The sequence below is a fragment of the Corynebacterium sp. HMSC08A12 genome (genome assembly GCF_001807485.1).
GTDB classification, from domain to species: domain Bacteria; phylum Actinomycetota; class Actinomycetes; order Mycobacteriales; family Mycobacteriaceae; genus Corynebacterium; species Corynebacterium evansiae.
Genome location: NZ_KV789168.1, coordinates 238,745 through 402,103 on the forward strand (window position 1 = coordinate 238,745; position 163,359 = coordinate 402,103).

139 protein-coding genes, 1 tRNA gene and 1 pseudogene are annotated in these 163,359 nt (G+C 63.3%); 42 read left to right on the forward strand and 99 right to left on the reverse strand.

Translation table 11 applies throughout. From position 1 onward, the window contains the following. The coding region (locus HMPREF3166_RS10175) for an RNA polymerase sigma factor (protein ID WP_246816910.1) at positions 1-1,341 on the forward strand (1,341 nt) is incomplete at its 5' end. A gap of 18 nt (positions 1,342-1,359) precedes the next feature. On the opposite strand, the gene HMPREF3166_RS03040 is transcribed toward HMPREF3166_RS10175, so the two are convergent. The 3 genes from HMPREF3166_RS03040 to HMPREF3166_RS03050 all read right to left on the reverse strand — a co-directional run bounded on the left by HMPREF3166_RS03040 (position 1,360) and on the right by HMPREF3166_RS03050 (position 3,805). Continuing rightward, positions 1,360-1,734 (reverse strand): DUF308 domain-containing protein, encoded by a 375-nt coding sequence (locus HMPREF3166_RS03040; protein ID WP_049050497.1) that lies wholly within the window; start codon positions 1,732-1,734, stop codon positions 1,360-1,362. A 113-nt stretch (positions 1,735-1,847) separates the two neighbouring features. Next, positions 1,848-3,566 carry a DEAD/DEAH box helicase gene (locus HMPREF3166_RS03045; protein ID WP_035003754.1) on the reverse strand — a complete coding sequence of 573 codons (1,719 nt, stop codon included), beginning with the start codon at positions 3,564-3,566 and terminating at the stop codon, positions 1,848-1,850. Continuing rightward, positions 3,563-3,805 (reverse strand): DUF3039 domain-containing protein, encoded by a 243-nt coding sequence (locus HMPREF3166_RS03050; protein ID WP_005295046.1) that lies wholly within the window; start codon positions 3,803-3,805, stop codon positions 3,563-3,565. The genes HMPREF3166_RS03045 and HMPREF3166_RS03050 overlap by 4 nt, the downstream gene beginning before the upstream one ends. Positions 3,806-3,864: 59 nt before the next feature. Between HMPREF3166_RS03050 and HMPREF3166_RS10295 the strand changes: the two genes are divergently transcribed. The 6 genes from HMPREF3166_RS10295 (at position 3,865) to galE (ending at position 9,684) form a co-directional block, all read left to right on the forward strand. Continuing rightward, on the forward strand, positions 3,865-4,302 hold the full coding sequence (locus tag HMPREF3166_RS10295; protein WP_237746254.1) for a DUF3099 domain-containing protein: 438 nt from the start codon (positions 3,865-3,867) through the stop codon (positions 4,300-4,302). Between the two features lie 45 nt (positions 4,303-4,347). Next, entirely contained in the window at positions 4,348-6,012 is a 1,665-nt protein-coding gene (locus HMPREF3166_RS03060; RefSeq protein WP_246816912.1) for a N5-glutamine methyltransferase family protein, read from the forward strand. A 67-nt stretch (positions 6,013-6,079) separates the two neighbouring features. Then, a complete protein-coding gene (gene dtd / locus HMPREF3166_RS03065) occupies positions 6,080-6,550 on the forward strand; it encodes a D-aminoacyl-tRNA deacylase (protein ID WP_035003752.1) in 471 nt (156 codons plus the stop codon). 232 nt (positions 6,551-6,782) lie between these two features. After that, complete coding sequence (locus HMPREF3166_RS03070) at positions 6,783-7,814, forward strand: sigma-70 family RNA polymerase sigma factor (RefSeq protein ID WP_035003751.1); 1,032 nt, start codon at positions 6,783-6,785, stop codon at positions 7,812-7,814. Positions 7,815-7,913: 99 nt separating this feature from the next. Then, positions 7,914-8,636 (forward strand): metal-dependent transcriptional regulator, encoded by a 723-nt coding sequence (locus tag HMPREF3166_RS03075; protein WP_035003749.1) that lies wholly within the window; start codon positions 7,914-7,916, stop codon positions 8,634-8,636. Between the two features lie 13 nt (positions 8,637-8,649). After that, positions 8,650-9,684, forward strand: a complete 1,035-nt coding sequence (galE, locus tag HMPREF3166_RS03080; RefSeq protein WP_192816638.1) for a UDP-glucose 4-epimerase GalE — start codon at positions 8,650-8,652, stop codon at positions 9,682-9,684. Here galE and HMPREF3166_RS03085 read toward each other — a convergent pair. Beyond that, on the reverse strand, positions 9,641-11,140 hold the full coding sequence (locus HMPREF3166_RS03085; RefSeq protein WP_246816913.1) for a DUF4192 domain-containing protein: 1,500 nt from the start codon (positions 11,138-11,140) through the stop codon (positions 9,641-9,643). The two genes, galE and HMPREF3166_RS03085, sit on opposite strands and share 44 nt — an antisense overlap. Before the next feature lie 217 nt (positions 11,141-11,357). Between HMPREF3166_RS03085 and HMPREF3166_RS03090 the strand changes: the two genes are divergently transcribed. Together HMPREF3166_RS03090 and HMPREF3166_RS03095 are read left to right on the forward strand one after the other, a co-directional pair. Continuing rightward, the gene (locus tag HMPREF3166_RS03090; protein ID WP_070487600.1) at positions 11,358-12,377 is read left to right on the forward strand and encodes a PAC2 family protein; all 1,020 of its coding nucleotides are present in this window, start codon (positions 11,358-11,360) and stop codon (positions 12,375-12,377) included. Positions 12,378-12,383: 6 nt separating this feature from the next. After that, a complete protein-coding gene (locus HMPREF3166_RS03095; RefSeq protein WP_035003742.1) occupies positions 12,384-14,942 on the forward strand; it encodes a DEAD/DEAH box helicase in 2,559 nt (852 codons plus the stop codon). Positions 14,943-14,974: 32 nt separating this feature from the next. On the opposite strand, the gene HMPREF3166_RS03100 is transcribed toward HMPREF3166_RS03095, so the two are convergent. Together HMPREF3166_RS03100 and HMPREF3166_RS03105 are read right to left on the reverse strand one after the other, a co-directional pair. Continuing rightward, entirely contained in the window at positions 14,975-15,937 is a 963-nt protein-coding gene (locus HMPREF3166_RS03100) for a hydrogen peroxide-inducible genes activator (protein ID WP_035003739.1), read from the reverse strand. A gap of 71 nt (positions 15,938-16,008) precedes the next feature. Beyond that, positions 16,009-18,087: a neutral/alkaline non-lysosomal ceramidase N-terminal domain-containing protein gene (locus HMPREF3166_RS03105; protein WP_070487602.1), complete on the reverse strand. Its 2,079-nt coding sequence runs from the start codon at positions 18,085-18,087 to the stop codon at positions 16,009-16,011. 249 nt (positions 18,088-18,336) lie between these two features. Here HMPREF3166_RS03105 and hrpA point away from each other — a divergent pair, with 249 nt between their 5' ends. Continuing rightward, complete coding sequence (gene hrpA, locus HMPREF3166_RS03110) at positions 18,337-22,356, forward strand: ATP-dependent RNA helicase HrpA (protein ID WP_070487604.1); 4,020 nt, start codon at positions 18,337-18,339, stop codon at positions 22,354-22,356. 13 nt (positions 22,357-22,369) lie between these two features. On the opposite strand, the gene nrdR is transcribed toward hrpA, so the two are convergent. Beyond that, a complete protein-coding gene (gene nrdR / locus HMPREF3166_RS03115) occupies positions 22,370-22,861 on the reverse strand; it encodes a transcriptional regulator NrdR (protein WP_035003731.1) in 492 nt (163 codons plus the stop codon). A 90-nt stretch (positions 22,862-22,951) separates the two neighbouring features. Continuing rightward, positions 22,952-23,335: a hypothetical protein gene (locus tag HMPREF3166_RS03120; protein ID WP_035003728.1), complete on the reverse strand. Its 384-nt coding sequence runs from the start codon at positions 23,333-23,335 to the stop codon at positions 22,952-22,954. A 333-nt stretch (positions 23,336-23,668) separates the two neighbouring features. On the opposite strand from HMPREF3166_RS03120, the gene lexA reads away from it, so the two are divergent. Next, positions 23,669-24,469 carry a transcriptional repressor LexA gene (gene lexA / locus HMPREF3166_RS03125; RefSeq protein ID WP_035003725.1) on the forward strand — a complete coding sequence of 267 codons (801 nt, stop codon included), beginning with the start codon at positions 23,669-23,671 and terminating at the stop codon, positions 24,467-24,469. Positions 24,470-24,529: 60 nt separating this feature from the next. After that, on the forward strand, positions 24,530-25,327 hold the full coding sequence (locus HMPREF3166_RS03130; protein WP_035003720.1) for a DeoR/GlpR family DNA-binding transcription regulator: 798 nt from the start codon (positions 24,530-24,532) through the stop codon (positions 25,325-25,327). A 27-nt stretch (positions 25,328-25,354) separates the two neighbouring features. Here the strand turns inward: HMPREF3166_RS03130 and hflX are convergent, their stop codons facing one another. Beyond that, positions 25,355-26,809, reverse strand: coding sequence for a GTPase HflX (gene hflX, locus HMPREF3166_RS03135; RefSeq protein WP_035003718.1), 1,455 nt, complete (start codon positions 26,807-26,809; stop codon positions 25,355-25,357). Positions 26,810-26,877: 68 nt separating this feature from the next. On the opposite strand from hflX, the gene HMPREF3166_RS03140 reads away from it, so the two are divergent. Beyond that, positions 26,878-27,657, forward strand: coding sequence for a hypothetical protein (locus tag HMPREF3166_RS03140; RefSeq protein WP_049050514.1), 780 nt, complete (start codon positions 26,878-26,880; stop codon positions 27,655-27,657). A 7-nt stretch (positions 27,658-27,664) separates the two neighbouring features. Here HMPREF3166_RS03140 and dapF read toward each other — a convergent pair whose 3' ends face one another. Together dapF and miaA are read right to left on the reverse strand one after the other, a co-directional pair. Then, on the reverse strand, positions 27,665-28,531 hold the full coding sequence (dapF, locus tag HMPREF3166_RS03145) for a diaminopimelate epimerase (RefSeq protein ID WP_070487605.1): 867 nt from the start codon (positions 28,529-28,531) through the stop codon (positions 27,665-27,667). A gap of 18 nt (positions 28,532-28,549) precedes the next feature. Next, the gene (gene miaA, locus HMPREF3166_RS03150) at positions 28,550-29,482 is read right to left on the reverse strand and encodes a tRNA (adenosine(37)-N6)-dimethylallyltransferase MiaA (RefSeq protein ID WP_070487607.1); all 933 of its coding nucleotides are present in this window, start codon (positions 29,480-29,482) and stop codon (positions 28,550-28,552) included. 129 nt (positions 29,483-29,611) lie between these two features. Between miaA and HMPREF3166_RS03155 the strand changes: the two genes are divergently transcribed. Next, the gene (locus HMPREF3166_RS03155) at positions 29,612-30,955 is read left to right on the forward strand and encodes a DUF349 domain-containing protein (protein ID WP_070487610.1); all 1,344 of its coding nucleotides are present in this window, start codon (positions 29,612-29,614) and stop codon (positions 30,953-30,955) included. On the opposite strand, the gene HMPREF3166_RS03160 is transcribed toward HMPREF3166_RS03155, so the two are convergent. The 5 genes from HMPREF3166_RS03160 to HMPREF3166_RS03180 all read right to left on the reverse strand — a co-directional run bounded on the left by HMPREF3166_RS03160 (position 30,952) and on the right by HMPREF3166_RS03180 (position 35,468). Further along, positions 30,952-31,695: an Rv2732c family membrane protein gene (locus HMPREF3166_RS03160; protein ID WP_070487612.1), complete on the reverse strand. Its 744-nt coding sequence runs from the start codon at positions 31,693-31,695 to the stop codon at positions 30,952-30,954. The genes HMPREF3166_RS03155 and HMPREF3166_RS03160 overlap by 4 nt on opposite strands. Continuing rightward, the gene (miaB, locus tag HMPREF3166_RS03165; protein WP_070487614.1) at positions 31,688-33,226 is read right to left on the reverse strand and encodes a tRNA (N6-isopentenyl adenosine(37)-C2)-methylthiotransferase MiaB; all 1,539 of its coding nucleotides are present in this window, start codon (positions 33,224-33,226) and stop codon (positions 31,688-31,690) included. The genes HMPREF3166_RS03160 and miaB overlap by 8 nt, the downstream gene beginning before the upstream one ends. A 64-nt stretch (positions 33,227-33,290) precedes the next feature. Then, positions 33,291-33,887 carry a recombination regulator RecX gene (gene recX / locus HMPREF3166_RS03170; protein ID WP_070487616.1) on the reverse strand — a complete coding sequence of 199 codons (597 nt, stop codon included), beginning with the start codon at positions 33,885-33,887 and terminating at the stop codon, positions 33,291-33,293. 2 nt (positions 33,888-33,889) lie between these two features. Further along, entirely contained in the window at positions 33,890-35,017 is a 1,128-nt protein-coding gene (gene recA, locus HMPREF3166_RS03175) for a recombinase RecA (protein WP_070487618.1), read from the reverse strand. A gap of 244 nt (positions 35,018-35,261) precedes the next feature. After that, positions 35,262-35,468 carry a DUF3046 domain-containing protein gene (locus HMPREF3166_RS03180; RefSeq protein ID WP_035003702.1) on the reverse strand — a complete coding sequence of 69 codons (207 nt, stop codon included), beginning with the start codon at positions 35,466-35,468 and terminating at the stop codon, positions 35,262-35,264. 83 nt (positions 35,469-35,551) lie between these two features. Between HMPREF3166_RS03180 and HMPREF3166_RS03185 the strand changes: the two genes are divergently transcribed. The 3 genes from HMPREF3166_RS03185 to HMPREF3166_RS03195 are packed head-to-tail and all read left to right on the forward strand — an operon-like array spanning position 35,552 to position 37,466. Then, the gene (locus HMPREF3166_RS03185) at positions 35,552-36,133 is read left to right on the forward strand and encodes a biotin transporter BioY (RefSeq protein ID WP_206540416.1); all 582 of its coding nucleotides are present in this window, start codon (positions 35,552-35,554) and stop codon (positions 36,131-36,133) included. 3 nt (positions 36,134-36,136) lie between these two features. Beyond that, complete coding sequence (locus HMPREF3166_RS03190) at positions 36,137-36,832, forward strand: energy-coupling factor ABC transporter ATP-binding protein (RefSeq protein ID WP_070487620.1); 696 nt, start codon at positions 36,137-36,139, stop codon at positions 36,830-36,832. A gap of 7 nt (positions 36,833-36,839) precedes the next feature. Next, positions 36,840-37,466, forward strand: coding sequence for a CbiQ family ECF transporter T component (locus tag HMPREF3166_RS03195; protein WP_070487623.1), 627 nt, complete (start codon positions 36,840-36,842; stop codon positions 37,464-37,466). Between the two features lie 9 nt (positions 37,467-37,475). Here HMPREF3166_RS03195 and HMPREF3166_RS03200 read toward each other — a convergent pair whose 3' ends face one another. The 14 genes from HMPREF3166_RS03200 to HMPREF3166_RS03265 form a co-directional block, all read right to left on the reverse strand. Beyond that, positions 37,476-38,318, reverse strand: a complete 843-nt coding sequence (locus HMPREF3166_RS03200) for a PspA/IM30 family protein (protein ID WP_034987728.1) — start codon at positions 38,316-38,318, stop codon at positions 37,476-37,478. Positions 38,319-38,412: 94 nt separating this feature from the next. Continuing rightward, the gene (locus HMPREF3166_RS03205) at positions 38,413-38,754 is read right to left on the reverse strand and encodes a helix-turn-helix domain-containing protein (RefSeq protein WP_034987723.1); all 342 of its coding nucleotides are present in this window, start codon (positions 38,752-38,754) and stop codon (positions 38,413-38,415) included. Positions 38,755-38,812: 58 nt separating this feature from the next. Continuing rightward, entirely contained in the window at positions 38,813-39,328 is a 516-nt protein-coding gene (locus HMPREF3166_RS03210) for a CinA family protein (protein ID WP_049050480.1), read from the reverse strand. Next, on the reverse strand, positions 39,329-39,931 hold the full coding sequence (pgsA, locus tag HMPREF3166_RS03215) for a CDP-diacylglycerol--glycerol-3-phosphate 3-phosphatidyltransferase (protein ID WP_049050479.1): 603 nt from the start codon (positions 39,929-39,931) through the stop codon (positions 39,329-39,331). Between the two features lie 6 nt (positions 39,932-39,937). Then, positions 39,938-40,957: a TerC family protein gene (locus tag HMPREF3166_RS03220; protein WP_049050478.1), complete on the reverse strand. Its 1,020-nt coding sequence runs from the start codon at positions 40,955-40,957 to the stop codon at positions 39,938-39,940. Between the two features lie 224 nt (positions 40,958-41,181). Next, a complete protein-coding gene (locus tag HMPREF3166_RS03225; protein ID WP_083293799.1) occupies positions 41,182-44,286 on the reverse strand; it encodes a DNA translocase FtsK in 3,105 nt (1,034 codons plus the stop codon). Positions 44,287-44,376: 90 nt separating this feature from the next. Next, positions 44,377-45,021, reverse strand: a complete 645-nt coding sequence (locus HMPREF3166_RS03230) for a TIGR03085 family metal-binding protein (protein WP_035003695.1) — start codon at positions 45,019-45,021, stop codon at positions 44,377-44,379. A 27-nt stretch (positions 45,022-45,048) separates the two neighbouring features. Further along, positions 45,049-47,184, reverse strand: coding sequence for a ribonuclease J (locus HMPREF3166_RS03235; protein ID WP_070487625.1), 2,136 nt, complete (start codon positions 47,182-47,184; stop codon positions 45,049-45,051). A gap of 7 nt (positions 47,185-47,191) precedes the next feature. Continuing rightward, the gene (dapA, locus tag HMPREF3166_RS03240; RefSeq protein ID WP_070487627.1) at positions 47,192-48,094 is read right to left on the reverse strand and encodes a 4-hydroxy-tetrahydrodipicolinate synthase; all 903 of its coding nucleotides are present in this window, start codon (positions 48,092-48,094) and stop codon (positions 47,192-47,194) included. A 92-nt stretch (positions 48,095-48,186) separates the two neighbouring features. Beyond that, positions 48,187-48,939 (reverse strand): FAD-dependent thymidylate synthase, encoded by a 753-nt coding sequence (thyX, locus tag HMPREF3166_RS03245; protein ID WP_070487629.1) that lies wholly within the window; start codon positions 48,937-48,939, stop codon positions 48,187-48,189. 3 nt (positions 48,940-48,942) lie between these two features. Beyond that, positions 48,943-49,716, reverse strand: a complete 774-nt coding sequence (gene dapB, locus HMPREF3166_RS03250) for a 4-hydroxy-tetrahydrodipicolinate reductase (RefSeq protein WP_070487631.1) — start codon at positions 49,714-49,716, stop codon at positions 48,943-48,945. A 46-nt stretch (positions 49,717-49,762) separates the two neighbouring features. Then, positions 49,763-52,057, reverse strand: a complete 2,295-nt coding sequence (locus HMPREF3166_RS03255) for a polyribonucleotide nucleotidyltransferase (protein WP_070487633.1) — start codon at positions 52,055-52,057, stop codon at positions 49,763-49,765. A 216-nt stretch (positions 52,058-52,273) separates the two neighbouring features. After that, positions 52,274-52,543 (reverse strand): 30S ribosomal protein S15, encoded by a 270-nt coding sequence (rpsO, locus tag HMPREF3166_RS03260; protein ID WP_005295163.1) that lies wholly within the window; start codon positions 52,541-52,543, stop codon positions 52,274-52,276. 119 nt (positions 52,544-52,662) lie between these two features. Continuing rightward, positions 52,663-53,643 (reverse strand): bifunctional riboflavin kinase/FAD synthetase, encoded by a 981-nt coding sequence (locus HMPREF3166_RS03265; protein ID WP_210383907.1) that lies wholly within the window; start codon positions 53,641-53,643, stop codon positions 52,663-52,665. Between the two features lie 30 nt (positions 53,644-53,673). Between HMPREF3166_RS03265 and truB the strand changes: the two genes are divergently transcribed. Continuing rightward, on the forward strand, positions 53,674-54,600 hold the full coding sequence (gene truB, locus HMPREF3166_RS03270; protein ID WP_070487637.1) for a tRNA pseudouridine(55) synthase TruB: 927 nt from the start codon (positions 53,674-53,676) through the stop codon (positions 54,598-54,600). Here truB and HMPREF3166_RS03275 read toward each other — a convergent pair. From HMPREF3166_RS03275 to rimP, 8 genes are all read right to left on the reverse strand, one after another. Further along, entirely contained in the window at positions 54,597-55,328 is a 732-nt protein-coding gene (locus tag HMPREF3166_RS03275) for a 4'-phosphopantetheinyl transferase family protein (RefSeq protein WP_035005997.1), read from the reverse strand. The genes truB and HMPREF3166_RS03275 overlap by 4 nt on opposite strands. Further along, positions 55,325-56,146, reverse strand: coding sequence for a metallophosphoesterase family protein (locus HMPREF3166_RS03280; RefSeq protein WP_070487639.1), 822 nt, complete (start codon positions 56,144-56,146; stop codon positions 55,325-55,327). Before HMPREF3166_RS03280 ends, HMPREF3166_RS03275 begins: the two co-directional genes overlap by 4 nt. Before the next feature lie 52 nt (positions 56,147-56,198). After that, positions 56,199-57,512, reverse strand: coding sequence for an MATE family efflux transporter (locus tag HMPREF3166_RS03285; RefSeq protein WP_049050471.1), 1,314 nt, complete (start codon positions 57,510-57,512; stop codon positions 56,199-56,201). Beyond that, positions 57,512-57,937, reverse strand: a complete 426-nt coding sequence (gene rbfA, locus HMPREF3166_RS03290) for a 30S ribosome-binding factor RbfA (protein ID WP_034986324.1) — start codon at positions 57,935-57,937, stop codon at positions 57,512-57,514. Before rbfA ends, HMPREF3166_RS03285 begins: the two co-directional genes overlap by 1 nt. A 52-nt stretch (positions 57,938-57,989) precedes the next feature. After that, on the reverse strand, positions 57,990-60,749 hold the full coding sequence (gene infB / locus HMPREF3166_RS03295; RefSeq protein WP_070487641.1) for a translation initiation factor IF-2: 2,760 nt from the start codon (positions 60,747-60,749) through the stop codon (positions 57,990-57,992). Positions 60,750-60,889: 140 nt separating this feature from the next. Next, positions 60,890-61,234, reverse strand: a complete 345-nt coding sequence (locus HMPREF3166_RS09925) for a YlxR family protein (protein WP_080722722.1) — start codon at positions 61,232-61,234, stop codon at positions 60,890-60,892. A 33-nt stretch (positions 61,235-61,267) separates the two neighbouring features. Beyond that, on the reverse strand, positions 61,268-62,281 hold the full coding sequence (nusA, locus tag HMPREF3166_RS03300; protein WP_035006009.1) for a transcription termination factor NusA: 1,014 nt from the start codon (positions 62,279-62,281) through the stop codon (positions 61,268-61,270). Between the two features lie 9 nt (positions 62,282-62,290). Further along, entirely contained in the window at positions 62,291-62,866 is a 576-nt protein-coding gene (gene rimP / locus HMPREF3166_RS03305; RefSeq protein ID WP_035006012.1) for a ribosome maturation factor RimP, read from the reverse strand. A gap of 48 nt (positions 62,867-62,914) precedes the next feature. Between rimP and HMPREF3166_RS03310 the strand changes: the two genes are divergently transcribed. Further along, entirely contained in the window at positions 62,915-63,838 is a 924-nt protein-coding gene (locus tag HMPREF3166_RS03310; RefSeq protein ID WP_246816914.1) for a twin-arginine translocation signal domain-containing protein, read from the forward strand. On the opposite strand, the gene HMPREF3166_RS03315 is transcribed toward HMPREF3166_RS03310, so the two are convergent. Then, positions 63,804-65,594: a proline--tRNA ligase gene (locus tag HMPREF3166_RS03315; RefSeq protein ID WP_049050468.1), complete on the reverse strand. Its 1,791-nt coding sequence runs from the start codon at positions 65,592-65,594 to the stop codon at positions 63,804-63,806. The two genes, HMPREF3166_RS03310 and HMPREF3166_RS03315, sit on opposite strands and share 35 nt — an antisense overlap. A 69-nt stretch (positions 65,595-65,663) precedes the next feature. Here HMPREF3166_RS03315 and yaaA point away from each other — a divergent pair, with 69 nt between their 5' ends. Continuing rightward, positions 65,664-66,389, forward strand: coding sequence for a peroxide stress protein YaaA (yaaA, locus tag HMPREF3166_RS03320; protein WP_049050467.1), 726 nt, complete (start codon positions 65,664-65,666; stop codon positions 66,387-66,389). Here yaaA and cobA read toward each other — a convergent pair. Continuing rightward, complete coding sequence (gene cobA, locus HMPREF3166_RS03325; protein WP_083293800.1) at positions 66,386-67,117, reverse strand: uroporphyrinogen-III C-methyltransferase; 732 nt, start codon at positions 67,115-67,117, stop codon at positions 66,386-66,388. The two genes, yaaA and cobA, sit on opposite strands and share 4 nt — an antisense overlap. On the opposite strand from cobA, the gene HMPREF3166_RS03330 reads away from it, so the two are divergent. Further along, positions 67,116-68,486, forward strand: coding sequence for a protein adenylyltransferase SelO family protein (locus tag HMPREF3166_RS03330; protein WP_070487647.1), 1,371 nt, complete (start codon positions 67,116-67,118; stop codon positions 68,484-68,486). The genes cobA and HMPREF3166_RS03330 overlap by 2 nt on opposite strands. Here HMPREF3166_RS03330 and mqo read toward each other — a convergent pair. Continuing rightward, complete coding sequence (gene mqo, locus HMPREF3166_RS03335; protein WP_080971965.1) at positions 68,483-69,955, reverse strand: malate dehydrogenase (quinone); 1,473 nt, start codon at positions 69,953-69,955, stop codon at positions 68,483-68,485. The two genes, HMPREF3166_RS03330 and mqo, sit on opposite strands and share 4 nt — an antisense overlap. Before the next feature lie 117 nt (positions 69,956-70,072). On the opposite strand from mqo, the gene HMPREF3166_RS03340 reads away from it, so the two are divergent. The 3 genes from HMPREF3166_RS03340 to HMPREF3166_RS03350 are packed head-to-tail and all read left to right on the forward strand — an operon-like array spanning position 70,073 to position 73,337. Then, entirely contained in the window at positions 70,073-71,116 is a 1,044-nt protein-coding gene (locus HMPREF3166_RS03340) for an alpha/beta hydrolase (protein WP_070487648.1), read from the forward strand. Next, the gene (gene mtr, locus HMPREF3166_RS03345) at positions 71,091-72,479 is read left to right on the forward strand and encodes a mycothione reductase (protein WP_070487650.1); all 1,389 of its coding nucleotides are present in this window, start codon (positions 71,091-71,093) and stop codon (positions 72,477-72,479) included. The genes HMPREF3166_RS03340 and mtr overlap by 26 nt, the downstream gene beginning before the upstream one ends. Before the next feature lie 18 nt (positions 72,480-72,497). Further along, the gene (locus HMPREF3166_RS03350) at positions 72,498-73,337 is read left to right on the forward strand and encodes an SDR family oxidoreductase (RefSeq protein WP_070487652.1); all 840 of its coding nucleotides are present in this window, start codon (positions 72,498-72,500) and stop codon (positions 73,335-73,337) included. On the opposite strand, the gene HMPREF3166_RS03355 is transcribed toward HMPREF3166_RS03350, so the two are convergent. Next, positions 73,329-73,964, reverse strand: a complete 636-nt coding sequence (locus HMPREF3166_RS03355; protein ID WP_070487654.1) for a DUF5808 domain-containing protein — start codon at positions 73,962-73,964, stop codon at positions 73,329-73,331. The genes HMPREF3166_RS03350 and HMPREF3166_RS03355 overlap by 9 nt on opposite strands. Before the next feature lie 160 nt (positions 73,965-74,124). On the opposite strand from HMPREF3166_RS03355, the gene HMPREF3166_RS03360 reads away from it, so the two are divergent. Beyond that, positions 74,125-75,276 carry an HNH endonuclease signature motif containing protein gene (locus tag HMPREF3166_RS03360; RefSeq protein ID WP_070487656.1) on the forward strand — a complete coding sequence of 384 codons (1,152 nt, stop codon included), beginning with the start codon at positions 74,125-74,127 and terminating at the stop codon, positions 75,274-75,276. On the opposite strand, the gene HMPREF3166_RS03365 is transcribed toward HMPREF3166_RS03360, so the two are convergent. The 5 genes from HMPREF3166_RS03365 to HMPREF3166_RS03385 are packed head-to-tail and all read right to left on the reverse strand — an operon-like array spanning position 75,273 to position 80,374. Further along, positions 75,273-75,824, reverse strand: coding sequence for a carboxymuconolactone decarboxylase family protein (locus HMPREF3166_RS03365; protein WP_035006035.1), 552 nt, complete (start codon positions 75,822-75,824; stop codon positions 75,273-75,275). The genes HMPREF3166_RS03360 and HMPREF3166_RS03365 overlap by 4 nt on opposite strands. Positions 75,825-75,849: 25 nt before the next feature. Then, the gene (gene map / locus HMPREF3166_RS03370; protein WP_035006037.1) at positions 75,850-76,719 is read right to left on the reverse strand and encodes a type I methionyl aminopeptidase; all 870 of its coding nucleotides are present in this window, start codon (positions 76,717-76,719) and stop codon (positions 75,850-75,852) included. Between the two features lie 11 nt (positions 76,720-76,730). Then, complete coding sequence (locus tag HMPREF3166_RS03375; protein ID WP_035006040.1) at positions 76,731-78,611, reverse strand: penicillin-binding transpeptidase domain-containing protein; 1,881 nt, start codon at positions 78,609-78,611, stop codon at positions 76,731-76,733. Between the two features lie 20 nt (positions 78,612-78,631). Further along, a complete protein-coding gene (locus HMPREF3166_RS03380; protein ID WP_070487658.1) occupies positions 78,632-79,282 on the reverse strand; it encodes a response regulator in 651 nt (216 codons plus the stop codon). Between the two features lie 9 nt (positions 79,283-79,291). Then, positions 79,292-80,374 carry a sensor histidine kinase gene (locus HMPREF3166_RS03385; protein WP_083293807.1) on the reverse strand — a complete coding sequence of 361 codons (1,083 nt, stop codon included), beginning with the start codon at positions 80,372-80,374 and terminating at the stop codon, positions 79,292-79,294. A 154-nt stretch (positions 80,375-80,528) separates the two neighbouring features. On the opposite strand from HMPREF3166_RS03385, the gene HMPREF3166_RS03390 reads away from it, so the two are divergent. Both HMPREF3166_RS03390 and HMPREF3166_RS03395 read left to right on the forward strand, forming a co-directional pair. After that, on the forward strand, positions 80,529-81,410 hold the full coding sequence (locus HMPREF3166_RS03390) for an FtsX-like permease family protein (protein ID WP_049050456.1): 882 nt from the start codon (positions 80,529-80,531) through the stop codon (positions 81,408-81,410). Further along, positions 81,407-82,129, forward strand: coding sequence for an ABC transporter ATP-binding protein (locus tag HMPREF3166_RS03395; RefSeq protein WP_049050455.1), 723 nt, complete (start codon positions 81,407-81,409; stop codon positions 82,127-82,129). The genes HMPREF3166_RS03390 and HMPREF3166_RS03395 overlap by 4 nt, the downstream gene beginning before the upstream one ends. Here HMPREF3166_RS03395 and ispG read toward each other — a convergent pair. The 3 genes from ispG to dxr all read right to left on the reverse strand — a co-directional run bounded on the left by ispG (position 82,122) and on the right by dxr (position 85,793). Further along, positions 82,122-83,282 (reverse strand): flavodoxin-dependent (E)-4-hydroxy-3-methylbut-2-enyl-diphosphate synthase, encoded by a 1,161-nt coding sequence (ispG, locus tag HMPREF3166_RS03400; RefSeq protein WP_011273699.1) that lies wholly within the window; start codon positions 83,280-83,282, stop codon positions 82,122-82,124. The two genes, HMPREF3166_RS03395 and ispG, sit on opposite strands and share 8 nt — an antisense overlap. 91 nt (positions 83,283-83,373) lie before the next feature. Further along, entirely contained in the window at positions 83,374-84,618 is a 1,245-nt protein-coding gene (locus tag HMPREF3166_RS03405) for a M50 family metallopeptidase (protein WP_070487660.1), read from the reverse strand. Continuing rightward, positions 84,603-85,793, reverse strand: a complete 1,191-nt coding sequence (dxr, locus tag HMPREF3166_RS03410; RefSeq protein WP_035006095.1) for a 1-deoxy-D-xylulose-5-phosphate reductoisomerase — start codon at positions 85,791-85,793, stop codon at positions 84,603-84,605. Before dxr ends, HMPREF3166_RS03405 begins: the two co-directional genes overlap by 16 nt. Before the next feature lie 144 nt (positions 85,794-85,937). On the opposite strand from dxr, the gene HMPREF3166_RS03415 reads away from it, so the two are divergent. Next, complete coding sequence (locus HMPREF3166_RS03415) at positions 85,938-86,339, forward strand: DUF2631 domain-containing protein (protein ID WP_070487663.1); 402 nt, start codon at positions 85,938-85,940, stop codon at positions 86,337-86,339. A gap of 71 nt (positions 86,340-86,410) precedes the next feature. On the opposite strand, the gene rlmN is transcribed toward HMPREF3166_RS03415, so the two are convergent. After that, positions 86,411-87,508: a dual-specificity RNA methyltransferase RlmN gene (gene rlmN / locus HMPREF3166_RS03420; RefSeq protein WP_035006049.1), complete on the reverse strand. Its 1,098-nt coding sequence runs from the start codon at positions 87,506-87,508 to the stop codon at positions 86,411-86,413. 77 nt (positions 87,509-87,585) lie between these two features. On the opposite strand from rlmN, the gene HMPREF3166_RS03425 reads away from it, so the two are divergent. Further along, a complete protein-coding gene (locus HMPREF3166_RS03425) occupies positions 87,586-87,987 on the forward strand; it encodes a LapA family protein (RefSeq protein WP_035006052.1) in 402 nt (133 codons plus the stop codon). Here HMPREF3166_RS03425 and HMPREF3166_RS03430 read toward each other — a convergent pair whose 3' ends face one another. From HMPREF3166_RS03430 to rpsB, 5 genes are all read right to left on the reverse strand, one after another. Beyond that, a complete protein-coding gene (locus HMPREF3166_RS03430) occupies positions 87,988-88,842 on the reverse strand; it encodes a phosphatidate cytidylyltransferase (RefSeq protein ID WP_034986404.1) in 855 nt (284 codons plus the stop codon). A gap of 43 nt (positions 88,843-88,885) precedes the next feature. After that, positions 88,886-89,443 (reverse strand): ribosome recycling factor, encoded by a 558-nt coding sequence (gene frr, locus HMPREF3166_RS03435; RefSeq protein WP_034986349.1) that lies wholly within the window; start codon positions 89,441-89,443, stop codon positions 88,886-88,888. A 62-nt stretch (positions 89,444-89,505) separates the two neighbouring features. Beyond that, the gene (gene pyrH, locus HMPREF3166_RS03440; protein WP_049050452.1) at positions 89,506-90,288 is read right to left on the reverse strand and encodes a UMP kinase; all 783 of its coding nucleotides are present in this window, start codon (positions 90,286-90,288) and stop codon (positions 89,506-89,508) included. An 88-nt stretch (positions 90,289-90,376) separates the two neighbouring features. Then, positions 90,377-91,195, reverse strand: a complete 819-nt coding sequence (tsf, locus tag HMPREF3166_RS03445) for a translation elongation factor Ts (RefSeq protein ID WP_034986351.1) — start codon at positions 91,193-91,195, stop codon at positions 90,377-90,379. 171 nt (positions 91,196-91,366) lie between these two features. Further along, positions 91,367-92,188 carry a 30S ribosomal protein S2 gene (rpsB, locus tag HMPREF3166_RS03450; protein WP_070487667.1) on the reverse strand — a complete coding sequence of 274 codons (822 nt, stop codon included), beginning with the start codon at positions 92,186-92,188 and terminating at the stop codon, positions 91,367-91,369. 622 nt (positions 92,189-92,810) lie between these two features. Here rpsB and HMPREF3166_RS03455 point away from each other — a divergent pair. Continuing rightward, complete coding sequence (locus HMPREF3166_RS03455) at positions 92,811-93,230, forward strand: M23 family metallopeptidase (RefSeq protein WP_237746336.1); 420 nt, start codon at positions 92,811-92,813, stop codon at positions 93,228-93,230. Here the strand turns inward: HMPREF3166_RS03455 and HMPREF3166_RS03460 are convergent. The 12 genes from HMPREF3166_RS03460 to betT (HMPREF3166_RS03515) form a co-directional block, all read right to left on the reverse strand. After that, the gene (locus tag HMPREF3166_RS03460) at positions 93,205-94,113 is read right to left on the reverse strand and encodes a tyrosine recombinase XerC (protein ID WP_049050450.1); all 909 of its coding nucleotides are present in this window, start codon (positions 94,111-94,113) and stop codon (positions 93,205-93,207) included. The two genes, HMPREF3166_RS03455 and HMPREF3166_RS03460, sit on opposite strands and share 26 nt — an antisense overlap. Positions 94,114-94,130: 17 nt before the next feature. After that, the gene (gene dprA / locus HMPREF3166_RS03465) at positions 94,131-95,321 is read right to left on the reverse strand and encodes a DNA-processing protein DprA (RefSeq protein ID WP_070487672.1); all 1,191 of its coding nucleotides are present in this window, start codon (positions 95,319-95,321) and stop codon (positions 94,131-94,133) included. Next, a complete protein-coding gene (locus tag HMPREF3166_RS03470) occupies positions 95,318-96,859 on the reverse strand; it encodes a YifB family Mg chelatase-like AAA ATPase (protein ID WP_070487674.1) in 1,542 nt (513 codons plus the stop codon). Before HMPREF3166_RS03470 ends, dprA begins: the two co-directional genes overlap by 4 nt. Positions 96,860-96,862: 3 nt before the next feature. Continuing rightward, positions 96,863-97,225 (reverse strand): YraN family protein, encoded by a 363-nt coding sequence (locus HMPREF3166_RS03475; RefSeq protein ID WP_237746337.1) that lies wholly within the window; start codon positions 97,223-97,225, stop codon positions 96,863-96,865. 171 nt (positions 97,226-97,396) lie between these two features. After that, positions 97,397-97,702: a DUF2469 domain-containing protein gene (locus tag HMPREF3166_RS03480; protein ID WP_005295294.1), complete on the reverse strand. Its 306-nt coding sequence runs from the start codon at positions 97,700-97,702 to the stop codon at positions 97,397-97,399. A 4-nt stretch (positions 97,703-97,706) separates the two neighbouring features. After that, positions 97,707-98,333, reverse strand: a complete 627-nt coding sequence (locus HMPREF3166_RS03485) for a ribonuclease HII (protein WP_070487676.1) — start codon at positions 98,331-98,333, stop codon at positions 97,707-97,709. Then, positions 98,334-99,131 (reverse strand): signal peptidase I, encoded by a 798-nt coding sequence (gene lepB / locus HMPREF3166_RS03490; protein ID WP_070487745.1) that lies wholly within the window; start codon positions 99,129-99,131, stop codon positions 98,334-98,336. Between the two features lie 85 nt (positions 99,132-99,216). Continuing rightward, entirely contained in the window at positions 99,217-99,558 is a 342-nt protein-coding gene (rplS, locus tag HMPREF3166_RS03495; protein ID WP_005295302.1) for a 50S ribosomal protein L19, read from the reverse strand. A gap of 113 nt (positions 99,559-99,671) precedes the next feature. Continuing rightward, positions 99,672-101,942, reverse strand: a complete 2,271-nt coding sequence (locus HMPREF3166_RS03500) for a Tex family protein (RefSeq protein WP_070487678.1) — start codon at positions 101,940-101,942, stop codon at positions 99,672-99,674. A 19-nt stretch (positions 101,943-101,961) separates the two neighbouring features. Next, positions 101,962-104,139, reverse strand: a complete 2,178-nt coding sequence (gene betT / locus HMPREF3166_RS03505) for a choline BCCT transporter BetT (RefSeq protein ID WP_034986360.1) — start codon at positions 104,137-104,139, stop codon at positions 101,962-101,964. A gap of 6 nt (positions 104,140-104,145) precedes the next feature. Further along, positions 104,146-105,717: an aldehyde dehydrogenase family protein gene (locus HMPREF3166_RS03510; protein WP_070487680.1), complete on the reverse strand. Its 1,572-nt coding sequence runs from the start codon at positions 105,715-105,717 to the stop codon at positions 104,146-104,148. Between the two features lie 66 nt (positions 105,718-105,783). Then, entirely contained in the window at positions 105,784-107,985 is a 2,202-nt protein-coding gene (gene betT / locus HMPREF3166_RS03515; protein WP_083293801.1) for a choline BCCT transporter BetT, read from the reverse strand. A 244-nt stretch (positions 107,986-108,229) separates the two neighbouring features. Between betT (HMPREF3166_RS03515) and betA the strand changes: the two genes are divergently transcribed. After that, positions 108,230-110,014: a choline dehydrogenase gene (betA, locus tag HMPREF3166_RS03520; protein ID WP_035006074.1), complete on the forward strand. Its 1,785-nt coding sequence runs from the start codon at positions 108,230-108,232 to the stop codon at positions 110,012-110,014. Between the two features lie 3 nt (positions 110,015-110,017). Here betA and trmD read toward each other — a convergent pair whose 3' ends face one another. Genes trmD through gdhA form a run of 3 tightly spaced genes read right to left on the reverse strand, consistent with a single transcriptional unit; the run spans position 110,018 to position 112,779 of the window. Then, complete coding sequence (gene trmD, locus HMPREF3166_RS03525) at positions 110,018-110,866, reverse strand: tRNA (guanosine(37)-N1)-methyltransferase TrmD (RefSeq protein ID WP_035006077.1); 849 nt, start codon at positions 110,864-110,866, stop codon at positions 110,018-110,020. A gap of 2 nt (positions 110,867-110,868) precedes the next feature. Continuing rightward, entirely contained in the window at positions 110,869-111,432 is a 564-nt protein-coding gene (rimM, locus tag HMPREF3166_RS03530) for a ribosome maturation factor RimM (RefSeq protein ID WP_035006079.1), read from the reverse strand. A 3-nt stretch (positions 111,433-111,435) separates the two neighbouring features. Beyond that, the gene (gene gdhA, locus HMPREF3166_RS03535; RefSeq protein ID WP_035006082.1) at positions 111,436-112,779 is read right to left on the reverse strand and encodes an NADP-specific glutamate dehydrogenase; all 1,344 of its coding nucleotides are present in this window, start codon (positions 112,777-112,779) and stop codon (positions 111,436-111,438) included. Positions 112,780-112,863: 84 nt separating this feature from the next. Between gdhA and HMPREF3166_RS10380 the strand changes: the two genes are divergently transcribed. Continuing rightward, the gene (locus tag HMPREF3166_RS10380; RefSeq protein WP_256365734.1) at positions 112,864-112,995 is read left to right on the forward strand and encodes a hypothetical protein; all 132 of its coding nucleotides are present in this window, start codon (positions 112,864-112,866) and stop codon (positions 112,993-112,995) included. A 31-nt stretch (positions 112,996-113,026) separates the two neighbouring features. Here HMPREF3166_RS10380 and rpsP read toward each other — a convergent pair whose 3' ends face one another. The 18 genes and pseudogenes from rpsP to HMPREF3166_RS03625 form a co-directional block, all read right to left on the reverse strand. Continuing rightward, entirely contained in the window at positions 113,027-113,551 is a 525-nt protein-coding gene (gene rpsP, locus HMPREF3166_RS03540; protein WP_070487682.1) for a 30S ribosomal protein S16, read from the reverse strand. Positions 113,552-113,783: 232 nt separating this feature from the next. Further along, positions 113,784-115,382: a signal recognition particle protein gene (gene ffh, locus HMPREF3166_RS03545; RefSeq protein WP_070487684.1), complete on the reverse strand. Its 1,599-nt coding sequence runs from the start codon at positions 115,380-115,382 to the stop codon at positions 113,784-113,786. A gap of 193 nt (positions 115,383-115,575) precedes the next feature. Beyond that, positions 115,576-116,196: pseudogene (locus HMPREF3166_RS03550) on the reverse strand (ammonium transporter); the annotation flags it as partial. Between the two features lie 257 nt (positions 116,197-116,453). After that, the gene (gene ftsY / locus HMPREF3166_RS03555; protein ID WP_083293802.1) at positions 116,454-117,923 is read right to left on the reverse strand and encodes a signal recognition particle-docking protein FtsY; all 1,470 of its coding nucleotides are present in this window, start codon (positions 117,921-117,923) and stop codon (positions 116,454-116,456) included. A 44-nt stretch (positions 117,924-117,967) separates the two neighbouring features. After that, positions 117,968-121,603 carry a hypothetical protein gene (locus HMPREF3166_RS03560; protein WP_246816916.1) on the reverse strand — a complete coding sequence of 1,212 codons (3,636 nt, stop codon included), beginning with the start codon at positions 121,601-121,603 and terminating at the stop codon, positions 117,968-117,970. Positions 121,604-121,624: 21 nt separating this feature from the next. Beyond that, entirely contained in the window at positions 121,625-125,113 is a 3,489-nt protein-coding gene (gene smc, locus HMPREF3166_RS03565) for a chromosome segregation protein SMC (RefSeq protein WP_070487688.1), read from the reverse strand. Positions 125,114-125,133: 20 nt separating this feature from the next. Continuing rightward, complete coding sequence (locus HMPREF3166_RS03570; protein ID WP_070487690.1) at positions 125,134-126,609, reverse strand: alanine/glycine:cation symporter family protein; 1,476 nt, start codon at positions 126,607-126,609, stop codon at positions 125,134-125,136. 115 nt (positions 126,610-126,724) lie between these two features. Beyond that, positions 126,725-127,591, reverse strand: coding sequence for a bifunctional DNA-formamidopyrimidine glycosylase/DNA-(apurinic or apyrimidinic site) lyase (mutM, locus tag HMPREF3166_RS03575; protein ID WP_070487692.1), 867 nt, complete (start codon positions 127,589-127,591; stop codon positions 126,725-126,727). Further along, entirely contained in the window at positions 127,584-128,318 is a 735-nt protein-coding gene (gene rnc, locus HMPREF3166_RS03580; RefSeq protein ID WP_034986375.1) for a ribonuclease III, read from the reverse strand. The genes mutM and rnc overlap by 8 nt, the downstream gene beginning before the upstream one ends. A gap of 39 nt (positions 128,319-128,357) precedes the next feature. Next, positions 128,358-128,900, reverse strand: coding sequence for a YceD family protein (locus HMPREF3166_RS03585; protein ID WP_070487694.1), 543 nt, complete (start codon positions 128,898-128,900; stop codon positions 128,358-128,360). A gap of 18 nt (positions 128,901-128,918) precedes the next feature. Further along, complete coding sequence (locus HMPREF3166_RS03590; RefSeq protein WP_070487696.1) at positions 128,919-129,674, reverse strand: DivIVA domain-containing protein; 756 nt, start codon at positions 129,672-129,674, stop codon at positions 128,919-128,921. A 59-nt stretch (positions 129,675-129,733) separates the two neighbouring features. Next, positions 129,734-130,219, reverse strand: a complete 486-nt coding sequence (gene coaD, locus HMPREF3166_RS03595; RefSeq protein ID WP_049050432.1) for a pantetheine-phosphate adenylyltransferase — start codon at positions 130,217-130,219, stop codon at positions 129,734-129,736. Between the two features lie 10 nt (positions 130,220-130,229). Beyond that, positions 130,230-130,799 (reverse strand): RsmD family RNA methyltransferase, encoded by a 570-nt coding sequence (locus HMPREF3166_RS03600; RefSeq protein ID WP_049050431.1) that lies wholly within the window; start codon positions 130,797-130,799, stop codon positions 130,230-130,232. 53 nt (positions 130,800-130,852) lie between these two features. Then, a complete protein-coding gene (locus HMPREF3166_RS03605) occupies positions 130,853-131,065 on the reverse strand; it encodes an acyl-CoA carboxylase biotin carboxyl carrier protein subunit (RefSeq protein ID WP_070487698.1) in 213 nt (70 codons plus the stop codon). Between the two features lie 51 nt (positions 131,066-131,116). Then, a complete protein-coding gene (locus HMPREF3166_RS03610) occupies positions 131,117-133,282 on the reverse strand; it encodes an ATP-dependent DNA helicase RecG (protein ID WP_070487700.1) in 2,166 nt (721 codons plus the stop codon). A gap of 3 nt (positions 133,283-133,285) precedes the next feature. After that, complete coding sequence (locus tag HMPREF3166_RS03615) at positions 133,286-134,791, reverse strand: DAK2 domain-containing protein (RefSeq protein ID WP_246816917.1); 1,506 nt, start codon at positions 134,789-134,791, stop codon at positions 133,286-133,288. 107 nt (positions 134,792-134,898) lie between these two features. Beyond that, entirely contained in the window at positions 134,899-135,624 is a 726-nt protein-coding gene (locus tag HMPREF3166_RS03620) for a uracil-DNA glycosylase (protein ID WP_070487704.1), read from the reverse strand. Positions 135,625-135,633: 9 nt separating this feature from the next. Then, the gene (locus HMPREF3166_RS03625; RefSeq protein ID WP_034970398.1) at positions 135,634-136,632 is read right to left on the reverse strand and encodes a thiamine-phosphate kinase; all 999 of its coding nucleotides are present in this window, start codon (positions 136,630-136,632) and stop codon (positions 135,634-135,636) included. 61 nt (positions 136,633-136,693) lie between these two features. Between HMPREF3166_RS03625 and HMPREF3166_RS03630 the strand changes: the two genes are divergently transcribed. Beyond that, complete coding sequence (locus tag HMPREF3166_RS03630) at positions 136,694-137,812, forward strand: DUF3515 domain-containing protein (protein WP_070487706.1); 1,119 nt, start codon at positions 136,694-136,696, stop codon at positions 137,810-137,812. Positions 137,813-138,428: 616 nt separating this feature from the next. On the opposite strand, the gene HMPREF3166_RS03635 is transcribed toward HMPREF3166_RS03630, so the two are convergent. Continuing rightward, positions 138,429-139,550: a D-alanine--D-alanine ligase family protein gene (locus HMPREF3166_RS03635; protein ID WP_070487708.1), complete on the reverse strand. Its 1,122-nt coding sequence runs from the start codon at positions 139,548-139,550 to the stop codon at positions 138,429-138,431. A gap of 80 nt (positions 139,551-139,630) precedes the next feature. Beyond that, a complete protein-coding gene (locus HMPREF3166_RS03640; protein ID WP_070487710.1) occupies positions 139,631-140,629 on the reverse strand; it encodes an NAD(P)H-dependent glycerol-3-phosphate dehydrogenase in 999 nt (332 codons plus the stop codon). A 175-nt stretch (positions 140,630-140,804) separates the two neighbouring features. On the opposite strand from HMPREF3166_RS03640, the gene HMPREF3166_RS03645 reads away from it, so the two are divergent. Continuing rightward, positions 140,805-141,788 carry an NUDIX hydrolase gene (locus HMPREF3166_RS03645; RefSeq protein WP_070487712.1) on the forward strand — a complete coding sequence of 328 codons (984 nt, stop codon included), beginning with the start codon at positions 140,805-140,807 and terminating at the stop codon, positions 141,786-141,788. A gap of 39 nt (positions 141,789-141,827) precedes the next feature. On the opposite strand, the gene leuD is transcribed toward HMPREF3166_RS03645, so the two are convergent. After that, positions 141,828-142,424: a 3-isopropylmalate dehydratase small subunit gene (leuD, locus tag HMPREF3166_RS03650; RefSeq protein ID WP_070487715.1), complete on the reverse strand. Its 597-nt coding sequence runs from the start codon at positions 142,422-142,424 to the stop codon at positions 141,828-141,830. A gap of 105 nt (positions 142,425-142,529) precedes the next feature. Continuing rightward, complete coding sequence (leuC, locus tag HMPREF3166_RS03655; RefSeq protein WP_070487717.1) at positions 142,530-143,951, reverse strand: 3-isopropylmalate dehydratase large subunit; 1,422 nt, start codon at positions 143,949-143,951, stop codon at positions 142,530-142,532. 58 nt (positions 143,952-144,009) lie between these two features. Between leuC and HMPREF3166_RS03660 the strand changes: the two genes are divergently transcribed. Continuing rightward, positions 144,010-144,744 (forward strand): IclR family transcriptional regulator, encoded by a 735-nt coding sequence (locus HMPREF3166_RS03660; protein WP_070487719.1) that lies wholly within the window; start codon positions 144,010-144,012, stop codon positions 144,742-144,744. 84 nt (positions 144,745-144,828) lie between these two features. Next, positions 144,829-145,257: a carboxymuconolactone decarboxylase family protein gene (locus HMPREF3166_RS03665; protein WP_070487721.1), complete on the forward strand. Its 429-nt coding sequence runs from the start codon at positions 144,829-144,831 to the stop codon at positions 145,255-145,257. Here HMPREF3166_RS03665 and HMPREF3166_RS10390 read toward each other — a convergent pair. After that, entirely contained in the window at positions 145,254-145,382 is a 129-nt protein-coding gene (locus HMPREF3166_RS10390) for a hypothetical protein (protein ID WP_256365735.1), read from the reverse strand. The two genes, HMPREF3166_RS03665 and HMPREF3166_RS10390, sit on opposite strands and share 4 nt — an antisense overlap. Before the next feature lie 249 nt (positions 145,383-145,631). Between HMPREF3166_RS10390 and HMPREF3166_RS03675 the strand changes: the two genes are divergently transcribed. Beyond that, on the forward strand, positions 145,632-146,324 hold the full coding sequence (locus HMPREF3166_RS03675) for a DUF1707 SHOCT-like domain-containing protein (protein ID WP_070487723.1): 693 nt from the start codon (positions 145,632-145,634) through the stop codon (positions 146,322-146,324). A gap of 643 nt (positions 146,325-146,967) precedes the next feature. On the opposite strand, the gene HMPREF3166_RS03680 is transcribed toward HMPREF3166_RS03675, so the two are convergent. Together HMPREF3166_RS03680 and HMPREF3166_RS03685 are read right to left on the reverse strand one after the other, a co-directional pair. Then, positions 146,968-149,901, reverse strand: a complete 2,934-nt coding sequence (locus HMPREF3166_RS03680; protein WP_070487725.1) for a restriction endonuclease — start codon at positions 149,899-149,901, stop codon at positions 146,968-146,970. Between the two features lie 9 nt (positions 149,902-149,910). Further along, positions 149,911-151,782 (reverse strand): site-specific DNA-methyltransferase, encoded by a 1,872-nt coding sequence (locus tag HMPREF3166_RS03685; protein WP_070487727.1) that lies wholly within the window; start codon positions 151,780-151,782, stop codon positions 149,911-149,913. 538 nt (positions 151,783-152,320) lie between these two features. Between HMPREF3166_RS03685 and HMPREF3166_RS03695 the strand changes: the two genes are divergently transcribed. Continuing rightward, complete coding sequence (locus tag HMPREF3166_RS03695) at positions 152,321-153,412, forward strand: M24 family metallopeptidase (RefSeq protein ID WP_070487730.1); 1,092 nt, start codon at positions 152,321-152,323, stop codon at positions 153,410-153,412. Between the two features lie 30 nt (positions 153,413-153,442). On the opposite strand, the gene HMPREF3166_RS03700 is transcribed toward HMPREF3166_RS03695, so the two are convergent. From HMPREF3166_RS03700 to HMPREF3166_RS03710, 3 genes are all read right to left on the reverse strand, one after another. Continuing rightward, on the reverse strand, positions 153,443-154,972 hold the full coding sequence (locus HMPREF3166_RS03700) for a peptide MFS transporter (protein WP_070487731.1): 1,530 nt from the start codon (positions 154,970-154,972) through the stop codon (positions 153,443-153,445). Between the two features lie 168 nt (positions 154,973-155,140). Next, positions 155,141-155,213: transfer RNA gene (locus tag HMPREF3166_RS03705), tRNA-Glu, on the reverse strand. A 111-nt stretch (positions 155,214-155,324) separates the two neighbouring features. Beyond that, complete coding sequence (locus tag HMPREF3166_RS03710) at positions 155,325-155,930, reverse strand: HD domain-containing protein (RefSeq protein WP_083293804.1); 606 nt, start codon at positions 155,928-155,930, stop codon at positions 155,325-155,327. Between the two features lie 167 nt (positions 155,931-156,097). Here HMPREF3166_RS03710 and HMPREF3166_RS03715 point away from each other — a divergent pair, with 167 nt between their 5' ends. From HMPREF3166_RS03715 to HMPREF3166_RS09930, 4 genes are all read left to right on the forward strand, one after another. Further along, on the forward strand, positions 156,098-157,243 hold the full coding sequence (locus tag HMPREF3166_RS03715) for a YihY/virulence factor BrkB family protein (protein ID WP_070487732.1): 1,146 nt from the start codon (positions 156,098-156,100) through the stop codon (positions 157,241-157,243). 56 nt (positions 157,244-157,299) lie between these two features. Continuing rightward, entirely contained in the window at positions 157,300-159,678 is a 2,379-nt protein-coding gene (gene malP / locus HMPREF3166_RS03720; protein ID WP_070487733.1) for a maltodextrin phosphorylase MalP, read from the forward strand. Positions 159,679-159,864: 186 nt separating this feature from the next. Next, positions 159,865-162,390, forward strand: a complete 2,526-nt coding sequence (locus HMPREF3166_RS03725; RefSeq protein WP_070487734.1) for an esterase-like activity of phytase family protein — start codon at positions 159,865-159,867, stop codon at positions 162,388-162,390. A gap of 210 nt (positions 162,391-162,600) precedes the next feature. Next, positions 162,601-163,281: an Abi family protein gene (locus HMPREF3166_RS09930; RefSeq protein ID WP_080722665.1), complete on the forward strand. Its 681-nt coding sequence runs from the start codon at positions 162,601-162,603 to the stop codon at positions 163,279-163,281. Positions 163,282-163,359: the final 78 nt, after the last annotated feature.

Here is a 163,359-nt window from a genome sequence, read left to right on the forward strand (position 1 = left end):
AAGAAGGCAACCAAGAAAACCGCGAAGAAGACTACCGCGAAGCGCGGCACCAAGGCGGCAAAGGCGGCTGAGGAGGTCCTCGAGGAGGACGTAGCTGCAGCCGGCACCGCCGCTACTTCGGCCAAGCAGCAGGATGCGCCGGATAGCGTAGAAGAACGGGACGACTTCGACGATGACGAGGACGCAGACGCTCCGGATGAACTCGATGCGCTCGAGGACATGGATGAGGACGAAGACCTCGACGACCTGGAGGATCTCGACGATCTCGAGGACGATGACGACGACCTCGACGATGATGACGAGGACGACGAAGACTCCGAGGATTCCGACGAGGAAGACGACAAGAAGGACGGCAGCTTCGTCTGGGATGAGGACGAATCCGCAGCGCTGCGCCAGGCTCGAAAGGATGCCGAGCTCACGGCTTCCGCGGACTCGGTGCGTGCGTACCTGAAGCAGATCGGCAAGGTCGCGCTGCTGAACGCGGAGCAAGAGGTCTCCCTGGCCAAGCGCATCGAGGCCGGCCTGTACGCCGCTTATCGTCTGCAGGAGATCAAGGAGTCGGGCGAGAAGCTCTCCCCGATGCACCGTCGCGACCTGCGCGAAATCGACCGCGACGGGCGCCGCGCTAAGAACCACTTGCTGGAGGCCAACCTGCGCCTCGTGGTGTCCCTGGCCAAGCGTTACACCGGCCGCGGTATGGCGTTCCTGGATCTGATCCAGGAGGGCAACTTGGGTCTTATCCGCGCAGTCGAGAAGTTCGACTACGTGAAGGGCTACAAGTTCTCCACGTACGCCACCTGGTGGATTCGCCAGGCGATCACCCGCGCCATGGCCGACCAGGCCCGCACCATCCGTATCCCGGTGCACATGGTCGAGGTCATCAACAAGCTGGGCCGCATTCAGCGCGAGCTGCTGCAGGACCTGGGTCGCGAGCCCACTCCGGAGGAGCTGGCGCGCGAGATGGACATCACCGTGGACAAGGTGCTGGAGATCCAGCAGTACGCCCGCGAGCCGATTTCCCTGGACCAGACCATCGGCGACGAGGGCGATTCCCAGCTGGGCGACTTCATCGAGGACTCGGAGGCCGTCGTGGCCGTCGACGCGGTCTCGTTCACCCTGCTGCAGGATCAGCTGCAGGATGTGCTGCACACACTGTCCGAGCGCGAGGCCGGCGTGGTGAAGCTGCGCTTCGGCCTGACCGACGGCATGCCGCGCACTTTAGACGAAATCGGCCAGGTTTACGGGGTTACCCGCGAGCGCATCCGCCAGATCGAGTCGAAGACGATGTCCAAGCTGCGCCACCCGTCGCGGTCCCAGGTGCTGCGCGACTACCTGGACTAGTTCTGGACTAGTTCTGCACTAGTTCTGGTTGTTCTTCACGCAGTCGGAGAACTCCGTGCCACGCAGATCCTCGCAACCCTCCATGCTCTTCATGGCCACCTGGGTGAAGAAGATCGCGATAGCCATGGCCAATACCCCCAGCACCAGTCCGATAATCGCGTAACTGCGCTGCGTGCCCCGGCGGTTCGCGATGACCACCGATGCGATTCCCACCAGGATCGCCACCGCTGCCACCACGATGCCGATCAGGGGGAACATCGCCGCCGGGATAGACAGGATACCCACGATCAGGGCGGCCAGGCTCAGCCCGCTGACCTTGCGCGGCGCGATCTTCTGGAGTTCGACCTCCTGCGCGTTGGACTTATCCAGATCGATGTAGTCTTCTCGAGCCATCGTGCCGTTTCCTTCCCTCCGGGATCGCTTGCCTCTAGGCATCCGGCGATACACCGCCGTTGCTTGCCGCGGTGTATCTTACCCCACTTTCCCGGTGTCCCCCTTATCCATCCTCACCAGTCTCTTAGGTAAGCGATGCGGTCGCGTAGCTGCTGTGCCGTGCACAGCGCCGTGGACGGCCCGCCGCAGTTTCTCCGCGCATCGTTGTGAATCTGCCCATGCGGTTTGCCGGTGCGGGCGGACTTCATAGACACCAGGGCGTTCAACTCCTTGCGCAGGGCCGGGAGTTCCTCGCTGGCCACGCGCTTATTGCGCAAGTCCGCGCCACTGCCCTCTTCGGCCGGCCTCTGCTTCTCCTGCTTGCGGCGCTCTTCCTCTTCCTTCGCCCGCGCGTCCAACTGCTCGGCTTGGCGCTGACGCAGCAACGTACGCATCTGTTCGGCGTCCAGAAGACCGGGTAGGCCAAGGTATGCCTGCTCCTCCTCCGACCCGCTCAAGGTGGCCGTGCCGTAGGTCGAACCGTCGTAGATGAGACTGTCGAGCTCGGCCTCGGCGCCGACGGACTCGTAGCCTTTGTCCTCTTCCGGCTCGTTTTGCTCCTGGTTGGCTTGTTGTAGGAGTTGGTCGTCCCAGCCTTCGTTCTGTCGGTGGGGCTTGCCGAGCACGTGGTTGCGCTGCTGCTCCATCTTGGAGGCTAACTCGAGGAGTACGGACACACTGGGGAGGAAGATTGACGCCGACTCCCCCGGCCGCCTGGAGCGCACGAAACGGCCGATGGCCTGAGCGAAGAACAGTGGTGTGGAAGAGGATGTGGCGTACACGCCCACGGCCAAGCGCGGCACGTCCACGCCCTCGGAGACCATTCGCACGGCCACCATCCACTCGTCGGTGCTGGCGGAGAACTCCTTGATGCGTTCGGAAGCCCCCGCCTCGTCGGAGAGCACCACCGTCACCGGGGTGTTGCTGATCCGCTCCAGAATCCGCGCGTAGGCGCGCGCCGTGGTCTTGTCGGTGGCGATCACCAGGCCACCCGCGTCGGGAATGGTCTCGCGCAGCTGCTGCAGGCGCGTCTGCGCGGCATTGAGTACGGCGGGGATCCAGTCGCCCTTGGGGTCCAGCGCGGTGCGCCACGCCCGCGCGGTCTGCTCTGCGTTCAGCGGCTCGCCCAGGCGTGCCTCAAACTCCTCGCCGGCGGAGTTGCGCCAGCGTGCCTGGCCGGAATAGGCCAGGAACACCACCGGGCGGACGACTCCGTCCTTCAGCGCATCCGCGTAGCCGTAGGTGTAGTCGGCGGAGGACACGAGTGCGCCGTCGGCGCCCTCCACGGCTTCGTAGCGCACAAAGGGGATCTGGGAATCGTCGGAGCGGAAGGGCGTACCCGTCAGCGCGAGGCGGCGTTCCACGTGCTCGTAGGCCATGCGCACGCCGTCTCCCCAGCTCTTTGCGTCGCCGGCGTGGTGGATCTCGTCCAGGATCACCAGCGCCTTCTTGGCGGTGGCTACCTGGTAGTGCTTCGTAGGCTTCATGCCCACCTGGGCATAGGTCACGCACACGCCGTCGTAGGCGTTGTTGAACGGCGAGGAGTTGGTGAACTCGGAGTCAAGCGCGATTCCCCGCTCCGCGGCGGACTGCGCCCACTGCACCTTCAGGTGTTCGGTGGGCACCACGATAACCAGCCGGTCCACTGCACGGGTATCCAGTAGCAACCGTGCAATCGTCAGGGCGAAGGTCGTCTTACCCGCACCCGGGGTCGCCACGGCCAGGAAGTCCTTCGGGCTGGCCTCGACGTACTTGTTCAGTGCCTCCTGCTGCCATAGGCGGAGGTGCTTCACTTCTTGCGCAGCCCCTTGTAGATCTGCTCGCAATCCGGGCAGACAGGCGATCCCGGCTTGGCCTGCTTGCGCACAGGGAAGGTCTCGCCGCACAGAGCCACGACCAGCTTGCCCATCACGGCGGATTCGACGATCTGGTCCTTCTTCACGTAGTGGAAGAACTTCGGTACATCGTCATCCGTCGTCGTATCCGTGTTGACTTCGGGGCGCTCAATCGTTGTCGTACTTGGGTTACTCACAGTTCACCATCATGCCCCTGAATCTGCTTGTTTTCCAGCTGCGTACTAGCGTTAGGTCTATGGCTGATGCACGAAAAAGGAAAACGGGAGGTGAATCCCGGACCAAGCGAGCTTCACAGGTGGAAATTATCACCGATGCCAAGAGTTCGCGTTTGCAGGGATGGCACCACCGTCGCAGGCTTTACGCCGTGCTGCAGCTTCTGCGCATTCCCATCCTCGCCCTCGCCGCGTTGGTGATGTTGCTCACCCATAACGCCGCCCTCGCGGTGTGCGTGGCGGCGGTAAGCCTGCCTCTGCCCTGGATCGCCGTGCTGCTAGCCAACGAATCCGGCCAGGTGGACGAGACCACGAACAAGGTCTACAAGCCTGCCCTCGTCCGTGAGCAGCGTCGTGCCCAGCGCGCTGCTCTTGCCGGGGAGACTTCCCGCCCCATGCTGGAATCCAACTCCTCGCACCCGGAGATCATCGAGTACAACCCCGATCAGTCCTCTTCCTAACGCCGATCTAGCGCCCAACTAGCACTGACTCATCAAGGAACTTCAATGCCCGACTTTCCCCTGTGCACGCCCGGTAAAGCCACTGAACAGCTGGTTCGCACCCTAGTCGAGCGAGGATACGGCTCTGTGTTGATCTTGGAGGCGCTCGGCGTGGAGGGAGTGGCCGCCGCCCAATCGGGTTCGCCCGCGGCCGCCACATGGCACCTGTCGCGGCGCGGGTCCGCGGCCGCCCAGCTCGTCGCTGCTGTCTATTTACGACGCCCCCAGCCTGCCGCCTTCTTCCGGGATCTCATCGGGGCCGAGGTGACCTCCGGCTTGGTGGCGGAGAATGCGCTGATCCCCGTGGAGCAGCAATCCGCGCAAGACGCAGATGACAGTGCAGAATTGCTACGCCTGAACCTGGACATCCGGCCTGTCCACCACCCGGCTCACGGTGACACGGAGGTGCAGGTGCTGTCGGATCCGGACGCTTCCTTGGAAGAGCGCGTTCCCGGCCCGGGCCACGTTCCCGGAGTCGGCAACGCTCCCCTGTCACTGCTCAACTCCATCCCCCAGCTGCCTGCAGATGCAAGGGTGCTGGATCTCGGCACGGGCTCCGGCGTACTCGCATTGGTGCTGGCCGCCAACGCCGGAGCCGAGCCGCCAAAAATTTTTGGCAGCGACATCCACGCCCGCGCCCTGGATTACGCCCGCGTGGCCGCCGCTGCACAAGGCCTGGAATCACCGCTGGTCAACTGGGTGCAGGGCTCCTGGTTCGAGCCCTTTAGTGCTCAGTCCACCAACGCTGGCGCCTTCGACGTCATCGTCGCCAACCCTCCCTTCGTCATCGGCCCTTCCGTGGATCTGGATGCGGAAGAAGGGCACGTGTACCGCGACTCCGGCCTGCCACTCGACGCAGCCAGCAAGCTAGTGGTCGAACAATCAGTTCAGCACCTGGCGCCGGGAGGCCACGCGCACCTGCTGATCGGCTGGGCGCTCGGCGAGGAAGGCAGCAATGCTGCCAGCTCCGCCGCCGAACGGATCCTCGGCTGGCTGCCCGACGAGGGCGCCCGCGCCTGGGTTTTGCAGCGCGACGAGGTGGACGTTGCCACTTACGTGACCACCTGGCTGCGCGATGAAAGCATCGATCCCCGGAGCACCGCGGGCCAACTACGCACCACGGAATGGCTGGACTTCTTCGCCCGCCACCAGATCACCCGCATCGGCCTGGGCTGGATCCACATTGAAAAGTTCGAGGGCGCCACCGAGCTGACCGTCGAGTCGCTCGACCATGCGCTACCGGCCGGGGCGTACCTCGGCCTGGAGGCCGCCCAGTGGTTCGCTCGCTGCCGGTGGATCGACCAGCTGGAGGTTCCCGGCCGCTCCGCTGCCACAGCGGTGGCGGAGAGCCGCTACCGGCTGGGACGGGGCGTCATACTAGAAAAAACAGCGAGCGCCACCGACCAGGGGTTCGGCGACGAGAGCGCGCGACTAACCCGCATCGACGGCCCGGGCTGGTCGCACGAGGTCGACGGTGTGCTGGCAACGATTCTGGCAGGGCTCAGCTGGGAGGGGCTAAACCTGCGCGACGTGGCCGAGTTCTATCACGCGGTGCACGGCGACGAGCTGGGGATCAGCGCCGAGGAGCTGGTGGATCAACTGGTGCCGATCGCGGTGGACCTAGTGCGGCACGGAATGATCGTGCCGGAAGATTTGCGTGATCTGTACTAGAGGCAACCTCTAGAACCTGGATGCTCTAGAACCCGGAAAAATTTTTTGGAAGGAAGGCAGAACAACGGTGAAAGCAGTAGTGAGCACAGTCAGCAGTGCAGAGGTGACCGTGGACGGCGAGGTCGTCGGATCGGTACAAGGCCCTGCATTGCTGGCCCTCGTCGGCATCGGCGTGGCCGACATTGCAGACGAGAGCGTGGCAGAGGCGGCTGTGGAAAAGATGGCGCGGAAGATCGCCGAACTGCGCTTACTGCCCGCTGCTGGCGAGCCGTGGGATAGCCCGCGCAATCACTCGGTTGAGGAAGTGGGCGGGCAGATTCTACTGGTCAGTCAGTTCACGCTCATGGGCGAGACAAAGAAGGGGCGGCGACCTTCCTGGGCGAACGCGGCACCGGGCGAGGCCGCGCAACCGGTGTTCGACCGCATCGCCGAACTACTGCGCCAGCGGGGAATAGTTGTAGAAACAGGCCGATTCGGAGCCATGATGAAGGTCTCTAGCGTAAACGAGGGGCCGTTCACCGTGCTGGTAGAAACGTAGACCGGCCCGCACCGACCCGCATTTCGCCAGTTAGAAGGGCATATTGGCGACCGCATCTGCGGCGAAACGCGACGCTAAACCCTATTGCGGGGGTAAGCACGGTTCCCTCCTAGGGGGTGGGTGGGGAACAATTCATCGAAGATGTCCGTTAACCCCTTAGAGCTTCGGCACAAAACGAGAAAAATCTTGAAGAGCTTGAGCGCTATCGAGCCACGGGAGGCACACCAGCACTATGAAAAACTCCATGATTGATGACGAGTACAACGGCATCAACAGCGGTAAGGGCAACGGCGGTTCGGCCGACGATAGCGATAAAAAGGAAGACAAGGGTCGGCGGCGCGGAAACAACGAGAACCCGTCGGCGGACTTGGTTCGCGTTTACCTCAACGGCATCGGCAAGACCGCGCTGCTGACCGCCGAGGACGAAGTCGAACTGTCGAAGCGGATCGAAGTAGGCCTGTACTCCGAGTACCTGCTGGCCAACGCCGAGAAGCTAACCCGCGCAAAGAAGCGCGACCTGAAGGTTCTCGCCCGCGAGGGCAAGGCAGCCCGCAGCCACCTGCTGGAGGCAAACCTGCGCCTGGTCGTCTCCCTAGCGAAGCGCTACACCGGCCGCGGAATGCCGCTGCTGGATCTCATCCAGGAGGGCAACCTGGGCCTGATCCGCGCGATGGAAAAGTTCGACTACACCAAGGGCTTTAAGTTCTCCACCTACGCGACCTGGTGGATTCGCCAGGCCATCACCCGTGGCATGGCCGACCAGTCCCGCACCATCCGCCTTCCCGTCCACCTCGTCGAGCAGGTCAACAAGCTGTCCCGCATCAAGCGGGAGATGTACCAGCAGCTGGGCCGCGAAGCCACGAACGAAGAGCTGTCGGAGGAGTCCGGCATCGAGGAGTCCAAGATCGAGATGCTGCTGAAGCAGTCCCGAGATCCGGTGAGCCTGGACATGCCAGTCGGCAGCGACGAGGAAGCCCCGCTGGGCGACTTCATCGAAGATTCCGAGGCGACTGACGCGGAAACCGCCGTGGTTGCTTCCCTGCGCCACTCCGATGTGCGCGCAGTCCTGGGCACCTTGGAGGAGCGCGAGCAGGACGTGATCAAGCTACGCTACGGCCTGGATGACGGGATGCCCCGCACGCTGGACCAGATCGGCCGTCGCTTCGGGCTGTCCCGCGAGCGCGTCCGCCAGATCGAACGCGAGGTCATGGCGAAGCTGCGCGAAGGCGACCGGGCGGACAAGCTGCGCGAGTACGCGGTTTAACCCCGCTGTAGAACCAGTACCTACACTTCTGCCCCGCTCCCAATGTGGACGGGGCTATAATCGTGAGAAGTCAACAAGCACAGAAAGGGCGTAGCGCACGTGAGGGATCTCGTCGATACCACTGAGATGTATCTCCGAACGATTTACGAGTTGGAAGAAGAGGGCATCCCACCGCTACGCGCCCGTATCGCCGAGAGGCTCGACCAGTCCGGTCCGACCGTGAGCCAGACCGTCGCCCGCATGGAGCGCGACGAACTTCTGACCGTCGAGAAGGATCGCTCCCTAAAGCTCAGCGCGCAGGGGCGCGCACTGGCCACCGCCGTGATGCGAAAGCACCGCTTGGCAGAGCGCCTGCTTACTGATGTGATCGGCCTGCCGTGGGAAAAGGTGCACGACGAGGCTTGCCGTTGGGAACACGTCATGGGCGACGAGGTCGAGGTCCAACTGGTAAAGGTGCTCAGCGAATACGCCACCTCTCCTTTCGGCAACCCGATCCCGGGGCTGGACGAGCTGGTGGAGGGCATCCCGGAGGCCGAGCGCGCGGAGATGCTGGAGAAGGTTAACGCCCTGCAGGAGGGAACCTCGCAGCGCGCCTCCGACATTGAGCCGTCGGAGCCGATCCAGGTGAAGATCCTCAGCATCAACGAAATCATCCAGGTCGAGTACAAGCTGATGGCTAAGTTCCATGCGCTTGACATGCGCCCGGGCAGCGTTGTGAGCCTGGTTGCCACCGAGGACGGCCTGGAGTTCAGCAACGACAACGGCGCCATGGTAATTCCGGAAGAACTCGGCCACGCCGTGCGAGTGGAGAAGGTTAGCTAATCAGTGCGGTAGCGTGGGGCATGTGAGTAGCATCGATCTTTCCTCTTCTGCCCTATCCCCTTCCTCCCACATTGTCGTCACCGGCGGTGCCGGATATGTCGGCAGCGTGTGTGCCAGCGTGCTGCTGGAACACGGCTTCCGCGTGACGGTCGTCGACGACCTGTCCACCGGCAACGACTACGCCGTGCCAGAGGGCGCTACCTTTGTTCAGGGTGACATCCGCGACGTCATTTCCGACGTCTTCGCAGCCGGTGACGTTGCCGCCGTGATGCACTTCGCCGCCCGCTCTTTGGTCGGCGAGTCGGTGGAAAAGCCGGACATCTACTGGCACCACAACGTGGGAACCAGCTTGTACCTGCTGGATCAGATGCGCGAGCACGGAGTGCAGAACCTCGTGTTCTCCTCCACCGCCGCTACCTACGGGGAACCCGAGCAGGTTCCGATTACAGAGGATATGCCCACCGCCCCCACCAACCCCTATGGCGCATCCAAGCTGGCGATCGACCACATGATCACCTCCTATGCCAACGCTTACGGGCTGGCCGCGACTTCCCTGCGCTACTTCAACGTCGCCGGCGCGTACGGCGACATTGGGGAAAACCACAAGGTAGAGACGCACCTGATTCCGCTGGTGCTGCAGGTAGCCCTCGGCCACCGGGAGCACATCTCCATCTTCGGCACCGACTACCCCACCGCTGACGGGACTGCGGTGCGCGATTACATTCACATTCGGGATTTGGCGGACGCACACCTGCTAGCCGCGGCCTCTAACGCTGCCGGCCAGCACCGCATCTTCAATCTCGGCTCCGGTGATGGTTTTAGCGTACGCCAGGTGATCGACACCTGCCGCGAGGTAACTGGCCACCCGATTCCGGCCGTGGAATCCCCGCGCCGTGCAGGCGACCCCGCCACCCTCATCGCCTCCTCCGCCAAGGCGAAGGCCGAGCTCGGTTGGAACCCGACCCGCTCCGACCTGCATACGATCATTTCGGATGCCTGGGCGTTTAGCGGACAACTGGGTGATAGGTTGCATTCCGCACAGCGTTAACCGCGTCCCAGTCCACGGTCTGCAGTAGGCGCTCGTATTCCCAGGCGAGATCAAGCCCGGCGTACTCCCGGACTGTGATGTAGCTGCGCTCCGGAACCCACCCGGCTCCTTCCGACTCGCCAGAATCGTCCGTATCGCCTTGGCTGCGCGGATCATCTAGATCCTCCGCCGCGTCCAGATCCATCTGCACATTCGCCATGACCGTACATGCCGCGCGCACGGCCTTGGACAGCAGCAGCTTGATCTTGCCCCTCTGGTGCGCGTCCAGCGCCGCGATCGCGATGTCCGCGGTGAACTCATCCAAGGCACTGAGCTGTGGCTGCATATCGGACTCATCGGCATCCTCCACGCCACGCAAAATGTCTTCCAGCGCTGCTTCGGGGTCGGCAGCCAGCGCAGCCGGATCGTCGGCGTGCTCCAACAGATCCAGCTTCGCGCACGCATCCTCGGTGTAGAGGTCCGCCTCGAGCTCCTCCAGCAGGCGCGTAAGCGTGTGGTAGGCCAGCACTCCTTCGTCGTTAGCCGACGCCACCAGTGCCAGAATCAACATCACCCGTCGTCGCACCGATCCCGTCGTCCGCCGCGCGGTACTTGCCAACATCTCCCGCAGGATGGCGCTGTTTACACCGAGCGACCATGCGATAACTACCGTGTGCAGAAATTCGTCGCAGCAGATCGCGGCGAGACTATCGATCAGGTACTCGTCTTCGCACTCCTCCTCCAGCACTCGCTGGCCTTCCGCCACGGCAGCCACCCCGACTAGTACCTGGATCAGGTCGACCGTCGTGGCTTCCCCGCGATCCTGCAACATCCAATCCGGTGCTGCGATGTTCGCGGGATCTAGCCAGCGTTCCATTTCCTCTCTGTCGCCCATGCGGCGCGCACCACTGAGTGCGCTGATGTCCGCCAGCTCGTTGGTTTCCACGCTGGCGACAGTGCCCGTCTCCCCGTCTAGGACATCTGTCCACGGTTTCCCCGTGGCAATCTGCGAGACCTCCAGCGCCGACTGAACTTCCACACATCCGTCCTGGAGCTGCTTGATGGCGGAGGCTACACAGGCACGCAGGCGGTCATCCATGTCGCCGATGGTGAGGATGATGGCCTCTGCCGCTGGGGCGTCACAAAGAATATTGATGAGACCGCGAGCCGCTTCGGTCACGGCTGCGGGGATAAGGTCGCAGCGTAGGACGGGGCCGATGCGGAAACGGCGGTGGTTCTCTGGCAGCGGGGCGGGGCCGGTAGTGCCGGTGTTGATCGGTTCGGTGGGTTCGGTGGAGGCGACGAGGCCGATGATGACCATCGAATCGACGGGCGGGAAGCCCAACAGCGACGGAATGGCCGCAATGAGCTTTCCTTTGTCGGCCCCGAGGTGGACCGAGGGAGCTGGCATCGCGGAGGCGGCGGGCGCGGGAATAGATTGTGCGTTCTGATCGTTGTGTTCTGGTGAGTTGCTCATACCGCAGATACTCGCCGAGAAAAATTTTTGACGCGGCCGCGGAGGCCGCTGGACTAGGCGTTGCCCCAGGGACCTGTGGATAACTCAAAACTGTGAATACAGCTTTCTAGCTGTTCGAAATACGCGCCGTCTCGGGCTAGGTTGTCCGAACTGCCTGATAGGCTTGGCAGACAGTGCTTGGTTGGACAAGGGTTCCGCCGGAAGGGAGAGCGAAACTATGAATGGTCGCCACGAGCGCAAGGCCGCGGGTCGGATGTACGAGATGGAATACCCGGCTCCGATCCAGTTCGACCGCCCCTCCATTGCGGACGCTACCGCGGGGCTTGGCGGCGCTGAGGACGGCGCCGAAGAGCTACCGATGCTGGTCGCGCTGCAGGGCTATGCCGACGCGGGACAGGCCGTTTCCAGCGCCAGCTCCCACCTGCTAGCCGCCCTGGAACACAGCCCAGTGGCCTCGTTCAAGGTAGACGAGCTGATCGATTACCGCTCCCGCCGGCCCGGTGTGACCATCGATAACTCCAAGGTTGTGGATAGCGACGATGTGCGCCTGGACCTGCACCTTGTGAAGGACACGCAGGGTCGCCCATTCCTGCTGCTCAGTGGACTCGAGCCGGATCTGAAGTGGGGCGCGTTTAGCGATGCCGTGGTGGACCTGGCCCGGCGTGGCCAAGTAGGCATGGTTGCCTCCCTATACTCAGCGCCGATGACGGTGCCGCACACCAGGCCGCTGGTGATCTCCGCGCACGCTTCGGATTCCTCGCTGATCCAGGACTTCCACACCTGGGACTCCCGGATGATCGTCCCGGGCGCGGCCGCGCTGGAGACGGAGAAGAAGCTGAACCGCCACGGATTCGAGACGATCGGGCTGACCGCCCACGTACCGCACTACATTGCGGCCTCGGACTACCCGGAGGCGACGCTGCGCCTACTGCAGGCCTTCGGGGAAGTCGCGGACCGCGACCTGCCGCTGAAGGCGCTGGAGAAGGAACTGGAGCGGGTGCAGCACCAGCTGCAGGACCAGGTGGAGGACTCCCAGGAGATCGCCACGGTCGTCAGCGCCCTCGAGCACCAATACGACGCAGAGATGGAACGCATGCGTCGCAAGCGAGAGAACAACCTGCTGAAGCCGGGCCAGGACATCCCAACCGGCGAAGAGCTGGGCGCGGAGTTCGAGGCGTTCCTGCAGAACATGTCCGACGAGAACCGCGCTGACTCCGACGAGCAAGAGGATAACTAGAAAACAGTGGGTATTGCCGCCGAACTAGCAGAACTACTTCCGGACCTGGACGAGGTTCCAGAGTCGCTAATCGACGACGCAATTCTGGAATCCTTCCTCGGCTGGACGCGCGACCGCGGCATTAGCCTCTACCCCGCCCAAGAGGAGGCGGCCACCGCGCTGGTCGCCCAAGACAACGTCATTCTGGCCACCCCCACCGGCTCGGGCAAGTCCATGGTCGCCATCGCCGCGCACTTTATCGCCATGGCACGCAAGCAGCGCAGCTTCTACACCGCGCCGATCAAGGCCCTGGTGAGCGAGAAGTTCTTCGACCTTTGCCAAACCTTCGGCCCGGAAAACGTCGGGATGATGACTGGTGACGCCACAGTGAATGGTGGGGCACCGATCATCTGCGCCACCGCCGAAATCGTTGCCAACATTGCCCTGCGCGATGGTGCGAAGGCGAAGATCGACCAGGTAGTGATGGACGAGTTTCACTACTACTCCGAGCCGGATCGCGGCTGGGCCTGGCAGGTTCCGCTGCTGGAACTCCCCAATGCGCAGTTTCTTTTGATGAGCGCCACCCTGGGCGATACGAAGTGGCTGGAGGATGACCTCACTGAGCGCACGGGCCGGCAGACCACCCTGGTGACGGGCACCACCCGGCCCGTGCCACTGGACTTTCACTACGTCTACACCCCCGTCCACGAGACGGTGGAAGAGCTGATCAGCGACGGCAAGTCGCCGATCTACATAGTCCACTTCACCCAACGCGAGGCCATCGAGCGTGCCCAGGCCCTGACCAGCATGAAGCTGGTGAACGACGAGGCAAAGGCCGCCATCGCCGAGGAGATCGGCGACTTCCGCTTCACCTCCGCCTTCGGCAAGACCCTTTCCCGCCTGCTGCGCAAGGGCATCGGCGTGCACCACGCGGGTCTGCTGCCGAAGTATCGTCGCTTGGTCGAGCGGCTATCCCAGAAGGGCTTGCTGAAGATCATCTGCGGCACCGACACCCTGGGCGTGGGCATCAACGTGCCGATCCGCACCGTACTGATGACGGGGCTTACGAAGTACGACGGGGTGAAGCACCGCGTGCTGAAGTCCCGGGAGTTCCACCAGATCGCTGGACGTGCGGGCCGAGCGGGCTACGACACGGAAGGCACCGTCGTGGTCCAAGCCCCGGAACACGAGATCGAAAACTTCCGCCTCCGTCAGCGCGCGGGAAGCGACCCGAAGAAAATCAAGAAGCTGCGCAAGCGTTCGGCGCCGGAAGGCCAGGCGACCTGGAGCGAGTCGACCTACGAGCGGCTCACCCACGCGGAGCCGGAGGAGCTGACCAGCCAATTCCGCATGAGCAACTCGATGCTGCTGAACGTGGTCGCCCGCGACCAGTGGACCTTTGAGTCGCTCAAGCACCTGTTGCGCACCAACCATGACACGCGATCGAAGCAGAACAAGGCCATCCTGCGAACGATCGAGCTGTATCGCGGGCTTATCAACGCCGACGTTGTCGAGGAGTATGCGGCCGATACGCCCAGCGGCAAGGATGCACGCCTGACCGCGGACTTAAGCCGCGACTTCGCGCTGAACCAGCCGCTCTCCCCCTTCGCTTTGGCCGCCCTGGAGCTGCTGGATCCGGAGTCCGAAACCTTCGCCCTGGACGTCATCTCGACGTTTGAGGCCGTGCTAGAGGATCCCCGACAAGTGCTTATAGCCCAGCAGAAAGCGGAGCGGGGTGAGGAGATCGCGGCGCTAAAGGCAGAGGGCGTCGATTACACCGAACGCATGGCCATCGTCGAAGACATCACCTGGCCCATGCCGCTGGCCGACGAGCTAGACCAGGCATACGACACCTTCTGCGAGGGAAACCCGTGGGCCCGGGACTTCCAGATCAGCCCGAAATCCATCGTGCGTGACATGGTGGAAAAGGCCATGACCTTCTCCGACTTCGTGTCCACCTACGGGCTCGGCCGCTCCGAGGGCGTGGTGCTGCGCTACCTGACGGACGCTTACCGCACGCTGGAGCACTCGGTGCCGGAGAGCTACCGCTCCGAGGAGTTTGACGACATCCTCGTGTGGCTGGGCGAACTGATCCGCCAGGTCGATTCCTCCCTCATCGACGAGTGGGTGCAGATGGCCGACCCGGATGCCCCGCTGACCGAGGATCAGGTCGCCGAGCACGCCTATGGGGTGGAGGATACGAACCTGCTGTCCGCCAACCCGCAGGCTCTGACCCGCATGGTGCGCAACTACTTCTTCCGCCACGTGGAGCTCTTCGCCTTCGAAAAAGAGCGCGAGCTTGCGGAGATGGACGAATACCTGGACTCGCCGCCGGACTGGCCCGCCGCGATGGACGACTACTTCGACGAGTATGCGGATGTTGGTGTGGACGCCGCCGCGCGGTCAAATAAGAACATCCTCATCAAGCGAGGCACCGGCTCCGAGGCCGGAAGCTGGTTCGTCCGTCAGATCATCGACGATCCGGAAGGCGACCACGGCTGGGCGCTGGAAGGTGTGGTGGACCTCGCCGCGACGGACGAGGCCGGTGAGATCCGCCTGTCGGAGCTCACGATCGTGCAGGGATAGCCCGCAGGTTTAACCCCGGGCTAACCACTGGCTTAGAGGTAGGTCTCCAGCACGCGGCGGCTATCCTTCGCCACGTGGTTGAAGGACTGCGCCACGATCTCCCCCAGCGCCGCATAGTCGTCGATGCGCGTGGAGCTGGAGCGGTAGGCCATGCCGATCGTACGGCCGGCGCGCACGGCACCGCCGGCGAACGTCGCCAGGGAAATTCCCGGGCGCTGGCACTCCACGGCCACCGCGGACAGCGGCACCAGGGTCGCACCCAAACCGGCAGCTACCAGCTGGATTACCGTGGACAGGCTTGCGGCGCGGGTCACGGAATGGCGCGGGTCGTTGGCCATGTCCACGGTGCGACACAGCTCCAGGATCTGGTCGCGCAGGCAGTGCCCGTCGTCCAGCAGCAACAGCTCGATGTTCTTCAACTCGTCGACCGCCAGGTCCTTACGACCGGCCAGAGGGTGGCCCTCAGGCAGAACCAGCACGAACTCTTCGGTGTACAGGTCAACGGTGTTCAGTCCGCCGCCTTCGCCCGGCATGCCGAGAATGGCAACGTCGATCTTGCCCTGGCGTAGTGCGTCGACCAGCAGCGGGGACTTTTCCTCCACGATGCGCGGCTCCAGCTTCGGGGCAACGTCGTTAACCGTGTGCAGCACGTCGGGCAGGATGTACGGCGCGACGGTGGGGATCATGCCGATGGCCAGCGAGCCGACCAGGCCGCCGTGGGCGCCGCGGGCGTGGGTGACGAAGGTCTCCAAGCTCTCCAGCGTCGCCTGCGCGAATGGCAGCAGTCCCCGCCCCACCGGGGTGACGATGACCTTGCGAGTGGATCGTTCGATCAGCTGCACGCCAAGCCCCGCCTCCAGCGCTGCCAGCGCTTGAGACAGCGACGGCTGGGAGATCCCCAGGTGCGAGGCGGCGGTGCCGAAGTGACCGTGTTCGGCGATGGTCACGAAGGTACGTAGTTGGGCAACTGTTGGTCGATACTCTCTTTGAACCACGTCCTCAACTCTACAGCAATTATTAGAAAAGTATAATTACAACCGGAAAAATAAGTACCTTTGCCCTATATCTAGCTCACCTGTAGTTCAGCGGTCCCCTCGAAGGGCGAAAGCTTGCCCAGGAAGGCCTTCCAATCGCCCTTGAGACGCACGGTGTACTTGCCGGGCTGCACATCGCGTGTGCCCCACTCGACGGTGGTGCGTGTCTGCCCGAAAGAATTCTCGAAGGTGATTAGAGTGTTCTCGCTAGAGTCGTCCGCGACCACCTTCCCGCTGGCGTCCTCGATCGTCACGTAGCCCTCGCCGTGGCGCATGTCGTTGTTCGGGTTCGCGCCTACAAATACCACCCGCGCCCGCGAGCCGGCCTTCACCTCCCTGGGCGCTTCCAGCACCTCGCCGAACTTCTTGCCCGGCGGCGGCGCATCCATCCAGTTGTCGCTGCCCGGCACATTCGGGATCAGCCCCGTCAGGTCACCTGCGGGCTGCCCGACCTCCACGGGCTTGCCCTCCTTGAGGGCGCGGGCCATCTCGTCGAGCACGTCCTGGAACGCGGGCAGCTGATACTGGCCGAAAATCGTCGCACCGCCCTCGTAGTTCTGCGCCTCGTACTCTTCGGGCGTGGTGATGTAGTGGCCGTAGGCGTTGGTGTACCCCTGTACCACGATGGTGTTCTCAGGCACGCCCAGCGCCGCTGCCACGGTGCGCTTCATGCGCAAGCCGCTGGTGACCGTTGGCTCGAAGCCGAGGCTCACCAGCACAAACGAGCCCAGGCGGTGGATCGTGAACGGGTGAACCTGCTGGATCATGCCGTCGATGTAGCCCATCGGCAGCAGGCCCTCCTTCGGGCCGTGGATATCCTTGATCTCCTGGGGCGAAAGGAAGTTGTTGAGGTCGCGCACCCACGGATTACCACCGCGCTCGCCCTCATTGAAGCCCAGGATGGGCACACCGCCGCCGTCTTCCTGCGAGGACGCAGCAAAAGCCGCCCCCAGAATCGCCGGCCCCAGCTTGTGCTCCTTCTTGTCCGGGGTAAAGCGCGGGCTGGCTACCAGCTGCGGGCAGTTCACCCATCGCATGCGCCCGTCGATACCACCTGCTGACCAGTCCTTGCCTAGGTCATTGGTCGCCGCCATCATCCGCTCACCGAGGATCTGCGCAGATTCGCGCTCGTCTGCTCCCGGCCCGGAGTTGGGCGTCAATCCCATATTCGGCGTGATGTCACCGGGCGTCATGTTGGCGAAAGCAGCGACAAACGGCGCATCTTCGGGGTGGCGGTGCACCACTCCGTGAGCTTCCTCGGTCGCCCAGGCGGCGTACCCCTTGTTGTCGCCTGCGATGTGCTTGTACTCCGCGCCGAAGCTCGTCGGGTGCAGCGAGTACCAGTTGATCAAGCCGACCTGCTTGCCACCGCGCGAAACATGGAGGGTCACACTGCGGGTGTCCACCCCGTTGGGTAGCGCCTTCTTGTCCTCTTCGGGGTTGCGGTCCCACGAGGTCTCTGACCTATTGACGCCCGCATCAGCGACCGTCGTCTCAGCAACCGTGACGTCTGAAGGCTGGATGTCCGCGTGCGCGCGTTCAATGGCGGTAACAATTCCCGCCACCGTAGCCTCGAAGGTCTTCGGGCGGAAGCCACCGTGGGTGATGTCGACCATCAAATGCTGGGACGTGCCGCCTGGAGCCACGTGAGTGTGGGTGGCCGTAAGCACGACGTTGGTCTGGTCGTACAGGTCCCCGAACTTCTCCTTGAGGCGGCGGAGCACCTCCAGGTGGATGGACTGGAACATCAGCCCAACGTCGCAGGTGACGTGGACGAAACGGGAGTTGTCGCGGTTGGCGTCAACAAAAATAAACGCGCGGGCGTACTGGCGGCGCTGAATACCGACGGTCTTCTGCTCGTCCACGGCGTAGCCGAACATGCCGGCGCCCCAGGGCTCGCCGGTCATGTCCGCCAGACCGCGGCCGACGTGGAAGCCTCCTCCACTGCCGCCACTAGCTTCCTGCGCGCTTGCTCCGGGCGCACCGGCGGAGGCCCAGAGTACGGTGCCGGATACCGCAGCCATTCCACGGAAGAAGTTGCGACGGCTGAGCTGGGACTTCAGCGGGTTCTGCAGATTGTTCGGGGTGGCGTTCTGGCCGTGTTCACACATGAGGTCTCTCGCTTCTCAAAACTACTTAAAAAGTTAGATTGTTTTGACTAGCGAAAGACTAGACCGAATCCATGGGACTGCGGGACAGTTTGTGTATATTAAGCAAACATTTATGGTCCTCTAATCTTGTTTGGGGGTAAAAACTGTTCAGGGGTGCAGGTTCCTCCTCTGGAGGCTCATTGCTAGAATCGGCCTGTTCAGCCCCGTAAACACGGGGAAATTCTGGCAAGCGAGACGGGTGATTCACACATGACGGACGCGCACGGGTCGGCCTCCCCCACCAATGAAGGCCGCGCCCAGGGCAAGCCGCAGGGGCGCAGGCGCTCCCGGCGACGCTCAAACAAGCGCCGCCGCCCGCAATTCATCCGCACCATTCCGCCGATTACCTACCCCGACCTGCCGGTCTCCGAGCGGCGGGAGGACATCAAGAAGGCCATCGAGGACAACCAGGTGGTCATCATCGCCGGTGAAACCGGCTCGGGTAAGACCACCCAGATTCCCAAGATGTGCCTGGAACTCGGCCGCGGACGCACCAAGGTGATCGGTCACACCCAGCCGCGCCGCATCGCAGCTCGCAGTGTCGCCGAGCGCATCGCGGAAGAACTCGACCAGCAGATCGGCGACGACACTTCCCTGGTCGGCTACAAGATCCGCTTCGACGATACGATCTCCAAGCACACCGCCGTAAAGCTCATGACCGACGGTGTGCTACTCAACGAGATCCAGCGCGACCGCCTCTTGCGGGACTACGACACGATCATCGTCGACGAGGCCCACGAGCGCAGCCTCAACATCGACTTCCTCCTGGGCTACCTGAAGCAGCTGCTGCCGAAGCGGCCGGACTTGAAGGTCATCATCACCTCCGCGACGATCGACCCCGAGAGCTTCGCGGAGCACTTTGCGGACGCTTCCGGTTCCCCCGCCCCCATCATCGAGGTCTCGGGGCGTACCTACCCGGTGGAGATTCGCTATCGCCCGCTCGTGACGGAACGGGAGAACCCGAAAACCGGCGAGGTCATCGAGGTGGAGACAGATCCCCTGGACGGACTCGTCGCTGCGTGTAAGGAACTGATGCGCGCCGGCGAGGGCGACATCCTGTGCTTCTTCTCCGGCGAACGCGAGATCCGCGATGCCGCCGAGGCACTGGAAGGTGAGTTCGCCGGCGCCGGCGGGGCACGCAAGGTAGACGTGTTACCGCTGTTCGGTCGCCTTTCGAACGCCGAGCAGCACCGTGTGTTCCGCACCGGGCCACGCCGCCGCATCGTGCTGGCCACCAACATCGCGGAAACCTCGCTGACGGTTCCTGGCATCCACTACGTCGTGGACACTGGCTATGCCCGCATCTCTCGCTACTCCAACCGCACCAAGGTTCAGCGCCTGCCGGTGGAGCCCATCAGCCAGGCCAGCGCCAAGCAGCGTTCCGGCCGCTCGGGCCGCATCGCCGACGGCATCGCCATCCGCCTGTACTCCGAAGAGGACTTCGAGGCGCGCCCCGAGTTCACCGACCCGGAGATCCTGCGCACCCACCTGTCCAGCGTGATCCTGTCCATGGCCGCCCTTGGCCTAGGCGATATTGAACGCTTCCCGTTCCTGCAGGCACCCGACAACAAGTCCATCCGTGACGGTGTGGCTCTGCTGCAGGAGCTCGGAGCGTTGGCGTCAACAAAGGACGCAGCGCTTACCCCCATCGGCCGCGACATGGCGCGCATCCCCACCGATCCGCGGCTCGCGCGCATGCTGGCGGCCGGGCATGCGAACAACATCATCGAGCCCATTGCGGTCATCGTGTCCGCCCTGTCCATCCAGGACGTGCGCGAACGCCCCTTGGAAAAGCAGCAACAGGCTGACGAAATGCACGCGCGTTTTAAGGCGAACTCCGACTTTGTGAGCCTGCTGAAGCTCTGGAACTACCTGCAGGAACAGCGCCAGGAGCTGTCCGCGAACAAGTTCCGCAAGCTGTGCCAGCGGGAGTTTATCCACTACGTGCGCGTCCGCGAGTGGATGGATTTGGTGCGCCAGATGCTGTCTGTCGTGCAGGACCTTAGCTGGAAGATTCCGAATATTCGCCACGTGAGGGAGCTGGTTTTCGAGCCGGAGGCGATCGACGAGGATCTGGTTCACAAGTCCATCCTTACCGGCCTTTTGACACACGTGGGAATGCGCGAAGGCAACTCCAAGCAGTTCACCGGCACCCGCGGCTCGCACTTTGTGGTGCACCCTTCCTCGCACGTGTCCAAGAAGCCCCCGCAGTGGCTTATGGCCGCTGAGCTGGTGGAAACCTCGCAGGTGTTCGCCCGCACCGTAGGGCCCATCGACCCGAGCTGGATCGAGGCAATCGCCCCGCACATGGTGAAGTACAACTATTCCGAGCCGGTGTGGTCGTCCTCCCGCGGGGCGGCAATGGTGCACGAAAAGGTGCTGCTTCTGGGATTGCCGATCGTCGCCGACCGGATGGTCAATGCGTCGAAGGTGGACCGGGCATTGGCGCGCGAACTGTTCATTCGGCACGCGCTTGTGGAGGGCGATTGGAGAACCCGCCACCATTTCTTCGCCCACAACCAGAACCTTCTCTCCGAGGCGACCGAATTGGAGGACAAGGCTCGCCGCCGCGACATCGTCGTCGACGATCAAGCGCTCTTTGATTTCTATGACGCCCGCTTGCCAGAGAAGATCGTTTCCTCCCGGCACTTTGATTCCTGGTGGAAGAAGGCTCGCCATAAAGACCCGCACCAGCTGGATTTCACGCTCGACGCGCTGATCGACTCGGAGGAGGCGGCGAAGGCTGCCGATGAGTTCCCCGACGTGTGGCGGCAGGGCAGCCTGGAGTTCGAGCTCAGCTATGTCTTTATGCCTGGCGACCCGGACGACGGCATGACAATGCGCGTGCCGATACCCCTGCTGGCGAACGTCTCCGAACCGGAAACTCGCTGGTTGGTGGCCGGTATGCGGGAGGAGCTGGCGATCGCCCTTATCCGTTCCCTGCCCAAGCCTTTGCGCACGAGTGTGGTGCCCGCCAGCAACTTCGCCGCTGCTGCTCTGCGTCGGATGGTTCCCTTTGACGGGGAGTTTGGGTTTGCGCTGGCCGAGGCGCTGCGCGAGCTCGGCGGCCAGGGGATCTCCGCACAGGACTTCGACTGGTCTCGGGTTCCCGGGCACTTACGCATGCAGTTTGCCGCCATCGACCGCCGAGGAAACGTGATCGAGAAGTCGCGCGACCTGCAGTACCTGCAGAACAAGCTGGCCGGGCAGGTCACGTCCGCGATTGCGCAGGCCGCCGCGCGTTCCAAGACCGCTGCCCCGAGCGATGTGGCGCAGCATACGCCGCCGCGCCGGAAGGGATCGAAGAAACAGGCCGGAACGTCCACCGGCGTGCTGGCCACTGCAGATGCGTGGACCGCGGATGGCATCGGCGTGCTGCCGGAAACGGTGGAAACGGTGGTGGATGGTCAGACCCTCAACACCTACCCGGCGATCGTCATCTCTAAGCGCGGCTCAGAGGGTGCAGAGGGTACAGAGGGCTCAGCAAAGGGCCGAGTGACCTTGAAGGCCTTCCCCACCAAGCAGGCGGCGGACGGCCAGCAGTTTACGACGGTGCTGAACATGATGGTTGCGGCCTGCACTGTGTCGCCGAAGCAGATGATCAAGGGGCTGCCGCTGCGCCAGCGGGTGGCCATGGAGAATACTCCCGGGGGCGTGGACGGCCTGGTGAACGACGTTGTGGCGCTGGCATGCCGCGACATGCTGATGAAGCTGGGGCCGGTGATCCGCGATCCGGAGAAGTGCGAGGAGGTAGTTGGGACCGCACGATCCCAGGGGCCGGGCCGGGTGCGGCAGTATGTCGTTGCCCTGGCTCCTGCGGTGCTGGCGGTAGCCGATATGTCAGCGGAGCTTAAGGGCTGGTCGGGCGAGGCTATCGACGATATGCGCGCACAACTCGACTTCTTCTTGGGCAAGCACGCTATCGCTCGTAATGGCATTGAGCACATGCGCCATGTTCCGCGTTATGTGGAGGCGATGCGTGCACGCCTGGAGCTGATGAAGACGGATCCGGACAAGGAGGAGGATCTGGACGATGAGGTCCAGGAGGCCTTCGAGTTATTAGAAAAGACCAAGAAGCGCCTACCTACTGCGCGGGCTGCCTCGCCGCAGATTAAGGAGGTGCGCTGGATGATCGAGGAGCTCCGGGTCAGCCTCTTCGCCCAGAACCTCGGCACGGCTCATTCGGTTTCCCTGCAGCGAATCCGGAAGAAGCTGGAGAAGATTCGCTAGGTTATCCTCGCCGCTAGTTTTCTTCGTCGGTGGGTTCCAGTTGAGGCTCAGCTAGGGCGTGGCGGTGCGCCCGCAGGGATTCGATCTCCTGCTCGAAGTCTTCGGCGCAGTTGAAGGACTTATACACCGAGGCAAAGCGCAGATATGCAACCTCGTCTAGGGTGCGCAACGGGTCGAGGATCGCCAAGCCGATCTGGTTAGCGGGGACTTGTGACCCATGTGCCACGCGCACTGCCTGCTCCACCTCGTGTGCAAGGCGCTTCAAAGCGTCATCAGAGACGTCTCGCCCTTGGCATGCCCGCCGAACGCCCTTGATGACCTTTTCCCTGCTGAACTCCTCGGTCACCCCGTTTCGCTTGACCACCAACAGGACGGATCTTTCGATGGTCGTGAAACGCGTCTGACACTCGCTGCACTCACGGCGGCGGCGAATGGATACGCCCATTTCGATAGAGCGCGAGTCGACTACGCGGGAGGATTCAGAACTGCAAGAGGGGCACAACACGCCACCCAGCTTAGTCCTTCACCTCAACGGGACAGAAGATACAGAAGCTACAGACGCGACAGACTTGTTCGCCACCTAGATGGATCCTCCTTAAGGGATCAGCATGGGCGCGAGGCCAACTAGTGCGGACATTGCCCCCAAGGACACCATGGTCGCACCCGGAGAGTGAACCACGCGATCCACACGCGCCCGAATCGCCTCGATACGGTTCGGCTGTACTTCGAACACCCTTTCGTTAGCGCCCGAAATCCGCGCAGCCCTCTCCCTGGATATCGAACGGGCTACCGGCGCCGTAGAGTAGCCGTAGGTGTTCGATTTGCGCCCCTCACTCACCTGATCCCAATCCGGCTTAAGCACCCGCGGCTGGCGCAGCGGGGCTACCCGATCGTGGCGCGTCACCCGGGCGCGCGTGGCAGAAGAACGGAAGGTCGCAGACTGGCGAGACGTTGCAGGGCGTACGATCGAGGTGGTCATCTACTTACTCCTTGGTGTATTGGCGGCATATCAGCAGCGCATCGGCGCCACCTTCGAGGCGGTGCACAAGACTTGCTTCGCTGCGATTCACAGTGAACCATCTGCGCCAGACATGTTGTGGATAATTAATAGAACACTAGATCACGTGTTCTAATTCCGGTTACATTCAGAAATTTAGCACGCCCGTTCGAACGTGTCTAGCGGAATCTAAACTTTTTCGAACACACACACTAGAAATTCTCCTTTTATCGGGTAAAGTCGATTGAGACAGCTGAAGCGAACAGCTACTGCCGAGTACCGAATCCACACCGAATACCGAGCGAGGTAGATCCCGTGAGCACCGACGATTCCACCGATAGCCCCACACCGCGCCCGCGGCTTGGCCGCCCGCCGAAGTCGGAAGCCGACAAGCGCGCGGAGAAGCAGGCCCAGAAGGATGGCCAGAAGCCTGCCTTGAGCACCCGCCAGCGCCGCATTCTGGAGGTCATTAAGGATTCGACGGTCATCCGTGGCTATCCACCGAGCATCCGCGAGATTGCGGACGCAGTGGGGCTGCACTCCACATCTTCGGTCTCCTACCACCTCACCCAACTCGAGAAGCGCGGCTACCTTCGCCGTGATGGCAAGCGCCCCCGCGCCGTCGACGTGCGGGCATTCGACGGTGGCCAGCTGGGCAACGAGGGCACGAAGAACAACACCAGCAAGCCCAAGGCCAACGCTTCAGCTCCGGAGCCGGCCGCCGACGGCGAGATCATGCCGGAGGCAACTTACGTTCCGGTCGTCGGCCAGATCGCTGCCGGCGCCCCGATTCTCGCGGAGCAGAACGTCGAAGCCCACTTCCCCCTCCCTCAGGAGCTCGTGGGCAACGGCGAACTCTTCCTGCTTCAGGTCGTGGGCGAATCGATGCACGACGCGGGCATTTTCAACGGTGACTGGGTTGTCGTCCGCTCGCAGTCCGTCGCCGAGTTCGGCGACTTCGTGGCGGCAATGATCGACGGGGAGGCAACGGTCAAGGAGTTCCAAAAGGATTCCGACGGCCTGTGGCTGATCCCCCACAATCCGCTGTTCGAACCCATTCCCGCCGAGGAAGCGACGATCCTGGGCAAGGTCGCCGCGGTCCTGCGCAAGATCTAGGTTCCCCCCATTGGTTCTGACGCCGCCGTTTCCCACCCGCAAGCAACTAAAATGACGCTTATGGAATCAGCAGAACGGCGCCGTCAGATACTCTCCCTCACCGCCATTCACGGCAGGGTAACTGTGAATGAGTTGGCGGAGAAGTTCGGCGTCACCGCAGAAACAATTCGCCGCGACCTAGCGGTCCTCGACGACGGCGGCGAGCTCTTCCGCGTCCACGGCGGCGCCGTACCCGTACAGAACTTCCGTACGGACTTCACCACGCTCGCCACCAGGTCGAAGGCCGCCCTCGGGGCCAAGCGCGCAATCGCCCGGGCAGCGGTGCAGCTGCTGCCACCCTCTGGAACCGTGTTCATCGACGCAGGCACCACCACGGGCGTATTCGCCGAAGCAATCGCGGAAGCCAACGCAACGAACGACCCGAAGCTCATGGCGCCGAAGCTGAACATCGTCACGAACTCGTTGTTCATCGCCACTACCCTGGCGGAATCCTCGCGCTGCGATGTGCAGCTGATCGGCGGGCACGTCCGGGCGGCCTCCCAGGCCGTCGTCGGCGACCTAGCCACCCGCGCCCTCGGTGTACTACATGCGGACGTGTCCTTTATCGGCACCAACGCGCTCACCATCGACCACGGCCTATCCACCCCAGATGCTCAAGAGGGGGCAATCAAGCGCGCCATGGTCGCCAACTCCGATTCGGTAGTCGCCCTGTGCGATTCCACCAAGTTCGGCCTCGATTACCTCGTCAGTTTCGCCAGCATCGATGACATCGCCGCCATCGTCACCGACCGCGGCGCCCCCGAGCCGTACGTCAACGAACTAAGAAACTTAGGCATCGACGTCACCTTTGCCGACTAGCTCCGCCCGACTAGCTCCGCCGACTAGCTACTCAGTGACGACAAATTCCTCCAGCTCGGCGGCGACCACCTTCGGCAGCCGGACGTCCAGCTTGGTTCCGGCCGCGTCGTAATCCTCCGCAATCACCGTTCCCAGCTCGTGGACCTTGGCCACCACATCGCCACGGTCAAATGGAACGTGCAGGGTCACGTGAGAATCCAGCGAGTTGAGGAACAACTCCAGCTGGGCCTCCAATTCCGGAATGCCCTCCCCTGTCTTCGCGGACACATACACGGCATCCGGAATGCGGTGCCGCAGCTCCGCCAGCACCAGCGGGTCGGCTGCGTCGATCTTGTTGATGACCAAGATCTCCGGCGGCGCCTCCTGCCCGGATTCCTCCACGATCCCACCGATCACGGTGTTCACTGCCTTGATCTGCTCCAGCGGGAACGGGTCGGAGCCATCCACAACGTGCAGCACCACGTCGGCGGCCAGGACTTCCTCCAGAGTGGAACGGAACGCCTCCACCAGCTGCGTGGGCAGGTGGCGGACGAAGCCCACCGTGTCGCTGAACACCACTGTGCGACCGTCCGCCAGGCTCGCGCGGCGCGTCGTCGGATCCAGGGTGGCGAACAGGGCATCCTCAACCAACACACCCGCACCCGTCAGTGCGTTAATCAGGGAGGATTTGCCCGCGTTCGTGTAACCCGCAATCGCGATCTGAGGAATCGCCGACGCATCGCGCCGCTCTCGCTTGACCTCGCGCGAGGTCTTCATCGCCGCAATCTCCTTGCGTAGCTTCGCCATGTCGGAACGCAGGCGGCGGCGATCCGCCTCGATCTTCGTCTCACCCGGACCGCGCAGGCCCACGCCGCCGTTGGATCCCGCACGACCGCCGGCCTGCCGGGACAGCGCGCCACCCCAGCCGCGCACGCGTGTGATGAGGTACTCCATCTGCGCCAGCGAGACTTGCGCCTTGCCTTCCTTGGACTTCGCATGCTGGGCGAAGATATCCAGAATTAGCATGGTCCGGTCGATCACCTTGACGTCCAGTGCCTTCTCAAGCGCGATCATCTGGCCCGGGCTCAGCTCACCGTCGCAGACCACGGTATCTGCACCGGTTTCTTGCACCACGGACTTCAGCTCCTCGACCTTGCCGCGGCCGATATAGGTGCCGGAATCCGGCTTGTCGCGCCGCTGGTAGAGCATCTCGGCCACCTCGGAGCCTGCGGTTTCGGCCAGGGCTCGCAGTTCCTCCAGGCTCGCCTCCACCTGCGCGATCGTCCCGGTGGTCCACACGCCGACCAGCACGACCTTCTCCAGCCTCAGCTTGCGGTACTCAACGTCGTAGCCGTCGGACTGTTCGTCTGTGTAGGTATTTACTCCGCGGGATAGCCGTCGGAGGCTCGAGCGCTCCTCCAGATCGAGCTCGCCGACCGTGGGCGCCGCGTGCGAATCATAAAGGTGTGTAGTGTGTTCGGTTTTATCCGTCTTTTCCGTCATTACGCTCTATTTTTACCTGTCAGGGGCGGTAAATAGGAAATTTGGTGCGGCGGACTAGAGTGGTGGGCATGATTCCTGAACTCCGCAGCATTGGTATGGATTTCCCCAAGTGGCAGCAGGCCCTCGAGGCCGCATATGGCTCCGGCAGCTTGGGAGTGTCGGGTGAGGTTCGCGGCGGCCAGGTTCTGCAGTTCGACGACCCCTCGGGCGCCCGCATGGTCGTGCTCGCCGTCGAGCCCTTCGGCTCCTTCGCCAGCTACACCGGCGGAGTGCCCGCCACGGCGCATCTGTCGATGCTGAACGACATCATCGGCGTGCTGGACGTCGTGGACGACAGCCCCATGCTGCAGATCTCCGGCCAGCAGGCACCGACGATCGCTTCCCTCACCGCCACCATCGCTCAAGGCCCCTTGCTTGTGGACGCCCCCTCGTTGGAGTACCACCAGTTCCACATTGGGGCTCTGGCCAACTCCGTACGCGTGTATGGGGGCTCCACTGAGTTCGCCAAGGACGGCGGCTTGAAGATCGGCGAGGTCAATTCGAGCGGTTTGCAAGATATCAACTCCCCGGCCACTGCCCCGCATGCCACGGCGGAGATCGCGGTGGAGGCCTCCGGTTGGTCCCTCAAGATCAACTCTCTGACGGGACAGAAGTTCTGGACCGCGACAGTGACCTCCCCCTTCGAGTTCACGGTGGTTCTTCCCGAGGACGCGGTCGACGAGGAGCTCGCACAGTCAGATGCCCCGCTGATCGTGGCCGGTACCGTGCAATTCACAGCCAGCACCGTGGACTCCGCTGGCTGCGGCGGCGCCTGCGGCTCCGGCAGCTGCGGCTGCGGTGGCCACTAGAAAGCCGTTAAAGCACAGTCTTTCCCCAGACCACGATCGCCGAGGGCCCGCGGAGGATCGAACCGTCCTCGGAGATCTCCACCTGCACGGCTCCCCCTGGAACGTGCACGGTGACGGTGCCTGTGGCCAATTCGGCGTCAGCAAGGGCAGAAACAGCGGCGGCGACAGTGCCGGTGCCGCAAGAGCGAGTCTCCCCCACGCCGCGCTCGTGGACGCGCATGTGCACCGCACCCGCATCGTCCAGGGGTGTGAGTACCTCCAGGTTGACCCCTGCCGGGAAGAACTCCGGGTCGAACTGCACCTGCTGATCGATCGGCAGCTTCTGCAGCTCCAGCGCCGTGAGGTTGGGTACCACCGCGGCTAGGTGCGGGTTGCCCATATCCACGCCTAGCCCCGCGACCTTCATGTCGCCCACCTGTGCGGTAGATACACCCAGCACTTCCGGGGTGCCCATCTCCACGCTCACGATCGCGTGTTCCTGGTTTTCTCCACTCAGTTCGTGCACTTTCACCAGCTTGCGGCCCGCCCGGGTGCCAATGCCGAACTGTTCGCCGACGGTAACTTTCCCTTGTCGGCACAGCACGTGGGCGAAGGCGCGCACGCCGTTGCCGCACATCTCAGCCAGGGAGCCGTCGGCGTTGCGGTAGTCCATGAACCATTCGTCACCGTGCACGCTCGCAGGAAGTTCGGTCAGCACGCCCGCGCTCACCAGGGCGTCACCGGTGGCGATGCGAATCACCCCGTCGCCGCCGATCCCGGCCCGCCGGTCTGCGAGGTGTCGCACGCGATCCTCAGTGAGGTTCACCTGGGTCGCCTCGTCCATCAGGATAACGAAGTCGTTCTCCGTGCCGTGAGCCTTAATGAAATCGATCATGCTGAGCACTCCCTCTATTTACTGCTGGCTGCCAATCCCTAGCGCTTCCGTTGCCGCGCGGGCCGGGTCGGGTGAGTTGGCGTCAATCCAAATAATGCGCTTATCCCTGCGGAACCAGGAACGCTGCCGTCGAGCATAGCGACGGGTGCCGGTTATCGTGCGGTCCACGGCTTCCTCAAAAGTGAGCTCGCCCGCGAAATAGTCCAGCACCTGCGCGTATCCGATGGCCTGACCGGCGGTGGACCCGCGGACCAACCCATCGGCAACCAGGGCACGTACTTCCTCCACCAGGCCTTGGTCGAACATCTGGCGCACGCGCAACTCGATACGGGGGTTCAGCCACTCGGCGGGCGCGTTCAGCCCCAACAGGCGCATGTTCCAGCGGGGCGTGGAATTCTTCGGCGGCTGTGAGGCCGCGAAAGGCTTGCCGGTCAACTCGATGACTTCGAGGGCGCGGACGGTGCGGCGCGGGTCGTTGTCCTCGATAATGCGCGCGGCCTCGGGGTCGATCGTCGCCAGGTGCTGGTGCATGGCGGCCACCCCACGGACGTCGAGCTCACGCTGCCACTTCTCGCGCACCATCGGATCCGTGGGCGGAAAGTCCCACTCGTCCACCAGCGCCTGGATGTACATCATGGAGCCGCCGACGATTATGGGCGTCTTGCCCCTGGAAAAAATTTTTTCCACCGTCTCGATCGCCCCCGCGCGATACTCCGCGACGCTTGCGGGCTTGGTCACCGGCCAAATATCCAGCTGGTGGTGCGGGATCCCCTGTCGCTCTGACGGCGGAACCTTGGCCGTTCCGATATCCATGCCGCGGTACAGCTGCATGGAATCGATGTTCACCACCTCCCCGTCCAGCCGCTTGGCCAGTTCCAGGGAGATCGCCGTCTTGCCAGAGGCGGTAGGGCCAACGACTGCGATCGGGCGGATCTCAGTGGAAGAACTCATAGAAACCCAGTCTAGCGGTGCGGCTGGTGTAATAATTACTTCATTGCCCTATACGAGGCTGAGAAGCTGAGAGGCTACAAGGCGTATAAGGCGATTGGCATGTTTTGGTTTTAGGTAGGAGTACCCGCAATGACTGATCCCACGAATCCTCGTCCGGTCCCGAAGCCCGGCCCAAAGCCGGGGCCCAAGCCAGGCGCCAAGCCTGGGCTGAAGGGAGTGCAGACCGGGGGTGTCAGCATCCCCAAGAACGACCCCGCGAAGTTCGGCCGCGTGGATGCGGACGGCGTGGCATGGCTGAAGACCGCCGACGGCGAGCGCCAGATCGGCGAGTTCAAGGCCGGTACTCCCGAAGAAGGGCTGAAGCACTTCGGCGCCCGCTACGACGACCTCAGCACCGAGGTGCAGATGCTCGAGGCGCGTCTGCAAAGCCACCCGGAACAAGCCCAGACTATTCGCCACGACGCGAAAATTCTGCAGGATTCCCTTCCCACCGCAGCCGTCATCGGCGACATTGCCGCGCTGGATGCCCGCCTAGAAAAAATTTCCCAGCGCACCCAGACCGCCGAGAAGCAGGTCGCGGAGGCGAAGCAGGAGCGCCGCGATTCCGCACTGGCGCAGAAGGAAGAGCTGCTGGGAGAGGTCGAGGGCATCGCCGTGGCCGATCCGTCCACCCTGAACTGGAAGCGCTCCGGCGAGCGCATCCGCGCGATCGTAGAGCAGTGGCGCAGCATCAAGGGCGTGGAGCGCTCCACCGACGACGAGCTGTGGAAGCGTTTCTCTAAGGCTCGCTCCGAGTTCAACCGCAAGCGTCAGGCGCACTTCGACGAGCTGGACCGCAACCGCGAGCGGGCGCGGCTAAAGAAGGAAGATCTGATCGAACAGGCCGAGGCGCTGCAGGATTCCACCGACTGGGGGCCAACCAGCGCCAAGTACCGCGACCTGATGAGCCAGTGGAAGGCCGCAGGCCGCGCCCCGCGCAACGTGGACGACCAGCTATGGGAGCGATTCCGCAAGGCACAGGACGTGTTCTTCGCCGCCCGCAAGGCGGATTCCGCCGAGCGCGACAAGGAGTTCGAATCCAACGCGGAGGCCAAGCAGGCCCTCATCGACGAGTACTCCCCGAAGGTAGATCCGCAGGCGCACGGAGTGGACAAGGCCCGCAAGGTTCTGCACGAGCTGCAGGAAAAGTGGGAACAGATCGGCTTCGTACCGCGCGGCCGCGTGCGTGAATTCGAGGACAAGATCAAGGCCATTGAGGCCCGCGTGGAGGAGGCTGCGGATGCCGAGTGGCGCCGCACCGACCCGGAGGCCCAGGCGCGCGTGGCCCAGTTCCAGGCAAAGGTGGACCAGTTCAACCGCGAGGCCGAGGCCGCGGAGAAGGCGGGTAAGTCCGCGAAGGCGGAGAAGCTACGCGGCCAGGCCGCCCAGTGGCAGGAGTGGGCAAACGCCGCCGCTGCCGCCGTGGAGGGCTAGTCCTCCTCGCTCTCCTGCTGGGGCTCGCTCTCCTTCTTTTCGATCTCGGCCTTGCGCTCGCGGCGGGCCTTCGCGCGGGCGCGGCGGTCATCGACGATCTCCGCATCCTCGCGGTCCTCGATGCCCGTGCGCAGCCGCTGCTGTGCCAGGCGGGATTCCTCGTCGCGGTGGGCCTCCTCGCGGCGCGCTGCCGCCAGCGCCCGCTGCAGGGGATTCTTTTGAAATACAACCGCGGACAGTGCGTAGAAAAGCACCGTTAGACCCACCAGGCTGAACAGCAGCGGGATGGCCGGGCCGTCGCCCGACTCCGTCGGCGGCTGGGTCTGGCGCACCCAAATCGCGAACACGTTGTACCACCAGGCCACACCTGCAAAGGCCCAGTTCACCCACGCCACGATCCATGATTTCGAAACCAGGGTTCCAATGGTCAAAAGGATCGCGATAAGACGCAGCCAGGAGAAAATCATTTCCGGCTTAGCCGTCGCGCCGTCCTGCGCCACCTGGGTGCTAAACAGCACGTCGTAGCCGCGCACGTCGCCCGCGTGCGGCAGGAAGATCATAACGAGGGGAACCAGGAAGCCGAAGACGATCAGCGGCACGTAGCGGCCCAGCACCACGCGCCCGGCTATCTTGCGCTCGGCACCGCTGAGGTCGCCTCGGTACTGCGCCAGCGCGTCGTCTCCGACTTCCTGTTCGGAGCTCTTGGCGCTGCTCTTGGCGCTCTTGCTCTCACTACTCACAGCCGCATCCTCCCGTGCTGCATCCGCCCGCCGCGGTCGGCTCGGGCTTCTTTATGCTCGGCATTCCTAGTCCGACGCCCACAGGCGCCGTAGTCGGAGTCTCTCCCAACTCTGTCATGTCCCCCGCCCGGGTGCGCGTGTGGCTCGCGACTCCGCCGTCGGCGATGAGGAAGTGCGGCGCGGCGTCAGTAATAACAACCTCCACAACGTCACCTGCCCGGATGTCGCCTTCGGGCGTGAAGTGCACGAGGCGGCCGTCGCGGGAACGCCCGGAGCGGCGGTGGGTGCGGTCGTTCTTACGCCCGTCGGCCTGCACCAGCAGTTCCTGCGTGGTGCCGATGAGCTTGCGGTTTTCCTCTTCGCTGATGCGCTCCTGCAGTGCGAGGAGGCGCTCGTAGCGGTCCTGCACGACGGCCTTCGGCACCTGGTTTTCCATCTCCGCGGCCGGAGTGCCGGGTCGCAGAGAATATTGGAACGTGAAGGCGCTGGCGAAGCGGGCCTTCTCCACTACGTCCATGGTCGCCTGGAAGTCCTCCTCAGTTTCACCGGGGAAACCGACGATGATGTCGGTGGTGATCGCCGCGTGCGGGATGCGCTCGCGCACCTTGTCGAGGATCGCCAGGAACTTCTTGGAGCGGTAGGAGCGCTTCATGTCCTTCAGCACCTTGTCCGACCCGGACTGCAGCGGCATGTGCAGCTGCGGGCACACGGCGGGGGTCTCCGCCATCGCGTCGATCACGTCATCGGTGAACTCGGCCGGGTGTGGGCTGGTGAAGCGGAGGCGTTCTAGGCCTTCGATTTCCCCGCAGGCGCGAAGCAGCTTGGAGAATGCGGTGCGGTCGCGCTCGAGGGTTTCGTCGGCGAAGTTCACGCCGTAGGCGTTCACATTCTGCCCGAGCAGCGTCACTTCGCTCACGCCCTGCTCCACCAGCGCTTTGACCTCGGCCAGGATCTCGCCAGGGCGGCGGTCCTGCTCCTTGCCGCGTAGCGAGGGCACGATGCAGAAGGTGCAGGTGTTGTTGCAGCCGACGGATACGGAAACCCAGCCGGCGTAGGCGGATTCACGCTTGGCGGGGAGCACGGAGGGGAACTCCTCGAGCGCGTCGAAGATCTCCACCTCTGCCTTGTGGTTGTGCGCCGAGCGCTCCAGCAGGGTGGGCAGCGAGCCTAGGTTGTGGGTGCCGAAGACCACGTCGACCCAGGGGGCTTTGTCCACCACGGTCTGCTTGTCCTTCTGCGCCATGCATCCGCCCACGGCGATCTGCATGCCGGGGTGCTCGTCCTTGATGGCCTTCATCTGGCCCAGGGTTCCGTAGAGGCGCTTGTCCGCGTTCTCGCGGACGGCGCAGGTGTTAAACACCACGACGTCCGGCGTGGCGCCCTCGTTTGCGGGCACGTACCCGGAGTCTTCCAGCAGGCCGGACAGTCGCTCGGAATCGTGGACGTTCATCTGGCAGCCGAAGGTGCGCACTTCGTAGGTGCGACCGGCGCCAGAGTTCTCGCTCGTTTGCGTCTGAATCGTCTGTGTCACGTGGATTACCCTACCCCTTTGCCCACCGCGTTTAGAAAAGTGAGGTCTTAGCTAGTGACGCCCGCTACAACTCCTCTATTCGCGCGTCCAGCGCGCGGCGAGCATATGCCAGGGCTACGCCTTGCGGAAATCCGCGGCGGGCGGCCACGCCCACTACTCGGCGCAGTGCTTTGTCGTATTCCTTGCGGTCGGCGGGGCGGGTTTTTACGCTGGCTGCCTTCTTGGCTACGAGCTCCTCCAGGATCTGCTCCTGGGATTCCTCGTTCACTTGTGCCAGCGCGTCCTCGATCAGTACTGCGGCGATGCCCTTGCGCTGTAGTTCCCGGCGCAGCACGGCGACGGACTTCTTTTGATTCTTCTCCCGCTGCCGCACCCACTCTTTGGCGAACTCGGCGTCGTCCAGCATCCCGTTTGCCGTGCAGCGGTCGATGACCTCCTCCACGCCCTCGGGCTCGAACTCCGCCTCGAGCAGCCTTTGGCGCAGCTCCTCCGTGGAGCGTGCTCGGTGATTGATCAAGCGCACCGCCTTGGCCTTGATCGGCGCGAGTCTTTCCTCCTCCGCCGCATCCAGGAACAGCTCGCCCTCGCCGGGCGAGTAGTTGGCGATCGCCTGCCGCAGCGCTTCTACCTTCTGGTCGCGCTCGCTTTGCCTAATCGGCATCGTCAGTTGGCATCGTCATCGTCGAAGTTCGGGCTCAGCTCTATGGGCTTGTCCTCGTCCGCCTGATCCTCAGCGGCTTCCCCAGCTGGCTCGTCCTTCATCTTGGCGTAGGGGCCGATCTTCAGTTCGCGGGCGATACGGTCCTCCAGCTCCGCGGACAGGTCCGGGTTGTTCTTGAGGAACTCGCGGGCCTTCTCCTTACCCTGGCCCAGCTGGTCGCCGTCGTAGGTGAACCAGGAACCGGATTTCTTAATCAGGCCGGTCTCCACACCCAGGTCAATGATGGAGCCCTCCCGCGAAATGCCCTCGCCGTAGAGGATGTCGAACTCCGCGATCTTGAACGGCGGCGAGACCTTGTTCTTCACGATCTTCAGGCGGGTTCGGTTGCCCACCACGTCCTGGCCATCCTTCAGCGCCTGGATACGGCGAATATCGCAGCGTACGGAAGCGTAGAACTTCAGCGCCTTACCACCGGTGGTGGTTTCCGGAGAACCGAACATCACGCCGATCTTCTCACGCAGCTGGTTAATGAAGATCGCGGTCGTACCCGTCTGGTACAGCGCGCCGGTCATCTTGCGCAACGCCTGGCTCATCAGACGGGCCTGCAGGCCAACGTGCGAGTCGCCCATTTCGCCGTCGATCTCCGCCTTGGGCGTCAGCGCCGCCACGGAGTCCACCACGATGATGTCGATGGCGCCCGAGCGGATCAGCATGTCCGCGATCTCCAGCGCCTGCTCGCCCGTGTCCGGCTGGGAGACCAGCAGCGCGTCGGTATCCACACCCAGCGCGCGGGCGTACTCCGGGTCCAGCGCGTGCTCCGCATCCACGAAAGCCGCGATGCCGCCGGCACGCTGCGCCTCCGCGATTGCGTGCAGGGCCACGGTGGTCTTACCGGAGGACTCCGGCCCGTAGATCTCCACCACACGACCGCGCGGGAAACCGCCGATGCCCAGCGCCGCGTTAATTGCGATGTTGCCAGAAGAAATCGCCTGGATCGGCGGGCGAGTGTCGTCGCCCAGGCGCATGATCGCACCCTTGCCGAAATCCTTCTCGATCTGCGCCATCGCAAGCTCCAGCGCCTTCGACCGATCCTTCCCCGCCGCGGCGGTCTGCTTCTTCTTCGGTGGCATAGAGTTGCTGCTCCTTACATCTGCTGTGACGTCCGGTGTGTTCAATTCCGGTGTATTCAATATCGTCATCTTCTTCGCACCCCCGATCTCCTTAGACCGGGAGTACTCCGAAAAGGTTCATTGATAGTTGTACTCGACCGCGCGGACAACCATCGTTTCCGACACACACCCTACACGAACCTTTGTTCGATTGTTTAACTGACCATCCCACCAGTCCAGACTGTGGGCGTCAATAAAGAAAAGGCTAGATATCCTCACCCAGGCGACGCTCTTCGGGCACGTCGAAATCATCACACAGCGCCAACCACACATCGCGCGGATCATACCCCTGTTCGATTAGCGCGGCGGGCGTATCCCCTAGCGAACTCAGCACGTGAGTATCCGCAATAAAAGCCCGAAAGCTATCGCCGAACTCGCCCAAAGTCAGCCGATCAAACTCTGTTCTGCGCATGGTCTACAAATGTACACCCCCACCCAAGAGCCTCGCCTTGAACGGTGTTCAAGTTCTGGCTCATCTGGGTTATCATCATACTTATGTCATCCTCAGAAACTACAAAATTTAAGGCGGTAGATCTCGCGTACATCGCTGTCTTCGCAGCACTCATTATCGTCCTCGGCGGCGTGCAGTTGCCTGTCGGCGTGGCCGGCGTGCCTATCGTCCTGCAAAACATGGGCATCGTCCTGGCCTCCCTCATCCTCGGCTTCTGGCGCGGCGGCCTGGCCACTACCCTCTTCATCGCCGTGGGCTTCGTCGGCGTCCCCAACATGGCCGGCTGGAAACCCGCAGCCGCAGCCGTCGCGGGTCCCACCGTCGGTTACATCGTCGGCTACATCATCGCCGCCTTTGTCATCGGCCTGATCGCCCAGTACGCTCCACGCAACGCGAGGGCACGTACCGCCGTGTTCTTCCTCGCGGGCATCGTTGGCGTGATCATCCAATACCTCTGTGGTTCGATCGGCCTGATGGTGCGCCTCGGCTACGACTTCAGCACCGCCCTGGCGGCCAACACCCCATTCATCCCCGGAGACCTCATCAAGGTCACAATCGCCGTCGCCATCGCGCTGACCGTCACCAAGGCAGTGCCAGACCTGCTGCCAACGAAGCGCAAGGCCTAGAACATGCCCCAAATCGAGTTCGAAAACGTGGGCGTCACCTTCGATACCTCAACAGGCCAGCGGACCGTCCTCCGAGACATCAACCTTTCCCTCAACGAACGCCGAATCGGCATCATCGGCGCTAACGGCTCCGGCAAGTCCACCCTGGTGCGTCTCATCAACGGACTCGCCGAACCCACCAGTGGGCAGGTGCGCGTCGCTGGGCTCAATGTAGCCAAACGCGGACGCGAGGTGCGGCGCAAGGTGGGGTTCGTCTTTAGTGACGCCGACAACCAGATCATCATGCCCACGGTCGCCGAGGACGTCGCGTTCTCCCTGCGCACAACCACCAAAAACGGCCGCGAAAGAGAAGAAAGGGCAACCGCCATGCTGCGCGCCATGGGGCTGGAGCACCTCGCGGACGCCTCCCCCCATTTTCTTTCCGGTGGCGAAAAACAACTGCTGGCTCTGGCCTCGGTGCTGGTCGTGGAGCCAGAGCTGGTGATCGCAGATGAGCCCACCACCCTGCTGGACCTCGGCAACCGAAAAATGATCGCCCGCAGGCTGGCGGAGCTACCGCAGCAGCTGATCGTGGTGACTCATGACCTGGAGCTTGTAGAAGGCATGGACCGCGTTCTGTGGATCTCCGATGGCGAGGTACGCGGCGACGGCCCGCCCGACCGCGTGATTGCCGACTACGTGGCGAGCTTCGGCGGGTAGGTAAGTTATGGCAAAGTCCCTGCACATCAACGTTCCGCTGTCGGTGTACCACCCGGGGCAGTCGATTCTGCACCGCGCCCGCCCGGGTCTAAAAATTTTTTTGCTCTTCTTTTTCCTGGTCGGCAGCGCAATCTGGGCGACCGCGCCGTGGCAGTCAGGGGTTGTCGCCGGATTCACCGTCGCGTGCTACGTGGTGGCGCGAATCCCGGTGAGCTTAGCGTTGCGCCAGCTGTTGGCGCCCGCCGTGCTGCTGCTGGCCTTCGCCGCGCTGCTGTGGTGGCAACGGGACTTCCCTACAGCGCTGACCTACTTCGTGGTGATCCTCTCCGCGGTGGCCATGGCAACTCTGCTGACCTTAACGACCACCATCGGACAGCTCATGGACGCTGTCGAGGCCGGCCTGCGGCCCCTGGGCAAAATCGGCCTGCCGGTGGAAACTATCAGCCTGCTGGTGGCACTGACCATCCGCCTGATTCCGCTGACGGCACTGACGGTCAACGAGGTACTGGACGCAAGAAAAGCACGGGGCGCGTCGCGCTCCGTGCTTGCTTTCGGCGTGCCCGTGATTGTTCGCAGCCTTTTGCGAGCCCGTCGCCTCGGAGAGGCGCTGAAGTCCCGCGGAGTCGGTAACTAGCCGGAAAAACTAGCTTTCGCCACGCAGCTGGCGCATGCGCTCGGCCACTGCATCCTGGCTGACGTTGCCCGCCTGCGGCTGGGCCTGCTCGATGGCTTCCTGCTGCTGTGCGCCACCCAACTGGTTGTTCGCACCACCTTGCATCTCCGCACGGATCTGCTCCAGGCGGGAGTGTCCGGCCATCTGGATGCCGGCCTGCTCAACCTCCGCCATGCGACCCTGCACAGAGTTCTGCGCCAGCTCGGCCTGGCCCAGGGCGTTGGCGTAGCGGCGTTCGATCTTCTCGCGCACCTGATCCAGGTTCGGGGAACCATTCGAGGTAACGGCGTTCATGGACTGCAGGGAATCGGCGACCTTCTCCTGCATCTTCGCCTGCTCGAGCTGGCTCAGCAGCTTGGTCCGCTCTGCGGCCTTCTGCTGCAGCTGCATGGAGTTGCGTTCCACGGCCTGCTTGGCTTGCGCGGCCTGCTGCAGGGCCTGGTCGTGCAGGCTCTTCATGTCCTCCACCGACTGTTCCGCCGTCACCAGCTGTGCGGCGAAGGCCTCGGCGGCGTTCTCGTACTCCATGGCCTTCTGCTGGTCACCCTGAGCGCGGGCCTTGTCGGCAAGGTTCAGCGCCTGCTTGGTGTTGGCCTGCAGCTTCTCTACCTCTTCGAGCTGGCGGTTCAGCTTCATCTCCAGCTGACGCTGGTTGCCGATAACAGCCGCTGCCTGCTGGGATAGTGCCTGGTGCTGCTTTTGCGCCTCTGCGATGGCCTGTTCGATCTGAATCTTCGGATCGGCGTTTTCTTCGATCTTGTTGTCGAAGAGCGCCATCAGGTACTTCCATGCCTTCACGAACGGATTGGCCATGAGCTATTGCTCCTTCATTGAGAGGTAAAAACGGGCTAAAAATATTTCTTTTGCGCGGATAATACTACCAAGAATCCTCCGCGCACCCCTGCACTTAGGCTCGTTCGACGGCGCCTGCCGCCATGTTCGCAGCCAGCTCGGCAGCTGCCGCATCCAGAGCCATCATCGACGCAGCTTCCAGGATCACCGAAGCCACCGAGACTGCCATCGCGTGGCACACGCTGGCCAGCAGCTCAGAAGAAACTTCCTTGCGGCCGCGCTCCAGCTCGGACAGATAGCCCGGACTGACATTCGCCAGCGAGGCCAGCTGGCGCAACGTGAACCCGTTATTGGTGCGGTATTCCTTCAGGGTCGCCCCCAGCGCCTCCCGCAGCAGCGGTTCGTCCGCGGGCATCCGCTCGGCCGGACGCTCCACCGCAACCGTATCCATGACCATAGTATTTTGACTCATCAATCATCCCAACGTCTCGGGCGACGAATTTGTTCCCGCCAGTTTACGCGCAAGCCATTTCCAGCGCGCGGTTTACGCTGAACCGGCGGATCTCTGCCCGCAGCTGCGCCGCATCCAGCCCTGCGAACTCGCCTTCGTTAACCAGCCGCGCATACTCTGCGTATAGGTTTTCCACCCGCGCTCCCCGCGCACTGTCGTAGACGGCAATAAAGACCTCTCCCGCCGGGTGCCCATCTTGTGGGTCGGGACCGGCCACGCCCGTCAGCGCCACACCAACGTCTGCCCCGCAGCGCCGCGCCGCTCCCTTTGCCAATTCCGCCGCGGTCTCCGCCGCCACCGGCCCATGCGCGCGCAGGGTTTCCTCGCCCACTCCCGCCAGGTCGTGCTTGAGTTCTGTTGCATAGACAATGACGCCACCGCGTAGGACCGCCGAAGCCCCAGGGACCTCTGCAATCGTGGCCGCGCACAGCCCTGCGGTTAGGGATTCTGCCGTCGCGATCGTCCGCCCCCGCCGGGTGAACTCCCGGACTAGGTGTTCGGCGGCAGGGTTCACCCTCATCTAAGCGTTTTCCTTGCGTGAATCCAGGATGTACTGCACCCCGGTCACTACTGTCTGCACCACGGCCACACCCATCACAATCACCGCGATGGTCTGCACCACCCCGCCGAACGGAAGGATGTAGAGGAACACCGCCAGGGTCTGCAGCACCGTCTTCAGCTTGCCGCCCTTGGAGGCCGGAACGACGTTGCCCTTGCGCGCCAGCACCATACGCCAGACGGTGATGCCCAGTTCGCGGATCACGACTATCGCGGTAACCCACCACGGCAGCTCGCCCAAAAAATTCAGACTGACGAACGCGGAAATCATCAGCGCCTTATCCGCGATTGGATCGGCCAGCTTGCCGAAGTCGGTGATGACCTCGTAGCGCCGGGCCAGATAGCCGTCCAGCTGATCGGTGAACATCAACAGGCTAAAGGCAAGCAGCGCCCACCAGCGGTGAGCCAAATCTGGTTCGGCCCCCGGCACTTCCCAGTCACCGGAGGTCAGAATCAGCCAGAGGAACACCGGGATCAGAGCAATGCGAATGCACGTGAGTACATTCGGCAAGCTCACGCTGTGGACGAAGGTGCCGAACGAAGATCGCGGTGCTGAAGTGTTCACAAGTACCTATCCTACCGTGGAGCTCTTTTCGTTTTCGGCCTGCTTCTTCTTGCCCACCGTCATGCTCAACACAGTGGTTACGACCAGCACGCTGACGATAACGATAAGCGACAGTTCCACGGAAACCTCGGGAACAGCAACCCCCTCGCCTCCGTTGATAAACGGAAGATTGTTCTCGTGCAGAGCGTGGAGAATCAGCTTCGTGCCGATGAAAGCCAGGATAATAAAGAGTCCATAACCCAGGTACACCAAACGTTCCAGCAGGCCGTTCAAGAGGAAGTACAGCTGTCGCAGCCCCATCAGAGCCAGGGCGTTGGTAGTGAACACGATGTACGGCTCGCTGGTAATGCCGTAGATGGCAGGGATGGAATCGAGGGCGAACAGCACGTCCACGAAGCCGATGGCCACCAGGGCGATGAAAAGTGGCGTCAAAACCCTTTTGCCGTTTTCCTTAAACCACAAACGGTCCGACTCGTAGTGATCCGAGACATGGATAAACTTCCGGGTCATCTTGATGACCATCATGTCCTGCGGGTCCTTTTCCTCCTCGCCAGAGACCTCGTCCCACAGCAGCTTCGCCGCGGTCCACAGCAGGAACAGGCCAAACAGGTAGAACACGTCGGACCATGCCTCGATGATCGCCGCACCCAGGGCGATGAAGATACCGCGCAGGATCAGCGCCAGCGCAATACCAATGAGCAGCACCTTCTGCTGGTACTTGCGGGGGATCTTAAAGGAGCTCAAGATCAGCGCGAAGATAAAGAGGTTATCCACACTCAAGGCCTTCTCGGTGATATAACCGGCGAAGAACTCCAGGCCGTGCTGGTGCGGGTTGCCGGGCTCCCCCCAAGTCAGCCAGAGGAAACCACCGAAAAGGCAGGCGAGTGCCACGTAGAACAAGCTCCACAGTGCCGACTCCTTGATACTCGGCTCGTGGGGTGTTTTGACGTGGCTATAGAAATCAAAAACAAAGAACCCGACGACCACCACAATGGTGATGATCCACGTCAAGGCATTTACTTCCATGGAAAACCTCCGGTCGATAAAAACTCATCACTAAATAGACCGGAGGTCTCCCCTGCCCGTTCCATGAAAGTTGCGGGCCGACATGACCGGGAGGTTCGCGGGTACTCCGCAACCTGCCGTGCTGACGATCAATGTCGAGGGCACCAAGCAAGCTTGGCGTTAGGGTACTCCCCTCCAACTGCCGACCACTCTACACCCAGCAGAGGCCGGCTGCGCCATAGGGGCTACACGGCTCCGCTCGGCGGGTTGGCCGCGACCACGCGCGTCCCGTCATCGCCGGAATCATCGCCGTCGTGAACGCCTTCGGCCCCCTCGGCATCTGCCTCTATGACTTCCTTGGGTGCGTCCTCGGGGTTCGCGCCCTTGATCATCCAAAGCATCGTGTCGAGCTCCTCGGGCTTCACCAGCACCTCACGTGCCTTCGACCCCTCGGACGGCCCGACCACTCCGCGGGTCTCCATCAGATCCATCAGGCGCCCGGCCTTGGCGAAGCCGATGCGCAGCTTGCGCTGCAGCATGGAGGTAGAGCCGAACTGGCTGGTGACCACCAACTCCACTGCCTGCAGTAGATCCTCCAGGTCGTTGCCGATGTCCGGGTCGATGTCCTTCTTCGCCTCGGCGGCCTTGTCCTCGGTGACACCCTCGGTGTAGTCGGGCTCGGCCTGGTCCTTGGCGGCTTCCACGACGGCGTTGATCTCCTCGTCCGTCACGAAGGCGCCCTGAATGCGCTGCGGCTTGCCCGCACCCTGCGGGATGAACAGACCATCGCCCATGCCGATCAGCTTCTCCGCGCCGCCCTGGTCCAGGATCACGCGGGAGTCGGTCGAGGAGCTGGTGGCGAAGGCAAGACGGGAAGGAACGTTCGTCTTGATCAGGCCGGTGACCACGTCCACCGACGGGCGCTGCGTTGCCAGCACCAGGTGGATACCGGCGGCGCGCGCCTTCTGGGTGATGCGCACAATCGAGTCCTCGATCTCGCGCGGGGCGGTCATCATCAGGTCGGCCAGCTCGTCGACCACGCACACGATGTACGGGTACGGGCGGTACTCGCGCTCCGAGCCCAGTGGGGTTGTGATCTCGCCGGACTTAACCTTGCGGTTGAAGTCCTTGATGTGGCGTACGCGGCTGGCCTTCATGTCCATGTAGCGCTGCTCCATCTCCTCCACTAGCCAGGTCAGGGCGGCGGCCGCCTTCTTCGGCTGGGTGATGATGGGCGTAATCAGGTGCGGGATGCCCTCGTAGGGGGTCAGCTCCACCATCTTCGGATCCACCAGGATCAGGCGTACCTCGTCCGGCGTGGCGCGGGTCAGCAGCGATACCAGCATGGAGTTCACGAAGGCAGACTTACCGGAGCCAGTGGAACCCGCCACCAGCAGGTGCGGCATCTTCTGAATCGAGTGGGCCACGAAGTCGCCCTCGATGTCCTTGCCCAGGCCGATGACCATCGGGTCGGCATCACCGCGCACCTTCGGCGCCTCCAACACGTCGCCGAGGCGCACCATTTCGCGGTCGGTGTTGGGCACCTCAATGCCCACTGCGGACTTGCCCGGGATCGGGGTCAGCAGGCGCACGTTGTCGGTGGCCACCGCGTAAGCCAGGTTGGACTGCAGGTTCGTGATCTTGGAGACCTTCACGCCTGGTCCGAGCTCGACCTCGTAGCGGGTCACTGTCGGTCCGCGGCTAAAGCCCGTCACCTGCGCGTCGACGTTGAACTCCTCGAACACCTCGGTGATCGCCTCGATCATCCGGTCGTTCGTTTCGCTGCGGGTCTTCGGCGCATCGCCGTTGAGCAGCAGGTCCGTCGACGGCAGCGCGTAGTCGCTTTCTGCCTTCTTTTCTATGACGCCCTCAGCCACGTCCTCTTCCAGCTCCGACTTCGGCGTGGAGGCTGGAACCGCGGCAGCGTCAATCCCCGAGCGGGCGATGATGGCCTGTCGCACCGAGTCACGGGAGTCGGCTACGGGATCCCGCTTGGGCTCAGGCTTGGATTCTGCCTTGGGCTCCGGCTCGTCATCGTCCAGCAACTCTGCGACGTCCTCTACCTGTGGTGCAGGCTTCGGCTGGGTGCGCTTAGACTCCGGGCGCTTTGGCTGGGTGTGCTTCGGCTGAGTGCGCTTGCGACGCTGCGATGTGCGGGAGGGCGCAGTGTCGAGCACCAGGGTCTCGTTGGAGTCAGCCGCGTCGTCTACGTCGCTCCCCTGTTCCTCCACCGGGTAGTTGTCCATCGGCGTCCGGCGGGCGGCGCGGGTGATCTGACGATCGACGTGGCCGTACTGATCGTCCTCGTCAACGTCGTTGGGTTGGTCTTCGTAGTCGGCGTAATCATCGTTACCGCGACCATCGCGCCAACTGCCCACCCCCAGGAAGTCCGCTGCGAGGGTGTAAATCTGCTTCACCGTCAGCCCTGTGAGCTGCAGTGCGCCGTACACAATGGCCAGCAGTAGCAGAGGAACGGCCAGGTAGACACTAAAGCCAACGGCCATCGGCGTACCGATAGCCTGGCCGACCAGGCCACCCGCGCTCGCCTTTCCGGCACTGTCAGTGGGCTGGCCAGCGAAGATATGAATGAGCCCCAGCATCGGCAGGACCACCAGCGCGGAACCGATCCACAGGCGGACGGTGGAACGCTGAGTGCGCTCGATGCCGACCATCAACACCCAGGCGGCGAAGGCCATGGCGATCGGGACTACGTATCCGCCCGCGCCGATGATCCAGGTGAGAATTCCCGCAATGCCGTTGCCCACGGCACCGCCCACCCCAAACCACAGGGTTCCAGCCAGGATTAGGGCTACGGCGAACACGCCGATGGCGGCGCCGTCGTAGGAGCCGCCGATGCGCATCGGTCCTGCACTTTCGCTGGGGTCTTGAGCGCTGAAGTCGGCGTCAAAACCATCGTCCTCAGTGTCCGGCGTCCAACCGTCACCAGCGCGCGAACCACGACCCGAATCAAGCTTCTTTGCTTGACTATTGCGCGAATTCCGCTGCTTACCCCGCTTGGAGATCACCTGGGTTTCCGCCTCCTCAAGAAAATCTGCATCGTCATAAGAGTCAAAGTCACCCGCATCGCCGCGGGTCGCCAGGCGGCGAGTCAAGCCACCGATGCCCCGCGCCGCTCCGCTAAACGCAGACCTCAGCGAGTGGCCGACCACGCCGAAGGCGCTACCGGTCCTCTCGAAGTCCTCGCCCCCGGCATAGCCAGAATAACCGGCACCGACCGGGGCGGCGGACCGAGTATCTTCGAACACACCACGACGGCCGGAGCTCGGTCGGTTGGAGTGTGCGCCCCTACCTCGGGGTGCAGAGCTGCGAGAGCGACTAGTGACAGACATGGCCAACACTTTAGTCGCACTGATCACAGTAGTCACATGAGCAACACGCGCTTTGTTCTAAAAAGATGCTCAGATTCGGCGGGAGAAATTCTAGAACACGTGCCGCTTGATGCGCGCGGTCGTGCCCTCATCGGCCGGTGTCAAAACAACGTCCACCGCGCCGTCACGGCCATACAGCCACAGCAACAGTTCTCCGGCCTCACCACTTACCCGCACCTCGTCGGTGCTATCGGCGCCCGCACGAACCACCGTCGGCGTGGCGGCGTCGGTACGCTCCAGCACCACGTGAATGCTCGAGGAACGCAGGAAGAACTTCGCCATCTTCCCCACCGCCTTCCACAGGTCATCCCGGGCGGACTGCGGAAGGTCGCGGGGAGCGTACTCCCCTCCCCCACGGCGCAGATCCTCGTGGTGAACGAAGTTCTCAGCGAGGTTGGCGTACTTGTCCGCCAGTCGCAATGGGTTCCACGTCGGCGGGCCGTTGCGGTACATCTCCACCAGCTCTGCGTACGGCTTGGACTCGTAGTCGTGGCTGACGGAATCCAGACGATTGGCCAAGCCCTTGAAGAACATGCCCGCGGCGGCATCCGGACGGTACTCGCGGATGACGAGGTGGACCGCCAAATCGCGAGCAGTCCAGCCCGCGCACAACGTAGGTGCGTCTGGACTGGACTGCTGTAGAAGGTTCGCCAGGGCTTCGCGTTCCGCTTGGGAGGTGTTCATGTTGTGTTCCATGCCACCCCAGCGTAGCGAAACCTTAGGCTATACGGATTCGCGCGCCTCTTCTTCCTCGAGTTCCTCGACGATCTCGGAGCTCATCGGCACAACGGTAGGCACGATCATCGGCTTGCGGTTCCACTTGTCGGAGATCAGCTTGCCCACCTTGCGGCGGATGGCCTGTGCCATGCGGTAGGGATCGTTCTCGCCCTCGCCGGCCAGGTCGATCATGACGTTGTCGACCTTCTCCTGGATCTCCTTGAGCATGTCGCGGGCGTCGTCGGAGAAGCCCTTGGCCTGCACGCTCGGGGCCTCCAGCGGACGGCCGGTGCGGTTGTCGATGACGGTGGTGATCGAAATCAGGCCGCCCTCGGACATCGCGGTGCGGTCCTCCAGGACTCCGCTGTCGATGTCGCCCATACGGGTGCCGTCGACGTACAGGTTACCGACGGTGATCTGGCCGACCACCTTCGCGTGACCATTGTGCAGGTCGACAACCACGCCGTTCTGCGCCAGCGGAATGTTGTTCGGGTTCACACCGGTGCTGATCGCCAGCTCCTTGTTGGCGCGCAGGTGGCGCCACTCGCCGTGCACCGGCATCGCGTTGCGCGGGCGGGCGGCGTTGTATAGGAACAGCAGTTCGCCGGCGTAGCCGTGGCCGGAGGTGTGTACCTTCGCGTCACGGCCCGTGATCACGGTCGCGCCTATCTGGGACAGCATGTTGATCACGCCGAACACTGCTTCCTCGTTACCCGGAACCAGGGAGGAGGACAGGATGATCAGGTCGCCGTCGCGGACGGTGATCTGACGGTGCTCGCGGCGGGCCATGCGCGACAGTGCCGCCATCGGCTCGCCCTGTGTACCGGTGGTAATCAGCACGACCTTGTGCGGAGCCATCTTGGAGGCCTCGTCCATAGAGACGATGGTGCCGCGCGGGACGTTCAGGTAGCCCATGCGCTCGGCGATCTCCATATTGCGGATCATGGAACGGCCGTTGAAGGCAACCTTGCGGTTGGCCGCCACGGCGGCGTCCACAGCCGACTGCACGCGGGAGACGTTCGATGCGAAGGAGGCGATGATGACGCGCTGCTTAGCGTCGCGCACCAGGCGCTTCAGCGTCGGCGCGATATCAGCCTCAGAGCCGGAGACGCCCGGGGTGGTGGCATTGGTGGAGTCACACAGGAACAGGTCCACGCCCTCGTCGCCGAAACGAGACAGCGCCGGCAGATCCGTCGGGCGGCCGTCCAGCGGGGTCTGATCCAGCTTAATATCGCCGGTTTGCACCAGCAGGCCAGCCCCGGTCTTCAGGGCGATGCCCAGGCAGTCCGGGATGGAGTGGTTCACGGCGAAAAAGCGCAGATCGAAAGGTCCGCGGCTTTCGTGCGAGTTCTCGTCCACCTCGATCAGCTTCGGGCGCTGACGGTGCTCCTGAGTCTTCGCAGAGATCAGAGCACAGGTAAAGCGGGAGGCGATGATCGGAATATCCGCGCGCTGCTTCAGCAGCCACGGAATGGCACCGATGTGGTCCTCGTGGCCGTGGGTGATGACCAGCGCTTCCACGCGGTCCCACTTATCGTCCAGGTAGCTGAAGTCCGGCAGGATCAGATCCACGCCCGGCTCACCAGAGCTCGGGAACAGCACACCACAGTCGATGATCAGCAGGCGGCCTTCGTACTCGAAGACCGTCATGTTGCGGCCGATCTCGGAGATACCGCCCAGCGCGACGATACGCAGGCTGCCCTTCGGCTGCTTCGGCGGCTTCGGCAGGCGCTGCGTCAGGTCCGCGCCCTGCATGGCCTTCAGTGCGCCCTTGCGACGGTCACCACCGCGACCCCGGCCACGACCCTTGCCGCCGCCGTTGTTGTTGCGATTACCGCCGTTGTTGCCACCGTTGTTGCCGCCGTTGTTGCCGTTGCCGCGGCCACGGCCACGGGAACGACGGTTACGGTTGCGGTTACCGCCACCGTTGTTGTTCTTGTTGCCGCCGTTGTCGGCAGAGCTGTTGTTGTCGTTGCCGTCGGAGTTGTTGTTGGCGTTGTTCTTAGCGACGCCACCGTCGTTGAAAACCGTCGCAGCCTCAGCGTTGGAGACAGCGGTGTTATCCGATTGTGCTTCCGCCTCAGCGCTCGGCGGAGCGGCCTTCCGAGTAACCTTGCGGCCTCGGGAACGTTGTTCAGTCATATTTTCCCTATACCCCTGCTGCTTGCAGGTCTTGAGCCAGCTGATCCAACTCAGCGGCTGTTGGTTCGATAATGGGAAGACGCGGTGCACCCACGTCCTTCCCCTTTAGCTTTAGCGCTGCCTTCGCGAATGTCACGCCTCCGAGGCGGGCCTGGGCCTTTTGTAGCGGCTGCAGTTGCACTGCGATGCTACGGGCGGTGGCGATGTCGCCTGCGTCGAACGCATCCCTCATCTGCTTGAGCTGTCGCGTTGCTACGTGGCCAATCACAGAGATGAAGCCGGTGGCACCTGCGGCCAACCAAGGCAGGTTCAACGGGTCATCGCCCGAGTACCAAGCCAGGTCGGTGTTCTCAATCAGTTCCATGCCGGCGGCCAGGTCGCCCTTTGCATCCTTGACGGCTGCGATCTGTGGATGATCGGCCAGTCGGTGCAGGGTCTCCGGTTCCACCGGGACGACGGATCGAGAGGGAATGTCGTAGACGCACACTGGAATATCCACCGCGTCCGCAACGGTCGTGAAGTGCTGGTAGATGCCCTCTTGGCTGGGACGAGAGTAGTAAGGAGTCACAACCAGCAGAGAGTCAGCCCCCGCCTCTTGCGATGCGCGAGACATTTCTACGGTGACAGCTGTGTCATAAGATCCGCTTCCGGCGATCAGTTTTACACGGTCGCCGAGCTCGGATCGTACTGCTCTGAGCAGGTCAAGCTTCTCGGTCGCACCCGTGGTGGGTGATTCTCCGGTAGTTCCGGCCAAGACCAAAGAATCGCAGCCCTCATCCACGAAGTGGCCAGCAAGGGCCACGCCCGCGTCCAAGTCGATGGAGCCGTCCTTCTTAAAGGGGGTCACCATCGCAAGAGAGATAGTTCCGAAGTGCGCGGATCCCCTTGTTGCTGCGTTACCTGTACTCATGACTCCCCAGACTACCTTCCTTCACGAGAAACTCACGTATTTGGGTGTTGATTTCGGCGGGTTGTACTCAATGGCCCTAAGACCCGTCATCCTTAAGATTCACCGACGTACGGGCTCGTCGCCATTTCCCCGCCATCGTGCAACTGCGTGATCGAGAAGTCCTCGAACACGTTCGGCGCTACTTCCTGCAGTTTACGCAAGCACGCGACAGCGATCCGGCGGATCTCCGGATCCGCATGCTCAGCGGCACGCATGGCGATGAAGTGTCGCCAGCTGCGGAAGTTGCCGGTCATGACAAAGCGAGTTTCGATGCAGTTCGGCAACACCGCTCGAGCCGCCTGCCGTGCCTGCTTCGTGCGCAACACGGCGTTTGGCTCCTCAGCGAAGTCCTCGCCCAGCCCATCCAGGATCTCCCGGTAGGCGTCATAGGCCACATCCGCTGCCTGCAAGAATAGCTTCTTCAAGTCCTCATTGCCGGCTACCGCTTCGGGCACTACGACCCGCGCCTCGTCGGCAGGTACGTAGCGTTGCGAAAGCTGGCTGAAGCTGAAATGCCGGTGGCGCATGATCTCGTGACCGCACGAGCGAGAAACTCCGCGCAGGTACATCGAGGCACTGGCGTGCTCGAGCAGCGTGGTGTGGCCGACGTCCATGATGTGGCGGACGTACGCCGCATTCGTCGCAGTGTGCGGGTTGGGCTTGTCCCACGTTTCGTAGCAAGCCCTGCCTGCGAACTCGACCAAAGCGGCACTATCATCCACGTCAGTTTGCCAGTTCAGGTCTGGCGCTGAGTTAAAGGCGGTGTGACCCACGAGGTCGATCTGTAGGGGTGCAACAGTAGCCATGAACTAGGCCTTAGCACCGCCGTTGACATCGCCGTCCAGTCCCAGGAACCTCTCCAAACCGATGGTCAGGCCCGGGTTCTCACCGATCTTCTCGACGCCGATCATGATTCCCGGCACGAAGGACTCACGGTCGTAGGAATCCTGCTTCAGGGTCAAGGTCTGTCCCTTGGTGCCGAAGATGACCTGCTCGTGGGCAACCATGCCGGTCATGCGTACGGCGTGCACCGGTACTCCCTGCACGTCAGCGCCACGCGCCCCGTCCAGGGACTGCGTGGTGGCGTCGGGCTGCTCGGCCAGACCGGCTGCCTTACGAGCGCGCGCGATGCCTTCCGCGGTGTGCACCGCAGTACCCGAAGGCGCGTCCACCTTGTTCGGGTGGTGCAGCTCCACGACCTCGGCGGACTCGAAGAAGGGCGCCGCGATCTCCGCAAACTTCATGGTCAGCACGGCGGAGATGGCGAAGTTCGGGGCGACGAGCACCCCAGTCTCCGGGGATTCCTGCAGCCAACCGCGAACGGTTTCAAAGCGCTCTTCCGTCCAGCCGGTGGTACCGACGACGGCGTGGATGCCGTTGTTGATGCAAAACTCCAGGTTGCCCATCACGGCATCCGGAACGGTGAAGTCCACAACGACCTCAGCCTTGTTATCCACCAGCGCTTGCAGGTCGTCACCGTGGTCGATGGCGGCCACCAGCTCGTGGTTCGCGTCAGCCTCAACGGCGGCTACAACGGCGCTGCCAACACGCCCGCGGGCACCCAAAACACCAATGCGAGTCATAGATCAATCGCTCCTTTATAGCTCTCAATTAGCCCGTAGCAAGTGGTTAGTTGTCTTCAACCAGAACCAGGGAGATCTTGCCGCGGTTATCGATGTCCGCGATCTCCACCTCGAGCTTGTCGCCCACCGAGACCTCGTCCTCAACGCGCTCGATGCGGCGATCGCCGCCCAGGTTCGAGATGTGGATCAGGCCGTCCCTACCCGGCAGCAGAGAAACGAACGCACCGAACGCGGTGGTCTTTACTACCGTGCCCAGGAAGCGGTCGCCCACCTTCGGCTGCTGCGGATTCGCGATGGCGTTGATCTTCTCCTCCGCCTCGCGCGCAGCCTCGCCTCCGACGGCGGAGATGAACACCGTGCCATCGTCCTCGATGGTGATGTTCGCGCCGGTCTCCTCCGTGATCTGGTTGATGGTCTTGCCCTTGGGGCCGATGACCTCACCGATCTTGTTTTGCGGGATGTTAATGCTGGTGATCTGCGGGGCCAGGTCGCTCATGTCATCCGGAGAGTCAATGGCCTCGTCCATCAGCTGCAGGATCTCCAGGCGTGCGGTGCGCGCCTGCTGCAGCGCCTCGGCCAGCACGTCCGACGGGATGCCGTCGAGCTTGGTATCCAGCTGCAGCGCGGTCACGAAGTCGGGAGTACCCGCGACCTTGAAGTCCATGTCACCGAAGGCATCCTCGGCGCCCAGGATGTCGGTCAGCGTGACGTACTTGTCCTCGCCGGCCTTGCCAACCTTGCCGGTCACCAGACCCATTGCAATGCCCGCCACCGGTGCCTTCAGCGGCACACCGGCGTTGTACAGGCTCAGGGTCGAGGCGCACACAGAACCCATGGAGGTCGAGCCGTTGGACCCCAGAGCCTCAGAGACCTGGCGAATGGTGTACGGGAAGTCATCGCGGCTGGGGATCACGGGCGTCAATGCGCGCTCCGCGAGAGCACCGTGGCCGATCTCGCGGCGCTTCGGGGAGCCCACGCGACCGGTCTCGCCGGTGGAATACGGCGGGAAGTTGTAGTGGTGGATATAGCGCTTCGTGGTCTCCGGCCCCAGCGAGTCGATCTGCTGTTCCATCTTCAGCATGTCCAGCGTGGTCACACCCAGGATCTGGGTCTCGCCGCGCTCGAACAGGGCGGAGCCGTGCGCACGCGGCAGCAGCTGGACGACGATGCCCAGGTCGCGGATCGTGGTGCTGTCGCGGCCATCGATGCGGAAGCCGTCCTCCAGGATGCGGCGGCGCACCACATTCTTGGTGACCTCATTGTGTGCCGCGCGGATCTCCGCCTCGCGCTCTGGGAACTCCGGTAGCAGATCGTCAACGTTGGCCTGCATGTTCGCGGCGAGTGCCTCGTCGCGCTCCTGCTTGTCGGCGATCGCCATGATGTCTTCTAGCGCATCCAGTGCTTCCGCCTGGACAGAGGCGAAAACGTCCTCGCCATAGGGCGGGAACAGCTCGAATTCGCGCGTCTCGGCGTCCACAGCCTTGGCCAGAGCGTCCTGCGCCTCACAGAGCGTGGCGATGAACGGCTTTGCGGCCTCGATACCCTGCGCCACAACCTCTTCGGTCGGCGCCGGTGCGCCCTCGGCGATGCGCTCGACGACGGTGTCGGTAGCGCCCGCCTCAACCATCATGACGGCAACGTTCGGCTCGCCGCTGCCCGCACCCTTGCCACGACCGCGACCACGGCCACGGGCGGGCTTTACCGGCTCGGTCACGCGACCGGCCACGACCAGCTCAAAGATGGCCTTTTCTTCCTGCTCGCGCGTCGGGAAAGCGACCCACTGACCCTCCGGGTGGTCGGCGTCCACAACAAGTGCCATGCGCACGCCGCCCACCGGGCCGGAAACCGGCAGTCCGGACAGCTGAGTGGAAGCGGAAGCGCCATTGATGGCCAGCACGTCGTAGCGATCCTTCGGATCCATCGACAGGACGGTCACGATGACCTGCACCTCGTTGCGCAGGCCGCGCACGAAGGTGGGGCGCAGCGGACGGTCAATCAGGCGGGCGGCCAGGATCGCATCCGTACCCGGGCGGCCTTCGCGGCGGAAGAAGCTCCCCGGGATGCGACCGACGGAGTACATGCGCTCTTCGACGTCCACGGTCAGCGGGAAGAAATCGATGCCCTCACGCGGCTGGCGGGAGGCGGCGGTGGTGGACAGCAGCATCGTGTCCTCGTCCAGGTAGGCCGTCACTGCCCCATCGGCCTGGCGGGCCAGCAGCCCGGTTTCAAAGCGGATGCTGCGGGTGCCGAAGTCGCCGTTATCAATGGTGGCCTCTACTTCCCACACACCGGCATCCGGGTCAACGAGCTCTGCTTGGATGTTCTGCTTCTTCGTACTCATAATGGAGTTTCGCAATCGCCTTTCTGCGTTACCTTGCGTTGCACTCCACGGCGGTTGCCTGTTCGTCTGGTCTTCGGTGCCGACGCCACCGACGTGGAATTTTCTTGAACTATTCGATTGGCTTTTAGGTTTTAACCGGCATCAAGACTAGCACGAAATAGCACAAACGCCCGCCACCTCGTCTTTTGAGAGGTGGCGAGCGTTTGCTTTAAAGCTTTAGCGACGCAGACCCAGGCGCTCGATCAGGGAGCGGTAGCGGTCGACGTTGTTCTCGGCCAGGTACTTCAGCAGGCCCTTGCGGCGACCAACCAGCAGCAGCAGGCCGCGGCGGGAGTGGTGGTCGTGCTTGTGGTACTTCAGGTGCTCGGTCAGCTGACGGATGCGAACGGTCAGCAGTGCGATCTGAGCCTCCGGGGAGCCCGTGTCGGTCTCGTGCAGGCCGAACTCCTTGAGAGTCTCGGTCTTCTGTTCCTTGGACAGTGCCATGGATGAATCTCCTTGATAGTTATTTCAGTCCGCGCGAAAGGTTTAACCAGCGACTACCGCAGACCACAGTCGCTAGACCTGGGGAGTTTAGCACGCCCACGCCCCTGTTCCCAAAACGCTTAGCCCAGCGCCTTGCGAGTTTCGGTGACATCCCGGCCGATGGCCTCGATCAGCTCGTCTAGCGAGTTGTACGTTTCCATTCCCCGCAGGTGGTGTACGAACTCCACGGCGATATCCAGGCCGTATAGGTCGGCGTCGTGATCCAGGATGAAGCTCTCCACGCTGCGCGGCTCGTGGCCGAAGGTGGGGTTGGTGCCGACGGAGATCGCGGCCGGCAGCCGCTCGCCCACCGGCATGGTTCCGATGGTCGCCCCGGCGGAAATCCCGTGCCCGGGCAGGATCGTCACGTAGCCTGCGTAAACGCCGTCAGCGGGCAGTGCGAACTTCTCGGCGAAGTACAGGTTGGCCGTGGGGAATCCCAGCGCCCTGCCGCCGCGGCCAGCACCGTGGGTTACTTCCCCGGCTACTCGGAAGTGCCGACCCAGCGCCTCGTTCGCGCCGTCCACGTTGCCCTCGGCCAGGGCCCGGCGGATCCACGTAGAGCAGACCACGTGGTCGCCGTCTTCCAGCAGCTCCAGTACGTCCACCCGCATGCCACGCGCCTCGCCCAACTCGCGCAGCGTCTCGGGCGTGCCCGCCGCCTTGTGGCCGAAGGTGAAGTTATCCCCCACCACCACGGCCTTGGCATTCAGCATCTTGACCAGCACCTGGTCCACGTATTCCTCCGGCGACCAGCTGGCGATCTCCTTGGTAAAGGAAACGACCACCACGTGGTCAATGCCGTACTCGTGCGCCAGCTCCGCGCGACGGCGCACGCTCGACAGCAGCGGCGGCACCGCCTCCGGCTTAAAGACGACGGTCGGGTGCGGGTCGAAGGTGAACATCACACTCGGCACGCCCCGTTCGCGCGCCAGCTCCACCGCCCGCTGCAGCAGTTCTTGGTGCCCGCGGTGCACGCCGTCGAACACGCCGATGGTCACGACGGTGCCGCCGGCTGCCAGGTGCTCGGGAATTCTGTCCAGTCCGTACCAGATACTCACACGTTGCATGCTAGTCGATAGTCTGTGGGTATGAACCAACGCAGTGCCCGTTCCGTACTGAACCGCTCCGGGGTAGTCCTCGTGGACAAGCCCTCCGGCCCCACCTCGCACGACATGGTGGCCAAACTGCGCCGGATCATGGGTACGCGCCGGGTCGGCCATTCGGGCACCCTCGATCCGATGGCCACCGGGCTGCTGGTTGTGGGCGTCGAAAGAGGAACAAAGTTCCTGGCCCACGTCGTCGCGCACGACAAGCGCTACGAGGCCACCGTTCGTTTGGGCTCCGCCACCCACACCGACGATGCACAGGGCGACGTGGTCTCCACCGCCTCTGCCCAAGACCTGCAGGCGCTTACCGAACAGCAGGTCCGCGAGGCTTTCGCTACTCAGCGGGGCGACATCATGCAGCGCCCGACCTCGGTTTCCTCCATCAAGATTGACGGCAAACGCGCCCACGAGCTCGTCCGCGAGGGCCACGACGTTGTGCTGCCCGAGCGCCCCGTCACAATCTTTTCTCTGGAGGTGCTCGATGTTGTTGTGGATGACGCCACCTCGTGCATCGACGCCCGCATCTCCGTGCACTGTTCTAGTGGTACCTACATCCGGGCGATTGCCCGGGACGTCGGCGAGGCTCTGGGTGTGGGCGGACACCTGACACAGCTCCGTCGCACTTCGGTGGGCCCCTTCGACGTCTCCGAAGCACGCACGCTGGAGCAGCTCGAGGAGCATCCGAGCCTGACGCTCACCTTGGACGAGGCGATGGTGCGCTGCTTCGAGACCCGCGAGATCAGCGAGTCGGAGGGCGTAGACCTCTCCCTCGGCAAATGGCTGGACCCCGTTGGCAACCAGGGTGTGCGCGCCGCGGTCACTCCCTCCGGGCAGGCCATCGCGCTGATCGAGGAGAAGGGAAAACGCGCTTCCAGTGTGTTCGTCGCCCGCCCGGCGGGAATGGACTAGCGAGCCGGAACGGCCGCGGCGGTGATCACATAGCCGTTGCGGATGGTCCACCGCCCCTGAATGAACGGCACCGGCACCGGGCGCGCCAGCAGGTATGAGGTAAACGTGCCGTCGGGGCGCAGGTCAATGTCGGCCTGATCGAAGTCCAGGAAGCGGTGCGTGAGAGGGAACCACGTCTTGTAGGTGGCTTCCTTCGCGCTGAACAGCACGGTATCCAGCAGCTGCATGTCCTCGGAGCGCATCGTCTTGTGGATGCGGCGCTGCTCGCCCAGGTTGGCGATCGTGTTGAATACGCCCTCCGGCAGCGGGCGAGCCACCTCCACGTCGATGCCCACGGAAGCCCAGCGCTCGGATGGCGCCAGCAGGGCCGCGCGGAAGCCGTCGGTGTGGGTCAGCGATCCGGAGATTCCCTGCGGGAACAGCGGCATCCCGCGCGGTCCGCGCAGGATGGGCGGGTGCGCGTCCATGAAGTTCTTCAGCGCCTGGTGTGCGCACCAGCGCGAATCGCCGAAGTCGGCCTTGCGCCGGTCCACTGCCCCTTCCACCAGCGCCTGCTCCTCCGCCGGGAGGGCGTCGAACTGGCTCAGATCCCCCCGCACGCTGTGCAGCTCTGCGCAGGCCGTACCCTGGGGCAGCAATCCGCGCGGAATGGTCGGCTGCTGCGCGCCGAAAGTCTCCACGATCGCCAGATCCCCTGGCGCCGTTGCGAGTGTTCCGTTGTGCCTCATGCTGTCACCTCCTCGACGAGTACTGGGTAGGGCCACAAATTTTTCTCCAAGCGGGGCGGAAGGCTGATCTTCCGTTCCCTCGGATAACCGAGGGAGACCTCCGCATGCGTTACATTTCCGAGCGAAAATTCTACCGGAATATGTAAATGGCCATAAATCACCGCGCGCGCTCGGTAGCGCTCCGGCCACTCCTGCGTGTGCCGCGTTCCCGACCACAGGCCGATCTCCTGATGCCGGACGTTAGCCATCGCCTCCCGCGCCAGCGGCCAGTGGTTGACCAGAATGGTCGGTCCCTCCACATTCGCCAGCCGGCGCACCGAGTAGCGCAGCCGCTCCCGGCACCACAGAATCACGTCCTCATACGGCGCAATCGCCAGGTCGTCCATCAACACGATGCCTTTGTCGCGGGCTGCCGCCAGCGCTTCAGTGGGCGTCATAGAAGGGTCGCGCCACGAGTGATCGTAAAGAGTAAACAGCGGCACCACAGTATGCCCCGCGAACATCGGGAAGGGATCCTCCGGGGTGAGCACCCCGAGGCGCTGGGCGACCGCGATGACTGCGTCGTACTTCGCCCGACCTTGGGTGGTATCGCTGGTGCGGCTATAGAGTTCGTGGTTTCCGGGCGCGTAGATGACCTGGGCGAAGCGGCTCTGCAGCAGCCCCAGGGTGCGCTCGATGGTGGGCAGATCCTCTGCAATGTCCCCGGCGACGATGAGCCAATCGCCCGCGTTAGCAGGCCGGACGTGTTCGCGGACCAGATCCAGGTTGCCGGGGGCGCGCACGTGCAGGTCGCTGACGGCCCATAGGGTTCGGGACATCGGGGCGCTCCCCCTTCTCACAATCAGGTCACAACGGTTAACAAGTTTAACACTAGCTAACCCACTTATCACCGGCGAAGCGCCAAGTCACGAAGGCCAGGCGGATCAAAATGAAGCTAAAGAGGCCCCACCAGATGCCGACCAAACCCCAGCCAAAGATCCAGGAAAGCCACACCAGCGGGATGAACCCGGCCAGTACAGAGACGATGGTGGCGGTGCGCAGGAAGGCCGCGTCCGCCGCCCCGAGCAGCACTCCATCCAAGGCGAAAACAACACCCCCGGCCAGCACCAACAGCACCAATAGCCACCACGGACCGCCGATCGTGGCCAGCACGTCGGCATCCGTCGTGAAGATGCGCGGGATGAAGTGGGCTCCCGCAGCCAGCCCCGCCGCGAGCACCAGGCTGGCGCCGACGGAGAAGCGCAGCACGGAGACTCCGACCTTGCGTGCCGTCGCGGCCGACCCAGCGCCCAAGGCCGCGCCCACCAGCGCCTGGGCTGCAATGGCCACGGAATCCAGCACCAACGTCAGGAAATTCCACAGCTGCAGCAGCACCTGGTGGGCAGCCAGCGGAGCCGGCCCCATGCGACCGGCCACCACCGCCGCGGAAATGAAAGCCACCTGGAAGCTCAGGCTGCGCAGGATCAAGTCCCGCCCCATCACCAGCTGCGACTTAATCACCGGCCAGTTGGGAGCCAGCGACTTTCCGTCCCCCTCCGCGCGCCAGTACACGACCAGCGCCCCGAGGAAGCAGGCGGCGATGATGACCTCCCCCAGCACGTTGGCGTACGCCGAGCCCACGAGCCCGTAGCGCCTGACCGCCAGCGGGACTATTACCGCCATCGGAATCACCCCGGCGAGTGTGAACCACAGCGGCAGCTTCGTGTTGGACATTCCCCGCAGCCAACCATTGCCCGCCATGGTGCACAGCGCCGGGATGATCGACGCGCACGTCACCCGCATCCACTTCGTGGCCTCGGAGACGACGGTGGCGTCACTAGAAAAGAAGCCCATGATCGCCGGGGCGAAGGCGAAAACAACGCCGGCCAACAGCGCGCCCACGGCCAGGGCAACCCACGTCGCCTGCACGCCCTCGTAGATCGCGTCGGAACGGCGGCCGGCACCGTAGTGCCGCGCGGCGCGGGCGGTCGTGCCATAGGACAGGAACGTCAGCTGGGTAGTAACGGTACCCAACACCGTCGCGCCCGCAGCCAGCGCGGCCAGATCAGCCGCACCCAGGCGGCCAACGACCGCAGTATCCAGCAACAGGTACAACGGCGTGGCCGCCAATACAACGAGAGCCGGCCAGGCCAGCCCCAAGATAGTGCGGGCATCGGCCTGGCCGGTAGAAGCGGGAGCAGTCACTACGACTTGTACGGATCCTCGTCGCCCGCCGGGCGGGCGCCCGCGGACTGCGCACGCAGAGCCTCGTCCTGGGCCTTCGCGCGAGCCAGCAGCTCCTCGAAGTGCGCGGAAGCCTCCGGAACTGTGTCCAAGCTGAAGCTCAAGGTCGGGGTGAAGCGCACGCTCAGCTGATCGCCGACGATCTTGCGCAACTGTCCCGTTGCCTTAGCCAGCGCTGCCTCCGCCGCATCCGTATCCGGCTCTGCGTCCACGGTCTTACCGCGCACGGTGTAGAACACCGTCGCGTCGTGGAGGTCGCCGGTTACGCGCGCGTCCGTGATCGTCACGAACTCCAGGCGCGGATCCTTGATCTGCCGCTCGATGGCCGTGGCAACAATCTGCTGAATGCGCTTGGCCATGCGCGCAGCACGCGCGTGATCAACCATTAACTTCTCCTTTACAAGACCTTGGACACTAGACAGTTTAGGTGCGCGGCTTTTAGGTGCGCGGCACCTCGACCAGCTCGAATACCTCGATGATGTCGTCGACCTGGATGTCAGGGTACGACAGCACCATACCGCACTCGTAACCTGCGGAGACCTCGGTGACGTCGTCCTTCTCGCGGCGCAGCGACTCGATAGTCGCCTTCTCCGCCACGACGTTGCCGTCGCGCACCAGGCGCGCCTGGGCGTTGCGGCGGACCTTGCCGGTCTCCACCATGCAACCTGCAATGAGGCCGACGGAGGAAGCCTTGAAGATCTGGCGGATCTCCGCGGTACCGATCTCCTTCTCCTCGTAGATCGGCTTCAGCATGCCCTTCAGCGCTGCCTCTACCTCCTCGATCGCCTTGTAGATGATCGAGTAGTAGCGGATATCCACGCCCTCGGCGTTGGCCACCTCGGTGGCCTTGCCTTCTGCGCGGACGTTGAAGCCGATGATCACTGCGTCGGAGGCCGCTGCAAGGTTGACGTTGGTCTCCGTCACAGCACCAACACCGCGGTCGATGATGTTCAGATCCACCTCGTCGTCGACCTCGATCTTCAGCAGCGCATCTTCCAGGGCCTCGACCGTACCGGCGTTGTCGCCCTTCAGGATCAGGTTCAGGGTGTTGGTTTCCTTCAACACCGCATCCAGATCCTCCAGGGAGACGCGCTTGCGGCTGCGTGCTGCCAGCGCGTTACGACGGCGGGCGTCGCGGCGGTCCGCGATCTGGCGGGCGGTGCGGTCCTCGTCGACAACCAGCAGGTTATCGCCAGCACCGGACACGCTGGTCAGACCCAGAACCTGGACCGGGCGGGACGGGCCGGCTTCCTTGACGTCGTTGCCGTGCTCGTCGATCATGCGGCGCACGCGGCCGTAGGCGTCACCAACGACGATGGAGTCACCAACGCGCAGGGTACCGCGCTGGACGATGATCGTCGCGACCGGACCGCGACCGCGGTCGAGGTGTGCCTCAATGGCGACACCCTGTGCGTCCATATCCGGGTTAGCGCGCAGATCCAGCGATGCATCGGCCGTCAGCAGGACGGATTCCAGCAGCTGGTCGATGTTGGTTCCCTGCTTTGCAGAGATGTCCACGAACATCGTCTCGCCACCGTACTCCTCCGGGATGAGACCGTACTCGGTCAGCTGGCCACGGATCTTGTCCGGCTGGGCGCCTTCCTTATCGATCTTGTTCACCGCAACCACGACCGGAATGTCGGCGGCCTTGGCGTGGTTGATCGCCTCCACGGTCTGCGGCATCACGCCGTCGTCCGCGGCGACCACCAGGATCGCAATATCGGTGGACTTCGCACCACGGGCACGCATGGCGGTGAACGCCTCGTGACCCGGGGTATCCAGGAAGGTAACCAGGCGGTCGTCGCCCTCCATGTTCACGGAGACCTGGTAAGCACCGATGTGCTGGGTGATGCCGCCGGCCTCGCCGGAACCGACGTTGGCCTTACGAATCGTATCCAGCAGGCGGGTCTTACCGTGGTCGACGTGACCCATGACGGTAACCACCGGCGGGCGCTGGGCCAGGTCTTCGTCCTCGCCCTCGTCCTCACCAAACTGCAGGTCGAAGGATTCCAGCAGCTCGCGGTCCTCGTCCTCGGGGGAGACGACCTCGACCTTGTAATCCATTTCCTCGCCGAGCAGCATCAGGGTTTCGTCGGAGACCGACTGAGTAGCGGTCACCATCTCGCCCAGGTTGAACAGTGCCTGAACCAGTGCTGCCGCATCCGCCTGGATCTTCTCTGCGAAGTCCATCAGGGAGGCACCACGAGCGAGGCGAATCTTCGCGCCCTTGCCGTTAGGCAGCTTCACGCCGCCAACGACGCTCGGCGCCTGCATTGCCTCGTACTCGTTGCGCTTCTGACGCTTCGACTTGCGCCCCTTACGCGGTGCGCCACCCGGACGGCCGAATGCACCTGCGGTGCCGCCACGACGCCCACCGCGTCCACCGCGCGGGCCTCCCGGGCCACCTGGACCGCCGGGGCCACCGTGACGTCCACCGCGACCACGGCCACCGCCGAAGTTGTCGGACTTCGACGGCATCTGGGCCGGGTTCGGGTGGCTCGGCATCATTGCCGGCGACGGACGGCGGCCGCCGCCCTGCTTAGCGCCTGGCTTCGGACCCGACTTCTTGGCCCCACCCGGGCGGTTACCCGGACGCGGCATGTCGCCTGGGCCTGCCTGCCCACCGCGCGGACGCGGTGCGGGGCGCTCGGCCGGAGTGCTGGAGGAAAACGGGTTGTTGGCCACACGCGGGGCGCGACCGCCCGGCTTCGGCCCTGGCTTGGCACCTGGCTTCGGGCCCGGCTTTGCACCACCGGGCTTCGGACCCGGCTTGGGCCCCGGCTTGGCACCGCCCGGCTTCGGGCCCGGCTTGGCACCGGGCTTCGGAGCTGGCTTCTCGCCAGGCTTCACGGAGGAGGTGGGCTTGGTGCCAGCGCCCGCAACCGGGTTGGTGTTCTTCACTGGCTGCGGCCCCGGCTTGGGTCCGGGCTTCGGCCCCGGCTTCGCGGCGGCCTTCGGAGCTGCCTTGGCGGCAGGCTTCGGCCCCGGCGTTGCTGCGGGCTTCGGGGTAGCTGCACCTTCCTTGGCAGACTCTTCGCCCACCCCGTAGTGCTTCTTCATCTTCTTCACGACGGGCGGCTGCACCGTCGAAGAAGCGGTCTTAACGAACTCGCCTTGTTCCTTCAGGGTGGCGAGCAACTCCTTGCTCGTCACTCCGAGTTCCTTGGCCAACTCGTGTACGCGTAGCTTTCCGGCCACTACTCTCCTTCATGTTTGCGGAGCCGTAGTGCGCTCTAGCGTGCAGGTGCGCCTGCAGCCGGGCTACTTACGACTCCCGTACTTGTAGATACTCATCGCTGATGCTGCTTCATCGCGTGCTCATCAGGGTTGATTGTTCTTCATGTCGACGTAACTTCCTCGTCTTTACTTGTCACTGTCACTGGCAGTGTGACGATGTATTCACGTACAGGGTCTGCATCCACGTTGGCGGATACCCTCAACGCACGGCCAAAGGCCCTGCGTTTCACGGCGATTTCCCATGCCTCCACTGTGGGGGTGATCCATGCGCCTCGCCCGGGAAGTTTCCGACCCGGATCGGGGACAACCTGGAGTTCACCCTTGGCTCCTTCCGCGCTTTTCCGCACAACGCAACGCAACAGCTGATCTATTCCCATCACCTGCTTCGTTGCAATACACGTCCTCACCGGAAGGTGCTTGCTTGTGGGACACTCATGGAATACCACCAGTCCAGTGTATCGCGCCGGCCCCCGAAACAGTTAACTGGGCGTGTCCTCCGCTGCGGCGTCCGTCTCCGAACGGATGTCGATCTTCCACCCTGTCAGGCGTGCGGCCAGACGGGCATTCTGCCCCTCGCGGCCAATGGCGAGGCTCAGCTGATAGTCCGGCACGACGGCGCGGGCGATCTGCATCTCCGGGTCGGTCACCTTCACACTGACGACCTTCGAGGGCGACAGCGCATTGCCGACGAAAGTAGCCGGGTCCTCGGAGTAGTCGATAATGTCGATCTTCTCCCCGCCCAGCTCCTGCATGATGTTGGACACTCGCTGGCCGCGCGGACCGATGCAGGCGCCCTTGGCGTTCAGCCCCTTGACGGTCGAGCGCACGGCGATCTTGGTGCGGTGCCCCGCCTCGCGGGCCACGGAGACGATCTCGACGGAACCGTCGGCAACCTCCGGAACCTCCAGGGCGAACAGTCCCTTAACTAGCTCCGGGTGCGTGCGGGAAAGGTTGATCTGCACCATGCGGTTGGCGTTGTTGATCACGTCCGTAACGAAGGCCTTCACACGCATACCGTGCTCCAGCTCCTCGCCGGGGATGTGCTCGGCGGGCAGGATCTGCCCGTCCTGGCCGTTCGCCTCGGTGCCCAGGTGCACGATGGTCACACCGCGCTCGTTGGCGCGGGCATCGGCGGAAACCACGCCGGAAACCACGCGGTAGCGCAGCTCGGCGTACTCGTCGTAGCGGTTCTGCACGCGAGCGAAGTTGATGCGGAAGCGAATGGCTTCACGCACAGCCAGCGCGCCGTCGCGACCAAAATTTTTCGGAGTGTCGTCGATGCGCCCGGTGACGTTCCCCTCTTCGTCCTTTTCCACCTGGTAGATGGTCACCTCGCCACTAATCGGGTCGATGTCCACATCGACCGGACCGGTGAAGTGGCTTTTCGCCCGGTACGCCTCCCGCAGCCCCCGCTTAACCCCTTCCAGCAGGTCGTCGAAATCCACCGACTCCTGCTTTTCGACTGCACGCAGCGCGGCCATATCAATATTCACTTGTTACTCCTAGTCTTCCGCCGGACTATCCTGCTGATCTTCTGCACGGGGCAACCCGTAGGCGTCAATAGCCAATCCGACAAGATCGACCTCGGCGGCGGGTGCCTGTGAGAATTCCACTTCTACCACCGCACCAGCTACATCTGCGAATCGCACGCGGCGCACGCTGGGCTGTTTCTTATCTGGTGTGATCAAAACGACATCGTCGCCGTCTACCTGCGCGATGCGCTCCACCCCGTCGGCCAGCCGCACGAGGCGCCCGATGTTGCGCACCCAGTGGCGTTGCTCCAGAAGAGGGAAATCGACGCCAGGCGTCGTCAACTCCAGGGTGTATCCGGCCCCAAAGCTCATCTCCCCCGCCGCCTCGGCGTCATCCAAGTGCTTCGATACCTCGCGGCTCAGTTCTTCCAACTGGTCCAGATCCGGGCGCTCGGCGCGGGGGTCGGCGGTATCCACTGCGATCCGAATGGCGGACTTCGCTCCGGCCTTCGTGATCTTGATGTCCTCGATCACCAGTCCGAACTCTTTTACCAATCCGCGCAGCGAGTCTTCGAGCTGCTCCTTGTTTGGAAATGCCATGACCATGCAGTCTAGCAGCAGCTGGCTTCTAGTAGACTCCTAGTCTTGATGAATATGACCAGCTCTCGCCCTTCCCTCACCCGCCGCCGCTTCCTGGGAGCCAGCACGCTTCTAGGCGCCGGCCTGGCGATCTCCGCCTGCGAGTTCGGCGAGGAGCCACAAGCAAACGAGCAGCTCATCGACCTCGCCACGGCGCTGCGCAGTGCTCAGAAAAATTTTCAGGCCAAGCGGGCGAAGAAGTGGTCCGGATTCCTCGGCATGCAGTACGACCTGGTCACGGAGGAAGCCCTGCGCCAATGCGGCACTGATAGCGAGGGCAACGCGCCCCAGGGCTGCCAAGAAAAAATTTCCGAGACCAAGAACGCACCCAGGAAAGCTGTTTCCCTGGAAAAGGCCTACGATCGCGCCCTCACAAGCGAGCTGGGCGCACAGGCCTCCCTCATCGCCGGGCTATTCGCCGCCTACAAGGCCGCCGGCGACAACGAGCGTCCTAACCACCCCACCGAGGTCAGCACTGAGGTCGTCGAGGGCTTTTCTAACCCGGATGTCGATGTGGCAGCGGAGTTTCGTTCCTTGCTGACGCTAACTTACGGCGCGATCTACGCCTCGGGCGTCGCGCTGGCCAAGAGCCCAGAGGACAAGACCCGTTCGCAGATCCAATCCTTGGCCGATCAGCTGCGCGTGCTACGCGACCTCACGGATGACATCCTGGAAGAGCTGGGCGCGGAGATCCCCGCCCCCGAACCCGGATACACGCAGGGCGAGGCCGATGGGAAGTCGGATGCTGTGGAGTACTTCCACCCCACCGTGCTGCCCATTAGCACCCAGCTTCGCCGTATCACGGAGCTGGCCGTCAACGAGAAGGCAGTCGCCTACGCCGCCGACTGGCTAAAGACCACCGCCTGCGGCGAAGCTGCCCTCGAGCGGCTCCAGGGCAAGGACCCTAAGGACGTGCCTCTCCGCGGAGAGCCCGCTTAGCCTCCGGCAGCGCGTCGGTGTAGTCGACCTCGTAGGTCTCGCCGGTCAGGCGATTGCGCAGTTCCACCTTGCCGTCGGCGAACCCGCGGCCAACAACAACCACCAGAGGCATACCCAGCAGCTCGGAATCCTTGAACTTCACGCCCGGGGAAACCTTCGGACGGTCGTCGAAGAGAACTTCCAGGCCATCGTTGGATAGGGTTTCCACCAGTTCCACGGCGGCCTCGCCTGCGGCGGCGTCCTTGTTGGCGATCACCACGTGCACGTCGAAGGGCGCGACGGACGCCGGCCAGCGCAGTCCGGAATCGTCTAGCATCTGCTCGGCGATCACACCCACCAGGCGGGACACGCCCACGCCGTAGGAGCCCATCGTCGGCACGGAACGCTTACCGGATTCGTCCAGAATCTTCACGTCGAAGGCCTCGGTGTACTTGCGACCCAGCTGGAAGATGTGGCCAATCTCGATGCCACGAGCCAGCGTCAGGGTGCCCTTGCCGTCCGGGGACGGGTCGCCCTCGAGCACCTCGGCGGCCTCCACGAAGCCGTCCGGGGTGAAGTCGCGCCCTGCGACCAGGCCCACGACGTGGCGGTTCTTAGCGTCCGCACCGGCGATCCAAGAGGTTCCCTCCACCACACGCGGGTCGGCCAGCAGGCGAACACCGTTTGCAGCCAGCCCCTTCGGCCCCACGTACCCCTTGACCAGGAAGGGGTGCTTCTTGAAGTCCGCCTCTTCGGCCAGCTCCACCTGCGCGGGCTCCATGGCCGCCTCGAGGCGCTTCATGTCTACCTCGCGGTTGCCCGGCACCAGCACGCCGGCCAGGGACTCGCCGCGTGGCTTGCCCTCTTCGTCCAGCGTCGGGTCGTTGACCTTGATCACGATGCACTTCAGCGTGTCCGCAGCCTCCACGGCACGGCCGTCGATGGTGATGCCTTCGTCGTTGGCCCAGTCCACCAACGCCTCGATGGTCTCGCTGTCCGGGGTCTCGTACTCCTTGGCCTCCGGCTGGCCCTCGATCGGCTGAGCCGGCGGGACCTGCGTCACTACCGCCTCGACGTTCGCGGCGTAGTCGCTCTCGGTGGAGCGCACGAAGGTGTCCTCGCCGGTGTCGGCCACAGCCAGGAACTCCTCGGATGCCGAGCCGCCCATAGCGCCAGAGGTCGCAGAGCAGATCGCGTACTTGATGCCCAGGCGGTCGAAGATGTTCTGGTAGGCCTTGCGGTGCAGCTGGTAGGACTCCTCCAGCCCCTCATCGTCCATGTTGAAGGAGTAGGAATCCTTCATGATGAACTCGCGGCCGCGCAGGATGCCGGCGCGCGGGCGTTCCTCGTCGCGGTACTTCGTCTGCACCTGGTACAGGATCACGGGGAAGTCCTTGTAGGAGTTGTACTCGGACTTCACGACCGAGGTGAACATCTCCTCGTGCGTCGGCCCCAGCAGGTAGTCCGCGTTCTTGCGATCCTTCAGGCGGAACAGCGCATCACCGTACTCGACCCAGCGGCCGGTCGTCTCGTAGGGCTCACGCGGCAGCAGCGCGGGGAAGGAAATCTCCTGCGCGCCGATGGCGTTCATCTCCTCGCGTACGACCTCTTCGACGTTGCGAAGCACCCGCAGGCCGAGCGGCAGCCACGAGTACACGCCGGGGGCAACGCGGCGGATGTATCCCGCGCGTACCAGCAGCTTGTGGCTGGGCACCTCTGCGTCTGCGGGGTCGTCACGCAGGGTGCGCAAGAATAGTTGTGACATCCGAGTAATCATGAGTCATGACTTTACCTTTTCACCCTTTGACTTGTGTCGTTCGGTAGGGGTTTTAGCTAGTCTGTGGGAATGCTGATCGTGCTTCCCCCGTCCGAAACCAAGGCTCCCGGTGGCTCGCTGCCCGCCGGGGAGCCGTTACACTTCCCGGAACTCGACCCCATCCGCGAGAAGCTCACCCGCGATCTGGTCGCTCTGTGCACCGAAGATCCGGAGGCCGCCATGCAGGTCCTGGGCCTTTCCGAGAAACTGCGCGGCGAGGTCGAGGCCAATCAGGTGCTGCGCACCGCCCCGACGATGCCGGCCCTGCGCCGTTACACGGGCGTGCTCTACGATGCGCTCGATGTGTCTTCTCTTTCTGACGCCACCACGCCCCACCTAGCCATCGGCTCAGCACTGTATGGCCTGGTCATGGGCGGGGATCCGATCCCCCACTACCGGCTTTCGGGTAGTACTAAGCTCACCCCCGGCACCACCATGAAGAAGCGCTGGGGTTCTGCTATCACCGAGGCGCTGCAGCGCGCTGAGCAAGAACACGGCCTGGTGGTGGACTTACGTTCCGGGGCCTACCAGCAGCTTGGCAAGCTGAAGACTGCGGTGACTGTGCGGGTGGAATCCGTGCAACCCGATGGCAGCCGCAAGGTCGTCAGCCACTTCAACAAGCACTACAAGGGCCTGCTCGCTCGCGCGCTGGCTCAGGATCCCAGCGGCACCACCGCCACGGAGGTTGCCGACATCGCCCGCGCCGCCGGCTTCACCGTGGAGCAAGACTCCACGGAGCTCACCCTCGTCGTCTAGAGGCCCGCGACCTCACCGATCACGTACACCGCCGGCGAGCCGACCTCGTTGGCTTCGAAAGTTTCGGCCAGCGTACCCAGTGTGCAGCGGAACCCACGCTGCTGGTCGGTGGTGCCCTCCTGGATCACAGCGGCCGGCGTATCTGCGGCCAATCCCCCGGCCTGCAACTCCGCGGCAATCGCGGCCACGTTCCGCACGCCCATGATCACGCACAGCGTGGCTCCAGAGGCCGCCAGCGCACGCCAGTCCACCAGGCTGCTCGGGTTTTCCGGCGCCACGTGGCCGGAGACGACGGTGAAGGCATGCACCACTCCCCGCTGGGTCACGGGCACGCCGATGGCCGCGGGCACGCTCACGGCACTGGTCACGCCGGGGATTACCTCGCAAGCCACGCCCGCCGCAGCGCACGCCTGCACCTCCTCGAAGCCACGCCCGAACACGAACGGGTCCCCGCCCTTAAGCCGGGCGACGGTCTTGCCCGCCCGTGCGTGCTCCACCAGCAGCTCGTTGGTCTTTTCCTGGCTGACCTGCCTGGAGTACGGCAGTTTCGCCACGTCGATGACCTCCTTGGCCTCCACGTCGCACAGCTTGTCCAGCTCGCTGGTGGGGCCCAGGTGATCGGTCAGGATCACGTCGGCTGCCTGCAGCGCGCGCATCCCGCGCACTGTAATCAGGTCCCATGCCCCAGGCCCGCCGCCGATCAGCACCACTTTCCCTGTGTCACTCATGGCAATTCAGCCTACCCCTACAATGGGCAACACCATGAATACGTTTGCCGAGCAATTCCCGGAACTCGCCCTCCCCTGCACCGGGGAGGTATTCCCCGACCCGCAGATCCTCGTGCTCAACGAGCCCCTCGCCGCCGAGCTGGGCCTGGATCCGCAGTGGCTCCGCAGCCCCGAGGGCATGGCCTTCCTCACCGGCCAGAACGGCGGCCATGCACTCGGCTACGCCGGCCACCAGTTCGGGCAGTTCAACCCGCGCATGGGCGATGGCCGCGCCCTCCTACTGTCTGAGCACACGGATCCCCAGGGCAAAGTCTGGGACATCCACGCCAAGGGCACCGGCCGCACCCCCTTCTCCCGCGGAGGCGACGGCCACTATCCCCTCGATGCCGCCCTCAAGGAGTATGCCTTCGCCGAGTCCCTCCACGCCCTGGGCGTCCCTACCGCCCGCTCGCTGGCTGTCCTCTCCACCGGCCACACCGTGCGGCGCAACCGCCTCCACCCGGGCGCGGTCGGGGTGCGCGTCGCCAGCTCCCACATCCGCATCGGCACCTTCCAATACGCCGCGCTCATGGGCCCGCAGGTCACCGAACGCCTCGTCGACTACATCCTCGCTCGCCACTTCCCCCAAGGCACGTCGCCGCTCGATCTTTTTGACGCCACCGTTTCCCGCCAAGCCGAACTCGTCGCCAGCTGGATGCGCTTCGGCTTTATCCACGGGGTGATGAACACCGACAACATCGCAATTTCCGGGGAGACCATCGACTTCGGCCCGTGCGCGTTCATGGATTACTTCGCCACCGACACGGTGTACAGCTCGATCGATACCCGTGGCCGCTACGCATACGCCCAGCAGCCCGCCGTCATGATGTGGAACCTCGCGCGCCTGGCTGAGGCGCTCGTGCCGCTGGTAGATGAGGGCGGCAAAAATCTTACAGAGCGCTTGCAGCGCTTCCAGCCGCAGTACGCCGCGGCGTGGGACGAGCAGATGGCGGCCGCTCTCGGAGCCCCGGACTGCGCCGAACAGTTGCTTGACCTGCTGCAGGTAGCGGCTCCCGACTACGGTGCTCTCCTGGCCAACCTGAACCCGGGCGAGATCCCCCAGGGTCTAGAGAACACTCCGGGTGCCGCCGAGTGGACCGAACATTGGACGGCCCAGGACCCCCACCCGCGCAATCCCATCTACCTGCCCCGCAACCACGGCATGCAGGCCGCGCTAGAGCAGGCCGAGGCGGGTGACCTCAGCCGCTACCTACTGGCGCTCGAGGCGCTACGTAGCCCCTTCGAATGGAACGACAAATACGAAAAACTCGGCCTCCATGCGGCGGTGCCGCGCGAGGAAGCCGAGTTCACGACCTACTGCGGTACTTAGACCAGCTTTAGGGCCTTCTGGGAACGATCCCACTGCTCGTTGAACAGGTTGGCATCCTTAGCCAGGCGAGTGCCGTAGGAAGGAATCATTTCCTTCAGCTTCGGAGCCCAGTCGGCGATGCGGTTGCCGAAGCAGCGCTCCAGAACCTCGAGCATTGCGGACGGTGCAATGGACGCACCCGGGGAAGCACCCATCAGGCCGGCGATGGTGCCGTCGTTGGAGTTAATCAGCGCGGTGCCGAACTCCAGGGAGCCGAACTTCGGCGCGCCGATCGGCTTGATAACCTGCACGCGCTGGCCGGCGGTGACCAGCTCCCAATCCTCGGCACGTGCCTCCGGCATGTACTCGCGCAGAGATTCCACGCGGGCTGCCTGGTCCTTCAGTACCTCCTCGATCAGGTACTTGGTCAGGCCCATCTCCTGCACGCCCACGCCCAGGTAGGACGGGAGGTTGCCCACGCGCAGGGACTTAAACAGATCCAGGTAGCTGCCCTTCTTCAGGAACTTCGGAGTCCAGCCGGCGTACGGACCGAACAGCAGGCCCTTCTTGCCGTCGATCACACGGGTGTCCAGGTGCGGAACGGACATCGGCGGAGCGCCAACGGAAGCCTTACCGTAGACCTTGGCCTGGTGCTGCTCCACCAGCTCCGGGTTGGTGCAGCGCAGCCACTGGCCGGAAACCGGGAAACCGCCGTAGCCCTTGATCTCCGGGATGCCGGACTTCTGCAGCAGCGGCAGAGCCATGCCGCCGGCACCGACGAAGACGAAGTTCGCGGTGATAACGGAGGTGTCACCGGTGTGCAGGTTCTTGGTGGTGATCTTCCACTTGGAACCGTCGCGGTTGATGTTCTTGACCTCGTTGCCGTAGCGAACCTCGACACCCTGAGCGGTGACGGCGTCCAGGTACTGGCGGGTCAGCGCACCGTAGTTGATGTCGGTGCCCTCGTCGAACCAAGAGATCGCAACCGGGTTGTTGAAGTCACGGCCACGGGCCATCAGCGGCAGGAACTCGGCGAACTTCTCGTCGGAGTCGCTGTACTGCATGTTCGGGAACAGCGGGTGGTCCTTCAGCGCCTCGTAGCGGGCCTTCAGGTAGTCCACCTGGTCCATACCCTGTGCGAAGGAGACGTGCGGAACCTTGTTGATGAACTCGGACGGGTCGCCCAGCACATTCTGCTCGACCAGGTAGCTCCAGAACTGGCGGGAGACCTGGAACTTCTCGTTCACACCGACGGCCTTGGAGATGTCGATCTTGCCGTTGACCTCGGGGGTGTAGTTCAGCTCGCACAGCGCGGAGTGGCCGGTACCAGCGTTGTTCCACGGGTCGGAGGATTCCGCACCAGGGGTGTCCAGACGCTCGATGATCACCTGGCTCCAGTCCGGCTGCAGCTGCTTCAGCATGACGGACAGGGTGGTGGAGATTACACCAGCGCCAATTAGTGCAACGTCCACAGAATCTTTATGTGCCACTATCTATTCATTCCTTCAAAGGCGAAAAAGTCAGACCGTTATTGTGTCATATTTACTCTACGCCTATAGGCCAATGTTTCAATGTTCTTTGCCTGTTCGTGGCGCTAGCATGAGTACATGCCTAATAGCCCCGCACTCCCTACCTCCGCCGCCGATCTCAAGTTTTTGCCCGATGAGCTGGGCGAAGGCTTCGGCCAATGCTTCCTCGAGCTGGGCGACGACCCGGATGGCGAGTCCCCCATTCGTTGCACCCTGGTGCGTTACTGTCCGGATACGCCCGACGATTCCTTTTTCTCTCGCCCCGCCATGCTTTTTGTCCATGGAATGACGGACTATTTCTTTCAGGACCATGTAGCCCGCCATTTTCACGACTCCGGCTTTGCCGTCTACGGCCTGGATCTGCGCAAGTGCGGTCGCTCCTGGCGCGAGGGGCAAACCTGGCATCACGTCAGCGATCAGTCCCTCTACGACGTCGATCTCTCCACCGCCACGTCCCTCCTCGCCGCCGCCCACGCCGCGGTCGTTCCTGTTGGGCACTCGACCGGCGGGTTGGACGTCACGATGTGGGCTCATCGCCTTTTTGACGCCGGTTCCCCCCTCCACAGTTCCATCGCCGCCATCGTTTTGAATTCGCCGTGGTTTGGCCTGCAGTTCAACCCGGCCGTTCGCTTCGTTATCAACAGCGTGCTGCCGGTCGTCCACAAGCTGCGGCCCAACATGCTGCTACCCGGCGGGATCAACCCAACCTACGGCCGGTCCCTGCACGTCACCGAGGCCGGCGAGTGGAATTACAACCTGCGCCTCAAGCCCCTGGAGCCCCGCCCGAAGTATCTGCAGTGGCTCCTGGGCGTGGCCCGGGAGATCCGCCGCCTCCACTCCGGTAAGGGTGACACGGGCGTGCCCACGCTACTGTTGACCAGCCACACCCATCACTTCTCCAAGAAGCTGTCCCACGAGTCCTACAACGCCGACCTCATCCTCATGCCGAGCCAGATGTGGCAGCAGGCCTCCAACGCTTCTTCCCTGTCCACCACCATCGTGATCGAAGGCGCGCTGCACGACGTGTTCCTCTCCCGCCCCAAAGTTCGTGCTAAGGCTTTCGCCGCCACCGACGAGTGGCTTAGCGACGTCTTCAATGAAAGGAAGGTTCACCGTGCCTGATTTCGACCTCATCATTGTCGGCACCGGCTCCGGCAACTCCCTGCCCAGCCCCGCCAACGAGCACCAGAAGATCGCCATCGTGGAGAAGGGCACTTTCGGTGGCACCTGCATCAACGTGGGCTGCATCCCGACCAAGATGTTCGTCCACACCGCCGACGTTGCCCGCAGTTTCTCCGAAGCCTCCCGCCTGAGCCTCACTGGCGAGCTCCAGCACGTCGACTGGAAGGACATCCAGCGCCGCGTCTTCGCCGACCGTATCGATCCCATCAGTCAAAGCGGCGCTGCCTACCGCGCGGGAGACGAAACCCCGAACATCACCCTCTTCGAAGGCACCGCCCGCTTCGTTGGCCCCCGCACGCTGCAGATCGACGACGGCCCCACCATCACCGGCGCCAACATCGTGCTCGCCACCGGCGGCCGCCCGCGCATTCACCCCGCCCTCGCCGACGTGCGCTACCGCACCAACGAGGACATCATGCGCCTGGATGAACTGCCGAAGTCCCTCATCGTCGTCGGCGGTGGCATCGTCGCCGTGGAGTTCGCCGCCATGTTCTCTGGCCTCGGCACGCAGGTTACGCTCATCAATCGCTCGGAGAAGCTGTTGCGGAAGTTGGACGCCGACATCTCCGAAGCCTTCACCACTCAGGCCAAGCAGCAGTGGACGAACCACTTGGGGCGCACCATCACCGCCGCCGAGGAAGCCGACAATGGCCAGATCACCCTCACCCTTGATGACGGAACTACCGTCACCGGCGAGGAGGTCCTCGTTGCGATGGGGCGCGTCAACAATTCGGACACGTTGGACTGCGAAGCGGGTGGCGTCAAAACCCGAGAAGACGGCCTAATCGAGGTCGACGAATACGGCCGCACCAGCGCCGACGGCGTGTGGGCGCTGGGTGATGCGTGCAACGACTTCGAGCTCAAGCACGTCGCCAACGCCGAGGCGCGAGTGGTGGCGCACAACCTGGCTCACCCCGATGGCCTGCGAAAGTTCAACCACGACGTGGTCCCCAGCGGAGTGTTCACGCACCCGCAGATCGGCGTGGTGGGCATGACCGAGCAGGAGGCGCGCGAGACCGGCCGCCCCCTCACCGTCAAGATCCAGAAGTACGGCGACGTGGCCTACGGTTGGGCGATGGAAGACACCACCGGGTTCTGCAAGGTCATCGCCGACCGCAGCACCGGCGAGATCCTCGGCGCGCACATCATCGGGCCGGAGGCTAGCTCTTTGATCCAGTGCTTCGTCACCGCCATGACTTTCGGAATTAATGCCCGCGATTTCGCCGAAAAACAGTATTGGCCCCACCCCGCTCTGACAGAATTGGTCGAGAACGCCCTACTTGGGTTAGATTTCGAAAACTAACAAAGGAGCTTTCTCGCCATGTTTGCAGTAGTCACCGGAGCAGCCTCAGGTATCGGCCGGGAGGTGGCACTGCAACTGGCCGAACGTGGCTATGCAGTGGCCGTCAGCGACCGCGACGCGGAAGGCCTGGCCGCTACTGCCAAAGACATCACCTCCCGCGGAGGTACCGTCGCCGACCAACGCACCGTGGACGTAACCGACGTGGAAGCAGTGAAAGCCTGGGCAGACGACGTGGTCGCTACCCACGGCGCCCCGGACCAGGTACACCACGTGGCCGGCATCGCCATCTGGGGTGACGTGCGCCAGATGCCCCACGAAAAGTGGCAGCGCGTGATCGATGTGAACCTGATGGGTTCCGTGCACATGGTGGAGGCCTTCGCGCCCAAGATGATGGAGGACCAGCCTGTGCGCCGGCGCCGCCGCGACCGCCGGAAGCTGGTGTTCGTCTCGTCCGCCGCGGGCATCATCGGCCTGCCGTGGCACGCGGCCTATTCCGCCTCCAAGGGTGGCGTGCTGGGCATGTGCGAGGTGCTGCGCTTCGACCTGGCACCCTTCGGCGTGGACGTGCACGCCGTCGCCCCGGGAGCGGTGGACACTCCCCTGGTTCGCACCATCGACATCCACGGCGTGGATCGCTCCAAGAAGCGCATCCAGAAGGCAACTTCGCTGTTCCAGGGCCACGCCGTAAGCCCCGCCAAGGCGGCTCAAAAAATTTTGAAGGGCGTGGATAAGGGCAAGTACCTCATCAACACCAGCGGGGACATCCCTGTTGCCCGGTGGGCGCAAGTCAACGCCCCGTGGGCCTACAAGGGCGTGATGAAGGCGCTTAACGCTGGGTTCCGATGGGCGTCAAAGTAAAAAGGGCAACGAGATAGAGCCGAGTAGCACCAGAACGACAAAGATGCCGAACACCTTGCCCTGCCAGTGGGCATAGTTGAAGTCCATGCCGACCCCGAAGCGCCTGTCGACCAGCACGGCCGGATCCTCCGGGTTGTAGTAGAACATGCCCCACTTGTAGTGCTCGTCGTTGTCCGTGCTCGGGCTCGTGGTGTTGTTCTGCTTCCTCGCCAACGCCACAACCATCGCGAGGCTAGACCCTAGCACCAGCACCAGCGAACCGACCATGACTGGAGCTACCCAGTTCGTGTGCAGTACGGTCACGACCTGCAGGCTGGCGAACATGATGGCCAGCGTAAGGTTCATCACGGCTAGCCACATCGCCGTGTAACCATGCGAGGGCTTCCAACGCAGTATCGCCGCAGCTATCAGCACGAAAGACAGCACCAATACCGCACCAAATATCGTCGGTAGGAATACCGACCCCACAGACTTGTCACTCCAGCTGTCCGGCTCGAAGCGAGTACCAAAGTGGGTCGCGAAGCGCTCCGGAATGTCCTCCCACCGCGCGGCCACGTACCCGGCCGCCAGGCTAAGCAGCGCCAGCGCCGCCCAAATGAGCGCCCACGTGCGGTTTGCTGTTCTCATCGGTGTTCCTCAAAATTTTTCTGGTGCCAGGTGTTCGATTAATTCTACTTCTGTGCAAGGGGGTTGTCCGAAGCGGTTTATATACTGCACGCACAAGCCGGGAAAAATTTTTTGGCTACACCACAAAACCACCTCCGAACAGGCAATAAGGGGAAAGACCATGTTCGAGCATTCCACCACCACACCCTGCTGGCGCATCACCGACCCGAACGATCCACTAAGCGCAGCCGCGTGCGAAGTTAACCGCGGGCACGTGAACCTCGCCGTGGCCTGCACGCCCGAGATGAACGATTGCGTCATCGACGTATCCACCCGCCTGGCCGTGCGCCTGGGGCTAACGGAGTACCGCGCGCTCACGCTAGTCGAGATCGGCCACATGTTCCGCCGCTTCCCTAGCATCCTCGAGCTGGCCCGCACCGGCGCTTACTCGCTTGACCTGCCCCGATGGATGGCCGAATGCCTCAGCCCCGTCAAAGAAGACGTCCCCGAAATCTTCGAGGAAAAAATTTTTAAGGCCATCTCCCCGACCGTCCCGAACCAGGCCATGCTGGCCAGAGCAACCATCCGCAGCCGGATTGAGCAAGTGATTCGCAAGCACGATCCACAAGCGCTGCCGGAGGAGCCGAAGGATGCGGATACGGGTTCTTCCGCACGCCTCGACATCGACGATCGGCCCGATACCACCACTGTTTTCTTCTTGACGCTACCTAAGCTCGAGGGGCTCGAGATGCTCAAAGCGGTCAACAGTGTGGCCAAGAGCAATTCCTGCTCCCGCGCCGAGGCGCTGATGCAGCTCGTGCGCAGGCAGACCACGGCGGAGGTAACGCTGAACCTGTACCGCAGTGTGGACGAACCGGACTCGCAGATCTGGGCTGCAGGGGGCTGGCTCAGCTCGCTGGCCACGCCGGAGTGGATGAAACGGGTGACGCACGTCCAGATCCCGGGAGCCGCGAGCAACGAGGGCTACTCCCCTACACCCCTGGTGCGCGCTGGCGTGGAAGGCCGCGACGGGACGTGCCGCTTCCCTGGCTGCTCGGTGCCCGCGCACAAGTGCCAGTTGGATCACGTGCAGCGCTACGACCATGAAAATCCGCAGGCAGGAGGGCCTACGGCCACGTCAAATCTCCACTGCCTTTGCGCCAAGCACCACAATGCGAAGACGACTGGCTCCTGGGACGTCACCATCCACCCGAACGGCAACGAGACCTGGACCAGCCACGGCGACGGGCACACCGTCATGACGGCACCCAACGGGCCGCTGGGGCGGGAAACCTTCGCCCAGCGCGCGGCGAATCGCAGGAGGGTTGCCTAACGCGGCTCGTCTACTGGGACTCCCATGACGTCCAACGCTGTGGCCAGGCCGTCGTAGTTGGTGACCAACATGACGAACGCGACCTGCTCGCGTTCGCTCAGCAGATCCCGCAGCCGCTGAGCCATGTCGGCGGAAAGCCCACGGTCGCGGACGAGCTGCTCGGCGGCGTCCAGCAAGGTGCCGTGGCGACCGGTGCGGCCGTGGTCGGGCTGGAATAGGGCGTCAATATCCTTGACCCCAACCTTTGCCGCGAGGGCACGGTGCTGGTCGGCTTCGTAGGCGCTGCCGCGCAGATAGGCGACGCGCAGGATGATCATTTCGGTTTCGACGCGCGAGAGGTAGCCGAAGGGCATCATCGAGCCGCCGTAAAGCAGCCAAAAGAAGAACAGGCGCGGGGCGCGCCCGATGGTGGCGAACACTCCGAGGTTCTTCTTTTTGGTCACGCGGGCGCCCACGCGCGTGGCGAAGGCGCCGAACGGGCCGAGGCGGCGCAGGTGTTCAGAACGTTGAGCGGGGCCGGGGCCCAGCGGTGTAGTTTTGTCTCCCATACTTTTGGGAGGTTAGTCGGTCGAGCTAGTCCTCGCTGGGAATTGTCAGAACCTCGTAGCCGTCTTCGGTAACGACCAGGGTGTGCTCGAACTGCGCGGTCCACTGGCGGTCCTTGGTTTGGACGGTCCAGTCGTCATCCCAGACCTCGTAGTCGAGGCCGCCGAGGTTGATCATCGGCTCGATGGTCAGGGTCATACCCGGTTCCAGCAGGTCGGTGTACATGGTCGGACGGTCGTAGTGCAGCACAACTAGGCCATTGTGGAAGGTCGGACCAACGCCGTGGCCGGTGAAGTCCTCCACCACGTTGTAGCCGAAGCGCTTGGCGTAGCTTTCGATCACGCGGCCGATGACGTTGATCTGCCGACCGGGCTTCACGGCCTTGATGCCGCGCCACATCGCCTTCTCGGTGCGCTCGACCAGCAGGCGGTGCTCCTCGGAGACGTCGCCAGCCAGGAAGGTCGCGTTGGTGTCGCCGTGCACGCCGTTCTTGTAGGCGGTGATGTCGATGTTGACGATGTCGCCGTCCTGAATCACGGTGCTGTCGGGGATGCCGTGGCAGATGATCTCGTTGAGGCTTACGCAGCTGGACTTCGGGAAGTGCCGGTAGCCAAGCGTGGAGGGGTAAGCGCCGTGGTCGCACATGTACTCGTGCGCCACGCGGTCGACCTCATCGGTAGTCACGCCGGGGGCGACGGCGGCGCCGGCGGCCTGCAGGGCATCGGCGGCGATGCGGCTGGCTTCGCGCATCTTCTCGATGGTCTCGGGAGTCTGCACCCACGGCTCGCCCACGTTCTCCTGCACACTGTCCTTCCAGGCGTACTCCGGCCTTTCGATGTGGGCCGGGACGGAGCGGATGGGCGTGGGGTTACCGGGGGTCAATGGTGCTCGAGTCATGGCTCCCTATCTTACTCTTGACGCCCTTCCGCCTCCGCGTCTGGGCCATCCAGGTTCTTGAAGAAGTCGGCGGTCACGGAAGTAGCGTGCTCGGAGCCGCCGCCAAGGACAATGAGGGTGGCAAAGGCCAGGTCGCCGCGGTATCCGGCGAGCCAGCTGTGGGACCCCTCGTTGATCTCGGCTTCACCGGTCTTGGCATAGACCTCGCCGGCGCCGGCCACTCCGGAGCCAGAGCCGTTGGTGACCACGGCGCGCATCATGCGGCGAAGTTCTTGGATGGCCTTCGGGTCCAGCTTCTTCTTGGCGTCCTTCTTGGCCTCGTCGTTCTTGGCTTCGGTGTTGTGGTTCTCGCCGGCGATGAGGTACGGGGTGGGCGCCTTGCCGGCTGCCACGGCGGAAGCGACCAGAGCCATGCCGAAGGGGCTGGCGAGGTCGAGGCCCTGGCCATAGCCGGCCTCGGTGCGGTCGAGCATCGTCTCGCCCTCGGGTACGGCGCCGGTGATGGTCTCCAGCCCCTCGATGTCATAGTCGGCGCCCAGGCCGAACTGTGCGGAGATGTCCTTCAGTTCGCCCGGCTTCAGCTTGGTGGAGATGTCCGCGAAGGTGGTGTTGCACGACTTGGCGAAGGCATTCTCCAACGGGGTGTTGCCCAGCGAGAAGCCGTTGTAATTGGTGACGATGCGCCCGCCGATGTCCTGCGTGCCGGGGCAGCCGACGATTGAATCCGGGCTAAGCCCCTGCTTCTGCAGGCCGGCATATGCGGTGAGCATCTTGAACGTCGAGCCCGGCGGATACTGGCCCATCAGGGCAACGTTGCCGTCCTCGTCGGCCTTCTCAGACTGGGCGACCGCCAGCACTTCGCCGGTCGAGGGGCGCATGACCACCATCATCGTCTTGGCGTCGGCTCGGGTATCCACAGCCTTCTGGGCGGCCTCCTGGACCTTGCGGGACAGGGATACGCGCACACTTGGGGAAGACTTCGGATCCTCGCCGCCAACCTTGGCCACCTCGTTGCCCTCGCTGGTGGCGGCGACGACCTTCCAGCCAGCCTCGCCCTGCAGGTCCTTCTCCACGACTCCCCTGACGCGCGCCATGATGTCGGGGGCGAAGGAGGGGTCGGGGCGCACAAGGGCGGGTTCCTCATTCAGGCGTACGCCTTCGACGTTGCCGAGGGCGCCCTGCAGGCGCTTGCCCTGGGCCTGGTTGACGGTCAGTACGGAGTACTCCCCGTCCACATCGGTGGCCTCCTTGGCCTTCTCCACCGGGTCGATGCGGGGCACGGACTTATCGCCGCCCCGTAGCGCATCCAGCTCGCCGGCGATGCGCCGCATGGTCCCCTGGACGCTGGAAACCTTGTTCGGATCGACGAGGACGCGATACTGGGTACCTGGCTCCAGCAGCACCGCGCCATCGGAGCCCACCACGTTGGCGACGGTGGCGGGAACGCTGCGCAGCTCCAGGTGCTGGTTGGCGCCCAGCTCCGGGTGTAGCACGGCGGGCTGCCAGCGCACGGACCAGTCATCCCCGGTGCGGGTGAGGTTCATCGACGAGTCATAGGAAAACTCGCGGTCGCCCGGCAGGTCCCAGCGCATCGAATACTGCGCGGTGGCCTGATTGTCCTGAGTATTGACGTTCTTCAGTTCCGTATGCAGGCCCTCGGCCTGCAGAGACTGCCACGCCTTCTCGATGGCCTGGGTTGCCTTGTCAGGGTTATCGGTCTCCCCTCCGGCCTGCGAGGCTTCACCCGGGTTGGAAAGGGCGGCGAGGAAGGCCTGGGCGGCGTCATCAGCAACATCGGGTTTCGGCGTACAAGCCGCAGCGCCCAGCACCAGGCCAGCCGTCGTGACGGCCGCGGTGATGCTCCGGCGAGGGGTCCAAGAGGTGGTGCGCATAGGCACAGAGAGTAACAGGATTAATCGATGATTCCGCGTTCCCTCGCCACGGCGACGGCAGCTGTTCTGTTTTTCACATTCAGCTTGGAGAAAACGTGTGCCATGTGGGACTTCACGGTCGCCTCGGTGAGGATGAGGTCCTTCGCGATTGCCCGGTTGGACTTGCCTTGGCTGGCGAGCACAAGGACCTCCTGCTCGCGATTGGTCAGCGACTCGAAGGGATTGGCCAGCCGGCCGCGGAGCTTGCCCATGATGTTCTTGTTCATCACCGTCTGCCCGCGGGCGGCCTGGCGGATGCCCTCGGCCAACTCGTCGGGGGCGCAGTCCTTAAGCAGGTAGCCCACCGCGCCGGCGGAGATGGCGCCGAGGACGTCGCTGTCGGTGGAATAGTTCGTCAGGATCAGCACCTGCGGGGCGGGCTTGCGCTTGCGGATCGCGCGGGTGGCGCGCACTCCCCCGGATTCGACCCCCTCGTTGCCGGGGCCTTCCCCGAAGCGCAGATCCATGAGCACCACGTCGGGCTGCTCCTCGGCACAGATGGCGACGGCGCGGTCGGGGTCGCCCACGGAGGCCACGATCTCCACGTCCCCCGTTCCGCGCAGCATCGCCTCGATCCCGGCGCGAACCACGGGGTGATCGTCGCAGATCAGGACACGTAGCTGGTCTAGCACTTCTAACTCCTAACGAATCGGCACCTGGATGGATACACCACAGCCGGCGCCCGGCGAGCTTTCCACGTGCATGGTCGCGCCGATTAGGTTGGCGCGGCGCCGCACGCCCGCCAGGCCGACCGGCGAAAGGCTCATCTTGTCTGCGGCGATCTTGCTCACTAACTCTTCATCCATGCCCCGACCGTTATCCACGACGTCGAGGCTGAGAAGGTCGCTCTGGTAGGTCAAGGTGACCCGGGCGCGCGTGGCTTCCGAGTGCTTCACCACGTTGGAGACAAGGGACTGCGCGATGCGGGTGAGCTCCTGCTCCACCTTTTCGTCCAGGTCATAGGGCTCGCCCTCGACCTCGAAGCTCAAGGCCTCGCCCAGTGGGGTGCCGGAACTCACGCGCGCCAGGGCTATTGGCAGGTCGCCGCCGACCAACGGGCCGGGCTGCAGGGCGGCGATAATGCGCCGGGTTTCGGCCAGATTGTCCTCGGCGGTGGTGCGGGCAAGGCGCAGGTCCTCCAGAACCTCCGGGTCCTCCACCCGCTTTTCTACGGCCTGCAGGATCATGTGGATGGAGCTTAGCCCTTGCGCGATGGTGTCGTGGATCTCCCCGGCCAGGCGCGTGCGCTCACCCATCTCGCCTGCGTGGCGGCTGGCTGCCTCGCGAGCACTAGCTTCGTCGCGCAGCTCCTTAAAGCCCACGCCGACGACGGTGGCGACCACGGCGGCGACGGTGGGGCCCAGTGCCTCTCCACCCTGATAGACCGACAGGATGGTCACCACCGCGTTACACACGATCGCCGGCCACAGGGGCAACACGCCGACGCACAGGAAGAACAGCGCGAATGCCATGAAAACGGCGCTCGGAGCGACCAGCAACAGGCACGCCCAGGTGGCGATGACCAACGTCAGCCACAACCAGGTGGGGCGCAGCCACAGGCCCATGACGTAGATGAAGCACAGGGCCACCGCGTTCCAGGACCAGCCGTCCCTGATGACGGTCACGGCCATCAGCAGGGCCATCAGCAGGTGGAGCCCCAGACCCAGGTAAGCCCAGGCGCGGTTCAGCGCAACGACTTTGTTCGACTTGGCTTTGTGCATCATGATCGCTCCCAAGTCTAGTGGCCGAAAGGTGCTGCCCGCCTCCACCAAAAGTATGAGGCAAAGACTACTCCTTAGCCCGATGTGTTCCTTCTATAACGCGCGAAGAATAAGAACCATGCTAAGTAATAAGTCGTTAACCCCGGTCCGGGGATTCATGTTTCAAGGGATCCGCGAGCTGCGCGTATCCCGTGGCAAGACGGCGCTCATCATCACCACCGTCCTGCTCATCACCGCAATGGTCACGCTCCTGAGCTCCCTGTCGGCAGGCCTGAGCTACCAGTCCGCCTCCGCCTTGGAGCACAAGGTCGGAAGCGATCGCCAACTCGTGCTGAACGATACCGGCGGCACTGTGAACTTGAGTACTGGTTCTCTTACTGACGCCCAAGTCAGCGAGGTCAAGAGCCGTGGCGGAGAGGTCGTCACGATGGCCCGCTCGAAGGATGAGGAGGGTCAGGCCTTCATCGCAATGTCCGACAACGGCCAGAAGCCCAGCGAGGACCTCTACCTCGAGCACCAGCCCATCCACTGGATGAGCACCGGCGAGGTGGAGAACCTGCCCGGAGCCTCCACCTTCGGCGTGGTTGCCGAGGAAGCCAAACCGATAGACGGCGCAGTCATGCTGAAGGGCAAGAACGCCCTGGATGCCAGTGCCTCCTACAAGGGCGAGCAGTCCTCCCTGAACCTCATGATCGTCCTCCTCTACGTAATCTCCGCTCTGGTGCTGGGAGCGTTCTTCACCGTGTGGACGATGCAGCGCCTGCGCGGCGTGGCCATCACCGTGGCACTCGGCGGCACGCGCTCGAGCATCTTGAGCGACGCGGTCGGGCAGGCTCTGGTCGTGCTCTTCGTTGGCATTGCCGCGGGCACACTGCTCACCGTCGGCGTCGGCGGATTCATGGAAGGCATCCCCATGGAGGTCGCCGCCAACACCACCCTCGTCCCGGCCGCCATCCTGTTGGCCGCAGGCCTGCTCGGCGCCGGCCTGTCCATCATCCCCGTAATGAAGGTCGATCCGCGAAAGGCAATGAACTCATGATTTTCCCAGCACTCGAAGTAAAGAACATTTCCCTCGAGATCACCGACGGAACCACCAAGCGCAACCTGCTGACGGACGTCAGCTTCAACGTGGACCCCGGCGAGGTCGTCGGCATCACCGGCCCCTCCGGTTCCGGTAAGTCCACCCTGCTGTCCATCATCGGCTGCCTGGAAACCGCCACCTCCGGCTCCGCCACCCTGCACGGCGCGGACACCCTGGAGCTCGGCACCGTCTCCGGCCGCCAGGCCGCGGAGATTCGCCGCCGCCACCTGGGCATCGTGTTCCAGCAGCCGAACCTGCTGCCGGCACTGACGGCCAAGGAGCAGCTCATGGTGATGAGCCGCCTGGATAAGCCATTCGGCATCAGCGGCAAGGCGTGGCGTCAACAAGAAGAGAAGGCCGAGCGCCTGCTCAAGGAAGTGGGGCTGGAAGGGCGAGAAAATGCGAAGGTCTCCGAGCTCTCTGGCGGCCAGCAGGCGCGCGTGAACCTGGCGCGCGCCCTGATGAACGACCCGGCGCTGCTGCTGGTGGACGAGCCGACCGCGGCGCTGGATACCGCCAACGCGCAGCGAGTAACCGAGCTGATCGTGGACCTGGCGCGCGAGCGCAATACGCCGGTGCTGTACGTCTCCCACGACCAGGAGCAGCTGGCCACACTGGACCGCCGCATCGAGCTAGTCGACGGCAAGGCCAGCGAGGTAGAGATGGCGACTACTTAGTCACCCGCACCTCGGCCTTCTGGCCCTCGACGGCCTCGAGCCCCTCCTCCTCGGCGATGCGCATAGCTTCCTCGATGAGGGTTTCCACAATCTGATCTTCCGGCACGGTCTTGATAACCTCGCCCTTGACGAAAATCTGGCCCTTACCGTTGCCGGAGGCCACGCCCAGGTCGGCATCGCGCGCCTCGCCTGGGCCATTCACCACACAACCCATGACGGCCACGCGCAGCGGGAACTCCATGCCCTCCAGGCCCGCGGTGACCTCGTCGGCCAGCTTGTACACATCCACCTGCGCGCGACCGCAGGAGGGGCAAGACACGATCTCGAGCTTGCGCGGGCGCAGGTTCAGCGACTGCAGGATCTGGTCGCCGACCTTGATCTCCTCCACCGGATCGGCGGACAGGGACACACGGATCGTGTCGCCGATGCCCTCGGCCAGCAGGGCTCCGAAAGCCACGGAGGACTTGATGGTGCCCTGGAAGGCCGGGCCGGCCTCCGTGACACCCAAGTGCAGCGGGTAATCCGACTGGGCGGCGAGCTGGCGGTAGGCCTCCACCATCACGACCGGGTCATTGTGCTTCACAGAGATGGCGATGTCGCCGTAGCCGTGCTCCTCGAACAGGCTGGCCTCCCACAGCGCGGATTCAACCAGCGCCTCGGGCGTGGCCTTCCCATACTTCTCCATGATGCGCTTATCCAGTGAACCGGCATTGACGCCAATACGGATCGGAATGCCCGCATCCCCGGCGGCCTTCGCAACTTCCTTGACTCGGCCGTCGAACTCCTTGATGTTGCCGGGGTTCACGCGCACCGCCGCGCAGCCGGCGTCGATGGCGCTGAAGATGTACTTCGGCTGGAAGTGAATGTCCGCGATCACCGGGATCGGGGACTTCGCGGCGATCGCGGGCAGGGCTTCGGCATCCACCGTCTTCGGGCAGGCCACGCGCACGATGTCGCAGCCGGAGGCGGTCAGCTGGGCGATCTGCTGCAGAGTCGCATTAACATCGTGCGTCTTCGTGGTGGTCATCGACTGCACCGAAATCGGGTGGTCACTACCGACCCCTACCCCGCCGACCATCAGTTGGCGGGTCTTGCGCCGCGGAGCCAGCACCGGAGGCGGACCGTCGGGGATACCCAGGGAAATACCAGACATGTACGAAGACAACCTTTCAGTCGTGAATGCCGTTCAAACTCCCACCAATTCTACGCGCCGTTCGGCGGGCGCAGAGGTGGGCGTCAACTAACTAGAAAATACGGATCGGGTTAACCACATCGGCGACGATCACGATGATGCCGAACACCAGCAGCACCGCCGTGGCCGCGTACGTGAGCGGCATTAGCTTCGTGTAGTCGGCGGGGCCGCCGGGCTGCTTGCCGCGCAGGCGGCGGAAGAAATCGCGGATCTTTTCGTAGATCACCACGGCGATGTGCCCGCCGTCCAGCGGTGGCAGCGGCACCAGGTTGAAGGCGGCCAGGAAGAGGTTCAGGCTAGCCAAGGTCATGAGGAAGCTCATCCACTGCTGGTACTGCACCAGCTCGCCGCCGACGCGGGAGGCGCCGACCACGCTCATCGGGGAATCGTCCTCGCGGTTGCCGCCGAAGATGGACTCGACCACGCCCGGCACGCGCTGCGGCAGGGCGATCAGGCCGTGGAAGGTGTCGTTGACCATGCCGCCGGTGAAGGACAGCGTGCCGCCCACCGCGCTGGCGGGGTTGTACTGGTTGATCACGAGATCCGGGCGCTTGGCGCGGATGCCGACGGCGCCGGAGGTCATGGTGTTGCCGGCGGTGTTTAGGCGCTCGACCAGTTCGATCTGCAGGTCGAGGTTCTTGTGCTGCCCGTTGCGGTCGACGACCGCGGGGACCGTGATGCGGTCGCCGACCTGCTTGCCGTCGTCGGCGGCGCGCTCGGCTTCGGCGGCGATGGCCTTGGTGAACTCCCGGAAGTCTTCTGTCTCTTCGCCGTTGACGGAGAGGAATGTATCGCCGGTCTGGACGCCAGATTCCGCCGCGGGACCGTCGCCCGAACACTTGGCGAGCGTGCCATCCGAGTTCTGCTTCGCCGGGGCGCACTGGGTGGATTCGACGGTGGGAGTAAAGACCACGTTGCGGTCCGGCAGTCCCCAGGCCAGCGCCACCCCGTAGAGAATGCCGAGAGCCAGCAGAATATTCATGATGATGCCGCCGAGCATGACGAAGATGCGCCGGTGCGCCGGCTTGTCGTACATGGCGTACGGGCGCTCCTCGTCGGTCATCTCGTCCAGCTTCGTCATGCCGGCGATGTCGCAAAAGCCACCGAGGGGCACTCCCTTCAGCCCGTACTCGGTGTGGCCCTTGCGGAAGCTAAAGATCGTCGGGCCGAAGCCAATGAAGTAGCGCCGCACACGCATGCCGGACATGCGGGCGGCAATCAGGTGCCCTGCCTCGTGCAGGGCGATGGATAGGGCGATGCCTAGGGCGAAGAGAAGGATCCCTAGTCCGAAAGCCACGTGGCCATCCTTTCGTGCGCCTTGGCTCGGGCTTCGCGCTCTGCCGCCAGCACATCTTCCAAATCGTTGGGTTCGGCGGACAGGTGCTGGCAGGTCTCCATGGTTGCCGCAACCGTGTCCACAATGCGGGGGAAGCTCAGACGGCCGTTGAGGAACTCGACGGCCGCTTCCTCGTTCGCAGCATTATAAACCGCGGGCATCGTCCCGCCGGCAGTGACCGCCTGGCGTGCCAGGATTACGGCCGGGAAGACCTCGTCGTCCAAGGGCTCGAAGTGCCAGTCGGTTGCCTGGGAAAAGTCCAGCTTGGGCTGAGCATCCGCGATGCGGTCGGGCCACCCGAGAGCCAGGGAGATCGGCAGCTTCATCGACGGCGGGGAGGCCTGGGCGATCGTCGCCCCGTCGATGAAGGTGACCATGGAGTGGACGATCGACTGCGGGTGGACCGTCACGTCGATCTTCTCGGCGGGGATGCCGAATAGCAGGCTGGCTTCGATCAGCTCGAGTCCCTTGTTGACCATCGTCGCGGAGTTCAGGGTATTCATCTGCCCCATCGACCAGGTCGGGTGGTTTGCGGCCTGCAGCGGGGTGACGTCCTCCAGCTGGGCGCGCGTGTAGCCGCGGAAGGGGCCGCCCGAGGCGGTGAGCACCAGCGAGTCGACCTCGTCCACCCGCCCGGAGCGCAGGCATTGCGCCATCGCGGAGTGCTCGGAATCCACGGGGATCAGCTGCCCTTCGTCCGCCGCCTTCAGCACCAGCTGGCCGCCTGCGACGAGGGATTCCTTGTTCGCCAGCGCCAACTTCGCCTTTGTGCCCAGGGTCGCCAGCGTCGCGTCGAGCCCCAGGGAACCGACCAGGGCGTTCAGGATGACGTCGCCCTCCCCCAGCTCCGGACCGATGGCCTCGACCAGCTCGCGGGCGGAATCCTTGCCCCGGATGCAGTGGGCGCCGAACTCCCCGTCCAGCCACTCCGCCGTGTGTTCGGAGGCCACCGCCACGCGCGCAAGATCCAGTCCAAAGTCGCGGACCTGCTGCGCCAGCACCTCCGGCTTAGAGCCGTGCGCGGAAATGCCGACCAGCTCGAAGCGCTCCGGGTTATCCGCCATCACCTCCAGCGCTTGGGTGCCGATGGATCCGGTGCTGCCTAAGACTACTACTCGCGTTTTCACGCGGTCTATTCTATTTCTTTTCTTGGTGACGCCCCGTCTCCCCACCTAAATTGGGTGTTTTCCAGCCCATGCCTGGGCGCGGATAGGGACATTCTCGCCCCGATGTGTCAAAATAGCGGGGATAGAAATTTTTTTGACTTTCAGGAGGAAACGGTGGCGCACCACTCTAAGGAAGCTGAAGTTTACAACGGCGTATCCACTGCGGACGTTCCGTCTGCGGCTTGGGGCTGGAGCGAGCTTCCGCGTCGCGGAATCATTACTGCCGGTGTCATCGGCGGCCTGTTCTTGCTGGGCATGCTTTTCGGCAACCACAAGGGCAACGTTGAGAACATCTGGCTGATCGTGTTGGCAGTCGTGGTCTTCCTCGGCGTTGGCCTGTGGGTGGCCCGCCCGACCTTCAAGCAGCGTACGACCGTTACCGCTCACAACAAGCCGGAAGGTCACGTGGAGCCGGTCTGGTCCGCTGACCAGCTGAACCTGACGGGTGCTTACGCCGACCTGAGCGACGATGAGCTGCGTAGCCAGAACATCGACCCGGCTACGCTGAACCGCTAGCTCTGACCAGCTAGTTTTTAGCCCCAAAAAATTTTTTAACTGCGCAGGCTGTTTGAAAGCCTGCGCAGTTTTTATTTCTCTTCTGCTGCCAGCTGGCCACAGGCCGCGGCGATCTCCTGGCCCTTCGTGTCTCGCACGGTGCAGGGCACGCCCTGGGCTTCCACACGGCGGACGAACTCGTCCTGCCGGTCCTTCGGGGAGGCATCCCACTTGGAGCCTGGCGTGGGGTTCAGCGGAATCAGGTTGACGTGCACCTTCGTGCCCAGCGCCCCGCGTAGCTTCTTCCCCAGCAGGTCCGCGCGCCACGGCTGGTCGTTCATGTCGCGAATCAGGGCGTACTCAATGGAAACGCGGCGGCCGGAGGTATCCGCGTAATAGCGCGCGGCATCCAGCACCTCCTCCACCGACCAGCGGTTGTTCACGGGAACGAGCTCGTCGCGCAGCTCATCGTCCGGAGTGTGCAGGGAAACCGCCAGGCGAACCTTCATCTCCTCGTCCGCCAGCTTGCGGATCGCCGGGGCCAGGCCGACCGTCGACACGGTGATGTTGCGCTGGGAAATGCCGAAGCCATCCGGCGCGGGCGCGGAAACCTTGCGGATGGTCTCCACCACGCGCTTGTAGTTGGCCAGCGGCTCCCCCATTCCCATGAACACGATGTTGGACAGGCGACCGCCCTCCTCCTGCATCGTGCTGGCCGCCGCGCGGGCTTGCTCCACCATCTCGCCGACGGAGAGGTTACGGTCCAGGCCGCCCTGGCCGGTCGCGCAGAACGGGCAGGCCATGCCGCAGCCAGCCTGGGAGGAAATGCACAGCGTGGCGCGCCCCGGGTAGCGCATCAGCACGCTCTCCAGCATCGTGCCATCGTGCAGTCGCCACAGCGTCTTGCGCGTCTCCCCATCGTCGGCCTCCATGTTGCGCATGGGGTGCATCAGCTCGGGGAATAGAGCATCCTTTACCGACGCGCGCTTGGACTCGGGCAGGTCGGTCATCTCCATCGGGTCGCCCTGCAAACGGCCGTAGTATTGACGCCGAATCTGATCCGCCCGGAACTTCGGCAGACCGAGCTCCTGCACACGCTCCTTGAGTGTCTCCTCATCGAGATCCGCCATGTGTACCGGCGGCATTCCCCTTTTGGGTGCTGCGAACTGAAGTTTTACTGGTGTAGCCATGATGCGCCCATTATTGCACGTAACGGGGGTAACCCTCACATTGCAAAAATCTGAACCCAGCCACGTTATGCCGTTGAATAGTAGGTATGAGCGACAACAACCGGAAGTCCGTACCGCAGCCGACTAACAAGCAATCGGCTAACACTCCCTCGCACCCGCCGACAACGCACACTAACCCTCCGGCTGGAACGCCGGCGCAGATTCCGGCGTCACCAAAAAAGAACAGCGAGCAGCGCGAGGTGAAGAAGACCCTGGCGGGAACGACGTGGGTGGCGCTCATCGTCGGCGTGCTGCTGCTGATCCTGTTGCTGGTGTTTATCCTCCAGAACCAGGAATCCGCCGAGCTCCAGCTGCTGGGCTGGACGATGACCTTCCCGATCGGCGTAGGCATGCTGATCGCCGCGATTGTCGGTGCGCTGATCATGGCACTGGTCGGCGGAGTACGCATCGTGCAGCTGCGCAAGCAGGTTACGGAATAGCTAGACGCCGCTGAGCATATTTAGCACAACCCAGGTGATCATCGCCGACGGCAACATGCCGTCCAGGCGATCCATCAGGCCACCGTGGCCCGGCAGCATGCCGGACATGTCCTTGATCCCGAGATCGCGCTTGAACTGCGACTCCACCAGGTCGCCGAGGGTGGCGCAGCAGGCCAGGCCGGGCCCCAGCAGCAGACCGACCCAGAACGGGCCGGAAAGCAGCAAGGTCACGCAGGCCACACCGATGGCGGTGGATAGGATCAGCGAGCCGACGAAGCCCTCCCAGGACTTCTTGGGACTGACAGCGGGTGCCATCGGGTGCGTGCCGAAAAGCACGCCGGCGATGTAACCGCCCACGTCGGAGCCCACAACACACAGCATGAACGTGACGATGAAGGCCCAGCCGTCGACGTGATCGCGCTCCATACGCGACAACATGGCCGCGAAGCTGCCAAACAGGGGGATCCACGTCAGTACAAAAACGCCGACCGCCGTATCCCGCAGATAGTTATGCGGAGGCGAGGAACGGCCGTGGTGGAATAGGCGCGTCACCATCAGCAACAACACGCTGATGACGAAACCCGCCAGCGCGCCCGTCGGCCCGAAAGGCCACGAAAGCCACACGATCACCTGCGCGCCTAAGAAGAGGACGGGCAGGTTCAGCACATAGCCGCCCTCGTAGAGCCGGCGCCAGACTTCATAAACCGCCAGCGACAAGGCCAAGGCCACCAGCGGATACCACGCGAAAGGTGTGAAGAGCCCCGCGATGGCGATGGCGCCCAGAAATACGCCGACGGCGATGGCCTGTTTCAGATCCCGGCCGGGACCATTCTTGGGTTTCGGGCGAGCAACGATGAGAAATCGGCCTTTCGTGCGCGGGGGCTAGCAGGCGCTCGAGTTAAACCTCGAGCAGTTCCTTCTCCTTGGCCTCGACCAGGGAATCAACCTGCTCGACGTAGTTGTGGGTGATCTTCTCCAGATCCTTCTCAGCTGCGCGAACTTCGTCCTCGCCGGCCTCGCCGTCCTTCTGGATCTTGCCCAGCTGCTCCATGCCCTTGCGGCGGATGTTGCGGATGGCGATCTTCGCGTCCTCGCCCTTGGCCTTGGCCATCTTGACCATTTCCTTGCGGCGCTCCTCGGTGAGCTGCGGGATCGTGACGCGCAGCACCTGACCGTCGTTGGTGGGGTTGACGCCCAGGTCGGAGTTGCGGATAGCGTTCTCGATCGCATCCATGGTGGACTGCTCGTAAGGCTTGATCAGCAGCATGCGGGGCTCCGGAACACTGATGGTGGCCATCTGGGTGATCGGAGTGGGAACGCCGTAGTACTCGGCGACAACGCCGTTGAACATGGAGGGGTTGGCGCGACCGGTGCGGATGGTCGTCAGATCCTCTCGGGCGTGCTCCACGGAGCTAGTCATACGCTCTTCGGACTCAAGCAGAATATCGTCAATCATGATTAGAAATTTACCAGCTTACGGTGGGGATATGGGTTTAGGGATCGGGTTATGTTGGCTCTTTAGCGGGCACCGACGTTGCCGTCGACCAGGGTGCCGATGCGCTCGCCGTTGATCGCGCGGGCGATATTGCCCTCGGTGAGCAGGTTGAACACCAGGATCGGCATCTTGTTGTCCATGCATAGGGAGAACGCGGTGGCGTCGGCGACCTTGAGCCCCTTCTCGATGACCTCCCACGGGGTGATCTCGTGGAAGAGCTCCGCATCTGGGTTGGTGCGCGGATCGTCGCTGTACACGCCGTCGACGGCCTTGGCCATCAGTAGCACCTCGCAGCCGATCTCCAGGGCGCGCTGGGCGGCGGTGGTGTCGGTGGAGAAGTACGGCATGCCCATGCCCGCGCCGAAGATAACGACACGCCCCTTCTCCAGGTGGCGGGAGGCGCGCAGCGGCAGGTAGGGCTCTGCAACCTGCGTCATCTGGATGGCGGTCTGCACGCGGCAGTCCACGCCCTCCTGCTCGAGGAAATCCTGCAGGGCCAGGCAGTTCATGACCGTGCCGAGCATGCCCATGTAGTCGGAGCGGGAGCGGTCCAGGCCGCGCTGCTGCAGCTCTGCCCCGCGGAAGAAGTTGCCGCCGCCGATGACCACGGCGACTTCCACACCGGACTTGGAAACCTCCGCGATCTGTCGCGCCACGTTCTGCACGACGTCGGGGTCGATGCCGACCTTGCCGCCGCCGAACATCTCACCCCCCAGCTTCAACATAACGCGCTTGTAGCCTTCGCGGTTTTCGGCTGTAGTCACCGGGGAATCTCCTTTGTCGACGTGTTTTGCACTGCTGGCCATACTACCCCACCCAAGACATGGAAAAAGGCCTCGGCACCCTTACGGGCCGAGGCCAAAGTTACAAGGCTTTATGCCTAGCGGTACGTGGCTATGCCTGGCCAACCTCGAAGCGCTTGAAGCCCTTCAGGGTCACGCCGGCCTCGTCCATAACCTGCTTAACAGACTTCTTGGACTCGGTGACGGACGGCTGGTCCAGCAGGCAAACGTCCTTGAAGTAGCCCTTCAGGCGACCCTCGATGATGTTCGGCAGAGCCTTCTCCGGCTTGCCTTCCTCGCGTGCGGTAGCCTCGGCGATCTCGCGCTCCTTAGCAACGGTCTCAGCCGGGACCTCGTCGCTGCTCAGGTACTTAGCCTTCAGAGCGGCAACCTGCATAGCGGCTGCCTTTGCTGCGCCCTCGTCGTCGCCTTCGTAGGCAACCAGCACGCCAACTGCCGGCGGCAGGTCAGCGGAGCGGTGGTGCATGTAGACAGCGACCTTGTCGCCCTCGATGGTGGTGGCGCGCTTCAGCTCCAGCTTCTCGCCGATCTTTGCGGACAGCTGCTGCAGAGCGTCGACAGCCTTCTGGCCGTCAACCTCGACTGCCTCGAGCTCCTCGCGGGAGTTAGCCTTAACCTCGGCTGCAGCGGCTGCGACCTTGTCGGCGAACTCGATGAACTCGGAGTTCTTGGCCACGAAGTCAGTCTCAGCGTTGACCTCGATCATGGTGTTACCGGAAACGGCGATCAGGCCCTCGGAGGCGGAGCGCTCTGCGCGCTTGCCAACGTCCTTGGCGCCCTTGATGCGCAGGATCTCGATGGCCTTGTCGAAGTCGCCAGCGGCTTCTTCCAGGGCCTTCTTGCAGTCCATCATGCCGGCGCCGGTGATCTCGCGGAGCTTCTTAACGTCTGCAGCGGTGTAGTTCGCCATGTGGGGCGATCCTCCTTCTGGTGGAAGTGTTCATAGTGGCTGAAATAACAGTTTCTAAATTCAGTCCTGTTTTCCAGCCTAGGTTACAAGTAACGCCCACGCCCGTCGGACACGGGTCTGAAACTGTGTCCCATACGGGGGTGGGCGCTAAATCGCTAGCTCTAAAGCAGCTTATGCCTCGGTGTTGCCCTCGGCCTTTGCCTCAGCCTGAGCCTCTTCGGCGGGGGCCTCGGTCTTCTCAGCCTCAGCCGGTGCCTTGTCAGCGTCGCCGGCAGCTTCCTTGGCTGCAGCCTCCTGGCGCTCGGCGCGGGCCTGGCGGCCAGCCTCGACTGCGGAGGAGATGATACTGGTCAGCAGGTTTGCGGAGCGGATAGCGTCGTCGTTGCCCGGGATCGGGTAGTCGACAACATCCGGGTCGCAGTTGGTGTCCAGGATTGCGACAACCGGGATGTTCAGCTTCTGTGCCTCGGAGACAGCGATGTGCTCCTTGTTGGTGTCGACGATCCACAGAGCGGACGGGGTCTTGGTCATGTCCGCGATGCCGCCGAGGACGCGCTCCAGCTTGTTGCGCTCGCGGGCCAGCATCAGAACTTCCTTCTTGGTGCGGCCCTTGTAGCCGTCCTCAGCTGCGTCCATTGCCTGCAGCTCCTTGAGGCGGTGCAGACGCTTAGCAACGGTCTGGAAGTTGGTCAGCATGCCGCCGAGCCAGCGGTGGTTGACGTAGGGCATGCCCACGCGCTCTGCCTCGTTGGCAACTGCTTCCTGGGCCTGCTTCTTGGTACCGACGTACAGGATGTTGCCGCCGTGGGCGACGGTCTCCTTGACGAACTCGTATGCCTCGTCGATGTAGGTCAGGGTCTGCTGCAGGTCGATGATGTAGATGCCGTTGCGGTCGGTGAAGATGAAGCGCTTCATCTTCGGGTTCCAACGGCGGGTCTGGTGACCGAAGTGGACACCAGCGTCCAGCAGCTCGCGCATAGTAACAACAGCCATGGTGTTACAGGGGCGTATTTCTTCTAGCCAACCGCGTGGTCGGCGCCGCCCCTTCCTCGCTTTCAAAGTTTAGGGTTTGACGGTTTTCTTCACGATGCACTCGACACTCACTGTACGTGCGTGGCTTATGCACCATCCTGGCAGATAGTCCCCGGTGTAGCTGTGGCTCGCCATGTTCGCCCGCTTCTTCTATCGGGACCGTGCTGGTGAGCCATTAGGTGGGGTGCGAATATCTACGCGTAGTCAGTCGCCTTACTCCGCCTCTCGGTCTTCGCGAAACCGAGTGCACTCCCTTAGAACTTGTGTGTATCAAGAAAGTGCGACAGACGGATCCGGACATACTGCGCTTGCTACCCTACCCCCACTCACGCTGCCAAAACAAGTCCTATCGCCGCGCGTTGTGCCGTTTCTGTGGACAACTTTTAGTTATCCACAGCCTCGCCGGTTCGCCCTTTCTTTTTGGTGACGCCCCCACGCATCATCTGTAGCCATGACCCCACGGCTATACCGCACCATTTCCTTAACGCTTGCGCTGGTTCTCCTCTGGGTTGGCACCCCGCCTGCTCCCTTGCCAACTGCAAGTTCCCAACCCGATGCGCCCCGCATAGTCCGCTCCCATAGGTTGCCAACTGCCAAGGATGCGCAGGTAATCCGCGCTGCGGACATTCCCGATGCCGTGTGGGAACCGGGTCACCGGGGCGTGGACCTGCAGGCCTCTCCCGGTGAGGCGATCTTAGCCAGCCGGGGTGGCACCGTCGCCTTTGCAGGAGTCGTCGCTGGCACGCCGGTTGTCTCCATCAGCCACGCGGACGGTATCCGCACCACCTATGAGCCCGTCATGGCACGCGTGCGCGCCGGTCAAAAGGTGCGCCGAGGCGAGGTCATCGGCGTGCTGGCGGATGTCGCCAACTTGCCTGAGCATGCCCGGAAATCGCCGGGGCTATCCTGGGGCGCGCGATTCGAAGGCAAGGGGCGGGTGTACATCGACCCGATGACGCTTCTCGGTTCCGTGCGGGTCAGGCTCTGGGATGTGCCTGGTTAAAGACGGCCTTCAGGCGCTCGGTGCCGACGTGGGTATAGATCTGCGTGGTGGACATGTTCGAGTGGCCAAGGAGCTCCTGCACCACGCGGAGGTCCGCCCCACCCTCCAGGATCGCTGTGGCCGCGGAGTGCCGCAGCCCGTGGGGAGACAGGCGCGGGCCGGGGCCAGCCTGGGTTACGCGATTCACCACGGTGCGCACCTGGCGGGGATCGATGCGCTTGCCGCGCACGCCCACGAAAAGAGCCGGGGTTCCCTTGGCCATGTCGCCTCGCACCTCGAGCCATTTCTCCAGGGCCGTCACCACGGTGGCCCCAAAGGGGACCACGCGGGTCTTGCTACCCTTACCCGTCACGCGGAGGAGGCGGTTGGAAAAGTCCACGTCGTCCACATCGCAGCCGGTCAGCTCGGAAACGCGGATGCCGGTGGCGTACAGCAACTCAACCATGGCCCAGTCGCGGATGGCGCTGGGCGTGGATGCATCGGCCTCGGGCTGCAGGCCGTTGAGCATGTCGGTGGCCTGATCGGCGCGCAGCACGCGCGGCAGCGTGCGCTGCGGCTTCGGAGCCTTCAGTGCGGCGACCGGGTTGGCCTGCACGAAGCCGCGGTGGGCAAGAAAGGCTCCGAAGCCGCGCATGCTCGAGGCCAGCCGGGAGAGGCTGGCCCGGCTGGCGCCGTTATCCACCGCCCAGCCCAGCACGTCGCGGGCGCGGTCCAGGTCGAACTCCTCGATGCGCTCTAAGCCTTCCAGCGCGCTGTCGAGATCCCGTCGGTAGGCGCGGATCGTGTTCTCGGAGCGCCCGACCACGTGGCGCAGGTGCTGTTCGTAGTCGTCCAGCGCAGACCACAGCGGCGCCGTGGTGCCAGTGGGACGAGAGTTACTCATGTGACCAATCTAGCCGGTCACTCGACCCTAATCCAGCGATCCGCCTCCCTCCGGAGCCTGCCCATGGCCTCCAGGTCTCGCAAGCAGCGGATCACCGTGCGGGCGGGCAAACCGGTGGCTTCCACCAGTTGCGGCAGTCTGCCTTCGGGGCCTTTGCCGCTCGGCAAGGCTGCGGCGTCAATAATGGCGAGGTGCTCCCAGCTAGGTAGGAACGAGCGATCCTCTTGGCCCAGCCCCAGCGCCATCTGCTCGCCGAGAGGGGTGAGCTCCTCGATCAAGTCACGGGCGCTGACGGCCAGCGTGGCGCGGGCGGTGCGAATGCGATCGAGGCACCCAAGGGAGGCGTGGGAGGTCACGGGGCCGGGGACGGCAAAGGTAGGCTTCACGAAGGCCTCAGCCCAGTTCAGGGTGTTGAGGGCTCCGCTGCGCTGCGGGGCCTCCACCACCAGGGTCGCCTGTCCGAGCGCCGCCGCCAGGCGGTTGCGGGTGAGGAAGCGATGGCGGGCCGGCGGAGTGCCCGGTGGATACTCGCTGATAAGCATTCCGCCGGCGGCGACTATCTGCTCAAACAGATCCCCATGCGCCTTGGGGTAGGAGACGTCGAGCCCGCAGGCCATGACCACAATCGTGGGCATCTTGGAATCGAGGGCCGCGCGGTGGGCGATAGCATCGATGCCGATCGCACCCCCGGAGATCAGGCTAAAGCCCGCGTCCGCCAGGTCTCCTGCGAAGGACCGGGTAACCTGCTCGCCGTAACGTGTGGCGGCACGGGTGCCCACGACCGTAACCGAGCGGCGCACCAACGCATCCAGCCGCGTGTCTCCGCGTACCCACAGGGCGAAAGGTGCGGCCGCCTGGCCGCGGACGGAGGAATCGTGATCCGCACCCGATTCGGCCATGCGGACGAAACTGGCGGTCAGTTCGCTCGGCCACTCGTCGTCCTCCGGGGTGACCAACCGCCAGCCGCGGGCGATGGCCAGCTCCGCGTCGCGGGTGGGGTCCTGCTCGTAGCGCTGCGAGGTCGAGTCCGCCAGCGCGCCCGGCAGCTTCCCTCCCCGGCGCGCCAGGGCTTCTGCTACGGATCGCACGTCCGCGGGGCCGAGCTGCTCCCAACCGTTGGGCCACAGCATGTCCAACACGTCGAGGCGCGATGCCTCTATGACCCGGCGCACGTAGACCCACTCCAAAAAATTTTCCTGGGTCGTCATCGCTGTACCTCCGCCAATTCCCTATCCGCTCCGAAGAATTCCACCGCGTCGCTGATGTGCCCCAGGTGCGGGGCGGATGCCCGGTCGAGATCCGCGAGAGTCCAGGCGACACGGATGGTTCGGTCCACTCCCCGCTGCGTGATCGTGCCGGTGCGCAGCATGTCCTCCAGCAGCACGGCGCCGGAATCGTCCACGCCTACCTGCCGCAAAATTTTTCCGGGCACCAGCGCGTTGCTGGCGGTACCCCACCGCCGGCGGGCGCGGTCCCTGGCCTCGGCCACCCTTTCGGCCACGGCGGCGCTAGTCTCCCCCGGACTGCTAAGCGCTTCAATCTGCGGCCTGCCCGTGGTGGTGGCGAACACATCCACCCGGTCGCGCAGCGGGCCGGATAGCTTCGCCTGATACCGCAGCCGCGCCCCCGATGGGCACGTGCAGTCAATCGGCAGCTCCGCGCCACACGGGCAGGGGTTGGCGGCCATCACCAGTTGAAAGTCGGCGGGGAAGCTGGAGATCCGATTCGCCCGCATGAGCTCCACGCGGCGCAGCTCCATGGGTACGCGCAGGCACTCCAGGCTATCCCGGCGCGCCTCGCTGACCTCGTCGATAAACAGCACTCCGTGGTGGGCCAGGCTCACGGCCCCGGGCACGGGAACGCGCCCGCCGCCGATGAGTGCAGCCGGGGTCACGTTGTGGTGCGGGGCGATGAACGGCCGCTGCCCCGCGAGCACCTCCGGCAGGCTCCCCTTCACCCCCGCCAGGGAGTGCACGCTCGCGGCCTCCACCCGCTCGGTATCGGTCATGGGCGGGAGTATCCCCGGCAGGCGTTCGGCCAGCATTGATTTGCCGCTGCCCGGCGGCCCCGTCAGCATCAGGTTGTGTCCCCCGGCCGCGGCCACCTCCACCGCCCGACGGGCGGCGGGCTGGCCCACGACCTCCGCCAGGTCCCCCACTGGGCGGGGCGGGACGTACTCCCTCGGGCACGCCTCTCGCAGCTCTCCCCCGCGCAGCCAGTCGATGACCGTACCCAGGTTCGGGGCCACCAGCACACTCACACCCCCATCGCTCGCTGCCGCTGCCTGCGCAGCCTCGGCTGCCTCGCTTTCGTTTCCCACGGGCACCACGACAGTGGAAAAGCCCTCCATTGCCGCGGCCAACACCAGCGCGAACACTCCCTGCACCGGGCGGATTTGCCCGTCCAACCCCAGCTCCCCCACCAGGATCGTCTGGGCTAGTCGCCCTGCCCCCAGCGCGTCGTCCGCCACCGCGGAAAGCATCGCGCACACCATCGCCAGGTCGTAGCCCGCCCCCTGCTTCGGCAGCCCAGCGGGCGATAGGCTCATCACGGTCCGCGACCCCGGCCACCCCACGCCGGAGTTCTTGAGCGCCGACCGGATGCGGTCCTTCGCCTGCACCACCGCGGTATCCCCCATGCCCACGATTGATATTCCGGGCAGCCCCCTGCTCACGTCGCACTCGACGGTGATCACGGTCCGCCTGGTCCCCTCCAGCGCTATCGACTGCGCATGCCCCACGGCCATCGATCACCACACCCCCTCGACGTGCTCGCGCACCCCGTCCGGTCCGACGTCGATCACGTCCACGCGCAGTCCCCCGGAAAACTGCACCCCCTCGCGGTTCTGTTCCAGCCATAGCCCGGCCAGCGTGCGAATCCGCCTGAGCTTCCGCGGCCCCACCGCCGCCACTCCGCCCCCGTCGGAGTCCGAGGCGCGATACTTTACCTCGATGAAAGCCAGGTCGTCCTCGGGCGTCCGCGCCACCAAGTCCAGCTCCCCATAGCGGGTATAGAAGTTGCGGTCCAGCACCTCATACCCCGCCCGCTGCAGATACTCAGCCGCCAGGTCCTCCCCCAGGTTTCCCACTGCTCGCTTGTTCGCCGCCGTCACTAGTCGCCCTCCCCTTTTCGTGATCCGGCACCGGTCCTTCACGCCCGGCACCTGGTTCACAAGTGTGGGGCATCATCCCCGTGGGGTGGCGTCATAAAAAGAAACAGAGACAACAAAAGCCCAGGGGGCTGTGGATAACCCCTGGGCTGTGAATAAGAGGAAAGGTGCAGGTCAGTCGGGCAGCTGCAGCTCGGGCTTGTCGAGCTCCTCGATGTTTACGTCCTTGTAGGTGATTACGCGCACGTAGCGGACGAAGCGGGCGGGGCGGTACATGTCCCACACCCAGGCATCAGACATGCGAACTTCGTAGTAGACCTCCCCGCCGGAGTTGCGCGGGATCAACTCGACGGCGTTGGCCAGGTAAAAGCGGCGCTCGGTCTCCACAACGTAGGAAAACTGGCTGACCACGTCGCGGTACTCGCGGTACATCGACAGCTCGACGTTTGCCTCGTAGTCGTCTAGTTCCTCAGCGCTCACGGACTTACCCTCGATCCTTCCCTTTAAGCCACTGCTGGTGCGCAGCGGCCACGTTCTTGTAACTGTAACGGTGATAAGGGGTGCCACCATGTAGGCTCACCGCAGTCATGTGCGCCTTGGTGCCATAGCCCTTGTGACTAGCCAAACCATACCCCGGGAACTCCTCGTCGAGCGTTCGCAACACTCGATCCCTGGAAACCTTTGCCAGCACACTTGCCGCGCTAATGCACTTGGCCATCTGGTCGCCCTTCACCACGGGCAGGTGCGGCATGGGCAGGCCGGGGACCTTCACCGCATCCGTCAGCACGTATCCGGGCTGCACCTCCAAAGCGGCCACGGCACGCCGCATGCCCGAGACGTTCGCGTGCTGGATGCCGAAGCGGTCGATATCTTCGGCGCTGATGTGAATGATCGAGTAGGAAACGGCGACGTCGCGGATGACGTCATACAGCCGTTCGCGGGTCTTCTCCGTGAGCTTCTTCGAGTCGGTCAGGCGGTCCAGCCCGGCCTCGTCCAGGTCGGCAGGCAGGATGCACGCCGCAATCGAGATCGGCCCGCAGCACGCGCCGCGCCCGGCCTCGTCCACTCCCGCGACAGGCCCCAGCCCCGCGGCCTCTAGCTCGCGTTCCATCTAGCCCTGGATGGGCAGGGCGTCCACGCCACCAATGCGGCTGAACGGCAGCAGGATGGACTCGACCTCGCCGACGATGTTCTCCACCGGGATGGTGCCCTGGTGCTCGTCGCCCATGTGCGCGCGGGAGTCCAGCGAGTTGGTGCGATTGTCGCCCATCACCCAGACAGCGTCGTCCGGCACGGTGACAGGTCCGAAGTAGTCGCCCTGGCACTCCTTGGAGCCCGTGGTCGGGTCGATCGGGTTCGCCGGTGGGTTCATCGTGTAGGAATCGTCGACCTTCTTGCCGTTGACCATGATGCCCGGGTCGCCCTCCTGGCACTGCACGGTCTGCCCACCGGTGGCGATCACGCGCTTGACCAGGGTGTTTTCGTCCGGCGCGACGATGCCGATAGTGGCGCCAAGGTTCTGCAGCCCGCGCACCACGTCGTTGGAGCTGCGGCGGGAGGTGTATTCCTCGTTCCAAGACTCAGTTCCGACGAAAACGACGACATCGCCCGGGTCGGGCATCTTGTCGCCGCGGTAGGCCAACTTGTTCACGAAGATGCGGTCGGGTGTGCAGCCCACGCAGCCGTGCAGCGTCGGCTCCATAGACTCGGAAGGAATCAGGTACATGCGGCCCACAAAGTTATTGAAAGCGCCCAGCACCAGCATCGTCACCAGGATGATGATCGGCATCTCGACCCACCAAGGGTAGGTCTTCTTCTCCTTCTTCTTTTTTGGTGACGCCCCCTGCTCCGGCTGCGCTGCAGCCTCATCGGGCACGTTAGGGTCGTTGGGTTCCTGTCGATGAGTCACAAAGAACGAGGATACCAGTGGGGCGAACAGCAAAAAACCCAGCCACGAAAGTGTGACTGGGTTGATAGCACTTAGGGGGTAAGTACTAGATGCGCTCCTTGATGCGGGCTGCCTTGCCGCGACGCTCGCGCAGGTAGTACAGCTTCGCACGGCGAACCTTACCGCGGGACAGGACGTCGATGCGGTCGATGTTCGGGGAGTGAACCGGGAAGGTACGCTCCACACCGATGCCGAAGGAAACCTTGCGGATGGTGAAGGTCTCGCGGATGCCGGAGTTCTGGCGGCGGATCACAACACCACGGAAAACCTGCAGACGGGACTTGGAGCCCTCGATAACCTTGACGTGAACGTCCAGGGTATCGCCGGCGCGGAACTCGGGAATGTCGTCGCGCAGCTGAGCTGCGTCAACCTTATCAAGAATGTGCATGGATGAAATCCTTTTGCTCGTCTGGATAGAGGATCCTCGCGGCTTTTCGCGTGACGTGCGCGCCTACGGGTTCGTACCCACAACAGAAATTAACTTGAGTAGTATGACACCGACTAGCGGCTTTGTCCAAATCCCGCGTTCTTCAGCGCGGCGGCCATGCTGCCCTGCGGGGCCTGATTGCGCGGGTTAGGCTTCCTCCGCGCCCCCTTCTTCGGCTTGGACTTGCCGTTGGCTGTAGGGGCCTTGGGTTCGTCCTGCAGGCGCAGGGAAAGGCCAATGCGGTTGCGCGGAACGTCCACGTCAACGACACGCACCTTCACCACCTCGCCAGAGCTGACCACGTCGTGCGGATCCTTTACGAATTGCTCGCTCATGGCGGAGACGTGAACCAGGCCATCCTGGTGCACGCCGATGTCCACGAAGGCTCCGAAGGCCGCAACGTTAGTGACCGTGCCCTCTAGCACCATGCCCGGCTTGAGGTCCTTGATGGTCTCGATCCCCTCGGCGAGCGTGGCGGTCTTAAACGTCGGGCGCGGGTCGCGCCCCGGCTTGTCCAGCTCCGCCAGCACGTCCGTGACGGTGGGGATGCCGAACTTCTCGTCGGCGAAGTCCCCCGCACGCAGCTTGCCCAGCACGGCGGAGTTGCCTACGAGCTGCGCAACCTCCACGCCGGTCGCGTCCACGATGCGGCGCACCAGCGAGTAGGCCTCGGGGTGTACAGCTGAGCCGTCCAGCGGGTCGGCAGCTCCGTTGATGCGCAGGAAGCCCGCAGCCTGCTCGAACGCCTTCGGCCCCAGGCGCGGCACCTTCAGCAGCTCCTTGCGGGACATGAAAGCGCCGTTCTCATCACGGTAGGCCACGATGTTTTCCGCCAGGGTCGGGGTAATGCCCGCCACGCGGTTGAGCAGCGGCGCACTGGCCAGGTTCACGTCCACGCCGACGGAGTTCACTGCATCCTCCACCACAGTGTCCAGCCCGGCGGCCAGCAGCGCCTGGTTGACGTCGTGCTGGTACTGCCCCACGCCGATGGATTTCGGGTCGATCTTCACCAGCTCCGCCAGCGGATCCTGCAGGCGGCGGGCAATGGAAACGGCTCCGCGCAGCGAGACGTCCATGTCCGGGAACTCCTGGGCGGCCACCTCGGAGGCAGAGTAGACCGACGCACCTGCCTCGGAGATGACGACGGTTTGGGGCTTAGTGCCCTCCGCCAGCCCGGCGATCTCCTTTGCCAGCTTCTCGGTCTCGCGGCTGGCGGTGCCGTTGCCCACTGCCAGTAGCTCCACGCCGTGCTTGTTCACCAGCGCGCTGAGGATCGTGCGGGCCTTATCCCACTGGCCCGAGTGCGGGTAGACGACGACCGTGTCCAACACCTTGCCGGTGCCGTCCACCACGGCGCACTTCACGCCGTTGCGGTAGCCCGGGTCCATGCCCAGGGTCGCCCGGTGGCCCGCGGGGGCCGCCAGCAGGAGATCCTTCAGGTTCTTCGAGAACACGCCCACGGCGGCCTCGTCGGCCTTCTCCTTCAGACGCATACGCACATCCACCGCGGAGCTGACCGCCAGCTTGGTGCGCCAGCCGAAGCGCACGCATTCGGCGCGGAACTTATCGGCCGGATCACCCTGAGCCTGCAGCCCGGTGCGATCGGCAATGATGCCCTGGTAGAACTCGTCGTCCTCCCCCGGCGCAAAGCTCACCCGCAGCACGCCCTCATTCTCCCCGCGCAGCAGTGCTAGCACGCGGTGGCTCGGCAGATCCCCGAAGGGTTCGTCGAACTCGAAGTAGTCGCGGTACTTCTGGCCTTCTTCCTCCTTGCCCTCAATCACGGCGGATTCGGCACGGCCGCGCTTGAAGTACTCCTCGCGGATCTCCCCCACCAAATCCGGGTCGGTGGAAATGTCCTCGACCACAATGGCCCTGGCGCCGGCCATCACCGAGGTGGCGTCAGCAAAACCCTCCTGGACGTAGTCCGCTGCCAGATCGGGACTGCCTCCGGCGAGCAGCTTCTCAACCAGCTCGCCCAAGCCGGCCTCGCGCGCGATGGCGGCCTTGGTGCGGCGGGACTTCTTAAACGGCAGGTACAGATCCTCGAGGCGGGCCTTCGTGTCCACGGCCAGGATCTTTTCACGCAGCTCGTCGGTGAGCTTGCCCTGCTCTTCGATGCTCTTGAGGATGGTCTCCTTGCGGGCGGCGAGCTCGCGTAGGTAGTCGAGGCGCTGCTCGAGCTGGCGCAGCTGGCTATCGTCCATGCCGCCGGTGACTTCCTTGCGGTAGCGGGCGATAAACGGCACGGTCGCCCCGCCATCCAGCAGGTCGATGGTGGCCTGAACGCGGGGCTGATCCACCCCGAGCTCGTGGGCAATGATGCTAGCGATGCTATCGGTCATTCCCCACATTCTAGAGGGGCTACTGCTTGCCGAAGTCCTCGCCCCACTCGGGCGCATCGCTGGTGAACTCCGTCAGATCGCGCTCGCCGCTAAAGCCCTGCTGCATGTGCAGGTACTCCAGGTGGCGATCGAAAAGATCCAGCACGTTATTGATCAGCTGCGCGCGGGTGTAGCCGAACACGTCGAAGCCCAGGGAGCCGTTCATGCCGAAGACCTCGAGGCGGACGTAGTTCTTGCCGTTGTCGAGTTTGTCCGACGCGCCCTCGCGGACCGCGAACTCCGGGGTGGTGGAGATGACCGGGTAGAGCTGATAGCGGAAGACCGGGTCCTCCCCGAAAATCACGGACAGGTCCAACTGGGGAACCTTGGTGTCCTTACTGTCGGCGACCAACAACGTGGCGTCATAATCCCTAGCCCGCAGCGCCGTAGCGACCGATTCGAGGGCGGGCTTGGCGATCTGCACCACATACCGGTGCGCGGTCTGCTCCGACGGCCAGGTAGAAGTGCGATCGAGGCGGTTCTCCCAGTCCAGGTCGTTGCCAGAGGGCAGAGTGCGCCCGGAAATCGCGGAGTGCAGAGCGATGGCACGGGAATCCACCTGGGCGGTCTCCATGCGTATCGAGCGCATCAAGCCCACCATGATCAGGTACACCACCACCATGAACGGCAAGCCCATGATCAGCGTGGCCATCTGCAGCGTGGCGATGCCGCCAACTTGCAGCATGGCGATCGTCAGCACGGCGACGGCACCCGACCACATCAGGCGCATCCACGGCGCGCCGTCCTGCTGTGGGTCCTGCGAGATGGAGGAGAACTTCGCCATAACCAGCGCGCCGGAGTCCGCGGAGGTCACGAAGAACAGCAGACCCACGAGGATGGCGATAAACACCACGATCGTGCCGCCGGGCAGTCCATCGAGCAGGGTGTAGAAGCCACGCTCCGGGGAGTCCACGGCGGTCTGCAGGAAGTCGTGATCCTTGTTGTTGACCGCACGATCCAGCGCAGTGTTGCCCAGGATGGAGGCCCACAGCGCGACGAAGAGGAAGGGGACGCACAGGGTACCGATGACGAATTGACGGAAGGTGCGGCCACGGGAAATACGCGCCAGGAACAGACCTACGAACGGCGCCCAGGCCACCCACCAGGCCCAGAAGAACAGGGTCCAGTTAGCCATCCAATCCGCGGTGGCTGCCGGGTCCTGGGAGTAAGAGAAAGTCTCGAAGGTCCAGCGCGGCAGCCAGGCGAGGTAGTCGCCCATGTTCTTCACCACGGAGTTCAGCAGCCAGCCAGTGCGGCCGGTGAACAGGACGAACAGCAGTAGTGCGGTGGCGAGGTAGACGTTCGCCTCACTGAGGCGCTTAATGCCCTTGTCCACACCGGATACTGCGGAGATCGCTGCGACGCCCACTGCCAGCGCCACCAGAGCGATTTGCATGCCACGGCCCTCGGGCAGGCCGAACACCATGTTCAGACCGAAGTTCAGCTGCACCACGCCGATACCCAGGGAGGCCGCCACGCCGAAGATCGTGCCGAGCAGGGCGGCGATATCGACCGCGTCGCCGATCGGCCCGTTCACCCGCTTGCCGATCAACGGGTACAGGGCGCTGCGGATGGCCAGGGGCATGTTCAGGCGGTAGGCGTAGTAGCCAAAGGCCAGGCCCATCAGCGCGTACAGCGCCCAGCCGGACACGCCCCAGTGGAATAGAGTCCAGGCGATGGCCTCGTTGTAGGCCTGCTCCGTCATCCCCTCGCCCACCGGCGGGGTGGAATACTGCGCCAGCGGCTCGGCCACGGAGTAGAACATCACGCCGATGCCGATACCGGCGGCGAAGAGCATTGCCGACCAGGAGAAAAGGCTGTACTGGGGCTTGGAGTGGTCGGGACCCAAGCGGATAGCGCCCGCCTTGGACAGGGCGATCCAGATCATGAAGATCAGCGCAATGGCGACGGTGGCGATGTAGAGCCAACCCAGGCTCTCTGTCAGCCACCCGGTGATTCCCCCGACGACGGAATCGAAGTTATCGCTGGCGACGGCGGCCCAGATAGCGACCAGCAAAGTGATGACCATCGTGACCGCCACCACGGGCCAGTTGGCCTTGGGAGGCTCCCCACTGCGTGAACGGTCCGCCCCCGCAGAGTACGTACCGACGATGGCCCGAGGGCCAGCTGACAGTCTGGATCGCTTCTTGTCCGCCAACTTTTCCTATTCCTTAAACCACCCCGTCACCGCTGGCGCGATGTTGGTGTAGACGTGCTTGTGCTCCTGGTACTCGGCCAGTCCGGTGGGACCGAGCTCGCGGCCGTTGCCGGACTGCTTCATTCCGCCCCACTCCGCCTGCGGCAGGTAGGGGTGGAAGTCATTAATCCAGATAGTACCGTGACGCAGCTTACGTGCGGCCCTTTCCGCCTTTCCCGCGTCAGTGGTCCACACGGCACCGGCGAGGCCGTACTCGGTGTCGTTGGCAATGGCCACGGCCTCGTCCTCGGTGGTGAAGGATTCGACGGTCACGACCGGACCGAAGGCCTCGTCGTGCACGCAGTCCATCTCTTGCGTGCAGCCATCGATGATCGTCGGCAGGTAGAACACGCCCTGGGTCAGGTCCGTGTTGCCCGTGGCGTGAGAGCCCTGGTTGTCCTCGGCCGTCGGGATGCGGCCGCCGCAGAGGATCTTCGCACCTTGCTCGCGGGCGCGGTCGACGTAGGCCGCAACCTTGTCGCGGTGATCCGCGGAGATCAGCGCGCCGGTCTCGGCGGCCTCGTCCAGCGGGCCGCCGACCTTGATCTTCTCGGCCTTGGCCACCAGAGCCTCGACGAACTGGTCGTGGATGGACTCCTCCACCACGATGCGGGAGCCCGCAGAGCAGACCTGGCCGGAGTGGACGAACGCGCCGTTCAGTGCGTTATCCACCGCAGCGTCGAAGTCCGCGTCGGCGAAGATAACGTTCGGATTCTTGCCACCCAGCTCGAGGGCCACGCGCTTGACGGTCTCCGCCGCGTTGCGCGCGATCAGCTTGCCGGTGACCAGGCCACCGGTGAAGCTGACCATATCCACATCCGGGCTCTGCGACAGCGGGTTGCCGCAGTTGGCGCCCGCGCCGGTGATCAGGTTAGCCACGCCGGCCGGCAGACCCAGCTGGTCTAGAACCGTCATCAGCATCATGGCGGTGTGCGGAGTGAGCTCCGCCTGCTTCAGCACAAAGGAGTTGCCGGCGGCCAGGGCCGGGGCGACCTTCCAGGCCACCTGCAGCAGCGGGTAGTTCCACGGGGTAATCAGGCCGCATACGCCTACCGGTTCGGCGTCAATACGAGAGCGAACATTTGCATCGCCCGGGTCCACGACGCGACCGGCCTGGTGCTGGGCGAGAGTGCCGAAGTACTCGAAGGAGTTGGCGATGTCGTCCATGTCGATCTCGGACTCGGCCAGGCGCTTGCCCGTGTCGGCGGACTCGGCGCGGGCGAAGGCATCCTTGTTCTCGCGGATCTTGTCGGCGACCTGTAGCAGGAGCTTGCCGCGCTCGGCGGCGGGCACGTCGGCCCACACGCCGGAGTCGAAGGAGGCACGGGCAGCGGCGATGGCCTTGTTCGTGTCCTCGTCGGAGGCCTCGGACACCAAGCCCACGGTGGAGTTATCGGCGGGGTTGGTGATCGTGCGGGTCTCGCCCTTTTCGGCTGCTACCCACTCGCCGTTGATGAACAGCGAGGCGGGAGCGCCCTCTTTCTTGTGCACCCCGGCCAGCAGTTCGCAGGTGGTGGGGTCGAACAGTACAGCGTTCATGGTTGTGATTCTCGCTTTCTGTATTTGACCTTTTGGTCCAGTTGGTCGGTCCAGTTGGTCCAGCTTTTAGTCTTCGGTCCAGGTGCGCACGGGATCCGCGCCGTCGGACATGTCGGAGGTGCCCGGAAGATCGCGCTGCATGTGCAGGAACTCCAGGTGGCGCTCGTAGAGGTCCAGGACGTTATCGATCAGCTGCTCCGTGGTGTAGCCGTAGATGTCGTAGCCCAGCGAACCGGTGTTATCGAAGACCTCGAGACGGTAGTAGTTCTCCCCATTACTGGTGCTGCGGGTGAAGCTCGGCACCGGGTGCTCCAAGGGGTAGATCTGGTAGCGGAAGTCTTGCTCTTCACCCAGGTGGATGGTGAGGTCCAACTGGTTTACCGGCAGGTTCGGCACGTCGGCAGCCACCAGCGTAGTGTCGATGCCCTCGTCCTTCAGCTCGCGTGCGACGGCCTCCAGCGCAGGCTGCGCCACGTTAGTGAGGTACTCGTTCGCCTTGGCCTGGCTCGGCCAGGTGGATGCTCGAGACAGGCGCTTGCGCCAGGACTGCTTGTCCCCACCGGCACCGGAGCGGCCGGACATGGCGCTGTGCAGGGAGATACTGCGGGCCTCCGTGGCGTAGCTCTCCAGGCGCAGGGAGCGCCACAGTCCGAACATGATGAGGTAGATCACGATCGTGAACGGCAGACCCATCACGATGGTTGCCAGCTGCACTGTTTCGACGCCGTTAACTTGCAGCATGACCAGCGTCAGCAAGCCGACCAGCACGGCCCAGAAGATGCGGGACCACTTGGCACCGTCCTGGCGGGAATCCTCGATCTTGGAGGTGAAGTTGGCGGTCACCAGCGCACCGGAGTCGGCGGAGGTGATGTACAGAAGCAGGCCAATCATGGTGCACAGGACGATCAGCACCGCGCCGCCGTTCATGTCCTGCAGCAGTGCGTAGAAGCCCTGCTCCGGAGTTTCCATGGTGTTGTTGGCGAAATCCATGTCGCCACCGACAACGCGCTTCAGGGCGGTGTTTCCGAACAGGCTCATCCACAGCAGGATGAACAGGAACGGGATGGTCAGTACGCCGACGACGAATTGGCGCAGGGTGCGGCCGCGGGAAATGCGGGCCAGGAACAGGCCGACGAAGGGCGCCCAGGCTACCCACCAGGCCCAGAAGAACAGCGTCCACGCGCCCATCCATGCCTTGGTGGCCTCCGGGTCCTCAGAGAAGGCAAACGTGTCCATCGTCATGCCCGGGAAGGAGGACACATAGTCGCCGATGTTCATCACGAGGGCGTCAAGAAGGAAGGCAGTCTGGCCCGTGACGGTGACGTAGAGGACCAGCCCGATGGCCAGCAACACGTTGATCTCACTCAGGCGCTTAATACCCTTGTCCACGCCGGAGATGGCGGACAGGGTGGCGATGCCGACGGCGAAGATGATCAGGCCGGATTGGACGGCCACGCCCTGATCCCAGCCGAAGATGAGGTGCAGGCCGTAGGTCAGCTGCACCACGCCGATGCCCAGCGAAGCCGCGATGCCGAAAACGGTGCCCAGGACGGCCGCGATGTCCACCGCGCCGCCGATCGGGCCGTGGATGCGCTTACCGATCAGCGGGTACAAGGCGCTGCGGATGGCCAGCGGCATGTTCAGGCGGTAGGCGTAGTAGCCGAAGGCCATGCCCATCAGGGCATACAGGGCCCAGCCGGTCACACCGTAGTGGAACAGTGCCCAGACGACAGCCTGCTCGGCGGCTTCGCGGGTCTGCCCATCCCCTACTGGCGGTGCCATGTATTGAGTCACCGGCTCCGCGACGGCGAAGAACATCAGATCCACGCCGATGCCGGCGGCGAAGAGCATCGCCGACCAGGAGAAGAGGCGGAACTGCGGACGGGAGTGGTCCGGCCCCAGGCGAATGTTGCCCGACTTCGAGAATGCAACCACCAGGACGAAGATCACAGCGACCGTGGCGGTGACGATGTAGAACCAGCCGAGGTTCGTGGAGATCCAGCCGGTGACGGTGCCCAGGGTGTCCTTGGCCTGCTCACGTCCGAAGAAAGCGTAGAGGGCGACGGCCAGGATGCCGAGTGCCGAGACGATGAAGACAGGCCAGTTGGTCTTGGGGTCCGTTACTTCACCCGGCGAATAGCTATCACGGTCGTTAACATCAAAAGAGCCGACGATCACTCGTGGAGCAGAGCTGTTTTTCCTGCTCCCGATGCGCCGGGAGGCGCTTTCGGCCGCCTGCGGCTGATGGTCGTTTTCGGCATTTGTCATGTAGTTCTCCTCTTGTTCTCCTCGATCGCTTCCTCGCCAAAGGGAGTTCATTTTCTCAGAAATACAATTTCCTAGAGTACACAGGTCATTCTAATTTGCCAGCATTCCCCCTCACATAGGTGTTAATTACTGCCTCACTAGTGAGGTGGTTTAATCATGCCTTTTACCTGCTATCTAGCGAATTAAAAAAGAAAATGGCATACTAGTAAACGTTCAGTCATTTAACTAGGAGGCGAGTGAATAGATGAGCTTCATCGACAAGCTGATTCCAGGAAAGAAGAACGACACCAAAGGCCAGGTAGTCGAAGACCGTCGTCGGGATATCGTCATCGTCGGCGGCGGTTCCGCAGGTTCCGTATTGGCCAACCGACTCTCCGAAGACTCCGCCAAGGACGTCATGGTCCTGGAGGCCGGCCGCCCGGACTCCCTGTGGGATCTGTTCATCCACATGCCGGCGGCGTTTTCCTTCCCCATCGGCGACAAGCACTACGACTGGCAGTACGAATCCGAGCCGGAACCGGAGATGAACGGCCGTCGTATCTACCACGCCCGCGGCAAGGTGCTGGGTGGCTCCTCCTCCATCAACGGCATGATCTTCCAGCGCGGCAACCCAATGGACTACGAGAAGTGGGGCAAGCTACCTGGCATGTCCAACTGGGGTTGGAGCCACGTCCTGCCCTACTTCAACAAGATGGAAACCGCCCTGGGCGCCGACGCTAACGACCCGCGCCGCGGCCACAACGGTCCGCTGAAGCTGACCCGCGGCCCGGCCACCAGCCCACTGTTCCAGGCCTTCTTCAAGTCCGTCCAGCAGGCCGGCTACAACCTCACCAACGACGTCAACGGCTACCGCCAGGAGGGCTTCGCCCCCTTCGACCGCAACATCCTGGGCGGCAAGCGCCTGTCCGCCGCCCGCGCCTACCTGCACCCGGTCATGGACCGCAAGAATCTGGACGTGCGCACCCGCGCCTACACCACGCAGGTCATCGTTGAAAACGGCAAGGCCGTGGGCGTGGAGTACCAGTGGAAGGGCCAGACCCACCGCGTCTTCGCCGACAAGGTCATCCTCTGTGGCGGCGCCTTCAACACCCCGCAGCTGCTGGAACTGTCCGGCATTGGTGACCGCGAGGTGCTGGAAAAGGCTGGCGTCGAGGTCAAGAAGCACCTGCCCGGTGTGGGCAACAACCTGCAGGACCACCTCGAGGTCTACGTGCAGTACAACTGCACCCAGCCGGTGAGCTCCCAGCCGTACTACAAGATGATCAACCGCCCGTTCATCGGTCTGCAGTGGCTGCTGACCCGCCGCGGTCCGGTTGCGTCCTCTCACTTCGAGGCCGGCGGCTTCGCCCGTTCCAACGAGAACGAGGACTACCCGAACCTGATGTTCCACTTCCTGCCGATGGCGATCCGCTACGACGGTTCCCAGCCGGAGGGCGAGCACGGCTTCCAGTTCCACGTCGGCCCGATGTACTCCGACACCAAGGGCCACGTGCACATCAAGTCGAACGACCCGAAGGACAAGCCGGAGATCCTGTTCAACTACCTGGCCACCGACCAGGACCGCCGCGAGTGGGTCGAGGCCGTGCGCACCTCCCGCAAGCTGCTGGATACCCCGGCGATGAAGGAGTTCACCGACGGCGAGATCTCCCCCGGCTCTGCCGTGGAGACCGACGAAGAGATCCTGGAGTGGGTACGCAACGACGCAGAGACCGCTCTGCACCCGTCCTGCACCGCCAAGATGGGCCCGGCGGACGACGAGATGGCCGTTGTCGACCCGGAGACCATGCAGGTCCACGGCGTTGAGGGCCTGTACATCGCCGACGCTTCGGTCATGCCGATCATCACCAACGGCAACATCTACGCCCCGGTCATCATGCTGGCGGAGAAGGCCGCCGACCTGATCAAGGGCGACAAGCCCCTGGATCCGATCGACATCCCCTTCTACCACGCTAAGCAGGACATGCCGCTGTACGCAGAGGGCGAAGAGCCCCGCGATCACGTCAACGCCATCCCGGGCGCTGACCACTAGGGTTTAGGGCTCCAGCCCGTCCAGATACGCCCGATCTGCCTTGGATAGCTCCACGTTATCCAGCAGATCCGGGCGTATTTTTTTGGTTCGGGCGAGGGATTGTTCGCGCCGCCACTGCGCAATCTTCGCGTGGTTGCCGCTAAACAGCACGTCCGGCACGTCCAGCCCGCGCCACTGCCGGGGGCGCGTGTAGCTGGGGCCTTCCAGCAGCCCGTCCTGGAAGGAATCCTCCTGGTGGCTGGCCTGGTTGCCCAGCACGCCGGGGATCAGCCGCACCATCGCCTCGGCCATGACCAGCACTGCGACTTCCCCGCCGATCAGCACATAGTCGCCAATGCTGACTTCTTCCACGCGGTAGCGGTTCTGTGCGTCCTCCACCACTCGCTGGTCGATACCTTCGTAGCGGCCGCAGGCAAACACGACGTGTTCTTCGGTGCTCCACCGTTCTGCCATGTCTTGGGTGAACGGTTTTCCTGCGGGTGTGGGGACAATAAGCAGCGGTTTTGTGACGCCACCCGCTTCCTCACCTAAACGCTCAGCATCGCTGTCGCTTGTGGCTGGCAGCAGGTTGCGCTTGTGCTCCGCGGAGCTCTCCAGGTCGCTGACCGTGGCCGCCGGGCCGGTGCCCGCCGCGACGTCATCGAGAGCCGGTCCCCAGACCTCGGGCTTCATCACCATGCCAGGGCCACCGCCGCACGGGGTGGAATCCACCGACTGGTGGACGTCACTGGTCCAGGCGCGCAGATTATGCACGCCAACGCTTAGGATGCCCTGCTCAATGGCCTTGCCTAGGAGCGCGTGGCGCAGCGGCTCTAAATATTCGGGGAAGATCGTTACTACGTCTAGGCGCAAAACTAGCTCAGCTCCAAAAGCCCCTCGGGCGGGGTGAGTACGAGGATCTCCTCCTCCAGGTCCACCACCGGGACAATCTGGTGACGGAAGGGTACGAGCACTTCCTTGCCGGCGGTCGGCAGCTGGGACTCGGCGTCAATAAGAATAACGAGCAACTGCCCGGCCGGAGTGTGCTCAACGGCGACGACCTCCCCTACCAGATCGCCGAGCTGGATCTCGTCGCCCTCCAGATCCGTGCCGGGGGCGAGGAGGTAGGCGGTGAGGCCCTCGAGTTCGTGGTCGTAGAAACCGTCGTCGTCCTCATCGTGCACGGGGGCAGCGAAGAAGCGCACGCCGCGCAGGGACTCGGCGGCCGTGCGGTCGGCGACCTCCTCGAAGGTGACCAGCAGGCGCCCCTGGTGCGGGCGGAAGGAACGGACGGTCAAGGACAGCTCCTTGCCCGCCTGCTTACCTTTCAGAACCTCGCCGGTGGCGAAGCGCTGTTCGGGGGTGTCCGTCGTGGGATCGACGACCACCTCTCCCCGCACGCCGTGGGGCTTGATCACCCGGCCGATCTGCAACTCCATAGGCTAGATAACACCCTGTGCCAGCATTGCATCGGCTACCTTGCGGAAGCCGGCGATGTTGGCGCCGAGAACGTAATCGTCTTCCCGGTCGTACTCGCGAGCCGTCCTATCGCAACGCTTGAAGATTCCACGCATGATGTCGCGCAGGCGCCTATCGGTGTAGTCGAAGGTCCAGGAATCGCGGGAGGCGTTCTGCTGCATCTCCAGCGCAGAGGTAGCCACACCACCGGCGTTGGCGGCCTTGCCCGGGGCGAAGAAGATCTTGCGCTTGCGGAAGACCTCGATGGCCTCCGGGGTACACGGCATGTTGGCGCCCTCGGCGACGTAGCGGCAGCCATTGTCGGCGAGCATGATGGCCGCCTCGCCGTCCAGCTCGTTCTGGGTGGCGCACGGCAGAGCCACGTCGGCCTCAACCTCCCAGATGTTGCCGCCCTCGTGGTAGGTCACGCCGTCGGTCTCCTTGGCGTAGTCGGACAGGCGGGCGCGGCGCACCTCCTTGATGTCCTTCAGAAGTTCGATGTCCACGCCTTCGGGGGTGCACACATAGCCAGAGGAATCAGACATGGCAACGACGGTTGCCCCGAGCTCCTGGGCCTTTTGAGCAGCGTAGATGGCGACGTTACCGGAACCGGAGACGATGACCTTGGCACCGTCAAAGCGATCGTCGTGGGCACCCATCATTTCCTGAGTGAAGTACACGGTGCCATAGCCAGTGGCCTCGGTGCGGACCAGGGAGCCGCCCCAGGTCAGGCCCTTGCCGGTGAGCACGCCGGACTCGTGGCGGTTCGTCATACGGCGGTACTGGCCAAACAGGTAACCGATTTCGCGACCGCCCACGCCGATGTCACCGGCGGGAACGTCGACCTCCTCGCCGATGTGGGTGTGCAGCTCCGTCATGAAAGACTGGCAGAAGGACATGATCTCTCGGTTCGACTTGCCCTTCGGGTCGAAGTCCGAGCCACCCTTTGCGCCGCCGATCGGCAGGCCGGTTAGGGAGTTCTTGAAGATCTGCTCGAAGCCGAGGAACTTGATGATGCCCAGGTTCACCGACGGGTGGAAGCGCAGGCCGCCCTTGTAGGGGCCGAGCACGGAGTTGAACTGCACGCGGAAACCGCGGTTCACGCGCACCTCGCCCTCATCCGTGATCCATGGGACGCGGAAGATGACCTGCCGCTCCGGCTCACACATGCGCTCGATGAGTGCATAATTTGCGTAGTGCTCGTCCTTCTTCAGGACGTACGTCAAGCTGTCCAGCACCTCTGCAACGGCCTGGTGGAACTCAGGCTCCCCGGCGTTGCGTTGAATGATCTGCTGGTAATAACCGCTGACGGTTTCTTCGACGTTCATTGAGGATGCCTTCTTTGCCTCTCGCGAAAACCCAATGGTCGGCATGCGGCCGACCTGTGATGACAGTCATTTAGTCTACTCCCCATGACCGACAACACATTCAAGTGGTGCGTTCCGGGGGCAATCGCCGCAGCGGATAGCGTGAAAGACAACTTGAAATCCACCCTACAAATACAGAAACCCCAGGTGAGCAGCAACTACTCAACCTGGGGTTAGGAATCAGGTGGCGGTTCGTACCGCCGCCCCCTTACTCTGCAGACTCGGCCTCAGCCTCTGCCTCGCCCTCGGAGTCAGCCTCAGCCTTCTCGGCTTCCTCAGCAGCCTTGGCAGCAGCCTCTTCCTCAGCGGCAGCCTCAGCAGCAGCCTTGGCCTCTGCCTCTTCCTTGGCCTTGCGCTTCTTCTCGGTGATGGCCTCAGCGGTCGGCCCATCGGCAGCCTCAGCCAGAGCCTCGTTGAACAGGTCCAGCTTGGACTTCTTCTCCTCGGCAACCTTCAGGGTGCCCTCAGCGCCCTCGATGCCCTTGTACTTCTGCCAGTCGCCGGTGACCTTCAGCAGAGCCAGAACCGGCTCGGTCGGCTGTGCGCCGACGCCCAGCCAGTACTGTGCGCGCTCAGAGTCGATCTGGATCAGGGAAGGCTCCTGGGTCGGCTGGTAGATGCCCAGGTTCTCGATGATCTTTCCGGAACGCTTGGTGCGTGCATCCTGAACGACGACGCGGTACTCCGGGGTACGGATCTTACCCAGGCGCTGCAGCTTAATCTTGACGGCCATGTGATGGCTCCTTTTCTTCTAGTTGGTCACTGGGCAGTTCAGACACTCCGCGAAAAATTTCTGCGGAAAATCCGCTGAAAAAATTTTTCTGGCCGGAGCCGGTTCAACCCTTCGTATTTTTGCTGCGCGTGACCACCGGCCGACCGTGGTCGGGGACGGTGTTACACAGACAACCTGCATAAGTGTAGTAGCTGGTGCCCGCGGGAACCAAATCCCCTGCTGGCGGTGCCGGCTACTTCTTCGGGAAGTTCATCTTCGACAGGTCGATGCCCTCGAAGCCCGGGGGAAGCTGCTCCTGCATCTTCTCCAGATCCTTCATGCTGGGCATTCCGCCGCCCATACCCGGCATCCCAGGCATGCCGGGCATACCTGGCATCCCCTGGCCGCCGCCCATGTTCCGGCGCATGTTCTTGCGGTTCTTGTTCTTGGCGTTCTTGCCCTTCTTGCCCTTGCGGTGCACCTTCTGCTTCTTGGTCGCAGAACGGCCGCCCATGCCGAACTGACCGGCCATCTTGCCCATCATCTTCTTGGCCTCGAAGAATCGGTCGACCAGCTTGTTCACGTCGGAAACGCTCACGCCAGAACCGTTGGCGATGCGCTTGCGGCGGGAGGCGTTCAGGATCTTCGGGTCCTGGCGCTCGGCGGGAGTCATGCCGCGGATGATGGCCTGGATGCGGTCCAGTTCCTTCTCATCCACCATGTCGGCCATCTTCGACATCTGGGAGCCACCGGGCATCATCTTCAGGATGTTGCCCAAGGGACCCATCTTGCGGATCATCAGCATCTGTTCGAGGAAGTCCTCCAGCGTCAGGTCGCCGGAGGCCATGCGCATGGCGGAATCTTCGGCCTTTTCGGCGTCCAGAACCTGCTCGGCCTGCTCGATCAGGGTGAGCACGTCACCCATGCCGAGGATGCGGTTGGCCATGCGATCCGGGTGGAAGACGTCGAAGTCCTCCTGCTTCTCGCCGGTGGAGGCGAACAGGATCGGCTTGCCGGTAACCTCACGGATCGACAGCGCGGCACCACCGCGAGCGTCACCATCCAGCTTCGTCAGGACGACACCCGTGAAGTCCACGCCATCGCGGAACGCCTCGGCCGTAGTAACGGCATCCTGGCCGATCATGGCGTCAATAACAAAGAGCACCTCGTCGGGCTCCACCGCATCGCGAATGTTGCGCGCCTGGCGCATGAGCTCCTCGTCGATGCCCAAGCGACCCGCGGTATCGATAATGACGATGTCGTGCTGGCTGCGGTAAGCCTCCTCGATACCGCGCTGCGCGACGTCGACCGGGTCACCGTGGCTGGTGCCCATCTCGTGGTCGTGGGAATCCAGGCTGGTGCCCGGGTCCGGGGCGAAAGTCTTTACTCCGGCGCGCTCGCCGACGATCTGCAGCTGCTGCACCGCACCCGGGCGCTGCAGGTCACAGGCCACCAGCATGGGAGTGTGGCCCTTCTTAGCCAAGTGCAGAGCCAGCTTACCGGCCAGGGTAGTCTTACCGGCACCCTGCAAACCGGCCAACATGATGACTGTCGGCGGGTGCTTAGCCAGGTTCAGCCGGCGGGTCTCGCCGCCGAGGATTTCCTTGAGCTCCTCGTTGACGATCTTGATGACCTGCTGTGCCGGGTTCAGCGCCTCGGATACCTCTGCCCCGGCGGCGCGCTCCTTGATGCGCTTAATAAAGGCGCGCACCACCGGGAGGGATACGTCTGCCTCCAAGAGCGCAAGACGGATCTCGCGCGCGGTGGCATTAATATCAGCCTCGGACAGCTTGCCCTTGCCACGAAGGCCCTTCATGGCAGATTGCAGGCGGTCTGACAAAGACTCAAACACTACTTAGTGCTCCCTTGTAGGTATCGGAGGTTGGTTTATAACTCCCCTAGCTTAGCCAGTGGCCTACACGACAGTCACATTTCACCGGTGTTTTACAGCGTTTTACAGTGCTGCCTTACAGCGCATCCTCTCCACGCTCGCCGGTACGCACGCGGATCACCTCGTCCACCGGGGTTATCCAAATCTTTCCGTCCCCGATCTTTCCAGTGCAGGCAGCACTGACAATCGCGTCGACGATGCTATCCACCGAGGCGTCCGCCGCCACGATCTCTAGCTTTACCTTCGGCACAAAGTCCGCCGCGAACTCGGCGCCGGTCAACACACCGTTGTCCTTCGACAGCAGCGCCAAGCCCACCGTTCCCCACAGCCCTGCGGCCAGGTGTACACCCACGACGTCGAGGGAGTCGTCGTAGCCGAAACGGTACTTGAGACCGATTGCCATGCAGGCGATGACGCCACCTATGAATCCAATGACGATGGAAGTTAGGGGCGTCAACGTTCCAGCCGCCGGGGTGATCGTAACCAGACCTGCCACGGCGCCAGACGCGGCACCCAGAGAGGTAGCGGCGCGGTCGCGGATAGTTTCACAGAGCATCCAGCCGAGCATCGCGGCCGCGGTAGCGACCATGGTGTTAACCCAGGCCAGACCAGCCATACCATCGGCGGCGAAGGCGGAGCCGCCGTTGAACCCGTACCAACCGAACCACAACAGTGCGGCACCGAGCATCACCATCGGCAGATTGTGCGGGCGCCCCACCTTGGAGGGGAAGCCAGCGCGCTTGCCAACGAGCAGAGCCAGAACCAGCGACGCGCTGATGAGCATCCAAGCCGAATTTCCGGAGGTCAGTACAAGTTGATCTGGGGTCATTTTTCACATCCATATCTGTGAGCCTCAGCACTTGTGCTGCAAAGAGTAAAATGCTGAAAACTCGCATTCAGGAAAGAAAAAATTTTCTGAGACGCAGATCACCGACTTTTTAGCCGGACAACGCGAATAACCCCGTACGCTGCACGCATACGGGGCTATTTACGTAAATTTTTTAATTTTTGCTGTCCGAAGGGGCTTATTTTCTACCCCAGCAGTGCATCGACGAAGCTTTCGACCTCGAACGGGGCCAGGTCGTCCGCGCCCTCGCCGAGGCCCACCATCTTCACCGGCACGCCGAGTTCTTCCTGCACCTGGAAGACGATGCCGCCCTTTGCGGTGCCGTCGAGCTTGGTGAGCACCACGCCGGAAATGTCCACGACCTCGCGGAACGTGCGCGCCTGCATGAGGCCGTTCTGGCCCACGGTCGCGTCCAGCACCAGCAGCACCTCGTCGACCTTCGCCTTCTTCTCCACCACGCGCTTGACCTTGCCCAGCTGGTCCATCAGGCCCACACTGGTGTGCAGGCGGCCGGCGGTATCGACCAGGACGACGTCCACGCCGGAGTCGATGCCCTTCGCCACTGCGTCGAAAGCAACGGAGGCTGGGTCTGCGCCCTCTGCGCCGCGTACCGTTTCTGCCCCCACTCGACGCCCCCACGTCTCCAGCTGGTCAGCCGCAGCCGCACGGAACGTATCCGCCGCGCCTAGCAGAACCTTGTGGCCCATGCCGATGAGCACGCGGGAGAGCTTGCCGGTGGTGGTGGTCTTGCCGGTTCCGTTGACGCCCACCACCATGATCACGGCTGGCTTGCCCTCGTAGGGCATGGCCTTGATGGAGCGGTCCATGTCCGGCTTGCAGGCGTCGATCAGCGCCTCGCGGAGCATGCCGCGGGCTTCTTCCTCGCTGGAAACGCCATTGATGGCGATGCGCTCGCGCAGGTCGTCGACGACCTTCATCGTGGTTGGGGTACCCAGGTCGGCCATGAGGAGGGTGTCTTCGATCTCCTCCCATGCGTCCTCGTCGAGGTCGCCGGCGCTGAGGATGCCGAGCACGCCACGGCCGATGACATTCTGGGACTTGGACATGCGGCCGCGCAGCTTGCCAAGGCGGCCCTGGACGGGCGCGATCTCCTCGCGCTGTTCCGCGGGAGCTGGTTCTGGTTCGGGTTCCGGCTCCGGCTCAGCAACAGGCTCCGGCTCCTCCACCGGCTCCGGCTTAGGCGTGGGCGCCGGAGCCGGGGCGGCCTTCGGCGCCTCTGGTTCGGGTGTCGGCTCCGGCTCGGGGGTTGCCTCTGGTTCCGGGGTCGGCTCCGGTTCCGGGGTGGGTTCCGGTTCCGGGTCCGCCTTAGGCTCGGGGGTCGCTTCTGACTCCGGGGTTGCCTCTGGGGTTGCCTTCGGGGTTCCCTTCGGTTTCTTCAGCTCCTGGTCAGGGCGCAGTTCCGGCTGCTTCTCGGCAGTCGCGGCACCGGCTCCGGCGCCACCACCGGCGGTGAAGTTAAACCCGCCCTGAGCCTTGTAATCGCCACTGCTGGGCTTCTTCTGCTCGATCTCCTCCTTCTTCTCGAAGGAAACCTGCTTTGCCTTGTTCCGGCGCAGCCCCAGAACAACGAGAATCGCCACGACAATGACGAGAACCAAAAGTCCAATTAGGACCCACATCAAAACACTATTCATAGCTTCCAGTGAATCAGAACTTCGTGGCTAATGCCGACTCATGGTCAGACAGTCGGCCCGAACACGCCGCGGACCATGGCATCTGCCATGACGATGTCTCCGGTCACGAGGTCCGGCACCAGCCGCGCCATGGCCGCCCATCCCGGGTAGGCGCTGAGCAGTTTGCCCAGGCTGGACATCTTCTTGTGCGCGTACATGCGGGTGGCCAGGGCGAACACCATGGAGATCACGGGCGCCAGCGCCCAGCGGTTTTCCGGAGTGTCGGTATCCACGCCCTCCAGGCGGTCGAAGCGCACGCGCGCGGAGAGGTACAGCTGCCGGTTCGCGGCCTTCACCTTGCGCAGCAGCGTGACGGCGGTCTTCATCAGCTCCGGGTCGCCCAGCAGCTCGGAGAGTTCGGCGCGCTTGTTGAAGGTCTCGAACACTGCGATAAGGCGGCTGTTTTCCTCGCTCAGCGCGCCCGGCACCACTCCGGCCTTGCCGAAGAACATGTCCAGCACGGCCTTCTGTTGTGCGGGGTCCATGTGCGCGATCTGCACGGTGGTGCTATCGATGCACGCCGTATCCAGGGACACGTCGCGGCCGGTATCGACGGTCTGCACGGCGGGTTGCCCGGCGACCTTTTTGAGCTCCTGCCGCAAGCGCTTGTCTTGTTCTTTTTCTTCTGACGCCCCTTCAGGGTCAACCAGCGACATGTCCCCCAGGATCTCGAGGGCTGCGATCCATGGGGTGTTCGAGCGCTCGGCTTCGGCTCCCACCAGGGTGGAGTGCACCAGCCCGGAGAGGATGAACTGCGCGGGGCGGTCAGCGGCGGGAACCAGGGACTGCGACATGGCGTGGACGGATTCGCGCGGGTTGTTCGTCAGCGCGGTGCGCAGGTTGTCCAGCACGTCGAAGCGTCCGCGCAGCCAGCCGGCCTGTACGTCCCAGAGGGTGGAAAGCGTGGCGGTATCGCTGGGGAGCTCTTCGGATTCGCCTGCCAGGAAGGCGGCCAGCTGCACCCACGGGTCGGTGTCGGCGTCTTCCTTATTGGCCCCGAAGTAGCCCTCGGCCTGTGCGACGGCGGCGTGTTGGCCGGCGGCGACGGGAGCCCGCAGGTAGTTGAAGCGGTCGCGGCCGAAAAGCTGCACGCTCAAGGGGCCAGCGCCCACGAGCTCGGCGGGCAGTGTGCCCTGGGCTAGAGTGCCCTGATCTAGGGTGCCTGCAGCACTGGGCGTAGCTTGCAGCTCCACGAAGTATGCGGCCTGCCAGGGCGCGGTGATGGGCCAGACCCACGCGCCGGCGCCCGGCGCGCCGAACTGCACCGGGGTCTCTTCGGATTCGTCCTCGCCGTGGATGAACAGGGCGTCCCCGTCGACGGAGGCTGTGTAGTCGAACCCGGGCACGATGCGGGCCAGGCGCACGCTCACGCGGCGGTCCTCCACGAACTCCAGCTCGATTGCTCCGGAGGTCAGCGTGGCCAGGGACCCGGCGGCGCTGGCGAGGTCCACGAACCAGGTGACCTCGTCTATCGTTTCCAGCTTCAGGGTGCGCACGGGCGAGCCGTGGTGGTTGCGGATCACCACGCGGGCGTCGTCCATCAGCGCCAGGTTCTTCGCCTTGGAGCCCATGCCGGGGCGGAAGCCGGGGCGTACGCGGAAGCGGGTCTGCGTGTCGATGGAACGGGCGGAGACTTCAATGGGGTCGGTGCGCCACATCGGATCCTCCCCCTGCATCGTCAGCTGGTAGCGCAGGCGGGAGGGCTTGACGATGACAGGCAGCGCGTCGCCCGCGTCGGTCTGCACGACGGTGGTGCTGAAGCGGTCAGTGGGTCCGAGCTTCTGCGGCGGGATCTTCTCGAAGGGCTTCTCCCCCGGCAGCAGGCGGACCGTCACAGGGCTTAGGCCCCCGGCCATCGGCAGTCGTGTCTGGGTGCTGGGCCCGCCGAATTCCATCTCCAGGGATAGTCCCTCCACCAGGGCGTATTCGTGGCGGAAGGATTCGTTGCGGGGTCCGCGCAGGCGCACCAGGTATTCGCCCACCCACGGGCTATCCCACGCCTCGGGGTCGAATACGTCGAACACGCCGCCCTCGGCGGGAACCTCCAGCGGTTCCTCGTCGGAGACGGCCTCGCCGGTCTCTCCGGGACCCCCATAGGCGGAGACAGACAGGTACCAGATCTCGTCCGCGCCGGAAATCGTCGGCGGGAACTCCACCTGCAGACTCTGGGAGTGGATCACCTTGCCGGAGGTGGTCTCCACGCCACCCACCACATCGTCGGGCTCCACGAACTGGGCGCGCTGGCGCGGATCTACGGCACGCACTCCGGCCATGGACGGGCTGCGCTCGCCCGGCTTGGCGATGTGCAAGCTCAGGCATTCACTCAAATCCAGCCGGCGGATAACCCAGCCGTTCCAGCTCTTCATCGGCTGTTCTTCCAGCACCGGGATGTCCGCCCCGGTCACCGGGTCCACGGCGGAAGTCTCGGAGGGAACCACCACGTACACCTGCTCGTGGTGCAGGGAAACCCGGTCGGTAAGGTCCGTGCCACGGATGGTGAACACAAGCACGGGATCCTCTGTATCCACCAGCGGTAGCTGCCAGTGCTGGCCGTCGTTGGCGTTGCGCACGCTGACCTTGCGTAGCGGCTGGCGCACGGGAATGTCCAGGATCTCGGTCACGGCCCGGCCGGCGTTGTCCGCGTGCATGGTGCGGAAGGCCGCGGGCTCGCCGTCGAAGTCCACGCGCCAGCGCACCTCAGTATGCACCTTCCCCTCGCTTTCCAGTGGCTGCGAAGGCAAGCGTAGAACTACGCGCTGGCGCAGAGTGTCTAGCTGCAGGCGCGGCTGGTCTTCACGGTGCGCCACGCCCACGCTGTGACGCCGATCCTGCGTGCCCACCGGCCTTTCCCGCAGCTCTTCAATCACATCCTCCAGGATGAGTGCGGGCAGTTCCACGGCGGGAAGCGTGTACTCCCAGGAGTCCGGGTGCGCGGCGGCGTGGGAGACGATCTCCACGATCGGGGCGATCAGCTTCACCGCCGCCTCCGGCAAGGTGGCACACAGCGGACCTACCTGGCGCGGTTCGTCGGCCAGCTCGGCCACAACTGCCCGCGCAATGTCGGCGGCGTCGGCTCCCTCCCCACTGTCCCCACTGTCTTCGCTGTCCGCCCGGCGGTTATCCACCAGCTCGATCAGCTCCGGCACCCAGTCAGAGGCGATGCCCACGTGGGCAAACAGGCGCCCGAGCTCCCCGTCCGGCCCGCCGGATACCGCATCCATGGGATCCAGCCCAGCGGCGGAAAGTAGCTCCCCAAACCGCCCCTCGATCAGCTGGGTACGTGTGGGCGTCGGCTCCAAACCAAGGCCGTACCAGTACTCGGCTGGCAGTTCCGAGACCTCATGGAACCGCGCGGCGCGGGAGAGCAACGTGGCGATCGTCAGCGCGGGACAGGCCTGCAGCAAGGCCTCCTCTGTGGAACCGGCGGCGACCTGGCGGGCGATGAAGGTGCCGAAGAAGCGGCTGGTGCGCTCCAGCTCGTCGCCGTCGATGTCTAGCTCTACGAAAAGTTCCACGTCGGCCAGCTTTCCGGCCAGAGCCGCCTCGGTGGACGAGGCCCACGGCAGGAGCGAATCCTGCATGTCGGAGATCGGGCTGGTGGTAGGTGCTGTGCTGGCTGGGATCTTCTCGCTAGAACTCACGCGACCATCCTACGTCACCGGTCAGGCGGTCTTCTCGGGAGCCATCCTCTGCGAAATCACCCTGGTCACGCCGTCGCCGCGCATTGTCACACCGTACAGCACATTGGCTACGTCCATGGTGGGCTTCTGGTGGGTAATAACGATCAGCTGGGAATCCTTCCGCAGCTCCTCGAACAGGGCGATCAGGCGCCGCAGGTTCACGTCGTCCAGGGCAGCCTCAACCTCGTCCATCACGTAGAACGGGCTCGGGCGGGCCTTGAAAATCGCCACCAGCATCGCCAGCGCGGTCAGGGACTTCTCGCCACCGGACAGCAGCGACAGGCGCTTGACCTTCTTGCCCGGCGGGCGGGCCTCGACCTCGATGCCGGTGGTCAGCATGTCGTCCGGGTCGGTAAGCACCAGGCGACCTGCGCCTCCCGGGAACAGGGTGCTGAAGACCTGCGGGAAGGCAACCTCGACGTCCTGCCAGGCCTCGGTGAACAGCTGCAGGATCGTGGCATCCACGTCCGCGATCACCTCGTGCAGGTCGTTGCGCGCCCGCTCCACGTCGTCCAGCTGCTGGGCCAGGAAGTTGTAGCGTTCCTCCAGCGCCTTGAACTCCTCCAGCGCCAGCGGGTTCACCTTACCCAGGGAGTTCAGTGCCTTCTCGGCCTTCTTCAGCTCGGCCTTGGTGGCTGCCGCGTCGAAGTCCTCCGGCAGTTCCTCGGCCAGCAGCTGCTCGGCGGTGAGCCCCAGTTGTTCCATCGCGCCGGCCACCGCCTGCTCGATCTTGACCTGCGCCTGGGTGCGCGCCAGCTCGGCGGAGTGCGCGTTGTCGTTCATGCGCCCCAGGTGCGCGGTCAGTGCGGAGACCTTGTCGCGCTGCTGTGCCATCGTGGATTGCCACTGCTTGTGCGCCTGCTCGGTGTGCGAGCGGTTGGCCTCGGCGGTGGCCAGCGCGTCGGCGATGCGTTCGGCGATGCGCTGGGCCTGTTCGCGCACGCAGGTGGCCATCTCGCGGGCGGCTGCTCGGCGGGCCTGTTGCTGCTGGTGATGCTTGCGCGCAGCTTCTTCTGCGCGAGCCTGCCGGCGCAGGTTCTCTGCCTTGCCGCGGGTGGATTGCGCGCGTTCCTCGGCGGTGCGCTGGGCCAGGCGGGCTTCCATCTCCATGGCCTTGACCTGCGAAAGGTGCAGCGCGGCGGCATCTCGCTCGGCCGAAGAGGGCTCGGTCGTGTGCTCCTCGTCGTCCACGCGCGCCACGCGGTCGGCCAGCTCGTCGAGTTCCTCGGTGGCCTTCGCCAGGCGCTGCTCGGCGGATTGTTGCTCGGCGGTGCTGCGCTCCAGTTGGCGCTGCGCGGCCTCGCCCTGCTTCTGCAGTGCGCTCAGGCGCTTAGCCGCCGCATCGCGCAGTGCCCGGTGCTCCTGCTCCGCCGCGCGCGCTGCAGCCGCCGCGGTGCGCAGGTCGCTGGCCGCGTCGAGCGCACCGGATAGTGCGGCCTGCAGGTCGCCTAGTTCCTTCTTTTTCTTCGTGACGCCCTCTGTCTCCGCCGCGATCCTATCCGCCAACTCGACAGGGGTGGTCCCGCCGGAACCGCTGGCGACCCACCCGGCGCCGTAGACGGAGCCGTCCTTCGTCACCGCACGCAGGCGAGGGTCCGCAGCCACGACCTTCCGGGCTTCCGCCGCACTGCCCACGGCCACCACGTCCACCAGCAGGGCAGTCAGGGGGCGCAGCAGGTCGGCGGGCACGTCCATCAGGTCCAGCAGCCACCTGCCTGCGGAGACGTCCGTATCCAGGCGGAACGTCGCGCTCGCTTCCCCCTCCGGGGATCCCGGGTCGAGCAGCACCGCGCGGCCTTCGCGGGCATCGGTAAGGGCGGAGATGAGGGCGTCAGAAAGAGGGGCAACAATTCCCGAGCTCGCCGCATCGCCCAAAACGGCGGCCGCGGCGGCACCCCATCCGTCGTCAATGTGCAGCTGCTCGGCCAGGCGGCGGGTGGCGATGCCCTCCTTGTCGGCGGCGCGGACAACCACCGCAGCGCCGTCGGTGGGTGTCAGGCGGTCCTGCCAGGCGGCAATGGTGGCCTCGGCGGTGGCGATGTCGCGCTCCAGCTGCAGCTGCTCGGCGCGCAACTGTTCGGCGCGCTCCTCCGCGCCGGCGGCTTCGCGGTCGGCCTGTGTGCGGGTTTCCTCCAGGTCGCCGCCCGAAGCCTCGGTCTCGCGCAGAGCCTCCTCCGCCTCTGTGATGTCCTCCATCAGGCTGTCGAGGGTTTCCCGCTGCTCGGCAGCATTTTCTTGCAGGCGCTCGACCTCCGCGGCGGCGTTGTCGCGCTGGGTGGCGGCGGCCTCGTGCTGGGCCAGCAGGCGCACCACGCCCTCGCGCCGGTCGGCAATGGCGCGGACCTGGGCGAAGTGTTCTTGTTCGGCGGCGTGGGCGGCCTCCTCTGCCTCGGCGACCTGTTCGGCGATCGTCTCCAGCTTCTCGGCGGCGATCTCCACGTTCTCTTCCAGCTCCGCCTGCTCCTCGGCGGCGCGCTCGGCGCGTTCCAGCAGCTCTTGCGGGTCGGGGCCCGACCATTCGGCGACCTGAGCCTGATCCGCGCGGTCGCTGGCGATGCGCAAAGTGGCGGAGTTCTTCTCCTGCACCGCGGACAACCGGTACCAGAGGTTCTTGGCCGCCTCGGCTTCCTCCAGGGCGGTGCGCAGTTCTTCCTCTGTGACGGCCAGGGTCTCGCTGTGTTCTTCCAGCTCAGCCTGTAGTTCGGCGCGCTGTTCGGCCAGCATTTCGCTGCGGCGCGTGGAGTCGTTGAGCTCCTCGGATAACTGCTTGACCTTGTGCGCGGCCAGCTGTACGCGCGTGCTGCGGATGGTGGCCTGCACGGCGGAGGCCTTCTGCGCGGCCTCTGCCTGGCGCGCCAACGGCCCGAGCTGTTTGCGCAGCTCGTCGGTGAGGTCGTGCAGACGGTCGAGGTTAGCCTGCATGTTGACGAGCTTGCGTTGCGCCTTTTCTTTTCGACGCCGATGCTTCAGCACACCAGCGGCCTCCTCGATGAAGGCGCGGCGCTCCTCGGGGCGGGATTCCAAGATCTGTGATAGTCGGCCTTGTCCGACGATCACGTGCATTTCGCGGCCGATGCCGGAGTCACTCAGCAGCTCCTGGATGTCCATCAGGCGAGCCTTGGCGCCGTTGATCTCGTATTCCGAGGCACCGTCGCGGAACATGCGGCGGGTGATGGAAACCTCGGAATATTCGATGGGCAGCTTGCCATCGGAGTTGTCGATGGTCAGTGTGACTTCCGCGCGCCCCAGTGGTTTACGGTCCCCCGTTCCGGCGAAGATGACGTCTTCCATCTTCCCGCCGCGCAGGGTCTTAGCGCCCTGCTCCCCCATGACCCAGGCCAAGGCATCTACGACATTGGATTTTCCGGAGCCGTTCGGCCCCACAACGGCGCAGATGCCTGGCTCTAATTTCAGGGTCGTCGCGGACGCAAAGGACTTGAATCCTTTGAGCGTCAACGACTTTAAGTGCATTGCCTGATGCTATCAAACAGCTAGGCGGTTGCCCCGGTGGGAGCCTCGCGGCGCTGGCACTCCGGGTCCGTGCCATCCCAGCACTCGACGTTCTTCAACTCCGGCAGGCTGTCGCGGTGGAAGATCGGATCCATGCCCGCGGCCTTCTGCTGGGAGAAGTCCCGCAGCAGCTTGATGGCCACACCGCCCAGCGGGACGATGGCGCAGAGGTTGATCAGAACCATCGTCGCGGCGAAGGTGTCGGCCAGAGACCAGACCAGCGGGACGGTACCGATGGCGCCACCGAACACACAGAGCACCACAAGCACGCGGAAGACGTTCAGCTTGGTCTTGGACTTGGTGAAGTACTCCACGTTCGCCTGAGCAAGGTAGTAGTTGCCCAGCACGGAGGAGAACGCCAGGAAGAACAGGATGATCGTGATGAAGTGAGTGCCCCACTCGCCCACCTGTGCAGATAGCGCGCTCTGGGTCAGGTTGGCAGTCTGCACGCCTTCACCATAAGCCGGATCGGAGAGCAGGATGATGAAGGCCGTGATGGTACAAACCACCAGCGTGTCGAAATACACGCCCAGGGTCTGCACCAGACCCTGCTTGACCGGGTGCGATACTGCCGCGGTGGCGGCGGCGTTCGGTGCAGAGCCCTGGCCGGCCTCGTTGGAGAACAGACCACGGCGCATGCCGTTCATGAACGCTGCGCCCAAGGTGGCACCGGCGATCTCCTTGATGCCCAGGGCGTGCTCCACGATGGTGCCGAACATCGCCGGAACTTCGCTGATGTTGATGGCCAGCACGATCACGCCCAACAGAATGTAGGCACTGGCCATGAGCGGGACGATCACCTGTGTGGCGTTAGCGATGCGCTTCACGCCGCCGAAGATCACCAGCGCGGTCAGCGCGGCCACCAGCAGACCCGTAGCGATCTTCAGCCAGGTGGCATCGGCCGCAATATTGGGGTTAAGGGAGTGCAGGGAGGAACCCGCGGCCTCCGCGATGGAGTTGGTCTGCACGGCGTTATACACAAAGCCATAGGTGATGGTGATGGCGATGCCGAAGATCAGCGCAAGCGGCTTCGCGCCCAGCCCCTTGGTCATGTAGTAGGCCGGGCCGCCCACGTAGCCGTCCTTATCGCGGGTCTTCCACAGCTGCGCCAGCGTGGCCTCCACGAAGGCGGTCGCGCCGCCGACGAGGGCGACGATCCACATCCAGAACACCGCGCCCGGGCCACCCAGGGTGATGGCGATAGCCACGCCCACCACGTTGCCTGTGCCCACGCGGGACGCTGCCGAGATGCTGAATGCCTGGAACGCGGAGATGTTCTCTCCGCTCTTGCCGACCGCCGGTTCCTTCACCGAGCGGAACATGTCCGGCACCATGCGGATCTGCACTACCAGGGTGCGAATGCCGAAGTAAGCTCCGGCTGCGAGCAGGAAGACGGGGATGATCTTCCAAATATTTTCGTTTAGCGTATTCGCCACGAAATTTTCAATTGTTTCCATGCGCAGGAATTTACCCGAAACTAGTGCCAGAAAATAAATGCGACATGTTCACTTTTCTTGGCCTATCGTTGCAGCTCAGGAAGCTTTAAGTTTTTGCTGTTCGCCCGTGGCACTCCTACTGCTGGCACGTCGCGCAATAGTGCGTCGACCGCCCGCCGACGACAACCCGCTTGATCGGTTCCCCGCACCTCTTACAAGGTTCACCGCTGCGCCCATACACGTTCAGCGAGCGCGAAAAGTACCCCGACGCACCGTTTACGTTCACATACAGCGCATCAAAGCTGGTTCCGCCCTGCTCCAAGGCGCGCTCCATCACTTCCGCCGCCGACTCCAACACCCGGTGCAGGGTGGGCCTACTCAGCAGAGCCGCGCTGCGTCGCGGACGCACCCCAGCCAGAAACAGCGCCTCGTCGGCGTAAATATTGCCGATGCCGGAGACGACCTCCTGGTTCAGCAGCACCGTCTTCACCGCCGCGCGCTTGGACCTCATCCGCTCCACCGCTGCCTGAGCGTCGAAGACGGCCTCTAACGGATCGGCAGCAATGTGGCTGACGTTCTGGGGTAAAAAATTTTTTGGTGACGCCACCCCGGCCCCCACCGCCCACGGATCCGGCACGGCTTTTTCCAACCGCCACTCGCCGAAGGTTCGCTGGTCCACGAAGCACAGCTCGCGCCCATCGGATAGCCCGGCCCGGATGCGCACATGCGGGGATTGCACCTGGCCGGGCTCGGCCACGAGCATCTGGCCACTCATGCCCAGGTGCACTTGCAGCAGGAAGTCCTCGCCGAAATCCAACCACAAAAATTTTCTGCGGCGTTTCACGGCGGAGACGGTGGCGTCACGAAGAAAAGAAACAAGAACTTCCGGATCCCCGGAGCGCACGGCGCGCGGGTGACAAACCTCGACGTCGGTAAAGCGGCGGCCAACCAGGTGTTCTTCGAGGCCGCGGCGGACGACCTCAACCTCGGGGAGCTCAGGCACGTTCGTTGAGCTTCTGCACGGCCTGCTTGGCGGCGGCGTGCTCGGCGACCTTCTTGGTGTGCCCTTCGCCGTGGGTCACCAGGTCCTCGATTGTGACGGTGGCGTAGAAGGTCTTGTCGTGCTCCGGGCCTTCGCCGCGCACCTCGTAGGTGGGCAGGGGCAGCTTCATGTCAGAGAGCTTCTCCAGCAGCACGGTCTTCCAGTCCATTGTCAGGCCGGTGGTGGGAGCCTCGGTAATCTTGTCTGCGAACAGGCGCAGCACCGTGGCGCGGGCGACCTCGAAGCCGTGGTGCAGATAGATCGCGCCGAGCATGGACTCCACGGAGTCCGCCAGGATGGAGTGCTTATCCTTGCCGCCGGTCAGCATCTCGCCGCGGCCGAGCAGGATGTACTCCCCCATCCCGAGGCGACGCGCGACATCCGCCAGGGCGTACATGTTCACCACTCCGGAGCGCATCTTGGAGATGTCGGATTCCGCGCGCTCCGGGAACTGGCGGTACAGCTGCTCCGCGACGGCCAGGCCCAGCACTGCGTCGCCCAGGAACTCCAGGCGCTCGTTGTTCGGCAGGTGGCCGTTTTCGTTGGCGAAGGAGCGGTGGGTCAGCGCCAGTCGCAGCAGGTCGTCGGGCAGCTCCACACCCCACGCCTCCAGCAGCGGTGCGTGGTCGGACTTGCCATAGGCGGCGTTGAGGGCGGCCTCGCCGGTCAGTCGGCGTTTACGAGCCATGTGGTTTCGGGGTGCCTTTCTTGAAGTTTCTTTAGGGTTTTAGAGGTTCTTGAACTTCTCCAGGCCGGCCCAGCGCGGGTCGGGGCGGTCTTCTTCCTCGGCTTCCTCGCTGATGCCGTCCGGCGCCGGGGTGTCCTCGCGGCATTCGGAGCCGAAGTCGGAGCACACGGGGCTAAACGGTGCGTTCAGGCCGGCCTCGTCGATGACCAGCTGGGTGATGTCGATGGCGTTGTCCTGCACCAGCAGCGGTTCTTCCTCGTCCTCAGCATCGTCGCCCTCGGCGCTGTCATCGGTGATGAAGTCCGGGGTCAGGCCGAAGACGTCGCTGATGGAGTACTCCAGGGTGGTGGACAGCTCCTGCAGGCAGCGGGAGCACGTTCCCTTGGCCTCGCCGCTGACCTGCAGGTTGGCCATGATTACCTCGCCCAAGTTCGCCAGGGTTCCATGAACTTCGACGGGTGCGCCCTCTGCCACGCCCAGCATGTTGCCGCCCCACGGTACGGGGGACGCCCCCTGGGCGTCGACCGGCTCGCTGAGTCCAGTTGGGATGTCGCCGACTGCAAGAACGAAGGGGTTACTCATACCCTTCTTTCTACCCGTCTATCGCTGCTGACGGTAACCGTGGGGGTCGGAATCGTTCTGGTATCCGGCAGTGCCGTTCTGGTATCCGGAGGCACCGGCGCCCTTGCGCAGTGCGGATCGGTCGCGGTTAACGGTACGCAGCGTGGTGGTGAGGGTGTCCTCGAACTCGGCCAGGGTGGAATCGACGTAGCGGTCGCACTCGGTGCGCAGGCGGTCGGAGTCCGCGTGGGCGGATTCAATAATGCGGTTGGCCTCGGCCTCGGCGTTGCGGACAACCTCGGAGTCAGAAACCAGGCGGCGCTGCTCGGCCAGGCCTTCGTCGACGGAGCGCTGGTAGCTGGCGTTACCTTCGCTGACCAGGCGCTCAGCTTCGTCGGCGGCGCGGGTAGTGACCGTCTCGTACTCGCGGCGGGCGTCGCTGACCAGGCGGTCGGCCTGATCCTCGGCCTGGGCGACGGTGTTGGTTGCACGATCCTGTGCATCCTGGAGGATCTGGTTCGCGCGTTCCTGCGCATCCTGCACGATCGCGTCGGCTTCGGAGTTGGCGCTGGAGATGGTTGCGTCGGCCTGGTCCTGGGCGTCGGCGATAATGTCATCGCGGTGGTCGAGGACGTCCTGCGCGTCGTCCATCTCAATGGGGATCGCGTTGCGCATTTCGTCGAGAATGTCGAGCACCTCGCGCCGCGGAACCATGCAGTTGGAGGTCATGGGCACGCCGTAGGCCTGCTCCACCATTTGCTGAAGGTCATCCATACCCTGGAATGTCTTGTACATGGCCTCCACTGTGCCATCACTTGACCTCAACTACAGGTTTAGACACGCCTTGACGGGCGCTAGCCGCGGAACTTCTCCTCCAGCGCCGCGACGACCGGCTCCGGCAGCAGCCCGGAGACGTCGCCTCCGTACTTCGCGACCTCCTTGCACAAGGTGGAAGATACGTAACCGTACTCCGGGGAGGTCAGCAGGAAGTACGTCTCCGCGCCCGACAGGCGCTGATTCATCTGCGCCATCGGCAGCTCGTACTCGTAGTCCAGGGAGCTGCGCAGCCCCTTGACCATCGCCTGAATATTGTTCTCGTTCAGGTAGTCCACCAGCAGCTTGTCCCACGTATCGACCGTAATGTTCTTAGGCCCATTGGGGATGGCAGCGATGGACTTCTCGATCAGCTCGATGCGCTCTTCGGCGGTGAACAGGCCGTTCTTGTTCGGGTTATAGGTCACCAGAACCACGACCTCCTCCCAGTTGGCAGCGGCGCGGGTGAAGATATCCAAGTGACCCAGCGTGATGGGGTCGAAAGATCCGGGGCAAACTACTCGCATGGCACCTAACCTAACCCTCGCCCCGCCAAATCGCCATGTCGAAGCGGGCGATTCCGTAAGTGCGCTTCTTGAGCTTCTGCCCGGTCGGCTCGAAGCCTTGCGGCCACGCGGTTTCGGGTGAAGCACTATTGCGCTCGACCACCACGACGGCGTCACTAGTAAGAACAGGAATCAGCGCCTCCACCATTTCGGCGACAGCCTCGTCGGTGAGCTCATAGGGCGGGTCGGCCAGCACCATCGTGTAGTGGTTGCGCGGGGCACCGGCCAGGAAGGATGACGCCTTCGCCTCCACCACCTGCACCTTCGCCTCGGGCACGACGCGCGCGTTGTCCTTGATCGTCTTCACCGCCGCGTCGCTGTTGTCCACCAGGGTGACCTCCTTGGCCCCGCGGCTCGCGGCCTCCAGCCCGAGGGCGCCGGAGCCGGCGAAGAGGTCCAGCACGACCTCGTCGACGAAGCCAAAGCGGACCTGCAGGGAGGAAAACAGTCCTTCGCGGGCGCGGTCCGAGGTGGGGCGGGTGCCTTCGCTGGGCACCTTGATGCTGCGGCCGCGGGCGGTTCCGGAGATGATGCGTGTCATTGTGCTTTGCAGTCCTGCCTAGTCGTTACTCGGGGTCGTTACTGGTGGTGGTCTTATTGGGGCTCGACCCGCAGAATCACGTCCCCGCCGTGCACATCCACGTAGTCCTGCGAGTTCGTCCTGCGCACCACCCCGGGCCCCGGCGCGAGCACGGGCGCTTCCAGCTTCAGCGATTCCACCGTGCACAGCGCGTCGCCGGTGTTTACGGTTTCTCCGTCGGCGACGAGGAAGTGCACAACTCCCGCGAATGGGGCACAGATTTCCATGCCCCAGAGTCTAGCAACTGGGTCGGCTGGCTCTTCTCCCCTAGCTCTTCTCTAGCTCTTCTCGATGTAGTCCTGGTCGTCGATCTCGATGTCCACCACCAGCGAGCGCGCCAGCTGCTCATCGTAGGCCACCAGCGCCTCTGCGTAGTCGCGCGCCGATTCGATGATCTCGCCGTCGGTGCTGAGGTCTAGTAGTGACGCCCTTCGCGCCGACCGCCCCGACTGGTCCTGGCCCAGGATGTCTCCTTCGGTACGCATCTTCAGGTCTTCCTCCGCCAGGCGGAATCCGTCGTTGCTTTGCGCCACCACCTGCAGGCGGTGAAAGGAGGGGCTATCCGGCGCGGCGGTGGTGTGCAGCAGGCACAGCGAGTCCCGGCGTCCGCGGCCGATGCGCCCGCGCAGTTGGTGGAGCTGGGAGAAGCCGAAGTTCTCGGCCTCCAGGATCATCATCATGGAGGCGTTCGGCACGTCCACGCCGACCTCGATGACGGTGGTGGCGACCAGCACGTCGATCTTCCCGGCGGCGAAGTCCTGCATCACCTGGTCCTTGTCGGCGGGGTCCATCTTGCCGTGCAGCATCGCCACTCGACAGCCGGGCAGTTCCTCGGTGGAGATCCGCTCACACCATTCCTCCACACCGGAGCGACCCTCGATGCGGGGCGCGACCACGTAGGCCTGGCCACCGGCCTTGATCTCCTCGCCCATGCGCTCCCAGGCGCGCCGCACCCAGCGGTATTTGTCGGCGGGTACCACCACTGTTTCGATCGCCCCGCGTCCGCCGGGCTTGCCGACCAGCGTGATGGGCGTCAGGTCGCCGAACATCGTCATTCCGACGGATCGCGGGATCGGGGTGGCGGTCATAACCATCATGTGCGGGGTGGCATCCACGGGCGCGGATTCCCGCAGCTTGTTGCGCTGTTGCACGCCGAAGCGGTGCTGCTCGTCGACGATCACCATGCCCAGGCGGTAGAACTCCACCGAGTCCTGGATTACCGCGTGCGTGCCGACCACGATGTCGGTCTGGCCGGAGACCAGGTCCAGCAGCGTGCGCTGCTTATCTGCCTGCTTCTGGCTTCCGACCAGTACGGATACTCGCACGTCGGTGTTTTCCAGCATCTTCACAAGGCTGCGGGCGTGCTGCACGGCCAGGATCTCGGTCGGCGCGATAAACGCGCATTGGTAGCCGGAGTCCACGGCCCAGAGCATGCTGATCAACGCCACCATCGTCTTGCCGGAGCCGACCTCACCGTGCAGCAGCAGGTTCGCCGGGGTGGTTCCGGCCAGGCGGGAGCCGATATCCTCCAGCGCCATCTTCTGCCCGGCGCTGAGGTCGAAGGGTAGCCCCGCGATCAGCTTTTCCACGTTCTCGCCCGGCGCGAGCGCCATGCCGGTGCGCTTGGTGGCGTCATTGCGGCGCAGAGCCATGACTAGCTGCAGCTCGAGTGCCTCGTTGAACTTCAGCCTGCGTCGGGCGGGCTCGGGGCCGGCTTCGCTCGGCTGATGGATGTGCCGTAGTGCATCGGCGAAGCTGATCAGCGGGCGGCCCTTTCCATCCGTGGGCCAGGCGGGCGCGCCGGGGTTGCGGCGCGGTAGGGGCAGGAACTCGCCGGGCTCGTCCATGACCCGCAGTACGTGGTCCATTACTCCCAGCATCTCCGCGGTGGAGGTGCCGGGGCGGCGTTTGTAGCCGGCCATCCACGGCTTGGCCAGTAGCTCCTGGGCGGCGGTCTCGGAGCCCATGACGTCCACGATGGTCTTCAGCGGCCCGAACATGCCGAACTCCGCGTCCAGGGCGGGCAGGATGGATACGTAGCTGGGGTTCTTCAGCTCCCACTGGCCGTTGAACTCGGAGAGCTTGCCGTGCAGCAGCATCATCGAGCCCCGCTTGATGCGCTTCCGGTGGTAGGCCACGTTCCCAAACAGCGCGGAGCGGAAGGTTCGCACGCCGTCGGTGAAGGTGAACGCCAAAAATTTTCTGGGGCCGCGCCCGGAGTGGTTGTCTTTCTCCCCCACGCTGAGGATCTCCCCAGCGCAGGTGTACTTCTCCCCGACTCGCAGCTCGTCCAGCCCCTGCGGAGAGCCGAGCCGCGCGTAGGTGACGGGGAAATTCAGCACTGCATCGGCGATGGTTTTGATGCCGGGTTTATCGGCCAGCCGCTTCGCGCGGTCGTTGGAGATCGCAACCGACAGCGGGCGCGAGTCCTGCCACCCCAGCATGAGCTATTCCACCCCGATCTGCACCAGGCACGGGTCGTAATCGTTGCCTTGTAGTTCGATGTGGTGGTCGTCGATCTGCACGTCTGGGTATAACTCGGCGAAGGTTGCTTTCAGCCCATCGATGGCGGTCTGGTCAGTCGCCGGGTCGCTCCACAATAGGGTCACCAGCTCGCCACCGTCGGCCAGCATTGTGCTGAGGGTATCGACCATCGTGTCGGGCGGGCACGTGGCGAAGCGTTGCGCCTCTACCGCGTCGATCATTTCCTCGACATTGTCGTCCCAGTCCACGGTGGGGTCGTTCACCGCCAGTGCCGCTAACCCACCAACCAGCGATTTCGTGTCGATAATGTCGACTTCCCGCGCCCCGTCCAAACCTTGCAGGGCGGCGACATCCTGTCCGTTGGTCAGCACGGCTATCGGCCCTGCGCCCAGCCCCTGCACTGCTTCGCCCAAGGTTTTATTGTTTGGTGACGCCACCGCCACCGCCCCCGCAGCCTCAAACAACTGTGCGACCCCGCCGGTGGGCGTGAGCGCCACGATGAACGGCCCCTGGTCTTCCGCCCGTGCTTGGGCGCCCGAGGGGGCTGGTGTGCTTGGCTTTCCGCTTTCGACGGCTTCCCCGTCGGCGGGCAGAACCTCGATGCGCAGATCGGTGACGGTTCCCAAGGCAAAGGCCTTCTCGATCACCTCGCCGGCGCGGTTGGTGTGCACGTGCGCAGTGCCGGATTCCGGACTCAGGGGTCCGACGATCACCGAATTGCCGTGGGCTTCCAGCAGCTCCCGCAGGGCATCCAGGTTCCCCTCGAAAAAGAACATCACCTCGACCTCTTGCTGGGTTCGCTCGTGGTCGGGCGTGGGGGCGTCCTCAATAAGACCTGCACCGTCCAGAACATCAACCAGGGCCTGCAGGATCACCACGAGGCCCTGGCCGCCCGCGTCCACGACCCCCGCTTCGGCGAGAACGGGCAGCTGGTTGGGGGTGTTGGCCAGGGCTTCCTCGGCGGCGTGGAGGGCGCGGGTGGCGACGTCGGCGAGGTTCGGTTCGGCTTCGTGCGCGGCGGTGGCGGCGGCATCGAGCACGCTGATGACGGTGCCCTCGACAGGCGTGGAGATTGCGGTGCGGACGAAGCCCACAGACTGCGAGAGTGTGTCCGCTACGGCGGGGCCGTCGATGTGGCCCTGCGAGGCCGCCTCGGCGAGGGCGCGCATTACCTGGCTGAGCACCAGGCCGGAGTTTCCGCGGGCGCCACGAACAGCGCCGGTGGCCAGGGCGATGGTGACCTCGGGGAGGCTGGCGCCCTCCTCCAGTGCGTCGACCGCCGAGACTGCTGTGGTCATGGTGTGCGCCATGTTGGAGCCGGTATCGGAATCCGGAATCGGGAAGACATTCAGGGAGTTGATGGCCTGGCTCTGCTCGCGGAGCCTGCTGGCCGAGAGGCGAGCCCACTGAGCGACCACGCGCGCGTCGAGCTGAGCCGGCGTCTGATTCACCGGTTGTGCTTCTGCCACCGGTTGCGCCCCTGCCTTCCTGGATTTCACTCCCACTACCCTAGCGAACCAGCCGGACAGCAGGGCGGTTTGCGGGATCGTGGCGCGTTAGGGGTGATCGGAGCGGGCTAGAGCCGCCAGTCGACGGGCGCGCCGCCGGAGGCCTGGAGGATCGCATTTGCCCTGCTGAACGGCCGCGAGCCAAAGAAGCCTCGATAGGCGGACAGCGGCGAGGGGTGCGGGGACATCACGCAGCGCTCCGGGCCGATGAGCGGTGCCAGCTGCTGGGCTTGCTTACCCCACAGGATCGCGGCGAAGTGCGGGTTGGCGGCAACCTGGCGGACGGCGGCCTCGGTGATGGCCTCCCAGCCACGGCCGCGGTGGCTGCCCGCGTTGCCCGCCTGCACAGTGAGGACGCGGTTGAGCAGCAGCACCCCACGGTCGGCCCACGGGGAGAGATCCCCGTCGGCCGGGGCGGGCAGCCCGAGGTCGTCTGTGTACTCGGTGTAGATGTTCTTCAGCGACTTCGGCAGTGGTTCGCCCGCGGGCAGCTCCGCGGAAAACGCCAGCCCCACTGAGTGCCCGGGTGTGGGGTACGGATCCTGCCCGACGATCAGCACTTTCACCTGGGTGGGGTCGGACTCGAAGGCTCGCAAAATTTTTTCTGGCACGGGCAGGGTCTGCGCCCGCTGCCCCTGGCCTGCCGCAGCTTGTGCCTCCTCCAGCGCACCGGCCAGCACCGACTGCAGCCCCGGCAGATACCACGCCGGGTGGATGCGCTCGATCAGCTGGTGCGCCTGCGCCTGTGCTTGCGCGCTCGCCTGCGCGCTCTCTTGGTTCTTCGCAGAGTCCATATCCACTGCCTACACCGACTGCCAGCCATGTGTAAATGGCGGACGGCCACCGTCGACCAGCACGTAATCCAACCCGCCAGCCGGGTCCTCCCCAACCTCCTCCGAGAGGCTGCGCACAGTCCCGATGCGGCGGTAGCCGCTGGGCATGCGGGCGTCCGTAGTTCCCAAAAGAGTATGGTCCTCGCCGCCGGTGTAAATCCACTCCAGAGGGTTCTTGCCCGTCATCTGCGCCGCGTGCCGCAGCTTCTCGTCGGGCACCAGCGCCGCCCCGTCCAAGTCCAGGCACACCCCGGAACGCTCCGCGATGGCGCACAGGTCCACGATCAACCCGTCGGAGTTATCGGTCATGGCGCTCGCACCCGTCGCCCGCGCGACGGAGCCACGTCCCGGCTGCAGGCGCGGGGCGCAGTGCCAATCGGCTAATTCGTTGAGGATCGGATCGTCGGCCGGGATCGCTTTGCGCGAACCATAGTGCCGCAGAATCGCCAGCCCTGCCGCGCTGTATCCAATCGGCCCGCTGGCGATGATCCGTTGCCCCACGCCCGCGCCATCCAACGTCAAAGCCGCGGCCGGGCCGGAAAGCTCCCCCATCGCGGTGATGGAAATGACCAGGTCCTTGCTGGTCACAACGTCTCCACCGACCAGCTCCGCCGCCCACGGGGAAGCTGCCTCGTCGATGCCGCGCGCAATATCCGCCACCGTCTGCAGCGGCAGATCCCCCGGCGTGGCAATCGCCATCAGAATCGCCGTCGGCCGGGCGCCCATCGCCTGGATGTCCGCGAAGTTCTGCGTCACCGCCTTCACCCCGACCTCCCACGGAGTCGAGTAGTCGAACGTGAAGTGCCGCCCCTGAACGAGAATGTCCGTCGAACACACGTGCCGTGAATTGGTACCGGCGGGTTCCAACACTGCGGCGTCATCACCATTAAGAGAACTCGGCGCGGCGTTGCGGATCGCCGCGATGGTGGCGGCCTCGCCGGCCTCGGCGACAGTGAGTGAAGTGCGCATGCGGCCTTTCGGTCGAGGGATGCTTGGGGTACCGCGACAAGTCTAATTAAGATAATGCGCTATGAGTGACGAATCCACTTCCCCTGTGTCCACCCCGCGGTATCTGCTGGTGTTGTCGACGGTGCTGGCCATTCTGCTGATTGTTGTGGTTATCGCGGCGGCGAAGATCACGATGGATAAGAAGGTTTACGCGCCGGTGGCGATGGGTCCGGTGGATGCTCCGGAGGCATCGTCGCAGGTGTGCGCCGATTTCGTGGCGGCGCTGCCGCGGGACTTGGATCGTTTCCGTTCTGTGGAGGTTCGCGACCCGGCGCCGGATGGGGCCGCGGCTTATCGTGACTCTTCGGGCGCGGAGTTGTCTGTGCGCTGCGGGGTGAATGTGCCGGATCAGTACACGGTGTTGTCGCCGGTGTTTACTTCTGGCGATGCGCGCTGGACCGCCGTTTCTGATGCCACCCCGGGCTCTGACCTGCGAACTTGGTACGCGGTTGGGGGTTCGCCCGCGGTCGCGGTGACGGCTTCTTCCGACGTGGGCAGCGCGCTTGAGGGGGTTGGTTCTACTCTTTCTTCTCTTTATGACGCCAACTCTCCAGCAAAGCCCGCCCCCTACCCACTGTCCGAGGCTCCGGTGGCTGGCGGCTCCGGTGGTTCCGGCGAGGCTAGCGGTTCCGGTGGTTCCGACAAGGCTGGCGACTCTGGCGAGGGTGGCACGTCCGGTGGCGCAACCGAGTCCCCAGCGTGCCGCAAGTTCCTGGAATCTCTGCCGGATTCGCTGGGCGACTGGCGACTGGTTCACATTTCTGCCGGCAGCTCCAAGCTGAAAAACGCAGATGCGCTACCCGAAGGCGTGGACGAGTCGGTGTTCGACAAGGCTCCCAGTGGCTCGGCGACCTACCTGGCCGAAGGACATGAGCCGGTGGTCATTCGCTGTGGCCTGGAGATGCCTGAGGCCTATGAGCCGGGGGCCAACCTGACCCAGGTTGATGACGTTCCGTGGTTCTCCGATCCCTCGCTGTCGCGCGGGTCGACGATGGGCCACTGGTATGCCCTGGGGCGGGAGCAAATTGTGGGGCTGGCGATGCCACAATCCGCCGGCGAGGAGGTCATCACTTCCGTGACCAGCGCAATCTCTGATTCTCTCAAGAAGACCGAGAGGCAGCCCACCCCCGCCCAGCAGTAGCCGCCCGCCCGTAGCCGCCCCGCCCAGGTCCAGCAGTGGCGGCCCTGCACACTCCACCTCTGCAGTCCCACACTCCACATCTGCAGCCCCGCACTCCACATCCACAGCCCCGCGCTTCCCACCTGCAACAGGAGCCTCACTCACACCATGCCGTCAGTGCCAAATGTCGGAAAAGTTGCAAAACGTCAAAACGCTACTCTCACCCCTTGCGAACAAAAAGCTTCTGACCTGCATGTTTACACTATTGAAAATGTGCACCAGTAACAAATTGCAGCTTTTCCGACATTTCCGCCCCTACGCGCCCCAAACACCAGCAACTTTGCCGACATTTCCCCTCACGCAGGCTGAAGATAGGCACATCCCAGTCCCCGATGTCGTCAGAACGGGAATCCATCCCCGCAGCTGGCGAAAGAATAGGCACACCCCGGCACCGAATGTCGTTAGAACGGGAATACGTCGCCGCGACCGAAGTCTCGCAAATTATCGCGAGCGCCTGACCTGCAGGTTTAGGTTAAAGAAAACTGGTAGCAATAACGGATTCCCGTTCTAGCGACATTCGCAGGCCGCGGCCAACCAGCTACAGCCAGGGTGCAGCCAGCCAGAGCCAGCAACCGATCTAGGCCAGGGCGCGGGCGATCAGCGCGCTGACCAGGTCGCCGAAGCTCACGCCGTCAGCGGCAAACATCTTCGGATACATCGAGATCGGCGTAAACCCAGGCATCGTGTTGATCTCATTCAGCACGGGCCCGTTTTCCGTGGCGAAGAAGTCCACGCGCGCGATGCCATCGCACCCCAGCGCGTTGAACGTGCGAATGGCCAGTTGGCGGATCTCCTTCAGAGTCTCCGCAGGTAGCGGCGCCGGGATGGTGGCGGAGACGGTCGAGTCGACATACTTGGCGTCAAAACCATAAAACCCTTCGGCACCATCCTCAGTGCCGTTCAGCATCGCCGGAACAGAAGACACGATCGAGCCATCCGCGTGCTGCAGCACACCGCACTCGACCTCGGCGCCGTGGATCATGGCCTCCACGATCACCTTATTGTCATTGGAAAAAGCCAAATCAATGGCGGCATCGAATTCTTCCCAGCTGTCCACCTTGGAGATGCCGATGCTGGATCCGCCGCGCGCCGGCTTCACGAACACGGGCAGCCCCAGTCGCTCCTTCTCCTCGGCAGTCAGCTCGCGGGGCTGGGACAGGATCAGCTCCTCGCCCACCGGGATGCCAGCCTCGCGCGCCAGCCGCTTGGTGAAGTCCTTGTCCATGCCCGCCGCCGAGGCCAGCACGCCGTTGCCGACGTACCGCACGCCAGCCAGATCCAGCACGCCCTGCACGGTGCCGTCCTCGCCGTTCATGCCGTGCAGCACTGGGAAAACAACGTCCACCTGCGCAAACACTTCGCCTGCCTGTGGTCCGGTCACGTAGCGCATCTCGCCCGCCGCACCAGAGCCCGCAGAGCCGTCCGTGCCAGCCCCGCCGAACGTCAGCTGCACGTGCACGCCCCCGTCTTCCACGCGCGGCATGTCCCGCCCGTCGGCGCGCAGCTGCGAGGTGTCGGTCGTCCCGGGCACCCATGCGCCGGCTTCGGTGATCCCCACGGGAACCACGTCGTAAATCTCCGGGTCCAGGTGGTCGATCACCGCACCTGCGCTAATGCAGGATACGGAGTGCTCAGTCGACTGGCCGCCGTACAGGACGACGACGGTGGTGCGTGCGTGCTTCTTGGCTTCGTTACTCACAGCTTTTTACCTTAGCCGTTTTTAGGACGCCACATCCCCACCGCCCCGCCCCTTCAACCGAACTCCCAGTCTGCTTGGGCCTACTCGGCCTTCTTGCTGCGCCCGAGCAGTCCCATCATTACCTGCTGCACGTCGGCGCCTTCGTGGCAGACTCCCACGACTGCGTCGGTGATGGGCATTTCCACGCCGACCTTCTCCGCCAGTTCCTGCACGGACTGGCTGCTCACCACGCCTTCGGCAACTTGTCCCTTGGTGGACGCGGCGGCCTGTTCCAGTGTCTCTCCCTTGCCCAGGTGCTCCCCGAAGCGGCGGTTGCGTGACAGCGTGGAGGTACACGTGGCAACCAGGTCACCCATGCCAGCCAGGCCGCTGAGCGTGCGCGCATCGGCGCCAACTTTCAGCGCCAGGCGGGTCGTTTCCGCCAGGCCGCGGGTGATGACGGTGGCGGCGGTGTTGTCGCCGAAGCCCATCCCCGCGGCGATGCCCGCCGCCAGGGCGATGACGTTCTTGCAGGTGCCGGCGATTTCACAGCCGATGACGTCCGTGTTGGTGTACGGGCGGAAGTACGGCGCAGCCACGGCCGCCTGGATCAGCTTCGCGCGGTCCATGTCGGTGCAGGCCACAACGGTTGCGGCGGGCTGCCCCTGGGCCACTTCGCGGGCCAGGTTCGGGCCGGTCAGCACGGCCACGCGCTCGCTGGGCACATCCGCCACCTCGGAGATCAGCTGGCTCATCCGCAGGCCGCTAGAGTGTTCGATGCCCTTGGCCAGGCTCACCAGGGAAGCATCCGAGCCGATGAGTTCCTTCCAATTCTGCAGGTTCTCGCGCAGCGACTGCGAGGGCACTCCCAGCACCACGATCTCCGCGCCGTTCAGTGCCTCGGCGGGGTCGGTTGTGCCGGTCATCGCGGCTGGCAGTTCGATATCCCCCAGGTAGGCGCTGTTTCGGTGATTGTCGCGCACGTCCTCTGCGACCTCGGCGCGGCGCGCCCAGAGGCGGACCTCGTTACCGGCGTCAGCAAAAACCTTGGCAACCGTCGTGCCCCAGGAGCCTGCGCCCATCACTGCTACTTGCACCATCTGCTTGTCGCCTTCCCGCTTGCGCTGTACGCCTATACTGCGTGCCTACTTGTCTGCCTGAGTTCGGTATAACTTTTGGGTTCGTTATACGATTGTCGGCAATAGTCTATCGAAAGGGATCCCTTTAAAAGTGATCACTCACACAGGAACTGGCGATCTTTCTACGTCCCTGGCCATGTCGCGGCACGATCAGGGCCACGTGACCCGCATCGGATCCCGCCCTAGCGAGGAATTCGCCCGCCCGACCTTCGCCGCGGGTGCGGTTATTTGGCGTTTTTCTCCGGACGCCGCCGCCTCCACCCCTAACTCCCCCGAGTCCACGGACGTGGAGATCGCGATCATCCACCGTCCCCGCTACGACGACTGGTCACTGCCGAAGGGCAAGGTCGACCCCGGCGAGAACCTGCCAGGAACCGCCATGCGCGAGATCTGGGAGGAGACCGGCTTCAGCGTGCGACTGGGCTGGGTTCTGGGTTATGTCCACTACCCTGTCGGTTCGCGCACGAAGGTGGTTTATTACTGGACTGCCCAGCACTTGTCCGGCGAGTTCGAGCCCAACGATGAATCCGATGAGCTGCGCTGGGTATCCCCAGAAGAGGCCAAGGAGCTGCTGAGCTACGAGGCCGACCTGAAGGTCGTGGATGCCGCAATGGGCGTGCTGAAGCTGGGTTGTGACCGCCGCGTGCTGTACGTTCGCCACGCGAAGGCGCATGCCCGCGAGGGGTGGGCCGGCGACGATGATCTGCGCCCCTTGAGTAAGAAGGGCCGCCGCCAGGCGGAGCTGCTGGTCTCTGAGCTGTCGGGCTACCGCCCGGAGACGATTTCTTCGGCCGTGCCGGTGCGTTGCGAGCACACGGCCGCGCCGATTGCTCAGGACTTGGGGTTGGAAGTTACTTTTGACGCCAACCTGGGCGATGCCGGCTGGGCTGCCGATGCGGATGCAGCGGTGGATGCGTTCCACGCCGCCACGGCCGCACCTGTGTCCATGGTTGTAGCCCAAGGCACGGTGATCCCTGGTGTGCTGGCCCGCATTGCGGGCGAGCACGACGTGGAGATTGAGGATATGCGCGTGAAGAAGTCCAGCACCTGGGTGCTGCACTTCGCCGGGGACAAGCTGCTGGGGCTGGATTACCTGGCCAGCCCGCTGTCCGTTAAGTAAACGCCTCCCTCCTCAGTGAGGCGCCGCAGCTTGCCGGCGCTAGCTGGCGGGAATCGTGCGCGGCTTGAAGCTGGCGCGCTGGGATTCGAAGGCCTGGATGGCCTCTTCGTTGCGCAGGGTCAGGCCGATGTCGTCCAGACCCTCCATCAGGCGCCAGCGGGTGTAGTCGTCCACGTCGAAGCCGAAGGTGTGGGTGCCCAGGGTGACGGTGCGATCTTCCAGGTTCACGGTGATTTCCGCGCCCGGCTGCTGTTCCAGCAGCTTCCAGATCAGCTCGATGTCGCTTTGTTCCATCTGGGCGGCCAGCAGGCCTGCCTTGCCGGAGTTGCCGCGGAAGATGTCGGCAAAGCGGGAGGATAGAACCACGCGGAAGCCGTAATCCATCAGCGCCCAGACGGCGTGCTCGCGGGAGGAGCCGGTGCCGAAGTCCGGGCCTGCCACCAGCACGGAGGCGTTCTTGTAGGGCTCCTGGTTCAGGACGAACTCCGGGTCTTTGCGCCAGCCGGCGAACAGGCCGTCCTCGAAGCCGGTGCGGGTCACGCGCTTCAGGTAGACGGCGGGGATGATCTGGTCGGTGTCGACGTTAGAGCGGTTCAGCGGTGCCGCCACGCCAGTGTGGGTGTTGAACTTTTCCATGGTGTTCTCTTCTGCTTTCTGCTCCCCCACCTGCGGTTTAGGTCGCTGGTGGGGAGGCTCGAAAAATTTTTGCGCGGGTCTTGTACGGGTATCTAGCGGTCTGTTTTACAGATCCGCCGGGCCTGCAAGGTGGCCTGTCACGGCGGTGGCGGCGGCAACTGGCGGGGAGACCAGGTGCGTGCGCCCTCCCTTACCCTGGCGGCCTTCGAAGTTTCGGTTGGAGGTGGAGGCCGAACGCTCGCCCGGGGCAAGCTGGTCCGGGTTCATTCCGAGGCACATGGAACAACCTGCGGTGCGCCATTCCGCCCCGGCGTCAATAAAGATTTGATCTAGCCCCTCTTCTTCCGCTTGCATCTTCACCCGCGTGGAGGAAGGAACAACGATCATGCGCGTGCCGTCGGCGACAGAGCGGCCCTTGACGACCTCCGCGGCGGCGCGCAGATCCTCGATGCGGGAGTTGGTGCAGGAGCCGAGGAATACCGTGTCGATCTTGATGTCGCGCAGCGGGGTGCCGGGCTTGAGGTCCATGTACTCCATGGCGCGCTCGGCGGCGAGGCGGTCGTTGTCGTTGGTGAAGTCCTCCAGCTGCGGGATGGATTCCGCCAGCGGCAGGCCCTGGCCGGGGTTGGTACCCCAGGTGACGAAAGGAGTCAGGGCGGAGCCATCGATGTGCACGACGGTGTCGAATTGCGCGTCGTCGTCGGTGCGCAGGGACTTCCAGTACTCCACGGCTGCGTCCCAGTCCTCGCCCTTCGGCGCGTGCGGGCGGCCTTCGAGGTAATCGAAGGTGGTCTGGTCGGGGGCGATCATGCCCGCGCGGGCGCCGGCCTCGATGGACATGTTGCACATGGTCATGCGGGCTTCCATGGACAGCTTCTCGATGGCCTCGCCGCGGTACTCGATGATGTGCCCCTGGCCGCCGCCGGTGCCGATCTTGGCGATGATGGCCAGGATCAGGTCCTTGGAGGTCACGCCCGGCTGCAGTTCGCCGGAAACCTCAATGGCCATCGTCTTGAAGGGCTTCAGCGGCAGAGTCTGGGTGGCCAGCACGTGCTCAACCTCGCTGGTGCCGATGCCCATGGCGATGGAGCCGAAGGCGCCGTGGGTGGAGGTGTGCGAGTCACCGCAGACGACGGTCATGCCAGGCTGGGTCAGGCCCAGCTGTGGGCCCACGGTGTGGACGATGCCCTGTTCAATGTCACCCATGGAGTGCAGGCGGATGCCGAACTCTTGGGCGTTATCGCGCAGGGTGGATACCTGCAGGCGGCTGGTGGGCTCCTGAATTTCCTGCAGGTCGCCGGTCTTCACACCAACGGTGGGAACGTTGTGATCCTCGGTGGCGATGGTCAGATCCGGGCGGCGAACCTTACGGCCGGCCTGGCGCAGGCCATCGAATGCCTGGGGCGAGGTAACCTCGTGTACCAGGTGCAGGTCGATGTACAGCAGGTCGGGGCCGCCGTTTTCTCCGGCTGCAACGATGTGGTCGCGCCAGACTTTTTCCGCGAGGGTTAGGGGTTGGTTCGTCACGGTCTCTCCTCTGTGTCCGCTATACAGTTCCACTGGATGGAATGTATAGTATCAAATCATGGGACACAATACGGAAATTCCCGCAACAAGCGGCATTCAAGTTTTGGACCGTGCGATCTTCATTCTAACGGTCATCGCAGCAGAACCTCGCAACCTTTCCGATCTGTGCGCCATCACCGGCTTGCCACGCGCCACGGCGCACCGTATCGCCGTCGCGCTGGAGAAGCACAGGTTGATCGAGCGCGGGGTGGACGGTGCGTGGGTCACTGGCCCAGCCCTGTCCGAGATGGCGCCGTCTACCTCTTCTCGTCTTGAGGACGCCGCAGAGTTCATCCTGCCTGACCTCATGGCAAAGACGGGCGAGTCCGTGCAGCTATACCGCCTCTCCGGGATGGAGCGCGTGTGCATCGCCAACGCCGAGCCCGCCACCGGCCTGCGGGATACGGTGCCGGTGGGCCATCGGATGACGTTGACCGCCGGCTCTGCGGCCAAGTTGTTAGTTGCCTATGCGCCAGAAGCGTTCCAGAACCAGGTGCTGCCGGAAGCCGCGTACACGCGCGAGGACTTGGAGAAGATCGCCGCCGAGGGGATCGCGGAATCCTCCGCCGAGCGCGACCCTTCCCTAGCTTCGGCCTCCGTGCCGGTCTACGGAGCAGACGCGCAGAACCGCACCGTAATCGCCTGCCTATCCATTTCTGGCCCCGTGGCCCGCATGGGTGAGCACCCAGCAGAGAAGTTCGGCGCAGATTTGAAGGAATCCGCCCGCCAGCTGGAGAACTTGCTGCGGAAGTAGCTGCTCCCAGTGCAACTACTCCCCTAGCGCAAAAAAATTTTTTAGACACTACAAGCACCAGAACAACCAAGGAGAAGATCCCCCATGACCAGCGAAAACCCCGCAAGCCAGAACTCGGCCACCGACGACAAGCGCTTTGAGGCAGGGATTCAAGTCCGCCGGGAAGTAATGGGCGACGCATTCGTGGATGCCGCCCTAGAGCGCAACGCCGGTTCGGACGGCGAGGCGCTGCAGAAGCACGTCACCGAGACCGTCTGGGGTTCCGTATGGACCCGCGACGGGCTGGCTCGGCGCGACCGCAGCCTGCTGAACATCGGCATGCTGGTGGCGCTTCGCGCGACTGAGGAGCTGCGCGGGCACGTCCGCGGCGCGCTGGAGAATGGGCTGACGCGCACGGAGATCACGGAGGCGATCATTCACGCCTCCGGCTACTGCGGTGCACCCGCTGCCCTGTCGGCGATGAAGGTGGCTCAGGAGGTTCTGGTTGCGGAGCTCGGGCCGCTGGAGGATTAGGTTCGCGGCAGCTCGCGCCACTCCACGGTCAGCTCGCTGGCGCGGGTAACCAGGAACTCGTAGAGGTTCTGTGTGCCGTCCTCGATTCCGTCGGCCACGTCCTCACCGGCGGAGGTGATGTCCACCAGCGCCGGGCTAGCCGTGTCGTCGGGGTTGACCAGCTCGGCGCCCCAGCCTCCTTCGCCCCGCCGGCCGTCCTCATCCGCAGAGAGGGTACGGAGCCAGGCTTCGGCTGAGGTGTGGGCGTCATTACCAAAAAGAGCGGCGCGAACAGTGGCGGGCGTGCCATCGTTGCCGGGTGGGGTGCCCCAGAGCCAGTCCAGGTTTACGCGATATGGAGAGAGAATGGGGAACTCCTTTAGTAGGGTAAAACCATGAGCGAGTACAAAGACAAGCGCTGCACCGACCAGGAACGATCCGCCGCTGTGGAGGCGCTGTCCAGGGCGATGGCCGATGGTCAGCTGAACATCTCGGAGTTCGACGAGAGGTCGGGGCAAGCGCATGCTGCGACCCAGCGTAGCGAGTTAGTGGACTTGCTGGACGATCTGGTAGATGAGCCTGCAGGTTTGCTCTTTGGACCTGGCGCGAGCACTGCGGTTGCGCACCGCGCGCCGAGTGACGCGGAGTGGGCTACTCACCAGGCTTCGGAAGCCGAACGCCACCGCCAGATGGTACTTGCGCGGTCGCGGTCGCTGGTGACTGGCGGGGGCTCCGAGACGGGCTTCAGCCTGGCGATATTCGGCGGGGTGACGAAAGCGGCGTGGCAGGTGCCGAAGGCTCACTGGAACTTCAATATCTTCGGCGGTTCGGACTTTGACCTGCGGGAATGCCGGTTTAGCGACCCGGTGACCACGCTGTGGCTGAATAGCTGCTTTGGTGGCGCGGATGTGCTGGTGCCGGAGGGCGTGCGCGTTGATATGGGTGGCCTGGGCATTTTCGGCGGCAACGAGCTGGTGGTGGAGAACGGCGCGATCCACCCAAATAGCTTGCCGGCGGACGCTCCCCTGCTGCTGATCCGCGGGCTGTCGATTTTCGGCGGAGTGACTGTGAAGGTTGTGCGGGGTTAGGGGCAAAACCGCGACCCCGGTTAACCATGCAAGCGCTGAGACATCTACCAGCCCTCCCCGGGTAGACGAGTAACCAGTTACCATTCATGAATGGTAGAGAGTCTATTAACCGGATTGGTTTCAGGAATTATATCCGGATTAATCGTTGCAGCCCTGCTGTGGCTGTTGAATCATCTGAGAAAGCCACCGCTAGAGCTTGTTCACCTCTCTGAACACCGAGCTCTGTTAAAGAATAATCAGCTACGCCCAGTAGTGATAGGTGGTTCTTGGGAGCTTTGCAACGGCAGCGTGCTGTATAGACCCGATGGCTTTCGGGGAGGAACAGGAGGGTTCTACATACCAAGGCTCGCAGAGATTGTTGTTGGAACAAGGTACTTTGCACCGGGGCAAACAGCTGATATTGCATATCGACCAGTTAAACGGCCCCGGAACCCCGACGAAATCATTCGACTAGAGGAAGCAAACATTGTTGATGTTTCCGCGATAACCAGCCAACCGGAGGATTTTCCAGGGTGGAAAGTCGAACGAGTACCTCTTAGAGGCGCTGCTTAAGTCGACCTGAGTTCGGAAACACAGATACACCATTGACCACGACAAGCTCCGCTAAGAAGCACGAAGCTCGTCAAACCGGGCTAAGGGCTGCCTACAAGTTCCACTTTCCTGGTGCCGCTTTAGCGTAGTTGACACCGATTGTCTTGAAGTGCTCCGTTGCGGCGTCTATCTTTGCTTGCTCTGTTGGACGAAGTAGATGTTCACTCATCGTGCTCTTTGTCTCACGAATCATATAGAGCTTTTCTTCCCCATCCTCTTGCTTCACAATTGCCCAGTCAGGGTTGTAGGGCCCAACCGGGGTATCAATCTTGAACTGAGGGGGTAGCTTCAAGAACAGCTTGATGTCTTCACGTTCGTCTAGCAGCTCAGCGAACTGACGTTCCGCTTCCGAATCGTAAACGACGAAGTCATAATCAGTCTTTTCCTGATTTTTCACTTTGTACAGCTTGTCAAGAAAGTATTGCCTCTCTTCCAATCCGTCTCGTTGAAGCTCGGTGAGCGAGTAAACACTGCCGCCTATCTTTTCGTACTGGACACCCTCTGTGATAAGCGCAGCCAATTCAGCCTTGATTATCTCTTTCACCATCTTGATGTAGTCATTCGGATTGGAAATGAATTCATCAAGTCGGTCGCTCTGGATAAGAATGTCAACAATCGTCGCTCGAGTCAGGGACGTCGCTTCCTGCAGCTCAGAGACTATATCCGGAAGCCGATATCCTCCTCGAAGACTCGTCATGCGACTGCTGGTCTCCCGCCCCTTCGTGCCACCGCGGGCAACGGTGAGTTTCGCTTTCTTAACTTCGATACGCAGCGGCTCAACACTTTCAGCTTTCATAATTTTCTGTACGGCATTCTTGATAAGTACATCGCGATCGACCGAGACACTATAGGTAGTACGCTGGCTGATCTTCTCCCATAGTTCCTCAAACTCATGCGACCTAAAATACAGCTGCTTATTAAGCTTGCGTGTCGTTCGGCTACGCTTCGACTTTACGTAATGCTTAATGTTCGCCCGCCGCAGTACTTCAATGACTGCTGCTTCTAACTGGCCGTAGTCTGCTGTCAGCCCCAAGGAGAAATCATCAGCATCCGGAGTAAAGTCCTCGGTTACGAAGCCATCCTTGTTTAGGTAGCCACGTAGTTGCAGCTGTTCCCAGATCTCAGCGGATGCCGTAAATCCCAGATTTCCTTTCTCTTCAGGGTCGGGCTTAGGCAGCTTAGCGAAGTCGCCTTTGCGAATGTATCCAATCGCAACGCCGGCCTTCTTGTACTCCTTTTGAAGGTTGGTGGCGAACTCTTGGTAAGACTCATTAGCGATGACGGTGAGTTGGGCAACGGAGCGGTCCGCTACACGCTCGCCGTCTTGGTTCACAGGGAGTCGCAAGCCACGCCCGATTGTTTGGCGGCGCTCGGTCTCGGATCCCATTTCACGCAATGTGCAGATCTGGAACACGTTCGGATTATCCCAGCCTTCGCGAAGCGCAGAGTGGGAGAAGATGAACCGTACAGGTTCGTCTTCACTTAGCAGCCGGGACTTGTCTTTCATAATCAGGTCGTAGGAGTCGTCATCCTTGGCGGTTACGCCTGAGGTGTCTCCGTATACTCCCTTTTTGATCTGCGAGAAGTATGCGCGCCGCAGTTCAATCGGATCCTGCGGGAGCAGGTCTTTGTATTCCGGGAATCGATCTCGTTCCTCAATGAAAAGTTCATCGAACCACTGAGCAAACTTCCCGTCGGCGGTGGTGTTGTCGGTACCTTCTCCCAGGTAGCGGGCCACCTTATCCACGAAGAAGAGACTCAGCACCTTGATGCCGAGCGGCCGCATCAGCGATTCCTTGCGGAAGTGCTCGCGGATGGTTTCACGGATCATCTCGCGGTACACGGTCTCGTCGTTACCGCCGATTGATTCTCCGACTTGGAGGATGCCGTGGTTGGTCAACTCGATAAACCCAGGACCGTCTAGATTGATTTCATTGATCCGCCAGTTGTTCTCGTACGCTGAGTTACCAGTAACCTTCTCGAGGTCTTGGTTCTGCTTCACCTTCTTCACCTGGCGGGCTAGCGATCCGTCCTTCTTACGGCACACCAATTCGAGGCTCGCCCGCCACGGATTGCTATCGATGGAAAGAAGTTTAATGTAAGGCTTGGCGTCGCCACCATGTTCCGTTGCTTCAGCCACGACGATCTGCTTGACCAGGCCTAGCTCATGAGCATCTACCGGATCCAAACGGTAGGTAAGGTTTCGAGTTTCGCGGTGCGTCGCACTGTAGCGAAGGATGAACGCTGGATCCATGCCTGCCAGAGCCGTCTTGGACAGCTCAGACTCCATGTTCTGCGGCTCGTCCATGAGCAGAATTGGTCGTGTTGCACGTAGGAAGTCAATCGGCCGCAACCCGTTGAGCCTGTCGCGCGTTTGGTTCATGATCAAGTTGTTACCGCGGCCACGCACCGAGCCGATCGTCATGATCATGATCTGGATGCTTGTCGACGTCGCAAAGGATTGCACTTCTTCAGCGTTCTTGCCGCTGTAGACCATGTAGTCAAACGGGGACGCAGGGTATAGATGGCGGAAATGATCGTGCATCAGCTCGATGCTGGTTTTCACACCTTCGCGGATCGCAACGCTTGGTACCAGAATGACGAACTTGGTGAAGTTGTACTTTTCCGCCAACTCAAAAATCGTGCGAAGGTACACATAAGTCTTGCCGGTGCCCGTCTCCATCTCGATGTCGAACTGGAGGCCGTCAATAAGGTTCTTCGCAGGTTCAAGCCCCTGCTCGTTCTGCACCACCTTGAGGTTCTCGAGCACAGTTGCTTCATCCAGCAAGAGGTTGTTGCCGACGGCCCCAACCTCTTCACTGAGATCTATGTCAAGCACCTGCTTGCTGGTCTCTGGCAGCACTCGTTCGGTATGGAACGTTGTGAGAACGTCCCCGGCGTCGTTCGGTTGGCCCTCGAACAGGTCGGTGACCGAGTCGATTGCCTGAACCTGGTACTCCTGCTTGGCATCAAACTTGAATTTCATGTTGATCCCTTACGCCGTCCAGAGCTCGATGCCGTTGGTCCTGCAGATTTGCGCCAAGTTGGTTTTCAGCTCGTCATCGCCTTGGAACGCATCCTCGAGCATGATGAACTGGGCTGGCTTGACCTCTATAGCTGCACGAAGCTGCGCCAGGGTCGGCTTGGTGTGTTCGTCAAGGTACGCGAGCACCAGGGTGTCTTCTTCACCGTCTTCGTCATCGACTCGGACCACCGCTTTATACGACAGGCCGTCGATATCGCGGTCACGAATCTGCTCGACCAACGAGTGACCCTGCTTGAGCAGAATCTCGGTGAGAAGGTCATCAGGGGTCGCGTCGTCATCGGCGCTTTCACGTAGATCCAACAGGTGTTGCTCAAGTCGGGTCGCGTCAATGTCAGAGTCGGTACGCCACTTGGTGAAGTTGGTGTCGGCGAGCTTGTAAGAACGGTAGCCAATATCGAATTGAGTGGAGCGTTCATCTAAGCTTGCAGCGTAATCATTCTTAATTTTTTCACCAGCGCGATTGATACGTTCACGAGAAATTTGAGAAATACTCGTGAAACCAGCTTTCCGAGCCTTAGATTTTTCTGATGTGGGTTCAGGCAACTGTATTTGAATGTGCCTGCGGTTACCCCCATCTTCCGCATTTAGTTGCATCACTGCATGAGCAGTAGTGCTGGAGCCGGAGAAGAAATCTAAAACTATGTCCGAATTCTTCTTACTCTTGAAAGTTGCACCTTCAACCAAGTCCCGGACTAGAGTCACAGGTTTTGGATAGTCAAAGTATCGATCCATGCCATCTAAACTGGCTAAAGCTTCAACGCCGGTCTTGTTCAGATGTTTCAATATTGAGTAAAACTTTGATCCATCTTCGCTAATTTTCCGAAGTCTGCCAACTATGTGAAAGTTTCCCTTCGGTATCAAGACATAGTCGCCTTGTTCAAGTCCACGGTTAACTTCCTCTAATTTTTCTTCGCCATGATATTCTACAATTTCTTCATAGGGACACGACCCGTACTTTCCGAACTCTTTTCGCAACCAATCATCTTGGATCCAGTACTCCTCCCCGTCCATTTCGACGACTTTCCCACGGATCTCCTTTGGCCGGAGCAATGGTGAAAAATCGGTAATTCTACGAGCGAAGGCAATTAGATAGTCATGCCCTTTAATGACTTGCTTTGCCAGCCCACCACCTTCTGCTTTTGTTACAGAGAACGTGCCGATGTGATTAGACTCTCCGAAAATTTCAGCCATTATCTTGAAAGCATTGTCAAACTCATTGTCATCTATACTCAGAAGAAACAATCCATTATTCGTAAGGAGATTTCTCGCTAGTTTCAGCCGCGGATACATCATGTTGAGCCAGTTGGAGTGGTACCGCCCCTCGGACTCCGAGTTCGACGACAGTTTCTTACCGTCTTCGCTGACCTGCTTAGACCACTCGAGGTAGGTCTCGAGTCCCTCTTTGTAGTTATCGGGGTACACGAAGTCTTTGCCGGTGTTGTACGGCGGATCGATGTAAATCATCTTGATCTTGCCGTGGTAGTGCTTCTGCAGAATCTTCAGCACTTCGAGGTTATCGCCCTCAATGAACACGTTCTTTGTCGTGTCCCAGTCTTTGGAGTTTTCCTTATCCGGGCGAAGCGTTGCAGTTGTCGGGGTCTGCGCTGCGCGCATGGCACGCTTCTTACCAGGCCAGAACAGGCCGAAGCGTTCACTGGTGTCTGAGGCGTCGCCCTCGAGCAGCTCCTTGAGTTTCTCTACGTCAATCTTGCCGTCAGCAATCGCTTCGGGTGCCAAATCGGCGATCTGCTCGGCCAGCTCGGTACGGAACTCGGGGCTGCTGCCAGGAACTTCGTTGATAATGTCTTGCTCCTCGCTCATTGTTCTTCCCTTTGACTACCTTCGTTTACACCTTGATCTGCCACAGGATAGTGAACAGCTCTCTATTTAAACGCCTGCCTTGAAGCGATTGTCTAAACAGGATAGGCAGTTTATCGACATTATTGTCGTAGGACTCGCTTCCCTGTTCAATACCGCCCCACGATCGAATCGATCTTTCCGTCAAGATTTAGAGGCTTCTTTAACCGATTTTTCAATAGGGTATTCAAATGGGATGGGCTTCTTCCGCAGGTCACATCACTATTTTCAGGCTGCCGATCAACTTGCTTGCGCGGTGCACCTTGGCCATGGATTGGTTTTCGAGCAATCTTTTCCAAGTCGACTACGCGCAGATCCATCCTCTCTACTGCATCTTCTTGGTTAGGTATCTCACCGTCATCGTTAACTGGCTCTGCGCTCCCGAAACTGCAATCATCGAAACGAGCTTTGTCTGCAGGAATTGCTATCTCCTGTAATACTCATTCCCTAGCCACCCCACACCCCGCCGCTCCCCCAAACCCCGGGGCGTACCCTGGTGGCCATGAGTGAATTCTTCCCAACCGAAACGTTTAGCAAGCGTCTCTCCACCGTCCGCGACATCGCCACACAGGCTGGCCTGGACGGCGTGATCGCCACCCCCGGTCCGGACATGGAGTACCTGATCTCGTCGAAGATCACCACGCACGAGCGGTTCACGGCTCTGGTTCTTACTAAGGACGCCACCCGCATCATCGTTCCCGGCGTGGATGTCGCTGACCTGAAGAAGTCCGTGGCGGGCAAGCTCGGTGTGGAGATCATCGGGTGGAACGACGGCGAAGACCCCTACGGCTACATCACCGAAGGCTCCTATGCCGTCAGCGCTGCCATGACCGCCGACCACCTGCTGGAACTGCAGTCCCGCGGCATTTCCACCGTGAATGCCACTCAGGTGCTCGCCCAGGCGTTCATCCGCAAGGACGATGAAGAGCTTGCCGAGCTGCGCCGCGCCAGCGCCGCCATCGACGAGGTTCACCGCCAGGTTCCGAACCTGCTGCGCGCAGGCGTGACCGAGAACGACGTGGCCAAGGAACTGGAACGCCTGATCCTTGAAGAGCACGAGGTGGTGGACTTCATCATCGTCGGCTCCGGCCCGCACGGCGCGGACCCGCACCACGACCACTCCGACCGTGTGATCGAGTCCGGCGACGTGGTTGTTGTCGACATCGGCGGCACCCTGGCCAGCGGCTACCACTCGGACTGCACCCGCACCTACGTCGTCGGCGAACCCACTGACGAGCAGCAGAAGATCTACGACGTGCTGCAGCGCGCCCAGGAGGCCGGGCTCGAGTTCGCCAAGCCCGGTGTGACGGCCGGCGAGGTGGACAAGGTCGTCCGTGACATCATCGACGAAGCCGGCTACGGCGAGTACTACATCCACCGCACCGGCCACGGAATCGGCCTATCCTGCCACGAAGAGCCGTACATCATCGCCGGCAACGACTTCGTAATCGAGGAGGGCATGGCTTTCTCCATCGAACCCGGCATCTACATCCCCGGTCAGTGGGGCGCACGCATCGAGGACATTGTGATTGTGGCGTCCAAAAAGGTAGAGCCCATCAACACAACACCCCACGAGCTTGTGCGCGTGGGGTGAGTGAAGACGGGCTGGATGTCTTAGCTGGAATTAGCGGACATCCACGAACAGCTTGAGGATCCACTTGCGGGCCAGGAACATGACTGCGCCCAGGCCGACCATCACCGCGAACATCGCGACGAAGTAGATCCGCTCCGCGGAGCCATCCTCCGGGTTGTAGAAAGCCGCCAGGCTGCCGGAAAGGGACGTGCCCAAGCTGATCGACAGCAACCACAGGCCGAACATACGGGTGGGGAATGCCTTCGGGGCCAAGCGGGTGGCCATGGAGTTGCCCACGGGGCTCAGCATCAGCTCGCCCATGGTGAACAGGAACAGGATCAGCACCATGGCCCACATCGGAGTGGAGTTAGCTCCGCCACCGGCGAACGGGAGGAACAGCAGCAGTGCTCCACCGATCACAACCAGTGCCATAGAGAACTTCGCTGCGTAGGAAGGCTGCTTGTCCCCCAACTTCGTCCACATCGCGCCGAACACGGCAGCGAACAAGATGATGAATAGCGGGTTGATGGACTGCACCACGCCCGGAGGAATCTCCATGCCGAAGAGGTTGCGGTTCAGGCGCTCGTCGGAGTACACAGCAATCACGGTGAACTGCTGCTGGAATAGCGACCAGAACGCGACCGAAGCCACGAACATGGGGATAAAACCGACCAGGCGGGAACGCTCGACGTCCGTGACCAGCTGAGAACGGTACATCTGCACCCACAGCACAACGGCAATGATGGCGGCCAGGAGGGCGGTCACGTTGGACAGCTGACCAACCTTCAGCACCCCGGTGATGAACAGCAGTACGAAAACCACGATCGCTGCAGCAGCCCCAATGAATACCGGGAGGTACTTCTTACGCGGCAGCGGGTTAACAACCTCGTGGCCCGCGTCCTGAATGGTCTGCTTACGCAAGAGGGTGTACTGCACCAGGCCGATGGCCATCATCAGGGCGGCGGCGCCGAAGCCCCAGTGGAAGCCCTTCCAGCCCCATAGCGCGTTGGTAATCAGCGGGCCGAGCAGGCCACCGATGTTCACGCCCATGTAGTAGATGGAGAAGCCACCGTCGCGGCGAGGATCATCGCGATCGTAGAGGTCGCCCAGGACCACCTGCGAGGTCGTCTTGAGGGCACCGGAGCCAACGGCAATGAACACCAGGCCCAGGATCACGCCAATGTAGCCCGGCATAAGTGCCAGGCTGATGTGACCGAGCATGACCAGCACCGCCGAGTAGTACAGGGTGCGTTCTGCCGATAGGATGCGGTCGGCAACCCACGCGCCGGCCACACCGGTGAGGTACACCAAGCCGCCGTAGGCGCCGACGATGGAGGTCGCGGTGCTCTTGTCCATGCCAAGGCCACCGTCAGCCACGGAGTAGTAGAGGTAGAAGGCAAGCAGGGCCTGGAGGCCGTAGAAGCTGAAGCGCTCCCACATCTCCACGCCGGAGAGGTTAGCTAGGCCGAAGGGGTGGCCGAAGAAAGTCCGTTCGTTCTGGTGCGCGCTAGAAGAATGCGCGGTTGCTGTGGAGGCTCCGTCTGGTGCGGGAGAATCCTCCGGGTTCGGTTGAGAAGTCATTCGTTAATTCCATCACACCCATCGCGGATAAACGAAGCTATTCGCTGAGTTTTCTGTAGATTGGTGGGATTTGGCGGCTAGCTCAGGCACAGTGTCAGACCCAGTAGGGCAGACCAAGTAGCAAGAAAAGAAAAAGCACGGCCCGAAAGCCGTGCTAAAAAAATTTTGTACCCCGTACGGGATTTGAACCCGTGTTACCGGCGTGAGAGGCCGGCGTCCTAGGCCGCTAGACGAACGGGGCATTGTTCGTTCGTTGTATTCGTAGCGAACGAAAGGTAACTCTACACAGTAGTCCCTTTTCCTACCTAATCCGCAGGTGGCGCGGTGTTTTTACAGCCACGCCACACACCACCTACAGCGCGCGCAGCTCCGCGACCTTCTCCTCCAACACCGCGACCAACGGGTTGCCCGGTATCCGCTTGGCCGCCACCTCGCTCACCGCACCGTACCACCACTGCTGCTTTTCCTTGCCGGAGTTGAAACGACCCCACAGCTCGTCACCGATCTCGGAGTGGTCGGCCAGGATCGAAAGCAGGTTGTGTAGCTTATCAGCCACAGAAACGATCACGGAGCCCTCATCGGCGCCGGAAAGGTGCGCCAGGTAGGCATCGGAGCGTTCCTGCCAGTCACTTATGCTGTCGTCCTTCGTCACCCCCAGCACCAGCTCCACTACGCGGTCGCCGAAATCCTCCCGCATTTGCGCCTCGGAGTACTCCTCCGGCACGTCCTCCAGAATGTCGTGGAACAGCGCAGCGCTAAGCACGTCCTCGTCATCCGTGACCGTGCTGGCCAGGTGCATCACGCCGAAGATGTGAGAAACATACGGAATGTCAGTGCCCTTGCGGGTGTGGTTGCGGTGCGCGTACGCCGCCACGTTTATGGCGCTCAGCAGTCGCGGCGAGGTCGCCACATCCAGCAGCTGCGCGCCCACTGCTGCGCGAGTAGTTGCATCGGTCATCGTCGATCTCCTGTCCAATCAGCCCGGCACTTCCCGGGAACACTCACGACTATAGGAAGGCACTCAGACAACCCTTCGCCCGGCGCGTTTCCCTGTTCGATTTTTGTGACGCCCCCACGCCGCGGCCTGCCACAAAAACGCCTATCACCAGGTATCTTCAATAGCTGATGAGTGTTGAAGAATCCCCGGACGAGCACCCCGCCGACGAACGCATCGTTCCCACCCTCGGTGGGCAGGTGACCCCGGAGCTTCCTTCCGGGACGTATCACACAGAGGTCGTGCGGGAACACCGCTGGCTGGATCCCTCCACGTGGAAGGTGATCGCCAAGCGCCTCTACTTTGAGATCTTCTTCAACGCACTGTTCGATAAGGGCGCCACGCTGAGCTTCTTCACCCTGCTCACCGGGCTGCCAACCCTGCTGGCCTTCTACGCAATCACCACGCTGGTGCTCGACCAGAACCGCGACCAAGTCACGACCCTCACCGACGAGTTTATCGCGGAAAACATTCCCGATAACTTCCAAAGCAATGCACAGACCGTGGTCTCCACGGTCATCGGCTCCACGGAACAATCCATCACCATGTTGGTGATCAGCGTGCTATTCGCCCTGTTCTCCTCCTCCGCATACGTCCGCGCGTTTTCCCGTATGGCCAACGAAATGTACGGACGGCGCGAAGGCCGCAGCCTCGTCAGAACCTGGGCAGCTATGTGGGGAATCACCGTGGTCTTGGTGATCGGGCTAGTCTTCATCGCAGGCGCATACTTCCTGCGCGAGGACATCGCCCGCCCGCTGCTGGACAAGATCGCCGAGCCCCTGAACTGGCAGGGCTTCACTACTTTCGTCCTGGAGCACTTCCTGCCGATCTGGCAGTACGTCCGCTGGCCGGTGATCGTCCTCGTTGCGGTGGTACTCATCGCCATCCTCTACAACGGCGCCCCCAACGTGCGCTTCGGGCGCATTCGCTGGCTGACGGTCGGCTCCGTATTCGCACTAATCAGCATCACCATCGTTGGCTTACTGCTGCAGGTTTACCTGAAGAACTTCGGTGCCGTGGGCCTCTACGGCGCGCTGGGTGGCATCATCGTTGGCCTCACCGGCCTGGTGATCAGTAACTCCCTGCTGCTCCTCGGCGTGAAGCTGGACGCGGAGATCGCCCGCACGCGCGAACTGCAGGCCGGCATGAACTCCGAGCGCATCATCCAGGTACCACCCCGCTCCTCCGCCGCGGTGGAGGGCTTCAGCCAACTCCACGGCCGCATCGAGGAGCAGGCCGCGCAGCTGCGAAACGAATCGGCGTCAAAAGAACCCTAACTTCCACCCCTCACCCGACCAGCGAGTTCCCCGCCAGCACCATAGAATCAGTACCTATGAGCCACGAACTGAACTCCACCACCGTCGGCGGCCATGTCCGCGCCGCTGCCGGCACCAGCCCCGAACACGCTTCCACCCGTAAGTTCTGGACGGGACTGTCCCGCAACATCCAGGAGCGCATCGCCGACGATTGGGAGCGCACCCGCCAGACCTACAACGCCACCCGCCAGCAGCACTACTTCTCCGCGGAGTTCCTCATGGGCCGCGCGCTGCTGAATAACCTCACCAACTTGGGCCTGGTGGAAGAAGCTCAGGCCGCTGCCCGCGAGCTCGGCCACGAGCTCACCGACGTACTGGAAGTGGAAAACGATGCCGCCCTGGGCAACGGTGGCCTGGGCCGCCTGGCCGCCTGCTTCCTGGATTCCGCCGTCACCCAGGATTACCCCGTCACCGGCTACGGCATCCTCTACCGATACGGCCTGTTCCGCCAGTCCTTCGACAACGGCTTCCAGGTCGAGCGCCCAGACCCGTGGCGCGAAGAGGAATACCCCTTCACCATCCGCCGGGCCTCCGACCAGCTGGTCGTGCACTTCGACGACATGAAGGTCCGCGCGATCCCCTACGACATGCCCATCACTGGCTACGGCACCCGCAACGTGGGCACCCTGTGCCTGTGGAAATCCGAGCCGTGGGAGGAGTTCGACTACGACGCTTTCAACTCCCAGCACTTCACCGAGGCCATTATCGAGCGCGAGCGCGTCAGCGACATCTGCCGTGTGCTCTACCCGAACGACACAACCTACGAGGGCAAGAAGCTGCGTGTCCGCCAGCAGTACTTCTTCACCTCCGCCTCCCTGCAGGCGATGATCCGCAGCCACCTGGCGCAGCATGGAAGCCTGAATAACTTCGCGGAATACCACTCCGTGCAGCTGAACGATACCCACCCGGTGCTGGCCATCCCGGAGCTCATGCGCCTGCTGATGGACGAGCACGGCATGGGCTGGGAGGAAGCCTGGGAGATCGTCTCCAACACCTTCGCCTACACCAACCACACTGTCCTCACCGAAGCCCTGGAGCAGTGGGATCAGCAGATCTTCCAGCAGCTGTTCTGGCGTGTCTGGGAGATCATCGCCGAGATCGACCGTCGCTTCCGCATCGAACGCTCGGCGGAGGGCATTGATGGCGTCACCATCCAAAGAATGGCCCCGATCCAACACGGAGTGGTGCATATGGCGTGGATCGCCTGCTACGCCGCTTACTCCATCAACGGTGTGGCCGCACTGCACACGGAGATCATCAAGCGCGAAACCCTCGCCGATTGGCACGCACTGTGGCCAGAGAAGTTCAACAACAAGACCAACGGTGTTACGCCGCGCCGCTGGCTGCGGATGATTAACTCTCGCCTGTCTGCGCTGCTTACTCGTCTTTCGGGTGGTGACGCCTGGGTCACCGACCTCGACAATCTCAAGGAACTGCGCAGCTACTCTTCCGACGAGAGCGTCATGCAGGAGCTCCGTGAGATCAAGGCTGCCAACAAGCACGACTTTGCCGAGTGGATCGCCGAGCGCCAGGGCGTGGTCATCGACCCGGATTCCATCTTCGACGTACAGATCAAGCGCCTGCACGAGTACAAGCGCCAGCTGCTGAATGCCCTGTACGTGCTGGACCTGTACTTCCGCATCAAGGAGGACCACCAGCGCGACCTGCCGCCGCGCACCGTCATCTTCGGCGCGAAGGCCGCACCGGGCTACACGCGGGCGAAGGCCATCATCAAGCTGATCAACGCGATTGCGGACCTGGTGAACAACGATCCGGTGGTTTCCCCGCTGCTGAAGGTCGTGTTCGTGGAGAACTACAACGTCTCCCCCGCCGAGCACATCCTGCCGGCCTCCGATGTTTCGGAGCAGATCTCTACCGCGGGCAAGGAGGCATCCGGCACCTCCAACATGAAGTTCATGATGAACGGCGCGCTGACGCTGGGCACCATGGACGGCGCGAACGTGGAGATCGTGGATTCCGTTGGCGAAGAGAACGCCTACATCTTCGGCGCCCGCGAGGAGGAGCTGCCGGAGCTGCGCGCGGACTACAAGCCCTACGAGCTGTACGAATCCGTGCCCGGCCTGAAGCGCGCCCTGGACGCGCTGGATAACGGCACCCTGCACGACGAGTTCACCGGCTGGTTCTACGACCTGAAGCAGTCCTTGATTCACGGCTACGGCGAGGGTGCCTCCGACACCTACTACCTACTGGGAGACTTCGCGGACTACCGCGAGGTGCGCGATCGCATGGCAGCCGACTACGCCGCCGACCCGCTGGGCTGGGCGCAGAAGGCGTGGGTGAACATCTGCGAGTCCGGGCGCTTCTCCTCCGACCGCACGATCCGCGACTACGCCACGGAAGTCTGGAAGCTGGAGCCCGCGCCGATTGACGAGTAGCGGGACTGCGATGCGCTGAACGGCAGGGGTCTGCGCAGTGGCCTAGGAAGTAGCCTGCACAGTGGGCTGCAAGTGACCGCCAGGTGTTTACCTGGCGGTCATGTTGTCTTAAACCGCACGCAAAAAAGAGGTGGAAATATATGTGTGGTTTTATTCACATTTCGCAGTAGATAGGCGCAGCTTTCCATGCAGCTCAACAACCTCAAAAACTCGGTATCCCAGCGTGCACAGCGTGCTCGGCGCTCCCAGCGCAAGGTTGCAGGGATTTCCCTGGCTCTGGCGGTAATTCCCTTCGCCGCTGTCCCCGCGGCCAACGCGACCGTCGGCTCCGAGACCGTGATCGGCTCCACCCTGGGATCCTCCAGCTTCGGCTCCTCGGCTGGGTCTTCTGCTGGGTCTACTGCCGGCTCATCCCTACCTGGTTCCAGCGGCCCTGCTGGCTCCTTGCAGCCGGGCAACCCAGGTAACCCAGGCACCCCGGACACACAGTCCACGTTCGAGCGCACCGCCACCTACCCGGTGTACGAGAACCGTCCCGAGGGCGAGGACAAGTCTGCGGAGACCGTGGCGGAGATCTCCACGGTCTCCAAGGACGGCAACACGCTGATCCACACGGACGCCTCGGCGCAGCGCATCGGATTCATCGACATCAGCGACCCGAACGCTCCGAAGGGCCTGGGCACCCTGGATCTGAAGGCACAGGGCCATGCTAAGGACGAGCCGACCTCCGTGGCCGTGTACGGCGACTACCTGCTGGTGGTCATCGACGAGACGGGCGGGGACTTTGCCAACCCGAAGGGGCGCGTGGACATCGTGCGGGTCTCAGACCGCACCCGCGTTTCCTCCATCGACCTGCAGGGCCAGCCGGATTCCATCGCCATCTCCCCCGCGGGCGCGCCGGGTAGCCCCAAGGCCGCCATCGCCATGGAAAACCAGCGCGACGAAGAGCTTAATGACGGCAACCTGCCGCAGCTGCCCACCGGCTTTGTGCAGACCATCGACCTGTCCGGGGATGCCAAGGATTGGAAGGCCACCCCGATCCGCTTCGAGGACGAAAATGGCAAGCTGCTGGACGAAGTAAAGAAGGCCGGGCTGGATACCCCAGAGGATCTGGAGCCGGAGTACGTCAGCATCAACGGCAAGAACCAGCTGGCCGTCACCCTGCAGGAGAACAACGGTGTGGCCATCATCGACTTGCAGACCAACCGCATCACCAACGTGTTCAGTGCAGGCAGCGCCGAGGTCAAGGGTGTGGACACCAAATCCGACAAGCTCATCAACCCCACCGACACTCTGCCCGCCACCCCGCGCGAGCCGGATGCCATCGCGTGGATCGACGATAGCCACGTAGCCACCGCCAACGAGGGCGACTGGAAGGGCGGCACCCGTGGCTGGACCGTCTTCGATACGAACGGCAAGATCGTCTGGGATGCCGGCAACTCCGTGGAGAACCTGGCCATCCGCCACGGCCTGCACAACAACAAGCGCGCCAAGAAAAAGGGCGTGGAGATCGAGGGCATCGCCACCGCCAAGATGAACGGCACCAACTACGCCTTCGTCGGCTCCGAGCGCTCCAACTTCGTGGCCGTGTACAACGTCAACGATCCGGCGAACCCGCAGTTCGTGCAGATGCTGTTCACCACCAACGGCCCGGAGGGCATTCTGCCGATCCCGGAGCGGAACATGCTCGCTGTATCCAGCGAGGTCGACGAGCCGGACAACGCCGTGCGCAGCGCGGTGACGCTATATCGTCTGGGTGGCGAGGAATCCCAGCCCTCCATTGTTTCCGCCGACCAGGGCGATGCGCCGATCGGCTGGGGTGCGCTGGGCGCTCTGACCGCCGATCCGAAGGACGCCAACCGCCTGTACGCGGCCTCCGACTCCGCGTACGCGAACGGCTGGGTTTACACGATCGATGCCTCCAAGCAGCCGGCCGTGATCACCGAACGCCGCGCAGTGAAGCGTGACGGTGCCCCGGCTGAGGATCTGGACATCGAAGGAATTTCCGTGGCTGCCGACGGGGGCTTCTGGATCGCTTCCGAGGGCAAGAAGGGCAAGGATAACCGTCTCTTCCACACCGATAAAGACCTCAACATCACCTCTGCGGTCGAACTACCTGCCGACGTGGCTGAGCACATCGGCAAGTGGGGACTAGAGGGCGTCAGTTCCACAAAGGACGAAAACGGCGTGGAACAGCTCTTCGTCGCCGTGCAGCGACCGCTGTGGAAGGACCCGGAGGCGAAGGACCGCGAGGCGCTAGAAGGCGACAACACCACGCGCATCGGCAAGTACGACACGAAGACCAAGCAGTGGCAGTGGTTCGGCTACGAGCTGGAGAAGTCGGCCGGCAAGGGCGACTGGATGGGTCTGTCGGAGATCACCGCGCTGGACGATAAGCACCTGCTGGTGATCGAGCGCGATAAGCTGAACGGTCCGGATGCGAAGGTCAAGCGCGTAATGAAGGTGACGCTGCCTGAGGGCCGTGCTGAGGGTGCAGCCGCTAGCGCGAACGGTCTCGCGCTGCCGATGGTGAACAAGGAGCTAGCCGTGGACGTGCTGCCGAAGCTACGCGCCACCAATGGCTGGACGCAGGAGAAGCTGGAGGGCTTCACCATCGCGGCGGATGGCCAGATGTACGCGGTGACGGATAATGACGCGCTGGAGGATGCCACCGGCGAGACCGTCTTCCTACGCCTGGGCAAGGTGAAGTAGCGAGGCTCAAAGCCAGCTGGCGGATCGGGGAGCCTTTGTTCCCCGAGGCCGCATGCCGTGCGGCTAAGGCGTCCTTGGCTATTCACCCCACTACTTACCCCTCCCCTGCTACCCCCAATAAATCTGTAGAAAATCAATAACCCCGGTGATGTACGTCTAAAACGCAGGGATCGCTCCGGGGCTTTCAATGCAATCCTAACACTGAAACGTATGCAATCCAACGGCAACGCAGGAAACAACCTGGATAGGTGGTTTTCACCAGAACGGATGAAAACCTACAGTTTCCACTCCGACCCGGAAGCTCTCTACCTTTGGAACACACGCATCACCAAAGCCTTCCTCGAAGATATTCAGCACGTCGAGGTACTGCTCCGTAACTGTGTCGATCTAGCGGTGTCTTCAAAATACGGACATCAGTGGTACACGAATACGGATATCCCGTTCAATGCTCAGGCTAAGAAGTCCATTCGAAAAGCTGAGCGTCGTGCCGGATCCGCCAGGAATACATCACCACCACCAGGTCGAGTTATCGCAGAGCTTAGTTTTGATTTCTGGAGATTTCTTTTTACCAATACCTACTCATCCACCATCTGGCCATTGGTCCAGAAAACTCTACATGCGATTCCCCAGTCAAACTCCACAAAGAGGTCAACTCATATCGGCGTGCCGTCATTACAGGATTTCAGATGCGAAGTCGATGTCATCTATACCTTGCGAAACCGTTGTGCACATCACGAGCCAATAGTTAAACCTAATTTGAAATTCGAAGATACTGCGCTAGATCGAGTGCAGGGCGCCCTGTCTCTTGTCGCTAACTGGATCAATCCGCAAGCAGCACAATGGATAGAATCGAATTCCAGGATTCCGGATTTGCGCCGCACGAGGCCTTAGGCCAGCAAAGCACGCCCCCTGTCCCCGTTACCTTGTGAGTGTCCCCGATAATGGGGATAGTCGCTGGTCCCGGTATGG

Excerpts from the sequence above, each read along its gene's own strand:
- HMPREF3166_RS03340 (WP_070487648.1), top strand. The coding sequence starts at position 70,073 with ATGCCTAATAGCCCCGCACTCCCTACCTCCGCCGCCGATCTCAAGTTT.
- HMPREF3166_RS03185 (WP_206540416.1), top strand. The coding sequence starts at position 35,552 with ATGTCATCCTCAGAAACTACAAAATTTAAGGCGGTAGATCTCGCGTAC.
- rnc (WP_034986375.1), bottom strand. The coding sequence starts at position 128,318 with ATGGCTCGTAAACGCCGACTGACCGGCGAGGCCGCCCTCAACGCCGCC.
- HMPREF3166_RS03665 (WP_070487721.1), top strand. The coding sequence starts at position 144,829 with ATGACCAGCGAAAACCCCGCAAGCCAGAACTCGGCCACCGACGACAAG.
- HMPREF3166_RS03330 (WP_070487647.1), top strand. The coding sequence starts at position 67,116 with ATGGCAATTCAGCCTACCCCTACAATGGGCAACACCATGAATACGTTT.
- rimP (WP_035006012.1), bottom strand. The coding sequence starts at position 62,866 with ATGGTCATGGCATTTCCAAACAAGGAGCAGCTCGAAGACTCGCTGCGC.
- HMPREF3166_RS03195 (WP_070487623.1), top strand. The coding sequence starts at position 36,840 with ATGGCAAAGTCCCTGCACATCAACGTTCCGCTGTCGGTGTACCACCCG.
- HMPREF3166_RS03675 (WP_070487723.1), top strand. The coding sequence starts at position 145,632 with ATGAGCGAGTACAAAGACAAGCGCTGCACCGACCAGGAACGATCCGCC.
- ftsY (WP_083293802.1), bottom strand. The coding sequence starts at position 117,923 with ATGAATAGTGTTTTGATGTGGGTCCTAATTGGACTTTTGGTTCTCGTC.
- HMPREF3166_RS03385 (WP_083293807.1), bottom strand. The coding sequence starts at position 80,374 with ATGATGCACAAAGCCAAGTCGAACAAAGTCGTTGCGCTGAACCGCGCC.
- recX (WP_070487616.1), bottom strand. The coding sequence starts at position 33,887 with ATGCCGATTAGGCAAAGCGAGCGCGACCAGAAGGTAGAAGCGCTGCGG.
- HMPREF3166_RS03315 (WP_049050468.1), bottom strand. The coding sequence starts at position 65,594 with ATGATTACTCGGATGTCACAACTATTCTTGCGCACCCTGCGTGACGAC.
- rbfA (WP_034986324.1), bottom strand. The coding sequence starts at position 57,937 with ATGGTTGATCACGCGCGTGCTGCGCGCATGGCCAAGCGCATTCAGCAG.
- HMPREF3166_RS03725 (WP_070487734.1), top strand. The coding sequence starts at position 159,865 with ATGCAGCTCAACAACCTCAAAAACTCGGTATCCCAGCGTGCACAGCGT.
- rlmN (WP_035006049.1), bottom strand. The coding sequence starts at position 87,508 with ATGGCTACACCAGTAAAACTTCAGTTCGCAGCACCCAAAAGGGGAATG.
- frr (WP_034986349.1), bottom strand. The coding sequence starts at position 89,443 with ATGATTGACGATATTCTGCTTGAGTCCGAAGAGCGTATGACTAGCTCC.
- HMPREF3166_RS03620 (WP_070487704.1), bottom strand. The coding sequence starts at position 135,624 with ATGGACTCTGCGAAGAACCAAGAGAGCGCGCAGGCGAGCGCGCAAGCA.
- HMPREF3166_RS03105 (WP_070487602.1), bottom strand. The coding sequence starts at position 18,087 with ATGTGTGAACACGGCCAGAACGCCACCCCGAACAATCTGCAGAACCCG.
- rpsO (WP_005295163.1), bottom strand. The coding sequence starts at position 52,543 with ATGGCACTGTCCAAGGAACAGAAGACCGAGACTCTCAAGGAGTTCGGC.
- HMPREF3166_RS03350 (WP_070487652.1), top strand. The coding sequence starts at position 72,498 with ATGTTTGCAGTAGTCACCGGAGCAGCCTCAGGTATCGGCCGGGAGGTG.
- HMPREF3166_RS03470 (WP_070487674.1), bottom strand. The coding sequence starts at position 96,859 with ATGGCCGTGGGGCATGCGCAGTCGATAGCGCTGGAGGGGACCAGGCGG.
- pyrH (WP_049050452.1), bottom strand. The coding sequence starts at position 90,288 with ATGGCCAGCAGTGCAAAACACGTCGACAAAGGAGATTCCCCGGTGACT.
- HMPREF3166_RS03140 (WP_049050514.1), top strand. The coding sequence starts at position 26,878 with ATGATTCCTGAACTCCGCAGCATTGGTATGGATTTCCCCAAGTGGCAG.
- HMPREF3166_RS03570 (WP_070487690.1), bottom strand. The coding sequence starts at position 126,609 with ATGGAAACAATTGAAAATTTCGTGGCGAATACGCTAAACGAAAATATT.
- HMPREF3166_RS03180 (WP_035003702.1), bottom strand. The coding sequence starts at position 35,468 with ATGCGCAGAACAGAGTTTGATCGGCTGACTTTGGGCGAGTTCGGCGAT.
- HMPREF3166_RS03310 (WP_246816914.1), top strand. The coding sequence starts at position 62,915 with ATGACCAGCTCTCGCCCTTCCCTCACCCGCCGCCGCTTCCTGGGAGCC.
- HMPREF3166_RS03460 (WP_049050450.1), bottom strand. The coding sequence starts at position 94,113 with ATGAGTAACTCTCGTCCCACTGGCACCACGGCGCCGCTGTGGTCTGCG.
- rimM (WP_035006079.1), bottom strand. The coding sequence starts at position 111,432 with ATGGAGTTGCAGATCGGCCGGGTGATCAAGCCCCACGGCGTGCGGGGA.
- map (WP_035006037.1), bottom strand. The coding sequence starts at position 76,719 with ATGACTCGAGCACCATTGACCCCCGGTAACCCCACGCCCATCCGCTCC.
- HMPREF3166_RS03500 (WP_070487678.1), bottom strand. The coding sequence starts at position 101,942 with ATGACCGATAGCATCGCTAGCATCATTGCCCACGAGCTCGGGGTGGAT.
- rplS (WP_005295302.1), bottom strand. The coding sequence starts at position 99,558 with ATGCACATTCTTGATAAGGTTGACGCAGCTCAGCTGCGCGACGACATT.
- HMPREF3166_RS03230 (WP_035003695.1), bottom strand. The coding sequence starts at position 45,021 with ATGGAACACAACATGAACACCTCCCAAGCGGAACGCGAAGCCCTGGCG.
- HMPREF3166_RS03210 (WP_049050480.1), bottom strand. The coding sequence starts at position 39,328 with ATGAGGGTGAACCCTGCCGCCGAACACCTAGTCCGGGAGTTCACCCGG.
- HMPREF3166_RS03510 (WP_070487680.1), bottom strand. The coding sequence starts at position 105,717 with ATGAACGCTGTACTGTTCGACCCCACCACCTGCGAACTGCTGGCCGGG.
- HMPREF3166_RS03645 (WP_070487712.1), top strand. The coding sequence starts at position 140,805 with ATGTCGCGGCACGATCAGGGCCACGTGACCCGCATCGGATCCCGCCCT.
- HMPREF3166_RS03395 (WP_049050455.1), top strand. The coding sequence starts at position 81,407 with ATGATTTTCCCAGCACTCGAAGTAAAGAACATTTCCCTCGAGATCACC.
- thyX (WP_070487629.1), bottom strand. The coding sequence starts at position 48,939 with ATGGCTACTGTTGCACCCCTACAGATCGACCTCGTGGGTCACACCGCC.
- HMPREF3166_RS03630 (WP_070487706.1), top strand. The coding sequence starts at position 136,694 with ATGAGTGACGAATCCACTTCCCCTGTGTCCACCCCGCGGTATCTGCTG.
- coaD (WP_049050432.1), bottom strand. The coding sequence starts at position 130,219 with ATGCGAGTAGTTTGCCCCGGATCTTTCGACCCCATCACGCTGGGTCAC.
- hrpA (WP_070487604.1), top strand. The coding sequence starts at position 18,337 with ATGACGGACGCGCACGGGTCGGCCTCCCCCACCAATGAAGGCCGCGCC.
- rpsB (WP_070487667.1), bottom strand. The coding sequence starts at position 92,188 with ATGGCTGTTGTTACTATGCGCGAGCTGCTGGACGCTGGTGTCCACTTC.
- mtr (WP_070487650.1), top strand. The coding sequence starts at position 71,091 with ATGAAAGGAAGGTTCACCGTGCCTGATTTCGACCTCATCATTGTCGGC.
- recA (WP_070487618.1), bottom strand. The coding sequence starts at position 35,017 with ATGCCACCGAAGAAGAAGCAGACCGCCGCGGCGGGGAAGGATCGGTCG.
- HMPREF3166_RS03085 (WP_246816913.1), bottom strand. The coding sequence starts at position 11,140 with ATGAGCAACTCACCAGAACACAACGATCAGAACGCACAATCTATTCCC.
- HMPREF3166_RS03485 (WP_070487676.1), bottom strand. The coding sequence starts at position 98,333 with ATGGAACGCGAGCTAGAGGCCGCGGGGCTGGGGCCTGTCGCGGGAGTG.
- HMPREF3166_RS03200 (WP_034987728.1), bottom strand. The coding sequence starts at position 38,318 with ATGGCCAATCCGTTCGTGAAGGCATGGAAGTACCTGATGGCGCTCTTC.
- HMPREF3166_RS03695 (WP_070487730.1), top strand. The coding sequence starts at position 152,321 with ATGAGTGAATTCTTCCCAACCGAAACGTTTAGCAAGCGTCTCTCCACC.
- HMPREF3166_RS03680 (WP_070487725.1), bottom strand. The coding sequence starts at position 149,901 with ATGAAATTCAAGTTTGATGCCAAGCAGGAGTACCAGGTTCAGGCAATC.
- HMPREF3166_RS03130 (WP_035003720.1), top strand. The coding sequence starts at position 24,530 with ATGGAATCAGCAGAACGGCGCCGTCAGATACTCTCCCTCACCGCCATT.
- smc (WP_070487688.1), bottom strand. The coding sequence starts at position 125,113 with ATGCACTTAAAGTCGTTGACGCTCAAAGGATTCAAGTCCTTTGCGTCC.
- betT (WP_083293801.1), bottom strand. The coding sequence starts at position 107,985 with ATGACAAATGCCGAAAACGACCATCAGCCGCAGGCGGCCGAAAGCGCC.
- HMPREF3166_RS03155 (WP_070487610.1), top strand. The coding sequence starts at position 29,612 with ATGACTGATCCCACGAATCCTCGTCCGGTCCCGAAGCCCGGCCCAAAG.
- dapF (WP_070487605.1), bottom strand. The coding sequence starts at position 28,531 with ATGATCGATTTCATTAAGGCTCACGGCACGGAGAACGACTTCGTTATC.
- HMPREF3166_RS03685 (WP_070487727.1), bottom strand. The coding sequence starts at position 151,782 with ATGAGCGAGGAGCAAGACATTATCAACGAAGTTCCTGGCAGCAGCCCC.
- HMPREF3166_RS03275 (WP_035005997.1), bottom strand. The coding sequence starts at position 55,328 with ATGAGGCACAACGGAACACTCGCAACGGCGCCAGGGGATCTGGCGATC.
- HMPREF3166_RS03205 (WP_034987723.1), bottom strand. The coding sequence starts at position 38,754 with ATGGTCATGGATACGGTTGCGGTGGAGCGTCCGGCCGAGCGGATGCCC.
- yaaA (WP_049050467.1), top strand. The coding sequence starts at position 65,664 with ATGCTGATCGTGCTTCCCCCGTCCGAAACCAAGGCTCCCGGTGGCTCG.
- tsf (WP_034986351.1), bottom strand. The coding sequence starts at position 91,195 with ATGGCGAACTACACCGCTGCAGACGTTAAGAAGCTCCGCGAGATCACC.
- HMPREF3166_RS03060 (WP_246816912.1), top strand. The coding sequence starts at position 4,348 with ATGCCCGACTTTCCCCTGTGCACGCCCGGTAAAGCCACTGAACAGCTG.
- HMPREF3166_RS03090 (WP_070487600.1), top strand. The coding sequence starts at position 11,358 with ATGAATGGTCGCCACGAGCGCAAGGCCGCGGGTCGGATGTACGAGATG.
- HMPREF3166_RS03355 (WP_070487654.1), bottom strand. The coding sequence starts at position 73,964 with ATGAGAACAGCAAACCGCACGTGGGCGCTCATTTGGGCGGCGCTGGCG.
- betA (WP_035006074.1), top strand. The coding sequence starts at position 108,230 with ATGAGCTTCATCGACAAGCTGATTCCAGGAAAGAAGAACGACACCAAA.
- HMPREF3166_RS03625 (WP_034970398.1), bottom strand. The coding sequence starts at position 136,632 with ATGCGCACTTCACTCACTGTCGCCGAGGCCGGCGAGGCCGCCACCATC.
- HMPREF3166_RS03120 (WP_035003728.1), bottom strand. The coding sequence starts at position 23,335 with ATGACCACCTCGATCGTACGCCCTGCAACGTCTCGCCAGTCTGCGACC.
- leuD (WP_070487715.1), bottom strand. The coding sequence starts at position 142,424 with ATGGAAAAGTTCAACACCCACACTGGCGTGGCGGCACCGCTGAACCGC.
- HMPREF3166_RS03605 (WP_070487698.1), bottom strand. The coding sequence starts at position 131,065 with ATGGAAATCTGTGCCCCATTCGCGGGAGTTGTGCACTTCCTCGTCGCC.
- HMPREF3166_RS03375 (WP_035006040.1), bottom strand. The coding sequence starts at position 78,611 with ATGCGCACCACCTCTTGGACCCCTCGCCGGAGCATCACCGCGGCCGTC.
- HMPREF3166_RS03660 (WP_070487719.1), top strand. The coding sequence starts at position 144,010 with ATGGGACACAATACGGAAATTCCCGCAACAAGCGGCATTCAAGTTTTG.
- HMPREF3166_RS03640 (WP_070487710.1), bottom strand. The coding sequence starts at position 140,629 with ATGGTGCAAGTAGCAGTGATGGGCGCAGGCTCCTGGGGCACGACGGTT.
- dapB (WP_070487631.1), bottom strand. The coding sequence starts at position 49,716 with ATGACTCGCATTGGTGTTTTGGGTGCCCGCGGGCGTGTTGGCAGCGCC.
- ispG (WP_011273699.1), bottom strand. The coding sequence starts at position 83,282 with ATGTCTGGTATTTCCCTGGGTATCCCCGACGGTCCGCCTCCGGTGCTG.
- HMPREF3166_RS03225 (WP_083293799.1), bottom strand. The coding sequence starts at position 44,286 with ATGTCTGTCACTAGTCGCTCTCGCAGCTCTGCACCCCGAGGTAGGGGC.
- cobA (WP_083293800.1), bottom strand. The coding sequence starts at position 67,117 with ATGAGTGACACAGGGAAAGTGGTGCTGATCGGCGGCGGGCCTGGGGCA.
- HMPREF3166_RS03600 (WP_049050431.1), bottom strand. The coding sequence starts at position 130,799 with ATGACACGCATCATCTCCGGAACCGCCCGCGGCCGCAGCATCAAGGTG.
- miaA (WP_070487607.1), bottom strand. The coding sequence starts at position 29,482 with ATGAGTTCTTCCACTGAGATCCGCCCGATCGCAGTCGTTGGCCCTACC.
- HMPREF3166_RS03610 (WP_070487700.1), bottom strand. The coding sequence starts at position 133,282 with ATGCTGGGGTGGCAGGACTCGCGCCCGCTGTCGGTTGCGATCTCCAAC.
- HMPREF3166_RS03365 (WP_035006035.1), bottom strand. The coding sequence starts at position 75,824 with ATGGGAGACAAAACTACACCGCTGGGCCCCGGCCCCGCTCAACGTTCT.
- HMPREF3166_RS03390 (WP_049050456.1), top strand. The coding sequence starts at position 80,529 with ATGTTTCAAGGGATCCGCGAGCTGCGCGTATCCCGTGGCAAGACGGCG.
- HMPREF3166_RS03190 (WP_070487620.1), top strand. The coding sequence starts at position 36,137 with ATGCCCCAAATCGAGTTCGAAAACGTGGGCGTCACCTTCGATACCTCA.
- HMPREF3166_RS03070 (WP_035003751.1), top strand. The coding sequence starts at position 6,783 with ATGAAAAACTCCATGATTGATGACGAGTACAACGGCATCAACAGCGGT.
- HMPREF3166_RS10295 (WP_237746254.1), top strand. The coding sequence starts at position 3,865 with ATGGCTGATGCACGAAAAAGGAAAACGGGAGGTGAATCCCGGACCAAG.
- HMPREF3166_RS03040 (WP_049050497.1), bottom strand. The coding sequence starts at position 1,734 with ATGGCTCGAGAAGACTACATCGATCTGGATAAGTCCAACGCGCAGGAG.
- HMPREF3166_RS03715 (WP_070487732.1), top strand. The coding sequence starts at position 156,098 with ATGAGTGTTGAAGAATCCCCGGACGAGCACCCCGCCGACGAACGCATC.
- HMPREF3166_RS10380 (WP_256365734.1), top strand. The coding sequence starts at position 112,864 with ATGACCGACAACACATTCAAGTGGTGCGTTCCGGGGGCAATCGCCGCA.
- HMPREF3166_RS03235 (WP_070487625.1), bottom strand. The coding sequence starts at position 47,184 with ATGACTGAACAACGTTCCCGAGGCCGCAAGGTTACTCGGAAGGCCGCT.
- HMPREF3166_RS03255 (WP_070487633.1), bottom strand. The coding sequence starts at position 52,057 with ATGAGTACGAAGAAGCAGAACATCCAAGCAGAGCTCGTTGACCCGGAT.
- rpsP (WP_070487682.1), bottom strand. The coding sequence starts at position 113,551 with ATGGCCGTCAAGATTAAGCTGCAGCGCCTGGGTAAGATCCGTACCCCG.
- HMPREF3166_RS03590 (WP_070487696.1), bottom strand. The coding sequence starts at position 129,674 with ATGTACAAGACATTCCAGGGTATGGATGACCTTCAGCAAATGGTGGAG.
- malP (WP_070487733.1), top strand. The coding sequence starts at position 157,300 with ATGAGCCACGAACTGAACTCCACCACCGTCGGCGGCCATGTCCGCGCC.
- gdhA (WP_035006082.1), bottom strand. The coding sequence starts at position 112,779 with ATGAACGTCGAAGAAACCGTCAGCGGTTATTACCAGCAGATCATTCAA.
- HMPREF3166_RS09930 (WP_080722665.1), top strand. The coding sequence starts at position 162,601 with ATGCAATCCAACGGCAACGCAGGAAACAACCTGGATAGGTGGTTTTCA.
- dapA (WP_070487627.1), bottom strand. The coding sequence starts at position 48,094 with ATGAGTACAGGTAACGCAGCAACAAGGGGATCCGCGCACTTCGGAACT.
- HMPREF3166_RS03585 (WP_070487694.1), bottom strand. The coding sequence starts at position 128,900 with ATGAGTAACCCCTTCGTTCTTGCAGTCGGCGACATCCCAACTGGACTC.
- hflX (WP_035003718.1), bottom strand. The coding sequence starts at position 26,809 with ATGACGGAAAAGACGGATAAAACCGAACACACTACACACCTTTATGAT.
- HMPREF3166_RS03360 (WP_070487656.1), top strand. The coding sequence starts at position 74,125 with ATGTTCGAGCATTCCACCACCACACCCTGCTGGCGCATCACCGACCCG.
- HMPREF3166_RS03710 (WP_083293804.1), bottom strand. The coding sequence starts at position 155,930 with ATGACCGATGCAACTACTCGCGCAGCAGTGGGCGCGCAGCTGCTGGAT.
- HMPREF3166_RS03700 (WP_070487731.1), bottom strand. The coding sequence starts at position 154,972 with ATGACTTCTCAACCGAACCCGGAGGATTCTCCCGCACCAGACGGAGCC.
- HMPREF3166_RS03220 (WP_049050478.1), bottom strand. The coding sequence starts at position 40,957 with ATGGAAGTAAATGCCTTGACGTGGATCATCACCATTGTGGTGGTCGTC.
- truB (WP_070487637.1), top strand. The coding sequence starts at position 53,674 with ATGAACCAACGCAGTGCCCGTTCCGTACTGAACCGCTCCGGGGTAGTC.
- HMPREF3166_RS03280 (WP_070487639.1), bottom strand. The coding sequence starts at position 56,146 with ATGTCCCGAACCCTATGGGCCGTCAGCGACCTGCACGTGCGCGCCCCC.
- dprA (WP_070487672.1), bottom strand. The coding sequence starts at position 95,321 with ATGACGACCCAGGAAAATTTTTTGGAGTGGGTCTACGTGCGCCGGGTC.